This is a genomic window from Agrobacterium sp. RAC06 (genome assembly GCF_001713475.1).
Taxonomy (GTDB): Bacteria; Pseudomonadota; Alphaproteobacteria; order Rhizobiales; family Rhizobiaceae; genus Allorhizobium.
Genome location: NZ_CP016499.1, coordinates 1,802,784 through 2,031,737 on the forward strand (window position 1 = coordinate 1,802,784; position 228,954 = coordinate 2,031,737).

The window sequence follows — 228,954 nt, forward strand, 5'->3', positions numbered from 1 at the left end:
GGAAATTTGATCGAACTCGGTCAGGAGATCGGAAGGCCAGTTGGTGATGATCGAGCTGCTGCCGAGTTCCTGTGCCGTAGCACCCGGCATGTTCAGCACCATGAAGGCACGGGCGCCGTAGAGCTCCGTCACCCGCTTCATGAAGCGGAAGACGTCGAACTGGGTCTTGAACCCCTTCACGTCCGTGATCAGACCCTCGACACGCTCCGCGGCTGCCATGTCCTGGTTCGTCATCACACACCCGTCCATACCGGGTCACCGGTCGTGATTATCGAGGAGATTGTCCAAGACGTATACGTCAACTGCTACAATACCTGCCATTGGCTGCGGATCGAAGGCGTGGGTAACCTGGCTGCAGCCGGTCCTTTATCTCGCCTGCTCCCGTGTCAGAGAACTTGCGATCGGAATGCTTGAAGGAACACCCAAAGGCGACATCAAAGCCGAATCTGTTCCCCTGAGTTGGCGAAGCATAGACTTGTAAAGCGCCGAGGGTCCAGATACCCCATAAATTTTACCGTAAACCCCTGTTTGCGACCTTAGTCGCACGGCAGATTTAGAAGAAATCGACAAGGAGGAAGAGCGTGATCGCGACAGAGAGCTTTACCGGCAGGACGCTAACCGAAGAGCGCATGGAACTGGGAGAGGGCCCGACCTATGACCCGACGACTGGTGCGCTGTTCTGGTTCGACATCCTCGGCAAGACGCTGTGCGAGCTCGATGTTGCCGGCGGCCGTCTGAAGAGACACGCCCTGCCCTTCCTCGGCAGCGTGCTCGCTATCGTCGACGAGAAGCGGCAACTGATCGCCTCCGACCAGGGGCTCTTCCTGCGCGATGCTACAAGCGGCACCCTCTCGCCCTATGGAAAAATCGAGGACAAGCCGCAGAACCGCTCGAATGACGGCCGCGTGCATCCGAGCGGCGCCCTGTGGATCGGGACGATGAGCCGGACTGCCGAAACCGGCGCCGGCGCCATCTACCATGTCGCGGGAACGACCGTGACCAAGCTCTTTGACGCCGTCAGCATTCCGAACGGCATCTGCTTCTCGCCGGATGGCAGCGTCGGCTACTTCAACGATTCGAAGATCAACCACATGATGCGGGTCGAACTCGATGCAGCGAATGGCCTTCCCACTGGCGCTCCGACGGTGTTCATCGATCAGTCTCAGCGTCAGGGCGTCATAGACGGATCGGTCGTCGATCTCGAAGGCACGATCTGGAACGCCAACTGGGACGGCGGCGCAGTGGATCGCTATGCGCCCGACGGTCGGCATATCGCCCGCTACGCAGCCCCAATGCGCCGGCCGACCTGCCCGGCATTCTATGGCGTCAATCTCGATCGCCTCGCAGTGACCTCCTGCTGGGAGGGGCTGAGCGACGCAGAACGGGCCGAAGACAGGCTTGCAGGCATGACCTTCGATCTCGGCGTGAGCGTCAAGGGCAAGGCAGAACCGCGGTTCAAACTCTGAGTAAAACGGATTGACGACGCGGGGCCAAAAGCGGCCCCGCAAACTGCTTTCATTGCATTTTGTTCCTGCAACCCCCTCAAAATATTCAGGACTTCGCCAGCGGAACGATCCAGGCCGCCGGACATTTTCCTCTCGAACCGACGCCGCCCAGCACTTCAGCAAGGGCAGTGTCAGTCGCAGACCATCTCAGAGGAAAGGTAGGTCCACCATGAACAAGTCTCTCAAGACCCTCGCCGCAGCCATGCTGCTCGGTTCCACCGCCATGGCCCCGTTTGCCGTCGCTCAGGACGCAACTCCGGGCACAACGACCACGCCGCCGGCTGCTACGGACGGCACCACCACGATGCCTGCTCCGGCCACCCCGGATGCTTCGATGGATGGCACGTCGGGCTCGATGGGCACCACGGCCCAGGCTCCGGCTGACGCCGCCGGCTCGGCCACTTACCTGACGGAACAGGCTGAAAGCCAGATCTCGGTCAGCGATTTCATGGGCCAGGCGATCTATACTGCCGACAACCAGTCGATCGGTGACATCAACGACCTGCTCGTAGAGAAAGACGGTGGCATTGTTGCTGCAGTCGTCGGCGTTGGTGGCTTCCTCGGCATCGGCGAAAAGGATGTCGCCATCCCGTTCGACAAGATCACCATCACCCGCGAAATGGATGATGCAGCAATGACCGGTACGGGCGATGCTGCCACGACGACGACCACCACCACCACCGAGGCCGTCGCTGACGCAGAAGTCCGCCTGACGACCACGGAAACGGCTGACAGCCTGCGCAACGCTCCGGAGTTCCGTACTCTGGATGACCAGGCTGCAGATGCTGGCACCACCGGCACAATGGCTCCGACCGACGGCACCACCACCTCGTCGACGGATAACTAATCCCGGAACGTGGGACGTGTTAAGGTCCTAAGGGGCGGCGCTTCGGCGCCGCCTTTTGCTATGCGCTAAAGCAGGCTGCAAAAGCGCAGGGCATCGTAGACGGCAGCGTGGATGTTGCGGCTTTCGACCGCATCCCCGATGCGTACAAGGTCGAAGCTGGCGGCCTCATCCTTGAGCGGCAGCGGCCCGCGTCTCGCGATCAGCGCGGCATAGTCGACAGCGCCGCGATTGCGTGAAAGCGGCTTGAGTTCGAGATAGAGATCCGCATTGGCCATGGTGCCGTGCTCCACCACCACCTGCGCGACGCGCCGCTCCACCCTCACATCTGAAAAGTCGGAGCCGAGTGTCGCGAGCAGAGCATTACCATCGCGGCGGACGCCAACCAGCTTGGTGTTGATCGTGACGCGGACATTCTTTTCGGCAAAGGTCTTGGCATAGGGCACATGGTTCATGCCGCCCATCTCCGGCGCGAAAAAGCGTTCCGGCGAGACCACTTCGAGTTCGACGCCTGCATTGGCGATGACCTCTGCGGCACTCATGCCGGGATGCCCGCCATTGTCGTCGTAGAGCAGAACCGGCCCCTCGGGCTTCACGCTGCCGGCCAGGATGTCCCAGCTCGAGGTGACGAGATCATCGCCCGTCTCCAGTTCCGGCGACTGGGCGATGCCGCCGGTCGCGATGACCACCAGATCGGGATTGAAGGCGAGCACGTCGTCGGCACCGGCATAGGTGTCATAGTAGATGGTCACGCCGAGGCGTTCGAGTTCCGCCAGACGCCAGTCGATGATGCCGACCATTTCCTTGCGGCGCGGATTGCGGGTGAGCAGGTTCACCTGGCCGCCGGCGCGGCTCGATGCCTCCAGCACCTCGACATGGTGTCCGCGTTCGGCGAGCACGCGCGCGGCTTCGAGACCTGCCGGCCCTGCCCCAACCACGACCGCCTTGCGAGGTTTGTCTGCCTTGAGCAGATCATGCGGGATCAGCGCCTCTCGGCTGGTGGCGGCATTGTGGATGCAGAGCGCCTCGCCGCCTTCATAGATGCGGTCCAGACAGTATGTCGCGCCGACGCAGGGGCGGATCTTGTGCTCGCGGCCCTCGATGATCTTTCTCACGATATGCGGATCGGCGATATGGGCGCGGGTCATGCCGACCATGTCGAGCTTGCCCTCGGCAATCGCATGGCGAGCCGTCGCGACATCGGCGATGCGCGCGGCGTGGAAGACCGGGAATTTAGTTGCCGCCCTGATATCACCGGCGAAATCGAGATGCGGGGAAGCCGCCATGCCCTGGATGGGGATCACGTTGTTCAGCGCCACGTCGTGCTCGATGTGTCCCCTGATGATGTTGAGGAAGTCGATCTTGCCGCCAGCCGCGAAACGGCGGGCGATCTCGACACCCTCGTCGCGGCTCAAGCCCTTGTCCCAATCCTCGTCGGCGACCATGCGGATGCCGACGATGAAATCCGGGCCGACGGCCTTTCTGACGGCTGATATCACCAGGTTGGAGAAGCGCATGCGGTTGTCGAGCGAGCCGCCGAATTCATCTTCGCGCCGGTTGGTGGCCGGTGACCAGAAGCTGTCCATCAGGTGGCCATAGGCCTCGAACTCGATGCCATCGAGGCCGGCTTCCTGCATGCGCGCGGCGGCCGTCGCATAGTCCTCGACGATGCGCTCAATGTCCCAATCCTCGATCTCCTTGGGAAAATGGCGGTGGGCGGGCTCGCGGATCGGAGAGGGGCTAAGCACCGGCAGCCAGTCCCCCTTGTTCCAGTTGGTGCGGCGGCCGAGATGGGTGAGCTGGATCATCACGGCGCAGCCATGCTCGTGACAGTCGTCCGTCAGGCGCTTCAGATGCGGGACGATCTCGTCCTTCCAGGCGAGCAGATTGCCAAAGGCGGGCGGGCTGTCGCGGCTGACACTGGCGGAGCCTGCGGTCATGGTCAGCGCCATGCCGCCCTTGGCCTTTTCGACATGATAGAGCCGGTAGCGCTCGGTCGGCATGCCCCCTTCCGAATAGGCCGGCTCATGCGCCGTCGACATGATGCGGTTCTTCAGCGTCAGGTGCTTCAGCTGGAAGGGCTGGAGAAGCGGATCACGGTTCCCGGTCATTTGTCATGCGTTCCCGTTCAATACCAGGCGTCCGGCTTGGCGCGCTTTGTGCGATCCACATAGTCTAGAAGCGCCTCGTCGATGGCGATGTCCAAAGGCGGCGCTTCGTATTCGGCGAGCGTCTTTTTCCAACGCAGATTGGCCCGTGTCGCCATGTCCGTGGAGCCGGCTTCCGACCACTTTTCGAAAGGCTCGTTGTCGGACAGGGCCGAATCCCAGAAGGCGGTCTGGTAGTTGCGCATGGTGTGGGCGGAGCCCAAGAAATGACTGCCCGGACCAACCTCTTCGAAGGCATCCATGGCAAGTGTGTTGTCGTCGACGACGACGCCGGCGAGGTATGAATGCAGGGCGCCGCAGAAGTCGGTGTCCATCACGAACTTCTCGTAGGACATGGCGAGCAGTCCATCGACGAAACCGGCCGAATGCAGGATGAAGTTTGCGCCACAATGCACTGCCGACATCATCGACATGACGCCCTCCTGCATGGCCTGGGCATCCGGCAGCTTGGAATTGGAGAAGTTTCCAGCACAGCGCAGCGGCAGTTTCAGTCGCCGGGCAAGCTGGCCGATGACCATGGAGCCGATCGCAGGTTCCGGCGTGCCGAAGGTCGGCGAACCCGAGCGCAGGGACATCGAGGAGAGGAAGTTGCCGAAGATGACGGGCGCGCCGCGGCGTTCCAGCTGGGTGAGCGCGCAGCCGGCCATGGTTTCGGCCAGCGACTGGGCAATGGCGCCGGCATTGGTGACCGGGCCCATGGCACCGCCCAGGATGAAGGGCACGATGACGGCCGCCTGATTGGCGCGGGCATAGGCGCGCAGCGCCCGCGTCATGGTGCCGTCCCAGACGAGCGGCGAGTTGACGTTGACATTGCCGAGGATGACGCAGTTCCGATCGACAAAGTCGGCTCCGAACAGAATGCGCGCCATCTCGATCGATTCCTCGGCGCGCTCTTCTGCCGTCACCGAGCCCATGAACGGGCGGTCGGAGTATTTGATGTGGCTGTAGACCATGTCGAGGTGGCGCTTGTTGACGGGTACATCGACCGGTTCGCAGATCGTGCCGCCGGAATGGTGCAGCCAGGGCGAGGACTGGGCAAGCTTGATCAGATTGCGGAAGTCCTCGATCGTTCCGTAGCGGCGACCCTTGTCGAGGTCCATGACGAAGGGCGAGCCATAGGCCGGCGAGAAGACGACGGCATTGCCGCCGATCTCGACAGTGTTTGCGGGGTTGCGGGCATGCTGGGTGAAGGTTGCAGGCGCCGAGCTCAGGATTTCGCGCAGCATGCCCTTCGGGAACCGCACCCGTAGCCCATCCATCTCGGCGCCCGCCTTGCGCCAGAGTTCAAGCGCTGCCGGATCGTCACGGAACTCGATGCCGATCTCGGCGAGGATGCGATCGGCCACCGCTTCGATCCGCAGAAGGTTTTCTTCCGACAGGATGTCGTAGGTCGGGATGTTGCGTCGGATGTACGGAACCACCAGAGGCGAGACCAAGGCTCCCCCTCGTCGAGCCGATCGCTGCCTGCGCGTGCCCGTGTTTTCCGCAAGTGCCTGGTCCATGACGCTTCCCCTCGTTTTGTCGCAGGGTAGTTCAAGGCAAATTGGCTGTGACGCTGGAAAATTGCTGGAGATGCAATAAGCTCGGCTTATGACACCATTTCGCAGCCTCATCCCCTCTGCTAATGCCCTTGTGATTTTCGAAGCGGCCGGGCGACACGAGAACTTCACCCGGGCGGCGGAAGAACTCGGCATGTCGCAGGTGGCGGTCTCCTATGCCATCCGTGGGCTTGAACAGCAGCTCGGGACGCAGCTCTTCGAGCGGCAGCATCGGGCAGCCCGCCTGACGGAGGTCGGCGAGCGGTTTCATGCCGATGTCTCAGCCGGGCTCTCACGGATTGGCCGGGCGGCGGAGGAAATCCGGATGAAGGGCCGTGAGGTGAATGTGACGCTTGCCGCCTCGACTGCCTTTGCTTCGATGTGGATGCTGCCGCGTCTTTCTGCCCTCAGGGACGACCTGCCCGATATCGATCTCAGAATCCAGACCAGCGTGCGGGATCTCGACCTCGACGAGGAGGATATCCCGCTCGGGGTGCGCGGTGGTAATCCGCAGGACTGGCCGCATTATCATTCAGCCGAACTGGCGCCGGAGATCGTCACCGCCGTGGCGAGCCCCGCCTTCGTCGAGGCGAACGGCTTGCCGGACAGTCCCGAAGCCATCGCCCGGCACCGGCTGATCTGGCTGGAGGAACCGGTGCGGCAGGCCTGTAGCTGGCCGGAATGGTTTGCCTCGGCCGGCATCGACTATCGGCCGACCGGGCGGCGGCTGGCGATCAACGATTATGTTCTGGTCATCCAGGCGGTACTCGCCGGCCAGGGCATTTCGCTTGGCTGGCGGCATCTGGTCGAGCGGCTGATCGAGCAAGGGCAACTCGTCGAAGTGGGTGGCCATGCGCTCCGGACCGGCCAGGCCTTCCATGTCGTCTGGCCGAGGTCACGAGACCTCAGTGCGGCGGCCACGCGGGTGCGCGACTGGTTGCTGAAGCAGACCTGAGGGAACAGAGGATCAGGCGGAGGCGCGGTCGACGAGCGCGAAGTCGTGGTGGTTCTCGGCGAGGTAGCGCAGGGTGGCGGCAGCATCGACCGGCTTGCCGAAATAATAGCCCTGCCCCATGCCACAGCCGAGTTCGCGCAGCTTCTGGGCTTCGGCCTCCGTCTCGATGCCTTCGGCGACCACTTCGAGATCGAGGCCCTCGCACATGCTGACGATCGCCTTGATGATGTGCTCGGAGGTGCGGTCCGTGGTGATGGCCGAGACGAAGGCGCGGTCGATCTTCACCTTGTCGAAGGTGAATTCGCGCAGACGGCCAAGGCTCGACTGGCCCGTGCCGAAATCGTCGAGCGAAATGCGTATGCCGGCGTCCTTCAATTCCTTGATGATGCGCCGTGCCGTATCGGCCGAGGACATCACCGCCGTCTCGGTGATTTCCATCTCAAGGCGGCGCGGGTCAAAGCCGACGCTGTTCAGGATCGAGAGCGTATTGAACGAGGTCCTAAGGTCCATCAGCTGGACCGAGGAGAGATTGAAGGACAGGAAGAGATCACGCGGCCAGGCGAGCGTCGCTTCGGCTGCCTTGCGCAAAAGCGTCTCGGACAGCGTGTCGATGAAACCGCGCTCTTCGGCGAGCGGCACGAAGACGGCAGGCGAGACGAAGCCGAGATCGGGATCGATCCAGCGGGCCAGCGCCTCGAAGCCGACGATGCGGTTGTCGCGCAGCCGCACGATCGGCTGGAAGTGGACGTCCACCGTATCGTTGATGATGGCATTGCGCAGCGCCTGTTCGAGCTGCGTCGCCTGTTTCATCTCCTGAGCGATCTCGCGGGAATAGACGGTGATCTGGCCACGGCCACGACGCTTGGAGCGGTAAAGCGCCGTCTCGGCACTCTTCATCAGCTCTTCGAAATCCTCGCCGGCAAAAGGATAGACGGCAAATCCGAGGGAGGCGGAGAGGCGCACATTGCGGTCACCGAGATCGTAAGGCGCAGACAGCACATCCTTGATCAACTGGCCGGCGCGCTCCGCACCAATGCGCTCGAAGACCAGCGGCAGGACGATGGCAAACTCATCGCCATCGTGACGGGTCACCGTCGCACCGTCGGGCACGCAGGCCTTCAGGCGATGAGCGACCTGACAGAGGATCTCGTCGCCGGCAGCCTGGCCGAACAGGTCGTTGATCGGTTTGAAGCCGTCGAGATTGACGATGCCGACGGTGAAAGGGGCAGGGTCGGACGCGCGGTCGGCTGCAAGCTGGCGCACCTTGTCGCCCAGCCGATGGCGATTGCCAAGGCCGGTCAAGCGGTCGCTGTAGCCTGTCGTCTTGTGGTCGCTCTGGCCCATGGGGTCAGAGACGATTCCGGCGGCACCCATTCATGCTTCCTGGTACGGTTCTTTCACACGTCCCAGAATGGGTCCAAAACATTAAAATTATCATATCGATGCATGTAAAGCGGCGGCCGCAGGCACCCCAAAAATCGGGTATCGGGTCAGGCTGTGGACGCCAGTCTTGCGATATCGGGAACGAGGCGGCGAATGGCCTGATCGACGACATCAGGGCTTAGCGGCTTCAGGATGACCTCGTTCATGCCCGATGCGAAGCAGGCTTCGCGGTCCCTGTCGAAGGCCTGGGCGAGAACACCGATGATCGGCGTCGGAAGCGATGTGTCCCCCGGGGACTGGCGGATGCGGCGGGCCGCCTCGAAGCCGTTCAGACCCGGCAGCGTCACATCCATGAGCACGATGGCCGGCTTCAGTTCAGAGCAGAGGTTTACCGCCGCTTCGCCGTCGGCGCAGATTCGATAGGCATAGCCAAGCCCTTCGAGGATCTGCGAAAAGACGATCTGGTTGATCTCGTTGTCTTCGGCCACGAGCACGAGAGAGGGCTGGCGTGGTGGTGAGACCTTCACCGGAGCTGGCGTAGCCATCGTCTGCGGCGGGATTGCCGAGGGGAACTCCGGTGGTGCGGGACCGTCCTCCGTGGTGATTTCCCAGTCGTCCGCTGGAGATGGTCGCGCCTGCAAGGCGGTCATGCGATCGAGAACAGTAAAGGCCAGATCCGTGGCGATTTCGTTTTCCGCCAGCGTCAGATAATCGATATCGACGGCCTGAAGCAGCTCCAGGCACTGCATGTCGAGATCGACATCGACGATGGCAAGGTCGATGACCACACCCACCGAGCGGGCCACGGACAGAAAGGCATCGAGTTCTTCATCATTGCGCACACAGCAACTGTCGAGGCCGAGGAGTTGCAGGATCTCCAGCGCGCGCGCCTCAAATTCGCGATCGCCGGTGATGAGCAATGCCTTGCGGCCGTTCAACCGTCCGTCAAGCGCGGCGTATCCACCATCCTCATATTCGCGCGTCTCAGGCATTTCGGCCGGGTATGACTGCAGGTCAGCGCCACTGCCGACTTCGCCAAGGCTCGAGACAATCAGGTAGCGGCCGGGCGTCCCGACCCGCTGGACATGCAGGAGGATCGGCCGCGGTAGATCTCCGTAGAGACGCATGGGCAGGGTCAGCGAGGATGTGAGACCGGTTTCCAGCACTTGACGAGAAACCATTGCGAGGCGCGCGGCGACCTCTGCCTCGAACAAGGACGCGATCGTGCCGCCCAGCGCGTTGTCGGCGCCGACGGAGATAGCCGAACAGAAGACCTTGTTGACCGCTACCAGCTGAAGGTTGCGGTCCTGAACGAAGACAGGATGGGCAAGATTGTCGAGGATTTCTTCGGTGAGCTGGACGCGCTCGATATCAGCGCGCCACTGCTCTTCCCGACGCTTCTGCTCGGTGATGTCGCTCATGACGCAGAAGCCGAAACCGGAGGGCAGACGACGCTTGGAGAACCGGGTCCAGCGCTTGCTGTCGTCGCAGGACTGAATTTCGTAGCGTTCCTTCCAGTGGGCGGCGATCTGGCGGGTCAGCCATTCCTCGCGACTGAGAATCGCCTCCGACTGGCCGCTCGCCGCCTGGCGCAGGCCGAGGTCATAGGCGGCGCCGAGAATGTCTCTCAGGCGCGTGCCGGGCTCGAAGAAGGAGGCCGGAAGCGGCAGGAACTGACGGGCGCTGCGGCTGGCAAAGATCAGATGATCGTTGCGATCATAGACAATGAAGGCGGAGGAGAAGGCCTCGGACACCGCATCCAACAGGGCAGCATCGAGCGCAGCTTCAGCCGACGGATTGTCGTGCCCCTGCCGTCTCTTGTCCTGGTCGGGGGCCGGTGGAAACTCGCTCACACTGCTGCCTCTTGGAACCTCGTTGCTGAACGCAACGAGACTTTTGTGGGGCTGATGCCATAACGGAGACATGCCGAACCATGCTTCTGGCGGGAACCCACACGAGAGACACCGCGGCTGTGTCCTCATTCCGCTGCCAGCGGACCTGCGCTCAGAGACATTGCAAGTCATTGTTCAGATTAGAGACATTCCGTTAAGGCCCGCTTAATGATGGACATCGTCCGCACGCACTTACGATTTCGTCTTTCGTCGCAGCCAAGAATCCGCGAAAATGGGTTCATGATCATCAAGCAGCTCTCCGAAACGCTCATCAACCAGATCGCCGCCGGCGAGGTCATCGAAAGACCGGCCAGTGCGGCGAAGGAATTGATCGAGAATGCGATTGACGCAGGCGCCACCCGGATCGAGGTGGCAACGGCTGGCGGCGGCAAGACGCTACTGCGCGTCATCGACAATGGCTGCGGCATGGGGCCTGAGGATCTTGCGCTTGCGATCCGGCGGCACTGCACGTCGAAGCTCAACGAAACCTTGTTCGACATCCGCTCGCTCGGCTTCCGGGGCGAGGCCCTGCCCTCGATCGGCTCGGTCGCCAAGCTGACGATCACCAGCCGTCCCGCCGGCGCCGACAGCGGCGCCGAGATCGCCGTGGTCGGCGGCAAGGTGGGGGACGTGCGCCCGGCAGCCGCCAATCCCGGCACGACGGTCGAGGTGCGTGATCTGTTCTTCGCCACACCGGCGCGGCTGAAATTCATGAAGACGGAAAAGGCGGAAGCCGGCGCGATCACCGAGATCGTCAAGCGCATGGCGATTGCCTTTCCGGCGATCCGCTTCGTGCTCTCGGGAACGGACCGTTCGACACTCGAGTTTCCCGGCACCGGCGACGATCATCTGGCGCGTATCGCCCAGATACTGGGTGCCGATTTCAAGGACAATGCGATCGAGCTCGATGCCGAGCGGGAGGATGTGCGGCTCACAGGCTTTGCCGGCGTGCCGACCTTCAATCGGGGCAACTCCGCCCATCAATATGCCTTCGTCAACGGCCGCCCCGTGCAGGACAAGCAGATCCTGTCGGCCATTCGCGGCGCCTATGCCGAGACGATCCCGCAGGGACGTTATCCGGTGGCGGTGCTCTCATTGACGCTGGACCCGGCGCTGGTCGACGTCAACGTGCATCCGGCGAAGTCGGATGTGCGTTTCCGTGACCCGGCCCTGGTGCGCGGCCTGATCGTCGGGGCCATCCGGCAATCCCTGCAGCGCGAAGGCGACCGGGCGGCAACAACGGGTGCCGGCGGCATGCTGCGCGCCTTCCGGCCCGGGTTCTCGCCGCAGCCGGCACAGGCGTGGTCTCCAGCCAGTTCCCCGTCTCGGCCTCTTTATGGCGGTGCGCCAAGCTATGGCGGCGGGCTTGCGGCTGCGGCCGCACCGGCTGCGCGCGGTTTTGGCGAGGCGGCGCAGGCAGCATTCGACAGCCTGTCCGTGCCGACCGCCCGCAGCGAACCGGTCGTGACCGCCCCTGCCCCCGCAAGCGCTTCTGTCGAGGCAATCTCGAACTATCCGCTGGGTGCAGCGCGGGCACAGGTGCATGCCAACTATATCGTCGCTCAGACGGAGGACGGGCTCGTCATCGTCGACCAGCATGCCGCTCATGAACGCCTGGTCTTCGAGCAGATGCGCAAGGCGTTGACGGGCCGACGACTCCCCTCGCAGGGTCTGCTCATCCCTGAGATCGTCGACCTGCCGGAAGAAGACTGCGACCGGCTGATGACCCATGCGGAAAGCCTGGAACAGCTGGGGCTTGCAATCGAACGCTTCGGCCCGGGCGCAATCGCGGTGCGTGAGACACCGGCGATGCTCGGCGAAATGGATGCGACGCAGCTGGTGCGCGATCTCGCCGACGAAATCGCCGAATGGGATACGGCCGACCGGCTGTCGGCCAAGCTCGAACATGTCGCGGCGACCATGGCCTGCCATGGTTCGGTGCGATCAGGCCGGCGGCTTCGGGTCGAGGAAATGAACGCGCTTCTGCGCCAGATGGAGCAGACGCCGGGCTCCGGTCAGTGCAATCATGGACGACCCACCTATGTGGAACTCAAGCTCTCTGATATCGAACGGCTGTTCGGACGTAGCTGAGCCGCCGCAGATGGTGGGTTTTGCGGCGAGCCATCTTTCAATCGCCCGGAGGGCGCTGTATTGCAGTTCCGTGACACGCGGCGCAGGAGAAGAGTGATGAACCGTTTCGAAGGCGGCGGAAACCGCGAGGCCAAGATCCGCTATCTCGATGCCGATTTCCAGATCCTGACACCGGGGGCCTTCGTCACCTGCGCGATCACCGGACGGCCCGTGCTGGTCGATGAACTACGCTACTGGAGCGTCGTCCGGCAGGAGCCTTACGCGGATGCAGCAGCATCACTCGAAGCCGAGAAGCGCGCGGGCGCGCTGCCCAACCAGCGGCGCTGAGCCTCAGGCCTTCTTGCCGAGACGCCTGCGTCTGCAGGCTTCGATTGCCCGGTCGATGATCAGGTCCGGCGCCTTCGGGTCGTCGAAGAGCATGTCGACATCGACGACCCTCGATTTTTCCCGAAGCTCCTCCGAACGTCCATGACCGCCTGACAGGCGGACGCTGTCCTTGGCCGTCGTGACGAGTTGCAGGCCCTGTCTTTCGGCGCGAGCGATGAGATCCGATATCTCGTCCTCGGCGAGGTGATGGTGATCGGGGAAATCCTGACGATCGGCGATGACGGCGCCGAGCTCGCCCAAGGTCCGATAGAATTTGTTGGGGTCGGCGATGCCGGCATAGGCAAGCACGGATAAACCGACGAGTTCGCGGCCGGTGCTCGGCACGACATTGGCGACCAGGACCGGCTTGCCGCTGCGGGATGCCTTGCGGACGAACTGGTCGGCGGCATCGCCCTTGCCGACCTTCAGGATCGCATCAAGGTGGCGCATCTGGATGCCGATCGGGGCCCGCACAGGGCCCGACGGGACGACCCAGCCATTGCCGATGCCACGCTGGCTGTCGATGACAATCAGGGCGTAGTCGACCATGAGGCGCGCACTCTGGAAGCCGTCATCCATGATGATGATATCGGCACCCTCGGCCACCAGCTTCTCGGCCCCGGCAACCCGCCGGCGGGAGATGACCGTCAGCGCCTCGCGGGCGAGCAGCAAGGGCTCGTCACCAACGGCCGTCGAACGATGATGATGCGGGTCGACGACCGTCGTGACATCGAGAGAGCCACCGTAACCACGGCTGAGAAAACCGGGCTTCAGCCCACGCGCCTTCGCGGCCCTGGCGATCGCGATCGCGGTCGGCGTCTTGCCGGCGCCGCCGACGGTAAAGTTGCCCACGCAGATGACTGGGACGGATAAGACATGCCGGCGGCGATGGCGCATGACGGCACCGGAAATGCGGCCATAGGCGAAGGAGAGCGGATAGAGGCAGATTGCCTGCCAGCCGGTCTTTGTCCACCAGAAGGGCGGTGCCTCGGATACCATTCTTGTCCCTGTCGTGACCTCAGCGCCCCGCGGACGCCTCCTTATCGGCGGAACAAGAACCATTGCAACGCTTGATGGTCAAGCGCGAGCGTGCCGAAATGGCACGGCGTGTCTCAGGCAAAAAGCGCTTCGAGCCCCGAGATATCGCCCAAGATCATGTCAGAGTGAAGGGTCAGCGTTTCTCGCGAGCCGGTTCCTGAGAGGACTCCGATCTTCAAGCCGGCACCGGCATTCAGCCCCATGTGCAGATCGTGATTGTTGTCGCCGACGACGGCGACTTCCGACGGGGCAAGACCCGTTGCCGCGCAAAAGCCGAGCACCATGCCGGCCTCCGGCTTCTTGCCGTGGCCGCTGTCATAACCGGCGATGTAGTCGACGAAGGGCATGATGCCGAACCGTTCGGCAGCAACCCGGATCGAGCGTTCGTTGTCGCTGGAGGCAATTCCCAGGCGAAGGCCCTTGCCATGCAGACGGGCGAAAAGCGGTTGAAGCTCGGTCACTGGCACGGAGAACTCTGCGGCCTTGGCGAAGCACGCGTCGATCTTCGGCACCAGAACGTCGAGCGCAATGGGCGAACCCGCCGCAATCATGCCTTCGGCGATCTCGACCGTATTGCCGGCCGCAAACAGGCTGTCCGGTACGATGTCGCCGGACACCGGATCCATGCCGCATGCTAGAAGCAACGCATCGGCAAGTGCTTGATCACCATCCGCCGCCATCAGGGCCACTTCCCGGTTGACCGGTCCCCAGCTCGCGTCAAAATCGAGCAGCGTCCCGTCCTTGTCGAACAGGATGCCGGCGATCCGGGGTTTGTCGTTCATGAAAGAGGTCCTGAGGTGAGTGTCAGCTCTGGCCCGCAGCGCGCGGCTCGAGCTTGGCCTTGACGGAGAGAGGGCTGATATAGGGTTCGAGCCCCTTGAGGGTCGTCGTCAGCGCACCGCGCATTTCCTGCATGCTCTCGATGCCGGCGTCGATCATCTTGGCGCGGGCGACTTCATTGTTGAGCAGGAAATGGACGGCCTTGGCCAGCATTTCGGCATCACGGACAATGCGGGCCGAGCCCTTGCGCACGAGGCGCTGGTAGCTTTCGCGGAAATTGCTGACCTGCGGGCCCGACAGCACGGCGCAGCCGAGCATGGCCGGCTCCAGCGGGTTCTGACCACCTTCTGCCGAAAGCGAACGGCCGACGAATGCGACCTCCGTCAGGCGCAGATAAAGCCCCATCTCGCCGATGGTGTCGCCGAGGAACACATCGGTCTCGGGCGTGATGACATCGCCGCGCGTGCGGCGCGCGACCACCAGACCCTTTTCGACCAGCATAGCCTCGATTTCGTCGCAGCGATCGGGATGGCGCGGCACCAGAACGGTTAGCATGCCGGTATGGGCCTTGAGTGCCCGGTGGACCATGGAGGCGATCTTCTCTTCGCCCTCGAAGGTCGAGATCGCCGCCCAGGTCTTGCGGTCGCCGATCTGCTGACGATAGCGCTCCAGCACCTGCTCATCGCAGGGCGGCGCGTCGCTGTCGACCTTGATATTGCCCGACACGCTGACCGGCCAGGCGGCCAGATCACGGAAGCGTTCCGCATCGAGGTCGGACTGGGCAATCACCAGCGCCAGTTTGCCAAACAGTGTTTCGGCAATCGAGGGATGGCGCTTCCAGCGATCAAAGGACCGATCGGACATGCGGGCATTGACCAGGATCTGCGGGATATGACGCCGATGCAGTTCGGCAAGCGTCGTCGGCCAGATCTCGGACTCCACACCGATTGCAACATCTGGCTGCCAGTAGTCGAGGAAACGACGGATGCAGGGGAGAAGGTCGAGCGGCACATACTGGTGCAGGACCATGTCGCCGAGGCGGTTCTTTGCGACTTCCGCCGAGGTGACCGTGCCGGTGGTCAAGAGTACATGAATGTCACGACGGCGCAGCTCGCGCATCAGGGCGACGACGGCCGTCGTTTCACCGACGCTTGCGGCGTGGATCCAGACGAGCGGACCGGCGGGTCGGGCAAGGCTCGCATGGCCGAAGCGTTCGCTGCGGCGGGCGCGGTCTTCCTTGCCCTTGGCGGCACGATAGGCAAGCAGGGGGCGTGACAGTGGGTAGGCGGCGAGACCCAGCCAGCCATAGGACGTCAGAGCGAGGGATGCGAGACCGTCGCTCAGTGCCATCGATCAAACCTGCTCATCTTCATCGACAATGCCGTTCTTCCCGTTCAGGAGGCGTCGCTACGCAACAAGAGAGATGCAAGAAGACTGAGTTGAAACCGTGACCATTGGAGGTCGAATGCAGCGGCGGCGCGGTGGCCGCCTACCCGTCCTTACTTCTCTGAAGGATTGAGCAGCCGGTGCATGTGGACGATGAAGTAACGCATATGGGCGTTGTCGACCGTCTCCTGTGCCTTCGCCTTCCAGGCGACAAGCGCGCTGGCATAGTCCGGGAAAATGCCGACGATATCGAGCTTGGTCAGATCACGGAACTGCACCTGTTCAAGGTTTGACAATTCACCGCCAAAAACGAGATGGAGAAGCTGCTTGTTTTCGTTGGATTCCGTCATGTTTGCGGCCTTTTTCTCATTCCTAGTCTGTTGGGAACCATCTGCGCGATTTCGCCCCAAAGGTCAACTCCGGGGAATTCGGGAGATGTTCTTGAGCAAGGCTGGAAGTAGCTCTCGCGATGCTGCGCAGAGCACCGGATGCGTCACCTCTTGCCTGTTGTAGACGAGCGCTTCGCCGGCGAGATCGGTGATCGCCCCGCCGGCACGCGCAAGGATCAGATCGGCAGCAGCCAGATCCCAGTCATGGCTGCTCTTCTTCACCAGCGTCGCATCGATGCGGCCGTCCGCCACCAGCGCCAGCCGGTAGGCGAGCGAGGGTATGTGATCGACGCGCTCGATGCGGGGTCTGATCGCCGAACTGAAACTTGCCACCATGTCCTGCGCCGAGGCGAACTTCAGGCTGCCCTCGATGCCGGCCGTCGAGACCGAAATGTCCTGGCCGTTGCGGCGCGCGGGGCCCTCGATCGTTGCGGTAAACTCTTCGCCCAGGGACGGCGCGACCAGAATACCGGCGACGGGCGCTCCCTTGTGGACGACGGCCACCGAGACGCACCAGGTATCCTTGCCTGCGAGGAAAGCCCGGGTGCCATCGATCGGGTCGATAACGAAAAGCGTGTCGCAGGAGAGCCGTGCCGGATCGTCGTCCGTTTCTTCCGACAGCCAGCCGTAATTCGGCCGTGCCTGACGGAGGATCTCCTCAAGGATGCGGTTCGCGGCATAGTCGGCTGCGCTGACCGGCGAGCGACCCTCGTTCTTCCACCAGACCTCCGGCGACTGGCCGAAATGCGCCATTGCCACCTTGCCGGCCTCGCGAGCAGCGTCCGTGATCAGCGCAAGGTCCGCCTGCCAGTCGAATTGCGGCATGGCCTCGGGCTTTAGATCAGGTTCCGGCAAGGGTCATGCCCTCGATGGCAAGTGTGGGAGCTGCGACACCGAACTTGCGGTCGATGTCATTGGCCACCGTGATCCGCATGAACATGTCCTTCAGGTTGGACGCGATCGTGATCTCAGAGACCGGATAGGTGAGTTCACCGTTTTCGATCCAGAAGCCACTCGCACCACGGCTATATTCGCCGGTGATCATATCGACGCCACTGCCGATCATATCGGTGATGTAGAGACCCGTGCCGACGCTGCGGATCAGTTCATCAGGCGAAATGTCGCCCGGCTCCAGGGCGAGATTGGTTGAAGACGGCGAGACCGAAGTGCCGCCGCGTACGCCACGGCCATTGGTCTTGAGGCCAAGCTCCCGAGCGGCAGACGAGGACAGGAACCAGTGTTTCAGCACACCGTCCTCGATCATCGTTAGCGGCTTGCCCGAGATGCCCTCACCATCGAAGGGGCGCGACGAGGAGCCGCGGACCTTCAGCGGATCATCGGTGATGTTGAGGCCTGCCTTCAGGACCTGCTGTCCCATCTTGTCGCGCAGGAAGGAGGTCTTGCGGGCGACTGACGCACCATTGATGGCGCCGGCGATCGTGCCCGCGAAGCCTCTGGCGACGCGCGGGTCGAAGACGACAGTGAGGTTGGAGGCAGTCGGCACCTGGCGCGGGTTCAGCCGCCGGATCGCGCGCTCGGCGGCGCGGCGACCGATTTCTTCCGGGCTGTGGAGATCGGCGAAATAGAGTCGGCTGTCGAAATCGTGGTCGCGCTCCATCTTGGTCCCCTCGCCGGCGATGACGCCAACCGAGCGGGAGAAGCGCGAACCGGCATAGCTGCCGGAAAAGCCATGTGAGGTGACGAGCACGAGGCCACCCATGCCGGCCGAGGCTCCGGCGCCCAGAGAATTGCTGACGCCGCTGACCGAACGGGCCGCTTCTTCCATGGCGAGTGCGCTTTCGCGCAACTGGTCGCCAGAGACTTCCGTCTCATCAAAGAGCTGCAGGTCGGGAATGTCACGGGCGAGATCGCTCTCGTCGGCGAGACCGGCAAAGGGATCTTCGGGCGAGACCTTGGCCATCGCGACGGCGCGTTCGGCGAGCGCCTTGAGGTCGAAGCCCGGATTGGCCGACACGCTTGCCACCTGGCGACCGATGAAGACGCGCAGCGAAAAGTCGTCACTCTCGGATGCTTCGGTCGACTCGACCTTGCCGAGCCGGACACTGACCCCCTTGGAACGAGAGCGCACGACGACCGCATCTGCCTTGTCGGCCCCTGCCTTGACGGCGAGGTCGACGAGTTGCTCGGCGCGTTCGAGGAGGTTGGCGGAATCGATTTGATTGGGCATAGGTTGGCCTTTCCTTCAAGCTCCATTTATTGTGCCTGTGAAGGGGCATCAAGGGTGGATCGGGCTTTTCCGTTCACGAGCCCGGCATAGGTCCATTTCAGGTCAGCCAGATCCGGCAAAACGAGGAGACAGAACTCTTGGCCAGCGCAACCGAAGCACTGTTCGCCCAACCCTTGCTCCTCCTCGGGGGGGCTGTCATTGCAGCCCCGATTTTCCGCAAGCTCGGGCTTGGAACCGTGCTCGGCTATCTCGCCGCCGGCGTGGTGATCGGCCCGGTCCTGCACCTGATCGGAGGCTCGGGAGAAATCCTGGCGGTCGCCGAACTCGGTGTTGTGCTGCTGCTCTTCATCATCGGACTGGAACTGAAGCCCAGCCGATTGTGGCACATGCGACGCGACATTTTCGGGCTTGGGACCAGCCAGGTCGTGCTCACGGGCCTCCTGCTGACGGCGCTGGTCTATGCGGCAGGCCTGCTCGACTGGCGCGGCGCGTTGGTTGCCGGCTTCGGGCTTGCGCTGTCGTCGACCGCCTTTGCGCTGCAATTGCTCGAAGACTATGGCGACATGAACAGCCGCTACGGACAGCGCTCCTTCTCCATCCTGCTCTTCCAGGACCTCGCCATCGTGCCACTGCTGGCCATGGTGACGGTCCTGAGCTCCCAGGGTGGCGAAGCGCAGCAATCTCCGCTGATCGAAATCGGGATCGCGATCGGCGCGGTGATCGGCATGATCCTGGCCGGGCGCTACCTGCTCACCCCGATGTTCCAGATCATCGCGCGGACGGGTGCGCGCGAGGTGATGATCGCGGCAGCCCTCTTCGTTGTTCTCGGATCGGCCTATTTGATGCAGGTGGCTGGCCTTTCGATGGCCATGGGCGCATTCCTCGCCGGCGTGATGCTGGCCGAGTCTTCCTATCGCCACGAACTGGAGGCCGATATCGAGCCCTTCCGCGGACTGCTGCTGGCGCTCTTCTTCATCGCTGTCGGCCTGTCGATGGAGTTGCAGGTCATCGTCGACAATCTGGTCCTGATTGCCATTGCGGTACCGGTGCTGATGGCGGTGAAGGCGCTCGTGATCTACGCGATCTGCCGCGCTTCGGGCTCGTCGCGCAACGATGCGATCCGTATCGGCATGTTGTTGCCGCAAGGTGGCGAGTTCGGTTTCGTGCTCTTCACCACGGCTGCGGCCGCCGGCCTCTTTTCGGGCGCGCAGTCATCCCTGCTCATTTCCATCGTCACCCTGTCCATGGCCCTCACACCGTTGACGGCGCTCATCGGCCAGCGCCTGCTGGCCCGCGAGACGTCGGACAAGGAGGAGATGGACGAGGATTTCGAAGGTGCCGGATCGGATGTGCTGATGGTCGGCTTCTCCCGCTTCGGTCAGATCGCCGCGCAAATCCTGCTCGCGAGCGGGCGGGACGTGACCATTCTCGACGACAGTCCGGATCGGGTGCGCCAGGCGGGAACCTTCGGCTTCCGGATCTATTTCGGCGACGGCACGCGGCTGGACATGCTGCGGGCGGCCGGGATCGAAAAGGCGAAGATTGTCGCCGTTTGTACCCACAGGAAGGATATCACCGACAAGATCGTCGATCTCATCCGCTCCGAATATCCCGATGTGCGCCTTTTTGTACGGTCCTATGACCGCATCCACAGCCTGGAACTGCGGGCCCGAGACGTGGAATACGAGCTGCGTGAAACCTTCGAGTCCGGTCTGCTCTTCGGGCGCCGGACACTGCAAGGTCTCGGCGCCACGGAAGACGAGGCCTATGAGATCGGCGAGGACATCCGACGCCGCGACGAGGAGCGCTTAAGGCTTCAGGCGCAGGAAGGTATCCTCGCGGGCCGGGAACTCATGCACAAACGACCGGTCAAGCCGGAGCCGCTGATCAAGCCGAAGAAGCAGATCCACGCCGTCGAAGACGAAGAAAAGTCCCCGGCTGCCTGATCCTCACCGGCGGACAAAATCCTCGATGCGGGCGGAAAGATCTCGCTTCAGCGGCTCCTTCATGCGGTCGCAGATTTCAAGGATCTGCCGGGCCTTGAAGAAATCGAGGACCTTGTAGCTGTTGACCTCCGGCCGGATATAGATGTCCGGCTGGCAGATCTTCATCTTCAGCGCGATATGCGACTGCATCATCAGCTGCGATGCCCCGAAGAGACTGTCGATACGGTTCGGCATCAGCGAACCATCGCCTTCCGGCGCGCCGATCACATCAATAGCGACCATGATGTCGACCTTGCCGACGAGGTGGTCGTAAGGCACCGGATTGAAGATGCCGCCGTCGATCATCAGGCGGCCACCAATAGTGACGGGAGCAAAGAGCGCCGGAATGGCGGCCGAGGCAGATAGCGCCTCGTGAAGATCGCCCTCGGTTCGGACCAGTTCGCACTGGCCGTAATAATCGGTGGCGATGACGGTCAGCGGTAGCCGCAGCTCCGCAAAGTTCTCGGGGATCTCAGGCGGCAGGAAGGCGCGCAAAAGCCGCGGCAGGTTGAACTGCCCGAGGCGGACGCCACCGAGCGCCCGAATGCTTGCCGGGCGCATGCCCCAGAAGCGGTTGAGCACAAGGCCCCTGTTGTCGGCAAGTTCGAGCGTATAGTCCCTGATGTCGCGGCCGCTCATGCCGGCGGCATAACCGGCGCCGAGGATTGCGCCCATAGAGGAGCCGGCGATCAGCGTTGGCTTAATGCCGAGTTCGTCGAAGACTTCGAGCACCGGGATATGGGCAAAGCCGCGCGCGCCCCCTGCCCCGAGTGCCAGACCGATGGTCGGGTCGGCCTTGACAGCTTCGGAGGGAATGGGCGTTTCGGCGACGAGATCCATGGGCTGAGCCTTTTTCCGCTGAGGGGATCAGGACTGCCTATAGGAAAAGAAGTACATTTTCGTGTCACCGAAGGTCCGCTCCTCGATGAAGGCGAAAACCGGGTCGACAGAAACTTGAACATCGGCGCGCTCTTCGAGGATGACGAGAGCATCTTTCGCCAGCCAACCGCCCAGATGGGCCGAAAGCAGCGCCTTCTCACCCAGCCCCTTGCCATAGGGTGGATCAGCAAAAACCAGTTCGAAGGGTTCGATGTTGTTGGATGGGCCGAGATCGGTGGCGTCGCGTCTCAACATGCGGGCGCGGCCATGCAGGCCGAACGCATCGATATTCTCCCAGAGCAGGCTGCGACCCTCGACGCTGTTTTCGACGAAAAGCGCCGACTTGCAGCCGCGCGACAGCGCCTCGATGCCGACAGCACCGGTGCCGGCAAAGAGATCGAGGATGCGGGTGCCATCGAGCACGCCCGGATGGGCATGCGCGAGGATGTTGAACAGGCTTTCCCGCGTCCGATCGAAGGTCGGCCGGATGTCATTCGACTTCGGCGTGGCCAGGTTACGGCCACGAAACTCACCGCCGACGATGCGCATGACGGCTTACCTCTTGCCCTTGGGGGCGCCCGTGCGGGGACCGGAGGGCTTGCCACCCGGGCCGCCGGAGCGTGGGCCACCTGCAGGGCGTCCGCCCGGCTTGCCGCCGAAGCTTTTGCCGCCACCAGGCTTGCCGCCAAATGACTTGCCAGCAGGTTTGCCAGCCGGCTTGCCGAAGGACTTGCCAGCGGGCCGATCACCAAAGGGACGATCGCCCGCAGGTCTCGCGCCGCGCGGCTTGTCACTAAAAGGCCTGTCGCCGGCCGGACGCTCGCCCCGGGGGCGATCATCACGGGGACGGTCATCACGCGGTCTGGCGTCACGAGGGCGGTCATCACGGGCGCGGTCTGGCGTGAACCGTTCCGTACGCGGACGATCCGGTTTGTCGCCGAAAGGTTTGCGAGGACCACGATCGCCAAAATCCTTGCGAGGTCCGCGGTCGCCGAAGTCCTTGCGCGGACCTCGATCTGCACCCTCGCGACGTGGACCGCCGGGCGCGCCTTCGCGGCGAGGGCCGCGGTCTTCGCCTTCACGACGCGGTGCGCGCTCGGCGCGATCGCCGAAATCGCGCTTGGGGCCGCGATCCGCCCCCTCACGACGAGGTGCACGATCATCACCGTCGCGGCGGGGCGCACGCGCGCCAAAACCACCGGGCTTTGCACCACGATCACCACCGCGACCGCCGGGCTTCTGATCCGGGCCGTCGGCGCGGATCCAATCGCCCTCCTCGTCCCGGGCGCGGGTAATCTGAACGGTGGACGTCGGACGATCGTCGAAGCGTTCGGCAGGCTTTGCGCCGCGCGGATCGGGCTTGCGACGGGCAGCCGCTGCTGCCGCCTTCTCGCCGAGCGGACGTGCGCCAGGCGCCATCCAGACATTGGCGGTGCGGCCCTTGGTGTTGCCTGCCGGGCGCTTCGGCTTGTCGGAGAACTTGTCGCCTGTTTTCGCAGCCTCGTCGCGGCGGGTGTCGAGGCGTCCGAGTACCTTCTCGCGGCGGTCGCCCTTGTCGGACCAGTCTTTCGGCGCGCGCTTCTTTTCGGCCGGACGCTCGTCGCGGCCCCAGTCGGGCTTCGCTTCGCGCGCAGGCTTTCTAGCAGGAGCTTCTTCCTCGTCCGTCTCAACGCCGTGGGCATAGATCGGAGCGTCGAAATTGGCCTTGGATTCCTCGATCAGGCGCGGGCCCAGCTGGTCGCGCAACATGCGGCCGCGGACTTCGAGCACCTTGCCTTCCGGGAGGTCGCCAAGCTGGAACGGGCCATAGGAGATGCGGATCAGGCGGTTGACCTCGAGACCGAGTGCGCCGAGCACGTTCTTGATCTCGCGGTTCTTGCCTTCGCGCAGACCCATGGTGATCCAGACATTGTGGCCCTGCTTCCGGTCAAGCGTGGCATCGATCGCGCCGTAGAGCACGCCGTCGACGGCGATGCCTTCCTTCAGCGCATCCAATGCCGGCTGGTCGACCTCACCATAGGCGCGCACGCGGTAACGGCGCAGCCAGCCGGTGGTCGGAAGTTCGAGCACGCGGGCAAGGCCCCCGTCATTGGTCAGAAGCAGCAGGCCCTCTGTGTTGATATCGAGGCGGCCGATCGACATGACGCGCGGCAGCTCTTCCGGCAGGTTCTCGAACACTGTCGGGCGGCCTTCCGGATCGGAATTGGTGGTCACCAGGCCGGCTGGCTTGTGATAGAGCCAGAGGCGCGTGCGCTCGATGCCGCGGATCGGCTGGCCATCGACCTCGATCGTGTCGGCAAGCGTCGCGTTGTGGACCGGGGTCTCCAGCACCTTGCCGTTCACGGAAACGCGGCCTTCCATGATCATGCGCTCAATATCACGGCGCGACGCGACGCCGGCGCGGGCGAGCAGCTTGGAAATGCGTTCGGGTTTCATCGTCTCTTCGCCGGCGGGCGCATCGGCGCGCGGCGCGCGGGCGGGCTTGTCTGCGGCGGCTGCGGACGGCTTGGCGGACGGTTTTCTGGTTTGCGGCTTGCCGCTGCGGTCGGAGGACTGTGCCCCCGGACGCCTGGACTTGTCTTTGAATGTCATTTGTTGTTTGCCTGTGGTTTGGGCTGTCGTATCAGGTCGCGCGGCTCTGGTTAAGTGGAAAGTTCGTGCATGGGGAAGACAAACGGCTTCATGGAGGCGGCCTTCGAGGAGGCGCGTGCGGCCGGCGCGCGCGGCGAGGTTCCAATCGGCGCCGTGGTGGTGCGCGACGGCGAGATCCTCGGGCGGGCGGGCAATGAGTCCCGGGCGCTCAGCGACGTGACCGCCCACGCGGAAATCCTCGCCATTCGCCGCGCGGCAGCAGCTGTCGGAGACGAGCGTCTCATCGATGCCGATCTCTATGTTACGCTCGAGCCCTGCACGATGTGTGCGGCCGCGATCTCCTTCGCTCGAATTCGCCGTCTCTACTATGCTGCGCAGGATATCAAGGGCGGCGGGGTCGAGAACGGCGTGCGCTTCTACCAGCAGCCGACATGCCACCATATTCCGGAGGTCTATTCCGGCATTCGCGAAAGCGAGGCCGCGGACCTGTTGCGGAACTTCTTTCAGGAAAGAAGGGATTGATGATCTATGTCCTGCTTCCCGTGTCGATTGCGGCCATGGCTGGTATCGCGATCTGGGCCTATCGCAACGTCGCTCCCGATGCCGAGCGGCTGCCGATGCAGTGGTCTTTACGCGGCGAGATCAACTGGCGGGCGCCGCGCCTGATTGCGATCGCGGTAACCCCGCTGCTGATGCTGGCACTGATCGTCGCGATTTTCATCTTCTCGCGCCATGATCATGCCGAGCGGAACATGGCACTCCTGTGGATCTCCGTTCTGGGGCCGGCGCTTCAGGCCTTGCACATGGCATTGGTGGCGCGGACGGCCGAGAACGGGGAGTGAGCCAACCTCACTCGGCGCCGGCAAAGGCTTTCAGCTTGTCGCCGGCCAGGCGGTAGCGGATCCATTCGTTCTGCGGCTCGGCACCGACAGCGTCGTAGACGCGAATGGCAGGTTCGTTCCAGTCGAGCACGCTCCATTCGAAGCGGCCGCAGCCTTTCGCCACCGCAACCTTTGCCAAATACCGGAGCAGAAGCTTGCCGGCGCCTGATCCGCGGTGATCGGGCGAAACATAGAGATCCTCAAGATAGAGGCCGTTTTTCGCCTGCCAGGTGGAATAGCTGTAGAACCAGACGGCAAAACCCGCCGGGCTTCCATCATGCTCCAGAATCACCGCTTCGGTGACCGAGCCCTCGCCGAAGATCGAGGCGCGGATCGTTTCCTCCGTCGCCTCCACCTCGTGCCCCGCCTTTTCATAGACGGCAAGTTCGGTGATGAAGCCGAGAATGATCGCGGCATCGTCTGGAGTTGCTGGACGGATGGTAAAGGACATGGGTCTACCTCAAGCAAAAGGGCAGGTCGTTTCCGCCCTGCCCTGAAATTCACGATGTCGGAGAAAACTTACTGGAAGGGCATCCACCAGGAGCTGCCCTGACGCGCTGCCTTGGCTTCGGCCTTGCGGCGCTTTTCCTTCTTCAGTTCCGGCTCGCCCAGATCGCTCAGAGCCACGTCCTGGGTCTGACGATATTCGGTCGGCGGATCGGAGAGAAGACGACGCTGGTCGATATAGGCGCCCTTCTGCAGCGCGCGCGCATCACGGAAGGCCTGCCATTTCTGGGTCTCGGTCATCGTGCCGGCCGTGCCGTAACCGGCAAGCAACGGCGAGCGATAACGCGGGTTGTCGGCATTGGCGTCGGCCTCGGCAACGAGACGTTCGCGGGCCTCTTCCGGCGATTCAACCCATTCAGGATTATTCTCGCGGCTGGCAACCGACTGCTGCGGCGCGACGAGCCCGGCCGTCTGCGCACCACCCGGCGGCAGCACGAGATCCGGACGCGGATTGTACTTGGTGCCCTTGTTGGCAGGCTCGCGCGGCGCGAGCGACACGGCCGAGCCGACGTCGTCCACCAGCTGCTCCATCGCCGTCTTGTCGGTGCCATAGGTCGGGCTGCCGACGCAGCCGGACAAGCCTGCCGTGACGCCGAAGAGGCCAACCAGACCGAGGCCAACTCTGAACAGATATGCCGAATTCATGAATGCCTACCAGCCTCGCCGCAGTTTCATCAGTCATGCCGAATGCTAGCGACCAGCCCTGCCGGTCGATTTCGGCCAATTTCAGGCAGTTTTACCGGATGACCCGCAAAAGCGCAAATCATCCGGTCACATTTCCTCAACCTGCCCTTACCCGGCCGTCTGAGCGAGTTCGCGCAGCGCCTGAGCATCACGGGCCGAGACGTCAGGATAGTCAGGATCGGAACCGACATCCCTAGTGATCTTCCAGGAGCGGGCGCACTTGGTGCCTTCGGCCAGCTTCGGCTCAACAGCGACCTTGGTGCCATCGTCCAGACGGAAGGCTTGATCAGGGCCTTCACCCGAGACAACCTGGATATCCGAGGTGATGCAGATCTCGGCGAAGTCGAGACCGTCGAGCGCCTTCAGGAGCTCGGCATCCGCCACATGGACGACCGGGGCTGCTTCCAGCGAGGAGCCGATGCGCTTTTCCTTGCGCTCGATTTCCAGGGCACCAGTGACGGCACGACGGACGGCGCGAACGCCCTTCCACTTTTCGGCAACCGCCTCGTTCGACCAGTCGGACGGAACCGTCGGGAACTGTTCGAGATGCACGGACTCAGCCTTCGGGTCACGCGACAGCCAGGCCTCTTCCGTCGTGAACGGCATCATCGGGGCAAACCACAGGACCAGGCAGTCGAAGAGCTTGCGGATGACGAAGAGGGAAGACCGGCGCTTGAGGCTCGACGGAGCGTCGCAATAGAGCGTGTCCTTGCGGATGTCGAAGTAGAAGGCCGAGAGCTCGACATTGGCGAAGTCGCTGAGAGCGCGGACGATGCGCTTGAAATCGAACTCGTCGTAACCCTTGCGGACGATCTGATCCAACTCGGAGAGCCGATGCAGCATCAGCTTTTCGAGTTCCGGCAGATCGGCATAGGCGATCTCGTCGCCATGGTCATGGGCAAGCGTGCCGAGCATCCAGCGGATGGTGTTGCGGATCTTGCGGTAGCTGTCGATGTTCGTCTGGATGATCGTCTTGCCGAGACGCTGATCTTCCCAATAGTCGGTGTTCATCACCCATAGGCGCAGGATATCGGCGCCGGATTCCTTCATCACATCCTGCGGCGTCACGGTGTTGCCGAGCGACTTCGACATCTTGCGGCCGTCTTCCGCCATCGTAAACCCGTGGGTGACGACAGCATTGTAGGGCGCGCGGCCACGGGTGGCGCAGCTTTCGAGCAGCGACGAATGGAACCAGCCGCGATGCTGGTCGGAGCCTTCGAGATAGACGTCGGCCGGCCATTTCAGGTCCGGGCGATCTTCCAGCGTGAAGGTATGCGTCGAGCCTGAATCGAACCAGACGTCGAGGATGTCGGTCACCATCTGCCACTTGTCGCCATCATGCTCGTTTCCAAGGAAGCGTTCCTTGGCACCTTCGGCGAACCAGGCGTCGGCACCTTCGACTTCAAAGGCTTCGAGGATGCGGGCGTTGACCTTCTCATCCTGCAGCACATTGCCTTCGGCATCGGCGAAGACGCAGATCGGCACGCCCCATGCTCTTTGACGAGAAAGAACCCAGTCCGGGCGCTGCTCGATCATGGCGCGGAGACGGTTCTGGCCACCAGCGGGGACAAAACGGGTCTGGTCGATAGCGTTAAGTGCGCGGGTGCGCAGCGTCGTGCCGTCGGCAAGGTCCTTGTCCATGTAGACGAACCACTGCGGCGTGTTGCGGAAGATGACCGGCTTCTTGGAGCGCCAGGAATGCGGGTATTCGTGCTTGATGCGGCCACGGGCAAAGAGGTTGTTCGCCTTGATAAGAGCGTCCATGACGCGCTTGTTGGCATCGCCCTTCTTGCCGTTGTCGTCGAGCACGCGGGCAGCACCACCTTCGGCCGAGGGGCCGAAACCGGGGGCGTCTTCGGTGTAGAAGCCGGCGTCATCGACCGGGAACGGGATCTTGGTGTCGATGCCGCGGGCTTCAAGGGCACGCACATTGGCCATCCAGGCTTCAAAGTCTTCGCGACCGTGCGAGGGCGCCGTGTGGACGAAACCTGTACCGGCATCGTCGGTGACGTGGTCGCCGTCGAGCATAGGGACGGCGAAGGTGTAGCCCAAATCGGCCAGCGGGTGGGCGCAGGTGATCGCGCCGAGTTCAGCACCGGTCACGTCGCGGACGAGCTTGAACGTCACCTTGGCCTTGGTGGCTGCGTCTTCGGCAAGGCGCTTGGCGAAGATCAGCTTCTCGCCCGGCTGCGGGCCGAAGTCATTGGTGGCTTCCGTGATCTCGTAGAGACCGTATTCGATCTTCGAGGAGTAGGAGATCGCGCGGTTGCCCGGGATGGTCCAGGGCGTGGTGGTCCAGATGACGACGGAGGCGGATTTCAGCTCGTCAGCGCCTTCAACCACCGGGAACTTCACCCAGATCGTATCACTCTCGACTTCGGCATATTCCACTTCGGCTTCGGCCAGCGCCGTGCGCTCGACGACCGACCACATGATCGGCTTGGAGCCGCGATAGAGCTGGCCGGACATGGCGATTTTCAAGAGTTCGCCGGCGATGCGGGCTTCCGAGTGGAAAGCCATGGTCGTGTAGGGATTGTCGAAATCACCCTCGATGCCGAGGCGGCGGAACTCGTCCGACTGCTTGTCGATCCAGCCTTGCGCAAACTCACGGCATTCCTGGCGGAATTCGTTGACCGGGACCTCGTTCTTGTCCTTGCCCTTTTCGCGATACTTTTCCTCGATCTTCCACTCGATCGGCAGGCCGTGGCAGTCCCAGCCGGGCACGTAGTTCGAGTCGAAGCCGCGCATCTGGAACGAGCGGGTGATGACGTCCTTCAGCACCTTGTTCAGCGCATGGCCGATATGGATGTTGCCGTTGGCGTAAGGAGGGCCGTCATGCAGGACGAATTTCTCGCGGCCGGCGGCCGAGGCGCGCAGGCGCTTGTAGAGACCCATCTCTTTCCACTTCGCCGCCATTTCCGGCTCCTTCTGGGGAAGGCCGGCGCGCATCGGGAATTCGGTTTCGGGCAGATAGAGGGTCTTGGAGTAGTCGGGTTTTTCTGGGGTATCGGTCATGGATCAGCCATCGGATGGGGCGACCTCAAGCGGTCGCGGAATTATGTCATGGATTGGCGGCAAGCGGGCGCTAAGGCTTTCAGACCCAACGCCAAAAACCCGGACCTTCCCGCAGCTCTTCAAGCCGCCGGGAGGGCCGGGCCAATAATTCGAATGATCCGGGCCGCCGAAAGATACGTCATGGCCGCGTTCTTTAGGGGTTTTTCGCGTTAAAAGGAAGGGGCAAGATGGGCGAGATGGACAGGTCGACGGGACATGCCTAGACTGTGTTCATCACCCCATGTCAGCGGGCCACACAGGATCAGGGCGGAGATGGCATGACACGCAAAGCGCAGCTCCAGGTCCACCTAGACGCCAAGCTCGCCGATGATTTTGCTGCTGCGGTCACCACCGCACAGACGTCGGAAAGCGAAGTTCTGCGGGAAATGGTGCAGGATTATGTCGAACGGCAGAAGGTCGACAGCAACTATCGTCAATTTTTGGAGGCCAAGGTTGCGCGTGGTCGCGACGAAGTGGCAGCAGGAGAGGTCGTCGCGGCGGACGATGCCGAGCGGATGTTTGCGGAGCGCAGGGACCTGGCTCTCAAAGCGAGCCGCTCATGATCGTTCGATGGACGCGCCAGGCCATTCGTGACCGCGCTTCCATCTTCGACTACCTCGTGGCGAAGAATCCGCTGGCCGCACTGTCCATCGACCACAGCTTCGAACAGGCTGCCATCCAGCTTGGCCAATTTCCCCATGCCGGCAAAATCGGCCTGATCCCTGGCACCCGCGAACTTCTGCCGCATCCCAGCTATCGTCTCATTTATGAGGTGACTAACGGCCAGCTGGCCATCCTCGCGATCGTCCATACCTCACGGCAATGGCCACCAACTGGCCGCGACTGACGCAAACCGCCGCTTTTACTCGCTGCCGTCTGCCTCGATGACCGCACGCAAGGCATCGTTGATGCGGTCCTGCCAGCCGGGGCCGTCCTTCTGGAAATGGGCGAGCACTGCGCTGTCGAGCTTGATCGAGACGAGTTCTTTGACGTCCGGTGCCGAGCGGCGCTCGACCACCGGGGCTGCCGGCTTTTTCACGGGTTTGAACAGGGCCTCGGCCGCATCCTTCGGGTTCACGGGTCTGCGCGGCGTCATGGCCATAGGGTGCCTTTCGGGCTGTCTGAAGTGATTTGCTGGGCCGCACTAGGCTTTAATGTGTGCCAGGCGTCAAGCCGTAATGGCCGACTTGCCGTCCGGCCCTCTCAGCCCGAACGTCCGACCGCATCGGCAAAAAAATCTGCCCTGGCAAGCCTTCGGGCGATCAGAATGCCGACGAGCAGGGCGGCCACGAAGATGGCGGCCGAGGCGTGGCCGAGGCCGAGTGCGGGGATCGAGGCGCCGGGGCAAAAGCCGGCAATGCCCCAGCCAATGCCGAAGACGGCCGAGCCGCCGATCAGCCGCGCATCGATCGCCTTTGCCTTGGGCAGGCGAAAGCTCTGGTCGAAGAGCGGCTTCTCGCGCATCCGGAACAGGATCGCATAGCCGGGGGCGGCAACAGAGAGAGCACCGGCCATGACGAAGGCGAGGCTCGGGTCGAAGCTGCCAGCGAAGTCGAAGAAGTTCAGCACCTTGGCGGGGTTCGCCATGCCGGAAAGGGCGATGCCCGTTCCGAAGAGGGCACCGATGAGGAAGACCAGGAGCAAACGCATCAGATCGCGCCTCCAAAGACGTGGCGGATGACGAAGACGGTGAGCACGGCGAATGCCATGAAGGTGGCGGTTGCTGCAATCGAGCGACGCGACAGGCGCGCCATGCCGCAAATGCCGTGGCCCGAGGTGCAGCCGGAGCCGAAGGTGACGCCGATGCCAGCAATCAGGCCGCCGATCACGAGAGCCGTGGTCGAAACCGGAACCGAATACTCGACCTCGTAACCGCCGAGCGTCAGGGCAAGCGGCGCAAGAATTGCCCCGGCGAGGAAGGCGGCCTTCCACGACCAGTCGGAACCGAGCGGCGGCAGGATGCCGCCAATGATGGCGGTCATGCCGGCAATCCGGCCCCAAGTGAGCATCAAGAGGAGCGCCGAGAGGCCGATCAGCAGACCACCGGCAAAGGACATCAGGGGGGTGAATTCGGTCAAGATAAACTCCGGAATTGCCGTTTCGAGACGGGGCATTAATCACATAGGCGCATCCATATGTGAGGCAATACCGGGCGGCAATTCAAATCGGCGAGACCGAGTTGCCTCAGAACGCGATGGCGGCGTCGAGGGCGCCAATTGGCTTGACGCCTGAGAGCAGTGCCCTCGCCTCGTCCGCATCCTTGCGGATCTGTGCCACCAACGGATCGAGCCCATCGAATTTCCATTCGTCGCGCAGGAAGCCGAAGAGCGAGACCGAACAGATCTCACCGTAGAGATCGCCGGCGAAATCGAAGACGAAGGTTTCGAGCCAGGGGTCACCATTGCTGGTGACGGTCGGGCGATAGCCGAAGCTTGCGACGCCATCACGAATGATGCCATCGGGACGGCGGAAGCGTACGGCGTAGATGCCTGGCTTGAGCGTTGCTTCCGGCGGGAGATGCATGTTGGCTGTCGGAAAGCCCAGCGTGCGGCCGAGCTGCTGGCCCTTCATGATCTCCGCCTCGACCGTATAGCGATAGCCAAGGAGACCGGCCGCCTGGGCGACGTCGCCTTCTGCGATCAGGCCGCGGATGCGGCTTGAGGAAATGACCTCGGCTCCCTCGTCGCGGAAGGCATCGACTAGACAGACACCAAAACCATGACGACTGCCGGCCTGCATGAGATAGGCGGGGCCGCCTTCCCTGCCCTTGCCGAAATGGAAATCGAAGCCGGTCACGACTTCTTTTGCACCCAGCCAGTCGCCCAGGATCGACTGGACGAAATCCTCGGCCGAGCGCTGCGAGAACTCCCGATCAAAGGGATATTCGATGACCGAATGGAAGCCCATGGCTTCCAGGATGCGGGCGCGAAGAGGCGGCGGCGTCAGACGGAAGACCGGCTTGTCGGGGTTGAAGACAGTGCGCGGATGCGGCTCGAAGGTGAGGACCAAGGCGGGAACGCCAAGCGCTTCCGCGCGCTCCAGCGCACGGCTCAAGACTGCCTGATGACCGCGATGCACGCCATCGAAATTGCCGATTGCGACCACGCCACCGCGCAGGGCTGATGGCAGCGGTTCTTTCTTCTCATTGCGGTGAAAGACGGTCATCGCAGGTCCCGCCTCATGCCAGCCTGTGCATCCAGTATTGCGGCGCGACCTTCTCGCGGTCGAGGAAGAGCTTGAGCCGGGCCTCGTCGGTCACATTGTTCGTCGCATAGTCGGCGGCGTGAATGCCACCGGAGATGTAGAGGAGATCGAGGCCTGCATCCACCGCGCCCTTGACGTCGGTCGGCATGCCGTCGCCGATGGCGAGCACGCGGGACTTGTCGAACTCGCCGCGAGCTTCGCGGGCAGCCGCCAGCGTCGCGTCATAAATCGGGCTGTGGGGCTTGCCGGCAATGCGGGTCTCGCCGCCGAGTGCGGTGTAGAAGGCAGCGACTGCGCCAGCGCAAGGGATGATGCGGTGGCCACGCTCGACCACGAGATCGGGATTGGCGCAGATAAACGGCACCTTGCGGGCGACGAAGGCGGTCAGCATGTCGCGGTAATCTTCCGGCGTCTCGACTTCATCGTCGAAGAAACCGGTGCAGACGACGCAATCGGCTTCGTCAGCCGAAACAACCGTCACGTCGAGACCGTCGAAGAGCGGCATGTCACGCTCGGGGCCGAGCAGGAAAACCTTCTTCGGGCCGGCGGCAATCAGTGTCCGGGTCACGTCACCCGAGGTGACGATGCGGTCATAGGCGGTATCCGGCACGCCGATGGCGCGCAATTGCGGGATGACGCCGATGGCCGGTCGGGGCGAGTTGGTGATCAGCACCACCGTCAGCCCCTTTTCGCGCGCCGCCGTCAGCGCTTCGCCGGCAAGCGGAAAGGCATCGATGCCGTTGTGCAGCACGCCCCAGACATCACAGAGAATGACGTCATAGGAGCCGGTCACGTCGCCGAGGGTGGAAATGCTGCGGGTCATCGTCTGTCCTGACTGGTCAAAGTGTGACCGGTGACATGGCAAAGGACGGGCGGCAAGGCAAGGGGCAAGCGTGATGGAGATCGAAATTGCTCCGGCTTCTCGCACCGCTTCAGAGCAGGAAACGCGCCGCAAGGCCAAGCGCTGCGGCGGCCAGAAGCGTCTTGCCGATGCCAAGGTGGAAGCGGAAAATCATCACTGCAGAGAGGACGGCGATGACCAATGCCTGCCAATCGAGGGTCGACCAGACGGGTTGGGGTACCGATAGCGTGAGTGGTCCGAAACTGGCGATCTTGGTCGGTTCCACCTGCATGAAGATCACGTGCAGCGCGAACCAGACCGCCAGGTTGAGGATGACGCCGACCACGGCAGCGGTGATGGCGGAGAGCGCTGCGCTGAGGAGCCGATTGCCGCGCAGTCGCTCGATGTAGGGGGCGCCGGCGAAGATCCAGATGAAGCTTGGGATGAAGGTGGCCCAGGCGGCGATCAGGCCGCCGAGGAGACCGCCAATCAACGGGTCGAGCCCGCCGCTTTCGCGGAAGCCGGCGAGAAAGCCGACATAGGAGAGCACGAGCACCAGCGGTCCTGGCGTCGTTTCCGCCAGCGCCAGGCCATCGAGCATTTCGCCGGGTTTCAGCCAGGCATAGTGATCGACGGCGACCTGGGCGACATAGGCGAGCACAGCATAGGCGCCGCCGAAGGTGACGAGCGCCATCTTCGAGAAGAAGCTCTGGATTTCGGGAAGTGCCGTTTCCGGCAGCAGCAGCCACAGAAGTGGCAGGGGTGCGAGCCAGACGGCGACCCAGAAGAGGAGCGTTGCGAGTTGGCTGAACAGAGGCGGACGGACGCCAATCTCTTGCGAGTTCTCTTCCGCCGCAGATGACGCGCCCCGCGCATGGAGCAGGCCGATCAAGGCAGCCGCAAGCACGACGAGGGGGAACGGCACCGAGAAGAGGAAAAGGGCAAGGAATGCACCTGCGGCCAGCCATCGGTGGAAGCTTGTCTTCAGGGCCCGCTTGCCGATGCGGATGACGGCTTCCACGACGATTGCAAGCACTGCGGCCTTCAGGCCGAAGAACAGGCCGGCGACAAGGCTCGCCTCCTGATAGAGCGCATAGAGCGTCGAGAGGCCGAGGATGACGGCGAGGCCTGGCAGAACGAAAAGAAGGCCGGCAACGATGCCGCCGCGCACGCCATGCAGGAGCCACCCGATATAGGTAGCAAGCTGCTGCGCTTCTGGGCCTGGCAGGAGCATGCAGTAGTTCAGCGCATGGAGATAACGGGCCTCGTCGACCCAACGTTTTTCCTCGACGCAGATTTTATGCATCAGCGCGATCTGCGCCGCCGGGCCGCCGAAGGACATCAGGCCGATGCGGGCAAAGGCGGAGACGAGCTCTGAGAAAGAAGGCGAAAGTGGAGGATCGATGGCCGCACTGCTTGTGTGAATGTCGGTGGATTTCGCCGGCATGCAGCAGTCCCTTTTTTCACGAGCGAGCTTGACTCGTCCGCAGGCTGTTCTTATCTCAGCCTCGCTGGCACTCTCCAGGGGGGAGTGCTAACAAATTCCGATGCGATGCCCTCCAGGGATCGCGAGTGTCATTTGATCGAGGGATTAGACAATGGCAAGCACCAATTTCCGTCCGCTGCACGACCGCGTTGTAGTCAAGCGCGTCGAGTCCGAAGAAAAGACCAAGGGCGGCATCATCATTCCTGACACTGCCAAGGAAAAGCCGGCTGAAGGCGAAGTCATCGCTGTTGGCCCGGGCGCCCGCGACGAAAGCGGCAAGCAGGTTGCTCTCGACGTCAAGGTCGGCGACCGCGTCCTGTTCGGCAAGTGGTCCGGCACCGAGGTCAAGCTCGATGGCGTCGACCTGCTGATCATGAAGGAAGCCGACATCATGGGCGTCATCGGCTGATTTCAGCGCGATCACCCCTCTTCCTTTTTAACCAAGTCAACAATGGGCTAGAAGCCCGGGAGTTTGAACATGGCTGCTAAAGAAATCAAGTTTGGCCGCACCGCGCGCGAAAAGATGCTGCATGGCGTCGACATCCTCGCAGACGCCGTGAAGGTAACGCTCGGCCCGAAGGGTCGTAACGTCATCATCGACAAGTCCTTCGGCGCTCCGCGCATCACCAAGGACGGTGTATCGGTTGCCAAGGAAATCGAACTGGAAGACAAGTTCGAGAACATGGGCGCCCAGATGGTCCGCGAAGTTGCTTCGAAGACCAACGACATCGCCGGCGACGGCACCACGACCGCAACCGTTCTTGCCCAGGCCATCGTTCGCGAAGGCAACAAGGCCGTTGCTGCCGGCATGAACCCGATGGACCTGAAGCGCGGCATCGATCTGGCCGTTCTCGAAGTCGTCAAGGACCTTCAGGCCAAGGCCAAGAAGATCTCGACTTCGGAAGAAGTAGCCCAGGTCGGCACGATCTCGGCAAACGGCGACACGCAGGTCGGCAAGGACATTGCCGAAGCCATGCAGAAGGTCGGCAACGAAGGCGTTATCACCGTCGAAGAAGCCAAGACCGCTGAAACCGAACTCGAAGTCGTCGAAGGCATGCAGTTCGACCGCGGCTACCTGTCGCCCTACTTCGTGACCAACCCGGAAAAGATGGTCGCCGATCTCGACGACGCCTACATCCTTCTGCACGAAAAGAAGCTCTCGAACCTCCAGGCCATGCTGCCGGTTCTCGAAGCCGTCGTACAGACCGGCAAGCCGCTCGTCATCATCGCTGAAGACGTCGAAGGCGAAGCTCTTGCTACGCTCGTCGTCAACAAGCTGCGTGGCGGCCTGAAGATCGCTGCAGTCAAGGCTCCTGGCTTCGGCGATCGCCGCAAGGCCATGCTGGAAGACATCGCCATCCTGTCGGGCGGCACTGTCATCTCGGAAGACCTCGGCATCAAGCTCGAGTCTGTTACCCTCGACATGCTCGGCCGCGCCAAGAAGGTCTCGATCACCAAGGAAAACACCACCATCGTTGATGGTGCTGGCCAGAAGTCGGACATCGAAGGCCGCGTTGCCCAGATCAAGGCGCAGATCGAAGAAACCTCTTCGGACTACGACCGCGAAAAGCTGCAGGAACGTCTTGCCAAGCTCGCTGGCGGCGTCGCCGTCATCCGCGTTGGCGGCTCGACCGAGATCGAAGTCAAGGAACGCAAGGACCGCATCGACGACGCGCTGAACGCAACGCGCGCCGCCGTTCAGGAAGGCATCGTACCGGGCGGTGGTACCGCTCTGCTGCGTTCTTCCACGAAGATCACCGTCAAGGGTGCAAACGACGACCAGGAAGCCGGCATCAACATCGTTCGCCGCGCTCTCCAGTCGCTGGTTCGCCAGATCGCCACCAACGCTGGTGACGAAGCTTCGATCATCGTCGGCAAGATCCTCGACAAGAACGAAGAGAACTACGGCTACAACGCCCAGACCGGCGAATTCGGCGACATGATCGCCATGGGTATCGTCGATCCGGTCAAGGTTGTCCGTACGGCTCTGCAGAACGCAGCTTCGGTTGCTTCGCTGCTGATCACGACCGAAGCCATGATTGCCGAGCTTCCGAAGAAGGAATCTGCTGGCGGCATGCCGGGCGGCATGGGCGGTATGGGCGGCATGGACATGATGTAAGACCCATCGGGTCTTACCATCGGGTCCATCAAAGCCGCCCATCACTCTAAGTGGTTCAGCGCGTCAAGCGCGCTGAACAGGCGGCATGGACATGATGTAAGACCCATCGGGTCTGACATCTGAGCCATCCGGTTCAGTCTTTCGGAAGGGCGGCCCTCGGGCCGCCCTTTTGCTTGGGTGCCGCGCAAATGCCCAAAATTGGAGCGGCGACTATTGGCTCAGTGCGCTTGACACAAAACTGTCCCCTACTTCATGGTACGCACAATCACTCGGAAGAAGTGCCCCCTAACGGGAATGACCTCTTCTCTTAAAGCTCTTATTTTATTTTATTCTAATATTTGTCTATATTGCATGGCTCAAGAGTCTTGTGCCAAATTCAGACATGAGCCGTTTTCAGGCGAAATAAATCATGGTATCCATTCTATTACTTCCGGGGCACTCTACGTGTTCTTCTTTGACCTTCTTGTGGGGGAAGGTCGAAAACCTGGCGGGTGCAGCAAGCGTCGCCACGGTCAAAGACATGGCTGCGGTCGGATCAATATGCGGCGATTGACTTCGTCCAGGTCTGTCGGTCGGTCGGCCGTCGGATCTGGATCACGATGCTGTGCAGGCTCGATCAGGGGCGAGTGGGCACGGTGATTGCGGTGGCCGATTTCACCGCGCGATGACCTGAGAGGCGGGATCGTTCTTTCGGGGGGTGCCGGCCGAGGCCGGATGGGGTTCGGCTGCGGGGTTCACACACTCCGGGCCGGGGAAATTGGGGCCAGCGCTGGCTATCGACTTGGGGAACGCCTTGTTCAAAATAGCAAATGCCAATCTTGCGACCACCTTCAGGGTGAGCGAACAGGATGGAAACGGCCTGCTGGGGCAGCACGCCTGCCGCGTCGGGCTGTCCGAGGACTGGACCGGCGACCTGACCAACGGCCTGCTGAAACTCGGGAACCACGCACGCAACCTGCATGGCCTCGAAAACCATGAATGCGGCCTGCTGACCGTGATGCGCTGCTATGATCAGGCCGATCGCGGCCACATCCTTCGACTGTTCGAGCAGGCGGCCACGCAGCCGTCGCGCTTCTGCTATTCGACGACCATCGTGGCTGGCGCACAGCACCGGCAACCGGTGTTCTGCATCGGCGAATCCTCCGGATTCGAAGGCAGCGGCGGCAACATGGTCGGGCTGTTCATCTTCCCGCGTTTCCAACTGCCAACGACAGCATCCGTCATGCCGAGCTGAGCGCTCGCAGAGATACGGGAGAAGGCGCCGCGTCCGGCACCTTCTCCCGTATAGTCAGTCTCGCGCCGGAATGTTCAACCCCTTCTGGCTTGCGGGACGCGCTTCGGCACGCGCCCACCAGTCAAGCACTTGCGGGAAGTCGGCAAGGCCGAGATCGGTTTCACCGGCATAGAAGATCTTGAGCGCACGCACCCAAGGCCATGTGGCGATATCGGCGATCGTATAGTCCTCGCCCGTCAACCACTGCCCCTTTTCGAGCTGAGCCTCCAGCACGCCCAGCAAGCGACGGGTCTCGTCACGGTAGCGCTCCGCCGGATAGGGATTGTTCTTCACCTTGTCGGCGGCGAACTTATAGAAGTGGCCATACTGGCCGAACATCGGCCCGACACCGCCCATCTGGAACATCAACCATTGCAGGACCTTGTAACGGGCAGCCCCGTCCTTGGGCAGCAACTTGCCGGTCTTGTCCGCGAGGTAGATCAGGATCGCGCCGGATTCAAAGATGCCGATCGGCTCGCCGTCCGGGCCATTGGGGTCGATCAGGGCCGGTATGCGACCATTCGGATTGAGCGAGACGAATTCAGGGCTCTTCTGCGCGTTACTGCCGAAGTCCACCAGATGCGGTTCATAGGCGAGCCCGAGCTCTTCCAGAGCGATGGAGACCTTCACACCGTTCGGCGTCGGCAGGGAATAGAGCTGGATAATGCCGGGATCGGCGGGCGGCCATTTGGCGGTGATGGGAAAGGTCGAAAGATCTGCCATGGGGGAGGCTCCTTTGCGGTTTGAACAGGACAGAGGTAGGGAGCGCGGGTGGCGGCGGAAAGGGTTCGCGGAAAACGAAACCGCCGTGAGCGTTTCATTTTTGTGAACGATCAGTCAAAGACTGTTTACCTATGCCTGCGACAAAAAAGCATGCATCAAGGCGGCACTGACTGAGGCCGCCACCGATGGGGGTTTCAGCGTCAACGCTCAACGGAGTTCCCCCATGTCCGCGACCAATAACGGCCTTCTCGTTCTCGTCCGTATCCTTCTCTCCTTCATGTTCATCATGTCCGGCTTCGGCAAGCTGACCGATCCGGCCGGCACTGCCGGCATGATCTCCGGCGCCGGCCTGCCTGCCGCCGACCTCTTGGCCTATGCCGCCGGCCTCTATGAGCTGGTTGCCGGTCTCTTCATCCTCGTTGGCTTCCAGACCAAGGTCACTGCCTGGACCATTGCACTCTTCTGTGTGTTCACCGGTCTCGTCTTCCATTCCGGTACGGTTGCCATCGAAGGCTGGCCGGAAGGTGCTCTCGGCTGGATCAACACGCTGAACCAGATCATGATGATGAAGAACATCACCCTGGCCGGCGGCTATATCGCGCTCGCCATCGTCGGCGCCGGCGCCTACTCGCTCGATGCCCGCCGCGGTTCGGCCCACGCCGTCGCTGCCTGATATCCCTGCCCCACAAGGCAAAATGAAACCCGCTGGAGCGATCCGGCGGGTTTTTTTTCGTGTCTGCATTTCCAACTAAGACCTTTGCGTCAGCCAGACTGTCGCGCCACCGCATAAGGGATCTTCGACCACATGTCGCAGGACCACAAAGCCGTTTTCCGACAGGAGGGACCGATACTCTTCGGGATCGAGGCTCGCGTGATAGAGTGGCTCGCCCTCGAACTCGCCGATTGCCACACCGGCTACCGGTCCCGATGTGAACATCAGGGTGCCGCCGCTGGCCGCATGTGATGCGAAGCGCGGAAACATGGCCCGCTGGGCATCGGGCGTGAGATGGAAGAAGCTGTGCCAGGCCACGATCGCCTCGAATGTCCGACCGAGGGACAGATCCCGCATGTCCCCCACCCGCCAGTCATGCGCCGGGAACCTCTCACGGCAAAGACGGATCAGAGGTTCGGAAACGTCCAACCCGGTGACGAGAAAGCCCCGGTCGATCAGATCCGCGGCGATGGGTTCGCCGGAGCCGCATCCGAGGTCGAGCACATGGGCACCTGCATGCAACGGCGCGACAAGGAGGTCCAACCAGGGACGCTCGAAGCCGTCCTTTCCCCGCACGCGATCAAAGGCCTCAGCGTGACGCGCATATAATCCGGGGATGGCATCCGCGTGTGACATGGGGCCCTCAGAGCACGCCGCGCACAGCCTCGATGATGCGGCCGATCATGGGATTGCCGTCATGCTCGGGCTTCCTGGCGCGCACGAGGCAAGCTTCGGAGCGCAGGATCACACCGTCGGAAAGCACCTTCAGGTGATTGGCGCGCAGCGTCGAACCGGTCGAGGTGATGTCCACGATGATGTCGGCCTGGCCGGCAGCGGGCGCGCCTTCGGTCGCTCCTAAGCTTTCGACGATGCGATAGAGCTGGATGCCGTGCTGGCGCGAAAAGTGCTGCTGCGTCAGGCGCCAGTATTTGGTGGCGATCGCGAGGCGCCGGCCATGGCGTGTACGGAATTCGGCGGCGACATCGCCGAGGTCGGCCATGGTGTCGACGTCGTACCAGACCTCGGGAACGGCAACGATGACATCGGCATGGCCGAAGCCCAGGCGGGCGGAGATTTCGACACGGGCGTCTGCTTCGGCAAGCCCCTCGCGGATCAGGTCTTCGCCGGTCACGCCGAAATCGACGGTGCCATTGCCGATCTCGCGCGAGATCTCGGAAGCCGAGAGATAGGCGATCTCGACATCGTCGAAGCCTTCGACTCGCCCGCGATAGGAGCGGTCATTGCCAACGGCGACGATCTTCATGCCGGCCTTTTCGAAGATGGCGGAGGCATCGTCCTTCATGCGGCCCTTGGAGGGCAGACCGATGGTGATGGTCATGACGCGCTCCTCTCGCTCTCAATTCGATCCAGCCAAAGCGAGAAGCCGACGGCCGGGATATGTGTCTCGGCGCCGAGAAGCGTCAGCAGCCGGTCGAAGCGGCCACCACCGGCGAGGACTGCGGACCTGCCCTGGACAGCCACCTCGAAGACGAGGCCGGTGTAATAGTCGAGCGGGCGACCGAAGGCGGCGCGGTAGGTGATCAGATCGAGATCGACCCCGGTGCTGGCAAGCGCTGCGACGCGCTCGTCGAAACGGCTGAGAGCTGATCCAAGCTTCAGGCCCGCAGCATCGGCAAAGCCGGCAAGGGCTGCCGAGGCATCGGCGAGCGGCAATTCGAGCGAGAGGAATTCACGCAGGAGCAGCAGGGCGGCGCCATCGAGTCGCGTCTCCGAGAGCTCCAGCTTCTCCTTCAGGCGACGGGCGATTTCGGCGGGCGTGCGGCTGGCATTGGTGAGATAGCCGGTTTCCTGCATGGTCGCATCGATATGGGCGATCAGGGCGTTCTGGTTGCCGCTTGCGAGCAGGGCGGAAACCTCTGGGTCGAGCCCTGGAACCGGCGTCGGGGTCGCAAGCCGGCGCAGGAGTTGGTCGATCTGATCGGGATTGCCAAAGGCCTGGATCAGGCGCTTCTGCCAGCCGGCGGGCAGGCCGAGAGCCTTGACCACGGCTTCGAAGACGGCCTGGTCGCCGAGGGTGACGGCAAGCGGCTTTGTCGGCAGCAGGCGGGTGAGGATGGCGACGCTATCGGCAATCGCCCGAGCGTCGGCAGCAGCGGTTGCGATGTCGCCGAGATCTTCGATGCCGGCCTGGTAGAATTCCTGCGGGCCTTCGCGGCGCTGGCGGAAGACCTCGCCGAGATAGGCATAACGCTTCGGGGTACCGGTAGCGGTTTCGATGTGGCGCAGGCAGACGGGGATGGTGAATTCCGGGCGCAGGCAGAGGCCTTCGCCGCGCTCATTTTCGGTGAGGAAAATGCGCCGGCGCAGATCCTCGCCCGCCATGTCGAGGAAGGGGGCAGCCGGCTGGATCACGGGCGTGTCCACCCGCGTGGTGCCGCGCGAGACGAATTCCTGCAGGATGGTGCCGGCGAAATCGGGCATGTCGGTCAGGGGCATGGGGAAGGTCCTGCGAGTGCGGTTAGCTGCCCCTCATCCCCGGCGCAAAATTTGCGCCTGACCTGCCGGCACCTTCTCCCCGCAAGCGGGGAGAAGACGAAAACCGCAGCGTATAGACCAGACGCCGTCAGCGCCTGGGGCACGTCCCCTCTCCCCGCTTGCGGGGAGAGGGTTAGGGTGAGGGGCAAGCTTCGCATAGGGTGCTTTATCCCTTCGCCCGACGACGATCTTCCGCCTGGGCGGACAGGATTTCCTTGACCTTGGCGACCAGATCCGCCTCGGCCACGACGTCCTGGGCAACGCGGGCCTCGCGCCATTCGGCGTTGTCGGTGATCTCGCCGGAGAGGCGCTTGCCCTCGATCAGGTCCTTGATCTGGACGACGCCTTGCGCCCGCTCGTCACCGCCCTGAATGATCGCGATCGGGGCTCCACGGCGGTCGGCATATTTCAGCTGGTTGCCAAACTTCTTCCAGTTGCCCTGGTACATTTCGGCGCGGATGCCAGCATTGCGCAGGTCCTGCGTGAAGCGCTGGTAGCGGCCCATGCTCTCGACATCGCCATCCATGACGGTGACGAGCACAGGACCAAGCACTTCGTCCTGACCGAGCTTGCCGAGGTTCTTCAGCGCCGTCATCAGGCGCGAGACGCCGATGGAGAAGCCCGTGGCCGGCACCGGCTGACCCATGAAGCGCGAGACGAGACCATCATAGCGACCACCGCCGCCAACCGAGCCGAAGACGACCTTTTCGCCCTTTTCATTGGTGACGTCGAAGGTGAGTTCGGCTTCGTAGACGGGGCCGGTGTAATATTCGAGACCGCGGACGACGGAGGGGTCGATCTTGATCCGGGTCGCATCGTAGCCGGCGCCCGCAACAAGTGCGCCGATCATGTTCAGCTCCTCGACGCCCTCTTCGCCCTTGGAGGTTCCGGCAACGAGAGCGGCAAGTTCGGCTGCGCTTTCGGCATAGGACTTGATGCCCACGAAAAAGAGGACTTTGGCGATCTGGTCTTCGTTCAAGCCAGCGCCCTTCGTGAAGTCGCCAGACTCATCCTTGCGGCCTTCGCCGAGCAACAGCCTCACGCCTTCCGGGCCGAACTTGTCGAGCTTGTCGATCGCCCGCAGCACGTTCAGCCTACGCCCAGCATTCTCCTCGCCGCCGAGGCCAATCGCTTCCATGACGCCGTCGAGAACCTTGCGGTTGTTGACCCGGATGACATAGTCGCCGCGCTTGATGCCGAGCGCTTCCAGCGTGTCGGCCATCATCATGCACATTTCGGCATCGGACTGGACGCCCGGCGCGCCGACGGTGTCGGCATCAAACTGCATGAACTGGCGGAAACGGCCCGGGCCGGGCTTCTCGTTGCGGAAGACGTAGCCGGCGCGATAGGTGCGGAACGGCAGCTGGATTTCCTGAAAATTTTCCGCGACATGACGGGCCATCGGTGCCGTCAAGTCGTAGCGCAGCGACATCCACTGGTCGTCGTCGTCCTGCAGCGAAAAGACGCCTTCGTTCGGGCGGTCGCTGTCGGGAAGGAACTTGCCGAGCGCATCGGTGTATTCAAAGAGCGGGGTCTCGATCGGGTCGAAGCCGTAGCGCTCATAGACCTCGCGGATGGTCTCCATCATCTGGTTGGCGGCACGGATGTCGGCAGCCTCGCGATCGACGAAGCCGCGCGGCAGGCGGGCCTTCAGCTTCTGGGGCTTCTTGTTCTTATCGCTCATGATGACAACCGGAATTTCGTTTCAAAAAGGTGCCGGTGTCTTAGAGGATCAAGGATTTGGCGGCAAGGGCGAAGGCGGGCGGGTGCGAGGGCGGATGCTGGAAAATGGGTGTGCGAGGTGGTATGATCGTGTGCGAAGCCAGAGGTTGGACCGATGAACAAGCGCGTTCCCATCCAAATTCCGGATGATCTGTATCGGGTTATTTCCCGGTATGGAGACCTTCATGGGCTCGATCCGGATGACTACGCGACGATGGCGCTGCAGCGACATCTGGAGGACCTCCAGGATATCGCCGCCGCAGAAGCGGCGATGAAGACCATTCAGAGCGGTGAAGACCGCGTTGTGAGTTCGAAAGAATTCTGGCATGGCCTGGACGATTGAGTATCGCCAGCCAGTTCGGAAATCACTGGAAAACTGGACCCGGTTTCTCGCAAGCGCATCCGGAAATTCCCAGAAGAGCGCGTGGCAGGGCTCGATGATCCCAGACAAATCGCCGATCGCCTGCAGGGCTCTGAGCTGGGTCAGTTCTGGCGTTACCGTGTTGGCGACTACCGCATCATCTGCGATATCCAGAACGGCAAACTCATCGTGCTTGTGGTCGAGATCGGCCATCGCAGCACCGTCTATCGGTAAGACATGATCCTTGAAGCTCTGAATTACGCCGCGACATGGCCGCTGACCTCGGCTGGCCATCGTCCGTTCATCCGTTCATCCGTCAATCTCTGGGCGCGTGCCAATCGCTGTCGTGCGGCGTGGGCCGAGCACGAGCGCCGGACGAAGGCGGCCATTCTCGAGGCTGCGCAGGCGTGCCGGCAGCGGCGGACGGTGGTGGTGCTCGGTTCCGGGCTGTTGCGGGATGTGCCAGTGACCGAGCTTTCACGGCTGTTCGACACGGTGGTGCTGGTCGATCTCGTGCATCTGGCGAGCGTAAGAAGCTGGCTCACGGTCAAGCGGTTGAAGAATATCCGGCTGATCGAGCGGGATCTTTCCGGGCTGGATACGCTGCTTGCCGGCCAGCCTTTGGAGCCGCTCGCGTTTCTCCGACAGGTGCCCTACCTCGATCTCGTCGTCTCTGCCAATCTCTTGTCGCAGATCGGGATCGGCATGAGCCGGCGTCTCGAAGGTCACGCCGAGGAAGAAGCGCTGATCCGTCAGGCGATCGCCGCGCATGTCGAGGGGCTGGCACAGGTTTCGGCCGAGACCTGCCTCGTGACAGACGTGAGCTGTACCGTAATCGACCGCTCCGGAGCAGCGCAGGAGACTGTAGACCTGATGCACGGCGTCGATACGGGCGCAGCTCGGGAGCGTTGGGACTGGCCGGTGGTTCCCTTCGGTGAGGAAAGCCGCGACTATCAGATCGTGCATCACGTGATTGCGCATTGAGCGGCGGCACTGTCGGCCTTGTATTCGCCTCGATCCAGCATCATCTTCATCGCATGCAATTGCTCGCCCGCCTCCTGCTGCTGATCGCGGCTTTCGCCTATGGCACCATGCCGATGACCGGCATGTCGGTGATGGCAATGCCCGTGGCACATGCGATGGACGCCAGCGATCCGCATGGGACGGTTTCCGCACCCAAGATCCAAGACATGGTCGATGTCGATTGTCCTCATTCGGTCAGCCGCATGACGGTTGCCGATGGTGGTGATGCTAGTGAGCACAGCTCCAAGCCGATGAAGATAAGCTGGCATTGCTCAGCCTGTCTGACGCTGCCGGCCCTTCCCGTCGTTGCCGACAGCGGAAAGCCGGCGCGCGCCGCCGAAGCAGCCACTCTTGCGCCAAGGCTCGTGTCACAGCTGATGGCACCGCAGACGCCCCCTCCCCGCGCCTGATCCGATGACACCGCGCGGCCTTGAGGCTTGCACATTTCTCTCATCAGATCACTACAGGAGACTTCAATGCTTAGGAACATTCTCGTTGCGGCGTCGCTTGCGACCGCGCTTTCCGCCTCTGTCCTCGTTGCGCAGGACAATACCATGCATCAGGGGCATGACATGTCAGCCATGGGCCACGGCATGATGGATGAAAGCCCATCCTCCAAGGCCTTTGCCGAGGCCAATGCCAAGATGCACAAGGACATGGCCGTGCCGCTCACCGGCAATGCCGATGTCGATTTCGTGCAGGGCATGATTCCGCACCATCAGGGTGCCATCGACATGGCGAAGATCGTACTCGAGCACGGCAAGGATCCCGAGATCCGCAAGCTGGCCGAAGAGGTGATCGCTGCCCAGGAAGGTGAGATCGCCATGATGAAGGCCTGGCTTGCCAAGAACGGGCAGTAAGCTCTCAAACCCATATAGAAACTGTGATGGCGCCTTTGGGCGCCATTGCTTTGCCCGAGAGAGGGAATAGTCTCTCGCTTCCTGATCGAAAAAGGAGGCGTCATGCCCAACCGCCCTGTCTCCGTCATCGGCTTCGACGCCGACGACACGCTCTGGCAGAACGAGCAATACTACAAGCTGACGGAGCACCATTTTCGCAGTCTGCTCTCCGAGTTTGCCGAGGGCGAACATGTGTCCGAGCGCTTGCTCGAGGCCGAGAAGCGCAATCTTGCCCACTACGGCTTCGGCATCAAAGGCTTCACACTATCGATGATCGAGACGGCGCTGGAGATCACCGAGGGGCGCGTGCCCTCTTCCGTGATCAGCGAAATCCTTGGCATCGGACGCGATCTGCTCGGCCACCCCGTCGAATGCCTGCCGCATGCGCGTGATACGCTGGAGGCGCTTTCGGGCAAATATTTCCTGGTGCTGATCACCAAAGGCGACCTTTTCGACCAGGAACGCAAGCTCGCACAATCCGGCCTCGGCGACTATTTCGATGCGGTCGAGATCGTCTCGGACAAGACGGCCACCACCTATCGTCGGGTGTTCGGCAAACATGGCGAGGGACCTGAGCGCTCGATGATGATCGGAAATTCGCTGAAATCCGACATCGTGCCGGCCATCGCCGCCGGCGCCTGGGGTGTCTTCGTGCCGCATGAACTGACCTGGGTGCTGGAGCATGTCGACAAGCCCGAGGAGGCGCCGCGCTTTCGCGAGATCCCGGATCTCGGGCATGTGCCTGATCTCGTCGCCAGCCTCGCCTGATCAGGGGCGAACGAGGCGGATCCGTAATTCCTCGGTCGGCGCGCGTCGGCAGCAGCCTTCGATGTGGTCATTGACCAGGCCCATGGCCTGCATGAAGGCATAGACGGTGGTCGGGCCGACGAAGGTCCAGCCGCGTCTCTTCAGATCCTTCGACAGGCGGATCGAGGTGGGCGATGTCGGATTGGCCCTTAGAGTGGCATAGTCCATCCGCTCCGGGCGTTCCGAGGCGTCAGGTTCGTAACTCCAGAAGTAACCAGACAGCGAGCCGAATTCCGCCGTGAGGTCGATCGCGCGGCGGGCGTTGTTGATCGTTGAGACGATCTTGCCGCGATGGCGGATGATGCCGGCATCGGCGAGGCATCGGGCGATGTCGTCATCGCCAAACGCGGCCACTGCGTGAAAGTCGAAACCGGCAAAGGCTGCTCGGAAATTTTCCCGCTTCCTGAGGATCGTCAGCCAGGACAGGCCGGACTGGAAACCTTCGAGGCAGATCTTCTCGAACAGCCTCACATCGTCGGTGACCGGTCGCCCCCATTCCTCGTCATGGTAGTGGCGATAGTCTTCGAGGCCGCCATGCCAGAAGCAACGGTCAAGGCCGTCGTCTCCCCGGATCAGGCCTTCCGCGATCATGTCCATGCGATTCTCTCCGATGCGGAAATTCGTTTACCATTTGTTCACGAGTTTTCCAAACCGGACGCTAACCCTTCCGAAAGGTTTACAGCCTTGATCGCATTTTCATGAACGCCTCTTTACCAATTGGCGGCCTTCGCTCTGGCACCATCGGCTCGAATTGGCGGCATGTTGTGCCGCCGCATCCGGTCCCTAGTTCGTGAGTTGTCCGATGTCGAAGAGTTCCCTGTTACTGGCCTTGCTGACCAGCCTGTCGATTGCCCTGCCTGTCCATGCGAGTGATCGCTACAAGAGCCGTCCGCCTGTGATGGTCAGTCCCGACCTCCAGGCATCCTGGGTCCTGCAACTCGGCGGCGTTCCGGCACAGACGCGCAGTTCTGCCACGCCACAGCGCATGCGTCAGGCCGTTCCGGCAGGGCGTCAGCGGGTGGTGCAGCAGCCGCAACAGGTGCTGCGTCAGCAGCCGGTGCAGCAGCAGCGTCGTCTCGTGCAGCAGCGGCGTGTTCTTTTCCCGCAGCAGCAGCCGGCGCCGCAACAGGTCGCGATGCGGCCGGACAAGCCGGTGCGCACGCAGATCGAGCCGAAATTCCTGCCGCAGATGGTCCAGTACCAGACCAAGCACAAGCCGGGGACGATCGTCATCGATACGCGCGAGCGCTTCCTGTACCTGGTGATGGCCGACGGCATGGCAAAGCGCTACGGTGTAGGCGTTGGCAAGCCAGGCTTCGAATGGGCCGGCACGCACAAGGTGACCGCGAAGCGCGAATGGCCGGACTGGCGCCCACCGCAGGAGATGATCGCCCGCGAGGCAGCCAAGGGGCACTTCCTGCCTGCCCACATGCCGGGCGGCCCGGAAAATCCGCTGGGTGCCCGCGCGCTCTATCTCGGCTCGACGCTGTATCGCATTCATGGAACCAACGCGCCTTGGTCGATCGGCAACGGCGTTTCCTCCGGCTGCATCCGCATGCGCAACGAGGATGTGACGGATCTCTACGAGCGCGTGAAGGTCGGCACCAGGGTCATTGTGATCTAGGGCACAGGCAATATCACAATACATCGATTAGCGCTTGCTTTGATAGGCGAAGCGGCTAGGCTCTCAGCCCTGAAAATCAGGGGGATTGTCTATGTTCAACACGACTCTTCGCAAGGCGGCGGTGGCGGTCATCGCGCTTACCATCGCCTTGCCGGCGCCCGCCAGCGCCATCAGCCTTAATCGCATTCAGACGACCAGCGATGTGACGCTTGTTGCCCAGCAGCGCAAGGAAGTACCGGAAAAATTCAAGCGCAAGGTCGTGCGCCTGACAACGGACGAAAAGCCGGGCACGATCATCATCGATACGAACAACAAGTTTCTCTACTATGTAGAAGGCAACAACCGCGCGACCCGTTACGGCGTCGGCGTCGGCCGCGAAGGCTTCGGCTGGTCGGGCGTGGTGAAGATCGGCCGCAAGGCGGAATGGCCGTCATGGCGCCCGCCGGCAGAAATGCGCCGCCGCGAAGCCGCCAAGGGCCATATCCTGCCGGTCGTGCAGGAAGGCGGACCGGACAATCCGCTCGGCGCGCGCGCCATGTATCTCTACAAGGGCGGCCGTGACACGATCTTCCGCATCCATGGCACGAACCAGCCCTGGACCATCGGCCTCAACATGTCGTCCGGCTGCATTCGGATGATGAACAAGGATGTCGAGCATCTCTACGAGCGCGCCGATATCGGCTCCAAGGTGATCGTGATCGGCCCGGGCAATCGCCAGGGCGACGTCTCCTTCGACGACAAGGGCGTGGACATCCTGCGCACGATCTTCGGCGGCTGAGCCCAAACATTACTCATGAAATGCAGACGGCCCCATCGCCAAGATGCGGCCGTTGTCGTTTCGGTTCGTGTCACTCGGTCAACGCTTGATGTCGCAGAAGATATCACCCTCGTGGGAGAGGATCTGCTCGCCGCCGACGGCGCTGCCCATCTTCAGCTTGACGACCTTCAGGTCGTAGCGCCCGGTAAACCGCTTTGTGGTGCTCGAATTACGGTCGGTGATCATCGCCACAGACACGCGATAGAGCGGCTCCCTTTCCGGGGCAAAGGCATGGATGCTGAAGCGCAGGTCGCGCTCATCGATCCAGTATTGCTTCAGCATTTTCGAGGTGATCTGGAAGCGCTGGAAGCCCGCTGGCGCCGCCTTGTCCTTCACGCCAGCCATGCCGCGGAAATGGACGATCCTTTCCTGATCCTTATTGCTGAAGCCACTTTCCAGCGACATGTCGAGGATCGGGTCGGAACTGGCGCAATAGATGCGCTCTATGGCTGCAGCCGGCACCGCCATGGGACACAGAAACAGGAATACAAAGGGCAGTGTTCTCTTGGCCATGACGATCTCCCGGGATGCTTCATCCCGGGACAAGTCTTACAGAAACCGCTTAACAATTCGCCTAAACCGCCGTGCGGCGATCCAGCGCTTTCGGACGAGGACCGCCATAGGCCCAGTTCAGAAGCTCGACCGTATGGACGACGGGAATGCCGGTCGCCGAGCCGATCTGGGTCATGCAGCCGATGTTGCCGGCAGAGATTATATCGGGTTTCGTCGCCTCGATATTCTTCACCTTGCGGGCCTTCAGCCTGGCTGAAATCTCAGGCTGCATGATGTTGTAGGTGCCGGCTGAACCGCAGCAGAGATGGCCTTCCGGCGGATCCTTGACCGTGAAGCCGGCCGACTTCAACAGAAGTTTTGGCGCCATCGTCACCTTCTGGCCATGCTGCAGCGAGCAGGCGGAATGATAGGCGACGGTCAGCCCCTTCGTCTCCGCGACCGGCAGATCGAGGGTCGAAAGATACTCGGTGACGTCCTTGGCGAGTGCCGAAACGCGCGCTGCCTTTTCAGCATAGGCCGGATCGAGGCGCAGCATGTGGCCGTAGTCCTTGATCGTCGTACCGCAGCCAGACGTCGTCACGATGATCGCGTCGAGACCGCCCGCTTCGATGGCGCGGGTCCAGACATCGACATTGCGGCGAGCGCTGTCGAGGGCCTGTTCCTCGCGGCCCATATGGTGGACGAGTGCGCCACAGCAGCCCTCGCCTTGCGGTACAACGACTTCGACGCCAAGACGGGTGAGCAGCGAGATCGCGGCTTCGTTGATACCGGGATCGAGGACGGGCTGGGCGCAGCCAGTGAGGATCGCGACACGGCCACGGCGGGTTGCAGCTGGGGCATGGATAGCGGGCTTGGCGAAGTTCGAGGGTGGTGCGACCTTGGAAGGCGCGAGCCTCAACATGGCGGCCATCGGCTTGAGTGACTTTACCTGATCGAAGATGCCGGCGAAGGGGCGCCCGAGGGCGGCGAGCTTCAAGGCCAGACGGAAGCGGCCCGGATAGGGCAGAACCATGGCCAGCATATTGCGCGTCAGCCGGTTCATCAGCGGGCGGCGATAGGTCTTTTCGATATGGATGCGGGCATGATCGACCAGATGCATGTAGTCGACGCCGGAGGGACATGTCGTCGTACAGGCAAGGCAGGAGAGACAGCGGTCGATATGGGTGACGATCTGGTCATCCGCCGGACGGCCGTTCTCCAGCATGTCCTTGATCAGGTAGATGCGGCCGCGCGGGCTGTCGAGCTCGTTGCCAAGCGTCACATAGGTGGGACAGGTGGCAGTGCAGAAGCCACAATGCACGCATTTGCGCAAGATGGCTTCGGCTTCCGCGACGTGGGGATCGGCGAGCTGCTCGGCGGTGAAATTGGTCTGCACGCAAATCCTCCCAAAGCGCGGCCGGCAGGGCCGCTCCCTTCATTCGTTTTCAGATCCACCAGCTGGTGGGACGGGCGATCGGCTCGCCGGCCGAGGCCTTCTGCAGGCCGATGACGCAGCGGACGACGATCCAGATGGCGACGCCGAAAATCAGGATGACGCCGACGGCAACAAGCATCAGGATGCTTGATATCAGCGCATAGAGCAGCCCGATCCAGAATGTTCTGATGGCATAGGTATAATGAGTGTCGACCCAAGGCTCGCTCTTGCCGCGGTTCACATAGGCCATGATCAGACCTACGATGCCGGTGAGGCCGACGACGAAGCTGACGAGATAGAGGCAGTAGACCACCTGCACATTCATACGCCCAGGGGAGAACCAGCCCTCGCCGGATGAAACGGGCGGCTGGTAATTCGGATCAGTCATGACAAAACTCCTTCATGCAATCAGTCCGGGATTGAAAATCCCGTGAGGATCGAGTTTTGCCCTGACCCGGCCCGAAAGCAAGGCAACCGCCGGAGCCTGCGGCTCGAAGCTGGCCACTTCGGCGCGGATCTGAGGTGCTGCCCGGAGCAGCGTCGCATGGCCGCCGCCAAGGGTGCGGATGCCATGGCGCAAGACCTCTGCCTCGGGATCAGCCTCCATACGCATCCAGACGAGACCGCCCTGCCAGTCGTAATAGGCGTCGATGCCGGCGCGGAGCCTGAGGCCCGCGACCAGCTTCCAGGCTTGCGACGGAGCCATGGACAGGCGCCAGAGCGGCCGGGCCGTGCCATCGGCATAGGGCATGACATCGCGGATTTCTGCCCAGAGCGCTTTGGTGTCTTCAGCGTCGAGACGGCTGACCGGGCCGAAACCAGCAACGGCGGCCATCAGCTTTTCCGCACGCACGGCTACCGAGGCTTCGAGCCCCTCCAGGCGCATGACCGTGGCCGCACCTTGAGGAAGCTTGCCGCCAATGAATCGGCCACGCACGCTTTCCGGCAGATGGGCCGCACCGGAGACCTCGACGGAGAGCGACAGGGCAGCGGCGAGCGCCTTCATCGCCTGCTCGTCTTCCAGGCCCGAGAGAACGATGGTGGTCGCCGTTTTCGGCACGGGCAGAACCTTGAAAGTGACTTCGGTGAGGAAACCGAGCGTGCCGTGGGAGCCGGCGAGCAGCTTGACGAGATCGAGGCCCGTGACGTTCTTCATCACCTTGCCACCGGCCTTCACGACGTCCCCTGCCCCGTTGACGAAGCGCACACCGAGCAGATGGTCACGGGCGGCACCTGCCGTGAAGCGACGCGGACCGGAGCTGTTGACCGCGAACAGGCCGCCAATGGTGGGCGTGCCCGAGGTGCCCATGGCACCCCGATGGTCCATGGGTTCGAAGGCCATGCCTTGCCCGTTTTCGGCAAGGGCCGCCTCGATCTCCGCAACGGGTGTGCCGGCACGGGCCGTGATGACCATTTCGGCGGGATTGTATTCGACGATGCCGGTGAGGGCTGCGGAAGAGAGAGTGGCGTCTGCGGCTGTAGGATTGCCAAAGCCCGCACGGCTGCCACCGCCGCGGATGTGGAGCGGGGTCTTGCGGGAGGCATGATCGCGGATGACGTCGGCGGCTTCGATTTCGGTCGAGGGGTTCAGCATACTCGTCATCATCCTCTCCCCTCCAGCGGAAAGACCTTCGACGGATTGAGAATCCAGTCCGCATCGAACGCCGAGCGCACGGCCATCTGCTGGTCAAGGTCGACCTGGGTGAACTGGTGCAGCATCAGGTCTCGCTTCTCAATGCCGACGCCGTGTTCGCCGGTGAGGCAACCGCCGGCGTCGACGCAGAGTTTGAGGATCTCCATGCCGGCGGCTTCGGCCTTCGCTGCGTCATCAGGGTCGTTGATGTTGTAGAGGATCAGTGGGTGCATATTGCCGTCACCGGCGTGGAAGACATTGGCGACGCGCAGGCCGTAGCGGTCGATGATCTCGGAGGTCTTGCGCAACACGTAAGCGAGCTGGCTGAGCGGCACGGTTCCGTCCATGCAGATGTAATCGGCGATGCGGCCGGTGGCGCCGAAGGCGGATTTGCGGCCTTTCCAGATGAGGGCGGCCTCGTTGGCGGACTGGCTTTCTCGCACGGTCTTGACCCCATGGCGCTTGGCGATCTCGACGATGGCGGCCAGCATCGCGTCCATCTCGGCTTCGGAGCCCTCGACCTCGACGATCAGCAGGGCCTCCACGTCGAGCGGATATCCGGCCTTGGCGAAGGCCTCGCAGATCTCGATCGCGGGCTTGTCCATAAATTCGATGGCGACCGGAATGATGCCGGCGCCGATGACATCGGCGACGCAAGAGCCGGCTTCCTCGGCGCTGTCGAAACCGAAGAGCACGGGGCGCGCGCCTTCGGGTTTGGCGAGGAGGCGAACGGTGGCTTCGGTGACGATACCGAGCTGGCCCTCGGAGCCGCAGACGAGGCCGAGCAGGTCATAACCCTCGGCGTCCAGATGCTTGCCGCCGAGATCGACCACCGTGCCGTCGACGAGGACCAATTTCACGCCGAGCAGGTTGTTGGTGGTCACACCGTATTTCAAACAGTGGGCGCCGCCAGAATTCATGGCGATATTGCCGCCGATGGTGCAGGCGAGCTGCGAGCTTGGATCGGGAGCGTAGAAATAGCCGTCAGAGCCAACGGCATCCGATATCGCGAGATTGGTGACGCCGGCCTGAACGGTCGCGCAGCGATTGGCGTAGTCGACCTCAAGGATCCGGGTCATGGCGGAGAGGCCGAGCACGACGGCATCTTCCTGCGGAATGGCGCCGCCTGATAGCGAGGTGCCGGCGCCACGGGGCACGACGGGGATGCCGTAGCGATGGCAGTATTTCATGACGGCAGCCACCTGGGCTGTCGTCTCGGGCAGGACGACCGCGAGCGGGCGGCGGCGATAGGCGATGAAGCCGTCGGTCTCGAAGGGGACGAGTGCGTTTCGCTCCTCGACGAGCCGCCCTTGCGGCACCAGCTCCTTCAAGTCGGCGAGGATCTCGGCGCGGCGCGACAGGACGTCGGGCCTCGGCGGCAGAAAGGCGATGGCTTCGCTCATGAAATGTCTCCCCTCTTTGCCCAGATCCTAGCTGCGCAGCGGCCGCCGCTCAACTGGTCTATTTTTATTACCACTAGGACTTTCGTGGAGCAAATGCTATGCACTTATGACCAAATCGGAAACAGTGGCGCTCACTCATGACCAATCTCGGTGATCTCGAAGTCTTCGTCCGTGTGATTGCGGCCGGCAGCATGTCGACCGCGGCACGCGACCTCGGTCTGTCGCCCGCCGTTGTGTCCAAACGCATCAAGCGGCTGGAGGACAAGCTCGGCACACGGCTCCTGCAGCGCACGACACGGCAGATCTCGCTGACGGAAGCCGGCCAGGGATTTCACGAGCGGGTGCTGACCGTGCTGGGCGGGCTGGAAGAGGCCGAAGCCTTCGCGTCGGGTCGCTCCTCGGAGGTCAACGGCACGCTGAAGATCTCGGCATCGACCTCGTTTGGCCGCATGCATGTGGCGCCGCACTTGAAGCCCTTCATGGAGGCGCATCCGGACCTCGCCATCCATCTGGTGCTGTCGGATGACTTCACCGACATCGTCGGCGGCGGCTTCGATCTCGCGATCCGCATCGCGGAGTTGAACGATTCATCGCTCGTTGCGCGCAGGCTCGCCCCGGTGCGCCGCGTGCTCTGCGCGGCTCCCAGCTATCTTGCTGCGCACGGGACGCCTGAAACCCTCGACGACCTGAAGAAGCATCGCTGCCTGCCAGCACACAATCACGATTCATGGCGCCTGGAAGGTCCGACCGGGCCGGTGACACTCAGGCCCGAGGGCATGCTGATCACCAATTCCAGCGAGGTGCTCCGCGAAGCAGTCATTGCCGGCCTCGGGATCGCGCTGCGCTCCACCTGGGATGTCGGCGCGGAACTGAAGAGCGGCAAGCTGGCGCAGGTGCTGCCGCAATATGAAAGCTCGCGCAACGTGGCCCTGTCGGCCGTCTATCCGAGCCGCCAGTTCCTGCCCGCAAAAGTACGGCTGTTCATCGATTATCTGGCGGAGCTTTACGGGCCGGTGCCCTATTGGGAACGTTAGGACTAGCCCGATAGCCCGCCTGGCACCGAACTCCAGAACCCGTATTTCTTCGAATGATTGCGCCGCAGTTCGGCGAGGAAGGCGGCGTGGGTCGAGAGGCCGAGACCTTCGGGCAGGTTCGGCATGAGGCGCGCGAGCTCGCCGACGTAACGGCCAGCATGGGGATAGGCCACGCCGATGCCGCGCCTGAGGATATCTTCGACTAGTACACGGTAGAGCACGACGGCGGCCAGCGGCTCCTTTGCCGACAGCGCTTCGGCGGCTGGGGCGAGATCGTCGTAGTGGCGGCCTTCCCAATCATGCTGGTGGCGCAGGACGTGGGCGGCGGCAAGATCGAGACGCGGCCAGGCGAGGAAGAAATCAAGCGCGAGATAGATGTCCTCGTGCTCTTTCGCCAGCGCCAAGGCACGGTCGAGCTCATCGAATTCGGCGAAATCGTCGAGCTTCGACAGGTAGAGTTTCAGTACGGATGGATCGAGGGTTTCGCCGAATTCGCGCCAGCGCAGTTCCTGCGCGTCTTCGCGGCGCTTCAGCTTTTCGAGGATCTCGGCTTCCAGCAGACGGCGCTCATGGGCGCCATAATCCGGACCGACGGAGGCAAGAACTCCGTTGACCGGGATCAGGCGGACGCCACGCGGGCGCTCGCGCACCCATTCCAGCGCGGCCTCGAAACGACCGGCCTGATGCAGCAATTCGGCGACAGCGAGCGTATCGCGGCGGTTTTCGGGCTTCTGGCGTTCGAGCACCAGGAAATCGTCGATATCGCCCTGATGCAAAGCGAGCGACTGCAGGAGGTCAAGAGCGCCGAGCTTCAGGGGTTCGGAGGGCAGGACTTCGGCCAATACCTTGCGCCATGCCTTCGCGGCCGGGCCTGAGACGACGCCGGTCAGCGCACGCAGGAAACCGGTGTGCTCACCGTAGCGATCGCGCAACCGCAGGCGCTCGATATGCGGCACGAGAAGGACCTGCTCCTCGGCCCCGACGGTCTTGATGAGGTCGAGTGTCGCCAGTTCCGTGTCGTCAAAAACCTTCCACAGGCGAGCATTGTCCGTGGCCAAACGTGCGGAGACCGGAAAGCGCAGGCCGAGGAAACGAACAATACGCTCGGCTGCGGCCTGAGGATCGGCTGACCCAAGTTCGGAGAGGATGTTGCGGGCAAGGGCTGCAAATTCCCCGGCGAGATCACGGGCGCGTGCCTTGTTGATCCGCGTCGTCGCCTGGTCGATCGCATCGAGGCGCTTGTCGATCAGGCGGGCCATCTCATCCGGCCCGGTTTCGCCGGCGAGCGCCGTCTGGAGGCGTGCCTTCAGCGCCTTGTTGGCCGCGGATTCCTCCAAGAGGATATCGACCAGTTTCTCGAGCCCAAGGCCTGACAGCCCCTTCTTGTCGAGTTTCGCCTTGGTCTGCTTCGCCATTCTGCCTGTCATCCGCCGCTTGTCTGCGATCATATATCGATCCGCAGGGCGCGTCAGCAAGAGCTGATCAGCCTTGCCGTTCGTGGCTCCTACGGATCCGTCGAACCACCCACCAGACGCCAAGCACGGAGAGCGGCACCGAAATACCGGTGATGATGGCCGTGTCGAAGGGCAGGAGGTCGTGCGGGATGGCTTTGGCGGCATAACCGACGAGGCCGACAACATAGTAGGAGATGGCGGCGACCGAGAGGCCTTCGACGGTCTGCTGCAGGCGCAGCTGCATTTCGGCGCGGCTGTTCATGGCGGTCAGCAGGTCGGAATTCTGCCGTTCCAGCTCGACATCGATCCAGGACCGGACGAGAGCCGTCGCACGCGAGAGTTTCCGCGAGAGGTTGGCCTGACGTTCCTCGATCGACTGGCAGGTGCGCATGGCGGGCGCCAGGCGCCGTTCGAGGAAGGAGCCCAGCGTCTCGTGACCGGGCACCGGCGTTTCATCCAGCGTCTTGATACGCTCGCGCACGATGCCGTCATAGGCGCGGCTGGCCCCAAACCGATAGAGGCTCAAAGCGGCATTGGCCTCGAGTTCGGCGGCAAGGCGTGTGAGCTCGGAAAGCATCTCGTCGGATTCGTCGCGGGCGTGTGCCTTCATCCGCTGGGTGACGGCGGTCAGACCGTCCTCGATGCGGCGGATCTCGGGCGAGAGTGTCTGGGCGAGCGGCAGGCCGAGCATGGCCATGGTGCGATAGGTCTCGATGTCGAGCAGGCGCTGGACCACGGCGCCGCGGCCAGCTTCGGTCATGCCTCTGTCAATGACGAGGATCTGGGTGAGGCCATGACCGTCCTGGCGAAAGTCGGTGAGCACAGCCGCCTGGCCGTTCTTCAATTCGCTATAGCAAAGGCTTGCCGGATCGAAGGCGGCATGGGCATCGGCGATTTCGGGACCATCAGGGCGAAGTTCGAGGCGGATCCCCGAAATCAGCGGACCGGGGGCGATGAAGCCGTCGCCGAAGGGATGGATCGGCACTTCGCCACCGAAGCTCTCCGGCAGCGGCCCATCCCAGAACCAGGTGGAAAACTCGGTATGCCTTTCCCAACGCAGCGTCCCCTGCCCCCAGGCGAGCGAATGATAGCGTCCATTCTTCTCCGGCGGGGCGACGCCGCGGGCGCGGGACAATTCGGAAATGGCCGCATGATGCACGGCCGAACCGCCATCCATCATGAAGGCAAGTTGGAAGATGACCCGGCCGGATTTGACCAGCGCATAGGGTCTGGCATGGATTTCTCCGAGCGCCAGCGCCCGCTCCGGCGCCATTGGAAATGCAAAATCACCCTTTGCCACGCCGACCGTCTCCCTTGCCCTATCGCAAGCTAGCAGTGCGCTCGCGTCAGCGCAAAGGTGCAAACGTCACAGCCCCGCTTTCGACGAATTGCGCAGCAGTCAACTGGACAACAAAGTTGACCACTTGTCATTCCGCTTGCTATGAAACGGCATGGAGAGGGTAATGATCGAGAGCGACCAGACACTGTTTTCCGGCGTCAGCCACAGCCGCACCGCCGACGAGGTGGTGCAGCAGATCGAGCTTTTGATCCTCGACGGCGTGTTGCGTGATGGTGACCGGCTGCCGGGCGAGCGGGAATTGTCCCAGTCGCTCGAGGTGTCGCGGCCAATCCTTCGCGATGCGCTCAAGGAGCTGGAAAACCGGGGACTGCTGATCAGCCATCATGGCGGCGGTACCTTCGTTGCCGACATCATCGGCCAGGTGTTTTCCAAGCCGATCACCGATCTCATTTCTCGGCATGCCCGCGCCACGCGCGACTATCTCGAATATCGCCGTGAACTCGAGGGCCTGACGGCAGAGTTGGCGGCCCAACGGGCGACGGAGACCGACAAGGCGCTGTTGTCCCGGATCATCGAGGACATGCGTCACGCCCACGGGATCCAGGAGCCGGAAGACGAACTCGCGGCCGACGTGGAATTCCACAATGCCGTCGGTGAGGCGGCGCACAACATCATTCTCCTGCACACCATGCGGGCCTGCTACCGGCTCCTGTCGGAGGGCATCTTCTTCAACCGCAAGGCCGTCTTCTCGCTACCCAATGCGCGGGAGCGGCTTCTGGATCAGCATGTAGCGATCCATGACGCGATCCTCGCCGGCGATCCGGAAGCGGCCAAGGCTGCAGCCCAGGCGCATATCGATTTCGTCATGCGGGCGGCCGACGAAAGCGCGCGAGCCGGCGAATGGGGACGGGTCGCGAAACTCAGGCTCATCCGGCGCGACGGCGGTCGCACGGGCCGTACGGCTAACCTTTCGAAAACGGAGACAAAAGCGTGAGCCAAGCCCAAATCCGGCCGAAGGTCGGCCTCTTCGCTACCTGTCTTGTGGACCTCTTCCGGCCGAGCGTCGGCTTTTCTGCGGCAAAGCTGATCGAGGATGCCGGCTGCGACGTGCACGTGCCGATCGCCCAGACCTGTTGCGGTCAACCGGCCTACAATTCCGGTGACACCAAGGATACGCGTGATCTGGCAAAGCAGGTGATCGAGCAGTTCGAAGGCTTCGACTATGTCGTTCTCCCCTCCGGGTCCTGCGGGGCCATGCTGAAGATGCATTATCCCGAGCTCTTCAAGGGCGATCCGCTCTGGGAGGAGCGCTGTCGGCGCTTCTCGGACAAGGTGTTCGAGCTCGTTTCCTTTCTCACTGATGTCAGAGGGATGACCGAGGTCAAGGTCCAGCTCGGCAAGAGCGTGACCTATCACGACAGCTGTTCTGGCCTCAGGGAACTCGGCATCGCAAAGCAACCGCGCGCGCTTCTGTCCAGCGTCGAGGGGCTGGAACTGAAAGAGATGACAGGCTCGGATGTCTGCTGTGGCTTCGGCGGCACCTTCTGCGTCAAATATCCCGATATCTCAGGCAAGATCGTGTCGAAGAAGACGGCGATGATTGGGGAGACCGGCGCCGATCTGCTGCTCGCCGGCGACATGGGCTGTCTGATGAACATGGCGGGCAAGCTCAAGCGCGAGGGCTCGACCATCGAGGTTCGGCACGTCGCGGAAGTGCTGGCCGGGATGACCGACAGCCGGCCGATTGCCGGCAGCGGCAAGTAACGGACACCAAGGGAGGAGGAAGGCATGCAATTCACCGCCCCGCAGTTCAAGGACAATGCAGCCCGAGCGCTGGCCGACGGCCAGTTGCAGAAGGCGCTGACAAATGTCGAGAAGGGTTTCATCGCCAAGCGTGCGGCCGCAGTCGCTGCCCTTCCCGAATTCGACGCCCTGCGTGACAAGGGCCGCGAGATCAAGAACCACACGCTCGCCCATCTCGACCTCTATCTCGAAGCCTATGAGCACAAGGTGACGGAATCCGGCGGCCATGTGCACTGGGCCGAGAGCGCCGAGGATGCGCGCCAGCTGGTGCTCGACATCTGCCGGCGGGTCGGGGCAAAGACCGTGACCAAGGGCAAATCGATGATCACGGAGGAGATCAATCTCAACGACTTCCTCTCCGAACATGCGATCGAACCGGTCGAGACTGATCTCGGTGAATACATCATCCAGCTTCGCGGCGAGCATCCGAGCCATATCATTGCGCCTGCGGTGCATCTCAACAAGGAGCAGGTGGAAGAGGATTTCCGCCGGGTGCACACGCATCTCGACCCGAAGCGCGACCTCACAGCACCGGAAACGCTTTTGTCCGAAGCGCGGCAGGTGCTGCGCAAGCGTTACTTCCAGGCAGATGTCGGGATCACCGGCGCCAACTTCCTGATCGCCGAGACCGGCACCTCCGTGATCGTCACCAACGAGGGCAATGGCGACCTGACACAATCGCTGCCGAAGGTGCACATCGTCGTCGCCTCGATCGAGAAGCTGGTGCCGACGCTTGAAGACTGTTCGCAGATCCTCAGGCTTCTCGCCCGCTCGGCGACCGGCCAGGACATTTCCGTCTATACGACCTTTTCCACCGGGCCGCGCCGGGCCGAAGATCCTGATGGGCCGGAGGAGTATCACGTCATCCTGCTCGACAACGGCCGTACCGCCATGCTCGGCAGCGAGTTCCAGGACATGCTGCGCTGCATCCGCTGCGGCGCCTGCATGAACCACTGTCCAGTCTACCACGCCGTCGGCGGCCATGCCTATGGCTCGGTCTATCCGGGGCCCATGGGGGCGGTGCTGACGCCGTCGCTGTTCGGTGTCGACATTTCAGGGCATCTGCCGAATGCCTCGACCTTCTGCGGGCGCTGCGAAAGCGTCTGCCCCATGCACATCCCGCTGCCGAAGATGATGCGGCACTGGCGCGAGCGCGAGTTCGAGAAACATCTGAACCCGGCCACGGCGCGCTACGGGCTGGGTGTCTGGGCCTTCTTTGCCAAGCGACCGAAGCTCTATCGTATGGCGACATCGATCGGCGCGCGTATGCTGAGCTTGATCGGCGGCAGTCGGGGACGCATCGCGTCCCTGCCCTTTGCCTCGGGCTGGACCGACATTCGCGATCTGCCGGCACCGGAGGGGCAGACCTTTGCCCAGCAATGGGCCGCACGCCAGAAGCAGGGAGCCTGAACCATGGACAGCCGCCAGGCCATTCTTTCCCGCATCCGCACCTCGCTGAAAGCGACCGGAGGCGACGGCGAGCGAGCAGCAGTCGTAGCAAATCGCCTTGTCGAGCGCCCGCAAGGAATCATTCCGAAGCGCGGCCAGCTTCCGGCCGATGAGCGGCTCGCCCTCTTCATCGCCATGGCGGAAAAATACAATGCGACGACGGAGCGGCTCGCGACATCCGGCAGCGTGCCGGCTGCCGTCGCGGAGTATCTGAAGCAGCGCAACCTGCCGGCCTCCATCCGCATCGGTGGCGATCCCCGTTTGACATCACTTTCCTGGCAAACAGCCGGCACGCTGGAGGTCCGATCTGGCGCGTCCGACGGCAATGACCTTGTCGCGGTCAGTCACGCCTTCGGCGGGATCGCCGAGACGGGTACGCTCTGCGTTCTCTCTGGGCCCGACAACCCGGTGACACTCAACTTCCTGCCCGACCATCACATCGTCGTCGTCGAGGCGGCCGCGATTGTCGGGGATATGGAAAGCCTCTGGGCGAACCTCCGGAAGGCTCAGGGCGAGACGATGCCGCGCACGGTGAACATGATCACCGGGCCGTCTCGCTCTGCCGATATCGAACAGACATTGCTGCTGGGTGCCCACGGCCCACGGGCACTCCATATCGTCATCGTCGGGACGACGGCGTGAGCGCTTGCGAAGGCCCGGACGTAAAGGTTCCGGTTCGTCGCGAAAATTTCATCTAAAAAACGAAACAATTCCCGACCTAGTGCGTTACTATTCCCGCTTCTTAAGAACGAAATTTTCAGAAGGTGGGGATTATGGCACTTCAAACGGATCCGCATGAGACGCCGCGCATCGCGCTCGTCTCAACGCATGGCTACGTCGCAGCCCAGCCGCCACTCGGAGCCGCCGATACCGGCGGCCAGGTGGTCTATGTTCTCGAACTTGCAAAGAAACTCGCCCAGCTCGGCCACAAGGTCGATATCTTCACCCGCCGCTTTGAAGACCAGCCTGAGATCGACGAGGTGGACGAAAACGTGCGCGTCGTGCGCATTCCCTGTGGCGGACGGGATTTCATTCCCAAGGAATATCTGCACCGGCATCTGACCGAATGGAACGAGAAGGCTCTGCGCTGGATCAAGCGCGAGAGACTGACCTACCTCTTCATCAACAGCCATTACTGGGATGCCGGCGTTGCCGGACAGCGCCTGTCGGAAGCGCTTCGCGTGCCGCATATCCACACGCCGCATTCGCTTGGGATGTGGAAAAAGCGGCAGATGGAAACCGACTATCCGGAGCGCGCCGACAGGTTCGACGAGGAATTCAACTTCAAGGAACGCATCCAGCACGAGTTGATCGTCTATCGCAGCTGCCAGCTGGTGATTGCCACCACGCCGATCCAGCTGGACATGCTGACCGAGGATTATGGACTGGCACGCAATCGCGTGCACATGATCCCGCCTGGCTATGACGACAATCGCTTCTATCCGGTCTCGGAATCCTCTCGGCAGATGGTGCGCCAACGCTTCGGCTTCGAAGGCAAAACGGTTCTGGCACTCGGGCGACTGGCAACCAACAAGGGCTATGATCTCCTGATCGACGGCTTTGCCGTCATGGCGGAGCGCGTGCCGGACGCGCGGTTGCGGCTGGCGCTCGGTGGGGAAAGCCTCGATGCGCAGGAAGAGACGATCCTAGCCCAGCTTAAGCAGCAGGTGACCGATCTCGGCATCTCAGACAAGGTCGAGTTCTCCGGCTTCATTCCCGACGAAGACCTGCCTGACATGTATCGCGCCGCCGATCTCTTTGTACTCTCCAGTCGCTACGAGCCCTTCGGCATGACGGCCATCGAGGCCATGGCGAGCGGCACGCCGACGATCGTCACCATTCATGGCGGCCTCTTCCGCGCCGTCAGTTATGGTCGTCATGCGCTGTTTGCCGACCCCTTCGACAAATATGATCTCGGCATCACCATGATGAAGCCCTTCAAGCATCCGAGGCTTTACGGGCGGTTGTCGCGCATGGGTGCGCACAAGGCTCGCAGTCTTTTCACCTGGACCGGGATCGCTCAGCAACTCGTGGCTCTTGTGGAAGGCCGTCCGGTGGCGCAAGCTCTTGAAGAAAGCGACTGGGCAGAACCATGGAACGACGGGGATTGAAACCGATCCGGCTCTTTTCGTCCGATCTCGACGGGACGCTCGCGGGGGACCGCGATGCGTCAGTCGAGTTCGCGCGGCTGTGGCAGACCTTGCCGGACGGCGAGCGACCGCTGTTGGTCTACAACAGTGGCCGCCTGCTCGAGGACATCATGGAATTCACATGGGAACAAGGTTTGCCGCAAGCCGATTTTCTGATCGGCGGCGTCGGCACCATGGTGCATTCGTATGACCATCCTCATCTGTCGGACCAGTATACGGCGCTGATCGCTGATGGCTTCGATGTCGACCTGATCGAGGCGGAACTCGTGATGATGGAGCGGCTGACGCGGCAACCGGCACAATATCAGCATGACTACAAGTCGAGCTGGTATCTCCATGATGCGACGGCGCAGGATATTCTGGAACTGGAACAGATGCTCGCCAGTTCTGGTCATCGAGCACGGGTCATCTATTCCAGCGGCCGCGATCTCGACGTTCTGCCTGATGTCGCCGACAAGGGAAAGGCGCTCACCTGGCTCTGCGGCGAGCTTGAGATCGGCCTGGACGAGGTGGTGGTTGCGGGCGACACCGGCAATGACAGGGCGATGTTCGAGCTCGATGGCGTGCGCGGCATCATGCCGGGCAATGCGCTTCCCGAACTCGTCAGCCTCGCGCAGGCACGGCCGGGCATGATCGCCACTCAAGGGACCGCGGCCCGCGGCGTGATTGACGGGCTGAAGGAATTCGGCGTGTTTGCGACGTCGAAAGACAACTAGATGTCGGCAAATGCGACTTTCGAGTACCGAATGTCGCATTGAATTGAACACATGGCGCCTACACCTGATAGGCAGCGATAACCATCGTGTGAAAAGCGTATCATCCACGCAAGATTGGCCGCAAGCGAGCGGCGTTTTGGCGTAGTCTTAAAAACGAATCGAGGTGCAAGTTCATTGGGTATCATTGGCCGTATCACATCTGACCTCAGGCTCATGCTGCAGCGTCCGCCGCGGCAGCAGTTTGCTGCGATCTGTCACCGGACGCGCAAGAAGACCGGCGAGCTCGAGGTGCTGCTGATCACAAGCCGGGATACCGGGCGTTGGGTCATCCCGAAGGGCTGGCACATGCCGGGCAAGCAGCCCCATGCCATCGCCGAGCGAGAGGCCTTTGAAGAGGCTGGCGTCAAGGGCAAGGCGGGCATCGAGCCCGTCGGCTATTATACCTACATGAAGAAGATGCGTGGCGGGCACAAGGTGCCTACCCGCGTTCAGGTCCACGCGCTCGACGTGAAAGGCTTCGTCAAGGAGTTCCCCGAGAAGGGCGTTCGTCGTCTCGAGTGGGTCAGTTGCGCGGAAGCAGCCACCCGCGTCGAGGAATCGGAACTCAAGTCACTGTTCCTGGAATTCCCGAAGCTGACACAAATGCCCGCGCCAATCCCAGAAAAGGCTGCAAAACGGGCCTGAAAGCGACTGTCACAAAACTGTCATATTGCAGCGCAGCCCCTTTGTCGCTAGGGGCTTCTGCGACCCGATGAGATATGCCGTGACGTGCCTGTGGCCCACGGACTATGCGTCATCATCTGCCGCTACAACAAGAGAATGAGGAAACCGGACAGGGACCCTCTTCCGGAGACACCCGCCATGGGCAAGCCAAAGCCAAAACTCGTGAAGCCGACGCTCGACAAGGATCTCGACAAGATCGCCCATGTCGAGGAAGCGGCGCAGCACGTCTCACGAGGTTTTGCACCGCTTGGCATCGCGCTTATCTTCATGGTGCTCGCCACCGTGTTTGCCGGAGCGCTTGCCATGGACCGGCCGGGCGCGTGGATCATCGTCGCGGCGGCCGCGATCGGCGCCTACATGGCGATGAACATCGGCGCCAATGATGTGACCAACAATGTCGGACCTGCCGTTGGATCACGCGCCATGACCATGGGCGTGGCTCTGACCATCGCCGTGATCTTCGAAACGGCAGGGGCTCTGATTGCCGGCGGTGACGTCGTGTCGACGATCTCGCGCGGGATCGTGGATCCGGCCAAGATGCCGAGTGCCGATGTCTTCATCTGGGCGATGATGGCGTCGCTGCTCTCCTCGGCTCTCTGGGTCAACCTTGCGACCTGGATCGGCGCACCTGTATCCACGACCCATGCCGTGGTGGGCGGCGTGCTGGGCGCAGGTGTCGCGGCAGCGGGCATGTCTGCCGTCGACTGGGGCGTCATGGGCGGCATCGCGGCAAGCTGGGTCGTTTCGCCTATCCTCGGCGGTGTGATCGCGGCGCTCTTCCTCGCCTTCATCAAGGAATTCATCGTCTACCGCGAGGACAAGATCTTGGCGGCACAACGCTGGGTGCCCTTGCTGATCGGGATCATGACCGGCTCCTTCACTGCCTATCTGGCGCTCAAGGGCCTCAACAAGCTCATTTCCATCAGCCTGTTGCAGGCCTGCCTGATCGGCCTTGCCTTCGGCTTCCTGTCGTGGTGGCTCAGCGTGCCGCTGATCCGCAGACAGTCGCGCGGGCTGGAGAACCGAAACCAGTCGCTGCGCAAGCTCTTCCAGTTGCCGCTGATCTTTGCAGCTGCCCTGCTTTCCTTCGCCCATGGCGCAAACGACGTGGCGAACGCCATCGGTCCGCTGTCTGCCATCGTGCATGCCGCGCAGGACAGCGAGATTTCCGGGCAGGTCACAGTGCCTTTCTGGGTCATGATCATCGGTGCTGCCGGCATCTCGCTGGGGCTGCTGCTCTTCGGTCCGCGCCTGATCCGGCTCGTCGGCGAACAGATCACCAAGCTCAACCCGATGCGTGCCTTCTGCGTCTCGCTTTCGGCAGCCATCACCGTCATCGTCGCCTCCGCGCTTGGCTTGCCCGTCAGCTCCACGCACATCGCCGTCGGTGCCGTGTTCGGCGTCGGCTTCTTCCGTGAGTGGTACACGCGCAATTCCAAGCGGCGCATGGAATATATGCGCAACAAGGCCGAGCGCTTTGTGATCGAGCCGAAGCCGGAGCGCAATCCGGAAGAGATCCGCCGTCGCTATCTGGTGCGCCGCTCACACTTCATGACGATCGTAGCGGCGTGGATCATCACCGTTCCGGCATCTGCCGGCCTTGCAGCCGTGCTGTATTGGGTTATGTCTCTGATCGCTCTTTGATCCCGGAGACGAGACCATCATGCGTGCCAATTACCGGATGCAGCGGCTCTACGTGACCGCCGACCTTGCTCTTGCCCAAGCCTTCGAGGCGACGGCGGAGCAGTTCAACTACCTCGCCAATGTGCTTCGTTTCGAAGAGGGTGCCGAATTGCTCGTCTTCAACGGACGGCATGGCGAGTGGAAGGCGCGCGTGCATTTTCCGACACGCAAAAAGATCATGATCACGCCGGCCGAAGAGACGCGTCCGCAGCCTGATGATTGCGACCTGCATTTCCTGTTTGCGCCGCTCAAGGTCGGTCGCATGGACTATCTGGTGCAGAAGGCGGTCGAGATGGGCGCCGGCATCCTGCAGCCGGTGATGACGCAACACGTCCAGGGCAAGATCGGCAATATCGATCGCCTGCAGGCGAATGCCGTGGAAGCTGCCGAGCAATGCGGTGTGCTTGCCATTCCGAAGGTCACCGAGCCGGTGAAGCTTCGCGACCTCCTCGAGCGCTGGCCCGCAGAACGCCGGATCATCTATTGCGACGAAGACAGCACCACGCAAAATCCCCTGCCCGCGCTGTCGCGGATCGAGGAAAAGTCGCTCGCGCTTCTGGTCGGCCCAGAGGGCGGCTTCTCCGACGAGGAGCGTCAGTTGCTGAGGTCCCTGCCCTTCGTGACGGCCATTCCGCTCGGGCCCCGCATCCTCAGAGCCGACACGGCCGCAGTCGCCGCAATGGCCGTCGTGCAGGCCGCCATCGGCGACTGGCGCTAAGCTTTATTTCCGCTTCACTTCGTTCCAGTTTTTTGAGCCGAGCATGAGAGATTTTCACTTGCACGGCACAGAAATCCGGTTCAATCAGCCTCAGTGATGGGCTCAACTGTGCCCACCGACGACGCCCAGCAAGGTAGCTTCCATGGCCCGTGACACGACCGACCAGACCCCTCTCGGCACTCTCGACGACATGGCGGCCTATCTGGCCGAAGGGTCGAAGCCTAAGGAGCAGTTCCGGATCGGCACCGAGCACGAGAAGTTCGCCTTCTTCCGGGCCGACAACAGCCCGGTTCCCTATCATGGGGAGGCCAGCATCTCGGCGCTCCTCAAGGGCATGCAGTCCAAGCTCGGCTGGGAGCCGATCATGGACGGCGATAACATCATCGGGCTCGGCGAGCAGCATGGCATGGGCGCAATCTCGATCGAACCGGGCGGCCAGTTCGAGCTTTCCGGCGCACCCGTGGAAACGCTGCACCAGACCTGCAAGGAATCGAACCAGCATCTCGCGGTGCTGCGGGAAGTCGCGGAGCCGATGGGCATCCGCTTCCTCGGGATCGGTGGCAGCCCGAAATGGACGCTGGCCGAGACGCCGCGCATGCCGAAGTCACGCTACGACATCATGACCCGCTACATGCCGAAGGTCGGCAGCCAGGGGCTGGACATGATGTACCGGACCTGCACGATCCAGGTGAATCTCGACTTCTCCTCGGAAGCCGACATGCGGCAGAAGATGCGGGTGTCGATGAAGCTGCAGTCGCTGGCAACCGCGCTGTTCGCCTCCTCGCCGTTTACGGAAGGCAAGCCGAACGGGCTTCTCTCCTGGCGGGGCGACATCTGGCGCGACACCGACAATCGCCGCGCCGGCGTGCTGCCCTTCACCTTCTCGAAGGACTTCTCGTTCGGCGATTACGTCGCCTGGGCCATCGATGCCCCGATGTATTTCATAGTGCGCGACGGGCGCTACCACGACTGCACCCACATCACCTTCCGCCAGTTCATGGATGGTGCGCTAAAGGGCGAAGTCGCCGACTGGGCGCCGCAGCTGGGCGACTGGACCAACCACCTCTCCACCCTCTTCCCCGACGTGCGCCTGAAGCGCTTCCTCGAAATGCGTGGCGCCGACGGTGGCCCGTGGCGGCGCATCTGCGCGCTGCCGGCGCTCTGGGTCGGCCTGCTCTACGACGAAACGGCGCTGGCTGCGGCCGACGAACTGACTGCCGACTGGACCGTCGACGACGTGATTGCCATGCGCGATGCGGTTCCGGTCCAGGGGCTCAAGGCTTCGGTCGCGGGGCGCCCGCTGATGGAGGTAGCACGCGAAGTCGTCGAAATGTCACGCGCGGGGCTCAAGGCGCGCGGCCAATTGAATTCCGAAGGCCAGGACGAGACTGTGTTCCTAAACACGCTGGACGAGGTTCTTGCCAAGCGGATGACGCTGGCCGATGACATGCTGGCTCTCTACCACGGACGCTGGAACGGGTCGGTCGAGCCGGTATTCGAAGACTATCAGTACTGAGCAAGCGGTCGCGCCGCGCCTGGCATTGAGCCATCCGGCAAAAAGCGGTTTGCCTGATGGCCATTCCGGATATAGTGCTGAATCAACTGCACGCATCCGGGGAGAAATGCCATGCTGCCGCTGTTCGACATGATGATGCAGGCGCAGAACGGCATGGCGATGGACGCCATGGCCAAACAATATGGTCTGGCGCAGGAACAGGCCGCCAAGGCAGTTGCTGCGCTGATGCCGGCCTTCGCCTCGGGCTTCAAGCGCAACACCACCAATCCTTACGATTTCTCGGCCCTCGTCCAGGCGATGACTTCGGGCAACTATGCCAAATATTTCGAGGACATGAGCTCGGCCTTCACGCCACAGGGCATCGCCGACGGCAATCAGGTTCTGCAGCAACTCTTCGGCTCCAAGGAAGTGTCGCGGGCCATCGCCGCGCAGGCCGCCCAACTGACGGGCGTTGGGCAGGACATCCTGAAACAGATGATGCCTGTCATGGCGGATACATTGATGGGTGGACTCTTCAAGCAGACCACCGGGCAGTTCTCTGGCGCCAATGCCTTTGCCGGAACACCGATGGGCGCAATGATGCAGCAATGGCTGGAAAATACCGGGCTGCAGCCGAAGCCTCAGCCCCAACCGGCGGCAATGGCAGCGGCGATGTTCGACAATCCATTCATGCGCGCCTTCCAGGACATGATGGGCGGACAGAAGAAGCCGGAACCACAGGCAGCCGCCAACCCCTTCATCGACAACCCCTTCACCAAGGCCTTCCAGGACATGGCGGCCGCCTATACTGCGCAAATGACCGGGCAACCGACCGGGGCAGTGAAAGCCCAGCCAGAGCCGGCAAAGGCTCCGGAGAAGGAAGCGCAGGAAAGCTTTGCGGCCATGGTCAACACCATGTTCGACAGCGGGCTTGAAGTGCAGAAGAGCTACCAGAAGAGCATGGAGCAGATCTTCGACACCTATCTTTCCGCTTCGCGCAAGGAAACGCCCGAGCGTTCCGATCAGGCTCCGGTCGACAAGGCCTGAGCGGCCGAAGCATCGCAGGTACACGAAAACGGCGCGGTTTCCCGCGCCGTTGTGCATTTTAGCTGTTGTAGCGGCTCAGAATTCTTCCCATTCGCCGTCCGGCTTGCCGTCCTTCGCCTGGTTCAGCTTGGCGCCAAGGCCGATCGAGATCTTGTCCATCAGCGAGCGCGCCGGAGAGGCAACGGCACGGCTTCCGGCTTCTGCCGGTGCCACCTTCGGCTTGAGGAAAGATCGCGTTGCGGGTTTCGCCGCGCTTCCGGCAACAGGCGCCGGCTGCGGTGCTGACGGCGGAACAGGGCGGCCGAAGCTCGTGTCGCGCTGGTCGGCGAAGCGGTTCTGAATGGTCGAGGCATTGGCTTCAAGAGTGAACTGCCCGACGAGGCCGGACAGCATCTCCGCATCGCGGGTCAGCCCCGCCATGTCGGCATTGGTCTGCTCAGCCGCCCGTGCGTTCTGCTGGGTGACGTTCTCCATGCGGGCAACCGCATCATTGATCTCGTTGAGGCTTGCCGACTGCTGCTTGGCAGCCGAGGCGATCGAGTGGATGTGATCGCCGATCTGCACCACCTGGCCTGCGATCGAGGAAAGCACAGTGCCAGTCTCGCGAACCATTCCGACCCCGGTTGCCACTTCCTCACCCGACTTGGTGATCAGCGCCTTGATGTCCTTGGCAGCGGTCGCCGAGCGCTGCGCGAGTTCGCGGACTTCCTGGGCAACGACGGCAAAGCCCTTGCCGGCTTCGCCGGCACGGGCTGCCTCGACACCTGCGTTCAGGGCCAGCAGATTGGTCTGGAAGGCGATCTCGTCGATGACGTTGATGATCTTGGAGATCTCGCTTGAGGCATTCTCGATGCGCTGCATGGCATCGACGGCGCCGCCGACGATTTCGCCCGAGCGGTCGGAATTGGCCCGCGCTTCGCGAGCGAGACGCGAGGCATTCTCGGCGCGTTCCGACGAGTGGCGGATCGCATCCATGATCTGCCGGATCGCGGTCGAGGTCTCGACCAGGGCGGCGGCCTGCTGTTCGGTGCGCTGGCTGAGGTCAGCTGTGGACGAGCTGACGGTGCTGCTCTTGCGGTTGATCTCGATGACGTTGCCGTGCACAGCGGCAACGGTGCCCGACAAGCGTTCGAGCGAGGCATTGAAGTCGAGACGCAAGCGGTCAAGATTGCCGGCGAGCGGCTTGCGGATCGTGCCGGTCAGATCACCGTTGGCCAGACGCTGCAGCCCTGCTCCGAGCACGTCGATCGCTTCGGTCAGCTCTGCCTGGGCGGCGGCACGTTCTGCCTCGCGCTGGTGACGCTCGCTTTCGGTGGCCGTGCGCCGGCTTTCGTTTTCCGCCTCGAGTTGGCGCTTGTCGATCTCGGCCTGACGGAAAACGGCGACTGACCGCACCATATCGCCGATCTCGTCGGAGCGGTCGATGCCCTTGAGGTCGATACCGGTATTGCCGTCGGCAAGCTGCCCCATGGAGGTGACCAGCTCGGAAATCGGACGGGTGAGGCTGCGGGAGAAGATGAAGCCGACGAGCGAGCCGACCAGCACGAGCACCGCACCGATGCCGACTGATTTCAGGCCCGCGGTGACCAGCTGCGCGGCGACTTCGTCCTCGCCGATGAGCGCCACGACGGACCAGCGGACATCGCCGAAATCGAGCGGCACGACGGCGGCATAGCTCGTCATGTCGCGATAGCCGGTGATGTCGCCGCTCGCATCCTGGCCACTGATGGCACTGGCCACCATCGACGATGACAGGCTCACCTTCAAACTCTCGACGTCTGCCGTCCGAGGGCTGTCCGAAACCAGCATGCCGGACTTGTCGACCAGCACCGTTTCCCCAGTCTGACCGAGGCCTCGGGTATTGGCAAAGATGGTGTTCAGCTGATCGTTCGGCAGCTGATAGGCAAGCACACCGAGCTTGCGCTCGTTCATGATGATGGGAACAGCGACGAAGGCGGCGGGTGCGCCAGCAGAAGGCTCGTAGGCCTCGAATTCCGAATTGGCGAAACTCTCGGGATCGTCGCTCGCGATCGCCTTCTTGAAGACCTGTGCGAGGCCTGTATCCTTGTAGGGACCATTAAGAAGGTTGGTACCGAAGTCGCGCTCCTTCATGACGGTGTAGACGATGTTGCCGTCCGCATCGATGAGGAAGATGTCGTAATAACCCTGCGCCTTAAGATGCTTGAGGAAGGTCGCGTGCCCCTGGCGGTGGGCGCGGTCGTAGCTGTCCTTCTTCGCGCTGTCGAGATTGTACTTCTCACCGACTGGGTTCGGGTTTTCGTCGATGTAGCGCCTCTGCAGTTCGCCGGCCGGATCGTCACCCAGCTTGGTCCAGGCACCGGTGATGCCGAACAGCGCCTGCTGGGTCATCATGTCGGCGGCGGTACCACGGGCATCGAGCCTGATGGCTTCGAGGAAGCGGCGTGCCTCGTTGCGGCGACCGTCGGCTGTCGCCTCCAGCTTCTGGTAGACCTGCTCATCGAGGATGCGGCTTTGCTGAACCAGACCGATGGCCACGGAGGCACTCAGGATCACGAGGGCAAACAGCGTGGCGGCCAGGGGCAGCTTGGTCGATATACGCATGAGGGGTCTCCGAAAAAGGTAGCACGTCAGGCATTTTCATCGCTGACATACGCTCGTTAGCAACAGGTTACTTCCGGTCGCTTTTCCCCTCGTATTTCACACCCTTCATAGTTATTTTAGCGTTTACAAAAAAGCCCGGTCCAGAATAATCGGACCGGGCAAGAGGCAGGGCTATTGGCTATCACCCTGCGGGGTTGGATCAGAGTGTCTCAATCGGTCTTGTGACCGCGAAGGGATCGCTCGGCGCGGCGGCGCGCCAGGCGGGTCAGCTGCTGCGAAGGATCGTCAGCATAGCCGTGTCCACGCAGCACATCCTGGACATCACCCCGGCTGAGGCCGAGGTCGTTCAGAAGGCGCTCGTCGAGATCGACCAGGCTGTTCGCGGCAAGTCGGTTGCGCACGCCCACGCGAAGGGATCCGATCCAGGCCTGAAGGCGGAACAGACGCGCGGCAAGCGTCCGGGCCGGCCGGTCAACGGCGAGGTCGAGGTCAAATTCGAGGATCCGATCGTTCGTGCGCATGGCTATTTCCTTTCAGCGGGCACGAGAAATTTCTCCCGTCCGCGAGAAAGCGGACAGGCGACGAGGGTTGGAAGTGGATGCTTGGCCGGAGACCGGTCGGTGAGGATTACGATCATGAAGATGCCGAAAGGATATTGATCAGTCCAACGAATGTTTCTAATGGTAGCCATCAACCCTTCTGATGGATCACTCTCATGTCGGCTCCCCTCGATATCGATCAGTTGCAGACCTTCATTGCCATCGTCGATACCGGCAGCTTCACCAAGGCTGCTGGGCGTGTTTTCAAGACACAATCCGCCGTTTCCATGCAGATGCGCCGCCTGGAAGAACGGGTCGGAAAGCAGCTGTTCATCAAGGACGGCCGGGGCAACCGGCTCACAGCCGATGGCGACAAGCTGCTGAATTACGCGCGGCGCATCATCCGGCTGAATTCCGAGGCGATCGCGGCCTTCGACGACAACAGGCTCGAGGGAACGCTGCGGATCGGCACGCCGGATGACTATGCCGACCGCTACATGCCCGAGATCATCGGTCGCTTCGCCAAGACCCATCCGAATGTAGAGCTCTACATCGTCTGCGAGCCCTCCATGGATCTCGCTGACAAGATGGGCAAGGGCGAACTCGATATCGCGCTCGTCACGCACAATCCGCTGCTCAGACAGTCCGATGTCGTGCGGACCGAACCGCTCTGCTGGGTGGGATCGGCCAATCATCCGCTGAAGGATGATGCGCCCGTGCCACTCGCGGTCGGACGACGCGACTGCCAGTGGCGGCAGCTCGCCTGCTCGGCGCTGGATGCGGATGGTCGTGACTATCAGATCCTATTCACCAGCTGGTCATCGACCGTGGTCGCGGCAGCGGTGCTCGCCGGCATGGCGGTGTCGATCCTGCCGGAATCGGCCCTGCGAACAGGCATGAAGGTCCTGACGGCCAATGACGGCTTCCCGCCGCTGCCGCCGGTGCAGATCGGTCTGATGAAGCGGCCAGGGCTTTCGACCTCGCTCGTCAATGCGATCACAGACCACATCACTGCCTGCCTCGACAACATTACGCCGGCACAGGTCGAAGACGACATGGACGGCGAGCCGAAGACCTATTCGCGCTACTATCCACGGCTGCGCGCCGGCAACATGATCCCCGGCTGGTGAGGCGGATCAGAAGGCGAAGATGCTGCCGCGTACGATGCGGCGCCACTGGTCGAGGTGAACCCGGGCGACCTCGTCCGGCTGCTGGGTGGTGAAGCGAATGACCTCGCCGGTTGCAAGGATCATCAGCTTGATGTTGACCCGGAAACGCTCGAATTCGCTTTGCGGGACGAGATGGGCCAGATCGCGGTAGAAGCTTGCGATTAGCTGTTCGTGGAATTCGTTCGACAACTGGGAAAGGTCCTTGTCGACGACGATCGCCTGCCACAAGGCCATGTAGATGCGCTGCTCGCGGAACATCGCATGAAGCTCAATCAGACTTTCGGAAGCGCGCTCCGCCGCCTCGTCCAGCGTCTTCACCTCTGCAAAGATCTGGCGGATGAAGCCTTCCAACTGGGCCGAGAAACGTTCGTGCAGCGCCTTGATGACGGCCGCCTTCTGGGGAAAGAACTGGTAGAGCGAGCCGATCGAAATACCGGCCCGCAAGGCGATTTCGCTCATGGTTGTCTCGACGACGCCCTTTTCGAGAAAAAGCTCGACGGCGGCCTCGAGAATCGCCTCCAATCGCTGGATGCTTCGTTCCTGCTGCGGCTTCTTGCGAAGTTGCAGCCGCCCCTCCACGGCGTGGTCGTTCATCATTCTTCCCCATCCGCTGCAACCATCATGGCTGTCAGACTTGTGTCATCGACATAAGTGAGCGGTCTGGCAAAAGTGTTAATGGCAGAGGGAGCACCCATCTTTGGTTGCTTCCCCCACAAAAAAGGTCACGATCCTCAGGCTTCCAATTGCAGGTGACGCTCGCGCGCGAGGTCGAAGATCTGGATGCCGTCTTTGGGGCGACCGCGATTGCGCCACTTCGGATGCTTCAGCGTGTAGGAGGCGTCGTCGTAGCCTGCCTTCCAATGCTCTTCGATCGAACGGCGGGAGAATTCCGCATCCATGGCATGGGTCGCATGCGAGGCGCGGCGGTGGATCAGGTGAACGATGGTAACGTCGTATTCGTGACCGATGGAGCGGAGGATCTGCGCGTCCTCGTCGTCACGGAATTCCGGCGGCAGCTTTTCGAGGAGACGCTTGGCAGCGCGGCGGACGATCTGACGCCTGGCAAAATCGTCGGTGTTCATGCGGGTGCGGCTGGAATAGCGTATCTCCTTGATCCGGCTTTCCACCTCAAACTGGTCGCGCGGCATGTCGCCCCGCGCATTGAAGAGATCCACCTGGAAGATTTCGAGATCGCGCGAGGCATCGTTGACGTTCAGGACATGCTGCAACGGCGTGTTGGAGACGAGGCCGCCGTCCCAATAGTGTCGGCCATCGATTTCGATCGGCGGAAATCCCGGCGGCAGGGCGCCGGAGGCTGCAATATGGCGCGCGTCGAGACGGCCCCTGCGATTGTCGAAATAGGCGAAATTGCCGGAGCGGATTTCCACTGCACCGAGGCTCAGCCGCGTCTGGCAGTCGTTGAGGAGGTCGAAATCGATCAGACGGTCGAGCGTCTTCATCAGCGGCTCGGTGTCGTAGAAGCTGACGCGGTGATCCGGATTGGCGAACAACTGCTGGAAGGTCGGTAGACGCGGCGAGAAGAAACCCGGAATGCCAAAGGCCATGGCGGCCGTGGCCGCGGCGTCGTTCTGCATCCGGCGCAGCGTATTGTCCTGAGCCGTCCAGCCGAAATCGAGGTTGGACGAAACGGTGTGCCAGAAGTCGCGAAGATTGGCGATGCGCGTTTCGCGCGGGCTGCCGGCGATGATAGCGGCATTGATGGCGCCGATCGAAATGCCAGCCAGCCAGTCAGGCTCCACCTCGTTTTCATGCAAGGCCTCGTAGGCGCCCGCCTGATAGGCGCCGAGCGCGCCACCGCCCTGAAAGACGAAGATCCTGTCCGTTGCGGCGTTGGTCTCTGCTTGCGTCATGTGACAATCCCTATCTTGCTGCAGTGCAATATATAGCGACCTGTCAGGCCGGCAACCAGACCCGCCTCCTTCACTCTGCGTTCACAATTGCCGCGCTCTATTGCAGATCCCTCCAAAAGTGATGCGATGCACCGTCGCAGATCTGGATTATCAGGTGGGTGAAGCTTGTTTGGGGACCAACATCACATGATCAGATCGACTGCCATTTTCTTTTCCGCCGCGCTCGCCGCAGCTGTCCTTACGACCCAGGTCGCGCGAGCCGACGAAGCCTCGGTCGATCAACAGATCGAAACCCTTCTCGGGGATGTCGCAGACTACAAGGAGCTGTTTTATGCCTTCAAGGTGGCGCTCGAGGAAGGCAAGTCCGACATAGTGGTCAGCCTGGTGAGCTATCCGATCACCGTGACCATCGACGGCGAAGAGGCGACCTATAGTTCGGAACAGGAATTGCTGGACGGCTATGACAGCGTGTTTACCGAAACGATCGTCGAGGCCGTATCGAACCAGAACTATGGCGATCTCTTCGTCAATTCCGAAGGCGTCATGATCGGCAATGGCGAGGTCTGGCTCTCGGGGATCTGCGAAGACACGGCCTGCACCAGTGCTCTTCCGCGCGTCGCCGTCATCCAGTCGGGCAACTGACCCGCGCGTCGGACGAAAACGCACGAGGGGCGGCATACGCGATGCCGCCCCTCGACTTGTCGTTTTGAATCAGGCTGCGAGATCGAGGACGATACGACCGTCGATCTTGCCTTCTTTCATGCGGTCGAAAATCGCGTTGATGTTCTCCAGCTTGTCCCAGCTGAAATGGGAGGCGACCTTGCCTTCGCCAGCAAACTGCAGGCTCTCCTCGAGATCCTGACGCGTGCCGACGATCGAGCCACGCACGGTGATGCGCTTCAGCACCGTCTCGAAGACCGGCAGCGAGATGAAGCCGGGCGGCAGACCGACCAGCGCCATGGTGCCCTTGGAGCGCAGGAAGCCATAGGCCTGCTCCATGGCCTTGGGCGAAACCGCCGTGACGAGCGCGCCATGCACCCCGCCGGTCGCCTTCTGCACTTGTTCGATCGCATCTGCCGCCGTGCCGTTCACGACGACATCGGCGCCGAGATCCTTGGCAAGCTTCAGCTTGTCCTCGAAAATGTCGGCGGCGACCACGTGCATGCCCATGGCCTTGGCATATTGCACGGCCATGTGGCCGAGGCCGCCGATGCCCGAAATGACGACCCATTCACCGGGCTTGACCTCAGTTTCCTTCAGGCCCTTGTAGACGGTGACACCGGCGCAGAGAATGGGAGCGGCGGCGCCAAATTCGAGATTGTCCGGCAGGCGACCGACATAATCCGGGTCCGCCAGACCATACTGGGCGAAGGTGCCATTGACGGAATAACCGGTATTCTGCTGACTGCCGCAGAGCGTTTCCCAGCCGGTGCGGCACGGCGAGCAGCAGCCGCAGGCGGTGTGAAGCCACGGCACGCCGATCCGGTCGCCTTCCTTGATGCGCGAGACGCCGGAGCCGAGCTTCGCAACATAGCCGACACCTTCATGGCCGGGAATGAAGGGCGGGTTGGGCTTGACCGGCCAGTCGCCATTGGCGGCATGCAAGTCGGTGTGGCAAACGCCCGTCGCCTCGTATTTCACCAGGATCTGGCCAGGGCCCGGATCCGGGATGGGCATTTCCTCGATCACCAACGGCTTGCCGAATTCGCGGACCACCGCAGCCTTCATCATCGATGCCATGTCAATCTCCCTCGCTTGATTGCGCGCGGCGCGTGTGCCGGCGAATTGAGGGCAAGCTAGGCGCAGGAGAGGTGAAGCGGTTTGATCGGTGTCAAAGGCAGGGAGATTTCATCGAAATGTCATGGATGGGGGGGAGCGCGACGCTCCCCCCCATCCGATCAGGCAAGGTTCTTCTTGAGGAACTCGATAGTGCGCGACCAGGCAAGGTCTGCGGCGGCCTTGTCGTAGCGGGCAGACGAGGTGTCGTTGTTGAAGGCGTGGTTGACGCCCTCATACATGTGCAGCTCGTAGGTCTTGCCGTTGGCGTCGAGTGCCGCCTTGTAGGCGTCGATGCCGGCATTGATGCGATCGTCGAGGCTCGCATAGTGCAACATCAGCGGCGCCTTGATCGCAGGCACCTGATCGGCAGGGGCCTGCGAGCCGTAATAGGCGACGCCGGCGCCAAGCTCCGGAGAGGCGACCGCCATGCGGTTGACCATGCCGCCGCCCCAGCAGAAGCCGATCGCGCCGACCTTGCCATTGGTCTTCTCATGGCCTGCGAGGAAGGCGCGTGTTGCCTCGCCGTTGGCCGTGGCACCGGCCATGTCCAGCGACTGGAACATGTTGCGCGCCTCGTCCTCATTGGCGGGCGTGCCGCCATTGGGCGACAGGAAATCGGGGGCGAGTGCGACGAAACCTTCGAGTGCCATGCGGCGGGCGACATCGCGGATGTGCGGGTTGAGGCCACGGTTTTCGTGGATGACGATCACTGCGGGCAGCCGGTCGGCGGCATCCTTCGGGATCGCCAGATATCCCTTCATCTCGCCGGATGCGCCGGGATAGGTCACGTCCGACACGTCGAGCCGCGCGTCGGTCTCCTCGACCATGGCGGCATTTGCCTGATTGGCGGCAAGCATGGGCATGATGGCAGCGGCGGCGGCACCGGAGCCGGCGAGCGCCGTCAGCTTCTGCATGAAGCCTCGGCGATCGAGGGTCAGGTGGGTGTATTCGTCATAGGCATCGATCATACCTTGCGTGATTTCGGGCTTCGACATGACACTCTCCTCGGGGGATGGATGGGATGCCACGCCAAGATAGGGCCGAGGCACGGAGCGCCCAGACACGTTGCCGTGAAGGGTGAAGTCGTCAGCTGGTGGCCATCCAGACGACAAGCCAGAGCCACATCAAGAATAGCGTCGCGAACCCGACCATGAAGAACAGGCGGCGCAGCGGCAGATTGCCGATCAGCTGCATTGCGGCCTGAACGTAACGTGCTGCGACGAAGATCCAGGCGAGAACAACGGCAACGATATTGTCGGCCTCGGTGATGAAGAGCAGCACCGAGAGTGCATAGAACAGGACCGGCAGCTCGAACTGGTTGGCGATTGTCCTGTTCACCACCCTGCTTTCCTCTGGTTCGGCCAGGTTCTCGCGGAAGGCGATGCGCTCGACCTTGCCCGAACGGACGACCGAGGCGCGGCGCATGACCAGCAGGGCATAGAGGCAGAAGACGAGGAAGGCATGGGCCATCAGCGGCCAGAACATCTCAAAACCGGTCATGGAAAATCACGTCCTTGAATTGATGCGGCGGAGGAATCAGGGCTCGTTTGCGGGCTTCGGACCAAACGTCAGCCGCAGAATGAGGATGCCCGAAATGACGAGAGCGGCAAACTTCAGACGCGTGAGCCAGGAGATGGCTTCCGCAAAAAGGTCTGCGGTGCCCGGCGCGGGCATCGCGGGGGGAAAGAGCATCAGGCTCAGGATGTTTTCGGCATAGTCGACTGCCACATAGGCCACGGGCAGAGCCGTCAGTGCCGGCAGCAGACGCTCGGCCGCGCGTCCGTAGAGGCTCGCACCCGGCGCGGCCTGTCGCATCAGCAGGAAGAGAAACAGGCCAAGCACCGCCGGTAGCAGGAGGTCGGGACCAAGATGCATGGCGCGCAAGAGTTCGGCCGCTTCCGGCCTCGTCTCCAGAAGCGACTTCAGCGCAAGTAGCCCCTGCCCCGTGCTCTCGATATCCAGGTCGGGCATGGCCCGTCCGCCGGTCAATCCAGCGAACGGTCGTGCGAAGCCGATATGCATCCAGGCAAGCAGCCCGGCCGAGAGGACGCCGCTTGTCCAGAGCAGCGGCGCCCGGCGCGGTCCGGGTGTTCGTTCCAGGATCACGCGGCGCCCGGGTAGTTCGGGCTTTCGCGGGTGATGGTCACGCCATGCGGATGGCTTTCACGAAGGCCGGCACCGGAGATGCGCACAAAGGTCGCCTTTTCCTGGAAGTCCTTGATGTCCTTGCCGCCGACATAACCCATGGCGGCCTTCAGGCCACCGGCGAGCTGGTGCAGCACGGCCGAGACCGGGCCCTTGTAGGGCACCTGGCCTTCGATGCCTTCCGGCACGAGCTTCAGCGTGTCGCGCACTTCCGCCTGGAAGTAGCGGTCAGCCGAACCACGGGCCATGGCACCGACGGAGCCCATGCCGCGATAGGCCTTGAACGAACGGCCCTGGTAGAGATAGACCTCGCCGGGGCTTTCATCCGTGCCGGCGAGCAGCGAGCCGACCATGACGGCCGAGGCGCCGGCGGCAATCGCCTTGGCGACATCGCCCGAGAACTTGATGCCACCGTCGGCGATGACCGGGATGTCGTGCTTGTTGCCTTCTTCGACGGCGGCCATGACAGCTGCGAGCTGCGGCACGCCGACGCCGGCGACGACGCGCGTGGTGCAGATCGAGCCCGGGCCGATGCCGACCTTGATGCAATCTGCGCCGGCATCGATCAGCGCACGGGTGCCCTCGCTCGTGGCGACGTTGCCGGCGATGATGCGGATGGCGTTCGACATCTTCTTTACATGGGCAACGGCATCCAGGACCTTCTGACTATGGCCGTGGGCGGTATCGACGACGATCACGTCGCAGCCGGCATCGATCAGGCGCTCGGCGCGCTCGACGCCATCATCACCGGTGGAGATGGCAGCGGCGACGCGCAGGCGGCCTTGCGCATCCTTGGCGGCATGCGGGTTGAGCTGCGACTTCTCGATATCCTTGACGGTGATCAGGCCAACGCAGCGGCCTTCATTGTCGATGACGAGGAGCTTCTCGATGCGGTGCGAATGCAGCAAGCGCTTGGCTTCCTGCTGATCGACACCGTCCTTGACCGTCACGAGGTTCTCGCGGGTCATCAGTTCGTAAATCTTCTGGCTCGGGTCAGACGCAAAGCGCACGTCGCGGTTGGTCAGGATGCCGACGAGGCGACCGGGGCGGCTTGCACCCTCGACAACCGGAATGCCGGAAATGCCGTGTGCGCCCATCAGCGCCTTGGCTTCCGCCAAAGTTGCCTCTGGGCCGATGGTCACCGGATTGACGACCATGCCGCTTTCGAACTTCTTGACCTGGCGGACTTCTTCAGCCTGCTCGGTGGGTGTCAGGTTGCGGTGGATGACGCCGATGCCGCCGGCCTGGGCCATGGCGATCGCCAGCCGGCTTTCGGTGACGGTATCCATGGCGGAGGAGAGGATCGGAAGGGAGAGGTCGATATCCCGGGCAATCCGCGTCGCGATGTTGGTCTGCCCCGGCATCACTTCGGAGTGCCCCGGCTGCAGGAGGACGTCGTCAAAGGTGAGCGCTTCTGCGCCAGTTGCCGACATTACGATGCGTGCCATTGCCAATTCCTTCGTTTGAATAGGCAGAATCCGGCCGGAAAACGAGAAATCCCGTTCGGTCGCTTCTGCATGAAATGCTTGGAAGTTGGCGAGGGCTGGTAACACGTTCATGACAGGAAAGGAATAGCAAAAGCTGGCAAAGTTCCCAGGTCGCGGATCGAGGCTTCGCCAATACAGAAAAATCCGCGATCGTTAGAATTGTATCGACCCGCTACACGGTCCTTGAAGCCCTTGCTTATATAACGGGTCTGCTCTCGGGGCTGGGGGCACAACCAAGAACAAGAAGACCAGGGGATCGACAATGACTGCATTGAAGAAGCGTGCTCAGGCACTCGAAAACCAGTTCGCCCGCCAGGCGGAAATCCAGTTCAAGGCCCGCGTGCGCGGCAGCAAGATGGTCGGCCGATGGGCTGCCTATACGATGGGGCTCGACGATGTCGAAGCCTATGCGCGCACCGTTGCCGTCAAGCAGGTCGTGGAGCCGCATCGGCTGCTTGAGCAGTTGCGCCAGGACTTTTCCTCGGCAGGTGTCGTTGTGAGCGATGCCGACCTCGACAGCCGCATCCATCAGTTCATCGAGCAGGCCACCGACGAAATCTTCGCCGGTCAGTAAACCTCAGAATAAAGGGGCCGCACCTCGGCGCGGCCCCTGATCAGGCTCAGATATCGAACTGGTAGGCCTTCGGCACGTAGCGATAGCCCTGGTCGACCTTCTCGACGAAACCGACGGCCGGGAACGGCATGTGGTAGCCGAGGAAAGCGAGCTTGTCGGTCGCCAGCATGTCGAAGACCTTGGCACGGGTCGCGGCGGCTGCGGCCTTGTCCATGTCGAAGCGGACTTCCCAATCCGGACGCTGCAGCGAGAGGACGAAGTGGTTCGCGGTGTCGGCCGTTAGAACCAGCTGGCGACCTTCCGACTCCAGGCGGTAGATCATGTGGCCCGGCGAATGGCCGAATGCCGCCATGCCGGTAATCCCGGAGACCACTTCGCCACCGTCGCCGATGAAGGTCATCTTTTCGGCCATCGGCTGGACATTGGCGAGCACACCCTTGTGGCCGTTCTCGGCCGGTGTTCCGACGCGGGCCGGATCGGCCCAGAAGTCATATTCGGCCTGGCCCGTCACATAACGCGCATTTGGGAAGGTCGGCTGGCCACCTTCCATCAAACCGCCGATATGGTCGCCATGCATATGGGTGAGCACTACCGTCGTCACATCTTCGCGCTTGTAGCCGGCGGCCGTCAGGCCTTCAACCAGGCGACCGAGGCCGTTTGCACGTCCGCCCTCACCGAGACCGGTGTCGAACAGGATCACGTCGGAAGCGGTATTGACCAGCACCGGGGCGAAGCTGTTGACGAACTTGTCGGAGGGCAGGAAGTTTGCCTCGAGCAGCGCGCCCACGGTTTCCGGCGACTGGTTGGTGCCGAAGGTTTCCTGCGGATTTTCCGAGGGGCGCGCGCCATCCTTGACCACCACGACCTCGAACTTGCCGACATTGAAGCGGTGCGTTTCCGGCGGCATTGCATGGTCGATATTCATCGAGGTCTCCGCACCCGACTGCTGCGCCACAGCAGCACGCGTCATGATCAAGGGAGCCGCCAGTGCTACACCGGCACCGCCGAGCAGCATACGTCTTTTCATAGAAATCATCGCAATCTCCTCAAACAAATTTCGCCTAGGCCCTGCGCAGGCTCACCACGACATAGGGGAAAGGCGGGCGGCGGGTAGCGGCCTCACACCATCGTGATGCTTTCTGATCCAGACGACGGGAACCTCGCTTCCTTGGGGGTCCGTTTCGCTGGCGATCGGCGGTTTCAACCCGGGCTTGTCTGCGCTATGTGACGCTTAAGACCGGCCGCAGTCGCGGCATCTTCCGGAATGCCGATGAATCGCATCACACCGCTTATTCTCGCCGTAGCCCTGTTCATGGAACAGATGGACTCGACCGTGATCGCCACGGCCCTTCCGACGATCGCGGCCGATCTCGGCGTGGGGCCGATCACGCTGAAGCTCGCACTCACCTCCTATATGGTGGCGCTTGCGATCTTTATTCCCGCGAGCGGCTGGATGGCGGATCGTTACGGCGCCAAGCGGGTGTTCCGGGCGGCGATTGTCGTCTTCATGCTCGGTTCGCTGTTCTGCGCCATCTCCGATTCGCTTCTTACCTTCGTTTCTGCCCGCTTCCTGCAGGGTATGGGCGGGGCAATGATGACGCCGGTCGGACGTCTCGTTCTCTTGCGCACCACGAAGAAGAGCGAACTGGTCTCCGCAATGGCGCTGCTGACCATTCCCGGCCTGCTTGGCCCGATCACCGGGCCGCCGGTCGGCGGGTTCATCACGACATTCTTCAGCTGGCACTGGATCTTCCTGATCAATCTCCCGATCGGTCTCCTCGGCCTCTGGCTGTCCAGCGTCTACCTTCCCGAGATCGAGCCGGTCGAGACGGCGCGGATCGACTGGAAGGGCTTTCTCCTGAGTGCGGTGGCGGCATCCGGACTGGTCTTCGGCCTTTCGGTGATGAGCCTGCCGGCTTTGCCCGTCTGGGTCGGTGCTGCCGCAACCTTGATCGGCATCTTGTCGATGATCCTCTACGTGCTGCATGCCCGGCGACATCCCGCACCAATTTTGAACCTCACCCTCTTTGCCAACAGGAGCTTCCGCGCCTCGATCGTCGGCGGCACGCTGTTCCGGATCGCCGCCGGCGCCACGCCTTTCCTGCTGCCGCTGATGCTGCAACTTGGCTTCGGCATGACCGCCTTCGAATCCGGCATGATCACCTTCATTGCCGCCGTCGGAGCGATCACCACCAAGTTCATCGCAAGACGTGCCTTTGCCGCTCTGGGCTTTCGCAATGTGCTGATCATGGCCGGCATATTCGGCGCGCTGACGACGGCTGCCAATGCGCTGTTCACACCGGCGACACCTGTTCTTCTGATCATGGCGATCCTGCTTGTCGGCGGTTTCTGCCGCTCGTTCTTCTTCACAGGAGTGAACACTCTTGGCTATGCGGAGATCGAGGATCGCGCCGCCTCCCAGGCGACCTCGCTTACCTCCGTGCTGCAGCAGGTGAGCCTGGCGCTCGGCGTCGCCGCCGCTGCCTCGATCCTCGAGGCCAGCACGCGGATGTCCGGCGAGGGCCTGTCGCTCGGTGATTTCCACCTGGCGTTTGCGATTGTCGCGGGTCTTTCGCTGTTTGCGGTCGTCCCCTTCTTCGGCCTGCCACGCGATGTCGGCTCGGCCGTCTCCGGCTACCGGCGGGCAAGCGAAGACGAGACGATCAACGTCAAGTGACTATTCCGGTCGCTCGCAAAGCGCCGAAAGCTTGTTGCCGTCGGGATCCCGGACGTAACAGGCATAGAAATTGGGGTGAAAGTGGCGAATGCCGGGGGCGCCGTCGTCCGTGCCGCCATGGGCGATTGCTGCGGCATGGAACGCATCGACTGCCGCGCGCGAAGACGCCTCGAAGGCCGGCATGGAGCCATTGCCCACCGTTGCCGCGCGGCGATCGAAGGGATGATTGATCCAGAACCGGCAGCGGCTATCGCCGGCGGTGGCATAACCCGCCTCGTTCTCGTCCGTTTCACGGCGCTCGATGCCGAGCGTCGCCAGGACAGCATCATAGAAGCGGATGGCGCCGGTCAGATCGTTGATGCCGACGGTGATGTAAGTAAACATGACAGATGCCCCTCCGCTTGGCCCAGGCTTAAGACACCGCGCTTCCACCTTGACCTCAGTCCTGATCCAGATCCTCGGTGGCGGGCATATCTTCGCGCGGATCGCGGGCGAAACCTTCCTCGTCGAGTTCGACAACGCCTGGGCCATTGCGGCCCTTGAAGCCCTTGGCGAGCAGGAACATCTCGACCGATTCCTGGCGCGACGAGGCTGGCTTGATATGCAGGACCTGGCGAAAATTCTGCTTCAACATGTTGAGCAGATCCTTTTCCGTGCCGCCCTGGAAGGTCTTGGCGAGAAAATGGCCGCCTTCCGCCAGAACCTCGACGGCAAAGTGTGCCGCCACTTCGCACAGATGCATGGTGCGAATATGGTCGGTCTTCTGGTGGCCGGTGGTGGGGGCTGCCATGTCCGACAGGACCAGGTTCGGCGTGCCACCGACGGCCTCGATCAGCTGGCGGGGTGCATCCGGATCAAGGAAGTCGAGCTGCAGGATCTTCACGCCCGGAATCTGCGCCATTTCCAGGAAATCGATCGCGGCGACGCGGATATCGTCGTCGGTGGAATCGGTGACCTTGGCGGCGATCTGCGACCAGCTTCCGGGGGCCGCACCTAAGTCGATGATGCGCTTGGCGCCCTTCAGCACCTGATGCTTCTCGTCGATCTCCAGCAGCTTGAAGGCGGCACGGGCGCGATAGCCCTCGAGCTTGGCCCGCTGGACATAGGGATCATTGATATGCCGCTCGAGCCAGCGTCTGGACGAGGCCTTGAGCTTGCCCTTCTTGACCTTCTGGCCGAGCTTGCGGCCCGTGCGGTTGCCGCCGATGGGTGGTTTCGCCATGGTCAGCGCTCCCTGGATACTGGAGGACGTCGATTGCGGCCGCGGCGCCAAACGCCGTCATCGGCCATCATGTCGGTGAGCAGGCCTTCGCGAAGGCCGCGGTCGGCGACGCGCATGCGGCTCGAGGGCCAGCGACGGCGGATCGCTTCGAGGATCGCGCAGCCGGCCAGAACGAGGTCGGCGCGATCAGGGCCAATGCAGGGATTGGCGGCGCGACCGGCATAATCCCAGGAGAGGAGCTTTGCCTGCATCGCCGTCACCTCGGCATCGGAGAGCCAGAGGCCGTCGACCTTGCGGCGATCGTAGCGCGGCAGGTCGAGATGCACGCCGGCGAGCGTCGTCACCGTTCCCGAGGTGCCGATCAGGTGGAAATCATCCATGCTGCGCGGGATATCGGGGCATTCGAACTTGGCCAGCATGCCCTCGACCTCGCGGGTCATGCCTTCGAAGATATCAGGCGTGACGTCGCGACCGCCATGCCGTTCGGAGAGCGTCACCACGCCCACGGGCAGCGATGTCCAGTGGGTGATGTGGTTGGCAAGCCGGCTGGAGCGGTTGTCGTGGATGCGGATGACCGCAATCTCCGAGGAGCCGCCGCCGATGTCGAAGAGCACCACGGAGCGCGCTTCCCGGCCGACGAGCGAAGAGCAGCCGGAGACGGCAAGCCGTGCCTCGGTTTCCCGGTTGATGATTTCGAGCTGCAAGCCTGTCTCGGCGGTGACCCTCTCCAGGAAAAGCTCACCGTTTTCCGCCGCACGGCAGGCTTCGGTTGCGATCAGCCGCATGCGCCTGATGTCACGGCCGGACAGCTTGCTGGCGCAGACGCGCAGGGCATCGACCGCGCGGTCCATGGCGTCCTGCGACAGGCGGCCGGTGGAGCCAAGGCCTTCGCCGAGACGCACGATGCGGGAAAAGGCATCCACGACACGGAACTGGCCAGGCCGGGTCGGCTGGGCAATCAGCAGGCGGCAATTGTTGGTGCCAAGATCGAGTGCCGCATAGAGGTCATCCGGTCCGCCGTCCTGGGCCGGGCGGCCCCGCTCAACAGCGGGCACGGTCTTTTGCTGCACATGGGCAACCGGATGCGCGTTGGATGCAGCATGCGCCTGGGCTCGACCCGGCTTTGCCGCGGCGGCCGAGGGCGGCTCGGAACCGGCCAGCGGGCGAACATGGCCCGGCTTCTGGGCTACCGCATGGCGGTTTCGATTGCGCTTGCGCTTGCGACCGGGGCGCGGGCTTGCCGGATCCGACCCGCCCTGCTCTCCGATCCGCGCCGCACGCGACTGAGGCTGCATGCCCTGCCCGCCGCGGCCGCTGTCCCGCAGGTTCGCGGACGCCACAGTCTCTGTGCTGCCCGTCGCGTCTTGGTCATGGATCTTGCCGTTGGGATTGGCACTGGTCGCAGCCGCCGCGCCGGGACCGCCGCCCTTGCCGCGACGACGGCGCTTTCGCTTGCGGATGGGACCATCCGCAAAGACTGATTCGGAACGTCGCTCGGCGACCGGCGTGCCCGCCGATCCTGCCGAGGCAGAAGCCTCGTGACCGTTTTTAACCGGCCCCGTCTTCTTGCCCTTGCCGCGCCGACGGGGAGACCCGCCCTTGCGCTTGCCTGTCGACGCCCCCTCGCTGTTCGGCTGTCCGCCGCGATTGGGGTCTGTCACTGAAGTTTTCCACTGCACCGCGCAAGGCGCCAAGATCGACGCATGCCGCTGGTGTCATCATTCGTTTCGTTGGGCAAAGCATACCAGCGCCTGCCCGGAGCACCAAACGGTTTTTCAAAAGGGCCGCCGGGAGCATGGGGCACGGCTGCGAGCGGCCGGCCATGGCGCTCAACGGGCGGCCGCCGACCTCGCGTCACGCTCTTTTGCGAAAGCTGTCATTTTTTTTGAAATTCAGTCTTTGCAATGCCGGATGTTTTGGCTATAAGCCCGCTCACCGATCGCCGCGGCGATACCCTGGTGGGGAATAGTTCAACGGTAGAACGACGGACTCTGACTCCGTTAATCTTGGTTCGAATCCAGGTTCCCCAGCCATTTCTCCCAAAAAGCCTTGATTCTCATGTTTTTCCGTCGTGCCGGATCCCGTTTTGGCGTCATCGGCGACCTGATGCCCAAAACTGATGCCCAAAGGTGATGCCCAAGCCGAAATCGGCCCGGGGTGACCTTCGGGCCTGATACAGGGTGTCTTCGTCATGGCAGTCCGCCAAGGCACAAAGATGGTGTCCATGGTCGCTTGCGGCAGTAAAACAGAGGAAAATCAAAGGCGAATTTTTTAAGTCTTTGAAATCATGTGAGAATCCACGTTCCCCAGGCAAGCCAGTTTAGGTCGGTTTTCCGCTGAAAATCAGCGACTATTTCTCAAAGAAAAAAGCGACGCCTTCTCAACAACTTGAGCAGTCACGGCTGCTGTTCTTCAGTCCATCCGTCGTGCTGCCACGGGTCTCGCGAAAAAGGCTGGGGACCCAAGAACGATAACTGCAAAGGGGCCGAGAGCGGACTGGGTGCTGGGCTGCTGCATTCACCCAACGGATCGATAATTACCAGGTCCTGTTGACTAAGTAAGGCAGCCAAATCTTTGCGGCGGCCCGAGCAAGAAATGCGGAGAAGGATTCTCGGGTTTTGTCAAATCGGGTCGCATGCGACGCAACTGCTTGAGACGATTGCACATCCGCTCGATGATCATGTCCCGCCGCGAGCCCAATTTGCCTGCCAAAAAAGCAGTCTTGAATTACGTTTCCCTTGATTTTGGAACCAATTTTGACAACAGTTCCTGTAATCAAGCCGGGACAGCCAAACTCTGCTTTCGCCGAAGCCTATGCAGTTCCGGCCTTGTTTGCGAAACCGGATGTGACCAAGTAAAGCTTCCAATATGGATCTTGGTCGAATGAGCGGCGATATTCGTCGGTTGCGTATAGCCGGGACGGGACATTTTGTTCCGTGCCGGGTCCTTTTGTCGACGGACCTCGATCGGGAACTGGGCTTAGAAGAAGGTTCTCTTGAGCGACTATCCGGCGTGTTCAGCCGACATGTGTGTCAGGCAGAGGACGATCAGATTGAAATGGCTGTCGCCGCTGCAAACCTTGCGATGCAAAAGGCGGGCATGGGCCCTGAGGACATTGATCTTGTCATCGGCGCTTGTGGTGTTCCCTATCAGCCCCTGCCGACAACCGCCCCGCTGGTGATGGACCGGCTCGGCATTGCCGCTGGCCGTGCTGCCGCCTTCGATGTCAATGCGAGCTGTCTCAGCTTCCTGGCCGCTGTTGATCTGGCCGCCGACCGTATCGCGATGGGACGGGCACAGGTCGCCATTGTCTTTTCTGCAGATATTGCCTCGAGGGCGCTGCCTTGGCACGATCAGCCGGATGTTGCGGCATTGTTCGGCGATGGGGCGGCTGCAATCGTGCTGGCGGCCGCTTCCGAGGGTGACAGTTCAATCCGTGCCAGTCTCATGCGCAGCTATCCTTCAGCCTATGACGCTTGCGGAATCGGTGCGGGCGGTACGCGCTTCGATTTTCACCGGCAGCCGGATGAATTCGCCGCCCATGCCTCCTTCCGTATGGATGGCAAAGCGCTGTTTCGCGTCACGCATCGTCATTTCCCCCGCTTCGTCGACGAGCTTCTCACCGCTGCCGGATGGACGGCCGATGATGTTGATCTGGTGGTGCCGCATCAGGCCAGCCCTTTGGCGCTGGAGCACATGATCAGGCAGACCGGGATGGCGGCTAATCGGGTGGTCAATATTACGACGCGATTTGGCAATCAGATAGCAGCCTCTATTCCGACGGCGCTCGATATCGCCTGGGCTGACGGGCGGATCAGCAAGGGAAGCAAGCTTCTCATGCTCGGCACATCGGCCGGTGTGTCCTTTGGCGGCATGGCGATAGAGGTTTGAATCCCATGCGTGTTCTCGTCACAGGCGCCACGGGTTTTCTGGGCGGTCGGCTGATCCGGTATCTGGCGGCCCGCGGATTTGAGACGGTCGGGCTCGGTCGTGATGAGGCCCGTTGCCGTCATCTCCAGGATCTGGGTTTCGCGACCGTTTGCGCGGATATGTCCCGACCCGTGCTTCACCTTGTCGATGAGATCGGCACCGTGGATGCTGTGGTGCATTGTGCGGCACTCTCGGCATCCTGGGGAAAGCCTGCAGCCTTTCGCCTGGCCAATGTCGAGGGCACGGGCCATGTGCTTGATCTGGCTCATGCGCTCAAGGTCCGTCGCTTCGTCAACATATCCTCGCCGACGGTTTATTTCGAACTCAAGGACAAGACCGACGTCGCCGAAACGGCGCTGCTGCCGCCTCCGATCAACGCCTATGCCCGAACCAAGGCCGAGGCCGAAGCAATGGTTCTTGCCCGAGGGAGTGTCGGCCCGGTGAACCTGCGGCCGCGTGGCATCTATGGCCTTGGCGACCAGACGCTGCTGCCTCGGATCACGGCTGCTGCCCGCCATGGTCCCCTGCCGCTGTTGCGGTCCGGCGCGGCCGCCATCGATCTTACCCATGTTGATGATGTTGTGCAGGCCATCGAGGCGGCTTTGACGATCAGTGATATCGAGGGGCAGACCTTCAACATTTCGAGTGGCGAAATGGTGCCGGTGCGTCACATCGTCGAGCGTGTTTGTTCAAGGCTTGCAATCGAGCTGCGCTGGAGACGCGTGCCGTTTTATCCGGCGCTGGCGGCTGCTCGCCTGGTGGAACTGGTGAGCCTTGCCCGTTCGGCCTCAACCGAGCCCCTGGTTACGCCCTATACGCTCGGTCTGTTTGCGTTTCGCCAGAGCCTCGATATCTCCAAGGCCCGCCGGATGCTTGGCTGGCGACCTCGGATCTCATTCGAAGAGGGGCTTGCAATGACGATTGCCCAGGGGCGCGGGCCATGAGACCGGTGTTTGCCAACAGCGCCTTTGTCAGCGCGCCGGAACGCTTTTATCTTCGCGGCGGGGGCTGGCGGCCCGTGCCTCTGAGGGTGCGCTATGGTCTTTTCGAGCATCCGACAGCGGGGCTTGTGCTGATCGATACGGGCTATGGGCCGCGGGTGACGCAGGGCAAGCGCAGCCTCGGCTTGCGCCTCTATAACGCAATCCTCGGTCCGGATCTGGTGACGAGCGGGCAGCCCGCAGCGGTTTTGCAAAGGCTCGGATTTACGCCCGATGATGTCTCTATCGTCATCGTCACCCATTTCCATGCCGATCATGTCGCGGGTCTCGATGCGTTTGCCAATGCGCGGATCATCGCAAAGCAAGAGATGCTGGGACGCGTCCTGCGGGCGCCCGTTCGGGCCAATCTGCGCCACGGCATATTCACCGAGCTTCTGCCTGCCGGCCTTCTTTCGCGAACGGTCGATGTCGACGGATTTGCCCTGATCGAGGCGCCGCTTGGTCTCGGGAAAGGCCGCGACCTTTTCGGTGACGGCAGCGTGCTTGCCATCGATCTTCCGGGGCATGCCGCCGGCCATTTCGGTCTGTGCTTTAGCGCCATGCCACGGCCACTTCTCTATGCAGTCGATGCACAATGGTGCGGGGATGCATTGGTGCCGGAGCGGCGTCCGGGCTTTCCCGCAAGCCTCGTGGCTGACGATCCCTTGGCCCTTGCCGAGAGCACCCGTCGCGTCCTTGCCTTTCAGGAGGCGAGCGGTGAGGTGCTTTTGTGTCACGACCCTGCGGTCAGCCCGCACGATCTGAGTAAGGGCATGCCGTGACCTCCCCCCTTCGCATTGCATCCGCCTTTGCGCAAACGCTCTGGGCCTCGCGGGCCGGGCGCCCGCGTGCCGCGTTCAAGCGCTGGCAGTCCTTGGCGCTTCAGCGCTGGCTCGACCACAACCTGCCCGCTGTTGATTTCTACGAGGGTGCAACACGTCGGCTGGAGACGCTGCCCATCGTCGACAAGGCCGTGGTCATGGCAGATTTTGCCGCCTTCAATCGAGGGCGGATCAGCGCCGAGGACGGATGGCGCGCTTTTGAGACCACCGGCCAGATCGGGAAGGTCAGTCTTGGCGCAAGCACCGGCACGAGTGGCAATCGCGCGCTTTATGCTGTTGATGCTTGCGACAAGGACCGCTGGCTGGGCACCATTCTCTCAAAAGCCGTGCCGCGGTTCCTTCTTGATCCCGAAAGGGTTGCCGTCATCCTGCCGCAGAACTCCGCGCTTTATGACGGTGCCAATCGCTCCCGCTTGCTGCGACTGATGTCTTTCGATCTCAACCGGGGTATCGAAGCCTGGCTTGACGATCTGGAGCGGTTTGCACCCACCACCATCGTCGCGCCGCCTCGGGTTTTGCGCCATCTTGCCGAGCACGCCGAACGGCTGCAGCCGAGACGCATCTTTGCCGGTGGCGAAACGCTGGATCCCTTCGACCGCACGATCATCGAGACCCGCTTTGGCACGAGGCTGGGGCAGATCTACATGGCGACGGAAGGGCTTTTCGCTGTCTCCTGCTCGCATGGGGCCCTGCATCTTGCCGAAGACGCCAATTTCTTCGAATTCGAGGCCGTGGAGGGCGGGCTGGTTTCTCCCCGCGTCACCTGCTTCCGGCGCTGCTTCCAGATCATGGCGCGGTACCGCATGAACGATCTTCTGCGCCTGTCCGATAGCCCCTGCGCCTGTGGATCGCCGCTCCAGGTTGTCGACGAGGTCGTCGGTCGGCTGGATGACGCCTTTGTTTTTGACCGTGGGGATGGCGTGCGACTTCTGGTGACGCCTGATGTGATGCGCAATGCCGTGCTTGAGGCCGATCGCTCGATCACCGATTTTCGCATCCTGCGGGAGGGGGCCGAGCAAATCGCGCTTGTGCTGGAGCCGAAACTTGCCGCCCATGGTGCAAAGGCGGCCCGGGATGCACTCGCCGATGTGTTTTCGCGGCGCGGGCTGTCCCCGACACTTATCCTTCGACAGCAGGCGATGGAATTTGAGCCTCACCGGAAGCTTCGACGGGTGGAAAATCGGCTTCCGCCTGAGGATGCACGATGATGACACTTTCTGGAGCGGGTAGCGCGGTGTCCAATGAGCCGCAGGCGGTTCGTCGTTTCGTGGCGCTTTTCAACGCCTATCCCGTCCCGGACCTCATTGGCAACCTCTCGACAAAGGTTGATGCGATCGACGTGGAAGGGCGTCATTTTCCGATTACCCTCAACGAGCAACGCGATGCTCCGACCTGCTATATCTGTTGCCCAAGCAGCGCCTATATCGACTATGCCCTCGACGAGACACGCAATTTTGCCAGCGCTCCCCTCTTGCGTTGGGCTGCATCTGGCCTGATCCGTGCCTGCGGCCCGCTTTTGAGGGCCAGTGGGCTCGATCAGCAGGTGCAGGTCAACAACTGGCTGCTGTCCACCAATCCGGTGCCGGCCATCAGCGCCTCGGGGGCCTCCGGGCTGGTGGCAGAGTTGTGCGAGCGATATCCCAATCGGGCGATTATCATCCGCTCATTGAACGAAATGGCTGACGGGTCTTCGATCCGTCATCTGAGGGCGGCGGGATTTCGCATGATCGCGGCGCGGCGGATCTATCTGTTTTCCGGCAATGACGGACGCAAGACGCAGAACCAAGGGTATGACCGCAAGCTCATCAGTCGGACAGCCTACCGGTTTGCTGCCGGAGAAAGCTTTACCGAAGCGGATTACGAGCGTGCAGCCGAGCTTTACGCGCTGCTGTATCTGGAAAAATATACCCCGCTCAATCCGCAATATACCGCGCTTTACATCAGGGAGATGCACAGGCGCGGCCTGTTTGACCTCGTAGGCTTCCGGGACGGCGCGGGCAGGCTTGCGGCGGTGTCCGGCTTTTTCGCCAATGGTCGCACGCTGACGCAACCGATCGTCGGCTATGATACGAGCCTTCCATTGAAGGATGGACTTTATCGGCTGGTCATGGCGACAGGCCAGATGATCGCGGCCGAGCGTGGGCTGTTTTTCAACATGAGTGCCGGGGCGGGCCGTTTCAAAAGCCTGCGCGGAGCAGTACCCGTCATCGAATACAATGCCGTCTATGTCGCGCATCTTCCGGCACGCCAGCGCCTGGCGGTGCGGGTCATGGAGGCGTTGCTGCGGCGTATAGGCATTCCGCTTCTGGAGGGTTTTGACCTGTGAGCATGTCTCCCGACACCTGGCAGGCCGTTGCCATTGCCTCTGAGATTGGCAAGAGACCGCGGCGGATATTGCTGGCAGGACTGCCTGTGGTGCTGTTTCGCAGCGGCGAGACGATTGCCGCTTTGCATGATCGCTGCCCCCACCGGCATGTGGAACTCTCGAAGGGCAAAGTCAAAGACGGTGAGATCGAGTGTCCGTATCACGGCTGGCGATTCAACGCGGCAGGTTTCTGTACGGCCATTCCCGGTCATACGGGTGCCGTGCCCGGCTATCGCGTGCCACGATTGACGACATTCGTGAAGGAGGGTGTGGTGTTCGTGGCAAGCGGCGCGCCCAAGGACGAGCCCTATCTGCACTGCGCCGAGGGGCAGAAGATCATCGTCAAGCTTGTGAGCAGCAGCACGCGCTCGACGCTGGTCGATGCCGCCGAGAACATTCTCGATGCAACACACACCCATTTCATCCACAAGGGCCTTCTGCGCGGATTGAGCAGCGAGCGGCAGCGCGTGCGTGTCGATGTCACCGGCGGTCCCGGCTGGGTCGAGGCGTGTTATACCGGCGAAGAACGGCAAAACGGCCTGATCAGCCGTTTGCTGGAGGGGGAGCGGGTGAGGACGATTGGGCGTTTCCGCTATCCCGGTATTGCCGAACTGGAATACTGGGGGCCGAAGGGCCTGGTACTTGCGACGACATTCCATCTCCGTCAGGCGGCGGAGAGCCAGGTGGATGGGATCGGTTGCCTGATCGGGCCGCAGGGCGGTCTGCTTGATCACCTGAAGTCTCTGGCTTTCCGGCCCATGTTCCGCATTGCCCTGGAACAGGACCGGCGGGTACTGGCATCGGCAAGCCGGAATGCGGCTTACTGGCCGCAGGCATCGGCGATCATCGGACCGCTTGATTTCCTGCGTCGAAGCATCGAGGCGATCATGGACGGTGCAGCGCCGCCTGCTGCCAATCAGCCGGAGAGTTTCTCTTTCGAACTCTGATCCGGCCCGTCCCATTCGATATCGCGGGTGGAGGCGCGTTGAAGGGAAATGCGGTGGCGAAGGGCGAGCGCCGCGATTTCGCCAAGCGCACGCCATTGCGCGCGTTTTGGTTCAGGGTCTTGCGGCCAGTCGAGAAGCTCCTCCGCGCTTTTGAGGTCATGCATAAAGCTGCGGAGATCGCCACGGCGCAGAGCGGCTGGTAGCCCGTAGATCCACAAGGCAAGGCGGACTGTCTGCGGGCTGGATATATCCGGTTTCAGGCTGCCTTCGCCTGTCCAGATCGCCTGTGCGAATGGCTTTGGATCGCAGAAGAAATGCAGCCCGCTTGTAGCGCGCGGATTGCATTCAAGCGGCAGTACGGCACCGTCGGTCTTGAGGATCAGGTCGAAGGAAAGCTGGCCCGTCCAACCGGTGCCGGCGGCAAAATCCGTCACGAAAGCATTGGCCGCCTCGTTCTCAACAGGCTTGAAATAAATGCCCGCGCCCTTGCCGGCACGGTAGATTGAGCTGTAGAGCGAAAGCGCCTGCAGACGGCCATTCTGCGCGATGGCGTAGGCACTGATCTCCTGTCCCGCGATGAATTCCTGGGCGAGCCAGGGTGCCTGAGGCGTTGGCGCAAGAGCGTCTACCTCTTCAGGTTTCGGCTGAAGCAGCACCCGGCTCGCAAAGCGCGACCAGGCGGGTTTGAAAACCATCTGAGACGCCATCGAGCGGATAGCGGCAAGGTCGGCTCTGTTCTGCAGGAGCACCGTATGCGGCGCTGCCAGTTTGAGGCTTTTGCAGATTTCGATGAAATCAAACTTGTTGTGCGCCCGTGTAAGGACATCTGCGTCTGGCGCGAACAGCCGTGCCGTCATCCCCCGTTCGCGCCAGAGTGCAGCCAGATAAAAGATCTCCTCGCAGGTCGGCACGACCAATGAGACATTTTCCCGTTTCACCAGGTCTTCGACCACATCGGCATAGCGTTTCGGTTCAAAACGCGGCGGCGGCAAACGAAAATAGCCATCGCAGGCACGGCTGGCGGCTGAAATCGGTTTGGCTGGCGTGTCGGCAAGCAGCACGCGCCAACCTGCGCCGTGGAAGAGCCGCGCGAGGTGCAATGCCACCGGTGCCCTCGCCCCGGTGATTAAAATTGATCGACTTAAAACCGAAGCCACCATCGTTGCTGCGTCCTACTGTACTGGTGTCGTAGCGGAGATACTGGCATGCCGCAGAGCTTTGCCTGACGCATTAGCCAACAGACGTTCCAGGCACAAGATCATCGAGCCGCAACGTTGCGGTTGCTAGGCCCTGTTGACAAATTGGCGGCTTCACGACGAAAATCCACGCCCGAGCAGACGGTCATCCTTCTCATTCGAGGTCAGGACGTGGATGCACAGGCCGAGTTTAGCCGCCAAGCAATCCCAGCCACCGTCGCCAATGCGGTTCCGGGTCTCGCAGGGCCAGTGACAACGAGCATGGGCATCACGCCTATCTCTAACGACGATGCCTTGACGACCTTGTATGAACGAGCGGACAAGCTTCTTTACGAAGCCAAGAGTGCGGGACGAAATAGAACCCGCAGCGCGATAGGTCCCATGCATTCATCGAAATCCGCCCAGATCGATAGGGTCATGATTGCATAGCCCGCGGCAGCGCCGGCCATGCGGTTCATAACGACGAACTGTTTTGCAGAGATCTCACTGTCTGCAAGTGGCGGAAAGGCTACGAGCCACTTGCGCGAGCCGCGTCTGATTTCAGGTGCCTGCCGCGAAGTTTCTACGACCGAGATGGTGGAGGGTTTCGGGTGCCGTCAGGCGTACGAAAGCATCCACCATTGCCGTCATTCGCTTTTGCAATTCGCTAAATCGAAAGCTGTCGTTCAATTAATTGCGCTGGTAATAGGATGAAACGGGGGGAAACCCTCGGCGTTTGGGCCGAAACAACAGAGACTAATCGATGGTATTGCCCACGGTGTATTGCGACTATTGGCTGTGGGCCAAGGGGCAAGACCATCGCCTCCAACAGCCGTCCCCCTTCACCCAACGTACCGCTGTTCGAGGCGCACGGCTTTGTCTCGCGCGAAGCTGGCATCACCACGACACCCTGCATTCTGAATACCAACCAGAGCGCAACATTGCACAAATGCCGAGTGAGACATCCAAGGGGAGAGGTATGAAATCGAGGATCGTATCGGCGCTGCTGGGCACGGCGCTGCTGAGTTTGGCTGCGGCTGGTCCAGCCCATGCGGTGATCATTCTCGACAGCACCTGGGCCGATCAGGGCGGGGCGGATGGTGCGGAAGGCGACGGATTCGGCGCCGCCAAGGCGCTGGCCATGGAGCCGCAATTTTGCGCCATTATGAGCTTTTTCGACGGCGAGCAGATTGGCGCCTCCGGCACCTGGATCGGCAATGACCAGAACGGCAATGCTTATGTACTGACTGCTGCGCATAACTTCGGCGACGGCGACGACCCTGACACCTGGACCTACTACACCCGCGCTGGTGCCGAATTTACCGGCAAGGCCGTGCATATCCATCCCAATTACGACGCCAATAGCGACGAAACGCCGGGCTATGACTTGGCCATCGTGAAATTGAACGGACCGGTAGAGGATTGCGATAGGCCGCCGCTCCTTTATGGCGGGGACGATGAACTGGGACAACGCGCCACCATGGTCGGCTTTGGCTCGAGGGGCATCGGCTCGGTCGGCCAGGATGACAAATATTACAGTAGCGAAGATGCCGCTGCGGCGCGCAACATCATCGACGTGGTCGAGGACCCCGCCCCCGACGGCAAAGGCGGCAATCAGTTGCTGGTCGACTTCGACAGCGAGGACGGTTCCACCAATGTCTTCGAGGACGGCAATTCCCTGCCGGTTGATGAATATGAAGGCGTGCTGGGCTCGGGTGACAGCGGCGGCTCGCTCTGGATCGAGACCGACGAGGGTTGGGCTATTGTCGGGGTCAACGCCTGGGGCGACGATGCGGTTTATGGTTCGACCGGCGGTTTCGGCCGGATCAGCACGCAATATGACTGGGTCAAGTCCATCTTCGATGCGAACTTCACCAACGAGTAAGCACCGGTGCGGCGAACGCCGCCTGACCGTTTGGCGACCCACCACGGGCCTTCCGCCCTTGAGACATTTGCAAGCACGACATTCGGTTACCGAGCCATTGAACCACCAGGTAAAGCGTCCCGGTACCACCGTTAAGCTCGGCCAAGGATCATGGCTGATAGGGCGATTTTCTGCCTGTCCGCCGGCAGCCCTCTTTCGCCCATCTGCCTATGTCCGCTTTTCAAGCAGTGGAACCATTAACGGACAGGCAGGCCCCCCATCACGGACATCGGAGTTACGCAAACAGACCAGCAGCTTTCCACTATTCGGCGTTTCGGCTTGAATGGCCGACATGAAGGCGCAAAGCTGCCACGCGAAAATGCTCACCTCGTCTCCAGCTTTACGCCCCCGAGCGGAAATTATTGCCGCTCTCCGCCATGTTGACGTCAGCCCAAAGCCAGGGGACAAAGATGGCATCCACGGTCGCTCGCGGCGCAAAAATATAGGGAATTCAAAGGCATTTTTTATAAGCCTTTGAAATCATGTGAGAATCCAGGCTCTCCAGGCGGGCCATTTTAGGTCGCTTTTCCGCTCAAAATCAGCGACTGTTTCTCACAGAAAAAAGCGACGCCTTCTCAACAACTTGAGCAATCCCGGCTGCTGGTCTTAGGTTATCTGAAGTGCTTAGACGGGTCTCGCAAAATCGGCTGGGGACCGCCAAGCGATGTACCTTATGGGGCCGTTTCCGGACATCCAGTTCCAGCCACTTCTTCCGAAAAGCAGACACTTGGCGCCCCACTTGCTTGGGGCCATGGAGGACAAGCGCGGGCAAAGGCCCAGGCTCGCTGCTTGAGATATGATTCGCCGGAGGTCTTCACTGCCGAATAGGTCGCCAAACCGATCGCGAGCTTAAGCAGGATATGTTTGGCGAACAGCCGTCAAGACGACCCGCCTTCTTGAAGCGACCCAATCAACTCATGATCACGAAATCCGTGCCCGTCCGGCTGTCTGGAGCAAGCGGAGCGTCCGTCAGAATGAGGACTGCGCCGGGGTGCAGAACCCTTTGCATGGCCGACACGAAAGGCGGGTCGGCGGATATCCGGGAGAGAAGGTTTGCGGTCGTGCTGACAACAGCCTCGTCCTCGTTCGGATTGGCAAACGCAATCCAGCGCATGCCCAGGACGGCGTCATCGAGGTCGTCGAGCAGGAACACATGGCTCCCAAACTTGTCCCTGCCGCTCACGGTGATTCTTCCCTCGGCGCGGATTTCAGAGTTTTCGACCAGCAAGGCCCGCCCATCGAAGGTCGACATGATGACCGAAACCACGGGCTGCTTCTTCAGGTCCGTCCAGTCGTTCGGCCGCTGTTTGCCGTGCAGCGCCGCCACGGCATCGCCGAATTCCCGGGCGGCGTAGGCACCGAGCACCATGCCCGGATGGGTGAGTTCCTGCGGATCTGCGGCAGCGCCCGAAATGATGACGGGTGTGCCGAGATGGGTGATGTCGAAGAGACGTTCGGAAAAGGCCATAGGCAGGCGCACGCAGCCATGTGAGGCCGGATATCCCGGCAGATTGCCGGCATGAAGCGCGATGCCAGACCACGTCAGCCGGCTCATGTTTGGCATTGGCGCGTCGTCATAGGTGCTGGACTTGTGGTGCTTGTCCTTCTGCAGCACGACGAAAACGCCGGTCGGCGTCTCATGCCCCGGCTTTCCGGTGGAACAGGTGGCGACCGCTATGCGGATACCGTTGCGATAGACATGCACGCGCTGCTCCGGCAGCGAGACGACGATCGCCACCGGCCCGGTCCGCTGTCGTTCGGGATGCCAGGTGAATTCGCCGGGCTTCAAGGCCGCGACCTCCTTCATCACCTCCCCGGCCAAGAGTGCGACCGGACTGCCTAGAAGCGCGACCGCCGAAATGCCCTTCACAAAAAGACGCCTGTCATCGTCTGTCTTCGTCATGGTCGATCTCTCGTTCACAATTTCGACGTGAGAGACCATTTCAGGGCCGACCGCGGGTGTCCAATGAGTTTCTCTCTTGAACTTTAAATAATCCTCATGAAACGTTAGTTTCAGGCGCACCCACTCTCGCTTGTGCCGGGGTGCAGGGCGCCCGATATCGAGCGCATTGCCGCATCAAGGATTACGCGATGGATTTCAGGCATAATCTCAGGGCCTTGCACACGTTTGAAACGGTATCCCGCCATCTGTCCGTGGCGGCGGCGGCGGACGAACTGGGCGTCACGCAAAGTGCCGTCAGCCATCAGTTGCGGCTGCTCGGAGAGATCGTCGGAGAACGACTGATCCAGAAAAGTGGTCGCGGCATCGCATTGACAGACGCTGGCCGGGACCTTGCGCGACGGCTGCAGCCGGCCTTTGCCGAGATCGACCGATCCTTGGCCGTAGCGATCGGCGGCACACGCGATCGGGTGCGGCTCGCGATTTGCAGCAGTTTCGCCCAGGCCTGGCTGGTACCGCGGCTGCATTCCTTCTATGCGGCCCATCCGGATATCGATCTGCAGATCATCATGTATGCGCAGGATCCGGAACTCACGGATGCAACGGGTGATGCGTTCGTGACGACGCTCCCCAAGGATCGCGGCTATCACGCGCAACTGCTCTGGCCGGAGAATCTGGTTGCAGTCGTGTCGTCAACAGTTGCAGCGCGAAACAAGAGCTTCGATTACATTACCACCGAACTGCAGCCTGGAAAGATCGGCTCGGACTGGCAGACCTATGCGCGACACAGCGGCCGGGCGGATCTCCTTCCCCTCACCTGCCGCTGGCTGTTCGCATCCCACTATGTAATCGCGCTCGACATGGTTCGCCAGAACCTCGGTGCGGCGCTCGTACCAGACTTTCTCGCACAGCCCGACATAGAAACGGGAAGAATGGTGCTTCTGGACGAAGCACTGCTTCCCACCCACGAGGATTATCACCTGTGCATCAAGGAAAGCCGCAGAACTGAACCTGCTCTCGACGCCTTGCTGCGGTGGTTCAAGCAGGAGCTCGGCAGATCGGAGCGCCGCGCGACGGACAACCGTTTGAAACTGGTGCAACCATGAAACCCTCTCACATTGGACGAATATAATTCACTGGTTCGCAGGCTTTAGGCATGTCAGTCTCGGGACATCGAGAGGTTGCAATTCGATCTCTTGAAGCCTTCCCAACGGGAGATGTCGGATGCGTATGTGGCGTGCGTTCGTGGGTGTAGTGGTCGCGATGGCGCTTGTCGTCATTGCAGATTTCGGGCAGCAAGCGGCACTCGCGCAGGAACGCAGCGCCCGGGTCGAATTCGGCCGGGGCCAGAGCTCGACGACCATCCGCGGGACGGTCCGGGGCTACGAAGGCGCCAATTACCGCATCAATGTCCGTGGAGGCCAGAGGCTCGCCGTCACCATGGATAGCTCGAACAGCAGCAACTACTTCAACATTCTCGGCCCCGGCGGTGGCGAGGCCCTGTTCAACGGCTCAATCTCGGGCGATTTTGCCGACATCATCGTTCCCGGTAGCGGCGACTATGTCGTGCAGGTCTACCTGATGCGCAATGCCGCGCGCCGCAATGAGCAGGCGCGCTTCACGCTGCGGATCGAGGTCACTGGCGGCAGGCCGATTGCGCCGCCCGCACCCGATTTCGCCGACGGCCTGTCCGGCGGCCCGGACTTCTTCCAGGTGGCCGACATTTCGCGTGGCGATGCCCTTAACATCCGTACCCGCCCGAGTGCCCAGAGCCCGATCGTGACGCGCGTGGTCAATGGCGAGATCCTGCGCAATGGCGGCTGCCGCATGACCGGACAAACACGATGGTGCCGGGTTTCCCGGCCTGATGGCAGCAATGCCGGCTGGGCGGCTGGACGGTTCCTGGTCGAGGCGAGCAACTGAGCCCGATCAGGCCCTGATGAAGTAAAACAGGAGGGGAGACGCATGATCAGGTTCATCACGACTTTAGGAACGATCTGCATCGCTTTGGGGCTGCTTGCGGGCTGCACCTCGGACGGAACATCGCAACTGCCGCCAACGGCTGCCGCCACTCCGAGGTTGATGGACGAGAGCGTGCCGCCAGCGGCCCGTAGCGCCTGTCTGGCAGCAGTATCCAACACCACGAATAATGGCGATGTCGAGATCATCGAAATGATCTTCTCGGAAGCCAACTCTCAGGTCACCGTTGGCGTTGGACCGACGCGCGCACCGTGGAACTGCATCGTCTCCAATAGCGGAGTGGTCGCCAACGTGATGTCCATGACGAACGAGGGCGCTCTGTGAGGCCCGCTTCCTAACGGTGCCGGCTCGCTCCGGCACCGGATCTCCGCGCCATGAGCGGAGGACTTGGCCACGACACCTTTTCATCATTGACCAAAAACGAGGACCCTCATGCAACGCCTGACGCCTCTCGTCCTGCTGTGCCTGTCTGCGGCCATGTCCGCGCAGGCTGCCGACATGGTTCCGGTGCCAGAGATCGGCCCGGACCAGCTATCGTTCTCTGTGACCAACATGGACATGTCGGTCGATCCGGGCACCGATTTCTACCGCTATGCGGTGGGCGGCTGGCTTGACCGTGTCGAACGTCCCGCCGACCGCGTCAGCATCGGGACCTTCGACTTCATGGGGCTGAGACTGACGGCGCAGATGAAGAACCTGATCGCGGAGGCCGGGGAGAAATCCGCAACCGCGACAAAGGGAAGTCCGCTGCAGCAGGTCGGCGCTTTTTACAACTCCTACATGGATGTTGCCGCCCTCGACGCGAAGGGCATAGCGCCCATCGAGCCTGAACTGGCCAGGATCGACGCCATCGCGAGCCTCAACGATCTCGCGACCTATCTCGGGCACTATGTTTCCGTTGCTGGAGAGGTTCCCCTGGTCGGCATCGTTCCCTCGGCAGATCAGGCTGACACGACGAAGATGGTGCTCTTCATCGTCAAGGGTTCCCTGATCTTCAATCAGGAAAACCTCTACGAGGCTCCGGCGGGTTCGGCACTCGATATTGCTCTGAGGGGCAACCTGAAGACCGTGCTGGAACAGGCCGGATACGAAACTGCCCGTGCGGCGACCGTCGTCGACATGGTGGCCGATCTGGAGCGCGAGCTGCATGGAGCGATGCTGACGCCGGTCGAATCGATGAACCCGGACAACAGCTACCAGCCCAAACCCTTCGACGCTGTTCAGGCCGAGATCCCGGCACTCGATCTCACGAAAATCCTTGCAGCCGTCAACGTCGCGGTGCCGGAAACGATTGTCCAGACGCAACCCCGCTACCTTGCGGCACTTTCGCGGGTGCTGGCGGACAGGCCACTCTCCGACATCAAGGACTACCTCAAGGTCAGGGTCATCAACCACTTCAAGCCGTTCCTTGGGACACGCTTCGATGGCAGTGCCCGCGAATGGAACCGGATCGTCTTTGGCATTGACCGGCTCCCGCCGCGCGAGGAGCTCGTCCAACAGAGCCTGCAGGCCAACATCGGTCATCCCGTTTCGCGTCTCTATGTCGAGCGCCACTTCTCCGAGGAGACGAAGGTCAAGGCGACAGACATGGTGGAGCGTGTTCATCAAACCTTCGAGAACCGCATGAATCGCCTGACCTGGCTCAACGACGACACCAAGAAAGCGGCCCTCACAAAGCTTGAAAAACTTTCTTACAAGATCGGCTATCCGGAAAACTGGATCGACTATTCGACTGTCGACATCCGCGCGGACGATCTGATCGGCAACATCATGCGGATCAATGCTTTCGATACCGCGCGCTCCTATGCGAAACTCGGCAAGCCGGTGGAACACGAGGCCTTCGCGGATTCCACCTCGACATTGCCCGTGATCATCAATGCCGGCTACGACATGCAGATCAACGGCTTTGAGGTGCCAGCCGCGATCCTGCAGCCGGCGGCTTTCGAGGCGACGAAAGATGCGCCCACCTATTTCTGCCGCATAGGTGCTGTGCTCGGGCACGAGATGACCCATGGCTTCGACAGCCGGGGCCGGCTCTATGATGCCGATGGCAATCTCAACAACTGGTGGAAGCCGGAGGACGCGAGCGCCTTCGACAAAGAGGCCGCCAAACTCATCGAACAGGCCGGTGCCTACGAGGTGTTGCCGGGCCTCAAGCTGAACGGTGCGCTGAGCGTCGGCGAAAACATGGCCGATGTCGGCGGCATCAACTTCGCCTTCGACGCACTGAAGGATTACCTGGCGGAGCATCCGGAAGAAAATGTCTCGATCGATGGCCTGACGCCCGAGCAACGCTGCTTCATCTCCTGGGCCCAGTTCTGGGCGATGAAGGTGACGGACGAGGCCATCCGCAGCGTCTACATGAGCAATGCGCATCCGCCGGGCTTCTACCGCGCAACCGCGGCCCTCAAGCATGTCGACGGGTTTTACGAGGCCTTCGACATCAAGGAGGGCGACAAGGAATGGGTGCCGCCGGAACGGCGGGTGAAAGCTTGGTGAGCAGATCGCCGACCGGCAGACATCAGGATCATGAACCAGAAAAGTCCAAAGGAGAGGGACTATGAAACGCATCGTCGCATTGCTGGCTGCCACGACACTGGCTTTTCAGATGGGTCTCCAGCCGGTTGAGGCCGGCATGAGCGACAAGGACAAGGCGGCCGCGGCCGCTGCAGCCATCGCCATCCTCGGCATCGCCGCTCTCGCCCACAACAAGCATCATTATGAGGAGGGCTATGAGCCGGGCGGCGGCGAGGAGACGGCTGAATTCGAGCGCGGCTATCGCGACGGCGTTCACGGTTACCCCTATTGGGAAGGAAACCGGACAAGCGGTTATGCCGCAGGCTATCAGGCCGGTGATCGGGAGCGCGAGAATTCGATGGCGCATCGCCAGCAGGCGTCCGCTGCCAAGGCGCCACCCATGGCCTATCAGGGTTGCGCCCAGATTGTGGCCCGCAACTTCGCGGTCGGCACCCATCAGGTCCACTTCACCAAGGCGCGCTCGCCGGGCAAGCATGAATGGATGATCGAGGCCGCAGTCGGACGGCAGTACATGACCTGCAAGATGCGTGACAGCGGTGAGTTGATCGACCTGAGGGGCGGCCGCCTCTAACGCCTGCTGGCAGGTCGCGGACACAGGTGCCGCGACCCGTTTCATGACCGAAGATGCAGTAAAACAGGGGTTTTACGATGGACTATACCGGCATACTGGCCTTGATCTCCTTCCTCACCGGCAACGCCGAGGACGGGTTCGCCACGTTGAAAGCGGGTACGGCTGGAAGCACGCAGATCACCCAGATCGTCTGCCCCCGCCCGCTCCCGGTGGACGAGATCGAAGGTAAGACAGTATTTTGCGGCAGGGTCCAGGTTCCGGAGGATCATGCCAAGACGGACGGAAAGAAAATCAGCCTCGACTTCGCGATCCTAAAATCGCATTCGCTCTATCCGGAACCCGATCCGGTCGTCTATCTGCAGGGTGGGCCAGGCGCGAGCGCAATGGTGCAGATCCCGCTTCTGGCCCAGACCTTCGAACCCTTCCGGAAGACCCGCGACGTGGTGTTCTGGGACCAGCGCTCGGCAGGCCTGTCTGGTCATTCGGTGAAGTGCTTCAACGCTCTGGCAGCCAATGCCGCCAGCATCGCCAAGAAGCAGTATACGACCACCGCCATTGACGGATCGAACGTCAACAACAATACGATTGCCGATTGCCTGCGGGAGATCGAGGCCGCCGGCATCGACATCTCCAAGTACAACACAACGGAAAACGCCAGGGACATCCCGACAATCATCAAGGCTCTCGGCTACGAGAGCTACAACATGTATGGCATTTCCTACGGCACGAAGCTGGCTCTGGAAGCCATGCGGGTCGCACCCGAGGGCATCCGCTCGGTCATCATAGACGGTGTGGCGCCTTCCTGGGTAAAGCTCTACGACACCTTCGCGCTCAAGGTCAGCGAGCCAATCGAACACGTGGTCGAACAGTGCAAGGCGGATGAGACCTGCAATGCGACCTTCCCGGAGCTCGACAAGATCATCATCGAGACCCTGCATGCGGCCAAGGCCGGCAAGGTCATCCACCAGGGCAAGCCAGTGGAGCCGAAGACGATCTTCCGCCCTTTCGAGGAGCGCAATGCAAAATACGGCAACCTGTCGATGACGCCCTATCTGCCTGCCTTCATCTACGAATTGCATCGCGGTAAGGAGATGCCGACCGTCGACCTGCTGGTCGGTCGCGACTTCATCATGCCGATGCCGGGCGATGACGACGTTGCCAAGGCTTCCGCGACACTGCCCAAGGCGCAACGCGCCCTGATCGGCACATTGGCCGACAATGCCATGATTTCTGCCAGGATCGCCCGTTCCAACCAGAACGTCATCGAAGAACTGCGCGACGAGATCGATGCGGAAAAGAACTATGGCCCCGTCGCCATCTTGTTCGACACCGAGCTCGAGAAAGCGCTGATTGCCGCGCGCGGAACCGATGCGACAAAAGGTGCCAGCATGGTGGCCGATTACGCCGCACTGCAGGTCATCACTCCATCAAAGGAAGCCCTCGGCACCTTCGTCAAAACCCATACCACGGGCGAAGCCACGGCCCGGTTGACCGCTCTGATTGACAGCATGAGCGAGGCCGAACTCGCCGGCTACTTCGCCATCATCCAGCGGGATGTCGCAAGATCAGAGGAAGGTTTCTTCGGCGACCTCTATCTCTTCAACTACGCCTGCCAGGAGGACCTGCCGTTCAACAGTTTCGAGGGCTACCAAGCCTTCACCGCTGCCCAGAAATACCCCTATATCGGGGATGACGCCGACGAAGCGGCCCGCTTCGTCTTCGGTTCCTGCATTCCCTTCAAGCAGGTTCAGCGCGACAACTGGCAGGTCCCGGTCAAGAGCGACATTCCGACCCTGTCGATCGGCAGCCTCTATGACAGCCAGACGCCGGCGAGCTGGGCCGAGATCGCGACCGAGGAGCTGAGCAATGCTCAGGTCTTCATGATCCCCGAGGCCGGCCATGGCGCCCTAATCTACCAGTCCTGCGTGGCCGACATGGGCGTGGCCTTCATCAACCAACCCGGGCGCAAGCTGTCGAACGATTGCGCGGAAAGCATCAGCATCGAGTGGCACATCCCCGACTGGGCAAAGGCAGCGAAGTGAGGTCAGGCACTTTGGCCCGTCAGGAACAGACGAGGGATTTAGGGGATGCAACAAAGGGTGCGCCGCCACTCTGGCTGCGCATCCTGCAGTTTCCGCTGACACGCATCCTTGTGCTCGCCCCACTGCTATTCCTCTTGATGGGCATCAGCAATGGGTTCTGGAGCGTCCAATTTGCCGATCGGCCTCTGCTGGCGATTGCCAGCGCGGCCCTCATGGCGGCGCTGGCCATTGCCGTCTATGTGGGCTTCGTCCGTTTCGTGGAAAGGCGCCCCGTGGACGAACTGGCCCTGCCGGCGATGGGCCGCGAACTGGGCCTCGGCCTGTTCGCTGGCGCCGGCCTATACACACTGTGTGTCGTGATCCTGGTCCTTCTCGGGGTCTACAGCATCGACGGCATCAATCCCGCTTCGCTCATGCTTCCGTCCGTGGCGATGGCATTGAGTTCGGGTGTCTTCGAGGAACTGCTGCACCGGGGCACGATCTTTCGCAATGTCGAAGCGCTTGCGGGAAGCTGGATTGCGCTGGTTGCCTCGGCGCTGATCTTCGGCCTGGTGCATCTTGGTAACCCGGACGGCAACATCATCGGCGCGCTCGCCATCACCATCGAGGCGGGCCTGCTGCTTGCCGCTCTTTATCTGGTCACGCGAAGGCTTTGGTTGAGCATCGGTGCCCACATCGCGTGGAACTTCACCCAGGGCGGCATCTTCTCCGGCTCGGTGTCAGGCGCCTTCGAACAGCCAGGCCTGTTCAAGGCCGTGATCGAAGGGCCGCAGCTTTTGACCGGCGGAAAATTCGGGATGGAAGCGAGCCTTGTCGCGCTCGTCATCTGTACTGCGACGGGCCTTTTGGTCCTACTCATGGCCGTGAAGCGCAAAAACATGGTGCCGCCGATGTGGAAACGGACCTGACGAGATGCCGGGAAGAGGCGCAATACTGCCGAGTATCGCCACGGCAAAGGCAAGTGAACAAAGGTAGGTTCAAATGAATTTTGCACACGGGAAGGCCCGTCTCCCTCTCAGCCTCATCGTCTACGTGCTCTGGGCCGCGATCACCATTGGCGGCGGGATCTGGCTGAGCGGCGGGCAAAAGCAGTCCTTGATTGAAGGCCTTTCCAAGGGACCACTGTGGAACGTTATCGCAGCCTTTCTCTTCCTCGTCCTCGTCATCATCACGGCGGGTTGGCGCGATATGAAATTCGGGGCGCCCGACCCGATGAGCTCGCTTCGGATCATGTGGTTCCCGGCACTTTACGTCATTGCGTTCCTCAGCATGGCAGGCCTCCTCGGCTTGCCACCGTTGAGCTTGATGCTTCTGATTTTTCTCAGCACCGCATTCGTCGGCCTGTCAGAGGAGACAATGTTCCGTGGTGTGCTGTTTGAGGCTCTGCGGACCCGGGTGAAGATCTGGCCCGCGATGATCTGGACATCGATCCTGTTCGGCTCCGTCCACATCCTCAACGCATTGACGACGGGCGAATTCCTGAACGCCTTGCTGCAGGCCTTTACCGCGACCCTGAGCGGCTTCGCCTTCATCGCCATTCTCGTTCGCACCGGCTCGATCTGGCCGGCGATCATCTATCATGCGCTGTGGGACTTCGGCACATTCGCGATCTCTGCCAGCAGCGAGGCAAGCGGTGCCGCGTCGAGCGGCGAAGTCGACAGATGGGCCTTCCTGCTGCCTGTACTGCTCGTCCTGCCAAACTTTCTCTATGGGATGTACCTTCTGCGACACGTTCGGAACGAGGATGTTTGAGTAGGAAGAAGCCTTTCGCCCAGTGACTAGAAAATGGCTTCACTGTGCCTTTGTGCCAGCAGCGTTTGTCGCCGACGTCATGGTCTCTGCCGTAGTCGATGCCAAAAGTCGGGAATGCGGCGTGATGCCACTCCCGCGCTGTGTCCGCTGCCAGGCGAGGGCAATGAAGACCGAACGACCGAAATGGAGGCGCATAGCAGAAATCATTACGGCAGGGGGGCCTGGGCATACTGCTGGGCTCGAAGCTGATCTGGCTGACCGTCGAGAACGCATTCCTCCATAAGCAACGTTCAGGTGTCTGTCAGCTTTGCACGGCAGTGCATCGGATCTTGGGATCCATGCACGAAAGGAAGCGGGCTTGTTGAAGACGCTTTTGAAGTTCAGACCGCGCTTGCGCAGCGAATGGCTGAGCATACTCACCGCAGTCTATCTGCTGTTTTTCATGAACGGGACTTTCTGGGGCAAGTCCTTCCTCTACCTCCAGGGGCAAGGCTTCGCGCTTGTTGGGCTGGCGGTCGGTCTTTTGGCCGCCTTTGTCGCGCTGACCGTCACGTTCTCAGCCAAATACCTGATCAAGCCGGCCCTGATCCTCATGGTGATCACCAGCGTGGCGAGTGCGTGGTTCATGGATCGTTTCGGCGTGATCGTCGACACTGAGATGATCCGCAACGCGGCCGAGACCAACACGGCCGAGGCCGGCCACCTGATGACCGGTGCCTTTGTCCTTCATATGGGGCTCTTTGGTATCCTGCCCTCGCTGTTCATCGCCTGGGTCGAGGTCGTGCACCGTCCACTCCTCAAAAAATTCATAGTCAATCTGATGATCATCGCGCCGTCTCTGCTGGTATTTGCTGGTGCTGGCCTCTCGAACAGCGGCACATTCATCTTCAGCACCCGTGAGCACCGTGACTGGTTCCGAACGCTGAACCCGATCTTTCCGGTCGGAAGCGCGGCCAGCTTCCTGATTGGACGATCACGCGAGCAAGCGATTGTTCTCCAGCCGATCGGTACCGATGCCAGGGTTTTGGATGCTCTGCCGGCCAATGGCCGCCGACCACGCGTCACGATCATCGTCGTTGGCGAAACCGCGCGGGCGCAGAGTTTCCAGCTCGGCGGCTACGAGCGCCCGACGAACCCTCAGCTTTCGAAGCGCGACATCACCTATTTCAGCGACACTTCTAGCTGCGGAACGGCGACGGCTGTCTCAGTGCCCTGCATGTTTTCGGTCTATGGTCGACGGGACTACTCGCACGCAAAAGCCTTGGCGACAGAGGACCTGATGGATGTCCTCACCCATGCCGGCATCAAGACCGAATGGTGGGACAACAACACCGGCGACAAACATGTCGCCGATCGAATCCAGAAGACCGATTTCTTCAAATCGAACGATCCGCGTTTCTGCCATGGCGGTGAGTGTCTGGACCAAATCCTGGTCGACGGCCTCGATGCCTGGCTGGACAAGGTGGATGGCGACGCCGTTCTGGTCCTCCACCAGCTCGGCAATCACGGCCCCGCCTATTATCTCCGCTATCCCGACGAGTTCCGCAAATTCGTGCCGGATTGCCGCTCGGCAAACTTTGATGCCTGTACGCCGGAGACCATCAGGAACGCCTATGACAACGCCCTGCTCTACACCGACCATATTCTCTCCGAGGTAATCGACAAGCTGAGCACCCATGCCAAAACGCTGGATACGGCGATGATCTACATGTCTGACCATGGCGAGTCGCTGGGCGAAAACGGTCTCTATCTGCACGGCGCGCCGTATATGTTTGCGCCAGCCGAACAGACCCATGTTCCGCTTGTTCTCTGGACGTCACCCGACCTTCGACAGTCGACCGGCATCGACAAACCGTGCCTCACATCCAAGGCGGATTTGCCCCATTCGCACGACAACCTCTTCCACAGTGTGCTCGGCCTGATGCAGGTGAAGACTGCGGTCTATGACCCGGCCCTCGACATTTTTGCAGCCTGCCGCAGCAGAGTCTCGTCTTGAGGGGCACTTCAGAGATTCGGTCCATCAAACCCATCAAACCCATCAAGCCTACTCACGACAGACAAGGACGCCGCGGTTTGCGGCGTCCTTTGTTTCGTTGGGGCTTCTCTTTCAGAGAATATCGCCGCCGTCCGGTGCGCGTTTGCGCCCGGTGAACATGGCAAGCGCAAGGTTTTCATGATGCCGGAGGCTGGCATGAATGACGCCCACCACGTGGACAGCGATGGCCACCAGCAGCAATTGAGCGAGCGCTTCATGTGTCTCCTCGACCCATTCAATGCCCCAATAGGCATCCGTCGTCTGCATCCAGCCGGTGAGCGCGATGCCACCGACCATCAGAAGCAACACGACCACCATGGCGGCCCCGAGCGGGTTGTGGCCGAGATATCGGGCCTCCTTGTGGCGAAGCATGTCGCCGGCGTAATGCAGCGTGCGCTTCGGCGAGCGGATGAACTGGCTGAAACGGGCGTAGCGCGTCCCGGCTATGCCGAGAATGAGCCGCAGGCCAATCAGGCCGGCGGCCGCATAGCCTGCCACCTCGTGCAGGCTTTGCAACTCGTCCGCCGTCAACCAGCACAAGGCGACACTGCCCACGAGGCTCCAGTGAAAGAGCCTGACCGGACGATCCCAGACCTTGACTGTCGACGTCATCGATCAGTCCTCGATCTTCATGTCGACCGACTGGAGGGTCTGCGGGTCAAAATAGGCTTCGACCTTCTTGCCTTCGGCATTGATGGCATAGGCTTCATAGCAGCCGTCTTCGGTCTTGATCGAGCGGACCTTCCAGCCTTCGCCTTCAAGCTTGGTTTGCAGCGCCTCGCGCGGCTTCCAGTCGGCCATGGCGACATTGCATTTTTCGGAAGCAAGTGCGGTGCCGCCAAAGGCAGCTGCGAGGCCGAGAGCGATGATGATCTTCTGCATGGAATGTGTTCCTTTCCTGGTGTTGGACACGAGGGGAGGATCGACCCGCAAGCTGACAGCCACCTGAAGGGCGAGCTCAGACCTTGCGGGCGGTTCAGCGGGCTGTCAGTTTCGTGCGCGACAAGAGATCTCGATCTCTTTGACAGGGGAAAATGAATGCGGGTCTTGCTGGTCGAAGACGATGAAATGCTCGGCGATGCGGTGAAGACATACGTGCACCGCCAGGGCCATGCCGTGGACTTGGCGCTCTCGTGTGACGAGGCCGAGGCGAGCCTTCAAGCAGCAGCCTATGATCTCGTGCTCCTCGATCTCAGGCTGCCGGATGGGAGCGGGCTCGGTATTCTGAAGGCTCTGCGGGCCCGCCGCGATGAGATGCCTGTCATCATCATGACGGCCCACGACCAGGTGTCCGATCGCATTGCCGGATTGAATGCCGGGGCCGACGACTATCTTGTCAAACCTGTCGATCTCGGCGAGCTCCAGGCCCGTATTCACGCCGTATCGCGACGCTACGGCACGCACAAGCTGCCCGATCTCACCATCGCAGGCATCGGAGTTTACCCTTCCGAGCGGCGGATTGCGGCTGGGGACGGTGCGGAAATCCTTCTCTCCTCCCGCGAATGGGCCGTGCTCGACAGGCTGATCGCCCGCAAACGCGCCATCGTGTCGAAGGCCCAGATCGAGGAAGCGCTTTACGCCTTTGGGGCGGAGGTCGAGAGCAACACGGTCGAAGTCTATGTCAGCCGCTTGCGCCGAAAGCTGGGCAAGGATGCGATCGAGACCGTGCGCGGTGTCGGCTACAGGATTTCCGCCGATGCGAGTTGAGACCCGAAGCCTTTCCGGACGCCTTGTCCTTTCTCTGTCGGTCCTGCTCGTGCTATTCTGGACGATCGCGGTCGGACTCTCCATTCACGTCATGCGTGCTGAATTCGATGAAGTGTTTGACAGCGCGCTGCAGGAGACCACGGAACGCCTCGCCCCTCTCGTCATCGACGATTTTTTCCGTCGCGACATCGGCAAAGGGCCGGACCAGGTGGCGGCGCTCAATCCTGGCGCAACAGACGAATACCTGACCTATCAGGTGCGCGATGCCTCCGGAAGGGTGCTTCTCCATTCGCACAATGTCGGAGCTGAACCTTATGCCGCACCGCTCTTGCCCGGCTTCTGGAGCGGCGATGACAGACGGATCTTCACCATCGCGGCGGTCAGCGATACGCTCTTCGTCCAGGTGGCGGACTCGCTCGCGCATCGACGCGAGGCGACGCTTGAAAGCGCCTTGACGCTGTTGCTGCCGATCCTCCTTCTGCTTCCGCTCGGCATGTTCGCAATCCGCTGGGTCGTCGTGCGGGCGACAAGGCCGGTCAATGAACTGCGGGACGCGATCAGTAGACGCGATGGCAACAACCTCGAACCCATCGCTTTGTTTGGGCTTCCGACAGAAATCGCGACGATACCGGGCTCGGTCAACACGCTTCTCGGACGCCTAAAGCTCGCGCTACAAGCCGAACGGGAGCTTGCCGCCAACAGCGCCCATGAACTTCGAACGCCACTCGCCGGTGCACTCGCCCAGATGGAGCTGCTGGCAGATCAACTAAACGAGCCGGATGACCGGTCGCGGTCGCATCGCGTGCTGGAAGCGCTCCGCCGCCTGTCGCTGATGCTGGAGAAACTACTGCAGCTCTCCCGCGCGGAGGCAGGCGTCGGATTATCTAGTACTCCGGTTGATTTGCTCGCCCTCGTAAAGCTGCTTGTCGAGACCTTCCAGCGCTCGCATCCAACCGCGATGATCGAGTTGCGGCCGGAACCCGGGTTGCTGGGCCTCGTACGAGCAATCGACCCAGACGCCTTCGCCATTGCCTTCAACAACCTTCTGGAAAACGCAGCTCGTTACGGCGATGCCGAACAGCCCGTCACGATCGCCATCTTCGCGGATGGGCGCATCACGGTGACCAATGCCGTTTCCGTTCCACTCGATCCAGACCTTAATGTTTACCGAGCGCGCTTCAGGCGCGGCCATACGAGTAAGCCTGGAGCCGGTCTCGGTCTTGCGATCGTCGAAAAACTGGTGGCTCAGATGAGCGGCTCGATGAGCTTGAGGACTGTGGTTCTGCCTGAGGGGCGTACGGGCTTCGAATGTGAACTCTCCCTCCCGCCGCCAGAACAATAACCCAAATGCGGGCCTGCGAAACCAGCGAGCCAAAGGAGACAGTCACATCAGCTTGTGAACCCGCCTGCGGACTAAATCACCGCTTCCGTCCCTATTTGTTTTAGCGCCTCCGCAAAAAACGCCGCTGACGTGCCGCGTAAAGCTGCGGCTTTAGAAGCCGTGAATTAACCTGGCGAACGACCGTAATGAAGACGCTTAGCTACCCCGCGTAAGTACTCACCTGGCCTCCGGCTTGGCGCTCCCGAGCGGAAATAATTGCCGCTCCTCCGCCATGTTGACGTCGGCCCAAAGCCAGGGCACAAAGATGGCATCCACGGTCGCTTACGGCAGGAAAACAGAGGAAAATCAAAGGCGAAATTTCTAAGTCTTTGAAATCATGTGAAAATTCAGGTTCTCCAGGCAGGCCATTTTAGGCCGGTTTTTCGCTGAAAATCAGCGACTATTTCTCACAGAAAAAAGCGACGCCTTCTCAACAACTTGAGCAATTCCGGCTGCTGTTATTCTGGCCATCCGTCGTGCGCAGCGGGCCTCCCAAGATTGGCTGGGGACCCGCTAGCGCAGTATTCACGGGGCCGAAAGAAGAATGTCCGTTGCTGGAGTACCGCTAGGGTCAAGGCGACATTTTTGCGCATCAGATAAAGTTGCCTAAGTTCGGCCGAAACGCGGACATCAATCCCCGAACGTCAAGTGGTCGGTTTGCGGGTTCTTCCCGACATCAGCGAAATTCGCGTGACCGTCTAAAAGCCGTGTGTCTTTGCCCACCGCTCTGGGAGCCGCAAACGTCACCAAACGCCTGGCGCTACTTCGTCGGGGCTCCAAAAACGAATTCAACGGACATCAGCGGCCAGCAGCCAGATGTCCACTCAATCGTGCGGCCCTTGTCGTCCTCGTTGCGGGCGTTCAGGTGAAACACCGGCGTTCCCGGCGTCAGTCGCAGGTTCTCGGCCTCGTCCGCCGACGAGAAGCCGCCGCTAATCCGGGTCTCGACCCTTCGGAAGGCGGCGATGCCACTGGCGCGGAAGACATCCGTCACCGATTGGCGTTCAGTATAGAGTGCCTCGAAATCGGGAAACCGGTCGGCGGGAAAGTGCTTGTCGTTCACGTAGACTGGCTGGTCGCCAAGCAGCCGCAGACGCCGTAGGTGGATGATGCCCGCTCCCTCGGCAATGCGCAACCGCGCCGCGAGTTCGGCAGTCGCCAGTTCGCGCCGTACAAAGCGTGTGTCGGTGGTGATGGGGGCGCTGTGGGTCTCGATGTTCTCACGGAATGGATGCCCATCGCGGACAGAGAAGATTGCTGGCGGGCTGCGCACAAAGATGCCCACACCCTTGCGCGCCGTCAGGTGTCCTTCGGCTTGCAACTGCTGGAGCGCCTGGCGCAGCGTGATGCGGGTGACGCCGAGGCTTGCCGCCAAATGCGTTTCGCCGGGCAATTGGCTGCCTGGCCTCAAGGCTCCGCCTTCGATCAGGCCAAGGATATGGTCGCGGATCTGCTGCCATATCGGCATGTCGCTGCGTGGTCCAAAGACCAGGCCCTCAAAGGTGGCGAGAGGGATTTCGGGCGTGTCGAGCATGATGATTTCCGGTTCAGGCGGCGGCTGAGGCAATCGTGGATTCGGTCTCTATCAGCGTATGTGCCGAGTAGACCAGCCGACCGCCGACGAAGGTCGCCACCACCTTCGGGTGGCGCATGTCCTTCGCATCGACGAGGATGACGTCGGCGCGTTTTCCCTCCTCGAGGCGCCCCCGATCCTCAAGTCCCGCAGCGGCTGCGGCATTGGCTGACACGAGCTGCCAGACCTTGGCGAAGTCAGCATCATCAGGGGATGCCAGCCGGAAGGCTGCATGCAGTGGTGACGGATAGTGGTAGTCGGAGGCAAGCACGGTGCAGAGCCCGTCGCGGATTGCCGTCGTTGCGTCAAGCGCTCCGTTGTGGCTGCCGCCGCGCACCACGTTTGGCGCGCCGAGGATGACATGCTCGCCGACTGCGCGGGCTTCGGCAGCCGTCTCGAGCGTCAGCGGAAACTCCGACGACACGGCACCCAGTGCCCGGAAATGACGGCGCTCTTCGGGCGACGCTTCGTCATGCGCGAGTAGGACATTGCCGTTGTCGCGTGCCGCTGCCGCCAGTTGTTCGATAGCGCCTGCCACTTCGCCGCGCCGCGCCCAGACGTCGTCGAGCAGTGCCATGTAGTCGTCGCGCGACAGGCCGGAGCGCTCGGCCATCTGGCCGATCTTGCGGGCGATCGTGCCCTTCAGCACCGATCCCGTCGTGTGGTCGTTGAAGGCCACGAGCGGCTTCGGGTCGAGCGACAGCCATTGGCTGACCTGCGGCAGGGCATCGAGTGCGAAGGTTTCCCAGCGCAGGTGCAGGCGTGTGTCGCAGGCCAGATGCGGCCGGGCGGCGTCAAGCGCGGTGACGAAGTCGCCGGCAGCCTGCAGCGAACGGAGGCCGGGCTCCCAGGACACCGTCACGCCATGAAAGGCGGTGGTGATGCCATTGGCCACCAGCTGCCTGTCGGTGTCGCGCAGCGCGAGACCGACGTCGAAGCGTACGCCCGGCCGCGGCATGATCTGCCGCTCGAAGCCGTCGCCGTGGATGTCGACGATGCCCGGCAGGACAAGCAGGCCTGAAGCGTCGAGTTCGGGGCCTCCATTGGCCCTGTTCGACAGCATGCCGCCTTCGATGAAGAGGTCGGTGTGTTCGAGCCTGTCAGGGCCCAGCACGGTGCCGTTGCGAATGGTCCAGTTCATCCGTCTCTCTCTGTTCCGTTTTTCGCCATCGGGCCGTCAGACTGTCACGTGCCCGTCACGTCTTGCCGCTAGGGATAGTCGCAGAAGATGCTCCTGTCTATACAGCAAAGGAAGATATCATGATCCGTTCCCTTCTCGCAGCCTGTGCAATCTCTCTCGTCTCGCTGGCGCCAGCCGCAGCCGAAAGCGTCAAGTTCGCCGTCACCGATATTGAGGGCCTGGAAGCCCTGCAGCAGGAATTCGGCGGCTTTGAAAAGGCCCTCGAACAGGCGACCGGCCTCGAAGTCGAGCTCTTCCCGGTAAGCTCGCGCACCGCAGCGGTCGAGGCAATGAATTCCGGTCAGGTTGACCTCGTCCTCACAGGCCCTGCCGAATATGTCGTCATGAAGGAGCTTGCACAGCCGCAGATCGTCGTCGCCTGGCAGCGTCCGGACTACTTCGCCCAGATCGCCGTCCTCGCCAATGGTCCGATCCGTACGGTCGATGATCTCAAGGGCACGAAGGTGTCCTTCGGCTCGGTCGGCTCGACCTCTCAGCATCTTGGGCCGGCCCAGACGCTCACCGACTACGGCCTCAAATACAATGAGGACTACGAACCCGTCATCCTCGCCCGCAACGTTGCCGCAGAAGCGCTGATCCGTGGCGACATCGCCGCTATCGGCCTTAACTTCGGACATCTTGCCTCCGTCCGCGAAGCCTTCCCGGATGTCGCCTTTGCCGTGGTCGCCCGCGGCCGTGATCTGCCGAACGACATTCTCGTTGCCCGCAAAGACCTGGCCGAGGAGACCGTCGCAAAGATCCGCACGGCCTTCACCGAAAAGGGCACCGACATCATGGCTGCTGTTCTCCAGGGCGAAGACAATCAGAAGTTCAAGGGTGGCTTCTTCCTGACCGACGTGAAGGACAGCGACTACGATTACGTCCGCTCGATGTATCGCACGATCGGCGTCGACACCTTCAACGACTTCGTCAACTGAACGGATTTCCCCGAGCCAGCGAACGGGTCGGCGCCATCAGCGCCGACCCCTCGCCATATCCGCAGAAAGAAGACCGCCATGGACGTTATCAGCACACAGGGCCTGAAGAAGGGTTATGCCAACGGGAAGCCGGTGTTTTCCGGCGTCGATATCCGCATCCGGGGCGGCGAGCGCGTGGCGCTGGTCGGCGCCAACGGAGTGGGCAAGTCGACGCTGCTCAAATGCCTGATAGGCCACACGCCATTCTGCGATGGTGAGATCTCGACGCTTGGCGAATCCTTTTGCCGCGCGCCGAACGGGTCGCAACTCAAGCGCATGCGCCAGCAGATCGGCTTCGTCTTCCAGAATCATGGCCTCGTCCGTCGGCAGTCGGTGCTGACCAATGTCGTCCACGGCAAACTCGGGCTGCCCGGCACCTGGCGCGCCTGGCATCAGGCGATTGCCGAGCGAGAAAGTCGCGAAGAGGCGATGGATGCGCTCGACCAGGTGAAGCTCTCGCACAAGGCGACGGCACGCGCCGACCAACTTTCGGGCGGTCAGGCGCAGCGCGTCGCCATCGCCCGCGCGCTGGTGCGCAAGCCCAGGCTGATGATCGCCGACGAGCCGGCTGCCAGCCTCGATCCGACGGCGGGCCGCGACATGATGGCGCTGTTCTCCGACCTCGTCCGCGAAAAGGGCATCACGCTGGTCTATACGACCCACGACATGGATCATGCGCTGAGCTTCGCCGACCGCATCGTCGCGCTGAAGGCCGGCCGCATACATTTCGATCTCCCGGTTGCCGATGTAGACCGCGAACGCCTGGATGGTGTCTTCCATGCGTGATGCTGTGCCTGCCCGTTTCTTCCGTGCCTCGCCCTTTGCCTTTGCCGTTCTGGTCGCTCTTGGTGCGCTCTTGATCGTCTCGGCCACGCAGGTCGCGCCGACACCGAACCAGTTGATCAACGGCGCTCCGAGAATGGCAAACCTGATCGAGCGCATGCTGCCGCCGAGCCTGGAACCCGGTTTCCTGATGCGCGTCACCTGGCGTACGATCGAGACCTTGCAGATCGCCTTCGTCGGCACCGTCATCGGTGTGCTACTGAGCCTGCCGATCGCTTGGCTTGCCTCGCGCACGCTGTCGCCGATCGGACCCTTCCGGCATGTCTTCAAAGTGATGATCTCGCTGTTCCGCACGGTGCCTGACATGGTCTGGGCGCTCCTTTTCGTCGCCTCCATCGGCCTTGGCGCAGTCGCCGGCACCATGACCATCATCATCGACACGATTGGCTTTTGCGGCCGCTTCTTCGCCGAAGCGATCGAGGATGCCGACAAGGAGCCGCAGGAAGCGCTATTTTCCGCCGGCGCCGGCCGCTTTTCCGTCCTCTCCGGCGCGGTCATCCCCGATGTCATGCCGTCCTTGATCAACACTTCGCAGTTCGCGTTGGAAAAGGCGGTCCGCTCGTCAGTCGTTCTCGGCCTCGTTGGTGCCGGTGGGATCGGCCAGGAGCTCAAGGTGGCATTCGATCTCTTCCAGTACCGTAATGCTTCCACCATCATCCTGGTAATCTTCGTAATCGTGCTTGTGATGGAGCTTGTGACCGACCGGTTACGGCTGAAGGCGCAATGAAGTGCTGCCGGGATGCACCTGTCAGAAGTGCCGTCCGATAGTCTCACCAGGTCTGAAATCACCACACGAACGCAATAGTTGGCAGTATCGCTGGGAGCGGAGAGAATTGTGCCGGTCTTGAGTTGGGCCACCACCTGGCCTAGAGCCCTAGCTCGTTGGCGAGATGAGGCCGCTATGGCCTCGATTCCGCTTTCGGGCACCGCCAGCGGATGCCCCGTCGTCCAATATGGCGGCACATAGCTGCCCCTCCCCCGAAAACGCTCACCTCACCTCCAGCTTGGCGCTCCCGAGCGGAAATTATTGCCGCTCTCCCGCCATGTTGACGTCAGCCCAAAGCCAGGGCACAAACATGGCATCCACGGTCGCTCGCGGCAGGAAAACATAGGGAAATCAAAGGCAATTTTGCTAAGCATCTGAAATAATGTGAGAATCCAGGTTCTCCAGGCGGGCCAATTTAGGTCGGTTTTCCGCGTAGATTTGGCGGCTGTTTCTCACAGAAAAATGCGACGTCTTCTCAACAACTTGAGCACTTACGACATCTGTTTTTCAGGTCATCCGTCGTGCTCAATTGGGTCTCGTAAGATTGGCTGGGGACCCTCATTCCGATACTGAGCCAGCAGAATTTGACCGCGTTTCCGGGCGATATGCGGTTGACTGCCTCATAGCTCTCACGGTCTCCCGCCCACCTTGTGGTCGATGCTTTATCGTCCCGATCAATCAGAAACCGGATCCAACGGTTGCGACTGTAGGAGGAGGCAGTTGCCGCTTCCGCCTAACACGGCGGCGGCTTCCTTCGTCGGATCGATCTGGGCGGTAGCAATTTGCCTGATCTCTGCTTCGCTTTTCAGTACGAGCCGCCAAGTCATCTTGCTTACTGCACCGTCACCTTCTGGGATCTGCCCGAACAGGCCTGAAAGATCTCGGCTTGCCACGCATCCTGTCCGGAGTTGTACCGGGCGACCTGACTCGTATCCCGGTGACCTGTTTGACGACGAAGGGTTCCTGTTTGAGAAGGTGATGCCACAACTGACCGCGCCTGTTGAACGCGCGAGCAATGACTAATGCTGATCTAAAGGCAAACGGATCTCGAAACGTGCGCCCTTTTGGGAAGAGACGCATAGGGAATTCCCTCCATGCGCTTCGGCGATATCGGCAACGATGGCAAGCCCCAGGCCACAGCCATCGCCAAAGTCGAGATCGGCTCGAAAGAAGCGGTCAAAGACCCTGTCCCGAAGTTCTTCATTGATCCCGGGACCGTCGTCCTCCACGACGATGGCAACCTCTTCCTTTGAGAACGACAGCATGACATCCAGCTCGCCGCCTTCGCGCAAACCGTAGCGCAACGCGTTGTCCAACAGATTGGCCATCATCTCTTCAATCATGACAGGATCGCAAACAACTGACCTTGATATTCCATCGACTTCAAAGCCGACTGAGATGTCGTTGAGGAGCTGGACCTCTGCAAAGGCGCGAACTTTGGCCGAAACGAGAGCAACGAGATCAGTCTCTTCGAATAGGGCCCGCAGACTTCGCCCGCGCACGCGTTCGAGGGAAAGCAACTGATTGGTGAGCCGGCCGGTCGCGCGGGCGGATTGCGCTATGGATGCGACACGCTGCCGAAGGGTGTTCTCGTCAGGGGAGGACACGGCCGCCTCCGCCTGCGTAACGATCGAGGCGATCGGGTTGCGGAGCTGATGCGCGGCATCGGAGATGAATGCCGAACGGATCTCGAACGCCTTCGACAGACGTTCGAACAAGGAATTGGTCGTCTGGACGAGCGGACGCAGCTCCACCGGGATCCATCGGCGGATTGGCCTGAGATCATCGGGGGTTCTGAGGCTGATCGCATTTTGGAGGTCGAGCAGAGGCTTCAGCCCGAGCTTGATCCCGAACCAGAGGATCACGGCGGCCGACAAGATGATGGTCGCCAACAGCGCTATGCTCTGAAACAGAAGATCACGGCTCAAGGCGGCGCGTTGAGATACAGTCTGCCAGACCTCGACGGTCATCCACCCCTGTAATCTCGGCTGGTTGAGGAATTCCCGCAAAACGACGGATCGAACCTCTAGCCCGAGATATGTGCTGTCAAAGAAAAACGGCTTGCCGCTCTGTATGTCAGAAGCATCCGGCACGTCCGGCGGATCGGAATAGCCAGTCACGAAGCCACCACCCGGCCCAGTGATGCGATAGTAAACCGGATCGCCCAAAGCGGTGGTCAATTCTTCCAGAAGCTGTTCGGTGAGAATGTCACCCTCGGAGATCGCGACATCGCGCGAGATCGTCAAGGCGACGGCCAGAAGCGTGTTGTCGTAAAGCGTCTGGGAGAGCCGTTGGGCCTCTTCGAAGCGCGCATAGGAAGCGATGCCCGCGATGACGATCAGAGGCAGAATGAGAAGCAGGAACAGTCTGGAGCGAAGCGAAAGGCGCCTCATGCCGGCCCTACATTCAGCATATAACCGAGGCCGCGCGCCGTCTTGATTTCCACTTGCGTCCCATCGAGTTTCCGTCGAAGCCTCGAGACCAGGAGCTCGATCGCGTTGGCTTCCACTTCAGCTCCCGCGCCATAGAGCGACGAGAAAATCCTCTCTCGATCCATAAGCTTGCCCTTGTGGTCAAGCAGCAGTTCGAAAAGTGCGAGTTCGCGCCGGGGCAGATCGATCCTTTTGTCCTTGTGCATGATGACGCGCTGTTGACGATCGTAAACGAGGTCGCCGATCAGTTCCTGTTCCGGCATAAGCTGCGGCCTTCGACGCGTGAGTGCCCTCAAGCGCGCCATCAGTTCGGCCATCTCGAACGGCTTCACGAGATAATCATCCGCACCGGCATCGAGGCCAACGACGCGATCGGACGTCTTGCCCATGGCGGTGAGCATCAAAACCGGCGTGGTGTCTCCACGGCTGCGCATCCGTTTGGTGACTTCGATCCCCGTCAGACCAGGAAGATTGATGTCGATGATGGCGACATCGGCGGTCTCAGTTCGCAGGAAAGTGTCAGCAGCAAGACCGTCATCGAGATGATCCACCCCATGACCTTGATCCCGCAAGGCGTCCTCGATGCCTTTTGCCAGGCTCCTGTTGTCCTAGACCAGAATGATCCGCACCGCAGTAGAATTCCTTTACGGACAGCTTATCGACAGAAAAACTCACTATGAGAGCTAGAAGCAGATTTGGCGAGGAGAAATCAAGTCTGTGCAAGCTTTGTGGAAACCGGCAGATCAGATCGCCGGATTGGGAGGATAACACTATGCTAAACAACACTTTGCGCCGCCGAACGACGTTGGGTCTGATGGCAGGACTTCTGGCCGCATGTCTCGCAGGACCTGCGGCAGCCGAAGTCAATTTCGCGGGCAAGACGATCGAGTGGATCATTCCGTTCTCTGCCGGCGGCGGATCTGACACCTGGGGCCGTTTTAATGCACAACTGCTCGGCAAATATCTCCCCGGCAACCCGGTGGTGGTGGTCGTCAACGAACCGGGCGGCGGCTCGACCAAGGGGAGCAACCTGTTTGCCGCGCGCGCCAAGCCCGATGGTCTGATGATCCTCGGGACCTCGGCATCCACGCAGTTCCCCTATCTGCTCGGCGATCCGCGCGTACGCTACGAATACAAAGACTGGAAGATCGCGATGGCGAGCCCGACGGGTGGCGTAGTCTACACCACGCCGACACTTGGTCTCAAAAGCGTTGATGACATCGGCATGCTCAAGGGCAAGGATCTCGTCTATGCGAGCCAGGGCGCGACTTCGCTTGATCTTGTGCCACTGCTCGGCTTCCGGGCGATGGATCTGAACGTGCAGCACGTCTTCGGCTTCAAGGGGCGCGGAGATGGCCGCCTCGCCTTCGAACGCGAAGAAGTCAACATCGATTTCCAGACCTCATCTGCCTACATGAAGAGCGTTCAGCCGCTCGTTGAGGCCGGTCAGGCGGTTCCGCTCTTTAGCCTTGGCGTCCTCGACGCAGCCGGCAATGTGGTGCGGGATCCGACCTTCCCCGACCTGCCAACATATCCCGAAGCCTATGAGAAGCTGACAGGTCAGAAGCCCAGCGGCCCTGCTTACGATGCCTATATGGCTTTCTATGTTGCCGGCTTTCCGGCTCAGAAGATGGTGTTCCTGCCCAAGGATACGCCGGACGAGATCGTTGCCGCCTACCAGAAGGCCTTCGAAGACATGAAGTCCGACCCTGACTATAAGGCCAATGCGGAAGCCGTGCTCGGCACCTATGAGCAGGTGACCGGCGAACTTGCGCAGGCGCTGTTCGACAAGGCAACGGATCTGGCACCTGAGTTGCGAAAGCAAGTCGCCGACATGCTGGCTGAGACCTACGGCGTGAAACTCGGTCAAGACTGATCGATTGAAAGGCGGGTCGCCTTAAGCAAGCGCGACCCGCCACTTCTCACACCTCCCCACAATTTACCCAATGTCGCGCTGGTCGCGGCAAACGCGGAGTCATAACCGTGATCGAGACCCTGTTGTCTGCCTTGGGTTCACTCCTGGCAGTTGAACACCTTTTCTTCATGCTGATCGGCGTCTCGGTTGGCCTGGTCATCGGGGTAATCCCTGGTCTGGGCGGCATCGCTGGGCTGTCCCTGCTTATTCCGTTTCTTTATGGAATGGACGAGATCAGTGCGCTTGCCATGCTTATCGGTCTTGTCGCCGTTATCCCCACCTCCGACACCTTTTCGTCGGTGCTGATGGGCATACCCGGCTCGTCGGCGAGCCAGGCGACAGTCCTTGATGGTTTTCCGCTTGCCCGCAACGGGCAAGCTGCGCGGGCACTCTCTGCCGCCTTCATATCCTCCATGTTCGGAGGGGTCTTCGGTGCGATTGTCCTGACAGGTTTTGTCGTTATTGCCCGACCGCTGATCCTGTCTTTCGGATCGGCCGAGCTTTTCATGTTGGCCTTATTCGGCCTCTCCATGGTCGCCGTTCTCGCGGGGAAGAGTCTCGCCAAGGGTCTTGCGGCCTGCTGTGTCGGCTTGATCATTGGCTCGATCGGCGGCGCACCTGCTACCGGCGAATTCCGGATGATCTTCGGATCCGACTATCTTTATGACGGAATTCCTCTGGTCATTGTCGGTCTTGGCTTCTTCGCAATCCCGGAAATCGCCGATCTGCTGCGCCGCAATGCTGCAATTGCACAGGGCAATGCACTTGGCGCAGGTTGGTTTCAGGGATTGCGGGACTGGTGGGCCAATGTCTGGCTTTCGATCCGCTGTTCGGGGTTTGGATGCATCATCGGCGCCATTCCTGGACTCGGCGGGTCCGTAGTGGACTGGATTGCCTATGGCCACGCCGTTCAGACAGTCAAAAAGGATCCTCAATTCGGCAAAGGCGATATCCGTGGCGTGATTGCGCCGGAAAGCGCCAACAATGCCATGCAGGGCGGCGCGCTCCTACCCACGATGCTGTTTGGCATCCCTGGCTCCGGTGCCATGGCCGTTTTCCTCGGCGGCATGGTGCTGCTCGGCATTGAGCCTGGTCCCTCCATGGTCGGCACGGACCTCAACATCACGTATTCCATCATCTGGTCGCTGGCCCTTGCCAACATCTTCGGCGCCGGGATCTGCCTTTTGCTTGCGTTGCCGATCTCGAAGCTGACGCAAATACCCTTCCAGAAGCTGGCCCCTTTCATGATCGTGCTGATCTGCTTTGCGGCATTTCAAGCCACGCGCTCTCTCGCCGACCTCGTTGCTTTGGTCGGGCTTGGCGTGCTCGGCGTATTGATGAAGCGTTTCGGTTGGCCAAGACCTGCTCTGCTGATCGGATATGTCCTCGCACCTCAGGCCGAAACCTATTTCTACCAGGCCCTCCAGTTCAACGGATGGGCTTTCCTTGGTCGCCCGGGCGTTATCGCGCTTGGTCTCATGACCCTTGCTTCTGTATGGTTCGGGCTTCGCAACCGTGTGGATGAGAGCGCGCCCACCGCCGGTTCGGACCAGCAGATCCACAAGCTGACGGACAAAGCCAGCCGTCTGCCGCAGCTAGCCTTTGGTGCAGGCATTACAGCAATCTTTTTGCTCGCCGCCGAGGACTCCCTGAACCATGGGTTCCTCGCCCAGGTCTTCCCTCTATCGGTAGCGCTGATCGGCCTAGTGATGAGTGCGATACTGCTGCCTCAACTCTGGTTTTCCAAGGCTGGCCATCACGCCCACTGCGACAACGAACTGACCGGCGACCATGTCGGCCAGGACGGCATGGGTAATCTGTGGGGCGGACTGGCCTGGATTACGGGACTTGTCGCCATGACAGCGCTGGTTGGCTTCTATCTCGCGCTGCTCGTCTTCTTTCCCGTCTTTCTCAGGGTCAGGGCTCAGACCGGCTGGCTGGCAACAGTCATCATGACCGCGGCAGCCGCAGGCTTCGTCCTTCTGCTTGCCTGGGCGCTGTCCCTCAATTTCCCCAGCGGTGTGCTCCAGGACTTCGCAGACCTCCCCTGGCCGCTCCGGTGACGCCACCGCTGCCCGGCTCGGGGAGACCCGAGCCGGGCTGTTTCCCTGACTTTCATTTCATCGATGGAGACGAGCATGGCGCAGACTGCCATTCCCTTCCTGTTCATGCGCGGGGGAACATCCCGCGGCCCATACTTCCGCCGCGAAGATCTGCCGAGCGAGCTTGTCGACCTTGAGCGCGTGCTGGTGGCGGCGCTTGGCTCTGGCCATCCGCTCAACATCGACGGCATTGGCGGCGGCACGGCGGTCACGACCAAGGTGGCCATGCTGTCGAAATCGAAGGAACCTGGCTGTGATGTCGATTACTTCTTCGCCCAGGTGAGCGTCGCGGACCGGAAAGTCGATTTCAGGCCGACATGCGGCAATATCCTTTCCGGTGTCGGGCCGGCAGCCATCGAACTCGGCATCGTGCCGACAACCGAGGACGTAACGCGTGTACGCATCCATTCGGTCAATACCGGCGCAAAGGTGGAAGCTGTCGTGCAGACCCCAGGCGGCACCGTGTCTTACGAGGGGGATGCCTCCATTGATGGTGTGCCCGGAACAGCCGCTCCGATCTATCTCAACTTCATGGACGTGGTCGGGTCATCGACAGGCGCCTTGCTGCCAACTGGCAATCTGGTCGACGAGATCGACGGCATAGCCGTGACCTGCATGGACGTCGCCATGCCCATCGTCATCGCGCGCGCTGATGCCTTCGGACTTTCAGGCTACGAGACGGTGGAAGAGTTGGACGCAAATCGCGCATTCTATGAGCGGATGGAGCCGATCCGCCGCGAGGCGGGGCTGCGGATGGGCATGGGTGACGTCTTAAGCTCCGTCGTTCCGAAGTTCGCGTTGCTATCGCCCCCGCGAGACGGCGGAACGATTACCGCGCGTTACTTTATGCCACTCAACTGCCATCCCACCATGGCAGTCACGGGTGCGCAGTGCCTTGCGTCCTGCGTTCTCACGCCCGGCACAGTGGTCGAAGGACTTGCCACACTTCCTGACGGCATTCCTGCTCTGGTAAAAATTGAACATCCGAGCGGCGCCATCGACGTGACTGTCGACTACGAGGACAGTTCAGAAGGCTTCGTTCTGAAGTCCGCAGGCCTACTGAGAACGGCAAGATTGCTGGCAAGGGGAGAGGTGCTCGTCCCCAAATGAGTTTTTTGCAAAACGAGCTCTCGTGCCTGAGTACTGGCATCGTCGTAACGGGCCGTCGTTGGTACAGGTCCTGGCTCCCTATAAGTGCTGCGGATGTCAGAGGAACCAGATCTGCAAAAGCAAAATCAAGGCACACTGCATTCTTGCGAGCCCTACTCGGTAAGCGGAAATGATTGCCGCTCTCCCGCCATATCGACGTCAGCCCAAAGCCAGGCCACAAAGACGGCACCCACAGTCGCTCTCGGCGGGAAAACACAGGAAAATCAAAGGATATTTTGTCAAGTCTCTGAAATCATGTGAGAATCCAGGCTCTCCAGGCGGGCCATTTTAGGTCGCTTTTCCGCTCAAAATCAGCGACTGTTTCTCACAGAAAAAAGCGACGCCTTCTCAACAACTTGAGCAATCCTGGCTGCCGTGCTTCAGGCCATCCGTCGTGCTTGAGCGGGTCTCGCAAAACCGGCTGGGGACCCGCAAGCAATCTCTGTGTTGGGCACCGACATCGGACATTCCACAGATACCGAAAAACTTGTATCAGCCGATATTAGTGCTCACGTGGCCAGTCCGGATGTAGCCGATCGATCATGAAGGCATGACTGTGCCGGCGACCTTGGCGATGGTGTCCCTCGCGCAGATGTGGGTCATCATCTGCAAGGTCATCGTGACTGTGTTCCACCTCGGCTTCATCCGCCATCTCCCAAAGGGACACCGCGGTAACAAGACCCGCCGCGCCCATCGCCGCCATGATCAAGGCGGTCCCAGGAAGACCAACGACGACACCGAGCCACCCGGCAAGGGGATAGGTTATCAGCCAGCAGGCGTGAGACAGGGCGAAATGGGCCGCGAAGAGTGCTGGCCGGTCCTCCGGATGAGCTGATCGCCGCAGCAGACGGCCGGATGGTGTCTGAACAACGGAGTAGCCGATCCCAAGGAGAAACCAGAGCGCCAGCAGCAAAACGTAGGTCTCGATGAACGCGGTCGCGATCAGACCTGCACTGAGCAGTGCAGCGCCGTAGAGCATGACCAACCTGTCTGGCATTCGGTCGAGAAGCCTGGGCAGAACGAGTGCCGCGACCATCGATCCCGACCCGAATGCAGCGAGTGCGATCGCCGTGTCGGAGGCCGCCAGTTCGAACTTTGCCTGCACGAAGACGACGGTGTTGACGATCACCATGGCGCCTGCGGCAGACACCGTGAGGCAGAGTGCGAGCAGACCGCGAAGCCGTGGCGTCGCGAGATAGATCTTCAAACCGCGTGTCGTGCGCTCGTAGATGCTCCGGCGCTCTTTCGCGGGATGATTGGGCAGCGTCACAGAAACGACGAGTGCCGCCGAGGCCAGAAATCCGAATACGGTTCCGGCAAAGAGCGAGTGGAAGGAGATGACCGTCAGCAGGGCAGCCGCCAGCATCGGGCTGACAAGGCTTTCCAGATCATAGGCGAGCCTGGAGAGAGAAAGCGCCTGAGTATAGTCCTTTTCTTCCGGCAGGACATCAGGAATGGTCGCCTGGAATGCCGGGGTGAAGGCGGCAGACGCAGACTGGAGAACGAAGATCAGGACATAGACCTGCCAGATCTCCGAAACGAAGGGCAGACAGAGCGCGACTGCGGCCCTGATGAGATCGAGCGTAACCAGCATGGCCCGGCGCGGCAGCACTTCAGCGAAGGCTCCGGCAATCGGCGCGACGGCGACATAGGCGATCATCTTGATCGCCAGCGCGGTACCCAGCACCGCTCCGGCACGGTCGCCTGCGAGATCGAAGGCAAGCAGACCCAGGGCGACGGTGGCAAGCCCCGTTCCAACAAGCGCGATGACCTGCGCGAAAAACAGATGCCGGTAGGTTCGATTGCGCAGAACATCCAGCATCGACCGCGTCCTTCAGAGGTACTTCGTGATGGTCTTGAAGTCGTCGATCGTCTTTCGCTGCGAAAGATCCAGCGCACCGACCGTTTCCTCCAGGCAATGGTCGAGATGGTCCTGGATCAGCGTGCGCTTGGCGTTGCGGACTGCCTTCTCAACGGCATCCAGTTGTTGGGCGATGTCGAGGCAAGGCTTGCCCGCCTCAATCATGGCGGTAACACTCCTCAGATGGCCCTCGGCGCGCTTGAGGCGCTTGATGATGTCGGGATGCGTTTCGTGTCGATGTTCGCTCATGGGCCATTCCTATCCCCCTGGAGGGGATATTTCAATCGGCTTTCTTGTTTCCGCCATCAATCAGGGCTATCTCGTCGGCCATGAAGTTTCGCGGTGGACGACGATTCGGATCTCTGTTGATGACCATGCTGGCGATCCTCGCCACGCTGGTGTTTTCGTTCGTGCCCCAGAGTAGTCATCCGCTGATCGAACACGCCTCGGCTCAGTCCATGCTGGACCATTCCCATGGACATGATCATGGCGATCACTCTCACGACGATGATCAGGATTTTGGCGTCGGCACGGCTGATACTGACCATCATCATGCTGACCATACGCATGAAAAAGCCGGTCTCGTGTCCGGATCCCGGCCCAAGGTGCCGGATGGTCGGCACTCGGCCTTCATCCTGATCGATACGACGCGGGATGATGGTCGCCTTTATGGCATCGACCGCCCGCCACGCTTCGTGAACCTCGTCTGATCCATCCCGCCCAGGCGGTCGGTTCAACCGTTCACGGATATCCAACATGACAACACTGCTTCTCGGAGGCGTGTGGCACAGGGATTATACCCGCCACATCGTCGCCACCCTGCTGCTTGCCAGCCTCTCTTTGCTGCTCTTCGCCCATGGGGCGGCGGCCCATGCCGTTGCCGAAGGCGACAAGGGCTATATCCAGGAGATCTCGGGGGTCCACATCATCCCCTTCATCTATCTGGGCGCCAAGCACATGGTCACCGGCTATGACCATCTGCTCTTCCTCTTCGGCGTGATCTTCTTCCTCTACAGGCTGAAGCACATCGCCCTCTATGTCAGCCTGTTTGCCGTGGGCCATTCGACCACGATGCTGCTCGGCGTCTACTACGGCTGGAATGTCAGCGCCTATCTCATCGATGCGATCATCGGGCTTTCGGTCGTCTACAAGGCACTCGACAATCTCGGTGCCTTCCAGCGCTGGCTAGGCTTCCAGCCGAACACCAAGGTGGCGACTCTCGTCTTTGGCCTGTTCCACGGGCTCGGTCTCGCGACCAAGATCCTCGAATACGACATTGCCGAGGACGGGCTGATCCCCAACCTGCTCGCCTTCAATGTCGGCGTCGAGATCGGCCAGCTTATCGCGCTCGCCATCATCCTGATTGCCATGAGCTACTGGCGCAAGACCTCGGGTTTCCTGCGCCATGCCTATACCGCCAATGTCCTGATGATGACCGCCGGCTGGCTGCTGTTTGGCATGCAGATGACCGGCTACTTCGTTTCCTGAACCTCAGAGGAATAAACCATGTTCAATTCTCAAGCTCCCAATCCCGACGACCTCCCGTCCTCGGCACAGCTCGTCAAGTCGACGATCCTCTCGGTCATCGCCGCAGGTGTTCTCCTGGTCACCGTGGTCATGCCCTCGGAATATGCGATCGATCCGACGGGCCTCGGCTCCGCCATGGGCCTGACCGAGATGGGCGAGATCAAGGCGCAGCTTGCCGAAGAAGCCGAACTCGACCGCATCAAGGACCAGAATGCAGGCGAGAGCCTCATTGCTCCGCAGCCGGCACCCGGATCACAAGAAGGATCGAACCTTCTTGAGCGTATCATCCGCGAATTCGGCATCTCCGCGGCCTATGCGCAGGATGCCGTGCGTCAGGACGAAGTGTCGATCACGCTGCAGCCTGGCGAAGGTGCTGAGGTCAAGCTCGTCATGCTCAAGGGCGCCAAGGCGAACTATGCGTGGACCGCCAATGGCTCGAAGGTGAACTTCGACACCCATGGTGACGGTGGCGGCGAAAGCATCAGCTACGAGAAGGGTCGCGGCGTTGCCGAGGACACTGGCGTTCTGGAAGCTGCCTTCGACGGCAATCATGGTTGGTTCTGGCGCAACCGGACCGGCGATCCCGTGACGGTGACGCTGAAGACCGACGGCGCCTATAGCGACATCAAGCGGGTGATGTGAGATGTCAGATGCCGGCGGATCGCTCCGCCGGCATCCTCGTTTCGTTTGATGGCTAGGTTATCACATTTGATGTCCTGGCATGATCCCGGAGTAGGCCAATGCCATCCACACCGCCATCGCGATCATCATCAGGTTCTCGGTGAGTGAGATGAACCCGAGCGGTACGTTGCTCGATCCACCGACGCAGGCGCATTTCAGCTCACGCTTGTCGATGTAAACGGCCTTGAAGACCGAAGCTGCGCCAATGCCACCAATGAACAGAGCCACGGGAACAGACAGCCAGTTCGCGATGCCGGCGACCATCAGGACGCCCGCGAGTCCTTCGGCATAGGGATAGATATAGCTGTATGGCACCCACCGCTTCGCGAGCAGATCGTAGTTCAGGAACATCGTCGCGAAGGTTTCGACATTTTGAAGCTTGAGCATGGCCAGAACGACCATCGAGAAGGCGATGAACCATTCGGCTGCCCTGATGGTGAGAGGCGTCCCGAGAACGGCGTAGCTTGCTGCCATTGCCATCAGGGCAGTCAAGACAAACAGCACGATGACAGGCCGATAGGTCGTCGCCTTGGGATCTGCAACCGACTTACCGAAGTGCCGTCGCAAATCGTCATAGCCTCCGATACGGCTTCCGCCGATAAAAACCTGGGGCGTTGTCTGGACGTCATGCTCCTGCTTGAACTCGTCCGTTTCCGCGCGCGTTTTCAGATGATGGTCTTCGACCTCGTAGCCTGATCGCTTGAGCAGGTCCTTGGCTTTCAGGCCGTACGGGCACGTATGCTCCGCAGTCACCATCCGGTAGAGGACGGCTTTCTTCGCTGTGGTCGAGGGTGTTACTCTGTCCAACATTTCACGTCTCCTTTGGCTTGTGAAACAGTTGGCAAGACCATAGGTTCCGTACCATGGTACGGAGTCAACACCCCATGGACATGACAATCGGAAAATTTGCATCAGCCGGCGGCGTCGGCGTGGAGACGGTCAGGTTCTACCAGCGCAAGGGTCTTCTGAAGACCCCTAAGCGTCTTGAGGGTGGCAGGCGCTATGGAACTGAGGATCTGAGGCGTCTGCAGTTCATCCGGCAGGCCCAGACCGCTGGTTTTACGCTGGAGGAGATACGAGAACTGCTCGAACTCGATGCCGGAGATGACAGGGAGCGGGCACGCGAGGCAGCAAAGGCGCGGCTAATCGCGCTGGAAACTCGGATCGCCGAACTCAATCGGACCCGCGACGCGCTCCAGCGCCTGGTTGCAGAGTGCTCATCTGGGAAGAGCGGTCCGTGCCCGATCCTCCAGTCGTTTGGACTGTAGCCTGCAAAAGCAGCAGTTCCTGTCAGTCCGGCTTGAATGACTGATAAACATACATCTCACCCCCATCGCGCGGAATTGCGATGACGTCGTAGGGTTCCGGCGAACCGCCCATGCCAAGCGAACCCAATGGCATTCCTGCGACTGCGAGCCCGGCCAGGGGTGGTCGTTCATCGAGCAGCCTTCTCACGGCATCGATCGGCACATGTCCCTCAAGGAAATAGCCTTGTACTTCCGCTGTGTGGCAGGCTCGAACGGACAGCGGAACCTTGAAGCGCTGTTTGAACTGATCCATGTCCGGTTCCTCAACAGCGCGAACCGAGAAGCCCGCCTTGGTAAAGGCATCGCCCCATGATGAGCAGCAGCCACAATTGGGATCCTTATGCAGGATGACCGATGGCGCTGCGGCGAAGCCAGTGGCGGGTGTCATAGCCACCGTGGCAGCCACAGCCAAAAACTGTCTGCGTCTCATTCTCTCTCCTGCGACCTTCGGTTAGCCCCCCCCCAAAATGAAGGGAGATGCACGGCAGGGCTCCAGACAGTTGATGACCTGATCTTGGCACGGCGATGGCGTGACATCTTTGCCCCAAGTCAAGGATCCTACCACTCTCCCTCGCGCGCTTCCGAGATTAGAACTTCCCCTGCGCGGTGGTCCCGTCCGGGGTGATCACCTGGATCGCACCCTTGACACCCGGATTGACCGGAACGGGCGAAGTCCCCGTGAGGCGGTTGCCATCAGCAGCAGACAGCGCAAACCGACGAACAGCGCCGTCGATCAAAAGGATTGCATTGCCTGTGTGTCCGGTTGCCGAGACAGGCTGGTCTGCAGCATCGAACAGATAGACCGTCACTTCAGTCGTTCCTGTCGCCACGAGTTCGACATGGTGGTTTGCGCCTGCGTCAACCTTCAGGCCGCCATTTGGGCCGGGGCGTGGCGCGTGTGCATAGGCTGGCAAAGCTGTCATGCAGAAGACGAGGGAAAGGGCGAGCAGACTGCGACGCATGGAATTCTCCTGGTAGGACTTAAAAGGCTTCAATGGTTTGTGTGGACGTTCCGGCGGGTTGCACCGCGTCCCTCACTTGAGTGCGAGCCTGCTCGACGAGGCGCTCCAGTGGCTTGCGGCCGTATTTCAGGAACAGCGTCGGCGTGAGAAGCGTGTCGAGTACGGTCGCTGTGACCAAGCCTCCAAAGATCGTGATCGCGACCGGGTGGAGGATTTCCTTGCCAGGTGCGGTCGCATCGATCATCAGCGGGATCAGGGCGACACCCGCAGACAGGGCCGTCATCAAGACCGGGGTCAGACGTTCCAGTGAGCCCCGCACGACCAGTTCCTTGCCGAACGGTAGATCTTCCTGGATCGCGAGGTTGATGTAGTGGCTGATCTTCAGGATGCCATTCCGTGTCGAGATGCCGGTCAGGGTGATAAAGCCAATCATCGAGGCAACAGAAAGCGGCTGGCCGGCAATCCAGAGCGCGGTGACCGAGCCGATCAACGCAAGCGGCACGCTCGCCATGATGATGGAGACGAAGAGCACCGAGCGATAACGCGAATAGAGGATCGCAAACACCATCGTCAGCGAGATGATCGAGAGGAGGCCGATGGTCCTCATAGATTCCTCCTGCGCCTGGAAGGTGCCTTCCAGGCTGACGAAGAAGCCGGGCGGAAGCGTCGAGGTCGCGATCACCTTGCGGATCTCGGCAATAACTGTTGCCATGTCGGCTTCGCCGTCCGTATTGGCGAGCACCACGACGCGACGCTTGCCGTTTTCGCGAAGGATCTGGTTTGGACCATCGGTCTCGCGGACTTCTGCGATCTGGCTGACTGGGATCCAGCCTGCAGGCGTCTCGATGAGGAGATCCGATAGCCCCTTGGTGCTGCGGGTCTCGTCCTCGAGACGCAGCACGACGTCGAACCGCTTGTTGCCGTCGACGATGCGGGACACGACCGTCCCGTTCGACAGGCGCTCAAGCTGCTCGGTCACGGCCGCCGGCTGGATGCCGTAAAGGGCAGCCCGCCGGTAATCGACAATGACCTCGAGATGCGGGATGCGAACCTGCTTTTCGACCTGCAGGTCGACGATCCCAGGGATCTCCGCCAGCTTGCCACGAAACTCTTCAGCAAAGCCGCGGATGCTGTCGAGATCCTCACCGAAGATCTTGAGTGCGATCTGCGCCCGCACGCCCGACAGCATATGATCGAGGCGATGCGAGATCGGCTGGCCGACATTGGTGGCGACGGGCAGGACCGAGAGCCGCGAGCGGATATCGGCAATGATCTCGTCCTTGGACCGACCGTCTGCAGCGAGCGCCACTTCGATTTCGGACGAGTGGACGCCCTCTGCATGTTCGTCGAGTTCGGCGCGTCCCGTGCGACGGCCCACCTGCTCGACCTCGGGCACTTCCATGATCAACCGCTCCGCGATCAGGCCGACCCGATGGCTTTCGGCAAGCGAGATGCCGGGGTTAAAGAGCATGCTGATCGTCAGTGTCCCTTCATTGAAGGGCGGCAGAAACGATCGCGGCAGTTGGGTGGCAAACAGAACCGCTGCCACGACACCCGCGACCACGGTCGTCATCAAGATGTTCGGATGGCGGAAAGACCAGTCGAGCAGCCGACGGTTGGCGCGTTTGAGGACCCGCACGACCACGCCCTCATGCTCATCGAGACGCTTCAAGCCCGGCAGCATGTAATAGGCCATGACGGGGGTCAGCGTGATCGAGACCACGAGCGAAGCGAGGATGGAGATGATGTAGGCTTGACCGAGCGGCGCGAAGAGCCGGCCCTCAATGCCTGACAGGGCAAACAAGGGCACGAAGACCAGAACAATGATCATCGTTGCGTAGACGATGCCCGAGCGGACTTCCTGGCTTGCGGAGACGACGACGTCGAACACCGAACGAGGATTGCCCTTTTCCCGGTTTTCCCGCAGGCGCCGGAAGATGTTTTCCACGTCAACGACGGCATCGTCCACCAGTTCGCCGATGGCGATCGCCAACCCGCCAAGCGTCATCGTATTGATCGACAACCCGAGCAGGTGAAAGACGATAGCGGTGACCAGAATGGATACCGGAATAGCCGTCAGCGAGATCGCTGTCGTCCGGGTATTCAGGAGGAAGACGAACAGGATGATGGCAACAACGACGATTGCCTCGGCGAGAACCTTCTGCACGTTTCCGATCGAAGTCTCGATGAAATTGGCCTGCCGGAACAGGACCTGATCGGCCTTGACGCCCGCGGGCAATGTGGCGCTGATTTCGCTAAGGGCTGCCTCGACTTCGCGGGTCAATTTGACAGTGTCGATATCAGGTTGCTTTTCTACCGAAACGATGACGGCAGACTGCCCCTGGTAACCGGCATCTCCGCGCTTCAGGCGTGGTGCAAATCCGACTTCCGCGACCTGCCGCAGGAGAACCGGCTGGCCATCGACACTGGCAACCACCACGCTCGCCAGATCCTCGATGTTTTGAGTGCGGCCGACATTGCGGATCAGGAACTCGCGGCTGTACTGGTCTGTGAAGCCGCCCCCGGTGTTGGAGCCGAACTGCGCGAGAGCCTGCTCAATCTGTTCGAAGGACACGCCGAGTGCCCGCATGGCGGCGGAGTTCGGAGATACGCGATATTGGCGAACTTCGCCCCCGATCGGAATGACCTGGGCGACACCCGGAATGCTAAGGATTCGCGGTCGGACAGTGAAATCGGCCAGTTCCCGCAACTCCATGGCCGAAATGGTTTCAGGCCCGGTCACAGCAATCAGCATGACCTGACCCATGATCGAATTGATCGGTCCCATCTGCGGCACGACATTGGCGGGCAATTGCGGCTGCACGAGTGACAGACGCTCGGCGATCTGCTGGCGGTTGCGATAGATATCCGTGTCCCAGTCGAATTCGACATAGATAATCGAGAGACCGACGCCCGAAGTCGAGCGGACACGGCTCACACCGGGAAGGCCGTTCATCTGGGATTCGAGCGGATAGGTGACGAGCTGTTCGACCTCCTCCGGTGCGAGCCCCTCGGCCTCCGTCATGATCGTGACGGTCGGCCGATTGAGATCCGGGAAGACATCAACGGGCAAACGTGTGGCTGTGAATGCCCCGTAGATCATCATGACGGCGGCAATCGCCAATACGAAGAGGCGGTTCTTGAGTGACTGGGTGACGAGAAAATTGAACATCGGAGCCTCAGCGGATCTGGTTCAGGAGTTCGGCACCCTGTGTGACGATGCGTTTTCCGGCTTCGACCCCGGACACGATGAGAAGACGATCGCCATCCAGCGGCTCGGTACGGACTTCCCTCGGAACGAAACGTTCAGCGTTGGTGTGTTCATAGACGAGCGACTGGCCGTTTGAGGCACGCAGCACGCTCGTGCGCGGAACAGCGATGCCTGCACGCTCTTGCGTGGTCGACGACAAGACGGTCAGCAATTGCCCGGCGCGAATACCATCAGGCGTCTCCTCGACGCTGAAGTGTATGGGGATCGCCTGATTACGATCGGCAAGGCCGCTTCCTCGATAGGTGAGCTCGGCGGTCCGGCCGTCCATGAACTTGCCTCTGGCCATACCAGTGACCGAATGCGCGTCGAAGCTCAAAGCTTCAACCCAGTAACGGCTGGGATCGATGATCTGGAAGATGATGGTGTTGGGCTCTGCGATCTGTCCTGCAACGGCCTGGGCCGCAGCGATGACGCCTGATACGGGTGCGGTCAGTTTTTCAGCCGCCGTCGGTGCCTGTTCCAGATTGGCGCGCCGTGCCTTCAGGCCCTGGAGTTCCAGTGTTGCATCCTCGATCTCGGCGCGCGCCACCACCGACTGAAGCCGCTCGAAGCGTTGCAGCTTTCGTTCGACCAACATGATCTCCTGGTCGAGCTCTCGAGCCTGCTGCTGCTGGCTCGTCAGATCAGCGGCACTGAGTGAGGGCTGGACCAGCGCCAGCACATCGCCAGCGGCGACACGCGTGCCGAGTTGGGGGAAGCCGCCGGGCGGCGGTAGAAGCCTTCCCGACACGGATGCCTGGACATAGCCGGATGTCGTTGGGTCTGGGATGATACGCGCCGGCAACTCGACGGTACCAGAATGGGCGGCCTGTTCCGTGAAGATCGTGCGGATGGCAAGGATGCGCTGGGTTGTCTTCGGCACGAAAATCGAACCATCGGCAAAACGCTGGGCGACATCCCGTTCGGCTGCTTGCGCCGTGAGTGCTGCAGGACCAGCGGCCGCGGACTGCGGTGCTCCGGCAAGCACGAGGGCTGCCGCGATCGCAGCGACAGATGCGGCAGGTTTGCGGCGGCGGAAGAGTGCAGCAAGGAGAAGCCCGACCACGATACCGCCACCGCCGACGGCCCACAGTGTCATGTCCTGTCGCTGCAGCCGCGCGCCCACGTCCTGCGCAAAAGCCGAACTGATCAGGAAACCATCAGCGGCAGCCACTGGCACGGCGGTGCTGGCCATCTCGGGGATCACCATGGTGACTGTCAGGACGTCGAAGATGTCTCCGGCCATCACGGAGATGGCAAGATCATACGAGCCGGGCTTTGTCAGCCATGGCGCATTCGCCACGTAGGTCCCCTCGCCCGCAGGTTCGACTGTAAGCGTTCCTGAAGGGCCGTCAATTTCAAGCATCGCACCGTCGACCGGTTCATTGCCCTTGAAGCTGTCGAGGAAGATTTCCAGCCGCTCTCCGCGCGCTACAGCAACCAGCTCGAGATCGGCCGTCGAAGCGTCGGCGCGCGGTGCGATCGTGGTGGAGACAGGCGGAGGCGGAGCGCCGTGATCATGGCCCTCATGGGCCGCAGCGGAGGATGCAGCAAGTCCTGTGATGGAAAGGCAAATTCCAGCGAGGACAGAGGCGAATCGGTCGACCATCGTAACCCTGAGCAAAAGTTGATTTGCTTCGGTGTAGCTGCGCCTCTTTGTCCGTCGATGTCCCGATTGTTACAGAATGTTTCAGGATGATTTTGGCGAGTCCTTCGGGAGGATGACACTGACGACCAGCCCTCCCGTTTGACCGTTCTCCAGGCGAAGCGTACCGGAATGCCCGTCAATGATCGCCTGGGCAATCGGGAGTCCGAGCCCGAAGCCGCCTGTCTCGAGATTTCTCGATGGCTCAAGCCGAACGAAGGGCGAAAGGGCTCGTTCGATGTCCTCGGAAGCAATGCCGGTGCCTTCATCACTGATTTTAACGACAACGTCGGATTGCCGGTCATAGACCTCAACCCCCGCCCTCTCGCCATATTTGAGTGCGTTCTCGATGAGATTGGAGAAGGCTCGCTTGAGCGCCAGCCGACGCCCCGTGATAATTGCATGAGCAGCACCGGAAAGCTCGACGGATGCGCCGCGATCGACCGCATCATCGACGAGAGTTTCAAGGATCGCGACGATGTCGATCGGCTTCAGTTCCTCGTCGCTACGATCACCGCGGAGGAAAGACAGCGTCTGATCGAGCATCCGCTCCATCTCAGTCAAATCCTCGGCCATTGCGTCGCGCGCGACACCATCGGCCAGATCCTCGGCTCTGAACCGCAGTCGTGTGATCGGGGTCTTCAAATCATGCGAAACGGCTGCGAGTGCTTGGGTGCGATCTTCGATCAATCGCTCGATGCGCCGTTGCATGTCGTTGAAGGCGACGGCCAGTTCAACCACCTCCCGCGGACCGTTTTCCGCAACGGGCACGACGGTCTTGCCTCGATAGAAATCCTTGGCCGCGGTAGCGACAGCAGTCAGAGGACGAGTGAACCAGCGCACCAGAAGCATGGAGACGACGACTGCCCCGAGAGCCATCAAGGTCGTCGAAACCAGCATTCCTCCCGGCGGCGGCACCTTGCGGTCCCAGGAGACAAGATTGACGTTGATCCACGACGCATCGGGGAGCTTGATCGACACGACTGCCAGATGCGGATCATCACCTGCCTGGTTATCCGGCCCGATGATTAGACCGTCTTCGGCGATTTCGGGAGCAAGTGCACGAAGGTTGCGACGAAGGGGTTCCCAGTTCTGACCAGCGGTATCGCCCTCAACCGCATAGGGAGTTGAACCCCAATGGGCGTCTATCGAACCGCCGGAGAAGTCGTGCGCGACATCCTCCCGTTCATCGAGCGGCGCACGCATGACGGATCGTTTGATTGTCAGTAGCTGGTCTGCAAGCCGGACTTCATTTGCGAGGTCCAGTTCTTTTTCCAGGCTCTGGTGGTAAGTGAAGAGGCTTCCAAAATGGACGAGAGAGATGCCAAACAGCACGACGAGGGCTGTCCGCAGTCTCAGGCTGTCTATCGACCGCCACCAGCCTTGTAACCGTGTTTCGGAACGACCATCAGGCACGAACGACATCCGTTGCAAAGAGATAACCCGCGCCGCGCACTGTCTTGATGAGATCCTCACGCCCGTCGAGCTTGCGACGCAGACGACTGACCTGGACATCGATCGACCGATCATAGCCTTCGATTGCGCGATTGCGGGCCGCATCCAAGAGGAACTCACGACTGAGCACGCGCTGCGGCGCTTCTAGGAAAGCAAGCAGCAGGTCGTATTCCCCCGTCGACAGATCCACGACAACGCCGCTCGGTGCGGTCAATTCACGCTTCATCGTGTCGAGCGACCACCCAGCAAAGCTGAAGCTCCGACCGGCACGCTCAGTCGTCGGGTTGCCAGCCGTGCGGGTCCGCCTTAGCACGGCACCGATGCGTGCCAGCAACTCGCGAGGATTGAAGGGTTTGGGCAGATAGTCGTCGGCCCCGACCTCAAGACCGATAATGCGATCCGTCTCGTCGCCCTTGGCCGTCAGCATGATGATTGGGACGGACGAACTGCGACGGAGCTCACGGCAGATCTCCAGCCCGTTCTTGCCCGGGAGCATCAGATCAAGGACAATTAGATCCACTGAAAGCCGCTTCAAAGTCTCGGCCATCTCGACCCCGTTACGCGCCGTGTGAACACGGAACCCGTTTGCCCTCAGGAACTTTGCCACAAGGATCAGGATCTGGCCGTCATCGTCAACGATCAGAATTTCGGCTAAGGCATCCAAGGGTATTCTCTCCGCAAGTCCATTCATAGCGCAGCCCTCCTCACTTAGCAGAGGGCTGGGCTGCAGTTTGTGTCGAGAAGGTAACAGATTGTTTCACCAGCAATAGCCTACACAGGAAAACCGACGCATTTAGCCCTTGAGCATCATGGGGCGAACGGTTTCTTCTGGGCTATTGTTCTGCAAGCCGAACGCCGGAAATGAAGGCGCACAGGCGATATGACACTTCTTGGATTCACGTCCGCTTTAGGGCAACTCAGGCGGTGGCCTCCACGTCCGACATGGAGGCGCATAGCGAAAATCATTCCCGCAAGGGAGCAGTCCGATGCTTGGGTGCCGAAAGGCGAGAGCCGACATCCAAACACCTGGCGATTGGTCCTAGTTCGGCCCATAGCGGAATGTCGTTATGGGATTAAAGCTGATGGCCGGGCGCTTGGCCTCCGACCTTTTCAAAAATGCTGAACTGGAATTTCTGCACCGTTCCCCATGGGGTTGTGTGTTCATGCCGCCGCGTCGTAGCGAGCCTAAACTGTTCCCCAAGAACAGCTTGCAAGCTCTCCGAATCGTAACGGGCAACGGGCAAGCCGCTGCATTTCTCTGGCCCATCCATTGCGAAGGTGCCGATCACGGCTTTGCCACCGACTTTGAGAGCCCGTGCCAGCACGCGAACATAGGCTTGCTGATCGACGGCTGTTGTCAGGAAATGGAAGGCGGCTCGGTCATGCCAGAGATCATACTCGCGGTCAGGCGTCCATACGGTCACATCCGATACAACCCATTGCACATGAGCCGTGTCTGCCAGTCGGGACTTGGCTGCCCCGAGGGCCGCGCTAGAAAGATCAAGAACGCCAACGTGGGCCTGACCGGCGTCTACCAGCGCATCTACCAACCGCGACACACCACCACCAATGTCGATTACTGACATTCCTGGCATCAGTCCCGCTTCATGCAGCAGCGTCAGCGATAGGTCCGGGGCCTCCTCATACCAACTGACTTCGGTGTCAGACTTGGTAGTGTATACTCCTTGCCAATGCGTCTGTCGGTCTTGTCTTGCCATTAAATCACCCCTGTTCGGCATGTGAGTCTACCAGATATCGGCCCATCCAGTCGTGAAGCTTTTACGAAGCCGCCGTTCCCCAAGGGAATCATCCGGCTGCTTTTGGCGCACAGGCGACGTGCGCCGCCACAGAGCTATGTCCGCTCTCGGGCATGAGCGATGACGATCTCTCCGACCGAATTGGAGGCGCAAAGCTGCCACGCGAACATGCCCGCCTCAGCCCCGGTTTGGCGCTCCCGAGCGGAGATAATTGCCGCTCTCCGTGCCGGATCCCGTTTTGGCGTCATTGGCGACCTGATGCACAAAAAACTATGGCCAAGCCGAAATCGGCAATGGATGACCGCTGCGGCCGTGAGGGGATGGTCCGCTTCGGTCGGACGAACCACAGAAGCAGATGTCACATTTCAATCTCTAACTGGATGGAAGTGCCAGCCGCAGGAGGCATGGTAGTCAGGTCTCAGCCTCTGCGAACGCCAAGGAATAGCAAATAGGAACAATCCAGCTTCGAAACCATTGGCGAATGATGGAACCTTCCGAGGTTGCGTCCTGAAGCTCTCCTTCGATCCTGGAAAACCATGACCCTGCTTGTTCTCTACGTCGCAATTGCGATCTCTATCTCGTTTGTATGCTCGATCCTCGAAGCTGTATTGTTGAGCATCACGCCGAGCTACACTGCCACGCTCGAAGCGACACAGCCGGAGACAGCCCGCAAGGTGAAGATGCTCAAGGACGATGTCGATCGCCCCTTGGCAGCCATCCTCAGCCTGAATACCGTCGCCCACACTGCGGGTGCGGCCGGAGCGGGTGCACAGGCGGCCCATGTCTTTGGGGATGCGGCGATCGCGGTTTTTTCGGCCGTGCTGACGCTGCTAATCCTGGTGCTTTCGGAGATCATTCCAAAGACGCTGGGTGCGATGTACTGGAGAGCATTTACGCCGCTGGCCGCGCGCATCCTGCCGCCGATGATATGGTCCATGTGGCCATTGGTGAAGATGTCTCAGCTCATCACCCGCCTCCTGTCGCGCGGCAGACCGCAGCCGCCCGTCAGCCGCGACGAGATTGCGGCAATGGCCGACATCGGCCATCGCGAAGGTGTCATCGACAAGGGGGATTCCAAGGTCTTCCGCAACCTTCTGAAGTTTGATCGGCTGACCGTCGCTGACATCATGACCCCGCGCACTGTCGTGTATGCGCTTGAACAGAAGTTGACGATTGATGCGGTGATCGCGCGCAAGGCCGATTTGAAATTCTCCCGCATCCCGGTCTTCGACGGTTCGATCGATCAGGTCGCAGGTTTCGTGCTCAAGACAGACATTCTCTACGAAGCCTTGGATGGCAAGGGCGGCACGCGTCTACAGGACATGAAGCGCGACCTGGAGGCGGTCACAGAGTCGATGCCACTGGAGGAGCTTTTCGATTTCCTCATCCACAAGGATCGGCATGTCGCTCTGGTCGTCGATGAGTTCGGGGGAACTGCCGGCATCGTGACCTTGGAGGATCTGATCGAAACGCTGATCGGCGAAGAGATTGTCGATGAGTTCGACAGCATTGCGGATCTTCAGGCCCATGCGCGCCAGAAATGGAGCGACCGCAACGTCAAGACTTAGCGCGCCTCGAAGTGGTTCCAGTTCAACGCAAAGCGCCCGGACGCCATCCGCCTCCCGTCAAGCTTGCGTAGAGCTTTTTGGGGCTTTCGGGGTCCAGAAGGTCGTTTTCTGCCAAGGTCTCCTCGAAGGCGCCGACCTCGTCAGGCACATAAGGCCGCAGCGTTTTTCCTGGCCCAAGCAGGCGATCGATCGCTTGCACGAACGACCCTTTCGCCAAGGCGATGGCGTCTCGGATCGCATGCGGCTCGGTCGCAAGATGCTCGGCCAAAAGCTCCGTCCGGATCGTCTCGATTACCGATGCGGTTGCGCCCGCCCTGTCGTCAGACGGGGCCTCGATGGCAACGTCACATTCGGAATCAAACCCCATCGAGCGGTTGTTGAAGTTGGAGGACCCGACACGCAGCAGCCGATCGTCGATAATCGTGATCTTCGCATGCACGTAGATCGGGCTTCCCTTTTCGGTGACTGGCGTGAAGATGCGAAATCTGTCGTGGCGATCGGCAGCGCCTACGAGTTGGAGCAGACGTGCTCGCGCCGTGTCCATGGTTTTGGATTCCAGATATCCATCTGCGGATTCCGGGTTGATCACAATGATCTCGGGCCCCTCCGGCTCCTGCAGGCGGGCTGCCATGGCCTCGGCAATCCGTCGGGATGCGAAATACTGGCTCTCGCAATAGATGATGTCTTTTGCGCCAGCGATCGCGTCGAGATAAAGCGTCTCGATTTCCCGGACCTCTGGTCGATCGCGATAGGCCGGGAGCGTGCGCGCGATTGCAACCTCGACATCCCTGAGCAGCACCTGGACTGCCTCCGGCCACAGAGGATCGTTGCGGTTGGGCTCTAGAAGTTTTTCGCTGGTGGCGGCAAACCATCGCTCGCGGGCGACATCCCCCAGCAGTTTTGCAACAGGCCCGCTCAGAACAGATGTCGCATCGTGCCAAGGGCCATGGGGCTTGCCATTCGGCATTTTGCGACGCACGTCGTCGTCCAGATGCCAGCGCGTGTCCCAGCGCTCGGTGGTGATGTCGATCCCGCCGCAGAAGGCCAGCACGTCGTCGATGACCACGATCTTCTGGTGATGGGCGGAGGCAGGCGGATGCGCTCCATCCAGTTTGAAGTGGATATTGGAAGAGGACATGAGGTTGAGGAGGCGGAAGGGCATGGTTCCCCGTCCCAGGGATGTGAACAAGCCCAGATCCCATTTGAGGATGTGGACCTGCAGGTCAGGACGGGTCTTGCCGATCCACTTCAGGAACCGTCCCAGCTTGTTCGGCCCGTCGAGACTTGCGCCCTCCGGCTCGAACTCGATCCGGGTGTCGAAATCCCAGCCGATCAGGTAGACCACCTGCCGAGCTTCGAGGATGGCCTGCTTGACGGCAACGAAATAGTCTTCGGCGTCGAAGATGACGCCGAAGCGATCTGCGCGCGCCTTCTTCCAGCAGTTGCGACCTGATTGCAGGATGCTCGATGTCATGCTTCGCTCATTCTGTCCTTAACGAAAGAAGAGGCGTGATCGCCCCTTCTTGTGAACTTGGAATTCTGGGAACGAGCCAGTCACGGCGCCAGATAGATCGTCACTCGTTTTTCGGAACTCAAGCCACTCTCTGCGTCTGCGAGTTCCGCTCCGATGACATCGCTTGCAGCGACGCCCTCGCTGCGCATGGCTGTGTAAAACAATGCGCTGCTCTCGATCGCTGCCTGCAAACGCGAGACGTCGGACTCTCGCTTTGCAAGCTCCGGCGCCACCATGTCCATGATGTCCGGCTTCAGCGCAACGAAGTGGAAGCGATTGGCGCCAAAGACCATCTTCACTTCCTCGGCTGTTTCTCTGGCCCGTTGAACGGCTCTTAGCGCCTTTTCAGCGACCCGCGTGCTGTCCGTCTCCCGGGCGTCGATTTTGTATCCGAACAGCTTGGCCTGATCTTCTCCTGGATAAGGGGCCGACTGTGCAAAAGCTTGTGACGCTGCAGCCGAACTGGCGAGGGCGACCAACAGTGCAGCGGATCTGCGTTGCACGCAATTCGATCCGTTCGACAGAACCCTCCGTCGGTCCGACAACAATCTGATCCCCGATTTCGAATGGTCGAAGCGCCAGGATCAAGAGACCACTGACGAAATTCGACAGGATGTCCTTGAGCGCGAAACCGAGCACGAGACCCGTCAGGCCAAGCCCCGTCACCAGCGCGCCCGGACTGAACCCCAACGCATCAGCTGCGACAAGCACGCCAAGCAGAATGAGAGAGTAGTACGACAACTGCCGGATCAGGTTCTCGAGTGTTTTGTCCGCGATCCGGCGCTTGAAGAGAACGACGAGAACGCGATTGACACCCGAAGCAATCAGCAAGGTGGTGCACATCACCAGTGCCGCGGCCAGCAATCGCGGAACAACGCTAACGACCGAATTCCAGGCCCGAGAGAGAACGGTTTGCAGGGCCGCCATGGTGTCTGCGAAAAAACTGCCGCCGAAACCCTGACGGCGATCGACAGCATCCTGCAAACCCATTTCGATCGCATTTGCCCAACGGGCGGCCAGAGTGTCGATGTCGGTCAGACTGTCTTCCGCATCGATCGGCGAGACGGTCGTGATCCGAACACCTGCTACGACGATGACGCGCTGGTCTCCCGAAGCTTCGACGGCAGCCTTCGGCACGGTTTCGAGTGCCCTGACCAGAACGCCAAGGCGCTGCTCCACACGCCGAGCCCGTTCTTCGGCGCCAAGGGTATCACTCGAGCTGACAGAAAAAAGCGCGCGACCATCCAGCCTGACCGTCTCAGCGCCCTCCTGCGCCATGGCCCGATTTGCCAGAAGCAAGAGGAGCCCGAGGAACAGCGTGACCACCAGCAGTCTGAACCGCCTGCCTGCGCCGGCAGTCTCAGGCATCAGAAGATCAACATCAGGAAAAGAACCACCACGGCCAAGCCGATAAGAAATATGACGCCAATGGTGCCGCCGAGAAACTTGAGCATGAATAATCTCCTTTACCAATTTGAATGGAGGACGCGGCGAGCCTTTCGAACTTCGCGTCCCATCGAGGGAACAGGTTCGGGGGAGACATGGTTCCCTCCCCAGGAACAATCGCTGTGTGCCGTCCAGCAAAGATGCCGGTTGCTCAGATGGGGTTCAGCTCGACACTTTGCCCAAGACGCCAGACTGAAGGCCCTGATTGCCTTGCAGCCCAGAAGTGGCACGTCGGGATCCTTGAGACTGAACCGCCCCGGCTTTACCGAAGACCGTTTGGTTTAAGTTATGCGGCCATAGCTGGTGCTTCCGAGCGGAAACAAGTGCCGCTCTCCCGCAATGTTGACGTTAGCCCAAAGCCAGGGCCCAAAGATGGCATCCACGATCGCTCGCGGCAAAAAACAGAGGAAAATCAAAGGCTATATTTCTAATCCGTTGAAATCATGCGGGAATCCAGCTTATCCAGGCAGGCCGTTTCAAGTCCGTTTTTCCGCGGAAAACAGCGTCTGTTTATCACAGAAAAAAGCGACGCCTTCTAAACAACTTGTACAATGCTCGCTGCTGCTCGTCAGGTCATCTGTTGTGCTAAAAGGGTGTCGCAAAATCGGCTGGGGACCCCCTACGCGTAAGCCTCTTTCAAAGACTTTGTTTCACCAAACCTGCTCAAACTGGCTAACGCGAGGACTTCGATTGGTGCCACAAAGTCCGCGTTTAGCCAGAAGAGCCCGACATCATTTCAGAGGCCTTGGCCCCAGATCTACAACGCAACGGTCAACGTCGGCGTAGTTGTCCGCAAATTCGTCATCCGGACCCCTAGGCTCTAAAGATTGTTGAGGTGAAGCTGCAATAGTTCATCGTAGCAGGACTGGTTTGCGGCAAGAACCGGATGTCCGTTCAGGAACTCGGCACCGCTTCCAGGAAAGGCAAGGTTCCTGCCGCCGGCTTCGCGCACGAGGCAGAAACCGGCCATGCAATCCCACGCTCGCATATGCGGTTCGTAATACCCAACCAAGCGGCCGGCTGCGACATAGGCCAGCATCAGCGCCCCTGAACCATTGCGGATGAAATTTCCGCCCTTCGCCATGAGGCCGCCGATGATCGCACCGACTCGTTCGGGGGTGACGTAGTTGTTGCAGCCTATCCCCGTCATCGCATTCTGCAGATTGCGGCTGGGATCGAGGCGCAGGGACTTGTCATTCAGCGTCGCGCCGAAACCGAGCGCCGAGGCATAAAGCTCATCCGAGCATGGCACATGGATCACGCCAACAACTGGCTCCCCATCCCTTACGATCGCGACGGAAACACACCAGGTCGGCATGCCGTTTACAAAGGGGGCGGTGCCGTCGATCGGATCAACGACCCATGTAAAGCCGGAGGTGCCCTCGTCATGGCCGAACTCCTCGCCTAAGAACCCGTCATTCGCATAGATTTCGGCAACCCGCTCCTTGAGGAAGGTCTCGACGTTGCGGTCGGCGATGGAAACCACGTCCTGTAGGTCGCGCTTCGTTTCGATCACCAGCGTGTCTCGACGATTGAAGTAGTCGAGCGCCATGGCTCCCGCTTCCACCGCCAGCGTCTTGGCCAGGGCGAAACGCGCTGCGAGTGCCGTATCATTTACTGTCATTCTGATCTTTCCTTGATCTTCTTGAAAATTCATCAGCCGTTGATGACGGCAATGCCACGGTTCTTGAACGCCAATGTGACGTCGCTCGTGGCGGCATGGGCATGATCAACGTCGTGATCGATGACGAAGAGCGTACCAACATCGGTCTCGACCTCATATTCGACATGACCGCCGAGATAGGCGGAGTGCAGGACGCGACCCTTCAGGCCCTCTGCGCCAGCAGAGCCGATCCGGATGGCACCGGGCCGCACGGCGAGTTTTGCAGGGCCTCGGCCCGCCTTGGACTGCAGGCGATGCTCGAGATTGCTGACACGCACCAGAACTTCGCGGCCATCGGATTGCACGACCTCGCAGGGCAGCACATTCGCCTCCCCCATGAAGTCGGCAATGAAGGGCGAGGCCGGCGCTTCGTAGAGTTCACGCGGCGCGCCCGACTGAGCGATCTCGCCGTCTTTCATCACGATGATCCGGTCGGAGACCGCAAGTGCCTCGTCCTGATCATGAGTGACATAGACTGCGGTAAAACCCAGGCGTTGCTGGAGATCGCGGATTTCGGTGCGGACGCGGCGGCGCAGACGTGCATCGAGATTGGAGAGCGGCTCGTCGAGAAGCAGCACCTGCGGCTCCAACACCAGGGCTCGCGCCACAGCGACGCGCTGCTGCTGGCCGCCCGACAATTCTGCCGGAAGGCGATGCCCCATGCCGGCGAGGCCGACGAGCTTGAGGCCTTCCTCGGCCTTCTCACGCGCCTCCTTCTTGGCCAAGCCGGACGACTGTAAGCCGTAGGCGACGTTTTCGAGCGATGTCATATGCGGAAAGAGCGCATAGGACTGAAAAACCATGGAAACGTCGCGTTCGTTCGCAGGCAGCATGGTCACATCCTTGCCACCGATCAGGATCTTTCCAGAAGTCGGATGCTCCAGACCCGCCAGCATGCGCAGCGTCGTCGTCTTGCCGCAGCCGGAGGGACCAAGCAGGGTCACCAGCGTTCCGGGTTCGATGGTGAGTGAAAGATCATGGATGGCGGTAAAGGCGCCGAAGGTCTTGCGAACATTTTGGAAGGTGACGGATCCGGCGTTGACGGTGATCATGCGGTTTTCTCCTGACCGAGAGGAACGGGACTGTTGTTGCCGAGGCCGGCGACACGATTTTCGCGGCGGAGCCTGCGTTCGCCGACAAGGAGCTGGAAGCCGGCGATGATCGTGATCATCACGACGATCAGCATCGAGGAATAGGCAATCGCCACGCCGTATTCGCCATTCTCGACAAGGCCGACGATGTAGGAGGTCGCCATGTTGTGCTCGGCGCTGACGAGGAAGATCACGGCGCTGATCGAGGTGATGGCGCGCACGAAGGAGTAGACGAGGGCGGCTGTGATCGCCGGTCGCAGGAGCGGCAGGATGATCTTGCGGACCGTGCGGAAACTGTTCGCCCGAAGCGTCAGCGAGGCTTCGTCCAGGCTCTTGTCGAGCTGGCTCATCGCCGCGATCCCGCCGCGCACGCCGACCGGCATGTTGCGGAAGACGAAGCAGGCTATCAGGATCAGCGCCGAGCCCGTCATTTCGAGAGGCGGCAGATTGAAGGCCATGATGTAGCTGACGCCGATAACCGTGCCGGGGATGGCAAAGCTCATCATCAGGGCGAACTCGAAGAGGTTCCGGCCGGCGAATTTCTGCCGGACAATGATGTAGGCGGTCAGAAGTCCGACGGCTGCGGTCAACGGCGCGGAGATCAGCGAGATCTCCATGGTCGTCCAGAAGGAGTTCCAGGCAACGCCCGTCCAGGCGATCGAGCCGTTCTGGATGCTGACGGAAAAGGCTCGGGCGTAATGTTCGAGGGTCAGCGTATTGTCGAGGCCCCAGGTGGTCACGAAGCCTCCGACGAGGATCATGCCGTAAACGACGACGGTGAAGATCATCCACGGAATGACAATGGCATGCACGCCGATCGAGATGCCACGTGGCAGGGCGATATGGGCGCCGCTGTCTCCCTTGCCGGTGACGGTCGCGAAGTTTTTCCCCGACAGCCAGAGGCGCTGTGCAAGAAAGGCCGAGAGCGTGAAGAACAGGAGGACCAGCGCGAGCACGGCAGCGCGTGACGGATCGTTCTGCGAACCGACCACGGCGAAGAAGATTTCGGTTGAGAGCACGCCATTGCTGCCGCCAAGCACCAGCGGATTGCCGAAGTCGGCCATGCTTTCGATAAAGCCGATCAAGAAGGCATTGGCGAGGCCGGGCTTCATCAGTGGCAAGGAAACCCGCCAGAAGGTCCGCCAGCGGTCAGCCCGCAACGTTTGCGACGCCTCTTCCATCGAGGGGCTGACGCCCTCGACGACACCGATCAGGACGAGGAACGAGATGGGCGTGAACGACAACACCTGCGCAATCCAGATGCCGGTCAGGCCATAGAGCCAGCGGCCAGGCTCGATACCGAACAGGCTCGACAGCGTCTCGGTCACCACTCCGGCACGACCAAAAAGCAGCACCAGTGCGAGGCCGATGACGAAGGGCGGCGTGATTATCGGGAGGACCGTCAGCAGCCGCAATCCCTTCTTGAACGGGAAGCGGGTGCGCGTGGCGACGAGCGCGAAAGCGAGCCCCAGCAGGGTGGAGGCCGACGCCGTCATAATGGCGAGCGTGAAGGTGCGCCAGGCGACGCCGCAGCGGCCATCACCGACCAAGCAGCTCAGGCTCCAGATGCCCGGATCCTGCAGGTTGCGGATGAAGTCGTCGGGCTTGAAGGAGCCATCGAAATCCTGGACGGCGGCCACCAGCATGCTGCCGATCGGATAGAAGACGAAGACGAAGACGAGAAAGACTAGCAGTGAAATAGATCCGACGACAAAGGCGTCGCCCTTCATCACTCCGCGCTCGACGAGACCGAAGGCGAGCATGAGGACGAAGACGATAGCCATGGTGACGGCACCGGCACCCATGGAGGGTTGCCCGTCGGACAGCGGTCCGAAAAGGGCTTCGCTGATCCCCCAGGTCCAGCCGGAGAAACCGACCGCAAGTCCTTGGAGGCACAGGTAGACTAGGCCTGCTGCACCTGCCGCCGCAAAGAACGCACCACGGCGCATCGGATCGACAATAAAACGTGCCGCGAAACCGAGACCGAAGAAGAGGACGACACCGAGAAGCCAAAGGCGACCATGGCCTAACAACTGCAGGACGCCTGGCGCAGCGCTCTCCGTGAAAGGAAAGTCGCCGAACCAATCAAGGCCGAAGAAGCCGGATTCCAGCCTGTACCAGGGAAGCAGAATGAAGGACGCGGCTCCGAACGCCAGCAACAGGTCCAGTCTGCGGTTGCCATGTCTCATGGTCGACCTCATTCAAAGAAATTAAGAAGAGAGCAGAAGGGGGTCGGCAGCCTAAAGGCTGCCGACAGTACGACGCAAAGATCAGTTTGCGACAGCGCCGATCTCACGATCCCAGCGCTCGAGCAGTGCCTTACGGCGTTCAGGATCGCCATAGGTCTTGAAGTCGTAGTCGATGAGCTTGATGTCCTCGAAGCGTGGGGCTTCCTTGGGGATCTCGGCGCTCTTGTTCGATGGAAGCTGGAAGGATTTGGCGTCCTTCATGCGCGACTGCACGTCAGGCTTCAGCGACCAATCGTACCAGACCTTGGCATTCTCCATGTTGCGGGCGCCCTTGACGATCGACATGGAGCCAATCTCGTAACCGGTGCCTTCGCAAGGTGCGATCGACTTGACGGCGAAGCCCTCGGAAGTCTGGGCCACCGCATCATGCATGAAGACGATACCGAGGCCGGTCTCGCCACGGGCAGCCGCCTTGACCGGCGCGGAGCCGGATTTGGTGTATTGCGAGATATTGGCGTTCAGCGCCTTCAGGTATTCGAAGGCCTTGTCTTCACCCATGATCTGCACGAGCGAGGCAAGCGCTGTGTAAGCCGTTCCAGACGAATTGGGATTGGCCACCTGGATCTCGCCCTTCAGCTCGGGAGCAAGGAGGTCGGCCCAGCAAGTCGGTTCCTTGTAGCCTTTCTGCTTGAAGATCTCGGTGTTGTAACCCCAGCCGAGCGCGCCGGCGTAGACGCCGACGGTCTTGAAGCCCGAGCTTTCGGCCTGGCTCTTAGCCCAGTCCTGCAACTGGTCCAACATCGGCGACTTGTACTCTTCCGTCAGCCCTTCGGAAGCGGCCTGGAGATGAGGGTCGCCGGTGCCGGCCCACCAGAGGTCGGTCTTGGGGTTGCGGGCTTCGGCTCGGATCTTGGCATAGGCCTCGCCAGAGGACATGCGCACCATGTTGACCTTGATGTCATGGGCCTTTTGGAAATCGCCCTGCATCTGTTCGCAGATGACCACGTCGGCAGCGCAAATGAGGTTGAGTTCACCGGCAGCCAGAGCCGAACCCGCACTCAAGCTGGTGCCGGCGAAGAGTAGAGTGGAGAGTATTGTCAGTCGCATGGGTATCCTCCTGTTGCTTGCGTCTGATGGAAGTCGAGAAAAATGGACAAGCCTTCGGCTGTGATGCCGAGACGGCACCTTTTCAGCGGCGGTCCAGTTGTAGAAAAATCAGTTGGTCGGATTGATCTCGCTATCGAAGCGACTCAGCAGTCGACTTCGCTGTTCGGGTGATCCGAAGGTGGCAAAATCATAGTCCACCATCTTGATCATCGAGATATCGGGAGCGGCGGGCGGCAGCACGGCCCTGGCATTGGATGGCACCTGGTTCTGGCCCGCGGCAGCGCCGGTCGCCTGCCCTTCCGGGCTCAGCGCAAAATCAACGAAGCGCCGCGCCTCCTCTAGATGGCGGCTGCCCTTGACGATGCTGACCGCTCCGATTTCGTAGCCGGTGCCCTCGCAGGGCGCGACGATGACGAGTGGAGCACCCGCTTCCTTTTGCGTGACGGCATCGTGCATAAAGGAGATGCCGATAGTGATCTCTCCCCTGCCCGCAGCCTTGACCGGCTCTGCTCCGGCCTTTGTGTATTCGGTGATATTACGTCCGAGTTCGCGCATATAGCCAAACGCCTCGTCTTCGCCGAGCAACTGCACGAGCGTCACAAGCGTTGTGAAGGCGGTGCCTGACGAATGCGGGTTTCCTGACAGGATATGGTCGCGATAGATCGGCTTGGCGAGATCCTTCCAGCAGTTGGGTGCTGGCAGACCGGCAGACGCAAGAAGCTCCGCGTTGTAGGCGAAGCCGAGCGCGCCAGCATAGAGGCCGACGGATGTGCCGCCGGACAGAGAGAAGAAATTTCGTGCCCAGGGCAGAAGGTCTGCCTCCTGTTGGGGACGATGAGGTTCAAGGAGGCCTTCATAGGCGGCCTGAAGGTGCGTTACCCCAGTTCCGCCCCACCACACATCGACCGTCGGCGCATCCTTCTCGGCCCTGACGTAATCGAGTATCTCCCCGGTGCTCATCCGCGGCATGTTAATGGCCACGCCGCTCCTCGCCTCGTAGGTCTTTTCCATGACGGCGCACCAGACCTCGTCGACACCGCAGAGAATGTTCAGCGTGTCTCCTGCCTGGGAACCAGTCGCCGTGGCCAAGGTCACAAGTACACCGGCGCCTATGGCGGTCAATAACTTCACGTCGTCCTCCCTTGGAACCTCCCCGTTCCAATGACCGAAGCATGTCCATATCGGCCCGGGCTGGCAACCCGGAGAATGGTTACCGATCTTTCACCGCGACGTCGTCACCCGTTGCAGAGATTGCAAATATTACAATTGTGACGTTTGCCGATAACCACCAAGTCTTTGGCGTTTTCGCCAGGCCCGGTTATGATACCCTTGGGAGGACTGCAACGTGTTGAACCAGAAGGTGAAAATTCTGATCGTCGAGGACGATCCGGATATGGCAGAGCTCATCTGTGATCTGGTGGAGGCAGAAGGCTGGATACCATTGACGGCCCCCTCTGCCGAGGCGGCACAGGAGCGATTGCAGCATGAAACAGTTCAGCTGGTTCTGATCGACCACAATCTGCCGGGCCTTTCGGGCCGAGCCTTCGCGCAGCGTTTGAGGGCACAGACCGATGTCGGTATCGTCATGGTGACAGCAGCGGGAAGTGCGACCGATCGGGTGCTGGGACTGGAAATGGCGGCGGATGACTATGTCGTCAAACCGTTCGAACCGAACGAACTCACCGCCCGCATAAAGGCCGTTCTCCGTCGTACCCATCCCCAATTGCGCCACGACAGGGAGCTTGAGCGCGAACAGCCGTCAACGGCGCTCAGGCTTGGCGAATGGGCCGTCGATCTCGGTCAACGCCGTGCCGTTTGCCTCGCCGATCCGACGAAGACGCTAACGGCAGCAGAGTTTGCCCTGCTTGAGATCCTCGCCGAGACGCCGAACACGCCCGTGAGCCGCGCGCACATTCTTGACCGGATGGGGGCAGACTCCGATCGTTTCGTTGATCGCAACGTCGATGTTCTGGTGCTGCGTCTCAGGCGTAAGATCGAGCAGAACCCGGACTTGCCATGCCATATCCAAACGCGACGCGGAAAGGGCTATGTCTTGCACACCGACGATGCTGGATCCCAGCCTTGATCAACCGCGCCTTCCTCTCGTCCATCGCCTTTCGATTGCCCTTCGCAATCGCCTTCATCTGCGTCTCGGTTCTCCTCCTCTCGACCGTCGCCATCTATGGTCTGCAGAGGGCGCGCAGCGAAATGTCGGCTTACAGCGTGCAGGCCTTCTCAAGTCTCGCTAAGGCCTCGCTCGTCTCAAGGCAGGTTTCCGACCTCGTTTCGAGCGCGCCTTTCCTGATGAATGCAACGTCCCCTTACCGTGTCTCGAGTGAAAGCCGCGCCGTGGTTGCCCAGGTAGGCACACTTCTTCAGACCATGGCACCGGATAGGCCGGGCGCTGGCATGCCAGGCACCGGCGCGCACCGGATCATCGAACTGCTTGAGAGCATCGAGGCCAAGACACTGGCGCTTGCGGCAAATGCAGATGCCGCACAGTTACACAAGGCCGAAGCGGCCGTCGCACTCGGAGAGATCGCGACCGCTCGCGCCATTCAGGATCAGGAGCTACGGCAACGTCTGAACGACATCGCACAATCAGCCTCCACGTCGGACAGTCTCTTCCAGCTTGGCGAACTTCAACGACGCTTCGTGGCCGAGACAACTGTCCGAATGGTGGTGCCAGGCCCTAATCTAAGGGTCTCGCCTGAGCAACTGGAACCCTATCGACGGATTTTTGAGGCACAGACCCGTTACCTCCTCGAGATGTTCACCATCCGCGCATCGGTCTCACGCCTGCACACCGTCTCGCGCGACCTCTCGCATGCGACCGAAACCCAGAGTGCGTTCGTCGCCAGCGCGCTGAACCAGAATCTCGAAGCCACATCAAGCGCATTGCGCCAACTGCTTGTCATGATCGTGCTTGCATCCTTCGCGGTCGTCATCCTTGCCATTCTGTCCATCCGCTCGGTAATGCGCGTTTCACACGGAATAGGTGACCTCTCGCGCGGCATGAACGCGCTGGCTCGCGGAGAGGAAAATGTCGGGCCGCCCGTTTATTCCGGGACTGAGACGGAACTGATCCGCTTGCTTGACGCCTTTCGCGCTTTCAAGGAGAGCGTCGATCGCGTGTCCCGTCTGAGACGCACGGCAGAAGCGGCTGCTCGGACTATCCGATCCACTTTCCGGACGATGAATGAAGGCATAGCCCTCTTCGATCCGACGGGACGACCGATCACCATGAACCGTCGCATCATCGAACTGATGCGACAGACGGGATCATCGCGAAAAATGTCGCTGCGCCGGTTCGTTGGAACGGTCCCGGAGATCGACCCCCTTCTCATGCCCACCGAAAACGAGAGCGGCTCGCTCGTTGAGCGTCAGATGCTGCGGCACCGGTTCATCGACGACCAGGTGGTGGAGATTTCTGCATCAAGGCAACCTGACGGCGGCGTGGTCCTGCTCGCCCGCGACGTGACGGCCATGGATCGCCAGGAGATCGAGGCGGCCCGCGCACAGCGCCTGGATGTGGTCATGCGCATGACGCATCAGGTAAGCCACGAGGTTGGCAACATGATCGGCATCATCACCGGAAGCCTTGGCCTACTGGAGCGCGAACCGGGCTTCACCGAACGGCAGAAGCGCCACCTCGGGCGCATACGAAAGGCCGCTGAACGAGGACGCGCACTCGCCTCCAGCATGTTATCCGTCGGCAGCCAGCAGCAGATACGTCCAGCCTCGATAGACATCGCCACGATCCTTCAAGGGATGGCTGATGTTCTGGAAATGGCAATTGGCGCCCGCAATCGTCTGGAGCTGGAGCTCGCAGCCAATCTGCCAACCGTTAGCCTTGATCCTGCGCTGCTCGAGCAATCCATTCTGAATCTTTGCCTCAACGCGTCGGCCGCCATGCCGGATGGCGGAACAGTCCGTATTGAAGCGCGGGGCGAGGTAAACACGGTCACCATCGCAGTCATCGACGAAGGTGTCGGTATGTCGCCCGAAGTCCTCGACCAAGCGTTGGAACCCTACTTCACCACGAGGTCGAAAACCGGAGGGTCCGGCCTCGGGCTCGCCATGGTCTACGGGTTCGTCCGCCAGTCTGGTGGTGAAGTCAGAATCACCTCTCGTTTGGGGGAAGGCACACGCGTCGAGCTTTGTTTCCTTCCGTCGAAGTCCGATGCAACGCCGTGGCAGGCTGAACACGAGCGGGTCCAAGCTACCCAATGAGGGCCCTTGGCCCTGACCATTCAACCGAGCATCACAGAAACCTGGATAACCAAAAGCGGAAATAATTGCCGCTCTTCCGGCATGTTGGCATCGGCCCAAGCCACAGCACAAAGATGGCTTCCACGGTCGCTCTTGGCGAAAAAGGCGACGCCTTCTCAACTTGCGCAATCCTGGCTACTGTTCTTCAGGCCACTCCTCGTGCTTAAAACGGGTCTCGCAAAATCGGCTGGAGACCCTCTAGAACGCTAGCTCTGGCGCGCCCAAAACGGCAACAGCGCTAGTACTTCAAAAAGGGCGTTCGCTCACGTTGGTCAAATGGGCCCGAACCTCTGTTCCTGAGAAAGGGATTCGTGGTTGAGAACCGTAGCTTCGGCTCGCCGGCTGAACACTGCGCCTACACCGATCAGAACAGGTTCGTCGACGCCGATTGTCCGCATGGCATCTGCTAGGCGTCCAAGAGAGCCCGCCCAGCGACGTTCTTGCGGGCGGCTGACTGAGGAGACAATGACGACAGGCGTTTCAGACGTCATGCCGTTGTCCCTCAGGCGCTGTTCGATCTGTCCAGCCCTGCGTCCCCCCATATAGAAGATCGAAGTCTGGTTCGGCCTGGCGAGTGAGCCCCAGTCGATGGTTCCAGGCAGTTCGTTGTGCCGGGAATGGCCGGTGACGAAACGGACCTGCTGGGCGTAATCACGGTGGGTGAGCGACGTCTTGAGCGACGCTGCCATGGCCGAGGCTGCGGTGATGCCCGGCACAACATCCACGGCAATTCCCTCGCTCTCCAGCCGTGCGATCTCTTCTCCTGCGCGACCGAAGATCATCGGATCACCCGATTTCAGCCGAACCACCCGTTTGCCTGATTTCGCGAAGCGCACCATCATGTCGTTGATGTCATCCTGACGGCAGCTCTCTCGACCGCCCCTCTTGCCGACGAGGAAACGTTTCGCCTCGCGTCTGGCCAGTTCCAGAACCTCCGGCGAGACGAGATCGTCGAACAGGATGACATCGGCTGCCTGCAGCGCCCGCATGGCTTTCAGCGTCAGAAGCTCAGGATCTCCTGGACCAGCGCCGACCAAGGTCACAAAACCGGCGCGCGGCTCAGTTGCGATCTGCTCCGCCGTGGCGAGCAGATCGTCGGCGATCCCTTCCCTGGGCGGTTCGTTGGTCGAAAGGCTCCGGGCAACGAAGCGTTCCCAGAAAAGACGCCTTGGCCCGCCCGGTGCCAGACGGCGATTGATTGCTTCTCTCAACGACTGAGCAAGGCTTGCCCATTGCTTCAAAGATGGAGGGAGCAGTGTCTCGATCCGCTGGCGGATGGCCTGGGCGAGGATGGGGGCAGCGCCATCGGTGGAGATCGAGACGATCACCGGCGAGCGATTTACGATCGAGCCGAACTGGAACTGGCAGAAGGCTGGCTTGTCTATCACGTTGACGGGCACGCCCGCCGCACGCGCCGCACAGAAGAAGGCACGCGCCTCGTCCTCGGTTTCGCAGTCGGCGAGCGCCAGCGAGGCCCCGGTGAAGATGCCGCAATGCCAGGGATGGGCATGGTGGATCAGGGATGTCCGCTCGATCAGCGCTGTCATCGTCTCGCCGAGATAATCGGTTTCGCAGTAGAGCTCGACGGCAGCGCCGCAGGCCTGCAATAGCTCTGCCTTCCAGGCAGCGCCATCCGATCCTCCCGCAATGACCGCCCGTTTGCCGGCAAGGTTCCAGAACACCGGAAGCTTGGCGAGCGCCGAAATGCGCTCCTGTCCGTCACTCGGCGGCAATGGGTTGCGTCGCATCGAGGATCCTCCTGATTTCGGGGCGGCACGAGCCGCAATTCGTTCCGGCATTCAAGGCAACGCCGATGGCTTCGACCGACCGGCAGCCGCTTCGTGCGGCCGCGTTGATCTGGTTGATGCCGACCGAAAAGCAGGAGCATACGATCGCCCCCTTATCGTGTCGGCCGGCAGCCGGTCGACCGGCAATCAGCATGGAGCGCGCACTGCGATCCGGATGGCTTTCCGTGAGTTGATCGACCGCCCATTGCCGCGACACCGAAACAGGGTCCGAAGAGACGAACAGGCCAGCCACAAGCCTCTCTCCCTCGAAGGCGAGCAGGCGGTGGTCACCGGCTCGCTGGTCTATGTAACCGGAGAACTCATGATCATCTTCAAGCTGCAGGCTGCGCCGCAGCCAGGTCTCCCAGCCCTCGGCGGGCGGGTCTCCGGCAAATTCCACGCGGTAGCCGCCTTCGGCTCTCGCGATCGCCCAGTAGGTGAATGGAAAGTCGAGTGGACGGCTCGCCGATACCAGGAAGCCATGGGCCTTCGCCGCGTGGCGGGTGACGGACGCGCGGGACATCTTCAACGCCGGTTGGCCGGAGGTCGGATCGACGCGGGAGGAGACCAGGGTGTCGACACGGGCGCTGGGTGCTGTCTCGCCCGTCCAATGCATGGGCACGAAGATCGCGCCGCGCATCTGCCGTTCGGTCAGCAGGGCTCGCAAGATGATCGATCTGCCGTTTGCGCCTTCGACACAGACGAGATCGGCATCACTGATGCCGGCGCTCGCGGCGTCCCCCGGATGGATCTCGCAGAAGGGTTCAGCAATATGCGCTGACAGCCGGGCGCTTTTCCCCGTCCGTGTCATCGTATGCCAGTGATCGCGGATCCGGCCCGTGTTGAGGGTGAAGGGATAGCGCTCATCCGCCTCTTCAAGCTCAGGCGTCGCAACAGGCACGAGGCGCGCCTTTCGGTCCGCAGTGAAGAAGCCACCATCCGCGAAAAAACGGGCAGCCTTCGATCCGTCTTGACGCATAGGCCATTGGAACGGTGTGAGGTCATCGTAGTCGAGGTCGACAATTCCGGCATGCGCACCGATGTCGAAATCCCGTTCGCCGTCGTTCTCGAAGGCGGAGAGCGCCGCATGCTCGGCATAGATATCGGCAGGACCGCGATAGGCGAAATCAGCACCGAAGCCCAAGCGTTTGCCGACCTCAGCCAACTGCCACCAGTCGGCGCGGGCCTCGCATGGAACGGACAGGAATGGCCTCTGCCGAGAGATCCGCCGTTCGGAATTCGTCACCGTACCGGATTTTTCGCCCCAGCCGCTGGCCGGCAGCAGGACATGGGCGAGACGGACCGTGTCGGTATCTTTCTGGATGTCCGAGACGACCACGAAGGGACAGGCCTCAAGGGCTGCCTTCACCGCATCGGCATCAGGCATTGAGACAACCGGATTGGTCGACATGATCCAGATCGCCTTGATCCGCCCATCGGCCGCCGCCTCGAACATGTCGACAGCCTTGAGGCCGGGTCTCTGCGCGATTGCAGGCGATTTCCAGAAGCGTTGCACGCGCTCGCGGTGCTCTGGGTTCTCGATCGCCATATGGGCCGCGAGCATATTGGCGAGCCCGCCGACCTCGCGCCCGCCCATGGCATTGGGTTGGCCGGTCAGTGACAGCGGCCCCATTCCGGGTCGACCGATCCGGCCTGTCGCCAAGTGACAGTTGAGGATGGCGTTGACCTTATCGGTGCCGACGGAGGACTGGTTGACCCCCTGGCTGTAGCAGGTGACGACCTTCTCAGTCTGGGCGAAAAGGCGGAAGAATTGGCGCAGCAGCATACCGGAGACGCCGGTGGCATCGGAGAGATCCGCCATGCTTCCGCGCGAGGCGGCGAGCAGCGTTTCGCCAAACCCGGAGGTGTGCTTTCCGACATAGTTTTCGTCGATCGCGCCTGTTTCCGCCAGATAGGCGAGCAGACCGTTGAAAAGGGCGATGTCACCGTCCGCCCGGACCGCGAGATGCAGGTCGGCAATGTCGCTGGTCGCGGTTCGGCGGGGGTCGATCACGACCACCTTCATGGCAGGACGGGCAGCCTTGGCCGCAGCCAGGCGCTGGTAAAGGACCGGATGGCACCAGGCCATGTTGGAGCCGACCAGGACGACGAGGTCGGAGAGCTCCAGGTCCTCGTAACAGGCGGGCACGGTATCGGCGCCGAAGGCACGGCGATGGCCGGCAACCGAGGAGGCCATGCACAGGCGGGAATTGGTGTCGATATTGGCGGAGCCGATGAAGCCTTTCATCAGCTTGTTGGCGACGTAATAGTCTTCGGTCAGCAACTGCCCGGAGAGGTAGAAGGCTACGGAATCGGGGCCATGATCGGCAATCGTCCGCTGGAAGGTCGAGGCAACAAGATCGAGCGCTTCGTCCCAGCCGGCGGTTTGGCCATGGATTTCCGGATGAAGCGCGCGACCTTCGAGGTCGAGCGTTTCGGCGAGCGCCGACCCCTTGGAGCAAAGACGACCGTAATTGGCCGGATGGTCTGGATCTCCCCGCACGCTGACCTTCCCCTCGTCGTCAACTGCGGCGATCACGCCGCAGCCGACACCGCAATAGGGGCAGGTCGTCTTGGTTTCACAGGACATGTCTGCGGCTCCGCGCGTTGATGTTCCCACTTACTCGGCTGCGACCATCATGCTTTCGAGCATGATGGAGAGATGACCGTCGATATTGCGGACCGGAATGGTCTTGACCTCGCCTTCGTCGGCCCCAAGCGCCCGGCCGGTTTCGAGCGAGATGACCCAGTTGTGCAGTGGGCAGGTCACTGCCTTGCCGTGGACAATGCCCTGCGTGAGCGGGCCGCCCCTGTGGGGGCAGTGATCCTCGATGGCGAAGACCTCGTTTTCGGCGGTGCGAAACACCCCGATCTTGCCTTGGGGGGTCTTAACGCAGCGTGCGCCACGCAGCGGGATGTCGTCGATCGTCCCGATTGCGATCCAGTTTCCGTTCATCGCCTCACTCCGCAGCCTGATTGTAGTTGATGGTCGCCATCGGCTTGAACTCATGCTTGTCCTTGCCGGAGACGCGCTCCGACCACGGATCGACCTGGGCGAATTTCTGGCTGAAGACGAAGCGGTCGTAGTAGGCACGGCGCTTGTCGGCATCCTCCATGATCTGGCGGCGGATTTCGTCATGGCCGATGCGTTTTGCCCATTTGTAGATGCGCTCGAGATAGCGCCCCTGCTCGCGATACATCTGGGTCAGCGCCACGATATGCTGAAGCGCCTCGTCTTCCGTCTTCACCAGACCTAGAACATCGGTGCCCTTGATATCGAGGCCGGCGGCACCGGCGAAATGGATCTCGAAACCACTGTCCACGCAAATGACGCCGATATCCTTGCAAGTCGCCTCGGCGCAGTTGCGCGGACACCCCGAAACCGCGAGCTTCAGCTTGGCCGGCGTCCAGGAACCCCACATGAATTTCTCGATGCGGATCCCGAGACCGGTCGAATCCTGTGTGCCGAACCGGCACCAGTCGGAGCCCACACAGGTCTTCACCGTTCTCAGACCTTTTGCGTAAGCCTGGCCTGACACAAAGCCGGCTTTGCCGAGATCGGCCCAGACAGCGGGCAGGTCTTCCTTTTCGATCCCGAGCAGGTCGATACGCTGGCCGCCAGTCACCTTGACCATGGGGATTTCGAACTTGTCGACGACATCGGCGATGGCACGAAGCTCGGCGGCATTGGTCACGCCACCCCACATGCGCGGCACGACGGAATAGGTGCCGTCTTTCTGGATGTTGGCATGCACACGTTCGTTGATGTAGCGCGACTGGTAGTCGTCGGCATATTCGTCCGGCCAATCCGAGACGAGGTAGTAATTGAGCGCCGGGCGGCACTTGGCGCAGCCGCAGGAGGTCTTCCATTCCAGTTCCTGCATGACGGCCGGAATGGTCTTCAGGCCCTTGGCCTTGATCAGACGGCGGACATCGTCATGGCCGAGTTCGGTGCAGGTGCACATCGGCGTGACGGCAGCCGGATTGTAAGCGTCGCCCAAAGTCAGGGCCATCAGTTGTTCGACGAGGCCGGTGCAGGAGCCGCAGGAGGCGGACGCCTTGGTGTGGGCGCGCACGTCATCAAGCGAGGTGAGGCCTTTGGACGAGATCGTGGTGGTGATCCGGCCCTTGCAGACGCCGTTGCAGCCGCAGATTTCTGCATCATCCGGCAAGGCTGCAACGGCCGCCATAGGGTCCAGCGGGGTACTCCCCTGGTAGGACTGGCCGAAGATCAGGGTGTCGCGCATCTGCGAGATATCGGTTCCACGCTTCATCAGGTCGAAGAACCAGGAACCATCCCCCGTCTCGCCGTAGAGGACAGTGCCGAGGATCTTGTTGTCCTTCAGCACGAGGCGCTTGTAGATGCCGGCGGAGGCATCGCGCAACACGATTTCCTCTCGGTCTGGGGCTTCGGCGAAGTCACCGGCGGAAAACAGGTTGATGCCGGTGACCTTGAGCTTCGTGTTGACGACGGAGCCGTGATATTCGCTGGTCCCGTCGGTCAGGCGATCGGCGAGAACGCGGGCGGCCTCATAGAGCGGCGCAACGAGGCCGTAACAGGTGCCGCGATGTTCGGCGCATTCGCCGAGTGCAAAGATATCCGGGTCGGAGGTCATCATGCCATCGTCGACGACGATGCCGCGGTTGACAGCGATGCCGGCGTCCTTGGCAAGGCTCGAGGCCGGGCGAATGCCGACGGCCATGATCACCATGTCGCCGGTGATGATGCGACCGTCTTCGAGCTCGATGCCCTCCACCTTGTTGGTGCCGAGGATCTGCTTGGTGTTGGCCTTGGTGATGATGTCGATGCCGCGTTCGGTGAGCGCCTTTTCGAGCAGATAGGCAGCGGCCGGGTCGAGCTGGCGCTCCATGATGGTCGGCATCAGGTGGATGACCGTGACATCCATGCCCTGCCGCTTCAGGCCATAGGCTGCCTCAAGGCCGAGCAGGCCGGCGCCAATGACGATCGCCCTACCCTTGCCTTCAGCGATCCTCAGCATGGCGTCGACGTCGTCGAGATCACGATAGGGCAAAACGCCGGGCAATTGATGACCAGGCACCGGGATGATGAAAGGCAGCGAGCCTGTCGCGATGACCAGCTTGTCGTAGGCGACGGTGATGCCGTTCGCCGAGGTGACCGTCTTCGCATGCCGGTCGATCTCTGTGACCCTGGCGCCTTTGTGCAGCGTCACGCGATGGCCGGCGTACCAGTCGTCATTATGGATGACGATGTCTTCATAGGCCTTCTCGCCTGACAGTACCGGCGAGAGCATGATGCGGTCGTAGTTGACGCGCGGCTCAGCGTTGAAGATCGTGACGTCGAAATGGCCGGGTGCCCTCTCGAACAGTTCTTCCAGCATGCGGCCGGGGGCCATGCCATTGCCGATGATGACGAGTTTTTCAGCCATTGATTTTACTCCGCAGCTTCGACGAAGCGGTGGCGTTCGTAAAGGAACTTCAAGACGGCCTCGCGGGATTTGAGATAGGTGCGGTCGGCGGCGAGCGCGATGCGGTCGCGCGGACGCGGGATCGGAACCTCCAGCACTTCGCCAATGCGGGCTGCCGGGCCATTGGTCATCATGACGATGCGGTCGGAGAGTAGCACCGCCTCGTCGACGTCATGGGTGATCATGATCATCGTATTGCCGAGACGGGAGTGAATCTCCATCACCGCATCCTGCAGATGGGCGCGGGTGAGGGCATCGAGCGCGCCGAAGGGTTCGTCGAGCAGCAGGATCTTCGGCTCCATGGCCAGCGCCCGGGCAATGCCGACGCGCTGTTTCATGCCGCCGGAGATCTCAGCCGGACGCTTGTCCTTGGCATGCGCCATCTGCACGAGATCGAGATTACGCATGACCCATTCATGCTTCTCCGCCCTTGTCTTCTTGCCTGCAAAGACCTTGGAAACGGCGAGATTGACGTTCTCATAGACGGTCAGCCAGGGCAGCAGCGAGTGGTTCTGGAAGACGACGGCGCGTTCAGGACCGGGTTCGTTGACCTCGACATTTTCGAGGAGGACAGCGCCTGCAGACACCCGCGTCAGCCCGGCGATCAGGTTCAGCAGCGTGGACTTGCCACAGCCGGAATGGCCGATGATCGAGACGAATTCACCTTTACCGATAGTGAGGCTGACATCCTTAAGGACCTCGGTCTTTGTGCCGCCACGTTCGAAGCTTTTGTCGATATGGTCGATCTTGAGATAAGCGTTCATGGTCGCTCTCCTCAGTTCTTCGCGGTGCCGCGGGTGATGACGTTGCCGAGGAATGCGACGAGCTTGTCGAGGACAAAGCCGGTCACGCCGATATAGGCGAGCGCCACGATGATGTCGGAGAGACGCGAGGAATTCCACGCATCCCAGATGAAGAAGCCGATGCCGACACCGCCGGTCAGCATTTCCGCGGCAACAATCGCGAGCCAGGAGAGGCCGATGCCAATGCGAAGACCGGTGAAGATGTAAGGGGCGGCGGCCGGCACCATGATGCGGATGAAGAATTCCAGCGGGTTGAGGCGCAGCACGCGGGCAATGTTGCGATAGTCGTCGGGGATGTTGCGCACGCCGACAGCGGTGTTGATGATGATGGGCCAGATCGAGGTGATGAAGATGACGAAGATCGCCGACGGATTTGAATTCTGGAAGGCAGCAAGCGAGAGCGGCAGCCAGGCAAGCGGCGGTACCGTGCGCAGGATCTGGAAAATCGGGTCGAGACCACGCATCGCCCAGACAGACTGACCGACAACGGCACCGAGAAAGACGCCGACGACGGCGGCGAGCCCGAAGCCGATCGCGACACGCTCGAGCGAGACGAGAACGCGCCAGGCAAGGCCGATATCCTGCGGCCCATAATCAAAGAACGGGGCGGCGATCAGATCATAGCTGTCGATCCACACCTGTGATGGTGGCGGCAGCGTGGCGCCCGGATTTGAGCAGGCGATCTGCCAGATACCGAGTAGCGCGATCAGCACCACAAGCGGCGGCAGGACATTGCGACAGATGGCGGCGATTGCCTTCTGGAGGTCGATCTTGCGGGTCGGGCGTTGTGCGATCATGACGACCGTGCCTGTCCTGGTCGCTGAAATGGCCGTCGCCTCGGTGTCAATCTTGCGGGCGGTTGCGGTCATGGTGTGGTCCTCTTTCGAGTGGTTTTCGTTGTCATGAAACTGCCCCTCACCCTCTCCCCGCAGACGGGGAGAGGGGACGGAACGGCTGCGGCTGAGTCCTTCTCTCCATTTAAGGGGAGAAGGTGCCGGCAGGCGGATGAGGGGCCGTGATCGGAACTAGGTCCTTACGCCCCGGCCTTGATCGTCAGGCTGTCGAGATAGGCCTTCGGATTTTCCGGATCGAAGACCTTGCCGTCGAAGAAGGTTTCCGGACCGCGCGAGGTCGATGCCGGGATGTCGGCGGCAGCAATGCCGAGATCAGCGGCCGCCGCACGCCAGATGTCTTCGCGGTTGACCTTATCGACCAGCGCCTTGATGTCGGTGTCGGGTGCGAACTTGCCCCAGCGGATGTTCTCCGTGAGGAACCAGGCGTCATGGCTCTTGAAGGGATAGGAAGCGTGGTCCTTCCAGAACTTCATCTCGAGCCCGGTGTTTTCGGCGAGACGGCCATTGCCGTAGTTGATGGTGCCCTTGAGGCGACCGGCGACATCCTTCGGAGGCACATTGAACCACTGGCGCTTGCCGAGGATCGCCGACATCTCTTCCTTGTTGTCCATGCTGTCGGCCCAGATCTGGGCTTCCATGACGGCCATCATGAGCGCCTTTGCGGCGTTTGGATTCTTTTCGATCCAGTCGGTGCGCAGGGCGAGCGCCTTTTCCGGATGCCCCTTCCAAAGCTCGCCGGTGGTGCAGGCGGTAAAGCCGATGCCCTGATTGACGAGCTGCTCGTTCCACGGCTCCCCGACACAGAAGGCGTCCATGTTGCCGACCTTCATGTTGGCCACCATCTGCGGCGGCGGAACAACGATGGTGGAGACGTCCTTGTCCGGGTCGATGCCTCCGGCTGCCAGCCAGTAGCGGAGCCAGAGGTCATGCGTGCCACCGGGGAAGGTCATCGCGACCTTGATCTCGTTGCCGGCTGCCTTCTTGGCGGCGAAGGCTTCCTTCAGCTTGGAAGCGTCGAGCTGCACGCCGGTCTCGGCATATTCCGTGGCGACCGAAATGCCCTGGCTGTCGAGATTGAGCCGGGCAATGATCGACATCGGCACCGGCACGTTGTTCTGCGTCACCTTGCCGGTCGATATCAGGTAGGGCATCGGGGTCAGGATATGCGCGCCGTCGATGCCGTTCGCTTCACCGCCGAGCACGAGATTGTCGCGGGTGGCACCCCAGGAAGCCTGTTTGAGGACTTCCACTTCGGTGAGACCATATTTCGCAAACAGCCCCTTTTCCTGCGCGATGATCAGCGGTGCGGCATCGGTGAGCGCGATATAGCCGAGCTTCACACCGGTCACTTCAGGCCCGGCGGTTGCGGCGAAAGCGCCCGACGGAAATGCCAGGCGAGCCGCGCTTGCAAGTGCTGCCGCAGAACCGATCTTGAGAATCTGACGCCGGCTGATGCTCGTTGCTGTGGTCTTGGTCATAGCTGTGTGCCCCTCTTTGTCTGTTGACGGAGATCCGGAAAAACGAAAAAACGCCGCGTGCTATCTTGCGAGGTCCTGGCGGGAGGAGCCGGACAGCAAGAAGCCTGCGACGTCATTGTCTGATGGTTATCTGCGCCGATAAGGCGCTCATCCGTCCCGCGATCGCCGTTGACCGTGGACATCAAGAGCGAAGCAAGGGCCGTGCCAGTTTCACCTGGCGACGGTTAAGCGTCGGAAAAACAAGCGCTGTTTCAAGGGCAGGCACGACCGCCTCTCGACGGTCGCAAGATCAGCCTGCTCGTTCCAGAACACGACTTTTCGTGCAAATGCCTCAGGTTTGTGCACCGCAGCGCATCAGCCATCGACCGTCCCCACGCCTGACGACGAGGCTGATCGGACCGGAAATCCCTCGACGTAAGCCTGCACCGCATCCGGATCAAAACGCTTGCCATCCATGAAACCCTCATAGCCGCCAGCGCCCTTCTCGCTCGCCTCGTCCGGCATGGCAGCATCCTGTCCCAGCGCTGTCAGATAGAGGTCCGGCCGAAAAGCGCTCCGCGCATGTGCCATGCCTTCATCGCTGAAGTCTGTCTGGCCCCAGCGAAGCATCTGGCTGTAGATCCACGATGCCTGATCTGGCCGCGGATGGTTGGCGGCCCCGCGATGGAAAAGGAAATAATCCGGGACGACCCGTTTCGTCCCCTGCGCATCAAGACTGAACTCGCCATTCAATACGCGGCGAATGATGCCAGTGGGCGCTGCGATGTATTCCGGCGCGCTCAGGATCCCGGCAAGCTCGTTGTGGTGACCTGGGTCATCGCACCAGCGCGCCGCCCGATCGAGGGCGACGATCAGACGGGAGACGGTATCGACATTCGCATCGGCCCAGTCGGGGCGCATGCCGAGCACCTTCTCAGGTGCCAGAGGCCAGATATCCTGCTTGGCAGCCACGATGCGCCCCGTGCCTCGTTCCGACGCAATCATGTTCCAGGGTGCCCCGACGCAGAAGCCATCGATTGCGCCAGCCGCGAGCGCATCCGACGTCAGCGGTGGCGGAACCACCACCAGCTTCACGTCCCGGTCCGGATCGATGCCGCCAGCCGCCAGCCAGTAGCGGAACTCATAATTATGCGAGGAGAAGGGATAGGTCATCCCGAGTGTTGGCACCGGTTCGCCCCGCGCGCGCATGTCGGCGAGCAAGGCCGCCAGTGCCCTGGCATTGGCCAGGGCATCCGCATCGTCTGCCAGCCCCGTCAAAGACTTCATCCGTTCGAAGATTCGGGCGGACAACGTGATAGCATTGCCACCGCGACCGAGGGAAAAGGGCGCGATGGTCGGCGAGGGATTGGATCCAAGCCCGAGCATGGATGCGACGGGCATCGGCGAGAGCATGTGCGCAATGTCGAACTGGCGGAAAGCGAGACGGTCGCGGACATTGGCCCAGGTGACGTCCCGGACCAGCTCGAGATGCAGTCCCTCCCTTTCGGCAAAACCAAGCTCTGCAGCTGCGATCAGGATCGAGGCATCCATCAGCGGGATGTAGCCTGCCCTGAGCGTCCTCTGCTCCTTGCCACGCACAGTCACGGGGGCATGGATGGCCGTATCGCCGGATTGGGTTGAAACCATATCGCTCACCAGCATTCTCCGATCCACGCCGCGCTCACAGTAGCAGTCCTGCAGCCGTCACGACGCTCTGGGCGATGTCGGCCAGCTTCTTCTTTTCGTTCATGGCGGTCTGTCGAAGCAGAGCGAAAGCCTGCTCCTCGCTCAAGCCCCGCATTTTCATCAGGATGCCCTTGGCGCGCTCGATGACCTTGCGCTCCTCGAGGGCATTGCGCGCCTCGACCAGTTCGCGTTGAAGGCGGCTGAAGGCATTGAAGCGGCTCACCGCCATGTCGAGGATCGGCTTGATCCGCTCTTTCTTCAGCCCATCAACCACATAGGCCGATACGCCGGCATCGACGGCAGCCTCGATGGCGGCAGTATCCGAGCGGTCGACAAACATGGCAATCGGCCGCGAAATCATCCGGGTGAGCTGGAACATATGCTCCATCATGTCACGATTGGGGTTCTCGATGTCGATGATGATGACGTCAGGATCCATCGTCTCGATCAGCCGCGCCACGCCCTGCATCTCATGGATCACCCGGACATTCAGATGCCCAGCTTCGTTCAGCCCCTCTTCGATGATCGAGGCCCGAATGGCATTTTCGTCAATGACAAGGATCGTCAGGTCGGAGGAGGTCTTCGCCATAGTCAGACCACGGTTGCCAGAAGCAGCCACGAGATCCTCGTGATACTTAGACATCTCCCCGGATCCACTGCTTCGCCCAAAACGCGCCGTGGCTTCCTTGCAAGTGCATGGCGTATTGTGTGTACGGACAATGAGATCTCCCGGTCATATATTCCGGTAGCAATGCAATTCTCACGCCAGATTTCACGCTCGAGATGTGAAGATGAGATCGTAAACGCCGCGCTGTTCGGACGGTGAAGCAGTATTCCACATTGCTGTGCAATTCCTGAGCCCACCGATAGGATGAGGCGAGAAACACCATCCTGGCAATGCACTCGTATTTCCAGCTGACGCCTGAAGATATCACTCCGATTTTCTCAAGCCCAGTCTACTCACGGTCAGGCATTTGAGTCCGTTGCGCGCTCTGCAACGACAGAAACGGCCGACGTCTTGGCTTCGGGCTTTGTCGTGACAATGATTCCATCGACGATTTCGATGATGCGGTCCGTCCGGCGCGCGAGCTCAAGATTGTGTGTCACGATCAGGAAGGTCGTCTTCTCCCGTCGGTTGACGTCTCGCATCATCGCAAACACCTCGTCGGCGGACTGGCTGTCGAGATTGCCGGTCGGCTCGTCAGCCAGAACCAGTGCCGGTTTCATGGCAAGCGCTCGCGCGATGGCGACGCGCTGTTGCTGCCCGCCAGACATGCGATTGGCGGGGCTGTTCTTGAACGGGGCTAGCCCCACCTTGTCGAGCAGGATGCCTGCCTGCTCCCGCATTGCCTGACTGGGCCAGCCCTTGTCGAGCAGCATCGGCATCATCACGTTCTCGACCGCAGTAAAGGCCGAAATCAGGTGATGATACTGGAAGACGAAGCCGATGCTGTGTCCCCTGAGGCTCGTCTGTGCCGCATCGCTGAGGCCTGCCGTATCCTCGCCTTCGATCTGCATCCGGCCGGAGGTCGGACGATCGAGCAGGCCGATGATGTTGAGAAGCGTGCTCTTGCCGGATCCGGAGGGACCGATCAGGGCGCAGAACTCCCCCTCCTGGAGGACGAGGTCTATGCCATGCAGCACCTCCGTCTCGATCTCCGTCCCGACGCCGAAAGACTTGGTGACCCCCTCAAGGCGCAGCACGGTCTTGTCTGTCGGTGCGGGCTTATCCACGGATCGCATCCACTGGATCGAGACGGGCGGCACTGAGCGCCGGAAGGACGGCGGTCACCAGACCGGTAAGGGCCGCAACCACAGCGGTGGCGACGAAGAGCGACGGCTGAAGCGCAATCGGAAAGAACTCGGTGCCGTCGGGGTTCCTGGCAAAGGCACGCCAGACGAGAACGAAGCCGGCTCCGAGCGCAGACCCGGCCAGCGATCCCAGCATGCCGATCACGGCCCCCTGGACGAGAAAGACCCGCATCACCTGGGCGCGCGACGCCCCCATGGCCCTGAGGATGCCAATTTCGCGGGATCGCTGAACGACGGACACCACCAGCACGCTGGATATGCCGAGCGCCACCGCGATCGCCACAAAGAACTGGATGACGTAATTGGCGATCGACTGGGTCTTGAGTGCAGTGAACAACTCCTCGAAGGTCTTGATCCAGCTCTCGGCATTGACGCCGAGAGCCGAGCGCAGATCGGTGGCCACCACTTCCGCCTGATAGGCGTCGATCAGATTGACGCTGAGGCTGGTCACGCCCCCTGCCAGCCCAAGCAGGGATTGCGCCGATCGCAGGGACACGAAGACGCTGCGCTGATTGACCTCCTTGTTGCCGAGATCGAAGGTCCCGCCGATGATGAAGGTCTGGTCGGAGCCGCTTGTGGTCTTCGTGCTGGTGGTGCGGATGCGCAGTTTCTCGCCGACCCCGATACCGAGATCGCTTGCAAGTTCAATGCCGATGAGCACGCCATTGGGCGACAGTGTCGCCGAGCCGGAGATCATCTTTTCGGGCAGCGCGATGATCCGGTAAAAGGCGTCCGGCTCCATCCCGGTCACCGAGACCGCATCGGCGACCTCGCCGCGCACGGCAAAGGCGGCACCGACGACCGCCGGTGACACGGTGACGATGTCAGGACGTGCTGTCAGCTGGGCGGCAATCGCCTGCCATTGGTCAATCGAGCGCAGCCTTTGCGCCGGTTTCTGCACGATCGCGAATGTCTGGAGAGCTGTCGCCGTGCGCTGGGGCCGGGCCACCTCCTCGCTCGGCGAAATCACGATATGGGCCTGGGTGGAAAGGACCCGGCTGAAGATATTGGCCTGAACACCCGCGAGCAACGAAGACATGAAGACGATGACGGAAACACCCACCGCCGCCCCGACAATGGTCAACAGGGTCTGCATCCGCCCCTCGAGCAGGAAGCGGAAAGCGGCAATCAGTTCGAACGGCAACCAGGTTTTCATGGGGATACCGCACCGTCAGCGACGCGGACGCGCGCACCCGCCACGACGGTCGTGACCGTCGTGGCAATGACGAGGTCGCCGACAACAAGTCCATCGAGGATCTCCATGCTGGCGATCCCCCTCAGACCCAGGGTGACGGGCCGCTCGACGGCATGCCCGTCGAGGATCAGCAGCACCTTGGGCGCGGCACTGGCGGCATCGCGAACAGCCGCATTGGCAACCACCAGCGCATTCTCATGGCGGGCGACCTCGATGTCGACCGATACGGTCATGTCCTCCTTGAGGTAGCTGGGTGGCGCATCGATGGAGAGCTTGACCTCGACGGAGCCCTTGTCGGCATCGACAGTCGGACTGATCGTTGCGACGGCGGCGCGAAAATTCTCCTCCGGATAGGCATCGGCCGAGGCAAGGGCCGGCTGGGCGATGCGGATCACGTCGAGATTGCGCTCGTCGATCTGCACGACAAGCTGCTTGGACCTGTCTGGCGCGAGCACAAGAAGCGGCGTCCCCGCCTGAACGATGGCCCCTTCTTCGACGGCTCTCTGGATGACGACGCCCGTGACGGGGGCGGTGATCAGTGTCAGGCCCAAGCCGGCCTGCGCGGCCCTGAGCACCGCCTCGGCCCGGACGACGGCACCCTTTGCCGCCGCATGGCCACTGCCGCCGACGGATAGGCTCTTCACCTGCAACTCGGCTGATCGGACCTCAGTCTTGGCAATATCGAAGGCGCGCTGAAGATCCTCAACGGTCTCGCCGGTCGCAATCGAACGCTCGGCCAGTTGCAAGGCACGGGCCAGTTGGGATTCGGCATTGCGCAGGGTCGCCTTGGTCTGGATCAAGGTCTGCTCGGCCAGTGGCAGCGTCAGTTCCTCCACCTGTCGGAGGCTCGTTCGCGCCTCTGACAGGGATGCGGCTGCCTGGTCGACGGCAGCCCTTGCCTGCCGGTCATCGAGGGTGATGAGTGCATCGCCTTTGCGAACAGCGGCACCCTGCCTCACAAGGACGGTGAGCACGGTTCCGATGATCTGGCTTCCGATATTGACACCCGATGGTGTCTCGACGCGGCCACTGGCCACGACCGTCTGGATGACGGTGCTGCGGACAACAGAGAGCGCCGCGATCTTCTCACCCAGGACAAAGGGAATGCCAAAGTAGACGCTGACTGTGGCGAAGACGGTGGCACAGATCGTCCCGGCGATAAGTTTAGGCCCAATCTTCATGACGCTCTCCGCCGAGAGCGACCGGACAGGACCCGACTGCGTGAAAGTTTCATGCGGGCGGATGCGGAGGCGCACCTCGCATGGGTCACGTCTCTGGGGCCGCGAGGACAGATGTGCTTCATGCTCGTTCACATATGCCCTGCGCGCTTGCGGCAACAGGATCGGAAGATACTTACGTTACCGAGACGGACACGATGCGTTGGAGCCAGAGCAGCAAGGCAATCCTGCTCACGGTCATTATGTGCTTCTGGCTCGCCATCCTGCCGACTTTTGCGACAATGGCAGCCCTTGTCCGCGAGGGTCTGGCCTGAGAAAGACGTTCCGCCATTCCATACCGCTGAGCGGCGACTGTTAACGGCGTTCGTCGACAGGGCTTCCGATGTGACGATACTCAGCACTGATGTCCTTAGTCAGCCCTGTGACATCGGTGACAACCCCATCACCTGTCATATCGATAATGTATTCAAGACCTTGCAGCCCTCTTGAGATCGTCGTGCTGGAGGTCGTGCCTTTCATTCCTCGCCAGGCGGTCAGAAACAATGCCGCATCCGCGTCATCGTAACTCGTCTTCTGTTCATAGCCGCCGTCCTCAGGCGTGAAGTAGAGCGAGATGACGTCCCAGTTGTAGTCAGCCTGGTCTGAGCGCTTCAATAGGTCCTCTGCCTGCGCGGCAATCGCCTTCATCACCGAAATGCGCACGCGCAGCTTTCCCTTGTCCGCAATCGTGTTGATCATTTCATTGAGCGACATGTCGTGTTCCTGATTTCGGGGCGGGCGCGACACCAGACGGAGAGAGACGTTGATCCGAAGATCAATCGTTCCCGAATGTCAGCTCGGGCGATGCGTAGAGGGGCTGACTGACGGTCGTCTCGCCTGCGCTCGGAAAGTAGTATCTCAGGAGCAGTATGCCCAGAACACCGCCAATCGCGAGGGTGAGAAGTGCCAGCATGACGAGGCGCAATTTGTTACAAATCCCGGATGGATGGATGGAGGAGTATTGCCGGTGGTTGGCAACGGAAAGCGACCTTGATCGCTGCCAGTGCAGCATCACGGCTGCTGCCGGCCGGGGCCAGGGACGGATTCTACCTAGTTTGGCCGACCATGGGTATATTCCGGCCCTCAACGTTATGGCCCATTCCTCTTTATTCTGAGCACGGTCAATTCGTGGCGGGTCTTGTGGAGGAAAGCATGACCTTAATCCCAGACAAACTGATTGACGGAGCGTCCGATGCAAACCTTCTGGCAGCCTTCACCAAGACCTGTGAGCAGCACGGGTTTTCGTCAGATGGCGAAGATGGTTCCGATCTTGCGACAGTGCTCAGCCATGCGTTTGAACGGGGCATCACCAGTGAAGAGGCACTGATCGCATTGGTGGAGAACCTGATCAACGGGTGAAGGACGATAGTGTGCAGAGCCCTGCCCTGTCGGCTTTTACAATGCCGGAGACCTGATCAAGGTCTGGGGTTCCCAAGGCGCATTCTGGGGCGGATTGTGGGGATTGTTCTTTGGCGGGCTCATCCTGACCGTCCCCCTCTTCGGATATGTGTTCATATTGGGTTCGCTCGCAGCAACAGTGGCTTCAGCCCTCGAAGGCGCGCTCGTGGTCGGCGGACTGATACCCGCGCTGAAGGCCGACGGTTTTCTCATGATGGCCCATGGATCCGAAACAGAGCTTTCGCATGCGAGACAGGTCCTCGACGCCGCCAAGCCGACGAAGCACGACACGCACTCAGGTGCAGCCGAAGCGGGCCTGAAGGCGATCGCATAGCAGGTCAAAGGAACACGCGAACTTCGCGAGAACAGCCTGGTCCGTTTCGATCAGGTGGCTCTCGCGAAGGTGTTTTCAAAATGGCCTGCCTGCTGCCTGCATGGCGGCATGGATCGCCTGATCGACATCCGCATCAAGGAAAGGCTTCTGCAATATGATGGCATTGGCCGGGACCTCTTCTCTGACCAGCCTATCGCCAGTCATGAAGATGTAGGACACCGGTCCTTCTTTCAGGATCCTGGCGACGGCAACGATGCCACTGCCCTGCTTCAGATGCCTGTCCACAATCAGAAGGTCTGGCTTTAGCCGCGTCGCCGCTTCGACAGCCGCGTCCTCCGTCACTTCGATGGCACAGACCTCGTATCCCATTTCCACGAGGAGTTCTGCGAAGAAGATGGAAATGAGAGGCTCGTCTTCCGCAAGCAGTATCCGAAGTTTCTCCATCCTTTCAAACAATCGCTTTTACCGGACACGCATCCGACCCGGCGTTGATCAGGGACGGAAATGACAGGGGCGTGAGAAACCGCTCGAACAGCCAGAGTTGCCTTTCGGTGTCGCCCGTGATGCCTGCAAACAGGCCAGCCGTCACCGGGTCGCCTATCGCGTTGAGAAAGGCGATCGCCTTCTGCATCGAGTGGGCATAAGCGGCAATGCTCCTGGAGACCGCAAATGCATGCTCCTGCTCCCCCGCGATCAGGACGGGATATTCAGGCAGGAATGAGCGGGCGGCCACGAGTTTGACGGTGCCGAAAGCGATGTCACCAAGCGCCCCGCTTCTGTCGGCAAGTGCATCGCACTGTCCAGCCACCAGCATGGCGGCTGAACGCAAGATCACCCGCATTCCCTCGTAATTCGGGCCCTGCACGTTCCATTCCGCCTGCTTGATGTGGGAATGAAGATCGAGCGCTGCGGCAAGATGATTATTGATGGTGAACGTGGACTGGGCGCGCACGTTCTCCGGCAAGCTGTTCTGGGTGGGGCGCATGGCATGAGTTCCTGGCATCATCGATTGCGATGCCGCAGGACGCAACATCTGCAAATCAGTCAGCGGGATCATAACTCCCCGGCTTTCTGACTGTTTTCGGAACCATAATTCATGCCAGCCTTTGAACAGAGGCTCGGAAAACACTCATTCAGGCAAGTCGGCCGGCGCCGCATTGACCCACCGGAGCAAAGGTGACCATGTCTTTGACATCGATCAGGTTGGAATGCTCCCCATAGGGGTATTATTGGTCTTTGCAACGGCTTCTTTCCAGGAGCACGAAGGGATCGATACCATGAAGGCTGCCGATACAGTCAGCGGCAACGGACCGCCGGCGCCCGCTCTTCCGGATGAGATGCAAACCGTGAGCGCTTCTCCAAAGCGGTTTCCTGTCGTCGCCATCGGTGCGTCCGCAGGCGGCCTGGACGCATTTCGCAAGCTTCTGGATGGCATCGCTGTACCAAGTGGGGCGGCTTTCATTTTCGTGCAGCATCTCGATCCGCACCACGAAAGTCTCCTCGTTGATCTCGTGACAGACAACACGCCCATGACCGTGGTGGAAGCGCGCAACGAGATCGCCCTTGAGCGTGACCATGTCTATGTCATCGCGCCCGGCACCGTGCTGACGGTAAAGAACGGCATCTTGCAGGTGGCAACAATCAATCCGCCGCATGGCGCGCGGTTGCCGTTCGATACGCTGTTGATTTCACTTGCAGAGGACGCAGGAACATCCGCGCTCTCGATCATTCTTTCAGGCTCCGGCACAGACGGGAGCATCGGGCTTGCTGCGATCAAACAACAAGGCGGCATGGTCTTCGTCCAGGAGCCCGAGGAGGCCGGCCATGACGGCATGCCCCGGAGTGCCGTGGCGACCAATCTCGCCGACAAGATCCTGACCCTGGAGAAAATGCCAGACGCGATCGCGGCATTCGGCCGAAATCTCGCAGAAGCACCAGTTCCCGCAATGGAGGCTCAGTCTCCGACAACATCAGCGACACTGCTCGACATCATCAAGGTTCTTCGCTCAAAAACGGCGCACGACTTCACGTCCTATAAACCTGGCACCCTGCAGCGCCGGGTCGAGCGGCGAATGGGAATGAAGGGGTTGTCCCCTAACGCCATGGATCAGTATCTTGCGCTGATTGAAGAGGATAAGGGCGAGCGCGACGATCTGGCCAAGGATCTGCTGATCAATGTCACCAGCTTCTTCCGTGATCGCGCGGTCTTTGAAACTCTCGAAAATGCCGTCATTCCCGACCTCGTGAAGGCGCATCCCTCCGATCAGCCCATGCGAATCTGGATCGCTGGCTGCAGCAGCGGCGAAGAGGCCTATTCGATCGCCATCCTCTTCCGCGAAGCGCTGTCCGCCAGCAACTCTCCCCTCAAACTGCAGATCTTTGCCTCTGACGTCGATGAGGATGCAGTGGCCACGGCCAGAGAGGGGCTTTACCCCGAAACGGTCAAGGCTGACATCGATGCCGAGAGGCTTTCACAGTTCTTCCTCAAGGAGGACAATGGCTACCGCGTGAACCCGGATATCCGTTCGATGATCGTTTTCACCGTTCAGGACGTGCTATCCGATCCGCCGTTTTCCCGCATCGACCTGGTCTCCTGCCGCAATCTCCTGATCTATCTGGACCCCAAAGGTCAGGCAAAGGCGATCTCTCACTTTCACTTTGCGCTGCGCGAAGGCGGCATCCTGCTTCTCGGCGCTACGGAAACAGCGGGCAGTGCTGAAGGTCGTTTCACACCGATTTCCAAGTCTGACCGGATCTATCGCCATGTTGGCCGAAGCCGTCCGGGCGACATGATCTTTTCGCTCAATGGGTCTGCGGGCGTTCATGTGCCTCAAAGGTCAACTCCCAAGGCAAACAGCGCCAGCTTCCCGTCTCTCGCGGACATCTGCAACCGGAAGATACTCGAGATCTATGCGCCGGCCGTTGCCGTGGTCAACAGGAAGAACGAATGCCTTTTCACGATGGGGCGCATCGGAAACTATCTTGAAATCGCGCCCGGCTATCCCTCGACCGATCTGTTCGCCATGACGCCAAAGACGCTGCACACCAAGCTGCGTTCGGCGATCCAGCGCTGTCAGCAACAGAAGACCGCGATCGTCGCGCGCGGGGGGGAGATAAATGACGGGAAAGGCAGCCCCAGGCGCGTCAGCGTTCGGGTGGAACCGATCGAGCATGAGGGTCAGAGCCTGTTTCTGCTCTGTTTTGTCGATGAACCCGAAGTCCAAACGAAAACCCAATCCGGCATTCCCGAGACGGCCGACCTTGGACGGGTGCGTGAACTTGAGGCTGAACTCGTCGCCACACGCATCGAACTGAATGGAGCAATCAGCAATCTCGAACTGTCGGGCCTGGAACAGAAGGCAATCAACGAGGAAGCCCTGTCGTTCAATGAGGAGTTTCAGTCAACGAACGAGGAACTGCTGACCTCGAAGGAGGAGCTGCAGTCTCTGAACGAAGAGCTGACAGCCTTGAACAGCCAGTTGCAGGAGACACTGGAAAAGCAGCGAACGACCTCGAATGACCTGCAGAATATTCTCTACAGCACCGCTGTCGCAACCCTCTTCCTGGACGTAGACCTGAACATCCGCTTCTTCACGCCCGCCACCAAGGTCGTGTTTCATGTCATCCCAGGTGACATTGGTCGCCCTCTGGCCGACCTGCGGTCGCTCGCCGTCGATACGACGCTGATTGCCGATGCAAAGTCCGTGCTTGGCGATCAGGAACCGCTTGAGCGCAAGATAGAGGCATCCGGCGGTCTCTGGTATCTGCGGCGCATCATGCCCTATCTCAACGAAGACAAGGCCGTTGAAGGCGTGGTCATCACCTTTGTCGACGTCACGGACCAACGCAACACTTCCGAGGCATTGAGACTGGCCAAGCGGCAAGCCGATATCGCCAATGTTGCGAAATCCCGGTTTCTCGCGGCGGCCAGCCACGATCTGCGCCAGCCCTTGCAAACCTTGAGCCTGCTGCAGGGCCTCCTGGTTCGTCGAAACCATGATGAACGATCGGGTGAATTGCTGGCGAGATTTGAAACCACACTTGGCTCCATGTCGGGCATGTTGAACGACCTTCTCGATATCAACCAGATCGAAACCGGTGTGGTGAAGGCGGCCATTGTGGATTTCGGCGTGCAGGCGCTGTTCACCTCGCTGCGGAACGAGTTGACCCTGGTTGCCCAGTCCCAGGGCCTCGATTTCCGAGTGGTGGACAGCAGTCTGTTTGTCCGCACGGACCCGCTTCTGCTGGAACAGATCCTGCGCAATCTGATCGCCAATGCCTTCAAATACACGCAGACGGGAAAGGTGTTGCTGGGATGCAGACGGCGCGGCACGATAGCCAGCATCGAAATATGGGATACCGGGATAGGCATCCCCGAAGCCGAACTGCAAGCGATCTTCGACGAATACCACCAGATCGACAATGATGCGCGCGAGCGCAGCAAGGGGCTCGGCCTCGGACTCTCGATCGTGCAACGGCTGAGTGATCTTCTCGGCCATCGGATCAGCGTGAAGTCACGGCCATCGAAGGGATCGGTCTTTGCAATCGCACTCGAACGCCTGGCCGGTCATCACAGCGCGCCCATCGCAAACGTGCCGGTTGAGACACCCTCAATTGTCAGCAAGCCCCTGAAAACCGGCCGGATTCTTGTTGTCGAGGACGATGCCGAGATTCGAATGCTGCTTAAGCAGCTGCTGAGCGATGAGGGCTATACTGTCACTTCAACGCCCGATGGCCCGTCAGCCTTGAACCACCTGACATCCGGCATCGCGACGCCGGACGTGATCCTCACGGACTACAATCTGCCGGGGGGAATGAACGGCGTTGACGTCGTTGCCGAGATCAGGAAGAGCCGCAAGGCCAATGTCCCGGCCATTGTGCTGACGGGCGACATCTCAACGAAGACCTTGGCGCACATCTCGAGCGCCAATGTCATTCACCTCAACAAGCCGATCACGCTGCAGGCTGTGACCAGCTTGATCAGGCGACTGCTCGAATCGAGGCCGGCACCCGAACAGCCAGGCGTACACGCGACCGAAGATGTCATCGCGCGGGCAAGTGTGGTCGACGAACAGCTTGTCTATGTCGTTGACGACGACGAGGATCTGCGGAAATCCTTGTGCCAGATGATCGAGGCGCATGGCTTGATCGCCGTCCCCTATGACAGCAGTGAAGCCTTCCTCGCGCATTCTCATCCCGAACAGCCGGGTTGTCTTCTTGTCGATGCCTATCTTCCCGGTATGACGGGCGTCGAGCTTCTGCAGACCATCAAGCGGTCCGGGCGAAAGCTCGGGGCGATCATGATCACCGGCAACAGCGACGTTCAGATGGCTGTCGACGCCATGAAAGCCGGCGCCTCGGAGTTTATCGAGAAGCCCATCAAGCCAGCGGCCCTGCTGGAGATTATCGACACAACGATCGCCCAGTCACGGGATCAAACGGAAACGCTTGCGCGGACGGCGTTGGCGGTCCAGCAGATCAACTCGCTGACGGCACGGCAGCGCCAGATCATGGAAATGGTGCTGGCTGGACATCCGAGCAAGAACATCGCGGCTGATCTCAACATAAGCCAGAGAACGGTCGAAAATCATCGCGCCTCGATCATGTCGAAGACAAAGTCAAAGTCTTTGCCGGCCCTTGCGCGTCTGGCGCAGGCAGCGTCCGAAGCTGGCCCGTGAACATCGTAGGGAAGCTGCGGGCAATACACATACCCTGCCTGCATAGGCGACGCTAACGTCTGTCGAGCAGGAACGCCTCCCCTGTCGCTTCCGCGAGATATTCGCCATGGCCGACAAGCTTCAACCTTCGACCATCGGACAATTCCATGGTCCGAATGCCTCTGTTGTCGTTCGCGCTCGGCTCCAAGGCCATCGTCAGCTCTGCGAGGTCTTCCATCTCGTAGAGTGTGACGGGTTCACCTGCTGATGTCTTTGCTTCATGCATGCCAACGATCTTTTTCATCATTCTCTCCGGTCAAGCGCGGCCTAATCGTGTGATCAAAAATTCTAGCCGCCATCCAGACGCGCGAAAGCATCGGAAACTACCTAGGGAGTGCATGGTAGTTTCACATTTAACCCGGATCCTGCTTTTTGAGGCGATACAGACCGCCCCCCTCAAGCCTGGGTAGTTTCCGACCCTAGTCGCGACCCAAAGACGCCGCGATATTGCGACGCAATCAGGCTCTGCCTGCAAAGGCCAGACGCACCGGTTCGCCAGAGCAATCTTAAGGAGATCGATCATGGGCAGCACCGCTGGTAGGATCAACGACATCGGTCCGAAGCCGCAATCGTTCGACATCGAGCGCGCATCGAAGGACAACAGCGATTATCGTTCGGTTGCCTGGAGTGGCCGCTATCTCCAGGTAACGCTGATGTCGATCCCCGTCGGCGGCGACATCGGTCTTGAAGCGCATCCGCAAACCGATCAGTTCATCCGCCTCGACGCAGGCAACGGTCGCGCGCAGATGGGAGATGCGAAAGACAAGCTCACGTTCGAAAAGGACGTCTCGGATGGCTGGTGTGTCCTCGTTCCCGCAGGGACCTGGCACAACATCACCAATACAGGGGCGACGCCGATGCAGGTCTATACGATCTACGCGCCGGCCCACCACAAGCCCGACAAGGTGCAGGCAACGGCGGCGACAGCAGAAGCAGACAAAGACGATGAACCGGCCCTATGGTCGGTGCAGCCAGATCACCGACCGGATCAACAGGGGTGATCTGATCGAAGCGGCACGCTGAGGCGGCCTTCCCTGACCAGCGTTCTATTGCGCAATTGCTGTTGGAAACATCAGGGAAGGCTGTCTTCGGCCGTCTCGCCGCCCTCGGTCTCCCATGACGATATTACGGCACTTTGTTTCCTGCTGAATTTGAGGCGGATCCCAGCACCAGCTCCGCGTGCTTCTGGTATGAACGTAATGCCCAGCCTTCCCAGCGTGTCTTTCAGCGCATCCGGGAACCCAACAGGAAGATCAGCGGTCTTTCGTCGTCCTGTCGCGATGACGTGATCGCCCGGGCGTGAAGGAGGCGAACAATTGCAAGCCCAATGCCCGATGATGCGCCAGTTGCGAATTAGGACATGGGTCACAGGACAATCGATGTGCGGTCAAATGCCACTTCTGCATGAACGGATCTGCTTGAAGATGATGGGGATCAGCGCGATCTCGGCCACCGTAAAGAAAGCAAGCGTGATTTCCCGGGTGATCAGATTGGATATGTGTGCCTCGCGTCCGGCTTCTTGTGCAGCGACCAGCACGCTGTCTACGCCCTGGCCGAGATGGGCATAACCGTTAGACATCGTTGAGTGACCAATCATAGACAAAGGAGCCGACAGAGGCTGTATCGATCCGTTGCGCAAGATCGGCACTGGCAAGGGATTTCCAGTGTGCCTTGAGCGCGCCCTTGCCGCCGAAGTCGTCGGCATACCAGGAATAGATTTTCGATGCAGTGATCTCGTCATCCGAGACTGTGACACCACGCGGATGGTTGACATAGTCACGGGCGTTTTCAGCGAGTAAAGCGTCGACATTGCCACCAGTGTAAGCCCTCGCCGCCAGGTTCGGGCATGAGTATGACGCGCAGTTCAGGCCGTAATGGCTCATCGGGTCCTTGAACAGAGCCCGAACGATTTCGTGTTCGACATCATCCAGCGAAAGCTCGACCCCGCCGACGACCATGATCTTCCTCGACCAGGGACCTGTTTTGAACAGGCCACCCCCGCCGAGCTTGATGTCTCTTATCGAGGCGACGGGATAATGGTCGATAATCACCTCGAGGGTCTTGGCGTTGTAGAGATTGATCCAGAACGCATGGCCCTCGTTGCGTGATAGTCCCGCAGGGTTGATGCTGGACAGTTCCGAAATGTAGGATTTGAGAACCGCCGCCCCATCTCTCCCAAGCGACTTGTAGTCGACTCGGTTGTAGCGGCTCTTGTCGGGTTTGACATGGCGCTGAAGCAATTGATCGAAGGCAGTGTGGTCGAGGCTCGCTGCTCCGGCTGGAGCGAAGGCTGCGAGGCCTGAGGCGCTGGCAGGCCGTGCCCCCATAGCGATTACGCCGGCACCCGCCAGACCAAGCATGGCGCGACGAGATAGTCGGCTGTGTATCGGTTTCATGCTCTTGTCCTTCTCGTTGTGAATCTGATTTTGCTCAAGAAGCCCCCGAATTCAGAGTCACGATGACTTGAAGCTCGCGAATCTTGCTGGACTTTCAGAACGATTGTTCTGTTAATGCCTCGCCAACATCGACTGGAGGGGCTGTGGAAGATAACGAGTGTGATGACGCGATCTTGCTTCCGCGGCTGGTCGTAGGCGATCGGATGGCTTTTCAGCGACTGTTTCGGCTGCACAATGCCCCGATGATCCGTTTTGCGACTGGCATCGTCAGAAGCCGTCATGTGGCCGAAGAAGTCGTCCAGGATACCTGGGTCTCGGTCCTCGGACGGATCGATCTCTTCGAAGGACGAAGCTCTCTGGCAAGCTGGATCTACGCCATTCTCGTCAATAAAGCCCGAACCGTTGCGAAGCGTGAGGGCCGCATCGTCTTCTTCGACGATGCCGGTGATGGCAACGGCCTTGCAGATGCCTTTGACGGGCGCGGTCGCTGGCGCGACATTCCCGAGCTCTGGGATGAGTTGACGCCGGACAGACATGTTGAGGGCCGCAGCGTCCTTCAGCACGTCGAAGCGGCCATCGAGGCGCTCCCGCCGGCGCAGCGCGCGGTCCTGATCCTCCGCAGCCAGCAGGAACTCGAGGCCAAGGAGGTCTGCACTCTTCTCGGCATGAGCGAGGGCAACATGCGCGTGCTTCTCCACCGGGCTCGTGTGAACGTGCGAAACGTCCTCGATCGGCTCAACAAGGATCTCTGACATGGCGCTTGGCGTAGCGCACTCCAGTATCGGCGCAATGCAGGCCGAGACTAGGTCCGCATATCCTGCCCCAATGGCAATCCGATTGCGGTTCAACCGTTTTGGTCGCGACCAAAGACGATTGGACCGGGCGGAGTTTTGATCGGTCGATGCAACCCGGGCTCCTTGCGAAACTTCGGCCCAACAGGCCTGCTGCACGAAGGACTATCGAGCATTCAATTTGTTACACAGGAGGAAGCAAAAACGTCGCCAGAGGTTTCTCGCAGGCGTGTTCAGGTCGCCAAACAAGTTCGCCAATTCCTTATGGAGCGGCGCTTAGGCTCGTCACAGCGGTGACTGCCGCTTGGGCGACAGGTTTGAGCTCATCGGCTGTCTGGCCAGAGCGCGCCTTGAGCGTCATCCCGCGGGCCACGGACGCAATCATTCCTGCTACAGCCCCAGGCGCGATCTTGGCGTTAGCGGGCCACGGGGCCAATTGAAGGCGTGCCTCTATTTGCTTTTCCATCGCCACGAAACGACGGTCGAGCTCTACCGTGAAGACCGGGTTGGTTCCCGCTGCTTCCGCCAGGACGCAGGAGATCAGGCAACCTGGTGTCTCACGATCCGATGAGGCAAGATAAATGACCTCATCGAAGAAGGCAGACAAATCCTCAGCAAGCGTGCCCTTCGGTCCCAGCGCAGCAATAATACGCGATACGCGCGTCTCGCCGTAGCGGCCGAGCGCAGACAGAAACAGGCCCTGTTTGTCTCCAAAGAGCTGATAGAGGCTGGCGCGAGGCATGTTCATCGCCCGACACAGCCTGTCGATCGAAGCCGCTTCATATCCTTCTGCCCAGAAAGACCTCATCGCTGCTTCCAACGCAGTCTCCCGATCAAAGCCGCTGGGACGGCCCCGCTGACGGGTTGTTGGGGTGGTGGCTGCCATTGATCACCTAATTCTGGACTGATCATTCTAAAATAACTGTTCATTCCTCGAAATTCAATTTAAAGAATGACTGTTCTGAAATTAAGGAGGCTTCATGACTCGCACCCCTCTTCTCGATATGCACCCCGAAACACTAGAAGCATCAACGGGCGAGGCGCATGCCTTGTTGGCGACGGCAAAGTCAAAACTCGGCTTCGTGCCCAATATGTATGGCTACATGGCGAAATTGCCGCCGGTCCTCGCCAACTACATGTCGAGCTATGACGCCTTTCGCAACCAGTCCGGCTTTACACCTGCTGAACAGGAAACTGTGTTTCTCACCATCAGCCGCGTTAATGGCTGCACCTACTGCATGGCCGCACATTCAATGATTGCCGACAAGAAGTCGGGCGTACCTGCAGCATCTCTTGCGGCGCTCAGATCCGGAAAAGAATTGCCGGATGCCGGACTTCAGGCTGTCGCAGCTTTCACCGAAGTCATGGTCATCTCGCGTGGCAATCCTGGAAAAGCGGCGGTCGATGCATTTATCCAGGCTGGCTACACCGAACAGCACATCCTGGGCATCGTATTGGCGATCGCTGCAAAAACGTTTTCCAACTACGTCAACCACCTGGCAGGAACTACGGTCGATCCGGTATTTGCGCCTTATTCGGTGGATTGATACGGCATGGCAAAGAACAATTGAGGTGCGCCCCGAATAGGGGCGCCCTCTAGAGACAGCCATTGAAAACGGGCGTCCGAGATCGGCACTGGATGAGATATTGTCTAGCCTGAAGCGAAGGCTCTCCCGCCATGTTGACGTCAGCCCAAAGCCAGAGCACAAAGATGGCATCCACGGTCGTTCTCGGCGGAAAAACAGAGGGAAATCAAAGGTAATTTTCCAAGCCTTCGAAATGAGGCGAGGAATTTAGGTTCTTCAGGCCGGCCATTGTAGGTCGGTTTTCCGCTGAAAATCAGCGTCCGTTTATCACAGAAGAAAGGGACGCCTTCTCAAGAACTTAAGCAATTCTGGCTGCTGTTCTTCGGGCCAGCCGTCATGCTTAAAACGGGTCTCGCAAAATCGGCTGGGGACGTTAGTCGGCGCCCGAATGGTAATAGACCTCACTGAGCTGGTTCACCCCCCATCCGGTCCTGCCGGATCAGGTCGGCCGCTTTCTCGGCGATCATCACCACCGGTGAGGCGGTATTGCCCGAGACGATGCTGGGCATGATGGAGGCATCGACGACGCGCAGGCCCTGGATGCCAGTCACCCGCAGCGAGGGGTCAACCACGGCATCGGGGTCCGGGCCCATGCGGCAGGTGCCGACGGGGTGAAAGATGGTGGTGGCGATGTCGCCGGCCTTTTGCAGCAGGGCTTCGTCGTCCTGGAACTCAAGGCCCGGCAGGATCTCCTCGGGTTGGAAGGGGCGAAGGGCTGCAGCCGACATCACCTGTCTTGCTTGGCGGATGGCGGCAATCGCGACGGAACGATCCTGGTCGGTCGAGAGATAGTTCGGACGGATCTCCGGCTGCAAGGCCGGATCGGCCGACGTTATGTGGCAGGTGCCGGCGCTGGTCGGGCGCAACTGGCAGACCGAGACGGTGATGGCCGGAAACGGGTGCAGCGGGTCACCGAGCTTGTCGGTGGAGAGCGGCTGGATGTGATATTCGATGTCGGGCCGGTCTTCTTCCGGGTTGGACCTCGTGAACATGCCGAACTGGCTGGGTGCCATCGACATGGGACCCGAACGGTAAAGGGCATATTCGGCAGCGATCTTCATCTTGCCGCGCCAGGAATTGGCAAGCTGGTTTAGCGTCACCACGTTTTTTACCTTGAAGACCGTGCGGATCTGCAGATGATCCTGCAGGTTTGTGCCGACGGCAGGTTTCGCCATGGTAACATCGATGCCGAGCGACCAAAGGCGGGCGGGATCGCCGATGCCGGAGAGTTCAAGCAGCTTCGGCGAGTTGATCGCGCCGGCGGCGAGGATCACTTCGCCTGACGCCTTTGCGGAGAACGCGCCTCCCAGCGTGCGATACTGGACGCCGGTCACGCGTTTGCCTTCCAAGGTCAGGCGTTCGACCAGCGCATGCTGGACCAGGCGTAGATTGGGGCGTTTGAGGGCCGGCCTCAGAAAGCCGCGGGCCGTGTTCCAGCGGACGCCCTTGTGCTGGTTGACATCGAAGAAGCCGGAGCCTTCATTATTCCCGTCGTTGAAGTCGGCGCGCGGTTCGATGCCGAATTCGCGGGCGCCTTCCTGGACGGCCTCCAGGATATCCCATTTCAGGCGCTGGCGGCTGACCTTCCAGGGGCCACCGTTTGCATGCATGTCTCCTGACGGTCCGTGATAGTCCTCCGACTTCAGGAAATAGGGCAGCACATCCGACCATCCCCAGCCGGGATTGCCGAGGTCACGCCAGCCGTCGTAATCGGCCGCCTGGCCGCGCATGTAGATCATGCCATTGACCGACGTGCAGCCGCCGAGCACCTTGCCCCGCGGATAGGCGAGGCTACGGCCGTTGAGCCCGGGTTCGGATGCGGTGCGCATCATCCAGTCAGTGCGCGGATTGCCGATGCAGTAGAGATAGCCGACGGGGATCTGTACCCAGTGATAGCGGTCAGAGCCTCCGGCCTCCAGGAGCAGCACGCGGATCTTCGGATCCTCCGTCAGGCGGGCGGCGAGCACGCAGCCTGCCGTCCCTGCCCCGACGATGACATAGTCATAGTCGCCATCGAGCCGTATCGTGTCCGGCATGGTCTGTCCTTTCGTTGGCGATCAGGATCGCCTCTGTTCGTCTGTGGTCTTTAGCCGGCCTAGGGCTTCAGGCGGAGTGCGCTCCAGAAGTCCCGCATCTGGTCGGTCAGGGCCGTGTAGAGCCCGTATCGCCTGCGAAAATGCTCCGTCCGTTCCGTATTCGGCTGGAAGTCTCTGGCAGAGCGGGTCATGGCGGCAACGGCCTCTTCGTAGGAGGCATAAAGGCCGATCGCGACCGTGGCACCGATTGCAGCCCCGAGAGCACCCGTCTCCTGGGCCTCTGCCACGGTGAGCGGGATCTCCAGGACATCGGCCATCATCTGCGGCCAATGGGGGCTGCGCGAGCCGCCGCCGGACATGACTGCGCGGTCGACGGCCAGACCGGCGTTGCGCAGCACTTCGATATGCCGTCGATGCTCAAAGCAGACGCCTTCGAAGAGCGCCCGGATCATGTGGCCTTCGCCATGCCACCCGGCCAGCCCATAAAAGCCGCCGCGAAACTCGGCGCCGAGGCGCGAGCCGAAGATGAAGGGATGGAAGAAGGGGTCGTCGGCGCGGGCCACGACCTTGCCGACCTCTTCGTTGCAGCGATCGAAGGCTTCGCCGCCATGGTCGCCGCGCATGCGATGCACATACCATTCGAGATTGGCGGCCGATGTCGCGCTGGATTCAATGTTGACGTATCGCCCCTGCCCGAAGGTCGTGACCATGAAGACGTCGGGGCTGATGACGGGCTCATCGGCAAAGACCTGGTTGATGCTCCAGGTCCCCGCGATGACGGAGGCTTCACCGGCATGGATGACGCCTGAACCCATGGCGCTTGAGACGACGTCGAAATAACCACCGATCACAGGCGTACCTTCCGCGAGACCCGTTGCCTTGGCGGCCGCTGCGGTGACCCGACCGACAATATCTGCGGACTGCACGCGTTCGGGGAAGAACGGCAGGGCATCCTCAAGATGGTAGAGGCCAAGCAAATCAGCGTCGAGTTCGCCCTCCGGCATGGCAAGGAGCCCCGCACCGCTGAGGTCGGAGATATCGTTGGCCAGGCGTTCTGTCAGGCGGAAGTTGATGTAGTCCTTGCAGAACAGGACAGCGCCGATCCTGGCATATGTCTCCGGCGCGTGGCGCTTGATCCAGGCGAGCAGGCTCGGGGTCTGCGATGGCCAGGGGCGCTGCAGACAGCGCGCCTGGAGTGCGTCTCCGTTCTCCCGGTCGAGTTCTGCGGCGATATCGGCTGCCCGGCTGTCCAGCGACTGTATGCCTTTCAGCGGCTGATAGGACCGATCGAGCAGATAGAGGCCGTTGCCATGGCCGGCACATCCAAGGCCAAGGATCCGCGTGGGATCGACACCGGATATGGAAATCACTTCGCGGATCGCCGCGCAGCCGTTTTCCCAGAGTTCTGAGAGATCACGCTCGACATGGCCGGGTTCGGGAAAGCTCGACTGGCCGTCGATGGCGCACTGTGCGATCTGGTGGCCCTCCGTGTCGAAAAGCACGGCCTTGATGACCGTGTTTCCGACATCGACACCCAAAATGTAGTTCTTCTCAGCCACGGTTATAAATGTCCCATGCTTCTTCGCCGCTGGCGCGCTGATGGATGATCGCCATCAGTGCCTTCACGACCGCCTTCGGATTGTCATGCTGATAGATGTTGCGTCCATAGACCATCCCGTTTGCGCCTTGAGCAATCAGAGCCGCTGATTTCGCCAGCACGACGCGCAGATCTTCGCGACCGCCTCCACGGACCAGAACCGGGCAGCGGGCAGCTTCGATGACCTTGTGGAAGTCCTCGGGATCGCTGGTCGGATCGGCCTTGATGATATCAGCGCCCATTTCGGAGGCCAGGCGGACCAGCGTGACGATCTTCTCGGCATCGCCGTCCACCTGATAGCCGCCCCTGATATCATTGGGCAGCATCACCAAGGGCTCGATCATCAGCGGCATGCCATAAAGATGGCAATCGGCGCGGACGCGGGAGATGTTTTCGACGCATTGGCGAAAGAGTTCCGGCTCGTCTGGCAGCATGAACAGATTGACGACGACGCAGGCCGCATCCATTTCCAGCGCGCCGATGATCGGTTCGTCATGGTTCTGCAGTTGCGACCACATGCTGCGGTGGCGGGTGGAATTGTAGGGATTGCCCATGTCGATGCGCATCACCAGAGCCGGCTTGTCACGTTCGGGTCTTGCCTGCAGCAGATCGGCCTGGCCATAGGCCATCTGGATGGCATCGGGACCTGCTTCGACGAGCTTGTCCACCACGCCTGCCATGTCCTCCAGGCCGATCAGAAAGCTCGGCTCGTTGCAGACACCGTGATCGATGGCGACGTCGAGGCAGCCGCCCTGACGGAACAGCCTGTTCATTCGTGCCTTCTTGGAAATTCGCATCATGACGCCTTGTCCTTTTCCTTGCATCTGTCCTGAAGCATTGCGACCGAGACCCCGTAATAGGTCCCGAGTTCATCGATGAGTTGCCGCCGCTCCGCCAACATCTGCTCACCCGACCAGGCAAGCTCGCGGGCCATGACGGTCAGCAGGGTGTCGAGAATTTCGAGATCGATCTGGCCGGTGATCGCAAGGCTCGTGCGGCGGAGCACGATGTCGGCCAGGTGGAGGACGTCTTCTCCCCCGATGAGCCAGAGGATTTCGGCCAGCGTCATCACAGTTGTGGAGGACAAGGGAACGTCGTCCGGGTGTCCGTCGCAGAAGGCCATGAGATCGAAGGCGCGCGATCCATAGGTGGATGCCAGGTGATCGGCGCGGGCCTTGCCGATCGGAAACTCGCGGGAGAGCAGAGCCGACAACCGCTCGCCATCGGCCGGGTAGTTCCGGCCGCCACCGATCGGGCGGTCGGCGGTTGTCGCGATGCGGGGACGGCCGAGGAAGGCGAGCACCTCGTCGGTCACCTGTTCACCAAAGGCGCGGAAGGTCGTCCACTTGCCGCCGACCATGCAGAGCTGGGGCGGATCGCTCTCGACCCGGTGAATGACATGGCTGCGTGAGATCTTGCCCGTGAATTCCGCATCGCTGCGCGGCAGCGGACGGATGCCGCTGAAGCTGAAGACGATATCGGAGGCAGCGATGGCGAGATCCGGAAAGACGGTGCGGATCGCAGCGAGAATATAGTCGCGTTCCTCAGGCTCGCAGCGCGTCCGGCCCGGCTTGTCGACCTTGATATCCGTCGATCCGGCCAGGACGCGGCCGAGATAGGGAAAGAGGATGCAGACCCTGTTGTCGGTGTTCTCGAAGAAGATCATGTGGCCGTTCAGAGCCTGGTAGAGCGCGTCATTCGCGAGGATGAGATGTGATCCCTTGGTCCCGGTCACGGTCTTTTCGGCTGGTGCTGCGCCGTCGCTGAGCGCCGTGATGGTCTGATCGATCCATGCGCCTGTGGCATTGACGATCATGCGGGGACGCACGACGATGAGTTCGTTCGACCCCTCTGCCGAGAGCTGGTAGCTGTCGCCGATCCGCAGAAGTTTCGCGTAGTTCAGCGCGATCGCCTGGGGCGCGTCGTGTCGCGTATCGAGGACAAGTTCGAGTGCCAGGCGCTCCGGCTGGCTGATCCAGGCATCGTAATAGGTTGCGGAATAGCGGACCTGAGACGTCAAGGCCGGCCAGAGGGCCCGGGTGCTGCGGGCATTGCGGAACTGGTGGCGCGGGAGAAGCCGGTTCTTGCGGGTGACAAAATCATAGAGCGAGAGGCCCGCCTTGATCGCGAGCGCGCCACGGCTCGATGGTTTACCGACTGAGCCGAAGAAGGTCGCAGCCGCGTTGAAGAAGCCGCTGAAGATCGAGTGGATCGGGATCGTCGTCGGCAGGGGGTGGACCATGTGGGGTGCGAGCCTGAGCAGTGCATCGCGCTCGGCCAAGGATTCCCGGACGAGATTGAATTCGCCATTTTCGAGATATCGCAGGCCGCCATGGATCATGCGCGAGGGGGCGGCACTGCAGCCAGAGGCGAAATCGTCCCGCTCGACCAGAAGCACGCGCAATCCCTGCAGCGCCAGATCGCGAAAGGCGGCGATACCATTGATGCCGCCGCCGACCACGACGGCATCAAAATCGCCGTCCTGTCGAATTCGCCTGAGCGCGTCCTCGCGGAATGTGGACATGGAAGTACCGTTCGCTGGTTTTGAGGCCAACGTCCCAATTCTCTGTTGTGGTCTGTGAGGGTTACCGGTCGAGTTCGACCAGATGGTCTCTAATGCCGGCCGTGATGGTCGACAGTTCGTGTTCGGTCAGGCGCAAGCGTGCGGCACCGGCATTCTCGATCGCCTGGGTGGGGTCGCGCGCACCGCACAGCGAGAAGGTGATGCCCGGCTGGGCGAGCGTCCAGGCGATGACCACCTGGGCAACCGATGCCTCGTGCTGGTCAGCGATCGAGCGGATCACATGCATCAGTCGAGCGACCTTCTCCCGATTGCCGAGGCTGAAGCGCGGATTGCCATGCCGCTGGTCATCGTCGGCAAAGATGCGCTCGGGACCGATCTTGCCCGAGAGCAGGCCGAGCGCCAGCGACGAATAGCTGAGAATGGAAACCCCGTTGTCGAGACAGGTCGGAACGAAGCTCGTCTCGATATCGCGTTTCACCATGGAGTATTCCTCCTGGATCGCGTCGAGCGCACCGGTTGCGAGATAGGCGGCCAGATCTGCCTCTGAGACATTGCTCGCGCCGATCGAGCGGATCTTGCCCTCGTCCTTCAGGCGAAGCAGTTCCCCGACCGTCTCGGCAATCGGCGTCGTCGCATCCTGCCAATGGGTGACATAGTGGTCGATATAGTCGGTGCCCAAACGGCGCAGGCTTTGTTCGACTTCGTAGCGGATGGAGGACGGCCCGAGATAGCGGTGTACCGGCTTGCCGGCCTGCTCGAAGAAGTAGGTCCCCTCGCCGACATGCCAGACGAGACCGCATTTGGAAACGAGCACGACCTTGTCGCGCTGGCCTGCAATCGCCTTGCCGACGATCGTTTCAGCCAGCCCCATGCCATAGGCGGGTGCGGTATCAATGAGCGAGACGCCGGCATCCACCGAGGCCCTGATAGCGTCGATCGATTGCTTTTCGTCGGTGCCGCCCCACATCCAGCCGCCGATGGCCCAGGTTCCGAGCCCGACTGCCGATGCCTTGATGCCACTTTGGCCGATGGGCCTGTTGAGTATGCCTTGGTCCGTCACCGGATCATCCTTCCCCATGTGTATCGAGTGCCCGGGCGATTTCTTCGTCCACCACGAGCGAGGTCAAAAACCGTCCGGCAAGGGTTGCTGCCACCGGGCCCGCCTTCAGGCTGCCTGCCGCGACGCCGATGATGGTCGGGCAGTTGGCAAGGTCTGCCGGGTCGAGTGCGACGACCCGCGAATTGAGATCGATCTCGGCGAGCGAACCGTCCGCCTTGATCAGATGCGCCAGAAATTCCCCGGCAATGCCCGCGTCAACAAGCGCCTGGCCGCCACGTGCCGGATCCGGCAACAGGTCGTAATAGCCGGAGCCTGGTGCCTGGACGGAGCCGATACCGACAAGGGCCACGGTCGCCTGGCGTGCCAGATCGAAGACCTCGCGGATCGAGGCGACATTCATCAGAAGGTCGCGCTGCTTATCGTCCTCGGCAAACAGCGGGGCATGGACGAGCTGCGCGGTGCCTCCAAGCTTGTCGGCCAGTTGCGTCGCCAGGTGGTTGACGTCGGTATAATGCTTTCCCTGCACGCCGCCGGTCAGCGGCACGACACGGACATCGAAACGGCGCTCGGCCTCGAGGTTTTCGACCACGGCACTCACCGCCTTGCCGCCGGTGATGGCGATGACGTCGCCGTCGCGAAGCGTTTCGAGGAGATGGTTGGCCGCGACTCGTCCGACCATCTGCAGCGTCGTCTCGGGATTATCCGATACGGTGGGCGTGACCACAGACTGCTTCAGGCCAAAGCGCTGCGTGACGTCGTTTTCCATATCGACCAGCCGCTGATAGGGGCTGGAGATGCTGATCTTGACCATGCCTGCCTTGCGGCCAGCGGCAATCATACGGTTCACCTTCGTATGCGAGAGGTTGAGCTTCTCGGCGATCTCCGACTGCTTCACACCCTCGATGAAATGCAGGACGAGGACCGAATACATCTGGCGCTGCTGATCGAATTCATCCCTGTTGTCCACCATGACGCGTCATCTCCTCGTTGCTTCCCGGCTGCTCAGCGGCGGCGCTTGACCAGGTAGTGGTCGAACAGCACGGCGGTGAGCAGAATGCTTCCCTTGATGATGTCCTGCCAGTAAACCGACACATTGAGCAAGGCGAGCGAGCTGGAAACCACCGAAAGCAGGACCGCGCCGAGGATCGCACCGAAGATGGTGCCGGCACCGCCCGAGAGGCTGGCGCCACCGATGACGGCAGCGGCGATCACGTTCAGTTCCATGCCGACGCCGAAACTGGGCTGGGCGGAGCCGAAGCGGGCCATGTAGATGACGCCAGCCACACCGCAAAGCGCAGAGCAGAGCGTGGTGGTGGCGAAGACGACGCGGCCGACGCGGATGCCGGAATAGGCGGCCGCCTTGGGATTGCTGCCGGTGTAGAAGACCTTGCGGAAGGCCGTTGTCCGGCGCAGCAGGAAGTCGAAGGACACCACGACGACCACGAAGATGATGATGACTAGCGGGATGCCGTAGACAGCGCCCTGGCCGATGAACTTGAACTCCGGCGGCAGGGAGAAGAGCCCGAGCGGTCGACCACCCGTCGCCAGCAGGCAGATGCCGCGGGCAATCACCATGACGCCGAGCGAGACGATGAAATGGTGCAGGCCGACCACGGTGGTCAGAAAGCCCATGAACATGCCGATGCAGGTGGTGACAGCGATGGCAAAGGCGGCAGCGGCCCAGGGATCGATCCCGTTCAGGAAGAGCCAGCCGGCGACCACCATGGCCAGCGCCGTAACCGAGCCGACCGACAGGTCGATGCCGCCCGAGATCAAGAGGATCGTCATACCGACCACCACGATGCTCTCGACCGCGAAGGCCATGGACATGGCCCGGAGATTATCCACCGTCAGGAAGTAGGGTGAGATGAAGGACATCACCGTGAACAACGTCAGGATGATGACGATCAGGCCTGTCTCGCGCGCCTTGATCGCAGGTGTCCACCACTGTGCGCGGCGCTCGGCGGCCGAGCCTGCGTGATGCTGTGTTTCGATCGTTACCATTTGTCCCACTCCCTCATGCTTCGCCGTGGGGCGACGCATCGCCCTGGGTCAACTGACTGCTGATCGATGCAAGCTGCATGATCCGTTCTTCGGTCATCTCGGCACCGGTGACCTCTCCGGTAATGCGCCCCTCGCGGACCACCAGCACACGGTCGCTCACCCCGATGAGCTCGGGGAGTTCCGAGGATATGACGACGACACCAACGCCCTCATTGGCGAGGTCCCTGATCTGGCGATGGATTTCCGCCTTGGCGCCGACATCGACACCACGGGTCGGTTCGTCGAGGAACACGACCTCAGGCTCGACCGACAGCATTCTGGCAAGCGCGACCTTCTGCTGGTTGCCGCCGCTCAGCGTGTTGACGGCGTCGCCCACCCCGTTGGAGCGCAGCTTCAGCCGCGTCCCGTAGTGCTCGGCGCGTGTCGTTTCCTGCCGGCGGCTGATCAGGCCGAAGGGATTGGCCACACGCTTGAGATCAAGCGCCGAGACATTGCTGGCGATGGACATGTTGAGAAACAGGCCGTCGCCCTTGCGGTCCTCGGAGACATAGACCAGCCCCTCGCGAATGCTGTCGCGATAGTCGCGGAGAGAAAGTTTCCGGCCCTTCAGCACCACCTCGCCCTCGGCCTTGCCTTCCAGCCGGCAGATGGCGCGCACAATCTCGCTGCGCCCCGCCCCGATCAGGCCGGCCAGGCCGAGGATCTCGCCCTTGCGTAAGTCGAAGCTGACGTTGGAGACCCTTCGCCCTTCGGTCAGATTGCGCACCGAGAGAATAACATCGTCGGACTTTGCATCCGGCGCCTGCTTGGGCGGATAGAGCTTGTCGAGCACGCGCCCGACCATGCTGTTGACGACATCCTGCGGGGTGATCGCCGCGATTTCCGCCGTCTTGATGTGGCAGCCGTCGCGCATGATGGTGATCCGGTCGCAATGCTGGAAGATCTCCGCCATGCGGTGGGAAATGTAGATGATCGCGATGCCGCGATCGGCGAGGCGACGCATGATCTTGAACAGCGTCTGCGCTTCGGTTTCGGTGAGGGCCGCCGTCGGCTCGTCGAGGATCAGAATGCGGCAGTCGAGCGTCAGCGCCTTGGCGATCTCGACGATCTGTTGCTGCGAAATCGAGAGATCGCCAGCACGGCGCCTCGGATCGATATCGCCGATTTCCTTGAGGATCTCGCCGGCGCGGACGACCAGTGCGCGGTAATCCATCAAAAGGGTCCGGCTGCGGCCGGTCTCCGCCATGAACATGTTTTCGGCGACGGAGATCTCCGGGCAAAGGGCGATTTCCTGGTGGACGAAGCCGATGCCGAGCCGGTTGGCGGCATTCGGCGAAGCGATGCGAACGGGAGCGCCGTCGAGACGGATCTCGCCACGGTCGGGCTGCAGGATGCCGTCGATGATATGCATCAGCGTCGACTTGCCCGCACCGTTTTCGCCGGCCAGCGCATGGATTTCGCCCCGACGCAGTTCCAGTTCGGCGCCACGCAGGGCCTGGACCGGTCCGAACGACTTGTGCACATCCGTCATGCTGAGGACGACCTCCGCCATGACACCCCTCCCCTTCCATCACTTCGACTTCCCCGGCGCCGCGCGACGCGCCGCCGGGGTCATGCAGGTCGGCGCTCAGCGCCCCTTCATGTATTCGTTGAGGTCGAAGGATGCGGCGTTCGCCTTGGTGATGACCGCAAAGCCATTGTCCATCGACGGAACCTGCATCGGGTTGAAGCCCGACACCTTGTAGTCGTTGAACGGGTCGATCAGTTCCGGATGGGCGCCGAGGAAGGTATTCATGAAGCCCATGAAGCCCTGGATGCCCTGGTTCGGATTGATCGACATGTGGATATTGCCCTGCTTGATGTGCTCGAGCGTGGTGGGCGTGATGTCGGCGTGCAGGATCAGGACCTTCTTCTTGGCTTCGAGCACGGAGGCAACCGCGCCTTCTGCCGAACCCGCTTCGGGGATCCAGAGAGCACCGAGGTTCGGATTGGCCTGCAGCATGGCGGAGACCGCCTGATAGGCCGCGTTGGAATCCTGGTTGGTCGCCTGGCGCCCGACCAGCTTCATGTCCGGATGGGTTCGCTCCATGTAGTCGATGAGTGCGGTCACCCGCAGGTCGTGGTTGCTCTGGCCCGGATTTTCGAGAACCGCATATTCGCCCTTGCCGCCGAGCGCCTTGACGATTTCTTCGGCTGCAAACTTCGCCTCGGCGACATTGTCGGAGGTGATATAGGCAGTGCGCTTGGACATCGGCGAGTCTGCCGCAAAGGTCGTGACCGAGATGCCGGAGTCGATGGCCCGGTTGATCGGCTCGATGAACGGATCCGACTGCATCGGATGCAGCAGGATGCCCTTCGGCTTCTTCACCACTTCCTGCTCGAAAGAGGCGATCTGCTTGGTGATGTCGTATTCCGGCGTACCGGTAAAGGCAGCCTCGCAGCCCAGCGCCTTGGCCGCCTGCTTGAAGCCTTCGAAGACCGGGACCCAATAGGGATGGCCGGAGACCATGACGTTCATGACATAGGTTTCGCCCGGCTCGCAGGCAAACTTTCCTTCGGCGTTGGCCGGCGCGACGGCCCCGGCAATGGCGGCGGCGGCGGCAATCAGGCCGATGGCGGTGGCGGCCTTCAGAGACTTCAGCATTTTTCCCCTCCCAGAGATGGTGATCAACTGCAATAAAAATCGCCTTAAGCAATTTATTGCATGACGTGATCAATATCGCGGCGAAGGGCTTGCGTCAATCACGTCTGCATAATATTTTTGTTTCTGAAATTTATTTCACGCAGGGGGATCACATGAACCAACAGCGACGGTCGATTGGCGTGCATCTGCGGATGACCTGTGCACCTCTGGAGGCAGATAGCCTGCTGAGTGCCCTTCAGGATCTGCAGCGCTTGAGCCGCGAAGAACCCGGAAACCGAATGTTCGACATTCTGCAGTGCTGCGAGCATGCCGGTGGTTTTCTGGTCCTCGAAGAATTTGAAAACGGAGCGGCGCTTGCGACCCACAGGGCATCGGACCACTTCCGGCGATTCAAGGAGGCCACGGCATCGCTGACGTTGACGATCGAGCGTTATGCCCCGGTCTGATGCGGCACGTCACCGGGTGACTGCAGCATTAGCCTTCGAAAGCGTGAGAGTTTCAGGTCTTGCAACGACAATAGAATCACGGAAGCACATGATGGGTCAGACGCGGATATAATTGCCGCTCTCCCGTCATGTTGACGTCAACCCAAAGCCGAGGCGCAAAGATGGCATCCACGGTCGCTCGCGGCAGGAAAACCATAGGAAAATCAAAGGAAATTTCTCCAAGCCTCAGAAATCATGGGAGAATCGAGGATCCCCAGCCAATTCCCCCCAAAAGCCCTGATTCCTAAGTTTTTCCGTCATCCCGGATCCCGTTTTGGCGTCGTCGGCGACCTGATGCCCAAAACTGATGCCCAAGCCGAAATCGGCACGCGCGACCTTTCGCTTAACCCTCCATGCCGGACCTGACCGAAGCCGATGCCGGTTTCTGTTGTTGTAGCGTGAACAGTGACCATGCCGAAATGAACAGCGCCGCAATGAGTGGCCCGATAACGAAACCGCTCAGGCCAAAGAGCGAGATTCCACCGACGGTCGAAATGAGGACGACATAGTCCGGCAGTCTCGCGCCCTGCCCGACCAAGGGAGGACGCAGAAGGTTGTCGATCAGACCGATAACGAGAGCGCCGACCGCGACCATGACGATCCCCTTGATCCAGGCACCAATGAGGAAAAGCCAGATAGCGGCCGGCAACCAGACGATCGCGGCGCCAATGGCCGGGAGCATCGAGAGAAACGTCATCACAACGCCCCAAAGGAGGGCCGCCTCTATGCCCAGGGCCCAGAAGGTTAATCCGCCGATGACACCTTGGACTATCGCGATGATTACATTGCCACGGACCGTGGCACGGACAACCGCCGCGAATTTGTCGACGAACTGCCGGGTGTAGTCGTCGCTGAGCGGAATCGAGTGGCGCAAGGTCTTTGCAAGGGATGCGCCATCCCGAAACAGGAAGAACAAAAGGTAGAGCATCAGCCCCATGCCTATGAAGAATTGCAGCGTGTTCTGACCAAAGCTCAGTACTCCGCCTGCAATTGACTGGCCTGCCTCCATCAGGCCGGACGAGAGCTGTGCCCACAACTCGGCAAAGCCATCAAGCTTCAGCGAAGTCAGCCAGGTGCCCACAAACTCCGGAAGCACCGCCTGCAAACGCAGAAGATGGGCGTTCAGGTCAATTTCATTGCTGCTGATGCGCTGGTAAAGGCTCGTCCCTTCTTGAATGAGGGATGCAAGGATGCCGAGAGCCGGCAGGATGACGAGGCAGATGCAAAGAAGCAGCGTCAGCAATGCCGCCACGGTTGCGCGACCACCCAGCCACCGCTCCAGCCGCTTATGGACCGGGAAGAAAAGGATCGCCAGGATGACGGCCCACAACACCGCTGTGTAATAGGGAATGAGAAGCCACACGAAGGCAATCGTTATGATGAAAAGCAGCACGTAGAAGCTTGCTCGCTGAATGGTCATTTGGGCACCTTCCTTTGTCGGCTCGGTCTCGCGCCCATGGCGATGGTTCGAGGTCTTCGTCCATCGCGCCAGGTGCCTGATGGCCGTCAGTCAACTTCTTCCGTGACGACTTCGAAATGCGTCAGCGTTGCTGGCCCAAAGGCTGTCGAGAGCGCGACATCCGTGGCATCACGCCCCCTCGCCATGAGGATGCGCCCGATACGCGGGACATTGTGGCGCGCATCGACGGTCCACCAGCGACCGCCGAGATAGACTTCGCACCAGGCACTGAAATCCATGGGATGCGGATCCTTCGGCACGCCGATATCACCGAGATAACCGGTGCAATAGCGGGCTGGGATGTTGAGGCATCGGCAGAGCGTGATGGTGAGATGCGCGAAATCGCGGCAGACGCCTGTCCGGTCCATGAAACCGCCATGAGCAGTGCGGGTCGGGTCGGCCCTGTCATAATCGAAGACAAGATGGCCATGGACGAAGTCCAAGATGGCCTTCACCCGCGGCCAGCCCAAAGGCGTTTCGGAAAACTGCTTCCAGGCAAAATCGGCCAGACGGTCCGTGTCGCAGTAACGGCTCCCCAGCAGGAAAACCAGGACATCGTCGGGCAAGTCCTGAATTGGAAGCTGAACGGCCTGTTCGGGCAGGGCTTCCAACAGGCCGCTGTCGCTCACATCGAATTGGGCCGAGATCATCGTTCGGCCAGCAGGCGCCACGATCCGGCTGCAGGCATTGCCGTAAGCATCGAGATAATCGCGCTGGGAAATCGGGCGGCTGAAGGAGAGGTTTTCTTCGCTGCACAGATCCCGTTCCCGCGACGGGTGAATTTTGAGGACGAGCAGCATCGGAGTCTCGTTCTGACACGCGTATTCGATGTTAAACCCTGCACGGATCTTCATGCCATCGTCTTTCTGAAATCTCGCCAAGCCAGTCTACTCATGGCAACGGTTGACGCGCGGCGGCGTTCCTCTCCATCCCCGGATCCCGAAATGGAGACGCTTGTCAGCGTCACCCCGCCGCCATCCAGCGGAAAAAGCCTCAGGCTGCGGTACTCGTGTTCGAGTGGAACGTCGCATGGGCAACGGTGACACTCATGCCCTTGTCGCTGGATGCAATCTCGACCCGCGCGTCGAGCTGCTTGGCGAGCGGCTCGATGATCAAAGATCCGAGACCAGATCCGGACTCAGTCGGCTTTTCCGTCACGCTGCGACCGAGACCGTAGTCAGCGACGACCAGCCGCCAGTCAGTATCGCGTGTCTTGTAGCTGACGAGCACCCGTTCAGACCCAGTGGACACCGGGAAGGCATATTTTATGGCGTTGATGATAAGTTCGGTCACGATCAGGCCGATGCTCACGGCGTTGCGTGACGGGAGGGTGCTTTCACTGGCATGCAGATCAATTGAGATCGGCCGGCTATCCAGAATGATCGACTTTGCCAAACCGTCACAGAGCTTCTGCAGATAGGCCGAAACTTCGATCTCGTCGACGCCATCCATCAAGTGCAGGTCGTTCTGCACCGATGCGACCGACATGACGCGCTGGCGGGCGTCTTCGAGATGGCGACGGCTTTCCTCGGACGTCACGGCGCAGGCCTTGAGCATCAGAATGCTGGCGATGATCTGCAGACTGTTGGCCACCCTGTGCTGCATTTCCTGAAAGAGAACGTGCTGTTGGACGAGCAATTCTTCCGTGCGCTCCAGCAGTGCCTGCTTCTCAGCTTCCGCTCGCCTTGCCTCAGTGATGTCGCGAAACGCGAGCAGCGTGTTCGGGGCGAATGATCCGCCATAATCGACGGTTCGCGCCGACATCAGGAGCGTGCGGCGTCCGATCTTGGCGACATCCCTGTCGAATTCGAAGGTCTCGAAGAAGGTAGCGTTCGCTGCAACCAGCCGCATATGACTATCGAGCACAACGAGGGGTTCCGGTATGCTTTCAACGATAGCGAGCGCGAGCCTTTTCGCGTCACTCGGGTCCCCGAATTGCTGCATCGGCTATCCCCTCCATGGCAAGGCTGACTATCGCAATTGACTTCTGGCCCGGCCACCAAGAAATACTACGCCTCGTTGTTCCCTTTGGCCATAACAATCGACATGTGTTGTTTGCCAAGGGCTTGACGACCTTCGCACAGAAGTTCGCCGCCGATTTCAGCCGTCTTGATGCCGATCAACTCCCGCCTGTGGCCTGATGATATGGTGCATCTCATGATCCTCTCGGAGGATCCCCTGAGCAGGACGTGCGATGCTTGCATACAGGATCTCGGCACGACGGATTGATCACAGGGAGAGCGTGGCGCGTACCTCGGCCGCAGAGGTCAGGTGAACCGACTAACGCTCGTATAGTCGATCAGTCGCCCTGCCGATGTCAGCTTCAGCGCACTGGCAAAGGTTCCGGCTGCATAGGTGGCACCGAGACCACCATCGGTCAGATTGAACGCTGCGCGGAAATAGGAGCCGGAAACAGAGACGAAGTAGGTCTGGCCAAAGCTTGAAAGCGCCATCAACAGCGCACCGAACAGCAGCTGCTGCCAGTTGGCGCTGGCAAAATCGCAATAGCTGCGAACCATTGGCACTTTCCAAAACGATATGCGCCCGAGGCAAGACCTGCACGTTGACGAAACGTGATCGAAACGGATGAGCGGTGCTTGTGTAACGCAGCAGTTTCTGACGCGCTACCGGCAACCGGGGTTCGGCGGCGAGGGTTGAGATCCTCGGCCAGGGTTGCTGCTGCATGGCGTCCATGCGGGATAATCGTCCCACGCTCTGCTGATCCAGCTAGACTGGAGCTCGATATTCGCGGCTTTCGTCAATCAGCGGAACCATCTCAATCAGCTCGTGTTCGAGACGACACTTGAACGCCTCGACGATATCGGGATCCTCGAACGTTTTCATGGTTTTCTTCCGGGCAAGAGGGCGGGCATTTTACCCGCCCGTCCTGATCTCAGCGGAAGATGACGACCGGCACCTTGCAGGAGCGGATCATCTCCGTCGTCGTCGAGCCGATGAAGAGGGAGCGCAGCCGGGAATGGCTGTAGGCCCCCATGGCAAGGAGGTCGAAGCCTTCCTTTTCCACCATCTCCGAGATCACCTTGTCGGGCGCTCCCTGCACGAGTGCGACTTCCGGGGCGTAGCCCGCCGCCTTCAGGATCACAGCAGCATCATCGAGCTTCTTGCGGTTCTCGCTCGTGTCCGAACCCGCCATCACCACCGTGCAGCCGAGACCGTCAAGGATCGGGCTGCGGGACACCTGGTTGACCGTTTTCATGGCCATGGTGCCGCCGTCATGGGCGATCAGCAGCTTGGCGACCGGCTTGAAGGCGCGCGAGGCGATGACGATCGCCTTTTGGGTCGAGCGCACGACACGTTCAAGGTTGGATCCGAGGTGGCCCTTGGCAAAGTCGGCACCCTCCCCACGCTTGCCGATAACGATGATGTCGGCATTGGCCTCGAATTCCAGCACGGTCTCGACCAGATCACCGTTGCGCAGCTTCGTCTCGACATTGGCAACGCCAGCATCGTTGAGCCGGGCCTTTGCCTCGCCGAGCAACAGACGTCCACGTTTGTGGGCAACCTTGGCCTGCTGCGCATCAAGTTCTGCCAGTTCTTCAAGAAGCGCCGTGCGGGCACCCAGCCCGATATTGCCGCTGAGGTTGACTGGCTCGGAGGCGAGATCCCGCCTGCCGATGACGTGGAGGAGTTCGACGGTCACGTCGGTTTTGCCTGCGATCCAGGCAATGTAGTCGCATACGCTCTGGGCATAGGGCGAGCCGTCGATCAATCCGAGTATTCTTGTCATTTTTGATCCTCCCTCAATGGCCCATCAGACGTTCCATGGCGCCGGGCTTGTCATGGATGGCGAGCTTGTCGACGATGGTCTCGCTTGCCTGATTGAGGCCAATGATTTCGACATCCGCGCCTTCACGACGGAACTTGAGCACGATCATGTCGAGGGCCGCGACGCTGGAGATATCCCAGATATGGGCATGGCTGACGTCGATGGTGACCTTGTCGAGGGCTTCCTTGAAGTCGAAGGCCTTATTGAAGTCCTCGACGGAGGCAAAGAACACCTGCCCTTCGACCGTATAGGTGCGATGCATGCCGTCAGCCGACACAGCCGAAGTAACGCGGAAAATCTGCGAGATCTTCCAGGCGAAGAAGACGGCCGAAAGCAGCACACCGATCAACACGCCGATGGCGAGGTTGTGGGTGTAGACGACACCGATGACGGTCGCGATCATCACGATCGACGACGACCGCGGGTGATCCCTCAGATTCTTGATCGAGGACCAGGAGAAGGTGCCGATCGAGACCATGATCATGATGGCGACGAGTGCTGCCATCGGGATCTGACTGACGAGATCGCCCAACACAAGAAGCAGGAAAAGCAGGAAGACGCCGGCGCAGAAGGTCGATAGACGTCCGCGACCGCCGGACTTCACGTTGATGATCGACTGGCCGATCATCGCGCAACCGGCCATGCCGCCGATGAAGCCGGTCGCCGTGTTGGCGATGCCCTGGCCGATGCATTCGCGGTTCTTGTCGCTCGGCGTGTCGGTCAGATCATCGACGATCTGAGCCGTCATCAGCGATTCCAGAAGCCCCACGGCTGCCACAGCGATGGAATATGGCAGGATGATCATCAGCGTTTCGAGATTGAAGGGGATCTGCGGGATCAGGAAGATCGGCAGGGTCGACGGCAGCTCGCCCATATCGCCAACGGTGCGGATGTCGAAACCGAACCAGAGCGAGAGCGCCGTGAGAACCACGATGCAGACGAGCGGCGACGGCACAGCCTTGGTGACATAGGGGAAGAGATAGATGATCCCGAGACCGGCGGCGACCATGATATAGGTGAGCATCGGCACGTCGATCAGTTCCGGCAGTTGCGCCATGAAGATCAAAATGGCGAGCGCGTTAACGAAGCCGGTCATGACGGACTTCGAGACGAAGCGCATGACGTAACCGAGTTTCAAAATACCCGCGACGATCTGGATCAGCCCCGCCAGGACGGTCGCCGCCAAGAGATACTGGAGGCCATGGTCGCGCACCAGCGTGACCATGAGGACTGCGGTGGCGGCAGTGGCGGCCGAGATCATGCCAGGACGACCGCCGACAAAGGCGATAAGGACAGCGATCGAGAAGGAGGCATAGAGGCCAATCTTCGGATCAACGCCAGCGATGATCGAAAAGGCGATGGCTTCGGGGATGAGGGCGAGTGCCACCACGAGCCCGGCCAGAACATCTGCCCGGATGTTGCCGAACCATTCGGCTTTGAGGGTTCCTATATAATCGCGATTCAAGTGTGTGTTCTCCATGCCGGCGACGCTTGGGAGTCCGTCAGCGCGGCGGGTCAATTGTGAATGGATGCGTGACGTCGCGCGCACAGAATGTGAGCATGATGAGCACGGCGAGCGCCGTGGTGATCGACGTCGGTTCTATGGCGCAATCAGGCCGTCATGGTCATTGGGGATGTCCAATCGGAATACTCGCTGCAGCGATATCGATAGAGATATGGGCAGGAGTCAGCTGGTTGCCGGGGGATAGGCGCCCGGAGAAGCCACCCGCTTTGCGGGTCCGGTTGATGGTGGCAATATTGCGGCAAACAGGCCTAAGGGCAAGTGAAAAATCCCTCGCCCAGGCTGATGTCGCAGCGAACGGGTCGAAGGTAGGGCCTTGGCCTTAGTTTCGCTCGATGGCTACAGGGAAGCCTCCATTAGCAGTAGGTCTGCATCCAGCAGCGAGGGATCACGAATTGAATGACCGAAGGGAAGGCGCTTAGCGGAAATGAGGTCCGACACCGGACCACCTAAAACTGAACTCGGCAATGACAAAACCAAAGGTTGACAACCTTCTGAAACACTCATACAAGGAGTGATCGATATTTTGCTGCTGAGCTTTGGTTATCGCGCGTTTGGCACCGCGCCCTGAACGAACCCTCCCTTTAAAGCATCGCTATCACCATCCGCTGCGCAATCGCGCGGGGGTCTCTCCTATTGCTACGAAAGGGTTCATCATGACCACTGGCACAGTAAAATGGTTCAATTCCACCAAGGGCTTCGGCTTCATTCAGCCTGACAACGGCGGCCCAGACGCATTCGTTCACATCTCGGCTGTTGAACGGTCCGGCATGCGCGAAATCGTCGAAGGCCAGAAGCTGTCTTACGACATGGAGCGCGACAATAAGTCGGGCAAGATGTCGGCCTGCAACCTTCAGGCCGCCTGATATATCAGGGATCTGCTTTCCTCTGACCACGGATGTACTGGCAGGGTGAGAGCGCGAGACCAATGAAGGTCAGGCAATTGCCTGGCCTTTTTTTATGCCTCACTCGCAGCCGATACCGGACTGCAGACGGGAGCCTTCATGACACAAACAGCAGCAGCAGAACTTCAGGCGATCAACACTGCCTGGCAGATCGCCATTCAAGAGATCCTGAGGGTCGTCGTACGCGATATGTACATGTCTGGTGACGAGCCCGCATTCAGATCGCATGTCAAGCGGATCGAGGAGACAGCGGTCGACAGCATCTACAGCGGCTTGGTGCTTCGAGGTACCGACGAGTGGACGGAAGTCCTGGTCAAGGAAAAGGCCAGCAATTTCGTGACAACGCTTCTGACCTCGTTCACCTACGACAAGGTTTGATCCAGAAGCTCGACTTGGTCCCGGCGCCCTCTGGTCGGCTCGCTTGTTGATATGCCGAGTTGAGGCTGGATACTATATTTGACGCCTGACCCTGCTATGGTCGAAACGCCCGATGCGACGAGGTATCTGGTAGACGCCGCCTTGCGAAACTGCTCGAATGCCACGGTGCGAGGGTGTGTCGATCAGGGCGTCCCAAAGACAGGAGACAAGAGCGCATGGATGTGTTTCGGGCCATCTACACGTCACAACCCTTTGGCTATGACAGCTCAATTTTAGACGGGATCCTGATGGAGGCCCGGCGCGCGAATGTCCGTGACGGCATTACAGGTGCCCTTATCTGCCGCGCAGACATCTACCTGCAGTGGCTTGAAGGCCCCGAGCTGGAGGTGCGCAAGACCCTTGAGCGCATTGAGCGCGACGACCGCCACCTCGACGTCAAGGTGCATGTTGCTGAACATGTAACAGAGCGAACGTTCGCAGAATGGGCCATGTTGCACGATCCGGCGGCGACATGGATCTGGTCGCAAAGCGAGATTGCAGGCGGTGCCCTCCAGCGAACCACTCCGGAAGAGATAACGGGCTTTTTCCTAAAACTTCGCAGCAGCGGAGCTGCTGACGACAAGTGACACCCCTGCCCGCAAGCTGCTTCGGACGCTTGCCGCGATGAGACAGGAGCGCCATCTTCGAAAACGCCTCAATATCGGGAGGCTCGAGAAGGAAGGCGCCGACCGCACCAAAACAGCGATGAATGCGAGCCCATGAGAAGTCCGCTTCCCAAGCGGATGCCTATAATGGTGCGAGCATTTCTCGAATGGCCGATATGATGCGGGCATGGTCATACGGCTTACTGAAGAACTTGCCCTCTATCGGAAGAAGATCATCTCGCAACTGCCGGTGTCCTGAAGCAATGATGATCTTGACCGGAGGCCATCTGTCACGCACGGCCTCTGCAAGCTTCAGGCCGTCCATACTACCGGGCATGTCGATGTCCGTGAACATGAGCCTGATTTCTGCATGCGCATTGAGAAGTCCTATCGCTTCGTCGGCATTGGACGCTTCGAGCACAATGAACCCCTCATCCTCAAGCGACATTGCGATGTCCATGCGGACGATCGTTTCGTCCTCAACGACAATAACTGTGGTCCCCTTCTGCGCCATTGCCTATGCTTTCTGTCTGATACGTTGCGCATGTGCCAATTAAGTGCGCCATCACAGGCAACGCGCTCTCAGGCTATTCGATCCTTCTATGTTCGGCTTATTTTATCAATGGTTACGACCGCTTGCGTAGACAGACTGTTCCAGATGGCAATTAATTCGCGCTAATGCGTTCGACAGGCCCTCGCCAGCAATCTTCACATTGGCTTCGAATATGAGCAAGGGGTGCCGCTCGCTCCAGTGCAATGATGATTGGCACTTCGGAGCTGTCGGGCTGCTCGGCCAGATGCGCCCCAATTTGCGCGAAATCGGCGGAATTCAGCGCCTCGTTTCCCCGTCTCAAAGACGTCAGGCTGTTCCACCGCGGGACCGGGAGCGGGCGTACCTGCCATCTTCGACCAGATCCGCCACGGCAGTCCAGAGATGATAGAGCGAGCTTGCGGGGATTGTCTGGGCAATCGGCATATCATTCGTATCAAGCCGGTCATGCCAGCAACCGGGAGGTGCTCCGGTCATGTAGGCTGCCAGGATAGCAGCAGCCACGTCGTCTGCCTCGACGAGATATCCTTGGAAACCGAAACGCTCATAGAGTGACAAGAACGCCTTCAGCATCTCCACCTGAGGCCAGAGTCTCCGCGAAGGAGTAATGGGCCTGATCGCCGAGACGACATCGACGAGGAAGGGTGAACCCTCGATGCGCCCGATCGCCAGAGCGGTCGAGAGGAGATCGAGGCAGATCTTGCCGTGGTCGCTGTCGGCCAGCATGTCATGTCGTGTCGTCAGCCACACCCATTCGCACATGTGACCAGGTTCCAGCCGATCTGATCCATAGCGGGCGGCGAGTTCCCATTGCGGCCCGAAGAACTCGTGAAGCGGCCCTTTCGGTCCGACGAGGAAATGTGAGCCCAGAAGTGCAAAGGCGCGACCTTCGGCGCTCATGTGAGCGGATGTTCGGTTGTTTTCGCATAGGGCCAAGGCCGCTTCGAGGTAATGCATATGCGGGTTCTGTCTGCGCGGCAGGCTTCCGTCGCTGTCTTCGGCCCACCCGCCAAAAGGATCCTTCAATGTCTGGTCGATCGCGGTGAGAGCCTGATCGATATGATGACGGTACATGTCCTTGCCAGTCGCGGTCAGCAGCCAGGAGAGGGCAAGCAGGATACAGGAACTGTCATAGAGGTCGCGGATGGGGTCGGTGATGCTGTCGGTATGGCGGTTGAAGGCGCGAGCGTAACCGCCACGCGGACCGCCAATCCAGGCGACGCGGTGGAGATTGGCAAAGGCCGCCTCAGCCATTTGAAGTGATGCGGGCGGGGCGACGCCGAGATGCGCCGCATGCGCATGCACATAGATCTGCCGCGCTACCGTCCGCGTCCTCACCTCTCCGGATGTCTGGGCTGATCCGTCGAGTTCCAGATGTTCAACAAACTGACCGCAGCGCTCGTCGTAGCCCACTGCGGCCCAGGTCGGCAAAATCTCCTGAAGGAACTGTGATTTGAGAAGCGACAGGCTCACATGGAACTCCTCTCGGCTGCGTTCCGATACCCTTCGTCGTCATGACGTCGCCCCGACGGGACGCATCGTTTCCAGAAGCTCACGGATCTTGATCGTCATGAAGTTGGAGTAGGTGTCCGACACGGCATAAGGCAGGGCGATCAGATCGCCGTGTCGCATTGCACCGCAGGAATAGACTACATTGGGCACATAGCCTTCCCGCTCGGTCGGTTCCGGCTGCAGCAGGGGTTCGACTGTCCGCGAAAGAATGATGCTTGGGTCCTGCTTGTCGAGCAGGGTCACCCCGATCGCGTAGCGTCGCATCGGCCCCACCCCGTGGGTGAACAGGAGCCAGCCCTCATCGATTTCGACTGGCGAGCCGCAATTTCCGATTTGTACGAACTGCCAGGCAAATTCCGGCTTCATCAGCATCTGCCCCTCCTCCCAGTGAAGCAGATCGTCAGAATAGAGGATAAAGAGGTTTTCGCTGTCTTGCCGGGCGATCATCGCGTAGCGGCCGTTGATCCGCCGAGGAAAGAGCGCCATGCCTTTGTTGCGGGCAGCAGGGCCGCGCAAAGGGGTCAGGGTAAAGCTCGCGAAGTCTTTCGTCTCAAGGAGTTCCGACCGAATTGAAGAGCCGCTATAGGCCGTATAGGTGGCAAAATAGATCGTCTCGCCCTCGTCCTCGAAGGCCACGAAACGGGCATCCTCAATGCCGTTGGACTGGGCTTCGGTGACCGGAAAGACAACGCGCTCACTGAGGTCGCTGTCACGGTTGAAGCTGAGCCCGATACAGCCGGCAGGCGCGAGCCCGTCATGTGCATGAATAACCGGCAGCCCCGCCAAACGTGTCGGAGGATCGATGGCCAAATCACCATCCGGATCAAGCACACCCGAGCGGAAGGTTAGCGAAGAGATGTGGCCCTCTCCGACAGCCCTCAGGCTGAGGATCACCCGCCTGCTACCCTTGGCGACACCAGACTGATCTGGATGCGCAACGATACTGGGATTGAAGAGGGCGGCGGATTCGAACGAATACTCGTTCATGAAATAGGCCCCGACCAACTGCCTTTGTTGCTGACTGAACTGCTGATGATGGTGGAATGCATCTTCCATCGCATCCGCCCGAAGCTCGAACTGCCGCAACAGGTTGCGATGTCGTGTGTCGAAATTGGCGAGGATATCGCGCAACTGGTTGGCCGTGGCGATCGGGTCCAGCGACAGAACACGATCGACGATCTCGTTCGCCCTGCTCTTGTCACGGGGATTGAAGTGGCGCGGCTCGGTCGATGGCTTGAATGGGCGTACTATCACGCGTGTCGGGTCGGGCCTGAGATAAAGAGCCTGCCGGTTCAGAAGGTTGTCTTGGGGCAAAAGGGAACCTGCTCTCTCTGGATATGGGGTAACCCGGCTCATGAGAATTGCCGGAAAACGACCCGGGGAAGCACGGGCGTGTGTGCCAGATGAACTCTGCCGATTTCGATTGAAGAGATCAGATAGCAGAGCACGGATTCAGCGCCTCTGTTCTCATTGGCGCGGTCGGCATGCAGGCCATCTCGGCAACTTCCCGTTTCCGGATCGACAAGGGAGATCCCATGATCGTTGCTGCCCGTGAACCAATTGAAGGTGCTGTTGGCAAGCTCGATCCAGTGCTTGTCGGAGGTGGCGTCATAGGCGGCAAGACATGCCGATATGGTTGCCGTTGCCTCCACTGGCTGCTGATCGAATGGCTTCGGCGGCTCGCCGATTTCAAAGAAGCCTTCCGTGCCAATGGCGCGAAAGTGACCTGCCTCTGCAGTCTGCTGGACCATCAACCATTGCAGGGTAGCCAGGCCGGTGTCGACAAAGGCAGACACTTTGGTAGCAAGCCCCGTGACAATCAAAGCCTGGCTCAGTCTCGCGTTTTCGTAAGAGAGGCCCTCCTCGAACCAGCGGCGACCGTTCTTCGACACACGCCGCTCCAGATCCATCAGACTTTCGGCGAGCCGAACGCGCAGCATACGTGCGTGGGGATCGTGGGGATTGGCCGTGCAATAGTCGTTCAAGCCGAGGAGCGTGAAAGCCCAGGCTCTGGGAGAGCGAAAGTCGAGCGTAACCGACATGGCTTTCGCAAAGAGCGCACTTGCCCAGCGGCGGCGAGGCGCATCGGTATCCGACAGCGCACAGGAACCCAGGGCCCAGAGCGTCCTCCCGTGGCTATCTTCGGATCCCTCGTCTTCGAGCCATCGGCGATCATAGCTCATGAAGTTGCGGAAACGGCCCGTATCCGGATTCCACGCATGTTCGACAAAGGCTGCGAATGACGCCGTCATCCGATCGGTGATTCCAATCTCAGCAGCTTTCGACAGCAGAGAAGATAAAAGCAGCGCCCGCGCATTGTCGTCAACGCAGTAACCGTGGGACCTGTCTGGCACAGAAAAGACGGCATGTTGAACAATGCCAGTATCGTCACACATGGCGTGGAGATGACCGAGCTTCAACGCCGTTCGCTGCGCGGGCCGCGTAATCCGCAACGAGACGAGGTCGCTGACGAGTTTCGGTCGAAAGGATTCGCGCGCCTTTGCCATGCTCTCCAGATAGAGCACGGCCACATGGGACCAGATCATCGAACGTCCCGCATCGTATGCGAGGTGGCGCATGGCCATACGACGCTCATCGTCTCCCAGCAGATCGCCAATCGCCTTGCCGGTCGCCGATGCGTCGCCAAATGGAACGAGAACGCCGCGTGCATCCGTCAGAAGTTCCAGGGCGTGCCAGTAGGGGGTCGATACGACCGCGCTGCCCATGCCGAAGCTATAGGCAAGCGTTCCGGACGTCATCTGCGCCTCGTCGAGATAAGGCGTCACATAGACGTCGCACATGGCGATAAAGTCGAGCAGTGTCGGCAGGTCCACAAACTGATTGAGGAATTCCACGGCGTGGTCGACGCCAAGCTTTTCCGCACGGTGCCGCAGGCTGTCCCGATAGGTGTCGCCCTGCTTGCGCAGCAATGTCGGATGGGTGGCTCCAAGCACGATGTAGAGCGCCCGAGGATTCTGCTCCAGGATCGCGGGCATGGCATCAATCACCACCTCGATCCCCTTGTTCGGAGAGAGCAGGCCAAATGTCAGGATGATCGGTCGTCCCGCGTAGCCCCGTTCGACTTTGGCCAATTCCGGATCATGAAAGGGGCGATCCGGTATGCCATGCGCGATGACGTCGATCTTCTCTGGCGCAACCCCATAAACCTGCGTGAGCAAGAGACGTCCGCGCTCCGCCATAACGACAATGCGATTGGAATGCGCGGCGACCTTTTTCAGGACGTGGTGTTGTGAAGGTGTCGGATCCGCAAGGATCGTATGGCAGGTCGTGACAACCGGTACCCGCAAATGCGACAGGAGTGTCAGGATGAATTCGCCGTCAGGTCCGCCGAAGATGCCGAATTCGTGCTGCAGGGACACAGCGTCGAACCGTCCTTCGTTCAGGATCCTCGCCGCGGTCACATAGTCTTCAGGTTCGGACTCCCGGATCTCGAAGATCACGTCGGGCGGGTAGGCGTAACTCTGGTCCTCGTCCGTGATGGCAATGATGCTGGCACTCACATCGGCGGTGCTTTCGGTCATGGCGTGCGACAGATCACCCGTGAAGGTGGCAATGCCACACTGACGCGGCGGAGAGTTGCCGATAAAGGCGATACGCGTTGGCTTGTTCATGGACGTTCACCTTCCGACACAATGGCAAGCTGGTTGCCGCACAGGTTAAGACATCAAAGTCGTTCGGGTTCCACCGCTTCGAGTTCGCGTTCGAGAGCGACACGCCCCTGATGGAGTTCAGCATTCCACAGTCGGTACTGCGGGCTGTTCTGATAGGCGGGCATGGGAGCCGCGACCGTGTAGGTGACTGCGGCAGCAGGCGACAGGCCCTTGGTCGTGACGAGGCGGACCATCTGGCCGATGGTAAAGCGATGAGAAGGCATGCTGTTTCTCCTTTTTAGAGGGTTAGCGCGACGTGGGCGGGACTGCGGGCCTTTCGGGTCGACGATCGGCTCCCGATCAAAGTCCCGGCACCGCAAGAAGCTTGTCCTTTTCCAGGGCGGCATCGAGTTCCGACGGATCTATGTCAACCAAGCTCTTCTTGTTGCCTGAGGCCACTTCGATCATGGTGGAGACGCGCCTGTAGGCGAGCCAGGAGATCCCGGTGATCTGCTCCTCGTCGTCCAAGACATCGTAGTCACCCGCCGGGTACACGCCCTGGAGACCCGTCAGCGTGAAGGGTGCCTTGAATTGTACGGTTCTCTTTTTCGTTCGCGTGAACATGTGAGACTCCTTTTGTGGTGACGGCGAGACATTGCAGCGGATAGAATCCGAGCGTCTCGCGTCATCCGTGTTCATGAGCCCTGCTTGGGCGGAACAGCGGGCCTTGCTGTGAATGCGTGGATGCTGCAATCCGGCCGTTTCCCAGCCCCCGACCTGATCTCAAAGACATTCGGTCGGCAGGTCGCCGTTGCAATCCGCTTCTTGCGAATGTCAGCGAGTATGATGACCTTGTCGGAGCTCTCCATCAGGTGCTTGGCTTTCCGGCTGTGCCAGACAGATCGCCGCCACATGGACTTCCGCCCTCATCTTCCCAGCGCCACAGAGCAGCGGCGTCACTGAAAACCACATCCTCCCAGATTGCGGTTTGCATATCGGCCATCAGCATTCCGTTGCGAAGGCGATTGATGATCAGCACCTCCGTTTCGTAGTTGCTGCCTGACTGAGCGTGCGGATCCGTACTCGAGTAGTTGGAGCGATGGAGCAGTGCGCGCAGCAACGCCTGGTCAGCCAGTCTTCGCTCGTTCTCTGGCTGGTTTCTAATCAGCATTGCAGCACGGCGAGATCTGCCCGACACCGTCGTTGTGCAGGCAAATTGCAGTGGACCGCTGAAGATCGACCATGATCTGCTCCTATTGTGGGTTCACAAAGCGCTCTGATTGACGTCTTCACACAGCCGTCTGAAGGGACGATCCGAATGCACTGAGATCGAGTTCGATCGTGTGTCGTCGCCGAGACTGATAGGCTTGCCTCGCTGCCGTCAGGATCCGATCCCGCAGGCGGTCGAATGCCAGGAGATACTCGCGTTCCATCCGGCGGCTGGTCGCCCCCTCACGGTCAAACACTGCGACAGGCAATAGAAACAGAACCTGGTTCAGACCATCATGACCGATGAAACGGATCAGACCGCGCGTCTCGTCATAGGCACGGGTCGGGTTGGGGAAGGCAAGGGTCACAGGCTCGATCCCTGAACGTGATGCTTTTGCCTTGTGAGTACTGTCTTATCTGCCCAGAGGTTGACGGCGGGGGTCAAATCGCCGGATCTGCGAACGCCCTTCTGGTAAAGGGTGATCGCGTGGCGCGCCGCGCCGCGGTCCAGTTCGCACAGTGGTTCCTCATGGCGGAAGCCTGCATGCCGTAATGCGTTTCTGATGGTGCTGATGTCGAAGCTGCCGATAGGCTGATGCAAGGCGGAAGACATGATGTCCTCCTTAATTGGGGCCAGGGTGAGTGCCGCCCAGAAAGTGGCAGTGCCCGTTCAATGGCTGCCACTAATCTATATATGGACACTATATCTGAAATTGCAAGGCAAAGCGGGAAACATCCAATGAGCGTATCTTGCGAGCTGGGCCATCGTAGATCGGGTGCGGTGGGCACTCGGGGGCTCTGTAGAATGACGCCTGCACCTTTCCTTCCGACAAACAACTCGAGAGTTGGCGCCGGCCATATCCGAAGTCACAAGGGGCGGACATGGATGGACAGGCCAGGCTCACTGCCGAGCCGTCGAAGAAAAACTTCGTGTGACCGTCTCGAATTTCAGCCTCAGGCTCCATAAGTGGGTGCATATGCCGCTCGCGCCCCGCGGGCGAAAAGCGCCAATCGCGACAACCGCTTCCAGGAGCCCATGGCCGAATTTTACGTTCTCGAACCACCAGGCGTCGGTCTGGTTCCGACCTGGCAGTGGCTTATGGCCACCTGGTTCGGAACAGGATTGGTCGTTCCGCTGCGGGCGGGGCTTGCAGTCTTCGCGCTCTTGCCGCTGCTGGTCGTGTCCATCAAGATGCCCCGGCTCGCGGTTCCGATGTTTGCCGTGCTCATCTTCGCCCTCGGAGTCTATGTCTCGTCAGCGATCGATCTGGCAACCGGCGTGAAGGATGACCGCCGGATCGTCATCGATGAAGTGGCAGCCTTCCTGATCGGTGCCTCGCTGATCCGTCAGGCGGGCTGGCGGATGCTGGTGCCGTTTGCGGCTCTCTTCCTGTTCTTCGACAGATTGAAACCCTGGCCGATGGCCTATGTCGAGCAGGTCCCATCCGGCTGGGGCGTCATGCTGGATGACCTGGTCCCGGCGGTCGCGGTCGGCCTTGTCCTGGCGGTTGCCCAGCATTTCTGGAACCGCCAATCGCGGTGAAACCGACCGCCGACCGACTTGCTGGCACAGGGCCGCGCGCGTGCGCATCACCCCTCACGGCGCCAGATAGATCGTCACGCGCTTTTCGGAACTCAAGCGACTGTCTCCGTCGGCAAGGTCCGCACCGATGACATCACTCGCGGCGACACCCTCGCTCCGCATGGCCGTGTAGAACAATGCGCTGCTCTCTACGGCGGCCTGCAGGCGCGAGACGTCGGATTGCCTTTTTTCGAGCTCCGGTGCCACGACGTCCATGCTGTCCTGCTTCAGCGCCACGAACCGGAACTGCGTGGCGCCGAAGACCATTTTGACCTCCTCAGCCGTGTCTCTCGCGCGCTGGACGGCACGCAACGCGTTTTCGGCCACGCGCTCACTGTCCGTTTCGCTGACCTCAATCTCGTAGCCGAAGAGTTCGGCAGGGTCATCGTTCCCAGGGTATGGTGCGGATTGTCCCAATGCCGGCGAGGCCGCGGCCCCGCAGGTGAGCATCGCCATCATCGCGAGCGTGCGTTTTAGTGTCATCTGTCACTCCTTTGATTTCATCACCTCTTTCGTCTTCGTACGCGGAGACGTGCGTTCGGCCCCTGGCATACTGTCTCCTGAAGCTGGCAGCGTCAGGCCTCAGAAAATCAGCATCAGGAGCAGAACGACGACCGCCAATCCGATGAGAAATATGACCCCGATGGTGCTACCTATAAACTTGAGCATGTGTCTTCTCCTTAGCGATGTTCGTGAGTGAACGCGGTCGGGGCTTTTGCCCCGAATTCCACTTTAGGAAATCGTGTTGGTAGGCCGATGGTTCCCCTCCGTTCGAATACGCGGCCGTGCAGACTTTGACGAAATGCGTCCTCGGGATCGTGAAGCTTGAAGAGTATTCGCGCGTTCGGAATTCCGAATTCCGATAGCTCGCATTCGGAATTCCGAACACACTTCGAGAAAGCTGACATCTAAAGCCCTGATTTTCAGGTGTTTTCAGACTGGCATGCCTCTTGCTGTCCGATAATGGACAACAAGAGGAACTCGCACCGTGAACTTTGAGTGGACCATACTGATCGCACTGGCCGGGGCCATCATTGCCAAACCGGCCTCGTCGCTGCTCGGGCGATACACCGGCTGGGTGGTAAGCCTCATACCTCTGTTCATCTTCGCCTCGCTTCTCACGCATCTCGCTCCAGTGGCGAACGGAGAGGCGTTGATCGCGCAGCTGGCCTGGGTGCCCTCGCTCGGCGTCGAACTCGCGTTCCGCCTGGACGGTTTCGCACTGCTGTTCGGCCTGCTGATCAGCGGCATCGGAACGCTGGTGGTGATCTATGCGGGGGCCTATTTCGCCGAAAAGCCGAGCGCCGAGATCGGCCGTTTCCTCAGCCTCATCATGCTGTTCATGACCGCCATGCTGGGAACCGTCCTGTCGGACAATCTCATTGTCATGTTCGTCTTCTGGGAACTGACAAGCCTCGCCTCCTTCCTGCTGATCGGCTTCGACGGTCACAAGGAAGCGGCACGCAAGTCGGCGCTGCAGTCACTGATCGTCACCGGCGGCGGCGGTCTCGCGCTGTTTGCCGGCATCCTTCTCATCGGCATGACGCTCGGCACCTTCTCGTTCACGGAAGTCCTCGCACGCTCGAACGAACTGGTCGCAAGCAGCTGGGCTATCCCGATCGCAGTCCTGATCATGATCGGCGCCTTCACCAAGAGCGCGCAGTTCCCGTTCCACTTCTGGCTGCCCAATGCCATGGCCGCGCCGACACCCGCCTCCGCCTACCTGCATTCGGCAACCATGGTGAAGCTCGGCGTCTTCCTGCTCGCCCGCTTCGACGGTGTGTTTGCCGGCATGCCGGGCTTCGGACATACGCTGGTGGTCTTCGGCTCCTTGACCATGGTCGTTGCGGCCCTGCAAGCACTTCGCGCCGAAGGCTTCAAGGCGGTCCTCGCCCAGTCCACCGTCGCCTCGCTTGGCATTCTGGTGATGCTGATCGGCCTGACAGGCGAAGTGGCAGCTGTCGCCACGGTCGGCTTTATCCTCAGCCATGCGCTCTACAAGGCGGCCCTGTTCTTCTGCGCGGGCACCGCCATCCATGCGACCGGCGAAACCCGATTGGACAAGCTTGCCGGCCTCGCGCGCTTCCTGCCGGTCACCGCCGTTGCTGCCGTCCTTGCCAGCCTGTCGATGGCGGGACTGCCCCCCTTTGTCGGCTTCATCTCGAAGGAATATCTGTTCGAAGCGCAGCTTGCCAATGACTGGAACATCCTGCCGATCGCGGCTGCGGTTCTCGTCAATGCCGTCATGGTCGGCGTGGCCGGCGTCGTATCGATCCGTCCGTTCTACTTCAAGTCCGAGGCTGAACGTGAGATCCATCATGGCGAGACATCAGGCCTTCTGGCAGGCCCCTTACTGCTCGCAGCCGGCGGCATTCTGATCGGCCTTATCCCCGCGCCGGCTGGACAGTGGCTCATTGGTCCGGCTGCCTCGGCACTCCTCGGTCAGCCGGTCGACGTTTCGTTCAAGCTCTGGCACGGCCTGACGCCCATGCTGGTCCTGTCAATGCTCGTCGTCGCCATCGGCGCTGTCATCGTCATCCAGTGGACCCGGATCCACAACGCGCTCCGTCGTTACGACACGCTGTATGCCTTCCTCGGCGATCGCTTCTACCACAAGGCACTGAACGGCGTACTGGCGATGGCACGCCTGTCGACGAGAGTGCTCCAGAACGGCGACCAGCATCGCTACACCACACTTGTCGTCCTGGCGGTCACCCTGGGTCTGGCCATCGCCTTCCTGGCGGCCCCGTCGGCCGACTTCCTCGCCTCTGAGGGCAGCATCCGCATCTCGGTTGCACTTGTCCTGATGCTGACGGTGGTCGGCGCACTCGCAACGATCTTTGTCCGCTCGCTGATTGCCGGGCTCGTCTCTGTCGGCATCGTCGGCTTCGGCTCGGCTGTGATCTTCATGTTGAACGGCGCTCCGGACCTCGCTCTGACACAGATGGCCGTTGAAACGCTGATCGTGATCCTGATGACGGCCGTACTCATCAAACTGCCGTCGCGACGCCGGCACTCGCGCACGCTTTCCGAGCGCCGGCGCGACGGCGTGATCGCTTCAGGCTTTGCCGTGATGATGTTCATCGCGCTCGCCTCCATCGGCGTCACGCCCATCGACCTGCGTCTTTCCGACTACTTCGGCGAAACGAGCTACCTCGAAGCCTATGGCCGCAATGTCGTGAACGTCATTCTCGTCGATTACCGCGCCATCGATACGCTTGGCGAGATCGTCGTCGTCGCCATTGCCACCATTGCCGCCTGGGGACTGCTGCGCGGCTCCCTCAAACCCGCCCGCAACAAGGAGTGACCGACCATGTCCGTCATCTTTTCCACCATGTCCCGCCTGTTCTTCGTGCTTCTGCTGGGCGCGGCTGTCTTTATGCTGTTTCGCGGCCATAACGAGCCAGGCGGCGGCTTCATCGGCGGGCTGTTCGCAGCTCTCGCCTTTGCCCTGCTTGCTCTCTCCGACAGCGTGGCGAAGGCCCGCAAGGCGCTGATCGTCCACCCGGTCGTGCTGATCGGCATGGGTCTCGTGCTGGCCTTCGCCAGCGGCATACCCGGCCTGATCTCGGATGGATCGTTCCTGACCCATTGGTGGTTCAAGCTCGGCTCCACGCATCTCGGCACCGCTACCGCCTTCGATATCGGCGTCTTCATGGTCGTTATCGGCGGCGTGCTTTCCCTGGTTTTCCGTTTTTATGAAGGAGTAGAACAGTGAGCCTGATCTACGCGTTTGCCGTTGCCGCCCAGATGGGTGCCGGCATCTACCTCCTCCTGTCGCGCCATGTGATGCGCATCCTGTTCGGGGTCGTGCTGCTGTCCACCGCAGCGAACCTTCTGATCTTCATTGCAGGCGGCCTGCAGTTCACAGCGCCCCCCGTCATCGAACCGGGATCACAGACGCTGGGCGAAGGGGCTGCAAATCCCCTGCCCCAGGCGCTCATCCTGACCGCGATCGTCATTGGCTTTGCACTCGTCTCGTTCGCCGCAGCCCTCGTGCTCAAGGCCTACTACACGCTCGGCTCGGTCTTTACCGACGAGCATAACGATGCCGAAGCTCTTGGCTCGCCTTTCGAAAAGGAGGCCATCCGCAATGGCTGACACGCTTCTCCTGTGGCCCGTCGTCCTACCGCTCATCGGGGCGGCGCTGGCTGCCGCCTTTCACTCGCGGCCGGAGGTGCAGCGCATCATCGCGCTCACCGTGATGATCCTGACATTCGGCGCTTCCCTCGTCCTCGCCAATGCAGTGATTGCAGGCGGCATCCTGACCAAGACCTTCGGAAGCTGGATGCCACCCTTCGGCGTCGTGTTCGTTGCGGACCGCTTCAGCGTCGCGATGGTGGTGATCTCGAGCCTTCTGGCGCTCTGCGCCCTGATCTTCTCCGTCGCTGACCTTCGCCAGCGCCAGGTTCGTTCCGGCTTCTACCCCCTGTTTCTGGGTTTGATGATCGGGGTCAACGGTGCCTTTCTGACTGGCGACATTTTCAATCTGTATGTCTGGTTCGAAGTGATGCTGATCGCAACACTCGGCCTGATCACGCTGGACCGGACCCGCGCCCAGATCGACGGGGCGATCAAATATGCCGTTCTCAACCTCCTTTCGACCATCCTCTTCCTGATGGCGATCGGGTTGCTCTACGGCGCGACCGGCACCTTGAACATGGCAGACCTGGCCATGGTCCTGCCGCAGACGGAATCGTCGGCTGCGCTTACCCTGTCGGCGATGATGTTCCTGCTCGCCTTCGGCATCAAGGCCGGCTTCTTCCCTATGTTCTTCTGGCTTCCGGCCTCCTACCATACGGCATCGATCATCGTGTCGGCCGTGTTCGCAGGGCTCCTCACCAAGGTCGGGGTCTACGCACTCTTCCGCGTCTTCACGCTGCTGTTCGAAGTCGACAACGGGACCCTGAAGCCACTGATCGGCGTGTTTGCCGCAGGCACAATGCTGTTCGGCGTTTTCGGGGCGGCGGTGCAGTGGGATGTCCGCCGTATCCTGTCGTTCCACATCATCAGCCAGATCGGCTACATCATGCTGGGCCTCGCGATCGCGACGCCGCTCGCCATGGCCGGCGCGGTCTTCTACATCATCCACCACATCGTCGTGAAGGCGAACCTTTTCTTCGTCGCAGGCGCCATCCACCGGGCGACCGGGTCATTTGATCTGCGCAAGTCCGGCGGACTGATGAAGTCCTCGCCGTGGCTGGCCGTGCTCTTCGCCATACCTGCCCTGTCTCTGGCCGGCATTCCGCCGCTTTCCGGCTTCTGGGCAAAACTGATGGTGGTCGACGCGTCCTTCCAGGGGGATGAGGCATGGCTGGCAGGCATCGCACTCTTCGTCAGCCTCCTGACGATCTTCTCGATGAGCAAGATCTGGATCGAGGCTTTCTGGAAAGAGCCCGTGCGCAAGACCCGGGTGCGCCATGTGCCGGCTGCCATGATGGCGCCCATCGTGGTGCTTGGAGCCATGACGTTGGCCATCGGCATCAATCCGGAACCTCTGGTCGCATTCTCAAACCTCGCCGCCGACAGCATCGGCAACCGTACCGAGCTGATTGGCGCCATCATCGACCAAAGCACCACAGCAGGAGTGACGCCATGACCCTCGTCAATCGTATCGGCAGGTCCATGACACTTGGACTGGTCTTCATCAACGAACTCGTCCGTTCGTCGATTGCCGTCGCCCGTCAGGTGCTTGGCGACAGCTCGCAGCTCAAGCCGGCGATCCTCGCCGTGCCGCTTGATCTGCGCAGCAGAGCGGGCGTTACGGCGCTTGCGAACTGCGTGAGCCTGACCCCCGGCACGACCTCGCTGCATGTCAGCGAGGATCTGAGCACCCTCTATGTTCACGTTCTGGATGCGCCACAGCCCGATGCGGTGGTGGACAGCATCAAGAACACGTTCGAGACACGCATAAAGGAGATCGAAGGATGATTGCGCTTCTGGATGGGTTTCTATCAACATTTGCCGCCATCATGATCGCCGTCCTGATGGTACCGCTGCTTCTTGCGGCCGTCCGCATGGTGACGGGCCCCGGCTATGCCGACCGCTTCATCGCGCTGGACATGCTGACCGGCATTGCCGTCGCGATCGCCGCCTTGACGATGATCGTCACCGGCCGGCGCGAATTCCTCGACGTCGCCTTCGGGATCGCGTTGATCGGGTTCCTTGCGACGTGTTCGCTGTCTGCTCTTCTCGAGAAGAAAAAGGAGGATGCGTGATGCTCGCAATCCTGTCCATTCTGTTCAAGCTTGTCGGTGTCGTGTTCCTCTGCATCGCCGCCTACGGCGTCATCAAACTTGCCGATCCGTTCCAGCGCATGCACGCCGCCACCAAAGCCGGCACCTTGGGTGCAGGCCTGGTGATCATCGGCAGCGTCATCGCCCATGGAGCGCTGGATGCGACGGTAATGGGTATCCTGACCGTGGTCTTCCTGCTGCTTACCGTGCCGGTCGCTGGCCATCTCCTGGGTCGCGCCGCCTATGTCTCGGGTGCGCAGCTGACGCTTTCGGGCGATGACGCCCTTGACGGCGTGCTGACGCGGGCCGACCAGTCGCTCGGCAGGCGGAGCGGCTGGGATCCCGTCACTCCGATAACACTAACGGTCGACGAGCGAGCCAGATCGCCCGTACCGAAACCGACGCCACGAAACGACATGCCGGTATTGCCGGCACTCGAGGCGGTCCGGTTCGCCGTCATCGACGGACAGGTTGCTCACGTTGCGGAACGTGCTTGTGCCATTGCCAAGCAAACAGGGGCGAGCCTCTCGGCATTCACCATCATAGATACGCATGCGATCCATGCCGCAGCCGATCAGGCGCGCGTGCGTCGGTTGATCCGCGAGCGGGCGAGCGACGCCATCAGCGATCTCAAATCCGTGACGGCGGCGACGGACGTGGCTTCGATCCTGCACTACGATGAAGGCGATCCCGAAGCCATTCTCCGCTGCGAGACACAGCCGGGCCAGACCGTCCTTGTCCTGCCGTGCCAGGGCTGGTTCCATCACCAGGTCGAGGCCCGGATGGACCGCACCACCTGGGATCCGGATGGCCTTTTGCGTCTGCCGAGCTGCCACAGCGGCCCGGTGCTATTCGTAGGCAAGACGCCTTTGCCTGACACGGCACGGACGCTGGTGGTTCGTGATTGTGGCGAAGATCATCTGGCCCCGCTCGTCGAATGGTCCCTTCTCAACAATCTCTGGGAGGTGACGCAGATCGTGCATGTTGCGGACAAGCAGTTGAAGGATACCGGATTTGCCGAGATCGCAGACCGTTTCGGTTGCAGCTATACCCGCCATGCGGCGCCGGACAGTGTCTGCGCCATACCGGCCGGGATCGTCGGTGTACGTGCGGTGGTGCTGGGCCGTACACCACGGCCACTGCGGACGAACTGGTTTGGCGCGCCCTGGCTCGACCGCATCGCACCCGACATGGCAGGTGACGTCCTGATCATGGAACGGTGAGGGCTCGGGCTGGAATAATGTGCTGGCAGGTCAAGCGCGAGTTGGTCTAATCAATCTGCATGTCCTCACTTTCGCGTCCCAAACTGCCTCTCTCCGTCGCACTGCCACTCTTCGTGGCAGTCGCGATGTTCCTGGTGGCAGTCGGCACGACCCAGATCGGCATCATGGCTCTGCGGTCGAGCAACGAGACGGGCCTGCGCGATCAGGCGCTGGTCTTCCTCGATGCCGTCGCCGGCAATATTGCTGCCGAGATCAGAGAGGCCGATGCCCGGCAATCCGTGCAGCGGACCCTGGCGGCGTCGCTTGAGTTTCGCACCGCGCTTCTCGAAGAAAGCATCGCGGCACGCTGGACCGACACGTCGGGCGAAACGATCACGGTGGCGCTGGCCGAGAGCGATGGAGATCTGCTCGATCAGGCTTTGAACGAGGCGCAAGCCAACAGCCCTGGCGACGTCAGTCCGCGACTGGTTCCAGACAGATCCGTTCTTCTGGTTGCACGCAGCTACGGAATGGCCGAGGGGCGCCTCTATCTCGCCGCGACCTTTGACACGCAGCCGCTTGAGGCGGCCACGGATGCCGCGTCCAATGCGGCAATCGGGATCGACATCCTGGTGGCCATCATCGCTGCGGCTGCGGCTTATGTCGTAACACGGCGTTCGCTCAAGCCACTCGATCAGTTTATCGACCGGCTGGCCGATCCGGAGGGTTCCTCGACAAACGGGGCCGACTGGCGGCGCGGCAACGAATTGCGCCAGCTGGAAGCGGCTCTGGCGATGCGCGAGCAATCGGAAGCCCAGAGGGTCACCATCCTCGAACAAATGGCGCAGCAGGAACGCGACGGTCTTCTCGCGCGCATGGCAGCCAGCATCGCGCACGAGGTGCGCAATCCGCTGGCCGGGCTGAAGAACGGCATCTCCACGCTGAAGCGCTTTGGCGACCGCGAGGATGTGCGGAAGGAAACGCTGGCATTTCTGGAGAACGGGCTCGACAGCATCGGCCGGGTGGTCGACGTCACGCTCTCCACCTATCGCCGGCGCTCCGGATCCAGAATGATCACCGCTCAGGATATTCGCGACCTCGAGATCTTGATCGCTCCGGAAGCGGGACGAGCCGGCGTCGGGCTTGCCTGGATGTTCGAGGAGCCGACTGAGTTCCGGGTAGATGTCGATGCGCTCCGACAAATTCTGATCAATCTGATGCTGAATGCCGTTCGCGCATCACCGCCAGGATCCACCGTCACCGTTTCTCTCACCCGCAAGGATGCCCAGACGGTTGCGCTCAGCGTCGCCGACGAGGGACCGGGGATGCCGCCCGAGATCGTCGCCGCCATGATCTCGGGCCGTGTCAACGACATCCCCGTGGAGCGCAGCATCGGGATCTGGATCGTCGCCTCCCTGGTGGAGCGGATTGGAGCGGATTTGTCGATCCGCAGCGACAACACGGGAACGAATGTCCAGCTGACGTTGGCGACGGCGCAGCAGGGCGGAGCGGAGACATGACATGGTGACGGCAGGTCGCATACTGGTGGTCGAGGACGACGCGACGCTTGGCCAGTCGCTGCAACAAAGACTTACCCTGGAAGGCTTCACCGTCAGATGGGCGCGTTCGGCGGCAGAAGCCAATGCAGCGCTCAAGGCTGGGGCACCCGACATCATTCTCTCGGATATCCGGCTGCCGGATGGCGACGGCGAGACCATCATGCGCCGGCATTTCGAACGCTTCGGATTGGTCCCGGTCATCTTCATGACGGCCTATGGCGACATAGATCAGGCCGTTCGCCTGGTGCGGGACGGCGCGGTCGATTACGTCAGCAAACCTTTCGATCTCGATCAGCTTGTCGAGACCTTGCAGGGTATCAGCCGCCGCAAGAGCAGCGGGCCACAGGTTGGGGCGGCATTTTCCGGCAGCAGCGCGATGCGCAAGATCGGCGCGACACTTTTGCGGGCAGCCGAAATCGATCTGCCGGTCCTCGTCCTCGGCGAGACGGGAACCGGCAAGGAGGTCGCGGCCCGCTATGTCCATGAGGCCGGCCCGCGCAAGAACCTGCCGTTTGTCCCGGTCAACTGCGGCGCATTGCCTGCAGAGCTTGCGGACTCGCTGCTCTTCGGCCATGAGCGCGGTTCCTTTACCGGCGCTTCGGGCATGCATCGCGGCTTTTTCGAGGAGGCAGACGAAGGCACGCTTTTTCTGGACGAGATCGGCGATCTGTCGCCCGTGCTGCAGGTGAAGTTGCTGCGCGTTCTGGAAACGCGGGAATTCCGACGGCTGGGGGGAAGCGAGACACGCAAATTCGGAGCACGTCTCGTCTGCGCCACCAACAAGGATCTCGGCGCCATGGTGGCCGAGGGCCAGTTCCGCGAGGATCTCTGGTTTCGCATCAATGTCATCGCCTGCAAGCTGCCGCCGCTCAGAGAAAGACATGAAGAGCTGTCGTCACTGCTTGAGAGCTTCGCATCTGCCGCAGCATCAAGGCTTGGGCACGGCAGCATCGTCGTTGACGCGGCAGCACATGAAGCGACCAAGCGCCACCGCTGGCCCGGAAACATCCGCGAACTGATCAACCGCGTCGACCGCGCCGTTGCCATGGGTGACGGTCGTGTCCTGTCCGAGGCTGAACTTTTCCCCGAGGGACTAGCCCGGACGGATACCAAGTCAGGCGTCGTTCAAGACACGAATGCCACACTCGCCGACGTACGCGACGCCGCCGAGCGGGCTCACATCAAGGCGGCACTGGCTCGCGCCAATGGATCGCCCAAGGAGGCTGCCGAAGCGCTTGGGGTGTCGCGAACGACATTGTGGGAAAAGATGCGACGCCTGAACATCAGCCCCGACCACAACTGAGGCGTCTAGCCTTGGTCAGGCTCCCTGGCGGTCGGAGACACACTGCCGCTGCGTGGCAACGGCACTGTCCGATGCGCCGAGGGCGTCCTAAAACTCTGCAGAGGCGCCGACCCAGAGAGTGCGGCCGATGACCCAGGGATTGCCGTTGGATGACTTTGCGTTGCCAAGCTCGTTGAAGAGATTGACGACCTTGAAGTTCAGGGTCATTCCATGGTCGTCCACGGATGCGAACTTGTAAGAGCCGCTCAAATCGACGGTCAGCACGGCAGCGAAAGCCTTGTCATCCCAGATGTCATGCAGCACTCCATCAATGCTCTCGTTGTCGTCGGTGTCTTCGACGCCATCATATGCGAAGTTGTAGTTGGCAGCGAGACCAAGCGTCAGCCGCTCGTCGAAGAAACTGCCGGAGAGACCGACCTGGGCGCGCAGCGGAATGTCCATGTTGCCGGTGACGGCGTTGAATCCAGCCTGCGTGTAGGATGTCCCCTTGTATGAAATCCGTTTTTCCAGATCGTCTTCGTCGACGAAGTAGCTGTCGGCTGAGACATTTTTTTTTTGTCTGCCCAGGTGATCGAGGCTGCAAGAAGCGAGTTGTCCGCCGGGTTCCACGTGGCTGTCGGCAGTTCCTTCGCATATTCGGCCGTCAAGGAGTCATACGAGCCTTTGGCATTGTTGGTCAGCACATAGGACGTATTCGTGGGCGTACGCGAGGAATACTGATCACGAGAACTACGATGCAGATAACGAAAGCGCCATTCACCCTCGGTGAAAGGATCGGTAAAGTTGATCGCGGCAGTGAACTCATCCGTATATGGCGTCTTCAGATCCGCAGCATCAAGGGTGTAATAGGTTTGCGTCGGCGTCGTTGCGAAATCCCCGACGGCACCTGTGGAGCTCGGCTGCCTTGAGTAGGTCGTGACGCGTGGTTGCTGGTTCCGAATTGCGTAAGAAAGATTGGCAGCGTCGTAATACCGGTTGAAACCACCGGAAATGCTGAAATCCTCCATCGGCGTTACCGTCGCAACGAGGCGCGGAGATATGTTCAGGTTGCCCTGATAGTCGTCATAGTCGAAACGGATGCCGGGGCGGAGGTTCAGCCAGTCGAAGGTCTGGTCGAGCTCCAGATAGGCGTTTGCCTGCATGATCTGCGCATGGATATCGTACGCCTTGTGGACCGTCTTGCTATACGCAAACTGTTCGCCGTAGCACTCTTCCGTCGTGTTGCAGGTAAAGGTCGATATGTTCGCAGCCCTCAAGGCCGTATAGGCTTGAGCGACGTTGTAGGTGTAGCTGACATAGTCTTCTGCCCGCCATCGGTGAGCCTCAGTGTAGCCGAACTCGTAGCCGGTCCGGAAAGTACCATTCCCGATATCGCCGGCCAGAGCCTGGGACCAGGTGTAGCTTTCCTGCCCCTGACCGCGCTCCTTGCCCATTCCGCCTTCTCGGCAAGATGTGGTGGTGGTCGAGGTCGGATCGACGCGGCACCAGTCGAGCATGCTCGATTCGAAGACCTTGGTTCTTGTCCCCGAAATGGTGCGCCAGTAGGTCGAGATCCAGTTGCGGATCGTGTTATCGCCACCGAGGTTGAGCGCGTCGGATTTCGATGCCGTGATCTTGCTGGTCAGAGAAACGTTCGAAAGCGTTTCGCCACCGAGCGAAAAATCCTCGAACTCGTACAAGTTCTCCAGCTTGCCTGCATAGGTCCGGGTCGCAGTATCAATCTCAAGGACCCGGTAATCGTCTGACTCGAAATCCTGATAGTAGTCAGTGTGAATGCCTTCCAGCTTGAACAGGCCGAGATCCGTCTCTGCATTGGCCTGGAACCGGTAGAACTCGTTCTTGGATTCGGACTGCACGAGCTCGTCGCCGTAGATGTAGTTCTTCGCCTTGTTGGTCCAGGCATCCGTCACGCTGTACTGGCCGATGACAGCGATATTGTCCGTGATCGGACCGGTGACCGAGAAAGCCTTCTTCTTCTTGTAGAATTCCGGCTCACCTATGGCATTCGAATTGAGACCATCCTCTGTCGCGAGATTGTATTTGACGAGGTCATCACTCTCGTATTCCACCGAGGCCAATGCTCTCAGCCTGTCGGTTGCTGGCTGCATCAGTTCGTACTCGACAACGCCGCCCTGGAAGGCGCCGTAACGGGCCGACGCATTGCTGTCGATGACCGTTGCGGATTCAACAAAATCCGTGGGCACGAACACGGTCTGCGAATGCAAGCCGTAGATGCGATCTGCATTGTAGGCCGTATCCTCGTCAGACAGTTCACCGCGGTTGCCGGTGTTGTAAGGCTCCTCGGTCCCCGTGATCGTATTGATGCCGATGCCGTTCAGGATGAAGTTGTTCTCATAGGTTCGCCCACCCGAGATCGAGACTTCCTGCGGCTTGGTGTTGAGGATTGCCTGGCTCTCGACGCCGGCATTCTCGTTGGTATCGTTCTGGTATTGCACATTGGGCAGACCGCGCAGGAAGCTGTTGGCATCCCCGCTGCTCGTGCGAATTCCGACCTGGGTTGAATCCATCACGGTGGTCCCCGTATCCGCCGCGCTCTCGGTTCCGAGTTTCACGCCGCCGCCGGAGGACGACACTGTAATTTCCTCAAGAACGGTCGTGCCGGCAGCAGCGGCTTCGTCGATCGTGCCTTCGGCAACCAGCGATGCGGTGCGGGCGCCTGTCACGCGGATCTCGATGCCGGCACCGGCAGTGAGGGCGCGCAGTGCAACCAGCGGATCGGTTTCGCCGGCGACGGCCGCTGAGGTCCGGCCAGACACGAGGGCTGCGGCATAGCCGACCTGCCAGCCCGTCTGACGCGTGAAGGCCCTGAGGGCCGCATCGAGCGGCTGCGCAGGGATCGAGATCGCCCGGGGACCGTTCGTCGTCGGACTTGTCCCGGCATCCTGCGCTCGAACCTCAAATACACCGGCCGAAGCCGAAACCAGTGCCGTGGACACCATGAACATGGCAAGCCTGCGCTTGCCGACCGATACTCTACGCTCTGCCATCTTGATCCCGGGCCGGAAGCCCTTGTCACCCTGTTGTCACCCCGCCGCCGCGCGTCATGCGCGTCGGCTCTGATGGGGATGACGTGTCAGCCCGGCCGGTCTCACAAAAAAACTTGAGATTTTAGCGAATGAATAAGATGCCGCCCGGCAATCGCTCGATGCGCGCCCCTGCGGCGGTGGCCACGCTATCGAGTGCGGCATCTGCCTCGGCAATGCGGAAGCTGCCGCTGACGGGGGTTTCAAGGGCGGCGGCCGGCAGAGTGACGATGGTGAGATCCGTATGGCGTCCGATCTCGACGAGGGCGTCACGCAAGGGAATGGCGGAAAGCTGGATCCAGCCTTCGCGCCAGGCAAGCCGGCTTTCATCGTCTCCCTGAGGAAGGAATGCGATCCGTGTGCGATCGACGGCCGCCGTCTGACCTGGCGTCATGGCAACCGGGCTCGATTGCTCGCCATCGCGGGTCAAGACGACGCGACCGCTTTCCAGATGCACGACGTCTTCTGCATCTCCGCGCGCCACATCAAAAGCCGTGCCGGTCACTGTCACGGTGCCATAGGCGCCTGTCACGCTGAACGGCCGGATAGCGTCATGCGCCACCTCAAAATAGGCCTCACCCTCGAGAAGCCGCACGGCCCGCCTGCCATCTTCGAAATCGAGGCGGACTGCCGTCTGGCTGTTCATCTGCATGCGGGAGCCGTCGGGCAGATCGACCGCGACGATCTCGCCGGCAGCGGTCCGATAGTCGGCCTGCAAACCGAGGATCCAGTCGCTTCCAAGCAGCGGCACGACGATGGCGGCGGTGATCGAGGCTGCGAGCGCGAGCGACAGACGCGGAGAGCGCCGGGTGATAGCCGGCGAGTGTCTGATGGCCTCGACCGGCAGCAGCGATGCCGTCGCCGTCTGGGCGGAAGCCACAGTCAATGCGGGACATTCATAGAGCGCCAGCACCCGCGCCAAAGCCGCGCCCCGGTCCGCATCTTCGGCCAGCCAGGCATCGAGCGCATCCTGATCGACCTCCCCCGCCTGACGCTTCAACACCCATTCGAGCGCCTGGTCTATTATCGGGTCCGGATGCCGATAGCGCGCTTGATCCTCATTGTCAGTCACTGCGTGCATGACGGTCTTCCGCTGAAATGGTGCATGTTAATAGATGACGTTTCAAATCAGTTCTCCTCCCAAAAATTGCAGATTCGCGCCCGTGCACGCGGCTCATCGCTCCATCTTCTCCCGGATTTCCATGAGGACGGCCATGGCCATCTTCATGTCGTTGAACACGGTGTTTGGCGACACACCCAGCCTTCTGGCGATCTCGGGATAGGCAAGGCCTTCCAGCCGGTTGAGGCACCAGGCCGAACGGGCGCGCGGTGGAAGCGTCAGCAGCGCACGATTGAAGGCCTTGACCAGGTCGCGCTGGATGGCCTGATCTTCGATGCTCGGCTGGGGATCGGCGACAACGACGGTATCGGCCGCCTGGAATTCCCGCTCCTCATGCAGGGCCCGCACCTTGCGCCGGCGAAGATGATCGAGGGCGAGATTGCGAGCAGTCTGCCAGAGAAAGGCCTC

216 protein-coding genes, 1 tRNA gene, 3 pseudogenes and 1 other annotated feature (2 of these 221 running past the window's edge) are annotated in these 228,954 nt (G+C 61.0%); of the genes and pseudogenes, 93 read left to right on the top strand and 127 right to left on the bottom strand.

Annotated elements, in window-relative coordinates; all coding sequences use genetic code 11:
• Positions 1-234, bottom strand: partial view of a helix-turn-helix transcriptional regulator gene (locus tag BSY240_RS08820; protein WP_082347605.1) — the start only. Its footprint begins 504 nt before the window's first position; only the first 234 of its 738 coding nucleotides appear in the window; its start codon is at positions 232-234; the stop codon falls past the left edge of the window.
• Between the two features lie 395 nt (positions 235-629).
• On the opposite strand from BSY240_RS08820, the gene BSY240_RS08825 reads away from it, so the two are divergent.
• The gene (locus tag BSY240_RS08825; RefSeq protein ID WP_069043909.1) at positions 630-1,466 is read left to right on the top strand and encodes an SMP-30/gluconolactonase/LRE family protein; all 837 of its coding nucleotides are present in this window, start codon (positions 630-632) and stop codon (positions 1,464-1,466) included.
• A 208-nt stretch (positions 1,467-1,674) separates the two neighbouring features.
• Complete coding sequence (locus tag BSY240_RS08830) at positions 1,675-2,352, top strand: PRC-barrel domain-containing protein (RefSeq protein WP_054148829.1); 678 nt, start codon at positions 1,675-1,677, stop codon at positions 2,350-2,352.
• Positions 2,353-2,417: 65 nt separating this feature from the next.
• Here BSY240_RS08830 and BSY240_RS08835 read toward each other — a convergent pair whose 3' ends face one another.
• Both BSY240_RS08835 and BSY240_RS08840 read right to left on the bottom strand, forming a co-directional pair.
• Entirely contained in the window at positions 2,418-4,460 is a 2,043-nt protein-coding gene (locus tag BSY240_RS08835) for an NADH:flavin oxidoreductase (protein ID WP_069042042.1), read from the bottom strand.
• Between the two features lie 17 nt (positions 4,461-4,477).
• Positions 4,478-6,019, bottom strand: coding sequence for a trimethylamine methyltransferase family protein (locus BSY240_RS08840; protein WP_069042043.1), 1,542 nt, complete (start codon positions 6,017-6,019; stop codon positions 4,478-4,480).
• An 88-nt stretch (positions 6,020-6,107) separates the two neighbouring features.
• On the opposite strand from BSY240_RS08840, the gene BSY240_RS08845 reads away from it, so the two are divergent.
• Positions 6,108-7,010, top strand: a complete 903-nt coding sequence (locus BSY240_RS08845; protein WP_054148826.1) for a LysR substrate-binding domain-containing protein — start codon at positions 6,108-6,110, stop codon at positions 7,008-7,010.
• Between the two features lie 12 nt (positions 7,011-7,022).
• Here BSY240_RS08845 and BSY240_RS08850 read toward each other — a convergent pair whose 3' ends face one another.
• Together BSY240_RS08850 and BSY240_RS08855 are read right to left on the bottom strand one after the other, a co-directional pair.
• Positions 7,023-8,384, bottom strand: coding sequence for a putative bifunctional diguanylate cyclase/phosphodiesterase (locus BSY240_RS08850; RefSeq protein ID WP_054148825.1), 1,362 nt, complete (start codon positions 8,382-8,384; stop codon positions 7,023-7,025).
• A gap of 116 nt (positions 8,385-8,500) precedes the next feature.
• Positions 8,501-10,246, bottom strand: a complete 1,746-nt coding sequence (locus BSY240_RS08855; protein WP_069042044.1) for a response regulator — start codon at positions 10,244-10,246, stop codon at positions 8,501-8,503.
• A 279-nt stretch (positions 10,247-10,525) separates the two neighbouring features.
• On the opposite strand from BSY240_RS08855, the gene mutL reads away from it, so the two are divergent.
• Positions 10,526-12,376: a DNA mismatch repair endonuclease MutL gene (gene mutL, locus BSY240_RS08860; protein WP_069042045.1), complete on the top strand. Its 1,851-nt coding sequence runs from the start codon at positions 10,526-10,528 to the stop codon at positions 12,374-12,376.
• Positions 12,377-12,472: 96 nt separating this feature from the next.
• On the top strand, positions 12,473-12,703 hold the full coding sequence (locus tag BSY240_RS08865) for a DUF2093 domain-containing protein (RefSeq protein WP_069042046.1): 231 nt from the start codon (positions 12,473-12,475) through the stop codon (positions 12,701-12,703).
• 3 nt (positions 12,704-12,706) lie between these two features.
• On the opposite strand, the gene lpxK is transcribed toward BSY240_RS08865, so the two are convergent.
• The 6 genes from lpxK to BSY240_RS08895 form a co-directional block, all read right to left on the bottom strand.
• Entirely contained in the window at positions 12,707-13,741 is a 1,035-nt protein-coding gene (gene lpxK / locus BSY240_RS08870) for a tetraacyldisaccharide 4'-kinase (RefSeq protein ID WP_054148821.1), read from the bottom strand.
• A gap of 113 nt (positions 13,742-13,854) precedes the next feature.
• Complete coding sequence (locus tag BSY240_RS08875; protein ID WP_054148820.1) at positions 13,855-14,562, bottom strand: HAD family hydrolase; 708 nt, start codon at positions 14,560-14,562, stop codon at positions 13,855-13,857.
• Positions 14,563-14,584: 22 nt separating this feature from the next.
• A complete protein-coding gene (gene waaA, locus BSY240_RS08880; RefSeq protein WP_069043910.1) occupies positions 14,585-15,904 on the bottom strand; it encodes a lipid IV(A) 3-deoxy-D-manno-octulosonic acid transferase in 1,320 nt (439 codons plus the stop codon).
• Positions 15,905-16,059: 155 nt separating this feature from the next.
• The gene (locus BSY240_RS08885) at positions 16,060-16,296 is read right to left on the bottom strand and encodes a DUF4170 domain-containing protein (protein WP_006726614.1); all 237 of its coding nucleotides are present in this window, start codon (positions 16,294-16,296) and stop codon (positions 16,060-16,062) included.
• A gap of 63 nt (positions 16,297-16,359) precedes the next feature.
• On the bottom strand, positions 16,360-17,160 hold the full coding sequence (locus tag BSY240_RS08890) for a 3'(2'),5'-bisphosphate nucleotidase CysQ (protein ID WP_069043911.1): 801 nt from the start codon (positions 17,158-17,160) through the stop codon (positions 16,360-16,362).
• Positions 17,161-17,176: 16 nt separating this feature from the next.
• Complete coding sequence (locus BSY240_RS08895; RefSeq protein WP_054148818.1) at positions 17,177-18,523, bottom strand: TldD/PmbA family protein; 1,347 nt, start codon at positions 18,521-18,523, stop codon at positions 17,177-17,179.
• Positions 18,524-18,660: 137 nt separating this feature from the next.
• Between BSY240_RS08895 and BSY240_RS08900 the strand changes: the two genes are divergently transcribed.
• Positions 18,661-20,469: a monovalent cation:proton antiporter-2 (CPA2) family protein gene (locus BSY240_RS08900; protein ID WP_069042047.1), complete on the top strand. Its 1,809-nt coding sequence runs from the start codon at positions 18,661-18,663 to the stop codon at positions 20,467-20,469.
• A gap of 3 nt (positions 20,470-20,472) precedes the next feature.
• Here BSY240_RS08900 and BSY240_RS08905 read toward each other — a convergent pair whose 3' ends face one another.
• Genes BSY240_RS08905 through BSY240_RS08915 form a run of 3 tightly spaced genes read right to left on the bottom strand, consistent with a single transcriptional unit; the run spans position 20,473 to position 23,979 of the window.
• Positions 20,473-21,348, bottom strand: a complete 876-nt coding sequence (locus tag BSY240_RS08905) for a patatin-like phospholipase family protein (RefSeq protein WP_054148816.1) — start codon at positions 21,346-21,348, stop codon at positions 20,473-20,475.
• A gap of 27 nt (positions 21,349-21,375) precedes the next feature.
• Complete coding sequence (gene rsmD, locus BSY240_RS08910; protein WP_069042048.1) at positions 21,376-21,936, bottom strand: 16S rRNA (guanine(966)-N(2))-methyltransferase RsmD; 561 nt, start codon at positions 21,934-21,936, stop codon at positions 21,376-21,378.
• A 6-nt stretch (positions 21,937-21,942) separates the two neighbouring features.
• Positions 21,943-23,979, bottom strand: a complete 2,037-nt coding sequence (locus tag BSY240_RS08915; protein WP_069042049.1) for a pseudouridine synthase — start codon at positions 23,977-23,979, stop codon at positions 21,943-21,945.
• A 69-nt stretch (positions 23,980-24,048) separates the two neighbouring features.
• Here BSY240_RS08915 and BSY240_RS08920 point away from each other — a divergent pair, with 69 nt between their 5' ends.
• A complete protein-coding gene (locus tag BSY240_RS08920) occupies positions 24,049-24,501 on the top strand; it encodes a nucleoside deaminase (RefSeq protein ID WP_069042050.1) in 453 nt (150 codons plus the stop codon).
• Positions 24,501-24,821 (top strand): hypothetical protein, encoded by a 321-nt coding sequence (locus BSY240_RS08925; protein ID WP_069042051.1) that lies wholly within the window; start codon positions 24,501-24,503, stop codon positions 24,819-24,821. Before BSY240_RS08920 ends, BSY240_RS08925 begins: the two co-directional genes overlap by 1 nt.
• 7 nt (positions 24,822-24,828) lie before the next feature.
• Here BSY240_RS08925 and BSY240_RS08930 read toward each other — a convergent pair whose 3' ends face one another.
• From BSY240_RS08930 to ileS, 3 genes are all read right to left on the bottom strand, one after another.
• A complete protein-coding gene (locus BSY240_RS08930; protein ID WP_069042052.1) occupies positions 24,829-25,311 on the bottom strand; it encodes a GNAT family N-acetyltransferase in 483 nt (160 codons plus the stop codon).
• Positions 25,312-25,379: 68 nt separating this feature from the next.
• Complete coding sequence (locus tag BSY240_RS08935; RefSeq protein ID WP_069042053.1) at positions 25,380-26,012, bottom strand: hypothetical protein; 633 nt, start codon at positions 26,010-26,012, stop codon at positions 25,380-25,382.
• 147 nt (positions 26,013-26,159) lie between these two features.
• The gene (gene ileS / locus BSY240_RS08940) at positions 26,160-29,066 is read right to left on the bottom strand and encodes an isoleucine--tRNA ligase (RefSeq protein WP_069042054.1); all 2,907 of its coding nucleotides are present in this window, start codon (positions 29,064-29,066) and stop codon (positions 26,160-26,162) included.
• A gap of 317 nt (positions 29,067-29,383) precedes the next feature.
• Here ileS and BSY240_RS08945 point away from each other — a divergent pair, with 317 nt between their 5' ends.
• Together BSY240_RS08945 and BSY240_RS08950 are read left to right on the top strand one after the other, a co-directional pair.
• Positions 29,384-29,668 (top strand): ribbon-helix-helix protein, CopG family, encoded by a 285-nt coding sequence (locus BSY240_RS08945; RefSeq protein WP_069042055.1) that lies wholly within the window; start codon positions 29,384-29,386, stop codon positions 29,666-29,668.
• Positions 29,665-29,952, top strand: coding sequence for a type II toxin-antitoxin system RelE/ParE family toxin (locus tag BSY240_RS08950; RefSeq protein WP_069042056.1), 288 nt, complete (start codon positions 29,665-29,667; stop codon positions 29,950-29,952). The genes BSY240_RS08945 and BSY240_RS08950 overlap by 4 nt, the downstream gene beginning before the upstream one ends.
• Before the next feature lie 15 nt (positions 29,953-29,967).
• Here BSY240_RS08950 and BSY240_RS08955 read toward each other — a convergent pair whose 3' ends face one another.
• From BSY240_RS08955 to chrA, 6 genes are all read right to left on the bottom strand, one after another.
• Positions 29,968-30,207, bottom strand: coding sequence for a BrnA antitoxin family protein (locus BSY240_RS08955; RefSeq protein WP_054148807.1), 240 nt, complete (start codon positions 30,205-30,207; stop codon positions 29,968-29,970).
• A gap of 101 nt (positions 30,208-30,308) precedes the next feature.
• Entirely contained in the window at positions 30,309-30,755 is a 447-nt protein-coding gene (locus tag BSY240_RS08960; RefSeq protein ID WP_069042057.1) for a DUF6691 family protein, read from the bottom strand.
• Positions 30,755-31,183, bottom strand: coding sequence for a YeeE/YedE family protein (locus BSY240_RS08965; RefSeq protein ID WP_054148976.1), 429 nt, complete (start codon positions 31,181-31,183; stop codon positions 30,755-30,757). Before BSY240_RS08965 ends, BSY240_RS08960 begins: the two co-directional genes overlap by 1 nt.
• A 106-nt stretch (positions 31,184-31,289) precedes the next feature.
• The gene (locus tag BSY240_RS08970) at positions 31,290-32,270 is read right to left on the bottom strand and encodes a bifunctional riboflavin kinase/FAD synthetase (protein WP_069042059.1); all 981 of its coding nucleotides are present in this window, start codon (positions 32,268-32,270) and stop codon (positions 31,290-31,292) included.
• A 13-nt stretch (positions 32,271-32,283) separates the two neighbouring features.
• Complete coding sequence (locus BSY240_RS08975) at positions 32,284-33,132, bottom strand: TIGR01459 family HAD-type hydrolase (RefSeq protein WP_069042060.1); 849 nt, start codon at positions 33,130-33,132, stop codon at positions 32,284-32,286.
• Positions 33,133-33,241: 109 nt separating this feature from the next.
• Positions 33,242-34,597 carry a chromate efflux transporter gene (gene chrA, locus BSY240_RS08980; protein ID WP_069042061.1) on the bottom strand — a complete coding sequence of 452 codons (1,356 nt, stop codon included), beginning with the start codon at positions 34,595-34,597 and terminating at the stop codon, positions 33,242-33,244.
• Between the two features lie 151 nt (positions 34,598-34,748).
• Between chrA and groES the strand changes: the two genes are divergently transcribed.
• The 3 genes from groES to BSY240_RS08995 all read left to right on the top strand — a co-directional run bounded on the left by groES (position 34,749) and on the right by BSY240_RS08995 (position 37,989).
• Entirely contained in the window at positions 34,749-35,045 is a 297-nt protein-coding gene (gene groES / locus BSY240_RS08985) for a co-chaperone GroES (protein ID WP_054148802.1), read from the top strand.
• Positions 35,046-35,114: 69 nt separating this feature from the next.
• Positions 35,115-36,755, top strand: coding sequence for a chaperonin GroEL (gene groL, locus BSY240_RS08990; protein ID WP_054148801.1), 1,641 nt, complete (start codon positions 35,115-35,117; stop codon positions 36,753-36,755).
• 793 nt (positions 36,756-37,548) lie between these two features.
• Positions 37,549-37,989, top strand: a complete 441-nt coding sequence (locus BSY240_RS08995; RefSeq protein WP_083229600.1) for a hypothetical protein — start codon at positions 37,549-37,551, stop codon at positions 37,987-37,989.
• A gap of 54 nt (positions 37,990-38,043) precedes the next feature.
• Here BSY240_RS08995 and BSY240_RS09000 read toward each other — a convergent pair whose 3' ends face one another.
• Positions 38,044-38,751, bottom strand: coding sequence for a glutathione binding-like protein (locus BSY240_RS09000; protein ID WP_069042063.1), 708 nt, complete (start codon positions 38,749-38,751; stop codon positions 38,044-38,046).
• A 223-nt stretch (positions 38,752-38,974) separates the two neighbouring features.
• Here BSY240_RS09000 and BSY240_RS09005 point away from each other — a divergent pair, with 223 nt between their 5' ends.
• A complete protein-coding gene (locus BSY240_RS09005) occupies positions 38,975-39,424 on the top strand; it encodes a DoxX family protein (RefSeq protein ID WP_069042064.1) in 450 nt (149 codons plus the stop codon).
• Between the two features lie 75 nt (positions 39,425-39,499).
• Here the strand turns inward: BSY240_RS09005 and BSY240_RS09010 are convergent, their stop codons facing one another.
• From BSY240_RS09010 to hisS, 4 genes are all read right to left on the bottom strand, one after another.
• Positions 39,500-40,099, bottom strand: coding sequence for a class I SAM-dependent DNA methyltransferase (locus BSY240_RS09010; RefSeq protein WP_069042065.1), 600 nt, complete (start codon positions 40,097-40,099; stop codon positions 39,500-39,502).
• A gap of 7 nt (positions 40,100-40,106) precedes the next feature.
• Positions 40,107-40,802, bottom strand: coding sequence for an ATP phosphoribosyltransferase (gene hisG, locus BSY240_RS09015; RefSeq protein ID WP_069042066.1), 696 nt, complete (start codon positions 40,800-40,802; stop codon positions 40,107-40,109).
• Positions 40,799-41,920, bottom strand: coding sequence for an ATP phosphoribosyltransferase regulatory subunit (locus BSY240_RS09020; protein WP_069042067.1), 1,122 nt, complete (start codon positions 41,918-41,920; stop codon positions 40,799-40,801). Before BSY240_RS09020 ends, hisG begins: the two co-directional genes overlap by 4 nt.
• Before the next feature lie 205 nt (positions 41,921-42,125).
• On the bottom strand, positions 42,126-43,643 hold the full coding sequence (gene hisS, locus BSY240_RS09025) for a histidine--tRNA ligase (protein WP_069042068.1): 1,518 nt from the start codon (positions 43,641-43,643) through the stop codon (positions 42,126-42,128).
• A gap of 153 nt (positions 43,644-43,796) precedes the next feature.
• Here hisS and BSY240_RS09030 point away from each other — a divergent pair, with 153 nt between their 5' ends.
• The 6 genes and pseudogenes from BSY240_RS09030 to BSY240_RS09055 all read left to right on the top strand — a co-directional run bounded on the left by BSY240_RS09030 (position 43,797) and on the right by BSY240_RS09055 (position 46,732).
• Positions 43,797-44,024: a hypothetical protein gene (locus tag BSY240_RS09030; RefSeq protein ID WP_069042069.1), complete on the top strand. Its 228-nt coding sequence runs from the start codon at positions 43,797-43,799 to the stop codon at positions 44,022-44,024.
• Positions 44,008-44,276: pseudogene (locus tag BSY240_RS09035) on the top strand (type II toxin-antitoxin system RelE family toxin). The gene BSY240_RS09030 and the pseudogene BSY240_RS09035 overlap by 17 nt, the downstream one beginning before the upstream one ends.
• Positions 44,277-44,279: 3 nt before the next feature.
• The gene (locus BSY240_RS09040; protein ID WP_069042071.1) at positions 44,280-45,026 is read left to right on the top strand and encodes a hypothetical protein; all 747 of its coding nucleotides are present in this window, start codon (positions 44,280-44,282) and stop codon (positions 45,024-45,026) included.
• Positions 45,023-45,475 carry a hypothetical protein gene (locus BSY240_RS09045; protein WP_054148790.1) on the top strand — a complete coding sequence of 151 codons (453 nt, stop codon included), beginning with the start codon at positions 45,023-45,025 and terminating at the stop codon, positions 45,473-45,475. The genes BSY240_RS09040 and BSY240_RS09045 overlap by 4 nt, the downstream gene beginning before the upstream one ends.
• A gap of 66 nt (positions 45,476-45,541) precedes the next feature.
• Positions 45,542-45,925 carry a CopM family metallochaperone gene (gene copM, locus BSY240_RS09050; RefSeq protein WP_069042072.1) on the top strand — a complete coding sequence of 128 codons (384 nt, stop codon included), beginning with the start codon at positions 45,542-45,544 and terminating at the stop codon, positions 45,923-45,925.
• 102 nt (positions 45,926-46,027) lie between these two features.
• The gene (locus tag BSY240_RS09055) at positions 46,028-46,732 is read left to right on the top strand and encodes an HAD family hydrolase (RefSeq protein ID WP_069042073.1); all 705 of its coding nucleotides are present in this window, start codon (positions 46,028-46,030) and stop codon (positions 46,730-46,732) included.
• Here the strand turns inward: BSY240_RS09055 and BSY240_RS09060 are convergent, their stop codons facing one another.
• The gene (locus tag BSY240_RS09060) at positions 46,733-47,362 is read right to left on the bottom strand and encodes a DNA-3-methyladenine glycosylase I (protein ID WP_054148975.1); all 630 of its coding nucleotides are present in this window, start codon (positions 47,360-47,362) and stop codon (positions 46,733-46,735) included.
• A 211-nt stretch (positions 47,363-47,573) separates the two neighbouring features.
• Between BSY240_RS09060 and BSY240_RS09065 the strand changes: the two genes are divergently transcribed.
• Positions 47,574-48,395, top strand: a complete 822-nt coding sequence (locus tag BSY240_RS09065; protein WP_069042074.1) for a L,D-transpeptidase — start codon at positions 47,574-47,576, stop codon at positions 48,393-48,395.
• 91 nt (positions 48,396-48,486) lie between these two features.
• The gene (locus tag BSY240_RS09070) at positions 48,487-49,173 is read left to right on the top strand and encodes a L,D-transpeptidase (RefSeq protein WP_069042075.1); all 687 of its coding nucleotides are present in this window, start codon (positions 48,487-48,489) and stop codon (positions 49,171-49,173) included.
• 78 nt (positions 49,174-49,251) lie between these two features.
• Here BSY240_RS09070 and BSY240_RS09075 read toward each other — a convergent pair whose 3' ends face one another.
• The 5 genes from BSY240_RS09075 to BSY240_RS09095 form a co-directional block, all read right to left on the bottom strand.
• Entirely contained in the window at positions 49,252-49,725 is a 474-nt protein-coding gene (locus BSY240_RS09075) for a hypothetical protein (RefSeq protein ID WP_054148785.1), read from the bottom strand.
• A 61-nt stretch (positions 49,726-49,786) separates the two neighbouring features.
• Positions 49,787-51,100 carry a glycolate oxidase subunit GlcF gene (gene glcF / locus BSY240_RS09080; protein ID WP_069042076.1) on the bottom strand — a complete coding sequence of 438 codons (1,314 nt, stop codon included), beginning with the start codon at positions 51,098-51,100 and terminating at the stop codon, positions 49,787-49,789.
• 49 nt (positions 51,101-51,149) lie between these two features.
• A complete protein-coding gene (locus BSY240_RS09085) occupies positions 51,150-51,527 on the bottom strand; it encodes a DUF4870 family protein (protein WP_054148783.1) in 378 nt (125 codons plus the stop codon).
• Positions 51,528-51,539: 12 nt separating this feature from the next.
• Positions 51,540-52,733, bottom strand: a complete 1,194-nt coding sequence (gene glcE / locus BSY240_RS09090; protein ID WP_069043912.1) for a glycolate oxidase subunit GlcE — start codon at positions 52,731-52,733, stop codon at positions 51,540-51,542.
• An 8-nt stretch (positions 52,734-52,741) separates the two neighbouring features.
• Entirely contained in the window at positions 52,742-54,175 is a 1,434-nt protein-coding gene (locus BSY240_RS09095; protein WP_069042077.1) for an FAD-linked oxidase C-terminal domain-containing protein, read from the bottom strand.
• Between the two features lie 137 nt (positions 54,176-54,312).
• Here BSY240_RS09095 and BSY240_RS09100 point away from each other — a divergent pair, with 137 nt between their 5' ends.
• Positions 54,313-55,209, top strand: coding sequence for a LysR family transcriptional regulator (locus tag BSY240_RS09100; protein ID WP_069042078.1), 897 nt, complete (start codon positions 54,313-54,315; stop codon positions 55,207-55,209).
• A gap of 2 nt (positions 55,210-55,211) precedes the next feature.
• Here BSY240_RS09100 and BSY240_RS09105 read toward each other — a convergent pair whose 3' ends face one another.
• A complete protein-coding gene (locus BSY240_RS09105; protein ID WP_069043913.1) occupies positions 55,212-56,624 on the bottom strand; it encodes a DUF6880 family protein in 1,413 nt (470 codons plus the stop codon).
• A 67-nt stretch (positions 56,625-56,691) separates the two neighbouring features.
• Entirely contained in the window at positions 56,692-57,963 is a 1,272-nt protein-coding gene (locus tag BSY240_RS09110) for a DUF3422 family protein (RefSeq protein WP_054148779.1), read from the bottom strand.
• 163 nt (positions 57,964-58,126) lie between these two features.
• On the opposite strand from BSY240_RS09110, the gene BSY240_RS09115 reads away from it, so the two are divergent.
• From BSY240_RS09115 to BSY240_RS09165, 11 genes are all read left to right on the top strand, one after another.
• Positions 58,127-58,957 (top strand): FadR/GntR family transcriptional regulator, encoded by an 831-nt coding sequence (locus BSY240_RS09115; protein ID WP_069042079.1) that lies wholly within the window; start codon positions 58,127-58,129, stop codon positions 58,955-58,957.
• Positions 58,954-59,727, top strand: coding sequence for a (Fe-S)-binding protein (locus BSY240_RS09120; RefSeq protein ID WP_069042080.1), 774 nt, complete (start codon positions 58,954-58,956; stop codon positions 59,725-59,727). Before BSY240_RS09115 ends, BSY240_RS09120 begins: the two co-directional genes overlap by 4 nt.
• 24 nt (positions 59,728-59,751) lie before the next feature.
• On the top strand, positions 59,752-61,176 hold the full coding sequence (locus BSY240_RS09125; RefSeq protein ID WP_069042081.1) for a LutB/LldF family L-lactate oxidation iron-sulfur protein: 1,425 nt from the start codon (positions 59,752-59,754) through the stop codon (positions 61,174-61,176).
• A gap of 3 nt (positions 61,177-61,179) precedes the next feature.
• Positions 61,180-61,857: a LutC/YkgG family protein gene (locus tag BSY240_RS09130; protein WP_069042082.1), complete on the top strand. Its 678-nt coding sequence runs from the start codon at positions 61,180-61,182 to the stop codon at positions 61,855-61,857.
• A gap of 131 nt (positions 61,858-61,988) precedes the next feature.
• Positions 61,989-63,326 (top strand): glycosyltransferase family 4 protein, encoded by a 1,338-nt coding sequence (locus BSY240_RS09135; RefSeq protein ID WP_069042083.1) that lies wholly within the window; start codon positions 61,989-61,991, stop codon positions 63,324-63,326.
• Positions 63,323-64,081, top strand: coding sequence for an HAD-IIB family hydrolase (locus BSY240_RS09140; protein ID WP_069042084.1), 759 nt, complete (start codon positions 63,323-63,325; stop codon positions 64,079-64,081). Before BSY240_RS09135 ends, BSY240_RS09140 begins: the two co-directional genes overlap by 4 nt.
• Positions 64,082-64,255: 174 nt before the next feature.
• The gene (locus tag BSY240_RS09145; protein WP_171901561.1) at positions 64,256-64,765 is read left to right on the top strand and encodes an NUDIX hydrolase; all 510 of its coding nucleotides are present in this window, start codon (positions 64,256-64,258) and stop codon (positions 64,763-64,765) included.
• A gap of 177 nt (positions 64,766-64,942) precedes the next feature.
• Entirely contained in the window at positions 64,943-66,448 is a 1,506-nt protein-coding gene (locus BSY240_RS09150) for an inorganic phosphate transporter (RefSeq protein ID WP_054148772.1), read from the top strand.
• Between the two features lie 19 nt (positions 66,449-66,467).
• Positions 66,468-67,205: a 16S rRNA (uracil(1498)-N(3))-methyltransferase gene (locus BSY240_RS09155; protein WP_054148771.1), complete on the top strand. Its 738-nt coding sequence runs from the start codon at positions 66,468-66,470 to the stop codon at positions 67,203-67,205.
• Between the two features lie 142 nt (positions 67,206-67,347).
• Positions 67,348-68,721, top strand: coding sequence for a glutamate--cysteine ligase (locus BSY240_RS09160; RefSeq protein ID WP_069042085.1), 1,374 nt, complete (start codon positions 67,348-67,350; stop codon positions 68,719-68,721).
• A 111-nt stretch (positions 68,722-68,832) separates the two neighbouring features.
• Positions 68,833-69,747: a DUF937 domain-containing protein gene (locus tag BSY240_RS09165; RefSeq protein WP_069042086.1), complete on the top strand. Its 915-nt coding sequence runs from the start codon at positions 68,833-68,835 to the stop codon at positions 69,745-69,747.
• 75 nt (positions 69,748-69,822) lie between these two features.
• Here BSY240_RS09165 and BSY240_RS09170 read toward each other — a convergent pair whose 3' ends face one another.
• Together BSY240_RS09170 and BSY240_RS09175 are read right to left on the bottom strand one after the other, a co-directional pair.
• On the bottom strand, positions 69,823-72,330 hold the full coding sequence (locus tag BSY240_RS09170) for a methyl-accepting chemotaxis protein (RefSeq protein WP_069042087.1): 2,508 nt from the start codon (positions 72,328-72,330) through the stop codon (positions 69,823-69,825).
• A gap of 209 nt (positions 72,331-72,539) precedes the next feature.
• Positions 72,540-72,851 carry a DUF1127 domain-containing protein gene (locus BSY240_RS09175; RefSeq protein ID WP_069042088.1) on the bottom strand — a complete coding sequence of 104 codons (312 nt, stop codon included), beginning with the start codon at positions 72,849-72,851 and terminating at the stop codon, positions 72,540-72,542.
• A gap of 194 nt (positions 72,852-73,045) precedes the next feature.
• Here BSY240_RS09175 and BSY240_RS09180 point away from each other — a divergent pair, with 194 nt between their 5' ends.
• Positions 73,046-73,999 (top strand): LysR substrate-binding domain-containing protein, encoded by a 954-nt coding sequence (locus BSY240_RS09180; RefSeq protein WP_054148766.1) that lies wholly within the window; start codon positions 73,046-73,048, stop codon positions 73,997-73,999.
• Between the two features lie 6 nt (positions 74,000-74,005).
• Here BSY240_RS09180 and BSY240_RS09185 read toward each other — a convergent pair whose 3' ends face one another.
• Together BSY240_RS09185 and BSY240_RS09190 are read right to left on the bottom strand one after the other, a co-directional pair.
• Positions 74,006-74,635 (bottom strand): TetR/AcrR family transcriptional regulator, encoded by a 630-nt coding sequence (locus BSY240_RS09185; RefSeq protein WP_069042089.1) that lies wholly within the window; start codon positions 74,633-74,635, stop codon positions 74,006-74,008.
• 134 nt (positions 74,636-74,769) lie between these two features.
• Entirely contained in the window at positions 74,770-75,909 is a 1,140-nt protein-coding gene (locus BSY240_RS09190; RefSeq protein ID WP_069042090.1) for a patatin-like phospholipase family protein, read from the bottom strand.
• A 186-nt stretch (positions 75,910-76,095) separates the two neighbouring features.
• Here BSY240_RS09190 and BSY240_RS09195 point away from each other — a divergent pair, with 186 nt between their 5' ends.
• On the top strand, positions 76,096-76,551 hold the full coding sequence (locus BSY240_RS09195) for a hypothetical protein (RefSeq protein ID WP_069042091.1): 456 nt from the start codon (positions 76,096-76,098) through the stop codon (positions 76,549-76,551).
• A gap of 69 nt (positions 76,552-76,620) precedes the next feature.
• On the opposite strand, the gene adhP is transcribed toward BSY240_RS09195, so the two are convergent.
• The 5 genes from adhP to guaB form a co-directional block, all read right to left on the bottom strand.
• Positions 76,621-77,649 carry an alcohol dehydrogenase AdhP gene (gene adhP, locus BSY240_RS09200; RefSeq protein WP_054148762.1) on the bottom strand — a complete coding sequence of 343 codons (1,029 nt, stop codon included), beginning with the start codon at positions 77,647-77,649 and terminating at the stop codon, positions 76,621-76,623.
• Between the two features lie 158 nt (positions 77,650-77,807).
• Positions 77,808-78,683 (bottom strand): dienelactone hydrolase family protein, encoded by an 876-nt coding sequence (locus tag BSY240_RS09205; RefSeq protein WP_069042092.1) that lies wholly within the window; start codon positions 78,681-78,683, stop codon positions 77,808-77,810.
• 91 nt (positions 78,684-78,774) lie between these two features.
• Complete coding sequence (locus tag BSY240_RS09210) at positions 78,775-79,188, bottom strand: MAPEG family protein (protein ID WP_054148760.1); 414 nt, start codon at positions 79,186-79,188, stop codon at positions 78,775-78,777.
• 36 nt (positions 79,189-79,224) lie between these two features.
• Positions 79,225-79,794 carry a hypothetical protein gene (locus BSY240_RS09215; protein WP_083229601.1) on the bottom strand — a complete coding sequence of 190 codons (570 nt, stop codon included), beginning with the start codon at positions 79,792-79,794 and terminating at the stop codon, positions 79,225-79,227.
• Entirely contained in the window at positions 79,791-81,281 is a 1,491-nt protein-coding gene (gene guaB, locus BSY240_RS09220; protein ID WP_054148758.1) for an IMP dehydrogenase, read from the bottom strand. The genes BSY240_RS09215 and guaB overlap by 4 nt, the downstream gene beginning before the upstream one ends.
• A gap of 301 nt (positions 81,282-81,582) precedes the next feature.
• Between guaB and BSY240_RS09225 the strand changes: the two genes are divergently transcribed.
• A complete protein-coding gene (locus BSY240_RS09225) occupies positions 81,583-81,894 on the top strand; it encodes an ATPase inhibitor subunit zeta (protein WP_069042093.1) in 312 nt (103 codons plus the stop codon).
• Positions 81,895-81,940: 46 nt separating this feature from the next.
• Here the strand turns inward: BSY240_RS09225 and BSY240_RS09230 are convergent, their stop codons facing one another.
• Entirely contained in the window at positions 81,941-82,930 is a 990-nt protein-coding gene (locus BSY240_RS09230) for an MBL fold metallo-hydrolase (protein WP_150127439.1), read from the bottom strand.
• Positions 82,931-83,164: 234 nt separating this feature from the next.
• Between BSY240_RS09230 and BSY240_RS09235 the strand changes: the two genes are divergently transcribed.
• Entirely contained in the window at positions 83,165-84,571 is a 1,407-nt protein-coding gene (locus BSY240_RS09235) for a DHA2 family efflux MFS transporter permease subunit (protein WP_069042094.1), read from the top strand.
• Here the strand turns inward: BSY240_RS09235 and BSY240_RS09240 are convergent, their stop codons facing one another.
• The 3 genes from BSY240_RS09240 to BSY240_RS09250 are packed head-to-tail and all read right to left on the bottom strand — an operon-like array spanning position 84,572 to position 87,454.
• A complete protein-coding gene (locus BSY240_RS09240; RefSeq protein ID WP_069042095.1) occupies positions 84,572-84,955 on the bottom strand; it encodes a VOC family protein in 384 nt (127 codons plus the stop codon).
• A 55-nt stretch (positions 84,956-85,010) separates the two neighbouring features.
• On the bottom strand, positions 85,011-85,793 hold the full coding sequence (locus BSY240_RS09245; protein ID WP_054148754.1) for an RlmE family RNA methyltransferase: 783 nt from the start codon (positions 85,791-85,793) through the stop codon (positions 85,011-85,013).
• Between the two features lie 2 nt (positions 85,794-85,795).
• Complete coding sequence (locus BSY240_RS09250) at positions 85,796-87,454, bottom strand: Ppx/GppA phosphatase family protein (protein WP_054148753.1); 1,659 nt, start codon at positions 87,452-87,454, stop codon at positions 85,796-85,798.
• Positions 87,455-87,752: 298 nt separating this feature from the next.
• Between BSY240_RS09250 and BSY240_RS09255 the strand changes: the two genes are divergently transcribed.
• Positions 87,753-87,826 (top strand) — tRNA-Gln (locus BSY240_RS09255).
• 503 nt (positions 87,827-88,329) lie between these two features.
• Here the strand turns inward: BSY240_RS09255 and BSY240_RS24585 are convergent.
• Positions 88,330-88,469 (bottom strand): annotated as a pseudogene (locus tag BSY240_RS24585) (IS5 family transposase); the annotation flags it as partial.
• 207 nt (positions 88,470-88,676) lie between these two features.
• Between BSY240_RS24585 and BSY240_RS09260 the strand changes: the two are divergent.
• The 6 genes from BSY240_RS09260 to BSY240_RS09285 are packed head-to-tail and all read left to right on the top strand — an operon-like array spanning position 88,677 to position 94,857.
• A complete protein-coding gene (locus BSY240_RS09260; RefSeq protein WP_069042096.1) occupies positions 88,677-89,684 on the top strand; it encodes a 3-oxoacyl-ACP synthase III family protein in 1,008 nt (335 codons plus the stop codon).
• Positions 89,685-89,689: 5 nt separating this feature from the next.
• On the top strand, positions 89,690-90,667 hold the full coding sequence (locus BSY240_RS09265) for an NAD-dependent epimerase/dehydratase family protein (RefSeq protein ID WP_069042097.1): 978 nt from the start codon (positions 89,690-89,692) through the stop codon (positions 90,665-90,667).
• Positions 90,664-91,485, top strand: a complete 822-nt coding sequence (locus tag BSY240_RS09270; protein ID WP_069042098.1) for an MBL fold metallo-hydrolase — start codon at positions 90,664-90,666, stop codon at positions 91,483-91,485. The genes BSY240_RS09265 and BSY240_RS09270 overlap by 4 nt, the downstream gene beginning before the upstream one ends.
• Positions 91,482-92,753: an AMP-binding protein gene (locus tag BSY240_RS09275; protein ID WP_069042099.1), complete on the top strand. Its 1,272-nt coding sequence runs from the start codon at positions 91,482-91,484 to the stop codon at positions 92,751-92,753. The genes BSY240_RS09270 and BSY240_RS09275 overlap by 4 nt, the downstream gene beginning before the upstream one ends.
• Positions 92,750-93,871 (top strand): GNAT family N-acetyltransferase, encoded by a 1,122-nt coding sequence (locus tag BSY240_RS09280; RefSeq protein WP_069042100.1) that lies wholly within the window; start codon positions 92,750-92,752, stop codon positions 93,869-93,871. Before BSY240_RS09275 ends, BSY240_RS09280 begins: the two co-directional genes overlap by 4 nt.
• 2 nt (positions 93,872-93,873) lie before the next feature.
• Entirely contained in the window at positions 93,874-94,857 is a 984-nt protein-coding gene (locus BSY240_RS09285; RefSeq protein WP_069042101.1) for a Rieske 2Fe-2S domain-containing protein, read from the top strand.
• Here the strand turns inward: BSY240_RS09285 and BSY240_RS09290 are convergent.
• Positions 94,827-95,963: an ATP-grasp domain-containing protein gene (locus BSY240_RS09290; protein ID WP_236759338.1), complete on the bottom strand. Its 1,137-nt coding sequence runs from the start codon at positions 95,961-95,963 to the stop codon at positions 94,827-94,829. The two genes, BSY240_RS09285 and BSY240_RS09290, sit on opposite strands and share 31 nt — an antisense overlap.
• Before the next feature lie 351 nt (positions 95,964-96,314).
• On the opposite strand from BSY240_RS09290, the gene BSY240_RS24365 reads away from it, so the two are divergent.
• Positions 96,315-96,482 carry a hypothetical protein gene (locus tag BSY240_RS24365; RefSeq protein WP_236759362.1) on the top strand — a complete coding sequence of 56 codons (168 nt, stop codon included), beginning with the start codon at positions 96,315-96,317 and terminating at the stop codon, positions 96,480-96,482.
• A 313-nt stretch (positions 96,483-96,795) separates the two neighbouring features.
• Positions 96,796-97,917 carry a trypsin-like serine protease gene (locus BSY240_RS09295; RefSeq protein ID WP_083229602.1) on the top strand — a complete coding sequence of 374 codons (1,122 nt, stop codon included), beginning with the start codon at positions 96,796-96,798 and terminating at the stop codon, positions 97,915-97,917.
• A gap of 949 nt (positions 97,918-98,866) precedes the next feature.
• Here the strand turns inward: BSY240_RS09295 and BSY240_RS09300 are convergent.
• Positions 98,867-99,859: a L,D-transpeptidase gene (locus BSY240_RS09300; protein WP_069043917.1), complete on the bottom strand. Its 993-nt coding sequence runs from the start codon at positions 99,857-99,859 to the stop codon at positions 98,867-98,869.
• 188 nt (positions 99,860-100,047) lie between these two features.
• Between BSY240_RS09300 and BSY240_RS09305 the strand changes: the two genes are divergently transcribed.
• The 9 genes from BSY240_RS09305 to BSY240_RS09345 all read left to right on the top strand — a co-directional run bounded on the left by BSY240_RS09305 (position 100,048) and on the right by BSY240_RS09345 (position 110,735).
• Entirely contained in the window at positions 100,048-100,962 is a 915-nt protein-coding gene (locus BSY240_RS09305; protein ID WP_069042104.1) for a LysR family transcriptional regulator, read from the top strand.
• A 118-nt stretch (positions 100,963-101,080) separates the two neighbouring features.
• The gene (locus tag BSY240_RS09310) at positions 101,081-101,779 is read left to right on the top strand and encodes an SH3 domain-containing protein (RefSeq protein ID WP_236759339.1); all 699 of its coding nucleotides are present in this window, start codon (positions 101,081-101,083) and stop codon (positions 101,777-101,779) included.
• A gap of 42 nt (positions 101,780-101,821) precedes the next feature.
• Entirely contained in the window at positions 101,822-102,160 is a 339-nt protein-coding gene (locus BSY240_RS09315) for a hypothetical protein (RefSeq protein WP_054148742.1), read from the top strand.
• Between the two features lie 108 nt (positions 102,161-102,268).
• Positions 102,269-104,335 carry a M13 family metallopeptidase gene (locus BSY240_RS09320; protein ID WP_069042105.1) on the top strand — a complete coding sequence of 689 codons (2,067 nt, stop codon included), beginning with the start codon at positions 102,269-102,271 and terminating at the stop codon, positions 104,333-104,335.
• Positions 104,336-104,396: 61 nt separating this feature from the next.
• Positions 104,397-104,945, top strand: a complete 549-nt coding sequence (locus tag BSY240_RS09325) for a hypothetical protein (protein ID WP_069042106.1) — start codon at positions 104,397-104,399, stop codon at positions 104,943-104,945.
• Positions 104,946-105,022: 77 nt separating this feature from the next.
• Positions 105,023-106,987, top strand: a complete 1,965-nt coding sequence (locus tag BSY240_RS09330) for an alpha/beta hydrolase (RefSeq protein WP_069042107.1) — start codon at positions 105,023-105,025, stop codon at positions 106,985-106,987.
• 11 nt (positions 106,988-106,998) lie between these two features.
• Complete coding sequence (locus BSY240_RS09335) at positions 106,999-107,895, top strand: CPBP family intramembrane glutamic endopeptidase (protein ID WP_069042108.1); 897 nt, start codon at positions 106,999-107,001, stop codon at positions 107,893-107,895.
• 73 nt (positions 107,896-107,968) lie between these two features.
• The gene (locus tag BSY240_RS09340) at positions 107,969-108,739 is read left to right on the top strand and encodes a CPBP family intramembrane glutamic endopeptidase (protein WP_054148739.1); all 771 of its coding nucleotides are present in this window, start codon (positions 107,969-107,971) and stop codon (positions 108,737-108,739) included.
• A gap of 334 nt (positions 108,740-109,073) precedes the next feature.
• On the top strand, positions 109,074-110,735 hold the full coding sequence (locus tag BSY240_RS09345) for a phosphoethanolamine transferase (RefSeq protein ID WP_236759363.1): 1,662 nt from the start codon (positions 109,074-109,076) through the stop codon (positions 110,733-110,735).
• A 111-nt stretch (positions 110,736-110,846) separates the two neighbouring features.
• Here the strand turns inward: BSY240_RS09345 and BSY240_RS09350 are convergent, their stop codons facing one another.
• A complete protein-coding gene (locus tag BSY240_RS09350; RefSeq protein ID WP_069042110.1) occupies positions 110,847-111,386 on the bottom strand; it encodes a cytochrome b/b6 domain-containing protein in 540 nt (179 codons plus the stop codon).
• Between the two features lie 3 nt (positions 111,387-111,389).
• Positions 111,390-111,656: a PepSY domain-containing protein gene (locus BSY240_RS09355; protein ID WP_054148736.1), complete on the bottom strand. Its 267-nt coding sequence runs from the start codon at positions 111,654-111,656 to the stop codon at positions 111,390-111,392.
• A 156-nt stretch (positions 111,657-111,812) separates the two neighbouring features.
• Between BSY240_RS09355 and BSY240_RS09360 the strand changes: the two genes are divergently transcribed.
• Together BSY240_RS09360 and BSY240_RS09365 are read left to right on the top strand one after the other, a co-directional pair.
• On the top strand, positions 111,813-112,481 hold the full coding sequence (locus BSY240_RS09360; protein ID WP_069042111.1) for a response regulator transcription factor: 669 nt from the start codon (positions 111,813-111,815) through the stop codon (positions 112,479-112,481).
• Positions 112,471-113,823 carry a sensor histidine kinase gene (locus BSY240_RS09365; RefSeq protein WP_069042112.1) on the top strand — a complete coding sequence of 451 codons (1,353 nt, stop codon included), beginning with the start codon at positions 112,471-112,473 and terminating at the stop codon, positions 113,821-113,823. The genes BSY240_RS09360 and BSY240_RS09365 overlap by 11 nt, the downstream gene beginning before the upstream one ends.
• Positions 113,824-114,622: 799 nt before the next feature.
• Here the strand turns inward: BSY240_RS09365 and phnF are convergent.
• Positions 114,623-115,396 (bottom strand): phosphonate metabolism transcriptional regulator PhnF, encoded by a 774-nt coding sequence (gene phnF, locus BSY240_RS09370; protein WP_054148733.1) that lies wholly within the window; start codon positions 115,394-115,396, stop codon positions 114,623-114,625.
• 13 nt (positions 115,397-115,409) lie between these two features.
• Positions 115,410-116,576, bottom strand: coding sequence for an alpha-D-ribose 1-methylphosphonate 5-triphosphate diphosphatase (locus BSY240_RS09375; RefSeq protein WP_069042113.1), 1,167 nt, complete (start codon positions 116,574-116,576; stop codon positions 115,410-115,412).
• 119 nt (positions 116,577-116,695) lie between these two features.
• Here BSY240_RS09375 and BSY240_RS09380 point away from each other — a divergent pair, with 119 nt between their 5' ends.
• The 3 genes from BSY240_RS09380 to phnE all read left to right on the top strand — a co-directional run bounded on the left by BSY240_RS09380 (position 116,696) and on the right by phnE (position 119,162).
• The gene (locus tag BSY240_RS09380) at positions 116,696-117,553 is read left to right on the top strand and encodes a PhnD/SsuA/transferrin family substrate-binding protein (RefSeq protein ID WP_054148732.1); all 858 of its coding nucleotides are present in this window, start codon (positions 116,696-116,698) and stop codon (positions 117,551-117,553) included.
• A gap of 78 nt (positions 117,554-117,631) precedes the next feature.
• Positions 117,632-118,378 (top strand): phosphonate ABC transporter ATP-binding protein, encoded by a 747-nt coding sequence (locus BSY240_RS09385; protein WP_054148731.1) that lies wholly within the window; start codon positions 117,632-117,634, stop codon positions 118,376-118,378.
• Positions 118,371-119,162 carry a phosphonate ABC transporter, permease protein PhnE gene (gene phnE / locus BSY240_RS09390; protein ID WP_171901562.1) on the top strand — a complete coding sequence of 264 codons (792 nt, stop codon included), beginning with the start codon at positions 118,371-118,373 and terminating at the stop codon, positions 119,160-119,162. The genes BSY240_RS09385 and phnE overlap by 8 nt, the downstream gene beginning before the upstream one ends.
• A gap of 713 nt (positions 119,163-119,875) precedes the next feature.
• Here the strand turns inward: phnE and BSY240_RS09395 are convergent.
• The 3 genes from BSY240_RS09395 to BSY240_RS09405 form a co-directional block, all read right to left on the bottom strand.
• Complete coding sequence (locus BSY240_RS09395; protein WP_069042114.1) at positions 119,876-120,094, bottom strand: hypothetical protein; 219 nt, start codon at positions 120,092-120,094, stop codon at positions 119,876-119,878.
• A 126-nt stretch (positions 120,095-120,220) separates the two neighbouring features.
• A complete protein-coding gene (locus BSY240_RS09400; protein ID WP_069042115.1) occupies positions 120,221-121,594 on the bottom strand; it encodes a sensor histidine kinase in 1,374 nt (457 codons plus the stop codon).
• Positions 121,591-122,205, bottom strand: coding sequence for a response regulator transcription factor (locus BSY240_RS09405; protein WP_210183771.1), 615 nt, complete (start codon positions 122,203-122,205; stop codon positions 121,591-121,593). The genes BSY240_RS09400 and BSY240_RS09405 overlap by 4 nt, the downstream gene beginning before the upstream one ends.
• Before the next feature lie 200 nt (positions 122,206-122,405).
• On the opposite strand from BSY240_RS09405, the gene BSY240_RS09410 reads away from it, so the two are divergent.
• The 3 genes from BSY240_RS09410 to BSY240_RS09420 all read left to right on the top strand — a co-directional run bounded on the left by BSY240_RS09410 (position 122,406) and on the right by BSY240_RS09420 (position 126,760).
• Positions 122,406-123,509, top strand: a complete 1,104-nt coding sequence (locus BSY240_RS09410; RefSeq protein WP_069042117.1) for a tripartite tricarboxylate transporter substrate-binding protein — start codon at positions 122,406-122,408, stop codon at positions 123,507-123,509.
• Positions 123,510-123,616: 107 nt separating this feature from the next.
• On the top strand, positions 123,617-125,611 hold the full coding sequence (locus BSY240_RS09415) for a tripartite tricarboxylate transporter permease (RefSeq protein ID WP_150127440.1): 1,995 nt from the start codon (positions 123,617-123,619) through the stop codon (positions 125,609-125,611).
• 75 nt (positions 125,612-125,686) lie between these two features.
• A complete protein-coding gene (locus BSY240_RS09420) occupies positions 125,687-126,760 on the top strand; it encodes a 4-oxalomesaconate tautomerase (protein ID WP_069042118.1) in 1,074 nt (357 codons plus the stop codon).
• A gap of 541 nt (positions 126,761-127,301) precedes the next feature.
• On the opposite strand, the gene BSY240_RS09425 is transcribed toward BSY240_RS09420, so the two are convergent.
• Both BSY240_RS09425 and BSY240_RS09430 read right to left on the bottom strand, forming a co-directional pair.
• Entirely contained in the window at positions 127,302-128,621 is a 1,320-nt protein-coding gene (locus tag BSY240_RS09425; RefSeq protein WP_069042119.1) for an MFS transporter, read from the bottom strand.
• Positions 128,622-128,633: 12 nt separating this feature from the next.
• Entirely contained in the window at positions 128,634-128,909 is a 276-nt protein-coding gene (locus BSY240_RS09430) for a metal-sensing transcriptional repressor (protein WP_054148722.1), read from the bottom strand.
• A gap of 119 nt (positions 128,910-129,028) precedes the next feature.
• Between BSY240_RS09430 and BSY240_RS09435 the strand changes: the two genes are divergently transcribed.
• The 3 genes from BSY240_RS09435 to BSY240_RS09445 are packed head-to-tail and all read left to right on the top strand — an operon-like array spanning position 129,029 to position 130,829.
• Positions 129,029-129,370, top strand: coding sequence for a hypothetical protein (locus tag BSY240_RS09435; protein WP_150127441.1), 342 nt, complete (start codon positions 129,029-129,031; stop codon positions 129,368-129,370).
• Between the two features lie 46 nt (positions 129,371-129,416).
• A complete protein-coding gene (locus BSY240_RS09440; protein ID WP_069042121.1) occupies positions 129,417-130,148 on the top strand; it encodes a HupE/UreJ family protein in 732 nt (243 codons plus the stop codon).
• A gap of 18 nt (positions 130,149-130,166) precedes the next feature.
• Positions 130,167-130,829 carry a transmembrane anchor protein gene (locus BSY240_RS09445; protein WP_069042122.1) on the top strand — a complete coding sequence of 221 codons (663 nt, stop codon included), beginning with the start codon at positions 130,167-130,169 and terminating at the stop codon, positions 130,827-130,829.
• Positions 130,830-130,889: 60 nt separating this feature from the next.
• Here BSY240_RS09445 and BSY240_RS09450 read toward each other — a convergent pair whose 3' ends face one another.
• On the bottom strand, positions 130,890-131,678 hold the full coding sequence (locus tag BSY240_RS09450) for a glutaredoxin family protein (RefSeq protein ID WP_069042123.1): 789 nt from the start codon (positions 131,676-131,678) through the stop codon (positions 130,890-130,892).
• 53 nt (positions 131,679-131,731) lie between these two features.
• On the opposite strand from BSY240_RS09450, the gene BSY240_RS09455 reads away from it, so the two are divergent.
• Positions 131,732-132,136 (top strand): MerR family transcriptional regulator, encoded by a 405-nt coding sequence (locus tag BSY240_RS09455; RefSeq protein WP_069042124.1) that lies wholly within the window; start codon positions 131,732-131,734, stop codon positions 132,134-132,136.
• A 22-nt stretch (positions 132,137-132,158) separates the two neighbouring features.
• Here the strand turns inward: BSY240_RS09455 and BSY240_RS09460 are convergent, their stop codons facing one another.
• From BSY240_RS09460 to BSY240_RS09490, 7 genes are all read right to left on the bottom strand, one after another.
• On the bottom strand, positions 132,159-132,605 hold the full coding sequence (locus BSY240_RS09460; RefSeq protein ID WP_069042125.1) for a DUF411 domain-containing protein: 447 nt from the start codon (positions 132,603-132,605) through the stop codon (positions 132,159-132,161).
• A 157-nt stretch (positions 132,606-132,762) separates the two neighbouring features.
• Complete coding sequence (locus BSY240_RS09465; protein ID WP_054148715.1) at positions 132,763-133,137, bottom strand: hypothetical protein; 375 nt, start codon at positions 133,135-133,137, stop codon at positions 132,763-132,765.
• 19 nt (positions 133,138-133,156) lie between these two features.
• Positions 133,157-136,309 carry an efflux RND transporter permease subunit gene (locus BSY240_RS09470; RefSeq protein ID WP_069042126.1) on the bottom strand — a complete coding sequence of 1,051 codons (3,153 nt, stop codon included), beginning with the start codon at positions 136,307-136,309 and terminating at the stop codon, positions 133,157-133,159.
• 7 nt (positions 136,310-136,316) lie between these two features.
• The gene (locus tag BSY240_RS09475) at positions 136,317-137,996 is read right to left on the bottom strand and encodes an efflux RND transporter periplasmic adaptor subunit (protein WP_069042127.1); all 1,680 of its coding nucleotides are present in this window, start codon (positions 137,994-137,996) and stop codon (positions 136,317-136,319) included.
• Positions 137,997-138,077: 81 nt separating this feature from the next.
• A complete protein-coding gene (locus BSY240_RS09480; protein WP_171901563.1) occupies positions 138,078-139,448 on the bottom strand; it encodes an ATP-binding protein in 1,371 nt (456 codons plus the stop codon).
• Positions 139,441-140,151: a response regulator gene (locus BSY240_RS09485; protein WP_194842772.1), complete on the bottom strand. Its 711-nt coding sequence runs from the start codon at positions 140,149-140,151 to the stop codon at positions 139,441-139,443. Before BSY240_RS09485 ends, BSY240_RS09480 begins: the two co-directional genes overlap by 8 nt.
• Positions 140,152-140,560: 409 nt before the next feature.
• On the bottom strand, positions 140,561-141,205 hold the full coding sequence (locus tag BSY240_RS09490) for a class I SAM-dependent methyltransferase (protein WP_069043920.1): 645 nt from the start codon (positions 141,203-141,205) through the stop codon (positions 140,561-140,563).
• Between the two features lie 575 nt (positions 141,206-141,780).
• On the opposite strand from BSY240_RS09490, the gene BSY240_RS23945 reads away from it, so the two are divergent.
• A complete protein-coding gene (locus tag BSY240_RS23945) occupies positions 141,781-142,812 on the top strand; it encodes a CNNM domain-containing protein (protein ID WP_069042130.1) in 1,032 nt (343 codons plus the stop codon).
• Positions 142,813-142,834: 22 nt separating this feature from the next.
• Here BSY240_RS23945 and BSY240_RS23950 read toward each other — a convergent pair whose 3' ends face one another.
• The 9 genes from BSY240_RS23950 to BSY240_RS09535 form a co-directional block, all read right to left on the bottom strand.
• Entirely contained in the window at positions 142,835-144,286 is a 1,452-nt protein-coding gene (locus BSY240_RS23950) for a phospholipase D-like domain-containing protein (protein ID WP_069042131.1), read from the bottom strand.
• Between the two features lie 80 nt (positions 144,287-144,366).
• On the bottom strand, positions 144,367-144,618 hold the full coding sequence (locus tag BSY240_RS09505; protein WP_069042132.1) for a hypothetical protein: 252 nt from the start codon (positions 144,616-144,618) through the stop codon (positions 144,367-144,369).
• 52 nt (positions 144,619-144,670) lie between these two features.
• Positions 144,671-145,693, bottom strand: a complete 1,023-nt coding sequence (locus tag BSY240_RS09510) for a mechanosensitive ion channel domain-containing protein (protein ID WP_069042133.1) — start codon at positions 145,691-145,693, stop codon at positions 144,671-144,673.
• Positions 145,693-145,779, bottom strand: coding sequence for a hypothetical protein (locus BSY240_RS24590; RefSeq protein WP_442856011.1), 87 nt, complete (start codon positions 145,777-145,779; stop codon positions 145,693-145,695). The genes BSY240_RS09510 and BSY240_RS24590 overlap by 1 nt, the downstream gene beginning before the upstream one ends.
• An 812-nt stretch (positions 145,780-146,591) precedes the next feature.
• Positions 146,592-147,395: an inositol monophosphatase family protein gene (locus BSY240_RS09515; protein WP_069042134.1), complete on the bottom strand. Its 804-nt coding sequence runs from the start codon at positions 147,393-147,395 to the stop codon at positions 146,592-146,594.
• A gap of 32 nt (positions 147,396-147,427) precedes the next feature.
• The gene (locus tag BSY240_RS09520; protein WP_069042135.1) at positions 147,428-148,486 is read right to left on the bottom strand and encodes an ABC transporter ATP-binding protein; all 1,059 of its coding nucleotides are present in this window, start codon (positions 148,484-148,486) and stop codon (positions 147,428-147,430) included.
• The gene (locus BSY240_RS09525; RefSeq protein WP_069042136.1) at positions 148,483-150,714 is read right to left on the bottom strand and encodes an ABC transporter permease; all 2,232 of its coding nucleotides are present in this window, start codon (positions 150,712-150,714) and stop codon (positions 148,483-148,485) included. Before BSY240_RS09525 ends, BSY240_RS09520 begins: the two co-directional genes overlap by 4 nt.
• Before the next feature lie 81 nt (positions 150,715-150,795).
• A complete protein-coding gene (locus tag BSY240_RS09530; protein WP_069042137.1) occupies positions 150,796-151,821 on the bottom strand; it encodes an ABC transporter substrate-binding protein in 1,026 nt (341 codons plus the stop codon).
• A gap of 108 nt (positions 151,822-151,929) precedes the next feature.
• Complete coding sequence (locus tag BSY240_RS09535; RefSeq protein WP_069042138.1) at positions 151,930-152,952, bottom strand: ABC transporter substrate-binding protein; 1,023 nt, start codon at positions 152,950-152,952, stop codon at positions 151,930-151,932.
• A 214-nt stretch (positions 152,953-153,166) separates the two neighbouring features.
• Between BSY240_RS09535 and BSY240_RS09540 the strand changes: the two genes are divergently transcribed.
• Together BSY240_RS09540 and BSY240_RS09545 are read left to right on the top strand one after the other, a co-directional pair.
• Positions 153,167-153,907: a response regulator transcription factor gene (locus BSY240_RS09540; protein WP_069042139.1), complete on the top strand. Its 741-nt coding sequence runs from the start codon at positions 153,167-153,169 to the stop codon at positions 153,905-153,907.
• Positions 153,904-156,054, top strand: coding sequence for a sensor histidine kinase (locus BSY240_RS09545; RefSeq protein ID WP_069042140.1), 2,151 nt, complete (start codon positions 153,904-153,906; stop codon positions 156,052-156,054). Before BSY240_RS09540 ends, BSY240_RS09545 begins: the two co-directional genes overlap by 4 nt.
• A gap of 311 nt (positions 156,055-156,365) precedes the next feature.
• Here BSY240_RS09545 and cysG read toward each other — a convergent pair whose 3' ends face one another.
• From cysG to BSY240_RS09605, 12 genes and pseudogenes are all read right to left on the bottom strand, one after another.
• Complete coding sequence (gene cysG, locus BSY240_RS09550) at positions 156,366-157,841, bottom strand: siroheme synthase CysG (protein WP_069042141.1); 1,476 nt, start codon at positions 157,839-157,841, stop codon at positions 156,366-156,368.
• On the bottom strand, positions 157,813-160,470 hold the full coding sequence (locus BSY240_RS09555; protein WP_069042142.1) for a nitrate reductase: 2,658 nt from the start codon (positions 160,468-160,470) through the stop codon (positions 157,813-157,815). The genes cysG and BSY240_RS09555 overlap by 29 nt, the downstream gene beginning before the upstream one ends.
• A gap of 30 nt (positions 160,471-160,500) precedes the next feature.
• Positions 160,501-160,836, bottom strand: a complete 336-nt coding sequence (gene nirD, locus BSY240_RS09560) for a nitrite reductase small subunit NirD (RefSeq protein ID WP_069042143.1) — start codon at positions 160,834-160,836, stop codon at positions 160,501-160,503.
• A 4-nt stretch (positions 160,837-160,840) separates the two neighbouring features.
• Positions 160,841-163,288, bottom strand: a complete 2,448-nt coding sequence (gene nirB / locus BSY240_RS09565) for a nitrite reductase large subunit NirB (protein ID WP_069042144.1) — start codon at positions 163,286-163,288, stop codon at positions 160,841-160,843.
• Between the two features lie 5 nt (positions 163,289-163,293).
• Positions 163,294-164,091: an ABC transporter ATP-binding protein gene (locus BSY240_RS09570; protein WP_069042145.1), complete on the bottom strand. Its 798-nt coding sequence runs from the start codon at positions 164,089-164,091 to the stop codon at positions 163,294-163,296.
• 11 nt (positions 164,092-164,102) lie between these two features.
• A complete protein-coding gene (gene ntrB / locus BSY240_RS09575) occupies positions 164,103-164,999 on the bottom strand; it encodes a nitrate ABC transporter permease (protein WP_054148695.1) in 897 nt (298 codons plus the stop codon).
• Positions 165,000-165,163: 164 nt separating this feature from the next.
• A complete protein-coding gene (locus BSY240_RS09580) occupies positions 165,164-166,462 on the bottom strand; it encodes a CmpA/NrtA family ABC transporter substrate-binding protein (protein ID WP_069042146.1) in 1,299 nt (432 codons plus the stop codon).
• A 354-nt stretch (positions 166,463-166,816) separates the two neighbouring features.
• Complete coding sequence (locus tag BSY240_RS09585; RefSeq protein WP_069043921.1) at positions 166,817-168,088, bottom strand: CmpA/NrtA family ABC transporter substrate-binding protein; 1,272 nt, start codon at positions 168,086-168,088, stop codon at positions 166,817-166,819.
• 34 nt (positions 168,089-168,122) lie between these two features.
• On the bottom strand, positions 168,123-168,716 hold the full coding sequence (locus tag BSY240_RS09590) for an ANTAR domain-containing response regulator (RefSeq protein WP_069042147.1): 594 nt from the start codon (positions 168,714-168,716) through the stop codon (positions 168,123-168,125).
• A 452-nt stretch (positions 168,717-169,168) separates the two neighbouring features.
• Positions 169,169-169,861: pseudogene (locus BSY240_RS09595) on the bottom strand (ABC transporter ATP-binding protein); the annotation flags it as partial.
• Positions 169,854-171,095 (bottom strand): ABC transporter permease, encoded by a 1,242-nt coding sequence (locus BSY240_RS09600; protein WP_069042148.1) that lies wholly within the window; start codon positions 171,093-171,095, stop codon positions 169,854-169,856. The gene BSY240_RS09600 and the pseudogene BSY240_RS09595, both read right to left, overlap by 8 nt.
• Entirely contained in the window at positions 171,092-172,315 is a 1,224-nt protein-coding gene (locus BSY240_RS09605; RefSeq protein WP_069042149.1) for an efflux RND transporter periplasmic adaptor subunit, read from the bottom strand. Before BSY240_RS09605 ends, BSY240_RS09600 begins: the two co-directional genes overlap by 4 nt.
• 113 nt (positions 172,316-172,428) lie before the next feature.
• On the opposite strand from BSY240_RS09605, the gene BSY240_RS23955 reads away from it, so the two are divergent.
• Positions 172,429-172,626 (top strand): hypothetical protein, encoded by a 198-nt coding sequence (locus tag BSY240_RS23955; protein ID WP_150127443.1) that lies wholly within the window; start codon positions 172,429-172,431, stop codon positions 172,624-172,626.
• 40 nt (positions 172,627-172,666) lie between these two features.
• On the opposite strand, the gene BSY240_RS09610 is transcribed toward BSY240_RS23955, so the two are convergent.
• Positions 172,667-173,065, bottom strand: a complete 399-nt coding sequence (locus tag BSY240_RS09610) for a hypothetical protein (RefSeq protein ID WP_069042150.1) — start codon at positions 173,063-173,065, stop codon at positions 172,667-172,669.
• Between the two features lie 276 nt (positions 173,066-173,341).
• Here BSY240_RS09610 and BSY240_RS23960 point away from each other — a divergent pair, with 276 nt between their 5' ends.
• Together BSY240_RS23960 and BSY240_RS09620 are read left to right on the top strand one after the other, a co-directional pair.
• Positions 173,342-173,710 carry a hypothetical protein gene (locus tag BSY240_RS23960; RefSeq protein ID WP_150127444.1) on the top strand — a complete coding sequence of 123 codons (369 nt, stop codon included), beginning with the start codon at positions 173,342-173,344 and terminating at the stop codon, positions 173,708-173,710.
• A gap of 157 nt (positions 173,711-173,867) precedes the next feature.
• Positions 173,868-174,083 (top strand): hypothetical protein, encoded by a 216-nt coding sequence (locus BSY240_RS09620; protein WP_150127445.1) that lies wholly within the window; start codon positions 173,868-173,870, stop codon positions 174,081-174,083.
• 75 nt (positions 174,084-174,158) lie between these two features.
• Here the strand turns inward: BSY240_RS09620 and BSY240_RS09625 are convergent, their stop codons facing one another.
• Positions 174,159-174,527, bottom strand: coding sequence for a response regulator (locus BSY240_RS09625; protein WP_054148686.1), 369 nt, complete (start codon positions 174,525-174,527; stop codon positions 174,159-174,161).
• Positions 174,528-174,531: 4 nt separating this feature from the next.
• The gene (locus BSY240_RS09630) at positions 174,532-175,140 is read right to left on the bottom strand and encodes a ferritin-like domain-containing protein (protein ID WP_083229608.1); all 609 of its coding nucleotides are present in this window, start codon (positions 175,138-175,140) and stop codon (positions 174,532-174,534) included.
• Between the two features lie 100 nt (positions 175,141-175,240).
• On the opposite strand from BSY240_RS09630, the gene BSY240_RS09635 reads away from it, so the two are divergent.
• The gene (locus BSY240_RS09635; protein ID WP_236759340.1) at positions 175,241-179,761 is read left to right on the top strand and encodes a CheR family methyltransferase; all 4,521 of its coding nucleotides are present in this window, start codon (positions 175,241-175,243) and stop codon (positions 179,759-179,761) included.
• 52 nt (positions 179,762-179,813) lie between these two features.
• Here BSY240_RS09635 and BSY240_RS09640 read toward each other — a convergent pair whose 3' ends face one another.
• A complete protein-coding gene (locus BSY240_RS09640) occupies positions 179,814-180,044 on the bottom strand; it encodes a hypothetical protein (RefSeq protein WP_069042154.1) in 231 nt (76 codons plus the stop codon).
• Positions 180,045-180,321: 277 nt separating this feature from the next.
• On the opposite strand from BSY240_RS09640, the gene BSY240_RS09645 reads away from it, so the two are divergent.
• Entirely contained in the window at positions 180,322-180,801 is a 480-nt protein-coding gene (locus BSY240_RS09645; RefSeq protein ID WP_069042155.1) for a cupin domain-containing protein, read from the top strand.
• A gap of 386 nt (positions 180,802-181,187) precedes the next feature.
• Here the strand turns inward: BSY240_RS09645 and BSY240_RS09650 are convergent, their stop codons facing one another.
• Together BSY240_RS09650 and BSY240_RS09655 are read right to left on the bottom strand one after the other, a co-directional pair.
• The gene (locus BSY240_RS09650) at positions 181,188-181,379 is read right to left on the bottom strand and encodes a hypothetical protein (protein ID WP_054148682.1); all 192 of its coding nucleotides are present in this window, start codon (positions 181,377-181,379) and stop codon (positions 181,188-181,190) included.
• A complete protein-coding gene (locus tag BSY240_RS09655) occupies positions 181,372-182,196 on the bottom strand; it encodes a DUF547 domain-containing protein (protein ID WP_083229609.1) in 825 nt (274 codons plus the stop codon). Before BSY240_RS09655 ends, BSY240_RS09650 begins: the two co-directional genes overlap by 8 nt.
• Positions 182,197-182,399: 203 nt before the next feature.
• Between BSY240_RS09655 and BSY240_RS09660 the strand changes: the two genes are divergently transcribed.
• Positions 182,400-182,948: an RNA polymerase sigma factor gene (locus tag BSY240_RS09660; RefSeq protein WP_083229728.1), complete on the top strand. Its 549-nt coding sequence runs from the start codon at positions 182,400-182,402 to the stop codon at positions 182,946-182,948.
• Between the two features lie 301 nt (positions 182,949-183,249).
• Here BSY240_RS09660 and BSY240_RS09665 read toward each other — a convergent pair whose 3' ends face one another.
• Entirely contained in the window at positions 183,250-183,807 is a 558-nt protein-coding gene (locus BSY240_RS09665) for a TetR/AcrR family transcriptional regulator (RefSeq protein WP_171901564.1), read from the bottom strand.
• 160 nt (positions 183,808-183,967) lie between these two features.
• Here BSY240_RS09665 and BSY240_RS09670 point away from each other — a divergent pair, with 160 nt between their 5' ends.
• The gene (locus tag BSY240_RS09670) at positions 183,968-184,534 is read left to right on the top strand and encodes a carboxymuconolactone decarboxylase family protein (RefSeq protein ID WP_069042159.1); all 567 of its coding nucleotides are present in this window, start codon (positions 183,968-183,970) and stop codon (positions 184,532-184,534) included.
• 440 nt (positions 184,535-184,974) lie between these two features.
• Here BSY240_RS09670 and BSY240_RS09675 read toward each other — a convergent pair whose 3' ends face one another.
• From BSY240_RS09675 to BSY240_RS09715, 9 genes are all read right to left on the bottom strand, one after another.
• Positions 184,975-186,609, bottom strand: a complete 1,635-nt coding sequence (locus BSY240_RS09675; RefSeq protein WP_069042160.1) for a GMC family oxidoreductase — start codon at positions 186,607-186,609, stop codon at positions 184,975-184,977.
• 59 nt (positions 186,610-186,668) lie between these two features.
• Entirely contained in the window at positions 186,669-188,168 is a 1,500-nt protein-coding gene (locus BSY240_RS09680) for an FGGY-family carbohydrate kinase (RefSeq protein ID WP_069042161.1), read from the bottom strand.
• The gene (locus BSY240_RS09685; protein WP_069043923.1) at positions 188,161-189,003 is read right to left on the bottom strand and encodes a class I fructose-bisphosphate aldolase; all 843 of its coding nucleotides are present in this window, start codon (positions 189,001-189,003) and stop codon (positions 188,161-188,163) included. The genes BSY240_RS09680 and BSY240_RS09685 overlap by 8 nt, the downstream gene beginning before the upstream one ends.
• Complete coding sequence (locus tag BSY240_RS09690; RefSeq protein ID WP_069042162.1) at positions 189,003-190,730, bottom strand: glycerol-3-phosphate dehydrogenase/oxidase; 1,728 nt, start codon at positions 190,728-190,730, stop codon at positions 189,003-189,005. Before BSY240_RS09690 ends, BSY240_RS09685 begins: the two co-directional genes overlap by 1 nt.
• Positions 190,731-190,791: 61 nt before the next feature.
• A complete protein-coding gene (locus BSY240_RS09695) occupies positions 190,792-191,790 on the bottom strand; it encodes an aldo/keto reductase (RefSeq protein ID WP_069043924.1) in 999 nt (332 codons plus the stop codon).
• A gap of 4 nt (positions 191,791-191,794) precedes the next feature.
• Positions 191,795-192,760 (bottom strand): sugar-binding transcriptional regulator, encoded by a 966-nt coding sequence (locus tag BSY240_RS09700; RefSeq protein WP_069042163.1) that lies wholly within the window; start codon positions 192,758-192,760, stop codon positions 191,795-191,797.
• Between the two features lie 32 nt (positions 192,761-192,792).
• The gene (locus BSY240_RS09705; RefSeq protein WP_069042164.1) at positions 192,793-193,794 is read right to left on the bottom strand and encodes an ABC transporter permease; all 1,002 of its coding nucleotides are present in this window, start codon (positions 193,792-193,794) and stop codon (positions 192,793-192,795) included.
• Between the two features lie 13 nt (positions 193,795-193,807).
• Entirely contained in the window at positions 193,808-195,346 is a 1,539-nt protein-coding gene (locus BSY240_RS09710; protein WP_069042165.1) for a sugar ABC transporter ATP-binding protein, read from the bottom strand.
• A gap of 75 nt (positions 195,347-195,421) precedes the next feature.
• The gene (locus BSY240_RS09715; protein WP_069042166.1) at positions 195,422-196,438 is read right to left on the bottom strand and encodes a substrate-binding domain-containing protein; all 1,017 of its coding nucleotides are present in this window, start codon (positions 196,436-196,438) and stop codon (positions 195,422-195,424) included.
• A 65-nt stretch (positions 196,439-196,503) separates the two neighbouring features.
• Between BSY240_RS09715 and BSY240_RS09720 the strand changes: the two genes are divergently transcribed.
• Positions 196,504-196,884, top strand: coding sequence for a putative quinol monooxygenase (locus BSY240_RS09720; RefSeq protein WP_236759364.1), 381 nt, complete (start codon positions 196,504-196,506; stop codon positions 196,882-196,884).
• A gap of 382 nt (positions 196,885-197,266) precedes the next feature.
• On the opposite strand, the gene BSY240_RS09725 is transcribed toward BSY240_RS09720, so the two are convergent.
• From BSY240_RS09725 to BSY240_RS09735, 3 genes are all read right to left on the bottom strand, one after another.
• Positions 197,267-198,343 carry an AI-2E family transporter gene (locus tag BSY240_RS09725; RefSeq protein ID WP_069042168.1) on the bottom strand — a complete coding sequence of 359 codons (1,077 nt, stop codon included), beginning with the start codon at positions 198,341-198,343 and terminating at the stop codon, positions 197,267-197,269.
• Between the two features lie 86 nt (positions 198,344-198,429).
• Positions 198,430-199,236, bottom strand: coding sequence for a transglutaminase-like domain-containing protein (locus tag BSY240_RS09730; protein ID WP_069043925.1), 807 nt, complete (start codon positions 199,234-199,236; stop codon positions 198,430-198,432).
• A 139-nt stretch (positions 199,237-199,375) separates the two neighbouring features.
• The gene (locus BSY240_RS09735; protein ID WP_069042169.1) at positions 199,376-200,326 is read right to left on the bottom strand and encodes a sensor histidine kinase; all 951 of its coding nucleotides are present in this window, start codon (positions 200,324-200,326) and stop codon (positions 199,376-199,378) included.
• Between the two features lie 14 nt (positions 200,327-200,340).
• On the opposite strand from BSY240_RS09735, the gene BSY240_RS24130 reads away from it, so the two are divergent.
• On the top strand, positions 200,341-200,523 hold the full coding sequence (locus BSY240_RS24130) for a hypothetical protein (protein WP_171901565.1): 183 nt from the start codon (positions 200,341-200,343) through the stop codon (positions 200,521-200,523).
• Positions 200,524-200,649: 126 nt separating this feature from the next.
• Here the strand turns inward: BSY240_RS24130 and BSY240_RS09740 are convergent, their stop codons facing one another.
• The 3 genes from BSY240_RS09740 to BSY240_RS09750 form a co-directional block, all read right to left on the bottom strand.
• On the bottom strand, positions 200,650-200,901 hold the full coding sequence (locus BSY240_RS09740; protein ID WP_069042170.1) for a hypothetical protein: 252 nt from the start codon (positions 200,899-200,901) through the stop codon (positions 200,650-200,652).
• Positions 200,902-201,275: 374 nt separating this feature from the next.
• Positions 201,276-202,130, bottom strand: a complete 855-nt coding sequence (locus BSY240_RS09745) for a universal stress protein (RefSeq protein ID WP_069042171.1) — start codon at positions 202,128-202,130, stop codon at positions 201,276-201,278.
• 13 nt (positions 202,131-202,143) lie between these two features.
• The gene (locus tag BSY240_RS09750) at positions 202,144-203,649 is read right to left on the bottom strand and encodes a SulP family inorganic anion transporter (protein ID WP_069042172.1); all 1,506 of its coding nucleotides are present in this window, start codon (positions 203,647-203,649) and stop codon (positions 202,144-202,146) included.
• A 212-nt stretch (positions 203,650-203,861) separates the two neighbouring features.
• Positions 203,862-203,913, bottom strand: a sequence feature (sul1 is cis-regulatory element that is thought to sense ions involved in sulfur or methionine metabolism; They are found in Alphaproteobacteria).
• Between the two features lie 434 nt (positions 203,914-204,347).
• On the opposite strand from BSY240_RS09750, the gene BSY240_RS09755 reads away from it, so the two are divergent.
• The 3 genes from BSY240_RS09755 to BSY240_RS09765 all read left to right on the top strand — a co-directional run bounded on the left by BSY240_RS09755 (position 204,348) and on the right by BSY240_RS09765 (position 205,600).
• A complete protein-coding gene (locus BSY240_RS09755) occupies positions 204,348-204,557 on the top strand; it encodes a cold-shock protein (protein ID WP_069042173.1) in 210 nt (69 codons plus the stop codon).
• A gap of 138 nt (positions 204,558-204,695) precedes the next feature.
• A complete protein-coding gene (locus BSY240_RS09760; RefSeq protein WP_069042174.1) occupies positions 204,696-204,974 on the top strand; it encodes a hypothetical protein in 279 nt (92 codons plus the stop codon).
• Between the two features lie 215 nt (positions 204,975-205,189).
• Complete coding sequence (locus tag BSY240_RS09765) at positions 205,190-205,600, top strand: BLUF domain-containing protein (RefSeq protein ID WP_069042175.1); 411 nt, start codon at positions 205,190-205,192, stop codon at positions 205,598-205,600.
• 160 nt (positions 205,601-205,760) lie between these two features.
• Here BSY240_RS09765 and BSY240_RS09770 read toward each other — a convergent pair whose 3' ends face one another.
• The 9 genes from BSY240_RS09770 to BSY240_RS09810 form a co-directional block, all read right to left on the bottom strand.
• Positions 205,761-206,132 (bottom strand): response regulator, encoded by a 372-nt coding sequence (locus tag BSY240_RS09770; RefSeq protein WP_054150725.1) that lies wholly within the window; start codon positions 206,130-206,132, stop codon positions 205,761-205,763.
• Between the two features lie 345 nt (positions 206,133-206,477).
• Positions 206,478-207,641, bottom strand: a complete 1,164-nt coding sequence (locus BSY240_RS09775) for an AGE family epimerase/isomerase (RefSeq protein ID WP_069042176.1) — start codon at positions 207,639-207,641, stop codon at positions 206,478-206,480.
• A gap of 39 nt (positions 207,642-207,680) precedes the next feature.
• A complete protein-coding gene (locus BSY240_RS09780; RefSeq protein ID WP_069042177.1) occupies positions 207,681-209,036 on the bottom strand; it encodes a glycoside hydrolase family 130 protein in 1,356 nt (451 codons plus the stop codon).
• Positions 209,033-211,312, bottom strand: coding sequence for a glycosyltransferase family 4 protein (locus BSY240_RS09785; RefSeq protein WP_069042178.1), 2,280 nt, complete (start codon positions 211,310-211,312; stop codon positions 209,033-209,035). Before BSY240_RS09785 ends, BSY240_RS09780 begins: the two co-directional genes overlap by 4 nt.
• Positions 211,313-211,365: 53 nt before the next feature.
• Positions 211,366-211,575, bottom strand: a complete 210-nt coding sequence (locus BSY240_RS09790; RefSeq protein WP_054150729.1) for a hypothetical protein — start codon at positions 211,573-211,575, stop codon at positions 211,366-211,368.
• Between the two features lie 76 nt (positions 211,576-211,651).
• Positions 211,652-211,915: a hypothetical protein gene (locus tag BSY240_RS09795; RefSeq protein ID WP_069042179.1), complete on the bottom strand. Its 264-nt coding sequence runs from the start codon at positions 211,913-211,915 to the stop codon at positions 211,652-211,654.
• Between the two features lie 244 nt (positions 211,916-212,159).
• A complete protein-coding gene (locus tag BSY240_RS09800; protein WP_069042180.1) occupies positions 212,160-212,462 on the bottom strand; it encodes a hypothetical protein in 303 nt (100 codons plus the stop codon).
• 118 nt (positions 212,463-212,580) lie between these two features.
• Positions 212,581-212,868, bottom strand: coding sequence for a DUF1488 family protein (locus tag BSY240_RS09805; RefSeq protein ID WP_069042181.1), 288 nt, complete (start codon positions 212,866-212,868; stop codon positions 212,581-212,583).
• Positions 212,865-213,113, bottom strand: coding sequence for a hypothetical protein (locus tag BSY240_RS09810; protein WP_069042182.1), 249 nt, complete (start codon positions 213,111-213,113; stop codon positions 212,865-212,867). Before BSY240_RS09810 ends, BSY240_RS09805 begins: the two co-directional genes overlap by 4 nt.
• Before the next feature lie 423 nt (positions 213,114-213,536).
• Between BSY240_RS09810 and BSY240_RS09815 the strand changes: the two genes are divergently transcribed.
• A complete protein-coding gene (locus tag BSY240_RS09815) occupies positions 213,537-214,043 on the top strand; it encodes a phosphatidylglycerophosphatase A family protein (RefSeq protein ID WP_069042183.1) in 507 nt (168 codons plus the stop codon).
• A 54-nt stretch (positions 214,044-214,097) separates the two neighbouring features.
• On the opposite strand, the gene BSY240_RS09820 is transcribed toward BSY240_RS09815, so the two are convergent.
• The gene (locus tag BSY240_RS09820) at positions 214,098-214,565 is read right to left on the bottom strand and encodes a hypothetical protein (RefSeq protein ID WP_069042184.1); all 468 of its coding nucleotides are present in this window, start codon (positions 214,563-214,565) and stop codon (positions 214,098-214,100) included.
• Between the two features lie 99 nt (positions 214,566-214,664).
• A complete protein-coding gene (locus BSY240_RS24595) occupies positions 214,665-214,751 on the bottom strand; it encodes a hypothetical protein (RefSeq protein WP_442856012.1) in 87 nt (28 codons plus the stop codon).
• A gap of 319 nt (positions 214,752-215,070) precedes the next feature.
• Here BSY240_RS24595 and mbhE point away from each other — a divergent pair, with 319 nt between their 5' ends.
• From mbhE to BSY240_RS09865, 9 genes are read left to right on the top strand one after another with little or no spacing between them, the layout of a single operon-like run.
• Complete coding sequence (gene mbhE, locus BSY240_RS09825) at positions 215,071-217,389, top strand: hydrogen gas-evolving membrane-bound hydrogenase subunit E (RefSeq protein WP_069042185.1); 2,319 nt, start codon at positions 215,071-215,073, stop codon at positions 217,387-217,389.
• Positions 217,390-217,395: 6 nt separating this feature from the next.
• A complete protein-coding gene (locus tag BSY240_RS09830; RefSeq protein ID WP_069042186.1) occupies positions 217,396-217,800 on the top strand; it encodes an MnhB domain-containing protein in 405 nt (134 codons plus the stop codon).
• Positions 217,797-218,183 (top strand): NADH-quinone oxidoreductase subunit K, encoded by a 387-nt coding sequence (locus BSY240_RS09835; RefSeq protein WP_054150738.1) that lies wholly within the window; start codon positions 217,797-217,799, stop codon positions 218,181-218,183. Before BSY240_RS09830 ends, BSY240_RS09835 begins: the two co-directional genes overlap by 4 nt.
• Positions 218,176-219,681, top strand: a complete 1,506-nt coding sequence (locus BSY240_RS09840) for a Na+/H+ antiporter subunit D (protein WP_069042187.1) — start codon at positions 218,176-218,178, stop codon at positions 219,679-219,681. Before BSY240_RS09835 ends, BSY240_RS09840 begins: the two co-directional genes overlap by 8 nt.
• Positions 219,678-220,013 carry a Na+/H+ antiporter subunit E gene (locus BSY240_RS09845; protein WP_069042188.1) on the top strand — a complete coding sequence of 112 codons (336 nt, stop codon included), beginning with the start codon at positions 219,678-219,680 and terminating at the stop codon, positions 220,011-220,013. Before BSY240_RS09840 ends, BSY240_RS09845 begins: the two co-directional genes overlap by 4 nt.
• Positions 220,010-220,300 carry a monovalent cation/H+ antiporter complex subunit F gene (locus BSY240_RS09850; RefSeq protein ID WP_054150741.1) on the top strand — a complete coding sequence of 97 codons (291 nt, stop codon included), beginning with the start codon at positions 220,010-220,012 and terminating at the stop codon, positions 220,298-220,300. Before BSY240_RS09845 ends, BSY240_RS09850 begins: the two co-directional genes overlap by 4 nt.
• Positions 220,300-221,541 (top strand): monovalent cation/H(+) antiporter subunit G, encoded by a 1,242-nt coding sequence (locus BSY240_RS09855; RefSeq protein WP_069042189.1) that lies wholly within the window; start codon positions 220,300-220,302, stop codon positions 221,539-221,541. The genes BSY240_RS09850 and BSY240_RS09855 overlap by 1 nt, the downstream gene beginning before the upstream one ends.
• A gap of 59 nt (positions 221,542-221,600) precedes the next feature.
• Complete coding sequence (locus tag BSY240_RS09860; protein WP_069042190.1) at positions 221,601-223,040, top strand: sensor histidine kinase; 1,440 nt, start codon at positions 221,601-221,603, stop codon at positions 223,038-223,040.
• Position 223,041: 1 nt separating this feature from the next.
• The gene (locus BSY240_RS09865; RefSeq protein WP_069042191.1) at positions 223,042-224,382 is read left to right on the top strand and encodes a sigma-54-dependent transcriptional regulator; all 1,341 of its coding nucleotides are present in this window, start codon (positions 223,042-223,044) and stop codon (positions 224,380-224,382) included.
• 87 nt (positions 224,383-224,469) lie between these two features.
• Here the strand turns inward: BSY240_RS09865 and BSY240_RS09870 are convergent, their stop codons facing one another.
• The 4 genes from BSY240_RS09870 to BSY240_RS09885 form a co-directional block, all read right to left on the bottom strand.
• Positions 224,470-224,823, bottom strand: a complete 354-nt coding sequence (locus BSY240_RS09870; RefSeq protein WP_069042192.1) for a TonB-dependent receptor — start codon at positions 224,821-224,823, stop codon at positions 224,470-224,472.
• Entirely contained in the window at positions 224,763-227,390 is a 2,628-nt protein-coding gene (locus BSY240_RS09875; protein WP_069042193.1) for a TonB-dependent receptor, read from the bottom strand. The genes BSY240_RS09870 and BSY240_RS09875 overlap by 61 nt, the downstream gene beginning before the upstream one ends.
• A 121-nt stretch (positions 227,391-227,511) precedes the next feature.
• Positions 227,512-228,507, bottom strand: a complete 996-nt coding sequence (locus BSY240_RS09880; protein ID WP_069042194.1) for a FecR family protein — start codon at positions 228,505-228,507, stop codon at positions 227,512-227,514.
• Positions 228,508-228,600: 93 nt separating this feature from the next.
• Positions 228,601-228,954: the 3' portion of an RNA polymerase sigma factor gene (locus BSY240_RS09885; RefSeq protein ID WP_054150747.1), read on the bottom strand. Its footprint extends 168 nt past the window's final position; the window shows 354 of its 522 coding nt (coding positions 169-522); its start codon lies beyond the right edge, outside the window; it ends in the stop codon at positions 228,601-228,603.

Bases quoted from the DNA above. Each gene is read 5' to 3' on its own strand.
- BSY240_RS09355 (WP_054148736.1), bottom strand. From the start codon at position 111,656: ATGCAGAAGATCATCATCGCTCTCGGCCTCGCAGCTGCCTTTGGCGGC.
- BSY240_RS08885 (WP_006726614.1), bottom strand. From the start codon at position 16,296: ATGACGGAATCCAACGAAAACAAGCAGCTTCTCCATCTCGTTTTTGGC.
- chrA (WP_069042061.1), bottom strand. From the start codon at position 34,597: ATGCCGGCGAAATCCACCGACATTCACACAAGCAGTGCGGCCATCGAT.
- BSY240_RS09380 (WP_054148732.1), top strand. From the start codon at position 116,696: ATGATCCGTTCCCTTCTCGCAGCCTGTGCAATCTCTCTCGTCTCGCTG.
- BSY240_RS09530 (WP_069042137.1), bottom strand. From the start codon at position 151,821: ATGCGACTGACAATACTCTCCACTCTACTCTTCGCCGGCACCAGCTTG.
- BSY240_RS09515 (WP_069042134.1), bottom strand. From the start codon at position 147,395: ATGACAGTAAATGATACGGCACTCGCAGCGCGTTTCGCCCTGGCCAAG.
- BSY240_RS09870 (WP_069042192.1), bottom strand. From the start codon at position 224,823: ATGGACATTCCGCTGCGCGCCCAGGTCGGTCTCTCCGGCAGTTTCTTC.
- BSY240_RS09070 (WP_069042075.1), top strand. From the start codon at position 48,487: ATGTTCAACACGACTCTTCGCAAGGCGGCGGTGGCGGTCATCGCGCTT.
- BSY240_RS09150 (WP_054148772.1), top strand. From the start codon at position 64,943: ATGGGCAAGCCAAAGCCAAAACTCGTGAAGCCGACGCTCGACAAGGAT.
- BSY240_RS09185 (WP_069042089.1), bottom strand. From the start codon at position 74,635: ATGATGAACGACCACGCCGTGGAGGGGCGGCTGCAACTTCGCAAGAAG.
- BSY240_RS09760 (WP_069042174.1), top strand. From the start codon at position 204,696: ATGACACAAACAGCAGCAGCAGAACTTCAGGCGATCAACACTGCCTGG.
- guaB (WP_054148758.1), bottom strand. From the start codon at position 81,281: ATGGCACGCATCGTAATGTCGGCAACTGGCGCAGAAGCGCTCACCTTT.
- BSY240_RS09330 (WP_069042107.1), top strand. From the start codon at position 105,023: ATGGACTATACCGGCATACTGGCCTTGATCTCCTTCCTCACCGGCAAC.
- BSY240_RS09735 (WP_069042169.1), bottom strand. From the start codon at position 200,326: ATGCAGCAATTCGGGGACCCGAGTGACGCGAAAAGGCTCGCGCTCGCT.
- BSY240_RS08850 (WP_054148825.1), bottom strand. From the start codon at position 8,384: ATGGGTGCCGCCGGAATCGTCTCTGACCCCATGGGCCAGAGCGACCAC.
- BSY240_RS09105 (WP_069043913.1), bottom strand. From the start codon at position 56,624: ATGGCGAAGCAGACCAAGGCGAAACTCGACAAGAAGGGGCTGTCAGGC.
- BSY240_RS09460 (WP_069042125.1), bottom strand. From the start codon at position 132,605: ATGAGACGCAGACAGTTTTTGGCTGTGGCTGCCACGGTGGCTATGACA.
- BSY240_RS09725 (WP_069042168.1), bottom strand. From the start codon at position 198,343: ATGACCATTCAGCGAGCAAGCTTCTACGTGCTGCTTTTCATCATAACG.
- cysG (WP_069042141.1), bottom strand. From the start codon at position 157,841: ATGCGACGCAACCCATTGCCGCCGAGTGACGGACAGGAGCGCATTTCG.
- adhP (WP_054148762.1), bottom strand. From the start codon at position 77,649: ATGGCATCGATGATGAAGGCTGCGGTGGTCCGCGAATTCGGCAAGCCG.
- BSY240_RS09605 (WP_069042149.1), bottom strand. From the start codon at position 172,315: ATGAAGATTGGGCCTAAACTTATCGCCGGGACGATCTGTGCCACCGTC.
- BSY240_RS09435 (WP_150127441.1), top strand. From the start codon at position 129,029: ATGACCATGCTGGCGATCCTCGCCACGCTGGTGTTTTCGTTCGTGCCC.
- ntrB (WP_054148695.1), bottom strand. From the start codon at position 164,999: ATGACCGCAACCGCCCGCAAGATTGACACCGAGGCGACGGCCATTTCA.
- BSY240_RS09765 (WP_069042175.1), top strand. From the start codon at position 205,190: ATGGATGTGTTTCGGGCCATCTACACGTCACAACCCTTTGGCTATGAC.
- BSY240_RS09280 (WP_069042100.1), top strand. From the start codon at position 92,750: ATGATGACACTTTCTGGAGCGGGTAGCGCGGTGTCCAATGAGCCGCAG.
- nirD (WP_069042143.1), bottom strand. From the start codon at position 160,836: ATGAACGGAAACTGGATCGCAATCGGGACGATCGACGACATCCCGCTG.
- BSY240_RS09010 (WP_069042065.1), bottom strand. From the start codon at position 40,099: ATGTCACACGCGGATGCCATCCCCGGATTATATGCGCGTCACGCTGAG.
- BSY240_RS08875 (WP_054148820.1), bottom strand. From the start codon at position 14,562: ATGAACGACAAACCCCGGATCGCCGGCATCCTGTTCGACAAGGACGGG.
- BSY240_RS09410 (WP_069042117.1), top strand. From the start codon at position 122,406: ATGCTAAACAACACTTTGCGCCGCCGAACGACGTTGGGTCTGATGGCA.
- BSY240_RS09850 (WP_054150741.1), top strand. From the start codon at position 220,010: ATGATTGCGCTTCTGGATGGGTTTCTATCAACATTTGCCGCCATCATG.
- BSY240_RS09350 (WP_069042110.1), bottom strand. From the start codon at position 111,386: ATGACGTCGACAGTCAAGGTCTGGGATCGTCCGGTCAGGCTCTTTCAC.
- BSY240_RS09815 (WP_069042183.1), top strand. From the start codon at position 213,537: ATGGCCGAATTTTACGTTCTCGAACCACCAGGCGTCGGTCTGGTTCCG.
- BSY240_RS09705 (WP_069042164.1), bottom strand. From the start codon at position 193,794: ATGGTAACGATCGAAACACAGCATCACGCAGGCTCGGCCGCCGAGCGC.
- BSY240_RS09360 (WP_069042111.1), top strand. From the start codon at position 111,813: ATGCGGGTCTTGCTGGTCGAAGACGATGAAATGCTCGGCGATGCGGTG.
- BSY240_RS09590 (WP_069042147.1), bottom strand. From the start codon at position 168,716: ATGGCGAAGACCTCCTCCGACCTGACGATCCTTGTCATTGACGAAAAT.
- BSY240_RS09745 (WP_069042171.1), bottom strand. From the start codon at position 202,130: ATGACAAGAATACTCGGATTGATCGACGGCTCGCCCTATGCCCAGAGC.
- BSY240_RS08960 (WP_069042057.1), bottom strand. From the start codon at position 30,755: ATGCGTTTGCTCCTGGTCTTCCTCATCGGTGCCCTCTTCGGAACGGGC.
- BSY240_RS09600 (WP_069042148.1), bottom strand. From the start codon at position 171,095: ATGAAAACCTGGTTGCCGTTCGAACTGATTGCCGCTTTCCGCTTCCTG.
- BSY240_RS09830 (WP_069042186.1), top strand. From the start codon at position 217,396: ATGTCCGTCATCTTTTCCACCATGTCCCGCCTGTTCTTCGTGCTTCTG.
- BSY240_RS09740 (WP_069042170.1), bottom strand. From the start codon at position 200,901: ATGGTTCGCAGCTATTGCGATTTTGCCAGCGCCAACTGGCAGCAGCTG.
- hisG (WP_069042066.1), bottom strand. From the start codon at position 40,802: ATGACCATCACCATCGGTCTGCCCTCCAAGGGCCGCATGAAGGACGAT.
- rsmD (WP_069042048.1), bottom strand. From the start codon at position 21,936: ATGCGCATCGTCGGCGGTGAGTTTCGTGGCCGTAACCTGGCCACGCCG.
- BSY240_RS09795 (WP_069042179.1), bottom strand. From the start codon at position 211,915: ATGTTCACGCGAACGAAAAAGAGAACCGTACAATTCAAGGCACCCTTC.
- BSY240_RS09770 (WP_054150725.1), bottom strand. From the start codon at position 206,132: ATGGCGCAGAAGGGGACCACAGTTATTGTCGTTGAGGACGAAACGATC.
- BSY240_RS09800 (WP_069042180.1), bottom strand. From the start codon at position 212,462: ATGCTGATTAGAAACCAGCCAGAGAACGAGCGAAGACTGGCTGACCAG.
- BSY240_RS09655 (WP_083229609.1), bottom strand. From the start codon at position 182,196: ATGAAACCGATACACAGCCGACTATCTCGTCGCGCCATGCTTGGTCTG.
- BSY240_RS09205 (WP_069042092.1), bottom strand. From the start codon at position 78,683: ATGTCGAAGCCCGAAATCACGCAAGGTATGATCGATGCCTATGACGAA.
- mutL (WP_069042045.1), top strand. From the start codon at position 10,526: ATGATCATCAAGCAGCTCTCCGAAACGCTCATCAACCAGATCGCCGCC.
- BSY240_RS08835 (WP_069042042.1), bottom strand. From the start codon at position 4,460: ATGACCGGGAACCGTGATCCGCTTCTCCAGCCCTTCCAGCTGAAGCAC.
- BSY240_RS09095 (WP_069042077.1), bottom strand. From the start codon at position 54,175: ATGAGCGAAGCCATCGCCTTTCTGCCGCCGAGGCCCGACGTCCTGTCG.
- BSY240_RS09135 (WP_069042083.1), top strand. From the start codon at position 61,989: ATGGCACTTCAAACGGATCCGCATGAGACGCCGCGCATCGCGCTCGTC.
- BSY240_RS09225 (WP_069042093.1), top strand. From the start codon at position 81,583: ATGACTGCATTGAAGAAGCGTGCTCAGGCACTCGAAAACCAGTTCGCC.
- BSY240_RS09630 (WP_083229608.1), bottom strand. From the start codon at position 175,140: ATGATCCCGCTGACTGATTTGCAGATGTTGCGTCCTGCGGCATCGCAA.
- BSY240_RS09365 (WP_069042112.1), top strand. From the start codon at position 112,471: ATGCGAGTTGAGACCCGAAGCCTTTCCGGACGCCTTGTCCTTTCTCTG.
- BSY240_RS09040 (WP_069042071.1), top strand. From the start codon at position 44,280: ATGATCCTTGAAGCTCTGAATTACGCCGCGACATGGCCGCTGACCTCG.
- BSY240_RS09235 (WP_069042094.1), top strand. From the start codon at position 83,165: ATGAATCGCATCACACCGCTTATTCTCGCCGTAGCCCTGTTCATGGAA.
- BSY240_RS09060 (WP_054148975.1), bottom strand. From the start codon at position 47,362: ATGATCGCGGAAGGCCTGATCCGGGGAGACGACGGCCTTGACCGTTGC.
- BSY240_RS09470 (WP_069042126.1), bottom strand. From the start codon at position 136,309: ATGTTCAATTTTCTCGTCACCCAGTCACTCAAGAACCGCCTCTTCGTA.
- BSY240_RS09245 (WP_054148754.1), bottom strand. From the start codon at position 85,793: ATGGCGAAACCACCCATCGGCGGCAACCGCACGGGCCGCAAGCTCGGC.
- BSY240_RS09130 (WP_069042082.1), top strand. From the start codon at position 61,180: ATGGACAGCCGCCAGGCCATTCTTTCCCGCATCCGCACCTCGCTGAAA.
- BSY240_RS09520 (WP_069042135.1), bottom strand. From the start codon at position 148,486: ATGATCACCGTCAACGCCGGATCCGTCACCTTCCAAAATGTTCGCAAG.
- BSY240_RS08890 (WP_069043911.1), bottom strand. From the start codon at position 17,160: ATGCCGCAATTCGACTGGCAGGCGGACCTTGCGCTGATCACGGACGCT.
- BSY240_RS09055 (WP_069042073.1), top strand. From the start codon at position 46,028: ATGCCCAACCGCCCTGTCTCCGTCATCGGCTTCGACGCCGACGACACG.
- BSY240_RS08970 (WP_069042059.1), bottom strand. From the start codon at position 32,270: ATGACCGTCTTTCACCGCAATGAGAAGAAAGAACCGCTGCCATCAGCC.
- BSY240_RS09210 (WP_054148760.1), bottom strand. From the start codon at position 79,188: ATGACCGGTTTTGAGATGTTCTGGCCGCTGATGGCCCATGCCTTCCTC.
- BSY240_RS09490 (WP_069043920.1), bottom strand. From the start codon at position 141,205: ATGGCAAGACAAGACCGACAGACGCATTGGCAAGGAGTATACACTACC.
- BSY240_RS09430 (WP_054148722.1), bottom strand. From the start codon at position 128,909: ATGAGCGAACATCGACACGAAACGCATCCCGACATCATCAAGCGCCTC.
- BSY240_RS09640 (WP_069042154.1), bottom strand. From the start codon at position 180,044: ATGAAAAAGATCGTTGGCATGCATGAAGCAAAGACATCAGCAGGTGAA.
- BSY240_RS09310 (WP_236759339.1), top strand. From the start codon at position 101,081: ATGCGTATGTGGCGTGCGTTCGTGGGTGTAGTGGTCGCGATGGCGCTT.
- BSY240_RS08945 (WP_069042055.1), top strand. From the start codon at position 29,384: ATGACACGCAAAGCGCAGCTCCAGGTCCACCTAGACGCCAAGCTCGCC.
- BSY240_RS09450 (WP_069042123.1), bottom strand. From the start codon at position 131,678: ATGTTGGACAGAGTAACACCCTCGACCACAGCGAAGAAAGCCGTCCTC.
- BSY240_RS08950 (WP_069042056.1), top strand. From the start codon at position 29,665: ATGATCGTTCGATGGACGCGCCAGGCCATTCGTGACCGCGCTTCCATC.
- BSY240_RS09375 (WP_069042113.1), bottom strand. From the start codon at position 116,576: ATGAACTGGACCATTCGCAACGGCACCGTGCTGGGCCCTGACAGGCTC.
- BSY240_RS09165 (WP_069042086.1), top strand. From the start codon at position 68,833: ATGCTGCCGCTGTTCGACATGATGATGCAGGCGCAGAACGGCATGGCG.
- BSY240_RS09230 (WP_150127439.1), bottom strand. From the start codon at position 82,930: ATGATTTCTATGAAAAGACGTATGCTGCTCGGCGGTGCCGGTGTAGCA.
- BSY240_RS09340 (WP_054148739.1), top strand. From the start codon at position 107,969: ATGAATTTTGCACACGGGAAGGCCCGTCTCCCTCTCAGCCTCATCGTC.
- BSY240_RS09030 (WP_069042069.1), top strand. From the start codon at position 43,797: ATGAACAAGCGCGTTCCCATCCAAATTCCGGATGATCTGTATCGGGTT.
- BSY240_RS09660 (WP_083229728.1), top strand. From the start codon at position 182,400: ATGGCTTTTCAGCGACTGTTTCGGCTGCACAATGCCCCGATGATCCGT.
- BSY240_RS08925 (WP_069042051.1), top strand. From the start codon at position 24,501: ATGATCTATGTCCTGCTTCCCGTGTCGATTGCGGCCATGGCTGGTATC.
- BSY240_RS24595 (WP_442856012.1), bottom strand. From the start codon at position 214,751: ATGCTCAAGTTTATAGGTAGCACCATCGGGGTCATATTTCTCATCGGA.
- BSY240_RS09440 (WP_069042121.1), top strand. From the start codon at position 129,417: ATGACAACACTGCTTCTCGGAGGCGTGTGGCACAGGGATTATACCCGC.
- BSY240_RS08825 (WP_069043909.1), top strand. From the start codon at position 630: ATGGAACTGGGAGAGGGCCCGACCTATGACCCGACGACTGGTGCGCTG.
- BSY240_RS09690 (WP_069042162.1), bottom strand. From the start codon at position 190,730: ATGTCCACATTCCGCGAGGACGCGCTCAGGCGAATTCGACAGGACGGC.
- glcE (WP_069043912.1), bottom strand. From the start codon at position 52,733: ATGCTGAACCCCTCGACCGAAATCGAAGCCGCCGACGTCATCCGCGAT.
- BSY240_RS09420 (WP_069042118.1), top strand. From the start codon at position 125,687: ATGGCGCAGACTGCCATTCCCTTCCTGTTCATGCGCGGGGGAACATCC.
- BSY240_RS09180 (WP_054148766.1), top strand. From the start codon at position 73,046: ATGTCGGCTCCCCTCGATATCGATCAGTTGCAGACCTTCATTGCCATC.
- groL (WP_054148801.1), top strand. From the start codon at position 35,115: ATGGCTGCTAAAGAAATCAAGTTTGGCCGCACCGCGCGCGAAAAGATG.
- copM (WP_069042072.1), top strand. From the start codon at position 45,542: ATGCTTAGGAACATTCTCGTTGCGGCGTCGCTTGCGACCGCGCTTTCC.
- BSY240_RS09240 (WP_069042095.1), bottom strand. From the start codon at position 84,955: ATGTTTACTTACATCACCGTCGGCATCAACGATCTGACCGGCGCCATC.
- BSY240_RS09400 (WP_069042115.1), bottom strand. From the start codon at position 121,594: ATGAGGCGCCTTTCGCTTCGCTCCAGACTGTTCCTGCTTCTCATTCTG.
- BSY240_RS09650 (WP_054148682.1), bottom strand. From the start codon at position 181,379: ATGTCTAACGGTTATGCCCATCTCGGCCAGGGCGTAGACAGCGTGCTG.
- BSY240_RS09780 (WP_069042177.1), bottom strand. From the start codon at position 209,036: ATGAGCCGGGTTACCCCATATCCAGAGAGAGCAGGTTCCCTTTTGCCC.
- BSY240_RS09075 (WP_054148785.1), bottom strand. From the start codon at position 49,725: ATGGCCAAGAGAACACTGCCCTTTGTATTCCTGTTTCTGTGTCCCATG.
- BSY240_RS09300 (WP_069043917.1), bottom strand. From the start codon at position 99,859: ATGACGAAGACAGACGATGACAGGCGTCTTTTTGTGAAGGGCATTTCG.
- BSY240_RS09260 (WP_069042096.1), top strand. From the start codon at position 88,677: ATGAGCGGCGATATTCGTCGGTTGCGTATAGCCGGGACGGGACATTTT.
- BSY240_RS08865 (WP_069042046.1), top strand. From the start codon at position 12,473: ATGAACCGTTTCGAAGGCGGCGGAAACCGCGAGGCCAAGATCCGCTAT.
- BSY240_RS09295 (WP_083229602.1), top strand. From the start codon at position 96,796: ATGGTATTGCCCACGGTGTATTGCGACTATTGGCTGTGGGCCAAGGGG.
- BSY240_RS09875 (WP_069042193.1), bottom strand. From the start codon at position 227,390: ATGGCAGAGCGTAGAGTATCGGTCGGCAAGCGCAGGCTTGCCATGTTC.
- BSY240_RS09475 (WP_069042127.1), bottom strand. From the start codon at position 137,996: ATGGTCGACCGATTCGCCTCTGTCCTCGCTGGAATTTGCCTTTCCATC.
- BSY240_RS09155 (WP_054148771.1), top strand. From the start codon at position 66,468: ATGCGTGCCAATTACCGGATGCAGCGGCTCTACGTGACCGCCGACCTT.
- BSY240_RS09085 (WP_054148783.1), bottom strand. From the start codon at position 51,527: ATGACTGATCCGAATTACCAGCCGCCCGTTTCATCCGGCGAGGGCTGG.
- BSY240_RS09175 (WP_069042088.1), bottom strand. From the start codon at position 72,851: ATGCGCACGAACGATCGGATCCTCGAATTTGACCTCGACCTCGCCGTT.
- BSY240_RS09195 (WP_069042091.1), top strand. From the start codon at position 76,096: ATGATCAGATCGACTGCCATTTTCTTTTCCGCCGCGCTCGCCGCAGCT.
- BSY240_RS09445 (WP_069042122.1), top strand. From the start codon at position 130,167: ATGTTCAATTCTCAAGCTCCCAATCCCGACGACCTCCCGTCCTCGGCA.
- BSY240_RS09865 (WP_069042191.1), top strand. From the start codon at position 223,042: ATGGTGACGGCAGGTCGCATACTGGTGGTCGAGGACGACGCGACGCTT.
- BSY240_RS08845 (WP_054148826.1), top strand. From the start codon at position 6,108: ATGACACCATTTCGCAGCCTCATCCCCTCTGCTAATGCCCTTGTGATT.
- BSY240_RS08895 (WP_054148818.1), bottom strand. From the start codon at position 18,523: ATGCCCAATCAAATCGATTCCGCCAACCTCCTCGAACGCGCCGAGCAA.
- lpxK (WP_054148821.1), bottom strand. From the start codon at position 13,741: ATGGTATCCGAGGCACCGCCCTTCTGGTGGACAAAGACCGGCTGGCAG.
- BSY240_RS09455 (WP_069042124.1), top strand. From the start codon at position 131,732: ATGGTACGGAGTCAACACCCCATGGACATGACAATCGGAAAATTTGCA.
- BSY240_RS09715 (WP_069042166.1), bottom strand. From the start codon at position 196,438: ATGCTGAAGTCTCTGAAGGCCGCCACCGCCATCGGCCTGATTGCCGCC.
- BSY240_RS09325 (WP_069042106.1), top strand. From the start codon at position 104,397: ATGAAACGCATCGTCGCATTGCTGGCTGCCACGACACTGGCTTTTCAG.
- BSY240_RS24365 (WP_236759362.1), top strand. From the start codon at position 96,315: ATGGGCATCACGCCTATCTCTAACGACGATGCCTTGACGACCTTGTAT.
- BSY240_RS09755 (WP_069042173.1), top strand. From the start codon at position 204,348: ATGACCACTGGCACAGTAAAATGGTTCAATTCCACCAAGGGCTTCGGC.
- BSY240_RS09820 (WP_069042184.1), bottom strand. From the start codon at position 214,565: ATGACACTAAAACGCACGCTCGCGATGATGGCGATGCTCACCTGCGGG.
- BSY240_RS09710 (WP_069042165.1), bottom strand. From the start codon at position 195,346: ATGGCGGAGGTCGTCCTCAGCATGACGGATGTGCACAAGTCGTTCGGA.
- BSY240_RS09115 (WP_069042079.1), top strand. From the start codon at position 58,127: ATGATCGAGAGCGACCAGACACTGTTTTCCGGCGTCAGCCACAGCCGC.
- BSY240_RS09785 (WP_069042178.1), bottom strand. From the start codon at position 211,312: ATGAACAAGCCAACGCGTATCGCCTTTATCGGCAACTCTCCGCCGCGT.
- BSY240_RS09465 (WP_054148715.1), bottom strand. From the start codon at position 133,137: ATGCGTCGCAGTCTGCTCGCCCTTTCCCTCGTCTTCTGCATGACAGCT.
- BSY240_RS09170 (WP_069042087.1), bottom strand. From the start codon at position 72,330: ATGCGTATATCGACCAAGCTGCCCCTGGCCGCCACGCTGTTTGCCCTC.
- BSY240_RS09730 (WP_069043925.1), bottom strand. From the start codon at position 199,236: ATGAAGATCCGTGCAGGGTTTAACATCGAATACGCGTGTCAGAACGAG.
- BSY240_RS08930 (WP_069042052.1), bottom strand. From the start codon at position 25,311: ATGTCCTTTACCATCCGTCCAGCAACTCCAGACGATGCCGCGATCATT.
- BSY240_RS09510 (WP_069042133.1), bottom strand. From the start codon at position 145,693: ATGCCTGAGACTGCCGGCGCAGGCAGGCGGTTCAGACTGCTGGTGGTC.
- BSY240_RS09315 (WP_054148742.1), top strand. From the start codon at position 101,822: ATGATCAGGTTCATCACGACTTTAGGAACGATCTGCATCGCTTTGGGG.
- BSY240_RS09585 (WP_069043921.1), bottom strand. From the start codon at position 168,088: ATGGTTTCAACCCAATCCGGCGATACGGCCATCCATGCCCCCGTGACT.
- BSY240_RS09190 (WP_069042090.1), bottom strand. From the start codon at position 75,909: ATGACGCAAGCAGAGACCAACGCCGCAACGGACAGGATCTTCGTCTTT.
- BSY240_RS08905 (WP_054148816.1), bottom strand. From the start codon at position 21,348: ATGGATCTCGTCGCCGAAACGCCCATTCCCTCCGAAGCTGTCAAGGCC.
- BSY240_RS08920 (WP_069042050.1), top strand. From the start codon at position 24,049: ATGGGGAAGACAAACGGCTTCATGGAGGCGGCCTTCGAGGAGGCGCGT.
- groES (WP_054148802.1), top strand. From the start codon at position 34,749: ATGGCAAGCACCAATTTCCGTCCGCTGCACGACCGCGTTGTAGTCAAG.
- BSY240_RS09880 (WP_069042194.1), bottom strand. From the start codon at position 228,507: ATGCACGCAGTGACTGACAATGAGGATCAAGCGCGCTATCGGCATCCG.
- BSY240_RS08830 (WP_054148829.1), top strand. From the start codon at position 1,675: ATGAACAAGTCTCTCAAGACCCTCGCCGCAGCCATGCTGCTCGGTTCC.
- BSY240_RS09810 (WP_069042182.1), bottom strand. From the start codon at position 213,113: ATGTCTTCCGCCTTGCATCAGCCTATCGGCAGCTTCGACATCAGCACC.
- BSY240_RS09645 (WP_069042155.1), top strand. From the start codon at position 180,322: ATGGGCAGCACCGCTGGTAGGATCAACGACATCGGTCCGAAGCCGCAA.
- BSY240_RS08935 (WP_069042053.1), bottom strand. From the start codon at position 26,012: ATGAATTCGGCATATCTGTTCAGAGTTGGCCTCGGTCTGGTTGGCCTC.
- BSY240_RS24130 (WP_171901565.1), top strand. From the start codon at position 200,341: ATGGCAAGGCTGACTATCGCAATTGACTTCTGGCCCGGCCACCAAGAA.
- BSY240_RS09005 (WP_069042064.1), top strand. From the start codon at position 38,975: ATGTCCGCGACCAATAACGGCCTTCTCGTTCTCGTCCGTATCCTTCTC.
- BSY240_RS23945 (WP_069042130.1), top strand. From the start codon at position 141,781: ATGACCCTGCTTGTTCTCTACGTCGCAATTGCGATCTCTATCTCGTTT.
- BSY240_RS08915 (WP_069042049.1), bottom strand. From the start codon at position 23,979: ATGACATTCAAAGACAAGTCCAGGCGTCCGGGGGCACAGTCCTCCGAC.
- BSY240_RS09570 (WP_069042145.1), bottom strand. From the start codon at position 164,091: ATGAACGCTTATCTCAAGATCGACCATATCGACAAAAGCTTCGAACGT.
- hisS (WP_069042068.1), bottom strand. From the start codon at position 43,643: ATGAGCGATAAGAACAAGAAGCCCCAGAAGCTGAAGGCCCGCCTGCCG.
- phnE (WP_171901562.1), top strand. From the start codon at position 118,371: ATGCGTGATGCTGTGCCTGCCCGTTTCTTCCGTGCCTCGCCCTTTGCC.
- BSY240_RS09270 (WP_069042098.1), top strand. From the start codon at position 90,664: ATGAGACCGGTGTTTGCCAACAGCGCCTTTGTCAGCGCGCCGGAACGC.
- BSY240_RS09425 (WP_069042119.1), bottom strand. From the start codon at position 128,621: ATGCTGGATGTTCTGCGCAATCGAACCTACCGGCATCTGTTTTTCGCG.
- BSY240_RS09525 (WP_069042136.1), bottom strand. From the start codon at position 150,714: ATGAGACATGGCAACCGCAGACTGGACCTGTTGCTGGCGTTCGGAGCC.
- ileS (WP_069042054.1), bottom strand. From the start codon at position 29,066: ATGACCGATACCCCAGAAAAACCCGACTACTCCAAGACCCTCTATCTG.
- BSY240_RS09065 (WP_069042074.1), top strand. From the start codon at position 47,574: ATGTCGAAGAGTTCCCTGTTACTGGCCTTGCTGACCAGCCTGTCGATT.
- BSY240_RS09840 (WP_069042187.1), top strand. From the start codon at position 218,176: ATGGCTGACACGCTTCTCCTGTGGCCCGTCGTCCTACCGCTCATCGGG.
- BSY240_RS09555 (WP_069042142.1), bottom strand. From the start codon at position 160,470: ATGTCCTGTGAAACCAAGACGACCTGCCCCTATTGCGGTGTCGGCTGC.
- BSY240_RS09700 (WP_069042163.1), bottom strand. From the start codon at position 192,760: ATGGTGGACAACAGGGATGAATTCGATCAGCAGCGCCAGATGTATTCG.
- nirB (WP_069042144.1), bottom strand. From the start codon at position 163,288: ATGGCTGAAAAACTCGTCATCATCGGCAATGGCATGGCCCCCGGCCGC.
- BSY240_RS09625 (WP_054148686.1), bottom strand. From the start codon at position 174,527: ATGGAGAAACTTCGGATACTGCTTGCGGAAGACGAGCCTCTCATTTCC.
- BSY240_RS09385 (WP_054148731.1), top strand. From the start codon at position 117,632: ATGGACGTTATCAGCACACAGGGCCTGAAGAAGGGTTATGCCAACGGG.
- BSY240_RS09670 (WP_069042159.1), top strand. From the start codon at position 183,968: ATGACTCGCACCCCTCTTCTCGATATGCACCCCGAAACACTAGAAGCA.
- BSY240_RS24590 (WP_442856011.1), bottom strand. From the start codon at position 145,779: ATGCTCAAGTTTCTCGGCGGCACCATTGGCGTCATATTTCTTATCGGC.
- BSY240_RS09125 (WP_069042081.1), top strand. From the start codon at position 59,752: ATGCAATTCACCGCCCCGCAGTTCAAGGACAATGCAGCCCGAGCGCTG.
- BSY240_RS09860 (WP_069042190.1), top strand. From the start codon at position 221,601: ATGTCCTCACTTTCGCGTCCCAAACTGCCTCTCTCCGTCGCACTGCCA.
- BSY240_RS09285 (WP_069042101.1), top strand. From the start codon at position 93,874: ATGTCTCCCGACACCTGGCAGGCCGTTGCCATTGCCTCTGAGATTGGC.
- BSY240_RS09305 (WP_069042104.1), top strand. From the start codon at position 100,048: ATGGATTTCAGGCATAATCTCAGGGCCTTGCACACGTTTGAAACGGTA.
- BSY240_RS09685 (WP_069043923.1), bottom strand. From the start codon at position 189,003: ATGCGAATTTCCAAGAAGGCACGAATGAACAGGCTGTTCCGTCAGGGC.
- phnF (WP_054148733.1), bottom strand. From the start codon at position 115,396: ATGCTCGACACGCCCGAAATCCCTCTCGCCACCTTTGAGGGCCTGGTC.
- BSY240_RS09160 (WP_069042085.1), top strand. From the start codon at position 67,348: ATGGCCCGTGACACGACCGACCAGACCCCTCTCGGCACTCTCGACGAC.
- BSY240_RS09610 (WP_069042150.1), bottom strand. From the start codon at position 173,065: ATGTCGCTCAATGAAATGATCAACACGATTGCGGACAAGGGAAAGCTG.
- BSY240_RS08840 (WP_069042043.1), bottom strand. From the start codon at position 6,019: ATGGACCAGGCACTTGCGGAAAACACGGGCACGCGCAGGCAGCGATCG.
- BSY240_RS09750 (WP_069042172.1), bottom strand. From the start codon at position 203,649: ATGGAGAACACACACTTGAATCGCGATTATATAGGAACCCTCAAAGCC.
- BSY240_RS09100 (WP_069042078.1), top strand. From the start codon at position 54,313: ATGACCAATCTCGGTGATCTCGAAGTCTTCGTCCGTGTGATTGCGGCC.
- BSY240_RS09845 (WP_069042188.1), top strand. From the start codon at position 219,678: ATGACCCTCGTCAATCGTATCGGCAGGTCCATGACACTTGGACTGGTC.
- BSY240_RS09000 (WP_069042063.1), bottom strand. From the start codon at position 38,751: ATGGCAGATCTTTCGACCTTTCCCATCACCGCCAAATGGCCGCCCGCC.
- BSY240_RS09320 (WP_069042105.1), top strand. From the start codon at position 102,269: ATGCAACGCCTGACGCCTCTCGTCCTGCTGTGCCTGTCTGCGGCCATG.
- BSY240_RS08975 (WP_069042060.1), bottom strand. From the start codon at position 33,132: ATGACCCGCAGCATTTCCACCCTCGGCGACGTGACCGGCTCCTATGAC.
- BSY240_RS09020 (WP_069042067.1), bottom strand. From the start codon at position 41,920: ATGCCCCTGACCGACATGCCCGATTTCGCCGGCACCATCCTGCAGGAA.
- BSY240_RS09580 (WP_069042146.1), bottom strand. From the start codon at position 166,462: ATGACCAAGACCACAGCAACGAGCATCAGCCGGCGTCAGATTCTCAAG.
- BSY240_RS09505 (WP_069042132.1), bottom strand. From the start codon at position 144,618: ATGGTCTTTGGCGCCAATCGCTTCCACTTCGTTGCGCTGAAGCCGGAC.
- BSY240_RS09675 (WP_069042160.1), bottom strand. From the start codon at position 186,609: ATGCCGGACACGATACGGCTCGATGGCGACTATGACTATGTCATCGTC.
- BSY240_RS23950 (WP_069042131.1), bottom strand. From the start codon at position 144,286: ATGACATCGAGCATCCTGCAATCAGGTCGCAACTGCTGGAAGAAGGCG.
- BSY240_RS08955 (WP_054148807.1), bottom strand. From the start codon at position 30,207: ATGGCCATGACGCCGCGCAGACCCGTGAACCCGAAGGATGCGGCCGAG.
- BSY240_RS09790 (WP_054150729.1), bottom strand. From the start codon at position 211,575: ATGCCTTCTCATCGCTTTACCATCGGCCAGATGGTCCGCCTCGTCACG.
- BSY240_RS09265 (WP_069042097.1), top strand. From the start codon at position 89,690: ATGCGTGTTCTCGTCACAGGCGCCACGGGTTTTCTGGGCGGTCGGCTG.
- BSY240_RS09855 (WP_069042189.1), top strand. From the start codon at position 220,300: ATGCTCGCAATCCTGTCCATTCTGTTCAAGCTTGTCGGTGTCGTGTTC.